187 protein-coding genes and 4 pseudogenes (2 of these 191 running past the window's edge) are annotated in these 230,686 nt (G+C 59.3%); 101 read left to right on the forward strand and 90 right to left on the reverse strand.

What is annotated here, in order from left to right; translation table 11 throughout:
• Window positions 1-45: the beginning of an energy-dependent translational throttle protein EttA gene (ettA, locus tag AC54XV_RS22450; protein ID WP_003399986.1), read on the reverse strand. Its footprint begins 1,620 nt before the window's first position; only the first 45 of its 1,665 coding nucleotides appear in the window; the start codon lies at window positions 43-45; its stop codon lies off the left edge, out of view.
• Between the two features lie 382 nt (window positions 46-427).
• On the opposite strand from ettA, the gene AC54XV_RS22455 reads away from it, so the two are divergent.
• The 4 genes from AC54XV_RS22455 to AC54XV_RS22470 all read left to right on the forward strand — a co-directional run bounded on the left by AC54XV_RS22455 (window position 428) and on the right by AC54XV_RS22470 (window position 7,928).
• Window positions 428-4,264 (forward strand): sensor domain-containing protein, encoded by a 3,837-nt coding sequence (locus AC54XV_RS22455; RefSeq protein WP_496717227.1) that lies wholly within the window; start codon window positions 428-430, stop codon window positions 4,262-4,264.
• A gap of 139 nt (window positions 4,265-4,403) precedes the next feature.
• Window positions 4,404-5,396: a helix-turn-helix transcriptional regulator gene (locus AC54XV_RS22460; RefSeq protein WP_011268927.1), complete on the forward strand. Its 993-nt coding sequence runs from the start codon at window positions 4,404-4,406 to the stop codon at window positions 5,394-5,396.
• 97 nt (window positions 5,397-5,493) lie between these two features.
• A complete protein-coding gene (locus tag AC54XV_RS22465) occupies window positions 5,494-6,429 on the forward strand; it encodes a SphA family protein (protein ID WP_060406342.1) in 936 nt (311 codons plus the stop codon).
• A 47-nt stretch (window positions 6,430-6,476) separates the two neighbouring features.
• Window positions 6,477-7,928, forward strand: coding sequence for an amidase (locus AC54XV_RS22470; RefSeq protein WP_060406343.1), 1,452 nt, complete (start codon window positions 6,477-6,479; stop codon window positions 7,926-7,928).
• A gap of 69 nt (window positions 7,929-7,997) precedes the next feature.
• Here AC54XV_RS22470 and AC54XV_RS22475 read toward each other — a convergent pair whose 3' ends face one another.
• A complete protein-coding gene (locus tag AC54XV_RS22475) occupies window positions 7,998-10,736 on the reverse strand; it encodes a HopW family type III effector protein (RefSeq protein WP_496717228.1) in 2,739 nt (912 codons plus the stop codon).
• Between the two features lie 343 nt (window positions 10,737-11,079).
• Here AC54XV_RS22475 and glyA point away from each other — a divergent pair, with 343 nt between their 5' ends.
• Window positions 11,080-12,333 (forward strand): serine hydroxymethyltransferase, encoded by a 1,254-nt coding sequence (gene glyA / locus AC54XV_RS22480; RefSeq protein WP_003419083.1) that lies wholly within the window; start codon window positions 11,080-11,082, stop codon window positions 12,331-12,333.
• A 105-nt stretch (window positions 12,334-12,438) separates the two neighbouring features.
• On the opposite strand, the gene yjiA is transcribed toward glyA, so the two are convergent.
• From yjiA to AC54XV_RS22495, 3 genes are all read right to left on the reverse strand, one after another.
• Window positions 12,439-13,416 carry a GTPase gene (yjiA, locus tag AC54XV_RS22485; protein WP_011268931.1) on the reverse strand — a complete coding sequence of 326 codons (978 nt, stop codon included), beginning with the start codon at window positions 13,414-13,416 and terminating at the stop codon, window positions 12,439-12,441.
• A gap of 95 nt (window positions 13,417-13,511) precedes the next feature.
• Window positions 13,512-13,709, reverse strand: a complete 198-nt coding sequence (locus AC54XV_RS22490) for a YbdD/YjiX family protein (protein ID WP_003399964.1) — start codon at window positions 13,707-13,709, stop codon at window positions 13,512-13,514.
• Between the two features lie 27 nt (window positions 13,710-13,736).
• Window positions 13,737-15,812 carry a carbon starvation CstA family protein gene (locus tag AC54XV_RS22495; RefSeq protein WP_496717229.1) on the reverse strand — a complete coding sequence of 692 codons (2,076 nt, stop codon included), beginning with the start codon at window positions 15,810-15,812 and terminating at the stop codon, window positions 13,737-13,739.
• Window positions 15,813-16,096: 284 nt separating this feature from the next.
• Here AC54XV_RS22495 and AC54XV_RS22500 point away from each other — a divergent pair, with 284 nt between their 5' ends.
• Entirely contained in the window at window positions 16,097-16,465 is a 369-nt protein-coding gene (locus AC54XV_RS22500; RefSeq protein ID WP_024661089.1) for a PilZ domain-containing protein, read from the forward strand.
• A gap of 5 nt (window positions 16,466-16,470) precedes the next feature.
• Here the strand turns inward: AC54XV_RS22500 and radA are convergent, their stop codons facing one another.
• Window positions 16,471-17,838, reverse strand: coding sequence for a DNA repair protein RadA (radA, locus tag AC54XV_RS22505; protein ID WP_002555235.1), 1,368 nt, complete (start codon window positions 17,836-17,838; stop codon window positions 16,471-16,473).
• Window positions 17,839-18,034: 196 nt separating this feature from the next.
• On the opposite strand from radA, the gene mscL reads away from it, so the two are divergent.
• On the forward strand, window positions 18,035-18,481 hold the full coding sequence (gene mscL / locus AC54XV_RS22510) for a large-conductance mechanosensitive channel protein MscL (protein WP_003399960.1): 447 nt from the start codon (window positions 18,035-18,037) through the stop codon (window positions 18,479-18,481).
• A 190-nt stretch (window positions 18,482-18,671) separates the two neighbouring features.
• Here mscL and AC54XV_RS22515 read toward each other — a convergent pair whose 3' ends face one another.
• Complete coding sequence (locus AC54XV_RS22515) at window positions 18,672-19,448, reverse strand: ferredoxin--NADP reductase (RefSeq protein ID WP_011268934.1); 777 nt, start codon at window positions 19,446-19,448, stop codon at window positions 18,672-18,674.
• Window positions 19,449-19,784: 336 nt separating this feature from the next.
• Here AC54XV_RS22515 and AC54XV_RS22520 point away from each other — a divergent pair, with 336 nt between their 5' ends.
• Complete coding sequence (locus tag AC54XV_RS22520; RefSeq protein ID WP_003340758.1) at window positions 19,785-20,018, forward strand: helix-turn-helix domain-containing protein; 234 nt, start codon at window positions 19,785-19,787, stop codon at window positions 20,016-20,018.
• A 129-nt stretch (window positions 20,019-20,147) separates the two neighbouring features.
• Window positions 20,148-21,272, forward strand: a complete 1,125-nt coding sequence (locus AC54XV_RS22525; protein ID WP_024642069.1) for a methyltransferase — start codon at window positions 20,148-20,150, stop codon at window positions 21,270-21,272.
• An 87-nt stretch (window positions 21,273-21,359) separates the two neighbouring features.
• Here the strand turns inward: AC54XV_RS22525 and AC54XV_RS22530 are convergent, their stop codons facing one another.
• The 6 genes from AC54XV_RS22530 to AC54XV_RS22555 all read right to left on the reverse strand — a co-directional run bounded on the left by AC54XV_RS22530 (window position 21,360) and on the right by AC54XV_RS22555 (window position 28,106).
• The gene (locus tag AC54XV_RS22530; protein WP_002555239.1) at window positions 21,360-21,527 is read right to left on the reverse strand and encodes a DUF2474 domain-containing protein; all 168 of its coding nucleotides are present in this window, start codon (window positions 21,525-21,527) and stop codon (window positions 21,360-21,362) included.
• 21 nt (window positions 21,528-21,548) lie between these two features.
• A complete protein-coding gene (cydB, locus tag AC54XV_RS22535; protein ID WP_003396217.1) occupies window positions 21,549-22,556 on the reverse strand; it encodes a cytochrome d ubiquinol oxidase subunit II in 1,008 nt (335 codons plus the stop codon).
• Between the two features lie 3 nt (window positions 22,557-22,559).
• Entirely contained in the window at window positions 22,560-23,999 is a 1,440-nt protein-coding gene (locus AC54XV_RS22540) for a cytochrome ubiquinol oxidase subunit I (RefSeq protein WP_003399952.1), read from the reverse strand.
• A 392-nt stretch (window positions 24,000-24,391) separates the two neighbouring features.
• Window positions 24,392-26,593 (reverse strand): xanthine dehydrogenase family protein molybdopterin-binding subunit, encoded by a 2,202-nt coding sequence (locus tag AC54XV_RS22545; protein ID WP_103360430.1) that lies wholly within the window; start codon window positions 26,591-26,593, stop codon window positions 24,392-24,394.
• Window positions 26,590-27,579 (reverse strand): FAD binding domain-containing protein, encoded by a 990-nt coding sequence (locus tag AC54XV_RS22550; protein WP_003399948.1) that lies wholly within the window; start codon window positions 27,577-27,579, stop codon window positions 26,590-26,592. The genes AC54XV_RS22545 and AC54XV_RS22550 overlap by 4 nt, the downstream gene beginning before the upstream one ends.
• Window positions 27,576-28,106 carry a (2Fe-2S)-binding protein gene (locus tag AC54XV_RS22555; RefSeq protein WP_032619652.1) on the reverse strand — a complete coding sequence of 177 codons (531 nt, stop codon included), beginning with the start codon at window positions 28,104-28,106 and terminating at the stop codon, window positions 27,576-27,578. Before AC54XV_RS22555 ends, AC54XV_RS22550 begins: the two co-directional genes overlap by 4 nt.
• Window positions 28,107-28,371: 265 nt before the next feature.
• On the opposite strand from AC54XV_RS22555, the gene AC54XV_RS22560 reads away from it, so the two are divergent.
• The 5 genes from AC54XV_RS22560 (at window position 28,372) to AC54XV_RS22580 (ending at window position 34,467) form a co-directional block, all read left to right on the forward strand.
• On the forward strand, window positions 28,372-29,667 hold the full coding sequence (locus tag AC54XV_RS22560) for an NCS2 family permease (protein ID WP_003396212.1): 1,296 nt from the start codon (window positions 28,372-28,374) through the stop codon (window positions 29,665-29,667).
• Entirely contained in the window at window positions 29,664-30,749 is a 1,086-nt protein-coding gene (trmA, locus tag AC54XV_RS22565) for a tRNA (uridine(54)-C5)-methyltransferase TrmA (RefSeq protein ID WP_024659843.1), read from the forward strand. Before AC54XV_RS22560 ends, trmA begins: the two co-directional genes overlap by 4 nt.
• Before the next feature lie 374 nt (window positions 30,750-31,123).
• Entirely contained in the window at window positions 31,124-32,410 is a 1,287-nt protein-coding gene (locus AC54XV_RS22570) for an MFS transporter (RefSeq protein WP_024640227.1), read from the forward strand.
• A 172-nt stretch (window positions 32,411-32,582) separates the two neighbouring features.
• On the forward strand, window positions 32,583-33,473 hold the full coding sequence (gene ypfJ, locus AC54XV_RS22575) for a KPN_02809 family neutral zinc metallopeptidase (RefSeq protein ID WP_003399938.1): 891 nt from the start codon (window positions 32,583-32,585) through the stop codon (window positions 33,471-33,473).
• 4 nt (window positions 33,474-33,477) lie between these two features.
• A complete protein-coding gene (locus AC54XV_RS22580) occupies window positions 33,478-34,467 on the forward strand; it encodes a hypothetical protein (RefSeq protein WP_003399936.1) in 990 nt (329 codons plus the stop codon).
• A 240-nt stretch (window positions 34,468-34,707) separates the two neighbouring features.
• Here AC54XV_RS22580 and AC54XV_RS22585 read toward each other — a convergent pair whose 3' ends face one another.
• The 3 genes from AC54XV_RS22585 to AC54XV_RS22595 form a co-directional block, all read right to left on the reverse strand.
• Entirely contained in the window at window positions 34,708-35,298 is a 591-nt protein-coding gene (locus AC54XV_RS22585) for an HAD family hydrolase (protein WP_054092210.1), read from the reverse strand.
• On the reverse strand, window positions 35,295-36,164 hold the full coding sequence (gene tesB / locus AC54XV_RS22590) for an acyl-CoA thioesterase II (RefSeq protein ID WP_024640224.1): 870 nt from the start codon (window positions 36,162-36,164) through the stop codon (window positions 35,295-35,297). Before tesB ends, AC54XV_RS22585 begins: the two co-directional genes overlap by 4 nt.
• Window positions 36,165-36,304: 140 nt before the next feature.
• Entirely contained in the window at window positions 36,305-36,874 is a 570-nt protein-coding gene (locus AC54XV_RS22595; protein WP_003399930.1) for a GNAT family N-acetyltransferase, read from the reverse strand.
• Window positions 36,875-36,994: 120 nt separating this feature from the next.
• Between AC54XV_RS22595 and AC54XV_RS22600 the strand changes: the two genes are divergently transcribed.
• Together AC54XV_RS22600 and AC54XV_RS22605 are read left to right on the forward strand one after the other, a co-directional pair.
• A complete protein-coding gene (locus AC54XV_RS22600; RefSeq protein ID WP_003399927.1) occupies window positions 36,995-37,912 on the forward strand; it encodes a histone deacetylase family protein in 918 nt (305 codons plus the stop codon).
• Between the two features lie 106 nt (window positions 37,913-38,018).
• On the forward strand, window positions 38,019-39,257 hold the full coding sequence (locus tag AC54XV_RS22605; protein ID WP_181133980.1) for a TIGR03862 family flavoprotein: 1,239 nt from the start codon (window positions 38,019-38,021) through the stop codon (window positions 39,255-39,257).
• A 248-nt stretch (window positions 39,258-39,505) separates the two neighbouring features.
• Here the strand turns inward: AC54XV_RS22605 and rhlE1 are convergent, their stop codons facing one another.
• Both rhlE1 and yedA read right to left on the reverse strand, forming a co-directional pair.
• A complete protein-coding gene (rhlE1, locus tag AC54XV_RS22610) occupies window positions 39,506-40,834 on the reverse strand; it encodes an RNA helicase RhlE1 (protein WP_003399924.1) in 1,329 nt (442 codons plus the stop codon).
• A gap of 62 nt (window positions 40,835-40,896) precedes the next feature.
• On the reverse strand, window positions 40,897-41,811 hold the full coding sequence (gene yedA, locus AC54XV_RS22615; protein WP_011268946.1) for a drug/metabolite exporter YedA: 915 nt from the start codon (window positions 41,809-41,811) through the stop codon (window positions 40,897-40,899).
• Window positions 41,812-41,978: 167 nt separating this feature from the next.
• Here yedA and AC54XV_RS22620 point away from each other — a divergent pair, with 167 nt between their 5' ends.
• On the forward strand, window positions 41,979-42,446 hold the full coding sequence (locus AC54XV_RS22620) for an Lrp/AsnC family transcriptional regulator (RefSeq protein ID WP_024640221.1): 468 nt from the start codon (window positions 41,979-41,981) through the stop codon (window positions 42,444-42,446).
• 4 nt (window positions 42,447-42,450) lie between these two features.
• Here AC54XV_RS22620 and AC54XV_RS22625 read toward each other — a convergent pair whose 3' ends face one another.
• The 3 genes from AC54XV_RS22625 to AC54XV_RS22635 form a co-directional block, all read right to left on the reverse strand.
• A complete protein-coding gene (locus tag AC54XV_RS22625; protein ID WP_003399918.1) occupies window positions 42,451-43,062 on the reverse strand; it encodes a 3'-5' exonuclease in 612 nt (203 codons plus the stop codon).
• Between the two features lie 21 nt (window positions 43,063-43,083).
• Complete coding sequence (locus AC54XV_RS22630) at window positions 43,084-43,560, reverse strand: NYN domain-containing protein (RefSeq protein WP_010426725.1); 477 nt, start codon at window positions 43,558-43,560, stop codon at window positions 43,084-43,086.
• Between the two features lie 280 nt (window positions 43,561-43,840).
• Window positions 43,841-44,545 (reverse strand): DUF2076 domain-containing protein, encoded by a 705-nt coding sequence (locus tag AC54XV_RS22635; protein ID WP_003399914.1) that lies wholly within the window; start codon window positions 44,543-44,545, stop codon window positions 43,841-43,843.
• A 197-nt stretch (window positions 44,546-44,742) separates the two neighbouring features.
• Between AC54XV_RS22635 and AC54XV_RS22640 the strand changes: the two genes are divergently transcribed.
• The 3 genes from AC54XV_RS22640 (at window position 44,743) to AC54XV_RS22650 (ending at window position 47,014) form a co-directional block, all read left to right on the forward strand.
• Complete coding sequence (locus tag AC54XV_RS22640) at window positions 44,743-45,405, forward strand: YciC family protein (RefSeq protein ID WP_496717230.1); 663 nt, start codon at window positions 44,743-44,745, stop codon at window positions 45,403-45,405.
• A gap of 33 nt (window positions 45,406-45,438) precedes the next feature.
• Window positions 45,439-46,581, forward strand: a complete 1,143-nt coding sequence (locus AC54XV_RS22645; RefSeq protein WP_060409423.1) for an endonuclease/exonuclease/phosphatase family protein — start codon at window positions 45,439-45,441, stop codon at window positions 46,579-46,581.
• Between the two features lie 175 nt (window positions 46,582-46,756).
• On the forward strand, window positions 46,757-47,014 hold the full coding sequence (locus AC54XV_RS22650) for a hypothetical protein (RefSeq protein ID WP_024639707.1): 258 nt from the start codon (window positions 46,757-46,759) through the stop codon (window positions 47,012-47,014).
• Between the two features lie 104 nt (window positions 47,015-47,118).
• Here AC54XV_RS22650 and AC54XV_RS22655 read toward each other — a convergent pair whose 3' ends face one another.
• The 14 genes and pseudogenes from AC54XV_RS22655 to AC54XV_RS22720 form a co-directional block, all read right to left on the reverse strand.
• Window positions 47,119-47,316 (reverse strand): hypothetical protein, encoded by a 198-nt coding sequence (locus AC54XV_RS22655; protein ID WP_003313844.1) that lies wholly within the window; start codon window positions 47,314-47,316, stop codon window positions 47,119-47,121.
• Between the two features lie 561 nt (window positions 47,317-47,877).
• Window positions 47,878-48,756, reverse strand: coding sequence for a class I SAM-dependent methyltransferase (locus AC54XV_RS22660; RefSeq protein WP_236120970.1), 879 nt, complete (start codon window positions 48,754-48,756; stop codon window positions 47,878-47,880).
• 145 nt (window positions 48,757-48,901) lie between these two features.
• A pseudogene (locus tag AC54XV_RS22665) lies at window positions 48,902-49,123 on the reverse strand (TauD/TfdA dioxygenase family protein); the annotation flags it as partial.
• A gap of 273 nt (window positions 49,124-49,396) precedes the next feature.
• Entirely contained in the window at window positions 49,397-50,953 is a 1,557-nt protein-coding gene (locus tag AC54XV_RS22670) for a bifunctional aminoglycoside phosphotransferase/ATP-binding protein (protein ID WP_058398954.1), read from the reverse strand.
• Between the two features lie 100 nt (window positions 50,954-51,053).
• On the reverse strand, window positions 51,054-51,653 hold the full coding sequence (locus tag AC54XV_RS22675; protein ID WP_058398955.1) for a LysE family translocator: 600 nt from the start codon (window positions 51,651-51,653) through the stop codon (window positions 51,054-51,056).
• Between the two features lie 138 nt (window positions 51,654-51,791).
• Entirely contained in the window at window positions 51,792-52,709 is a 918-nt protein-coding gene (locus tag AC54XV_RS22680) for a beta-ketoacyl-[acyl-carrier-protein] synthase family protein (RefSeq protein WP_058398956.1), read from the reverse strand.
• 68 nt (window positions 52,710-52,777) lie between these two features.
• Window positions 52,778-55,945 (reverse strand): ACP S-malonyltransferase, encoded by a 3,168-nt coding sequence (fabD, locus tag AC54XV_RS22685; RefSeq protein WP_058398957.1) that lies wholly within the window; start codon window positions 55,943-55,945, stop codon window positions 52,778-52,780.
• Between the two features lie 4 nt (window positions 55,946-55,949).
• The gene (locus tag AC54XV_RS22690) at window positions 55,950-62,732 is read right to left on the reverse strand and encodes an SDR family NAD(P)-dependent oxidoreductase (RefSeq protein ID WP_080396043.1); all 6,783 of its coding nucleotides are present in this window, start codon (window positions 62,730-62,732) and stop codon (window positions 55,950-55,952) included.
• Between the two features lie 55 nt (window positions 62,733-62,787).
• Window positions 62,788-69,969 carry an SDR family NAD(P)-dependent oxidoreductase gene (locus AC54XV_RS22695; protein ID WP_496717231.1) on the reverse strand — a complete coding sequence of 2,394 codons (7,182 nt, stop codon included), beginning with the start codon at window positions 69,967-69,969 and terminating at the stop codon, window positions 62,788-62,790.
• Between the two features lie 10 nt (window positions 69,970-69,979).
• Window positions 69,980-79,675, reverse strand: coding sequence for an SDR family NAD(P)-dependent oxidoreductase (locus tag AC54XV_RS22700; RefSeq protein ID WP_080396044.1), 9,696 nt, complete (start codon window positions 79,673-79,675; stop codon window positions 69,980-69,982).
• Window positions 79,676-79,695: 20 nt separating this feature from the next.
• Window positions 79,696-81,711, reverse strand: coding sequence for an asparagine synthase (glutamine-hydrolyzing) (gene asnB, locus AC54XV_RS22705; protein WP_231992689.1), 2,016 nt, complete (start codon window positions 81,709-81,711; stop codon window positions 79,696-79,698).
• 197 nt (window positions 81,712-81,908) lie between these two features.
• Window positions 81,909-82,154: an acyl carrier protein gene (locus AC54XV_RS22710; RefSeq protein WP_003399878.1), complete on the reverse strand. Its 246-nt coding sequence runs from the start codon at window positions 82,152-82,154 to the stop codon at window positions 81,909-81,911.
• 74 nt (window positions 82,155-82,228) lie between these two features.
• Complete coding sequence (locus AC54XV_RS22715) at window positions 82,229-83,242, reverse strand: TauD/TfdA dioxygenase family protein (RefSeq protein WP_024640792.1); 1,014 nt, start codon at window positions 83,240-83,242, stop codon at window positions 82,229-82,231.
• 235 nt (window positions 83,243-83,477) lie between these two features.
• The gene (locus AC54XV_RS22720) at window positions 83,478-83,705 is read right to left on the reverse strand and encodes a hypothetical protein (protein ID WP_138947792.1); all 228 of its coding nucleotides are present in this window, start codon (window positions 83,703-83,705) and stop codon (window positions 83,478-83,480) included.
• Window positions 83,706-83,802: 97 nt separating this feature from the next.
• Here AC54XV_RS22720 and AC54XV_RS22725 point away from each other — a divergent pair, with 97 nt between their 5' ends.
• The 4 genes and pseudogenes from AC54XV_RS22725 to tnpA all read left to right on the forward strand — a co-directional run bounded on the left by AC54XV_RS22725 (window position 83,803) and on the right by tnpA (window position 86,215).
• Window positions 83,803-83,991 carry a restriction endonuclease gene (locus AC54XV_RS22725; protein WP_231992691.1) on the forward strand — a complete coding sequence of 63 codons (189 nt, stop codon included), beginning with the start codon at window positions 83,803-83,805 and terminating at the stop codon, window positions 83,989-83,991.
• A 298-nt stretch (window positions 83,992-84,289) separates the two neighbouring features.
• Window positions 84,290-84,586 (forward strand): annotated as a pseudogene (locus AC54XV_RS22730) (integrase core domain-containing protein); the annotation flags it as partial.
• A gap of 54 nt (window positions 84,587-84,640) precedes the next feature.
• Window positions 84,641-85,627: a LysR family transcriptional regulator gene (locus AC54XV_RS22735; protein WP_024640791.1), complete on the forward strand. Its 987-nt coding sequence runs from the start codon at window positions 84,641-84,643 to the stop codon at window positions 85,625-85,627.
• A gap of 312 nt (window positions 85,628-85,939) precedes the next feature.
• Window positions 85,940-86,215 carry an IS66-like element accessory protein TnpA gene (tnpA, locus tag AC54XV_RS22740; RefSeq protein WP_152999849.1) on the forward strand — a complete coding sequence of 92 codons (276 nt, stop codon included), beginning with the start codon at window positions 85,940-85,942 and terminating at the stop codon, window positions 86,213-86,215.
• On the opposite strand, the pseudogene AC54XV_RS22745 reads toward tnpA, so the two are convergent.
• From AC54XV_RS22745 to AC54XV_RS22770, 6 genes and pseudogenes are all read right to left on the reverse strand, one after another.
• Window positions 86,136-86,510, reverse strand: a pseudogene (locus tag AC54XV_RS22745) (SIR2 family NAD-dependent protein deacylase); the annotation flags it as partial. The gene tnpA and the pseudogene AC54XV_RS22745 overlap by 80 nt on opposite strands.
• 40 nt (window positions 86,511-86,550) lie before the next feature.
• On the reverse strand, window positions 86,551-89,085 hold the full coding sequence (gene hrpB, locus AC54XV_RS22750; protein ID WP_058398959.1) for an ATP-dependent helicase HrpB: 2,535 nt from the start codon (window positions 89,083-89,085) through the stop codon (window positions 86,551-86,553).
• A gap of 159 nt (window positions 89,086-89,244) precedes the next feature.
• Entirely contained in the window at window positions 89,245-90,147 is a 903-nt protein-coding gene (locus AC54XV_RS22755) for a pyridoxal-phosphate dependent enzyme (protein WP_058398960.1), read from the reverse strand.
• Entirely contained in the window at window positions 90,144-91,343 is a 1,200-nt protein-coding gene (locus AC54XV_RS22760; protein ID WP_058398961.1) for an MFS transporter, read from the reverse strand. The genes AC54XV_RS22755 and AC54XV_RS22760 overlap by 4 nt, the downstream gene beginning before the upstream one ends.
• Window positions 91,340-92,131 (reverse strand): alanyl-tRNA editing protein, encoded by a 792-nt coding sequence (locus AC54XV_RS22765; protein ID WP_003399853.1) that lies wholly within the window; start codon window positions 92,129-92,131, stop codon window positions 91,340-91,342. Before AC54XV_RS22765 ends, AC54XV_RS22760 begins: the two co-directional genes overlap by 4 nt.
• Window positions 92,128-92,841 carry a serine O-acetyltransferase gene (locus AC54XV_RS22770; RefSeq protein WP_058398962.1) on the reverse strand — a complete coding sequence of 238 codons (714 nt, stop codon included), beginning with the start codon at window positions 92,839-92,841 and terminating at the stop codon, window positions 92,128-92,130. The genes AC54XV_RS22765 and AC54XV_RS22770 overlap by 4 nt, the downstream gene beginning before the upstream one ends.
• A 169-nt stretch (window positions 92,842-93,010) precedes the next feature.
• Here AC54XV_RS22770 and AC54XV_RS22775 point away from each other — a divergent pair, with 169 nt between their 5' ends.
• Entirely contained in the window at window positions 93,011-94,351 is a 1,341-nt protein-coding gene (locus tag AC54XV_RS22775; RefSeq protein WP_003399849.1) for an aminotransferase-like domain-containing protein, read from the forward strand.
• A gap of 92 nt (window positions 94,352-94,443) precedes the next feature.
• Here the strand turns inward: AC54XV_RS22775 and AC54XV_RS22780 are convergent, their stop codons facing one another.
• The gene (locus tag AC54XV_RS22780; RefSeq protein WP_058398963.1) at window positions 94,444-95,454 is read right to left on the reverse strand and encodes a J domain-containing protein; all 1,011 of its coding nucleotides are present in this window, start codon (window positions 95,452-95,454) and stop codon (window positions 94,444-94,446) included.
• A gap of 122 nt (window positions 95,455-95,576) precedes the next feature.
• Window positions 95,577-95,960 (reverse strand): RidA family protein, encoded by a 384-nt coding sequence (locus tag AC54XV_RS22785; RefSeq protein WP_011268968.1) that lies wholly within the window; start codon window positions 95,958-95,960, stop codon window positions 95,577-95,579.
• A gap of 167 nt (window positions 95,961-96,127) precedes the next feature.
• On the opposite strand from AC54XV_RS22785, the gene AC54XV_RS22790 reads away from it, so the two are divergent.
• Window positions 96,128-96,823 (forward strand): tRNA (adenine(22)-N(1))-methyltransferase, encoded by a 696-nt coding sequence (locus AC54XV_RS22790; RefSeq protein WP_283107745.1) that lies wholly within the window; start codon window positions 96,128-96,130, stop codon window positions 96,821-96,823.
• A gap of 198 nt (window positions 96,824-97,021) precedes the next feature.
• Window positions 97,022-97,561, forward strand: coding sequence for a DsbA family protein (locus AC54XV_RS22795; RefSeq protein ID WP_032654215.1), 540 nt, complete (start codon window positions 97,022-97,024; stop codon window positions 97,559-97,561).
• Window positions 97,562-97,570: 9 nt separating this feature from the next.
• On the opposite strand, the gene AC54XV_RS22800 is transcribed toward AC54XV_RS22795, so the two are convergent.
• Together AC54XV_RS22800 and AC54XV_RS22805 are read right to left on the reverse strand one after the other, a co-directional pair.
• Window positions 97,571-98,542, reverse strand: a complete 972-nt coding sequence (locus AC54XV_RS22800) for an alpha/beta hydrolase (RefSeq protein WP_058398964.1) — start codon at window positions 98,540-98,542, stop codon at window positions 97,571-97,573.
• Window positions 98,543-98,617: 75 nt separating this feature from the next.
• Window positions 98,618-99,544, reverse strand: coding sequence for a Gfo/Idh/MocA family protein (locus AC54XV_RS22805; RefSeq protein ID WP_058398965.1), 927 nt, complete (start codon window positions 99,542-99,544; stop codon window positions 98,618-98,620).
• A gap of 275 nt (window positions 99,545-99,819) precedes the next feature.
• On the opposite strand from AC54XV_RS22805, the gene pmcY reads away from it, so the two are divergent.
• Together pmcY and AC54XV_RS22815 are read left to right on the forward strand one after the other, a co-directional pair.
• Window positions 99,820-100,239 (forward strand): periplasmic Zn2+ metallochaperone PmcY, encoded by a 420-nt coding sequence (gene pmcY / locus AC54XV_RS22810; protein WP_003340868.1) that lies wholly within the window; start codon window positions 99,820-99,822, stop codon window positions 100,237-100,239.
• 25 nt (window positions 100,240-100,264) lie between these two features.
• Window positions 100,265-101,158 carry a cation diffusion facilitator family transporter gene (locus tag AC54XV_RS22815; RefSeq protein WP_058398966.1) on the forward strand — a complete coding sequence of 298 codons (894 nt, stop codon included), beginning with the start codon at window positions 100,265-100,267 and terminating at the stop codon, window positions 101,156-101,158.
• 6 nt (window positions 101,159-101,164) lie between these two features.
• On the opposite strand, the gene AC54XV_RS22820 is transcribed toward AC54XV_RS22815, so the two are convergent.
• Complete coding sequence (locus AC54XV_RS22820; protein WP_024642077.1) at window positions 101,165-101,884, reverse strand: DUF6515 family protein; 720 nt, start codon at window positions 101,882-101,884, stop codon at window positions 101,165-101,167.
• On the opposite strand from AC54XV_RS22820, the gene AC54XV_RS22825 reads away from it, so the two are divergent.
• Both AC54XV_RS22825 and AC54XV_RS22830 read left to right on the forward strand, forming a co-directional pair.
• A complete protein-coding gene (locus tag AC54XV_RS22825; RefSeq protein WP_003399829.1) occupies window positions 101,828-102,376 on the forward strand; it encodes a hypothetical protein in 549 nt (182 codons plus the stop codon). The two genes, AC54XV_RS22820 and AC54XV_RS22825, sit on opposite strands and share 57 nt — an antisense overlap.
• A 348-nt stretch (window positions 102,377-102,724) precedes the next feature.
• Entirely contained in the window at window positions 102,725-103,204 is a 480-nt protein-coding gene (locus tag AC54XV_RS22830; RefSeq protein ID WP_002555305.1) for an Lrp/AsnC family transcriptional regulator, read from the forward strand.
• Window positions 103,205-103,217: 13 nt separating this feature from the next.
• Here the strand turns inward: AC54XV_RS22830 and AC54XV_RS22835 are convergent, their stop codons facing one another.
• The 4 genes from AC54XV_RS22835 to AC54XV_RS22850 all read right to left on the reverse strand — a co-directional run bounded on the left by AC54XV_RS22835 (window position 103,218) and on the right by AC54XV_RS22850 (window position 109,212).
• Window positions 103,218-103,850 (reverse strand): pseudouridine synthase, encoded by a 633-nt coding sequence (locus AC54XV_RS22835; RefSeq protein ID WP_003399826.1) that lies wholly within the window; start codon window positions 103,848-103,850, stop codon window positions 103,218-103,220.
• 79 nt (window positions 103,851-103,929) lie between these two features.
• The gene (gene amn / locus AC54XV_RS22840) at window positions 103,930-105,393 is read right to left on the reverse strand and encodes an AMP nucleosidase (protein ID WP_003399822.1); all 1,464 of its coding nucleotides are present in this window, start codon (window positions 105,391-105,393) and stop codon (window positions 103,930-103,932) included.
• Between the two features lie 52 nt (window positions 105,394-105,445).
• The gene (locus AC54XV_RS22845) at window positions 105,446-107,095 is read right to left on the reverse strand and encodes an acyl-CoA dehydrogenase family protein (protein WP_496717232.1); all 1,650 of its coding nucleotides are present in this window, start codon (window positions 107,093-107,095) and stop codon (window positions 105,446-105,448) included.
• Between the two features lie 122 nt (window positions 107,096-107,217).
• Complete coding sequence (locus AC54XV_RS22850) at window positions 107,218-109,212, reverse strand: sensor histidine kinase (protein ID WP_024651239.1); 1,995 nt, start codon at window positions 109,210-109,212, stop codon at window positions 107,218-107,220.
• 366 nt (window positions 109,213-109,578) lie between these two features.
• On the opposite strand from AC54XV_RS22850, the gene AC54XV_RS22855 reads away from it, so the two are divergent.
• The 4 genes from AC54XV_RS22855 (at window position 109,579) to AC54XV_RS22870 (ending at window position 113,428) form a co-directional block, all read left to right on the forward strand.
• On the forward strand, window positions 109,579-110,376 hold the full coding sequence (locus tag AC54XV_RS22855; protein ID WP_003399814.1) for a hydroxymethylpyrimidine/phosphomethylpyrimidine kinase: 798 nt from the start codon (window positions 109,579-109,581) through the stop codon (window positions 110,374-110,376).
• Between the two features lie 23 nt (window positions 110,377-110,399).
• Window positions 110,400-111,017 (forward strand): thiamine phosphate synthase, encoded by a 618-nt coding sequence (gene thiE, locus AC54XV_RS22860; protein ID WP_003368782.1) that lies wholly within the window; start codon window positions 110,400-110,402, stop codon window positions 111,015-111,017.
• 282 nt (window positions 111,018-111,299) lie between these two features.
• Complete coding sequence (hemL, locus tag AC54XV_RS22865) at window positions 111,300-112,583, forward strand: glutamate-1-semialdehyde 2,1-aminomutase (protein ID WP_496717233.1); 1,284 nt, start codon at window positions 111,300-111,302, stop codon at window positions 112,581-112,583.
• Window positions 112,584-112,879: 296 nt separating this feature from the next.
• On the forward strand, window positions 112,880-113,428 hold the full coding sequence (locus AC54XV_RS22870) for a tetratricopeptide repeat protein (RefSeq protein WP_003399809.1): 549 nt from the start codon (window positions 112,880-112,882) through the stop codon (window positions 113,426-113,428).
• A gap of 42 nt (window positions 113,429-113,470) precedes the next feature.
• On the opposite strand, the gene AC54XV_RS22875 is transcribed toward AC54XV_RS22870, so the two are convergent.
• Window positions 113,471-113,797, reverse strand: a complete 327-nt coding sequence (locus AC54XV_RS22875; protein WP_003313868.1) for a DUF1820 family protein — start codon at window positions 113,795-113,797, stop codon at window positions 113,471-113,473.
• A gap of 139 nt (window positions 113,798-113,936) precedes the next feature.
• Here AC54XV_RS22875 and miaB point away from each other — a divergent pair, with 139 nt between their 5' ends.
• The 5 genes from miaB (at window position 113,937) to lnt (ending at window position 119,354) form a co-directional block, all read left to right on the forward strand.
• The gene (gene miaB / locus AC54XV_RS22880; protein WP_003368786.1) at window positions 113,937-115,265 is read left to right on the forward strand and encodes a tRNA (N6-isopentenyl adenosine(37)-C2)-methylthiotransferase MiaB; all 1,329 of its coding nucleotides are present in this window, start codon (window positions 113,937-113,939) and stop codon (window positions 115,263-115,265) included.
• 176 nt (window positions 115,266-115,441) lie between these two features.
• Window positions 115,442-116,464, forward strand: coding sequence for a PhoH family protein (locus tag AC54XV_RS22885; protein ID WP_003399802.1), 1,023 nt, complete (start codon window positions 115,442-115,444; stop codon window positions 116,462-116,464).
• Window positions 116,457-116,957 (forward strand): rRNA maturation RNase YbeY, encoded by a 501-nt coding sequence (gene ybeY / locus AC54XV_RS22890; protein WP_003399800.1) that lies wholly within the window; start codon window positions 116,457-116,459, stop codon window positions 116,955-116,957. Before AC54XV_RS22885 ends, ybeY begins: the two co-directional genes overlap by 8 nt.
• Before the next feature lie 5 nt (window positions 116,958-116,962).
• Complete coding sequence (locus AC54XV_RS22895) at window positions 116,963-117,805, forward strand: CorC family transporter (protein WP_003368790.1); 843 nt, start codon at window positions 116,963-116,965, stop codon at window positions 117,803-117,805.
• 28 nt (window positions 117,806-117,833) lie between these two features.
• Window positions 117,834-119,354 (forward strand): apolipoprotein N-acyltransferase, encoded by a 1,521-nt coding sequence (gene lnt / locus AC54XV_RS22900; RefSeq protein WP_003421059.1) that lies wholly within the window; start codon window positions 117,834-117,836, stop codon window positions 119,352-119,354.
• Between the two features lie 69 nt (window positions 119,355-119,423).
• Here lnt and AC54XV_RS22905 read toward each other — a convergent pair whose 3' ends face one another.
• Window positions 119,424-120,191, reverse strand: coding sequence for a YdcF family protein (locus tag AC54XV_RS22905; RefSeq protein ID WP_024660995.1), 768 nt, complete (start codon window positions 120,189-120,191; stop codon window positions 119,424-119,426).
• A gap of 120 nt (window positions 120,192-120,311) precedes the next feature.
• Window positions 120,312-120,653 (reverse strand): hypothetical protein, encoded by a 342-nt coding sequence (locus tag AC54XV_RS22910; protein ID WP_024651243.1) that lies wholly within the window; start codon window positions 120,651-120,653, stop codon window positions 120,312-120,314.
• 314 nt (window positions 120,654-120,967) lie between these two features.
• Between AC54XV_RS22910 and leuS the strand changes: the two genes are divergently transcribed.
• The 5 genes from leuS (at window position 120,968) to AC54XV_RS22935 (ending at window position 127,214) form a co-directional block, all read left to right on the forward strand.
• Window positions 120,968-123,574 (forward strand): leucine--tRNA ligase, encoded by a 2,607-nt coding sequence (gene leuS / locus AC54XV_RS22915; protein WP_496717234.1) that lies wholly within the window; start codon window positions 120,968-120,970, stop codon window positions 123,572-123,574.
• Between the two features lie 89 nt (window positions 123,575-123,663).
• The gene (locus tag AC54XV_RS22920; protein WP_024660997.1) at window positions 123,664-124,269 is read left to right on the forward strand and encodes an LPS-assembly lipoprotein LptE; all 606 of its coding nucleotides are present in this window, start codon (window positions 123,664-123,666) and stop codon (window positions 124,267-124,269) included.
• A gap of 40 nt (window positions 124,270-124,309) precedes the next feature.
• Entirely contained in the window at window positions 124,310-125,347 is a 1,038-nt protein-coding gene (gene holA, locus AC54XV_RS22925) for a DNA polymerase III subunit delta (protein ID WP_011268982.1), read from the forward strand.
• A gap of 290 nt (window positions 125,348-125,637) precedes the next feature.
• On the forward strand, window positions 125,638-125,793 hold the full coding sequence (arfA, locus tag AC54XV_RS22930; protein ID WP_002555325.1) for an alternative ribosome rescue factor ArfA: 156 nt from the start codon (window positions 125,638-125,640) through the stop codon (window positions 125,791-125,793).
• 83 nt (window positions 125,794-125,876) lie between these two features.
• Window positions 125,877-127,214, forward strand: a complete 1,338-nt coding sequence (locus tag AC54XV_RS22935; protein ID WP_024639414.1) for a lytic murein transglycosylase — start codon at window positions 125,877-125,879, stop codon at window positions 127,212-127,214.
• 290 nt (window positions 127,215-127,504) lie between these two features.
• On the opposite strand, the gene lipA is transcribed toward AC54XV_RS22935, so the two are convergent.
• The 12 genes from lipA to AC54XV_RS22995 form a co-directional block, all read right to left on the reverse strand.
• Window positions 127,505-128,512 carry a lipoyl synthase gene (lipA, locus tag AC54XV_RS22940; protein WP_002555327.1) on the reverse strand — a complete coding sequence of 336 codons (1,008 nt, stop codon included), beginning with the start codon at window positions 128,510-128,512 and terminating at the stop codon, window positions 127,505-127,507.
• The gene (gene lipB, locus AC54XV_RS22945) at window positions 128,505-129,161 is read right to left on the reverse strand and encodes a lipoyl(octanoyl) transferase LipB (protein ID WP_024639415.1); all 657 of its coding nucleotides are present in this window, start codon (window positions 129,159-129,161) and stop codon (window positions 128,505-128,507) included. The genes lipA and lipB overlap by 8 nt, the downstream gene beginning before the upstream one ends.
• Entirely contained in the window at window positions 129,161-129,436 is a 276-nt protein-coding gene (locus AC54XV_RS22950; protein WP_003340907.1) for a DUF493 domain-containing protein, read from the reverse strand. Before AC54XV_RS22950 ends, lipB begins: the two co-directional genes overlap by 1 nt.
• A 90-nt stretch (window positions 129,437-129,526) precedes the next feature.
• Window positions 129,527-130,687 (reverse strand): D-alanyl-D-alanine carboxypeptidase family protein, encoded by a 1,161-nt coding sequence (locus AC54XV_RS22955; protein ID WP_024639416.1) that lies wholly within the window; start codon window positions 130,685-130,687, stop codon window positions 129,527-129,529.
• Window positions 130,688-130,928: 241 nt separating this feature from the next.
• Window positions 130,929-131,957, reverse strand: coding sequence for a septal ring lytic transglycosylase RlpA family protein (locus tag AC54XV_RS22960; RefSeq protein WP_011268986.1), 1,029 nt, complete (start codon window positions 131,955-131,957; stop codon window positions 130,929-130,931).
• The gene (mltB, locus tag AC54XV_RS22965; protein ID WP_104684574.1) at window positions 131,957-132,964 is read right to left on the reverse strand and encodes a lytic murein transglycosylase B; all 1,008 of its coding nucleotides are present in this window, start codon (window positions 132,962-132,964) and stop codon (window positions 131,957-131,959) included. The genes AC54XV_RS22960 and mltB overlap by 1 nt, the downstream gene beginning before the upstream one ends.
• 17 nt (window positions 132,965-132,981) lie before the next feature.
• The gene (gene rodA / locus AC54XV_RS22970) at window positions 132,982-134,085 is read right to left on the reverse strand and encodes a rod shape-determining protein RodA (RefSeq protein ID WP_003399772.1); all 1,104 of its coding nucleotides are present in this window, start codon (window positions 134,083-134,085) and stop codon (window positions 132,982-132,984) included.
• Between the two features lie 31 nt (window positions 134,086-134,116).
• Window positions 134,117-136,012, reverse strand: coding sequence for a penicillin-binding protein 2 (gene mrdA / locus AC54XV_RS22975; RefSeq protein ID WP_003399770.1), 1,896 nt, complete (start codon window positions 136,010-136,012; stop codon window positions 134,117-134,119).
• A gap of 28 nt (window positions 136,013-136,040) precedes the next feature.
• The gene (gene rlmH / locus AC54XV_RS22980; protein ID WP_002555336.1) at window positions 136,041-136,508 is read right to left on the reverse strand and encodes a 23S rRNA (pseudouridine(1915)-N(3))-methyltransferase RlmH; all 468 of its coding nucleotides are present in this window, start codon (window positions 136,506-136,508) and stop codon (window positions 136,041-136,043) included.
• 9 nt (window positions 136,509-136,517) lie between these two features.
• Window positions 136,518-136,904 carry a ribosome silencing factor gene (gene rsfS, locus AC54XV_RS22985; RefSeq protein WP_002555337.1) on the reverse strand — a complete coding sequence of 129 codons (387 nt, stop codon included), beginning with the start codon at window positions 136,902-136,904 and terminating at the stop codon, window positions 136,518-136,520.
• 60 nt (window positions 136,905-136,964) lie between these two features.
• Entirely contained in the window at window positions 136,965-137,624 is a 660-nt protein-coding gene (gene nadD / locus AC54XV_RS22990; protein WP_161420682.1) for a nicotinate-nucleotide adenylyltransferase, read from the reverse strand.
• Window positions 137,625-137,646: 22 nt separating this feature from the next.
• On the reverse strand, window positions 137,647-138,912 hold the full coding sequence (locus AC54XV_RS22995; protein WP_024651248.1) for a glutamate-5-semialdehyde dehydrogenase: 1,266 nt from the start codon (window positions 138,910-138,912) through the stop codon (window positions 137,647-137,649).
• Window positions 138,913-139,197: 285 nt separating this feature from the next.
• Here AC54XV_RS22995 and AC54XV_RS23000 point away from each other — a divergent pair, with 285 nt between their 5' ends.
• The 3 genes from AC54XV_RS23000 to AC54XV_RS23010 all read left to right on the forward strand — a co-directional run bounded on the left by AC54XV_RS23000 (window position 139,198) and on the right by AC54XV_RS23010 (window position 143,360).
• Window positions 139,198-139,869, forward strand: coding sequence for a DNA-3-methyladenine glycosylase (locus tag AC54XV_RS23000; protein ID WP_011268989.1), 672 nt, complete (start codon window positions 139,198-139,200; stop codon window positions 139,867-139,869).
• Window positions 139,870-139,872: 3 nt separating this feature from the next.
• On the forward strand, window positions 139,873-141,189 hold the full coding sequence (locus AC54XV_RS23005; RefSeq protein WP_024639421.1) for a bifunctional DedA family/phosphatase PAP2 family protein: 1,317 nt from the start codon (window positions 139,873-139,875) through the stop codon (window positions 141,187-141,189).
• 137 nt (window positions 141,190-141,326) lie between these two features.
• Complete coding sequence (locus AC54XV_RS23010) at window positions 141,327-143,360, forward strand: TadG family pilus assembly protein (RefSeq protein WP_129450172.1); 2,034 nt, start codon at window positions 141,327-141,329, stop codon at window positions 143,358-143,360.
• On the opposite strand, the gene AC54XV_RS23015 is transcribed toward AC54XV_RS23010, so the two are convergent.
• Window positions 143,357-146,137, reverse strand: coding sequence for a PAS domain-containing sensor histidine kinase (locus tag AC54XV_RS23015; RefSeq protein ID WP_024651251.1), 2,781 nt, complete (start codon window positions 146,135-146,137; stop codon window positions 143,357-143,359). The genes AC54XV_RS23010 and AC54XV_RS23015 overlap by 4 nt on opposite strands.
• Entirely contained in the window at window positions 146,127-146,582 is a 456-nt protein-coding gene (locus AC54XV_RS23020) for a TadE/TadG family type IV pilus assembly protein (protein WP_003399758.1), read from the reverse strand. The genes AC54XV_RS23015 and AC54XV_RS23020 overlap by 11 nt, the downstream gene beginning before the upstream one ends.
• A gap of 74 nt (window positions 146,583-146,656) precedes the next feature.
• Between AC54XV_RS23020 and AC54XV_RS23025 the strand changes: the two genes are divergently transcribed.
• Together AC54XV_RS23025 and AC54XV_RS23030 are read left to right on the forward strand one after the other, a co-directional pair.
• A complete protein-coding gene (locus tag AC54XV_RS23025) occupies window positions 146,657-147,127 on the forward strand; it encodes an A24 family peptidase (RefSeq protein WP_011268994.1) in 471 nt (156 codons plus the stop codon).
• 166 nt (window positions 147,128-147,293) lie between these two features.
• Entirely contained in the window at window positions 147,294-148,103 is an 810-nt protein-coding gene (locus AC54XV_RS23030; RefSeq protein WP_201025283.1) for a response regulator transcription factor, read from the forward strand.
• A gap of 7 nt (window positions 148,104-148,110) precedes the next feature.
• Here AC54XV_RS23030 and AC54XV_RS23035 read toward each other — a convergent pair whose 3' ends face one another.
• The gene (locus AC54XV_RS23035; protein WP_024641018.1) at window positions 148,111-149,766 is read right to left on the reverse strand and encodes a response regulator; all 1,656 of its coding nucleotides are present in this window, start codon (window positions 149,764-149,766) and stop codon (window positions 148,111-148,113) included.
• A gap of 264 nt (window positions 149,767-150,030) precedes the next feature.
• Here AC54XV_RS23035 and AC54XV_RS23040 point away from each other — a divergent pair, with 264 nt between their 5' ends.
• The 6 genes from AC54XV_RS23040 to AC54XV_RS23065 all read left to right on the forward strand — a co-directional run bounded on the left by AC54XV_RS23040 (window position 150,031) and on the right by AC54XV_RS23065 (window position 156,565).
• The gene (locus tag AC54XV_RS23040; protein WP_011268997.1) at window positions 150,031-151,110 is read left to right on the forward strand and encodes a DUF2333 family protein; all 1,080 of its coding nucleotides are present in this window, start codon (window positions 150,031-150,033) and stop codon (window positions 151,108-151,110) included.
• Complete coding sequence (locus AC54XV_RS23045; protein WP_003399749.1) at window positions 151,110-151,655, forward strand: NUDIX hydrolase; 546 nt, start codon at window positions 151,110-151,112, stop codon at window positions 151,653-151,655. The genes AC54XV_RS23040 and AC54XV_RS23045 overlap by 1 nt, the downstream gene beginning before the upstream one ends.
• Before the next feature lie 188 nt (window positions 151,656-151,843).
• The gene (locus tag AC54XV_RS23050; protein ID WP_003313912.1) at window positions 151,844-152,215 is read left to right on the forward strand and encodes a translation initiation factor Sui1; all 372 of its coding nucleotides are present in this window, start codon (window positions 151,844-151,846) and stop codon (window positions 152,213-152,215) included.
• 88 nt (window positions 152,216-152,303) lie between these two features.
• Window positions 152,304-154,217 (forward strand): arginine decarboxylase, encoded by a 1,914-nt coding sequence (speA, locus tag AC54XV_RS23055; RefSeq protein WP_003399746.1) that lies wholly within the window; start codon window positions 152,304-152,306, stop codon window positions 154,215-154,217.
• A 255-nt stretch (window positions 154,218-154,472) separates the two neighbouring features.
• Window positions 154,473-155,582 carry a contractile injection system protein, VgrG/Pvc8 family gene (locus tag AC54XV_RS23060; protein ID WP_096103829.1) on the forward strand — a complete coding sequence of 370 codons (1,110 nt, stop codon included), beginning with the start codon at window positions 154,473-154,475 and terminating at the stop codon, window positions 155,580-155,582.
• An 80-nt stretch (window positions 155,583-155,662) separates the two neighbouring features.
• Window positions 155,663-156,565: an alpha/beta hydrolase gene (locus tag AC54XV_RS23065; RefSeq protein WP_032654243.1), complete on the forward strand. Its 903-nt coding sequence runs from the start codon at window positions 155,663-155,665 to the stop codon at window positions 156,563-156,565.
• On the opposite strand, the gene AC54XV_RS23070 is transcribed toward AC54XV_RS23065, so the two are convergent.
• The gene (locus AC54XV_RS23070) at window positions 156,559-157,899 is read right to left on the reverse strand and encodes an MATE family efflux transporter (protein ID WP_032654246.1); all 1,341 of its coding nucleotides are present in this window, start codon (window positions 157,897-157,899) and stop codon (window positions 156,559-156,561) included. The two genes, AC54XV_RS23065 and AC54XV_RS23070, sit on opposite strands and share 7 nt — an antisense overlap.
• Before the next feature lie 296 nt (window positions 157,900-158,195).
• On the opposite strand from AC54XV_RS23070, the gene AC54XV_RS23075 reads away from it, so the two are divergent.
• Window positions 158,196-163,142, forward strand: coding sequence for an alpha-2-macroglobulin family protein (locus AC54XV_RS23075; RefSeq protein WP_480467929.1), 4,947 nt, complete (start codon window positions 158,196-158,198; stop codon window positions 163,140-163,142).
• Between the two features lie 330 nt (window positions 163,143-163,472).
• Here the strand turns inward: AC54XV_RS23075 and AC54XV_RS23080 are convergent, their stop codons facing one another.
• Entirely contained in the window at window positions 163,473-163,766 is a 294-nt protein-coding gene (locus tag AC54XV_RS23080; RefSeq protein ID WP_003307908.1) for a hypothetical protein, read from the reverse strand.
• Between the two features lie 95 nt (window positions 163,767-163,861).
• Between AC54XV_RS23080 and pbpC the strand changes: the two genes are divergently transcribed.
• Complete coding sequence (pbpC, locus tag AC54XV_RS23085; protein ID WP_024642346.1) at window positions 163,862-166,210, forward strand: peptidoglycan glycosyltransferase PbpC; 2,349 nt, start codon at window positions 163,862-163,864, stop codon at window positions 166,208-166,210.
• A gap of 124 nt (window positions 166,211-166,334) precedes the next feature.
• On the opposite strand, the gene AC54XV_RS23090 is transcribed toward pbpC, so the two are convergent.
• Both AC54XV_RS23090 and AC54XV_RS23095 read right to left on the reverse strand, forming a co-directional pair.
• Window positions 166,335-166,742 carry a response regulator gene (locus AC54XV_RS23090; protein WP_010427292.1) on the reverse strand — a complete coding sequence of 136 codons (408 nt, stop codon included), beginning with the start codon at window positions 166,740-166,742 and terminating at the stop codon, window positions 166,335-166,337.
• A 42-nt stretch (window positions 166,743-166,784) separates the two neighbouring features.
• A complete protein-coding gene (locus AC54XV_RS23095) occupies window positions 166,785-166,991 on the reverse strand; it encodes a Flp family type IVb pilin (protein WP_003399733.1) in 207 nt (68 codons plus the stop codon).
• 331 nt (window positions 166,992-167,322) lie between these two features.
• Between AC54XV_RS23095 and cpaB the strand changes: the two genes are divergently transcribed.
• The 20 genes from cpaB to AC54XV_RS23195 all read left to right on the forward strand — a co-directional run bounded on the left by cpaB (window position 167,323) and on the right by AC54XV_RS23195 (window position 189,936).
• Window positions 167,323-168,282, forward strand: coding sequence for a Flp pilus assembly protein CpaB (gene cpaB / locus AC54XV_RS23100; protein WP_024642373.1), 960 nt, complete (start codon window positions 167,323-167,325; stop codon window positions 168,280-168,282).
• Between the two features lie 20 nt (window positions 168,283-168,302).
• Window positions 168,303-169,553, forward strand: coding sequence for a type II and III secretion system protein family protein (locus AC54XV_RS23105; protein ID WP_032654254.1), 1,251 nt, complete (start codon window positions 168,303-168,305; stop codon window positions 169,551-169,553).
• Window positions 169,550-170,740, forward strand: a complete 1,191-nt coding sequence (locus AC54XV_RS23110) for a CpaE/TadZ family protein (protein WP_032654256.1) — start codon at window positions 169,550-169,552, stop codon at window positions 170,738-170,740. The genes AC54XV_RS23105 and AC54XV_RS23110 overlap by 4 nt, the downstream gene beginning before the upstream one ends.
• Window positions 170,740-171,996, forward strand: a complete 1,257-nt coding sequence (locus tag AC54XV_RS23115; RefSeq protein WP_003399726.1) for a TadA family conjugal transfer-associated ATPase — start codon at window positions 170,740-170,742, stop codon at window positions 171,994-171,996. The genes AC54XV_RS23110 and AC54XV_RS23115 overlap by 1 nt, the downstream gene beginning before the upstream one ends.
• A gap of 18 nt (window positions 171,997-172,014) precedes the next feature.
• A complete protein-coding gene (locus AC54XV_RS23120; protein WP_032654259.1) occupies window positions 172,015-172,899 on the forward strand; it encodes a type II secretion system F family protein in 885 nt (294 codons plus the stop codon).
• 1 nt (window position 172,900) lies between these two features.
• Window positions 172,901-173,785 carry a type II secretion system F family protein gene (locus tag AC54XV_RS23125; RefSeq protein WP_024639762.1) on the forward strand — a complete coding sequence of 295 codons (885 nt, stop codon included), beginning with the start codon at window positions 172,901-172,903 and terminating at the stop codon, window positions 173,783-173,785.
• Between the two features lie 35 nt (window positions 173,786-173,820).
• A complete protein-coding gene (locus tag AC54XV_RS23130) occupies window positions 173,821-174,558 on the forward strand; it encodes a tetratricopeptide repeat protein (protein WP_024652318.1) in 738 nt (245 codons plus the stop codon).
• A complete protein-coding gene (locus tag AC54XV_RS23135; protein WP_003399719.1) occupies window positions 174,555-174,827 on the forward strand; it encodes a DUF3613 domain-containing protein in 273 nt (90 codons plus the stop codon). The genes AC54XV_RS23130 and AC54XV_RS23135 overlap by 4 nt, the downstream gene beginning before the upstream one ends.
• A 106-nt stretch (window positions 174,828-174,933) precedes the next feature.
• Window positions 174,934-176,724 (forward strand): protein-disulfide reductase DsbD, encoded by a 1,791-nt coding sequence (locus AC54XV_RS23140; RefSeq protein ID WP_024639760.1) that lies wholly within the window; start codon window positions 174,934-174,936, stop codon window positions 176,722-176,724.
• A 129-nt stretch (window positions 176,725-176,853) separates the two neighbouring features.
• Window positions 176,854-177,306, forward strand: coding sequence for a type II 3-dehydroquinate dehydratase (aroQ, locus tag AC54XV_RS23145; protein ID WP_002555369.1), 453 nt, complete (start codon window positions 176,854-176,856; stop codon window positions 177,304-177,306).
• A gap of 76 nt (window positions 177,307-177,382) precedes the next feature.
• Window positions 177,383-177,844, forward strand: coding sequence for an acetyl-CoA carboxylase biotin carboxyl carrier protein (gene accB, locus AC54XV_RS23150; protein ID WP_011269006.1), 462 nt, complete (start codon window positions 177,383-177,385; stop codon window positions 177,842-177,844).
• Window positions 177,845-177,861: 17 nt separating this feature from the next.
• Window positions 177,862-179,205 (forward strand): acetyl-CoA carboxylase biotin carboxylase subunit, encoded by a 1,344-nt coding sequence (accC, locus tag AC54XV_RS23155; RefSeq protein WP_003399697.1) that lies wholly within the window; start codon window positions 177,862-177,864, stop codon window positions 179,203-179,205.
• Window positions 179,206-179,342: 137 nt separating this feature from the next.
• Window positions 179,343-180,221 carry a 50S ribosomal protein L11 methyltransferase gene (gene prmA, locus AC54XV_RS23160; protein ID WP_003399696.1) on the forward strand — a complete coding sequence of 293 codons (879 nt, stop codon included), beginning with the start codon at window positions 179,343-179,345 and terminating at the stop codon, window positions 180,219-180,221.
• Between the two features lie 24 nt (window positions 180,222-180,245).
• Entirely contained in the window at window positions 180,246-181,568 is a 1,323-nt protein-coding gene (locus AC54XV_RS23165) for a DUF3426 domain-containing protein (protein ID WP_011269007.1), read from the forward strand.
• Window positions 181,569-181,884: 316 nt separating this feature from the next.
• Window positions 181,885-182,898 carry a tRNA dihydrouridine synthase DusB gene (dusB, locus tag AC54XV_RS23170; protein ID WP_024639759.1) on the forward strand — a complete coding sequence of 338 codons (1,014 nt, stop codon included), beginning with the start codon at window positions 181,885-181,887 and terminating at the stop codon, window positions 182,896-182,898.
• Window positions 182,895-183,215 (forward strand): DNA-binding transcriptional regulator Fis, encoded by a 321-nt coding sequence (gene fis, locus AC54XV_RS23175; RefSeq protein ID WP_002555375.1) that lies wholly within the window; start codon window positions 182,895-182,897, stop codon window positions 183,213-183,215. The genes dusB and fis overlap by 4 nt, the downstream gene beginning before the upstream one ends.
• 80 nt (window positions 183,216-183,295) lie before the next feature.
• The gene (gene purH / locus AC54XV_RS23180) at window positions 183,296-184,900 is read left to right on the forward strand and encodes a bifunctional phosphoribosylaminoimidazolecarboxamide formyltransferase/IMP cyclohydrolase (RefSeq protein ID WP_004412006.1); all 1,605 of its coding nucleotides are present in this window, start codon (window positions 183,296-183,298) and stop codon (window positions 184,898-184,900) included.
• Between the two features lie 193 nt (window positions 184,901-185,093).
• Entirely contained in the window at window positions 185,094-186,389 is a 1,296-nt protein-coding gene (gene purD / locus AC54XV_RS23185; RefSeq protein WP_003399692.1) for a phosphoribosylamine--glycine ligase, read from the forward strand.
• A gap of 91 nt (window positions 186,390-186,480) precedes the next feature.
• Window positions 186,481-189,270, forward strand: a complete 2,790-nt coding sequence (retS, locus tag AC54XV_RS23190) for a hybrid sensor histidine kinase/response regulator RetS (protein WP_003399691.1) — start codon at window positions 186,481-186,483, stop codon at window positions 189,268-189,270.
• Window positions 189,271-189,339: 69 nt separating this feature from the next.
• On the forward strand, window positions 189,340-189,936 hold the full coding sequence (locus tag AC54XV_RS23195) for a MarC family protein (RefSeq protein ID WP_003313945.1): 597 nt from the start codon (window positions 189,340-189,342) through the stop codon (window positions 189,934-189,936).
• A 6-nt stretch (window positions 189,937-189,942) separates the two neighbouring features.
• Here the strand turns inward: AC54XV_RS23195 and AC54XV_RS23200 are convergent, their stop codons facing one another.
• The 8 genes from AC54XV_RS23200 to cobG all read right to left on the reverse strand — a co-directional run bounded on the left by AC54XV_RS23200 (window position 189,943) and on the right by cobG (window position 197,559).
• Window positions 189,943-190,578, reverse strand: a complete 636-nt coding sequence (locus AC54XV_RS23200) for a hypothetical protein (RefSeq protein WP_024652315.1) — start codon at window positions 190,576-190,578, stop codon at window positions 189,943-189,945.
• A gap of 35 nt (window positions 190,579-190,613) precedes the next feature.
• Window positions 190,614-191,249 (reverse strand): hypothetical protein, encoded by a 636-nt coding sequence (locus AC54XV_RS23205; protein ID WP_011269011.1) that lies wholly within the window; start codon window positions 191,247-191,249, stop codon window positions 190,614-190,616.
• Entirely contained in the window at window positions 191,242-191,940 is a 699-nt protein-coding gene (locus AC54XV_RS23210; protein ID WP_011269012.1) for a hypothetical protein, read from the reverse strand. Before AC54XV_RS23210 ends, AC54XV_RS23205 begins: the two co-directional genes overlap by 8 nt.
• Window positions 191,941-191,998: 58 nt before the next feature.
• Window positions 191,999-192,814 carry a hypothetical protein gene (locus AC54XV_RS23215; RefSeq protein ID WP_011269013.1) on the reverse strand — a complete coding sequence of 272 codons (816 nt, stop codon included), beginning with the start codon at window positions 192,812-192,814 and terminating at the stop codon, window positions 191,999-192,001.
• Window positions 192,815-193,162: 348 nt separating this feature from the next.
• Window positions 193,163-194,866, reverse strand: coding sequence for a precorrin-3B C(17)-methyltransferase (gene cobJ / locus AC54XV_RS23220; protein WP_103754482.1), 1,704 nt, complete (start codon window positions 194,864-194,866; stop codon window positions 193,163-193,165).
• Window positions 194,866-195,597 carry a precorrin-2 C(20)-methyltransferase gene (locus tag AC54XV_RS23225; protein WP_003399679.1) on the reverse strand — a complete coding sequence of 244 codons (732 nt, stop codon included), beginning with the start codon at window positions 195,595-195,597 and terminating at the stop codon, window positions 194,866-194,868. Before AC54XV_RS23225 ends, cobJ begins: the two co-directional genes overlap by 1 nt.
• Window positions 195,597-196,223, reverse strand: coding sequence for a precorrin-8X methylmutase (locus AC54XV_RS23230; protein ID WP_003368856.1), 627 nt, complete (start codon window positions 196,221-196,223; stop codon window positions 195,597-195,599). Before AC54XV_RS23230 ends, AC54XV_RS23225 begins: the two co-directional genes overlap by 1 nt.
• Window positions 196,216-197,559 carry a precorrin-3B synthase gene (cobG, locus tag AC54XV_RS23235; protein WP_116830141.1) on the reverse strand — a complete coding sequence of 448 codons (1,344 nt, stop codon included), beginning with the start codon at window positions 197,557-197,559 and terminating at the stop codon, window positions 196,216-196,218. Before cobG ends, AC54XV_RS23230 begins: the two co-directional genes overlap by 8 nt.
• A gap of 135 nt (window positions 197,560-197,694) precedes the next feature.
• On the opposite strand from cobG, the gene AC54XV_RS23240 reads away from it, so the two are divergent.
• Genes AC54XV_RS23240 through AC54XV_RS23250 form a run of 3 tightly spaced genes read left to right on the forward strand, consistent with a single transcriptional unit; the run spans window position 197,695 to window position 200,746 of the window.
• Window positions 197,695-198,897, forward strand: coding sequence for a bifunctional cobalt-precorrin-7 (C(5))-methyltransferase/cobalt-precorrin-6B (C(15))-methyltransferase (locus AC54XV_RS23240; protein ID WP_003399675.1), 1,203 nt, complete (start codon window positions 197,695-197,697; stop codon window positions 198,895-198,897).
• Window positions 198,897-200,009, forward strand: a complete 1,113-nt coding sequence (locus tag AC54XV_RS23245; protein ID WP_057456752.1) for a cobalt-precorrin-5B (C(1))-methyltransferase — start codon at window positions 198,897-198,899, stop codon at window positions 200,007-200,009. The genes AC54XV_RS23240 and AC54XV_RS23245 overlap by 1 nt, the downstream gene beginning before the upstream one ends.
• On the forward strand, window positions 200,006-200,746 hold the full coding sequence (locus tag AC54XV_RS23250) for a cobalt-precorrin-6A reductase (RefSeq protein ID WP_011269019.1): 741 nt from the start codon (window positions 200,006-200,008) through the stop codon (window positions 200,744-200,746). The genes AC54XV_RS23245 and AC54XV_RS23250 overlap by 4 nt, the downstream gene beginning before the upstream one ends.
• A 1,505-nt stretch (window positions 200,747-202,251) precedes the next feature.
• Here AC54XV_RS23250 and AC54XV_RS23255 read toward each other — a convergent pair.
• A complete protein-coding gene (locus AC54XV_RS23255; protein ID WP_003400255.1) occupies window positions 202,252-202,710 on the reverse strand; it encodes an REP-associated tyrosine transposase in 459 nt (152 codons plus the stop codon).
• Between the two features lie 142 nt (window positions 202,711-202,852).
• Between AC54XV_RS23255 and AC54XV_RS23260 the strand changes: the two genes are divergently transcribed.
• From AC54XV_RS23260 to ureC, 15 genes are all read left to right on the forward strand, one after another.
• On the forward strand, window positions 202,853-203,314 hold the full coding sequence (locus AC54XV_RS23260; protein WP_058399220.1) for a copper chaperone PCu(A)C: 462 nt from the start codon (window positions 202,853-202,855) through the stop codon (window positions 203,312-203,314).
• Window positions 203,315-203,384: 70 nt separating this feature from the next.
• Window positions 203,385-203,759 carry a DUF2946 domain-containing protein gene (locus AC54XV_RS23265; protein ID WP_218961543.1) on the forward strand — a complete coding sequence of 125 codons (375 nt, stop codon included), beginning with the start codon at window positions 203,385-203,387 and terminating at the stop codon, window positions 203,757-203,759.
• An 84-nt stretch (window positions 203,760-203,843) separates the two neighbouring features.
• On the forward strand, window positions 203,844-205,217 hold the full coding sequence (locus tag AC54XV_RS23270) for a PepSY-associated TM helix domain-containing protein (protein WP_054092622.1): 1,374 nt from the start codon (window positions 203,844-203,846) through the stop codon (window positions 205,215-205,217).
• A gap of 249 nt (window positions 205,218-205,466) precedes the next feature.
• Window positions 205,467-208,913, forward strand: a complete 3,447-nt coding sequence (locus AC54XV_RS23275; RefSeq protein WP_496717235.1) for a dermonecrotic toxin domain-containing protein — start codon at window positions 205,467-205,469, stop codon at window positions 208,911-208,913.
• 235 nt (window positions 208,914-209,148) lie between these two features.
• A complete protein-coding gene (urtA, locus tag AC54XV_RS23280; protein WP_011269025.1) occupies window positions 209,149-210,414 on the forward strand; it encodes an urea ABC transporter substrate-binding protein in 1,266 nt (421 codons plus the stop codon).
• 212 nt (window positions 210,415-210,626) lie between these two features.
• Window positions 210,627-212,216, forward strand: coding sequence for an urea ABC transporter permease subunit UrtB (gene urtB / locus AC54XV_RS23285; protein ID WP_060400119.1), 1,590 nt, complete (start codon window positions 210,627-210,629; stop codon window positions 212,214-212,216).
• The gene (urtC, locus tag AC54XV_RS23290; protein ID WP_011269027.1) at window positions 212,216-213,295 is read left to right on the forward strand and encodes an urea ABC transporter permease subunit UrtC; all 1,080 of its coding nucleotides are present in this window, start codon (window positions 212,216-212,218) and stop codon (window positions 213,293-213,295) included. The genes urtB and urtC overlap by 1 nt, the downstream gene beginning before the upstream one ends.
• A complete protein-coding gene (gene urtD, locus AC54XV_RS23295) occupies window positions 213,292-214,152 on the forward strand; it encodes an urea ABC transporter ATP-binding protein UrtD (RefSeq protein ID WP_024651864.1) in 861 nt (286 codons plus the stop codon). Before urtC ends, urtD begins: the two co-directional genes overlap by 4 nt.
• Window positions 214,153-214,261: 109 nt before the next feature.
• A complete protein-coding gene (gene urtE / locus AC54XV_RS23300) occupies window positions 214,262-214,960 on the forward strand; it encodes an urea ABC transporter ATP-binding subunit UrtE (RefSeq protein WP_011269029.1) in 699 nt (232 codons plus the stop codon).
• 48 nt (window positions 214,961-215,008) lie between these two features.
• The gene (locus AC54XV_RS23305; RefSeq protein ID WP_003400270.1) at window positions 215,009-215,854 is read left to right on the forward strand and encodes an urease accessory protein UreD; all 846 of its coding nucleotides are present in this window, start codon (window positions 215,009-215,011) and stop codon (window positions 215,852-215,854) included.
• A gap of 302 nt (window positions 215,855-216,156) precedes the next feature.
• Window positions 216,157-216,459: an urease subunit gamma gene (gene ureA / locus AC54XV_RS23310; RefSeq protein WP_003317023.1), complete on the forward strand. Its 303-nt coding sequence runs from the start codon at window positions 216,157-216,159 to the stop codon at window positions 216,457-216,459.
• 10 nt (window positions 216,460-216,469) lie between these two features.
• On the forward strand, window positions 216,470-217,027 hold the full coding sequence (locus AC54XV_RS23315; protein WP_496717236.1) for a GNAT family N-acetyltransferase: 558 nt from the start codon (window positions 216,470-216,472) through the stop codon (window positions 217,025-217,027).
• 10 nt (window positions 217,028-217,037) lie between these two features.
• Window positions 217,038-217,571, forward strand: a complete 534-nt coding sequence (locus AC54XV_RS23320; protein WP_496717237.1) for a GNAT family N-acetyltransferase — start codon at window positions 217,038-217,040, stop codon at window positions 217,569-217,571.
• Entirely contained in the window at window positions 217,568-217,873 is a 306-nt protein-coding gene (locus AC54XV_RS23325; RefSeq protein ID WP_003391866.1) for an urease subunit beta, read from the forward strand. Before AC54XV_RS23320 ends, AC54XV_RS23325 begins: the two co-directional genes overlap by 4 nt.
• A gap of 154 nt (window positions 217,874-218,027) precedes the next feature.
• A complete protein-coding gene (gene ureC / locus AC54XV_RS23330; protein ID WP_011269033.1) occupies window positions 218,028-219,728 on the forward strand; it encodes an urease subunit alpha in 1,701 nt (566 codons plus the stop codon).
• Between the two features lie 51 nt (window positions 219,729-219,779).
• Here ureC and AC54XV_RS23335 read toward each other — a convergent pair whose 3' ends face one another.
• The 3 genes and pseudogenes from AC54XV_RS23335 to AC54XV_RS23345 all read right to left on the reverse strand — a co-directional run bounded on the left by AC54XV_RS23335 (window position 219,780) and on the right by AC54XV_RS23345 (window position 220,773).
• Window positions 219,780-219,953, reverse strand: a complete 174-nt coding sequence (locus AC54XV_RS23335) for a thioredoxin family protein (RefSeq protein WP_308455320.1) — start codon at window positions 219,951-219,953, stop codon at window positions 219,780-219,782.
• A 198-nt stretch (window positions 219,954-220,151) separates the two neighbouring features.
• Window positions 220,152-220,388: pseudogene (locus AC54XV_RS23340) on the reverse strand (thioredoxin); the annotation flags it as partial.
• Window positions 220,389-220,401: 13 nt separating this feature from the next.
• Window positions 220,402-220,773, reverse strand: a complete 372-nt coding sequence (locus tag AC54XV_RS23345) for a thioredoxin family protein (RefSeq protein ID WP_024651866.1) — start codon at window positions 220,771-220,773, stop codon at window positions 220,402-220,404.
• Between the two features lie 160 nt (window positions 220,774-220,933).
• Between AC54XV_RS23345 and AC54XV_RS23350 the strand changes: the two genes are divergently transcribed.
• Complete coding sequence (locus AC54XV_RS23350) at window positions 220,934-222,064, forward strand: sensor histidine kinase (RefSeq protein WP_024641206.1); 1,131 nt, start codon at window positions 220,934-220,936, stop codon at window positions 222,062-222,064.
• 75 nt (window positions 222,065-222,139) lie between these two features.
• Here AC54XV_RS23350 and cbpA read toward each other — a convergent pair whose 3' ends face one another.
• On the reverse strand, window positions 222,140-223,084 hold the full coding sequence (cbpA, locus tag AC54XV_RS23355) for a curved DNA-binding protein (RefSeq protein ID WP_024641205.1): 945 nt from the start codon (window positions 223,082-223,084) through the stop codon (window positions 222,140-222,142).
• A gap of 327 nt (window positions 223,085-223,411) precedes the next feature.
• On the opposite strand from cbpA, the gene AC54XV_RS23360 reads away from it, so the two are divergent.
• Window positions 223,412-224,677 (forward strand): Hsp70 family protein, encoded by a 1,266-nt coding sequence (locus AC54XV_RS23360; protein WP_003400303.1) that lies wholly within the window; start codon window positions 223,412-223,414, stop codon window positions 224,675-224,677.
• A gap of 277 nt (window positions 224,678-224,954) precedes the next feature.
• Here the strand turns inward: AC54XV_RS23360 and AC54XV_RS23365 are convergent, their stop codons facing one another.
• A complete protein-coding gene (locus AC54XV_RS23365) occupies window positions 224,955-225,965 on the reverse strand; it encodes an AI-2E family transporter (RefSeq protein WP_003419507.1) in 1,011 nt (336 codons plus the stop codon).
• A gap of 188 nt (window positions 225,966-226,153) precedes the next feature.
• A complete protein-coding gene (locus AC54XV_RS23370; RefSeq protein WP_003368898.1) occupies window positions 226,154-226,444 on the reverse strand; it encodes a PsiF family protein in 291 nt (96 codons plus the stop codon).
• A 152-nt stretch (window positions 226,445-226,596) separates the two neighbouring features.
• Here AC54XV_RS23370 and AC54XV_RS23375 point away from each other — a divergent pair, with 152 nt between their 5' ends.
• Entirely contained in the window at window positions 226,597-227,478 is an 882-nt protein-coding gene (locus tag AC54XV_RS23375; protein ID WP_496717238.1) for a DMT family transporter, read from the forward strand.
• On the opposite strand, the gene AC54XV_RS23380 is transcribed toward AC54XV_RS23375, so the two are convergent.
• Window positions 227,475-227,708 carry a hypothetical protein gene (locus AC54XV_RS23380; protein ID WP_003317034.1) on the reverse strand — a complete coding sequence of 78 codons (234 nt, stop codon included), beginning with the start codon at window positions 227,706-227,708 and terminating at the stop codon, window positions 227,475-227,477. The two genes, AC54XV_RS23375 and AC54XV_RS23380, sit on opposite strands and share 4 nt — an antisense overlap.
• Before the next feature lie 308 nt (window positions 227,709-228,016).
• On the opposite strand from AC54XV_RS23380, the gene osmE reads away from it, so the two are divergent.
• Window positions 228,017-228,355, forward strand: coding sequence for an osmotically-inducible lipoprotein OsmE (gene osmE, locus AC54XV_RS23385; RefSeq protein WP_003431761.1), 339 nt, complete (start codon window positions 228,017-228,019; stop codon window positions 228,353-228,355).
• Between the two features lie 209 nt (window positions 228,356-228,564).
• On the opposite strand, the gene AC54XV_RS23390 is transcribed toward osmE, so the two are convergent.
• Window positions 228,565-228,651 carry a small membrane protein YohP gene (locus AC54XV_RS23390; protein ID WP_441344152.1) on the reverse strand — a complete coding sequence of 29 codons (87 nt, stop codon included), beginning with the start codon at window positions 228,649-228,651 and terminating at the stop codon, window positions 228,565-228,567.
• 210 nt (window positions 228,652-228,861) lie between these two features.
• Here AC54XV_RS23390 and AC54XV_RS23395 point away from each other — a divergent pair, with 210 nt between their 5' ends.
• Window positions 228,862-229,401, forward strand: a complete 540-nt coding sequence (locus AC54XV_RS23395; RefSeq protein ID WP_003400308.1) for a ferritin-like domain-containing protein — start codon at window positions 228,862-228,864, stop codon at window positions 229,399-229,401.
• Window positions 229,402-229,578: 177 nt separating this feature from the next.
• On the opposite strand, the gene AC54XV_RS23400 is transcribed toward AC54XV_RS23395, so the two are convergent.
• A protein-coding gene (locus AC54XV_RS23400) for an AsmA family protein (RefSeq protein WP_111522226.1) crosses the window boundary here: on the reverse strand, window positions 229,579-230,686 show its 3' portion. The gene runs 959 nt beyond the window's last position; 1,108 of the gene's 2,067 nt are visible here — the last part of the coding sequence; its start codon lies beyond the right edge, outside the window; it ends in the stop codon at window positions 229,579-229,581.

The raw sequence follows: 230,686 nt of genomic DNA on the forward strand, positions 1-230,686 counted from the left end.
CACAACTTTGCTCAGCCGATGCATGGTGTAGACGTATTGAGCCATGAAATGAAAACCTAGCGTCTGTAATGAGGACCGATTTGGGTAACGAGCTTAAAGCTCCGGCCGGAAAAAAGCTTTTATTTGTCCTTGAGACTTGCCGCGGGACCGTTCCGAGCCTTGAATAAACTCAGTTGGAAACCTGTCGGGCAGTGCTGGCAAATATAAAGCCTGATCGATATTGCAAAAAGTGGAGTCACTCATGCAGGAGTCGGTGGAGACCACGCGTTGCGCAAAGCTACCCGAATGCTGCGTGCAGGGCAAACGATACGGCCCAACGGGACTGGCACTTTGCCACAACTAAAGGCATGCTAGCCGCCCTCTTTGGGCGACCCGCCTATTTTACATAAAGCACCACTGCTTCAGTCCAGCAGTCAGGAACAGCGATTTGCCCACTTCAACGCCTCTGTCGTCATCCAGTGTCGCTACAGACAGTGCGACCAGGCCTCTGCGTGGGTCAGTGAAAGGCGTGTTGGCGGGTCTGGTTCTGGTGGTGCTTGCCCTGTTGCTCTGGCAACTGATCGAGCAGTTTCACCAGACTCAGGAGCGTCAGCGTCAGCGCAGTCTGGAGTACAGCGTGCAGCTGTCCGACCGGATGAGTCTGAACATGGCGCTCAAGGCGCAGATCGCCATGAACCTGCTGGACGAGGCACTCTCCTCCGGGGAGCAGTTGGAGCAGCCGACGACGCTGGTGAACCTGCGCACTGCCCTGCCCGCCCTGCGCAGCGTCGCTCGCCTGAACCCGGCGGGTGAGATTGTCAGTGACAGCGCCGAGGCCTCGCGCGACGCTGAGTTTCTCGGACGGGCCATGAAACAGGCGCGAGGTCGCCCCTACTTCTATACCAACTCCGAAGACGGCAACCAGATTTATATACTGATTCGCCTGGGCAACGGCGTGAGCGGCGATTACTGGGCAGTGCGCGTGGCGCCCGAGGCCTTGAAGGAGCTTGCCAGCCAGCCGGCTCAGGACTTTCAGCACCTGTGGCGTCTTGAACAGCGCAAGACGCAGCGGGTCATTCTCCATGAACCGGTGGCCGCCAACGACGCGGACAGTGGCCTGTACGACACCATTCTGCTTCAGCCGCTGAGCAACAGTGACTGGCAACTGCGGGGGCTGTTCGATACCTACAAGACCCGCAGCGAACTGCTTGCGCCGCTGATCGGCAAGTGCCTGATCGGCGTGCTGCTGTCGATCCTGCCGTTGCTCGCGCTGATGAGCCTGCGCAGACGCCAGCGCCAGATGCTGCAAAGCCGACGCCGCTACCGGGATATCTTCGAGGGCGCGGGCGTCGCAATCTGTGTCATGGACATGTCCGGCCTGCAAGAGCAACTGGAAGCACTCGAGGTCAGGAACGGCGAGGACTTCGAGCGTCTGCTCAAAAGCCAGCCCGCCTCCCTGAAACGCCTGTTGCAGCAATTGCGCATCAGCGAACTCAACGAAGTCGCTCTGAGCCTGCTGGACATCGAGCACCGCGAACAGGCATGGCAACCGTTGATCGAGGGTGAATCGCGCTCGCGTCCGGGGGTCGGCATTCCGATCATTCAGGCGGTTCTCGCCGGACAGCCGCGACTGGAACTGGAAATCTGCCTGACCCGTGCAGGCGGTCAGGATCAGCACCTGTGGCTGGTCATGCGCCTGCCCGAGACACGCGGCGACTTCGATGCCGTCATTCTCAGCATTGGTGATATCACCAGCCGTAAACAGGTCGAGCTGTCGTTGCTGGACCGCGAGAGCTTCTGGTCCGACGTGGTCCAGACCGTTCCCGACCATCTGTACGTTCAGGACGTGCTCAGCCAGCGGGTGATCTACAGCAACCACCACTTCGGCTACACGCTGGGTTACAGCAAGTCAGAACTGCACGCCATGGGCGAGTTCTTCTGGGAAGTCCTGCTGCACCCCGACGACGCGCGACACTATCAGGACATGCGCCTGCGCCAGCGTCACCATGGGCACAATGAATTACTGCAAAGCGTGTTGCGCTTTCGGGACCGCGAGAGCAACTGGCGGAGCTTCGACATTCGCGAACAGGCACTGGCCTGGGACGCAGAAGACCGGGTCACCCGCATCATCGGCATTGCCAAGGACATTACCGAGCAGGTCGCGTCCAGCCAGTCGCTGCGTGACAGCGAACAGCGTTACCGCATGCTCGCCGAAAGCATCAGTGACGTGATTTTCTCCACCGACGGCCGGCTGGCAGTCAACTACGTCAGCCCTTCGGTAGAACGTGCGCTGGGCTACAGCGCCGAGTGGATCATACAGAACGGCTGGTCCGCCGCGATTGCCAACCCCCAGCAAATAGTCGGTTTTGATGCGCTCATGAGCCGCATCGACAAGGTCCTCGACAAACCTCAGGAACTCGCCAGGCTGCGCGAAGAAGTCACCACCCGAATGTTCCTGTTCGACTGCCTGCGTGCCGACGGTCGCAAGATCCCGGTGGAACTGCGCGTGGTGCTGGTGTGGGGCGAACACGGCAATTTCGAGGGCATCTTCGGCGTGGGCCGGGACATCAGTCAGCAGCGTCGGGCCGAGAAAGACCTGCGCATGGCTGCCACTGTATTCGAGCATTCGACATCCGCCATCCTGATTACCGACCCCGCCGGCTATATCGTGCAGGCCAACGAGGCCTTTACCCGCGTCAGTGGCTATGAAGTAGCTCAGGTGCTCGATCAGTTGCCGGGCATGCTCACCGTGGAATCCGAACAGGAAACCCGCCTGCGCCACATTCTCAGGCAGTTGAACGGACAAGGCACGTGGGAAGGTGAAATCCGGCTCAAGCGCCGTAACGGCGAACACTACCCGGCCTGGGTCGGCATTACCGCAGTCCTCGACGACGAAGGCGATCTGGCCAGCTACGTGTGCTTCTTCAGCGATATCAGCGAACGCAAGGCCAGCGAGGACCGTATCCACCGTCTGGCCTACTACGACGCGCTGACTCACCTGCCCAACCGCACCCTGTTCCAGGATCGCCTGCATTCGGCGCTGCAGCACGCCGAGCGCCAACAGGCCTGGGTCGTGCTGATGTTCCTCGACCTCGACCGCTTCAAACCGATCAACGACTCCCTGGGGCATGCCGCGGGCGACCGGATGCTGCAGGAAATGGCCACGCGGCTGCTCGCCTGTGTGTCGGTGGATGACACCGTGGCCCGCATGGGCGGTGATGAGTTCACCCTGCTGCTGGAACCGGATGAAAGCCGTGAAGCGGCGCTGAATCGCGCCATTCACGTCGCCGAACGCATTCTGACCAGCCTGATCACGCCGTTCGTGCTGGAAGGCCGCGAGTTCTTTGTGACCGCCAGTATCGGCATCGCACTCAGCCCGCAGGACGGCAAGGAACTGAGTCAGTTGATGAAGAACGCCGACACGGCGATGTATCACGCCAAAGAGCGCGGCAAGAACAACTTCCAGTTCTATCAGGCCGACATGAACGCGACCGCGCTGGAGCGTCTGGAGCTGGAAAGCGACTTGCGCCACGCCCTGGAGCAGAAGGAGTTCACCCTCTTCTACCAACCGCAGTTCAGCGGCGACGGCAAACGCCTGACGGGCGCGGAAGCCCTGTTGCGCTGGCGCCATCCGCGCCGCGGGCTGGTGCCGCCCAACGACTTCATCCCGGTGCTCGAAGAGCTCGGGCTGGTCGTGGAAGTCGGCGACTGGGTCCTGGCCGAAGCCTGCCGTCAACTCAAGCACTGGCATCAGGCCAGGGTTCGCGTGCCCAAGGTGTCGGTCAACATCTCGGCACGGCAGTTCTCGGACGGTCAGCTCGGTAAACGCATCGCCCACATACTCGAACAGGCCGGCCTGTCACCCGCCTGTCTGGAACTGGAGCTGACCGAAAGCATCCTGATGCGCGAAGTCAACGAGGCCATGCAGATACTCGATGGCCTCAAGAACCTCGGCCTGAGTATCGCCGTCGATGACTTCGGCACCGGCTACTCGTCGCTGAACTACCTCAAACAGTTCCCGATCGACGTGCTGAAGATCGACCGCACCTTCGTCGATGGCCTGCCGTCCGGAGAGCAGGACGCCCAGATCGCCCGCGCCATCATCGCCATGGCCCACAGCCTGAACCTCTCGGTGATCGCCGAAGGCGTAGAGACCCACGAGCAACTTGAGTTTCTCCGCGAACACGACTGCGACGAAGTCCAGGGCTACCTGTTCGGCCGCCCGATGCCACCTGCCCAGTTCGAAGCGCAATTCAGCAACGACGCGTTGTTCATGCTGGATTGAGGGCCAGTTCTCGCAACGTCGCCATCGTCCATTTGAACGATAGCCGAACCCTTGAATATGAGTAGACTTGAGCCACTGCCTCGCACAGCGTCGACGACAGCGAGCGCTCTACCCATAACAAAGAACACAAGGGGGTAGCATGATCAGCGATACAACGTCCCTGGACAGTGTTTCCTGGCAGGTCGTGGAAGCCTTGAACAAGGTGATTCTCGCGCTTCAGACCGAGGTCAGCAGTGCGTCTATCTCTACGTTTCATCAACAGGCACTTGAGCGGGTGCGCGCGCTGGTGCAGTTCGACAAGGCCTGGTGGGGCAGATCCACCTGGCGTGACAACTGGCCCGTCGAGCACAGTTCCTTTTTGCTCGGCCTGCCCTCCGGTTACGCCGCCGAGTGGGAGCAACTCAAGACCTCGGATGCCAGCGTCGGCAGAATGCATCAGACCCAGGGCGTCTGTCAGGTCATTCACTGCACGGCAGCGGATGCCCCTCCCGCGCTTGCCGACCTCGGACGCCAGTACGACCTTTGCTTCGCGCTGGGCATAGTCCTGACCGACCCGCACACCCAGCAGGGCGTGCATTTGACGCTGTTTCGCTCGGCCGACCACACGCCCTTTTCGCCCTTGGACAAACGCCTGATCGAGTGGCTGATGCCGCATCTGATCGCCGCTGAACAGGCCAGTTATCTGCGCACGCTCACGACCCTGCGGGAAACGCAGGGGGCCTACGATGAGACCGCCATGGCGGTGAGTGATCGTTACGGCGTGCTGCTTTCCATGGAGCCTGCGTTCGCGTCGATGCTGGCCTCGGAATGGCCCGACAGGCCGTCCAATCGTCTGCCCCGACAGTGCAACCCTCAAGCGGGCTATTCGAGCCATAACCTGCACATCACGTCGCAGCCGGTGGGCGACCTCGTTCTATTGACGGCGCGCCGACGCAGCAGCCTGGAACTGTTGAGCACGCGCGAACTTCAGGTCGCCCGAGGCTTTGCGGTCGGACAGACGTACAAGGAAGTTGCGCGCAATATCGGTATGTCGCCCTGCACCGTCCGGCACCACTTGAGAAAGATCTACAACAAGCTCGGTGTCACCCGTAAAGCGCAGATCGCCCAGTTACTGCATTTGACTGACGGCTGACGCCAACGCGCTCTATCCCCATTTCCGGTTTTTCCAATAACTGCCACCCCGCAAGGGAGGGCTGTGCTCGCCCATAAAAATAACAAGGCACTTACCGATGTCTTTAAAAAACCACTTTCTCAGCGCTTCAGGGCTCGCCATGGCGATCCTGTGGTTATCGTCCACAGCGTGCGCCACCGAGAATGCGGCGCCCACGACAGCCGCTGGCGTTTTTGACTTTGGCGCAGGTTTCATGCCGCCCACCACCCCCAATGGCACCGTCGGCATGCGCATCAGCAACTACCACGCGGATGTCATCAAGGACAGCCACGGCAATGACAGCCCCAACGACTTCCAGATCAACGTCCTGGCGATCGGCCTCGCCTACTTGCGAATGACCGATCAGGCGTTTTTGGGGGCCCGCTATGGTTTCGCGGTGGTGCCGATCTTTTTCAAGATGGATGCAGACCTGGGCGTGAACGTCGGGGGGCAACGGGTAGTCAGCGACAGCGCAGCGCTGTTTCGCCAGGCGGACCTGCAAGTGGTGCCGATCATCCTGGACTGGAAGCTCGGGCCGGGGCTGGGCATCAATACCCAACTGATGATTCAGGCGCCCACCGGGGACTATGACAAAAACCGCCTGGTCAGCCCTGGCACCCATCACTGGACGGTCTCTCCGCTGTTGAATGCGACCTACGTGTCACCCGGCGGCTTCGAGGTTTCCTCGAGTTTCCAGATCGATATAAACGCGCGTAACCCCGACACCGATTACCGCAGTGGCGTTGAGTACCGGCATGAGTTTGCAGTGGGCCAGCATGTCGGCGACTGGACCGTCGGCATCGGCGGCTACTACTACCGGCAGCTGTCGGACGACGACGCGCCGGGGCTGACCCGCGGCAATCGCGCGCGGGTACTCGCCGCAGGCCCTGCAGTGAGTTACTTCAAACCCGGCTCAGGTCTGCCCCCCATCTGGTTGCACGCCTACAAGGAGTTCGACGCCCGCAACCGTGCCGAGGGCTACACCGTGGCGCTGCGTACCGGCATCAGCTTTTAAGTGGCGTGCGCACCGCGACGACACGCTTTCAATCCTGGAGACGATCGATGAACGACCTGCACGAATTATTCAATACGCTGGACGGCCGTGGCCTGGCAACACTGGTACGCAATGGCGAGGTGAGCCCCGGCGAGCTGCTGGAAACCGCTATCACGCGGGTCGAGCAGGTCGAGCCCGGCCTGAACGCCGTCAGCGAAAGGCTTTACGAGCAGGCGCGCAGCCAGGCGAGCGGAAGCAGCGTCAGACAGGGCGTCATGGCAGGCGTACCGACCCTGGTGAAAGACATGTTCACCCCGATGACCGGAGCACGGATGACCAGTGGCTCGCATGCGCTGGGCGAGTTTCGCTCAGACATCGACTGCGAAATCGTCAGCCGGCTGCGCCAGGCCGGCTGCCAACTGATCGGAACGACCACCGCCCCTGAATTCGGCGTGTCCTACAGCACCGAATCGCAACGCTTCGGCGCGACCTGCAATCCGTGGAATCTGCAGCACAGCGCGGGTGGTTCCAGCGGGGGTGCCGCCGCTCTGGTTGCGGCGCGCGCCATCCCCTTCGCTCATGGCAACGACGGCGGCGGCTCGCTTCGCGTGCCGGCTTCCTGCTGCGGCGTATTCGGCTTCAAGCCCTCGCGCGGCCTGCTGCCGTCCGGCCCGATGGTCGGCGAGGGCTGGGCAGGCCTGAGCACCGCTCATGCGATTACCCTGTCGGTAGGCGACAGCGCCGCCCTGCTTGATGCCACTGCCGGGAGTGACCTGGGTGCTCCCTATGCGGCGCCCATGCCAGCGACGCCCTTTGCACACGCCGCAGGACGCGATCCCAGGCGCCTGAAAATCGCCCTGATCTCGGCAATATCACCCTGGCCGGCCGAACCGGAAGCCCTGGCCGCACTGCAACACACTGTGGCCTTGCTGGAGGCGCTCGGGCATTACGTGGTCCCGACGACGTTGCCGGTTCAGTTACCTGAATTCCTCGATGCGACGTTCGACATCATCGGCTCACACACCCAGGGCTACCTCGATCTGCTGGGCAAAATGCGCGGTTTCCCGGTGGCCATGGACGAAGTGGAGCCGCGCACCCGCGTGATTCTGCGCGAACGCGGGCAACTGCCTGCAACACGCTACATTTCCGCGGTCGAATCGATGCATGCACTGGGCCGGGCGATGGCCGGTTTCTTCGAAGAGTACGACATTGTTCTCACCCCGACGCTCAACCGCGCGCCGCCCCGCCTGGGGGAGCTGGCCTTCGACGACGACAGCCGCTCCCTGCAGGACTTCATCGCGCTTTCGCACCGCTACTCGCCCTACACGGCGATCTTCAACGCGACAGGCCAGCCGGCCATGTCCGTGCCCCTCTACTGGACAGCCGATTCGCTGCCGCTGGGCTCTCACTTCGCCGCGCGGTTTGGCGACGAACTGACCTTGCTGAGCCTCGCCGGGCAACTGGAACGCGCCCAGCCGTGGGCCGCACGCAGGCCGCCGCTAAACGCTTGTGCGGGTTGATGCGAAGGGATTATTGGCGGTGGCGAGACCACCGCCTGCGTTGCTGACGGCGGTCTGCCGGCTACAGGCTTATGGCTCGCCAGCCGCTTGCTGTGCCGGCGTCGGGTGCGACCCGGTCAGGTACCGGAAGCGGTCGTAGAGACCCGCCACTACCTGCCCGCCTGCGATCCTGCCCGGAATTGCCGTTTGCAGGGTACCGACCGCGCTCCCCAGACGCGAGGTGCCGACGTAATTCCCGGCCCAGGACGCTGCCGCCCTGCCAGCCTGGTGCGCCGCCTTGCCTTTGTCAGTCAGGTAGCTCAACCCTTTGCCGGCTGCTGCGCCAGCCACTTCTCCAACCATCCCCGGAAGCGTGAGGTTGGCTGCGGTCAGGACCGCAGCACCGGAGGCGTAGCCTTTGATCCCCTTGTCGAGAAAATTCCAGACTTTGTTGACGCCCAGAAACCCTGTCATCACCAGATTCAGGCCGACGATTTCCTTGAAGACCTGAACCGCCTTTTGCATGTCGACTTCAGGGTTCATGGCCAGCTTGAGCATCTCCGATACGCACCAGACGCCGTCCGCCGCGTAATCGGCTTTGCCGACCATGCTTTTCATCAACATCACCAGCGCCGCACCGATACTCGCCGTCAGGGCCACCAGGCCCAGTTTGGTGTAGAAGTCAGGGTCCGCCTTGCGCTCCCCCTCGGCCAGTTGCAGCCCTGCGCGCAGGGCATCGGCGCTTTCGAACCTGGCCTGGAACTCGCTGCTCTTGGTGCCCAGGTACGTCAGGCTCGAGTTCATGATGTCGGTGATGCTTTTGTCTTGCTTGTACAATTCGGTCGCCACTTTCATCTGCTGGGCAAAATGCTCGCTGACGTCGAAATGCCTGGCCACGGCAAGATGGTCTTCCTCCGGGATGCTGGCGTTCCCGGTGTCTTGCCTGGAAAGCTTGCTCTTGGCGAGTTTGAAGGCGGCGACGATCGATTCGCGGTTGAATACGCCCAGCGTGGCTGCGCCCGATGCCACGGCCGTTGCGATACCGAAGCCGACCTGCTCCAGCAGGTGTTCGTTCCTGGCAAAGGTGGGCTGCGCCACGATGGCGTTGGCCAGCACGGTGACGAAGTAGCGGTTCAGGCCGTGATCGACATTGGTCCGCGCGTTGGTCAGCTCGTTCATCATCAGGCCAGCCATGAACACTGCGTTCTTGGTGAAGTGGGCAACCAGCGATGAGCTGTAGGAGTTGTCCTTGCTGACGAACGCCACGGCCAGTGGCAAGGGTGCCAGCGCGAGCAGCATCGCCGGACTTGCAAGGATGCGACTCTTGAACGAGGCACCGTTCTTGAGCGTGCCCAGTTCGGCATTCATGCTTTGGTTAAGGCTGAGCAACTCATCTTTCACATCAGAGGGTAGCCCCGAGCGGCTCAACACTGCAGGCAACTGTTCGTTGTGAGCGCGCCAGGCGTCGAGTTGACCCTGGCCGTTGGCCTGAACGATTGCGCCCAACATGTCACGCTCGGCTTCGCTCAGCGCCGACGATGGTTTTTCCAGCAGCGTCTTCACAACGTCGGACGTCGTGGTAGCAGCACTGGGCAAATGACCAAGACGGGCCAGTTGCTCCTCGCTCAATACCAGCGAACCGTTGGCCAGCGCCAACCGCAGTTTTTCATCGAACCCCATGCCGCACCGGGCCTCGATGTCTCCTTCAGGGGCGAAGGGCAACGGGGTATTGCTGACGATATCGCGTTGTTCCTGCGTGAGATGCAGCACATGCTTGTTCAGGAAGGCATGCATCTGATCGGGCGACAGGTGTGGCGCCGGGGTGCGCATCAAGGCCAGCAACCCCTTGTCGTCCATTGGCGCGAGCGCCCCATAGGCATCAAACTTGCGCACCAGATTGCCGCCGGCCTTGAGCAATGCCTGGCTTCTCGTCAGCCGGGGCTCGGCAGCCTCATGGCCAGGTGCAGGTGCTTCGCCTGGCTCGATGGAGATTGCTTCCAGCCTCGGCAAAATGCCGTGTTCGCGCAATAGCTGCAGCAGCGCCTCCACCACTTCCGCCAGCTCGCGCAATTCATTGCAGGCAGGCGCGTCCTGGCAATTTTCGGTCAATGCCTGCAATGCGCCGGGCAACGTCTCCAGGTCATTGAGCGTGTCGGCATGTGAGCGCAGCAGACTGACGACCGCTTCGGGGTGACGCTGGAGGCTGTCATTCAACTCCGCAGTACGCTGCTTGGCCGTGTGAACGAAATGGCTGAAGAGCGTGTAAGACGAAACAACGGGGGGCTCTGCGCCCAGCGTCTCGGGATCCAGATGAGTCAACGCCAGCAGATCCGGAATCGCCCGGGCCAGAGCGGGCGGGCGGGCAGTCAAACGAGCGACGGATTGGTGCAGCCGCGCCGTCCTGAGCCCCTCGCAGGCCAGCGACAGTGAGTCGTGAGATGCATGAGAAGCAGGCATATCGGCCAGCCGGCCAATACAGCGGTCAAGCAGGTCTTTCAGCGCCGGCGCCTGATCCTCGTCGGCAAGTTGGTGCCAACCCTGCTCGGTCGTGGCGACCTCGGCCAGGCTTTGGCAGAGCTGGGCAACTGTGGGCCAGGACGGCTGCTGTTTGTCCAGCTCACGCTGAAGAGCAGACAACAGACGTACAGAGTCCTGCGCTGGCGCGGTCGAGGTGCGACCAAATGCCACAGCCAGCTCGCCGGAGGCAAAAAACGCCACGGTAAGAGCCTGCTGCGGAGTTTGCTCACTAGCGCCGGCTGCATCGCCGGACGCGGGAGCAACCTCCGGCAATGAGGAATGAGAGGAGCGCGTTATCTGGGAGGGCATCATGGGCGTTTTCCCTATTGTCGGTGGGTACGGGCAACAGACCGACTGAGTGTCGTCCGGCCCGGAACGGTTCCGGTAATTAAGGGGAAGTCGGTGCGTGATCGCTGAAATTGCGAGTGGATGTGCCCGGTTCACGCCGCCGATGACTAAATTGATCTTGACCATCTCATGCGGCCGGGCCCCACACAGAACAAGCCTTGCGCCTGCAGCACGACCATGATTTTCAGGCCTGGTCGAAACCCGCGTGAACGCGGTCACTGGTCAAGATGACTGCCTTTCATATGCCAGATAAAACCCGATGGGGTAGAATAGCCGCCTTTTCCGCCATGCCCCCTTGAGGACTGCCATGTTCAGCCGTGATTTGACTATCGCCAAGTACGACGCCGATCTGTTTGCCGCCATGGAGCAAGAAGCTCTGCGTCAGGAAGAACACATCGAGCTGATTGCCTCGGAAAACTACACCAGTCCGGCCGTCATGGAAGCTCAGGGCTCGGCCCTGACCAACAAGTACGCCGAAGGCTATCCAGGCAAGCGCTACTACGGTGGTTGCGAGTACGTCGACATTATCGAGCAACTGGCCATCGATCGTGCCAAGGAACTGTTCGGCGCTGATTACGCCAACGTCCAGCCACACGCCGGTTCGCAAGCCAACTCGGCGGTCTACCTGGCCCTGCTGCAAGGCGGCGACACCATTCTGGGCATGAGCCTGGCTCACGGTGGTCACCTGACCCACGGCGCCAGCGTTTCGTCCTCGGGCAAGCTGTACAACGCCGTTCAGTACGGCATCGATGCCAACGGCATGATCGACTACGACGAAGTCGAGCGCCTGGCCGTCGAGCACAAGCCAAAAATGATCGTCGCCGGTTTCTCTGCCTACTCGCAGATCCTCGACTTCCCGCGCTTCCGCGCCATCGCTGACAAGGTCGGTGCCTACCTGTTCGTCGACATGGCGCACGTCGCCGGTCTGGTCGCCGCAGGCGTCTACCCGAACCCGGTGCCATTCGCCGACGTCGTGACCACCACCACGCACAAGACCCTGCGCGGTCCACGTGGCGGCCTGATCCTGGCGCGCGCCAACGCCGAGATCGAGAAGAAGCTGAACTCGGCGGTATTCCCTGGCTCCCAGGGCGGCCCGCTGGAGCACGTCATCGCGGCCAAGGCCGTGTGCTTCAAGGAAGCGCTGCAGCCTGAGTTCAAGACCTACCAGCAGCAAGTGGTGAAGAACGCCAAGGCCATGGCCGGCGTGTTCATCGAGCGTGGCTTCGACGTCGTGTCCGGCGGTACCGAGAACCACCTGTTCCTGCTGTCGCTGATCAAACAGGACATCTCCGGTAAAGACGCCGACGCCGCTCTGGGTCGCGCCTTCATCACCGTCAACAAGAACTCCGTACCGAACGACCCACGCTCCCCGTTCGTCACCTCCGGCCTGCGCTTCGGCACCCCGGCAGTGACCACTCGCGGCTTCAAGGAAGCTGAGTGCAAGGAACTGGCCGGCTGGATCTGCGACATCCTGGCTGACCTGAACAACGAAGCCGTGATCGACGCGGTTCGCGAGAAGGTCAAGGCCATCTGCGCCAAGCTGCCGGTTTACGGCGCTTGATAAGCCTGGTTTAAACGCAGTACCAAAAGCCCCGACTTGTGAGAGCCGGGGCTTTTTGTTGGGCAACTCATTGTGTGGGCAGAAGCCTGGCCGCTGAACGACCTCTCAACCGCATACCTTCTCGAACCCCGCCCGTATCTTCTCCTCCGGCAATTCATCGGCAATGAACACAATCACGCTCTCGCGCTTTTCGCCTTCGGCCCACTCGGTGTCCCAGTCAAAGCCGTACAGCTTGAGCACGCCCTGAAACACCATCTTGCGCGGTTCGTCTTCGATGTTGAGCACGCCCTTGTAGCGCAGCAGTTGTTTGCCGTGGTCTTCGAGCAGTTCATTCATGAACTCGCTGAGGCGGTCCAGATTCAGTGGTTTGTCGCTGCGCAGGACCAGGCTGCTGATGCGGTCAGCGGAATTGCCGGCCGGGGCCAGCGGGCGCAGGATCATGCCGCCGCCCAGGTCAGCGTTGAGGTTGAAGCCGCGTACGTCGAGCAGTTCGGCGAGGTCGATTTTGCCGTGCTCGACGATACGGATCGGCGCGCGGCGGTTGATGCGGGTCAGGCGCGCACTCAGGGCTTCGAAGGCTGCGTCGTCGACCAGATCACGCTTGCTGACCAGCAACCGGTCGGCAAAGCCGATCTGCGCCTGGGCGATGGTTTGCGCCAGGTGGGTATCGGCGTGCGCGGCGTCGACCAGGGTGATGATGCCGTCGAGGATGTAACGCTCGCGCAATTCTTCATCAATGAAGAAGGTCTGCGCGACCGGCGCCGGGTCAGCCAGGCCGGTGCATTCGATCACCAGTCGGTCGAACGCGATTTCGCCGCTGTCCATACGCTCCAGCAACAGGTAGAGCGCCTTGGTCAGGTCGGTGTGGATGGTGCAGCACACGCAACCGTTGGACAGGGTCATGATCTGTACAGGGTCGGTGCCGAGCAACTGGCTGTCGATGCCAGCATCGCTGAATTCGTTTTCGATCACGGCGATTTTCAGGCCGTGTTCGGCCTTGAGCAGGTGGCGCAGCAAGGTGGTCTTGCCGGCGCCCAGAAAACCGGTCAGCACGGTCACGGGGATGGGTTGCAACTCAGTCATAAGGCTCCTGGCGTGAGGCATTCAGCTGAAATGAAAACGCGCCACAGGTGATGGCCTGCGGCGCGTCGGATCAAACCATAACGCAGATCAGCGGATCAACAGCACTTCGGACCGGCCTTGCCGCCGTACCGTGCCTCTTGCCGTTCCCGGAAGAACTGCTCGTAGGTCATCATCGGCTTGTCCGGATGAGTGTTCTGCATGTGTTCGACGTAGGTGTCGTAGTCCGGCATGCCCACCATCAGGCGCGCGGCCTGACCGAGGTATTTGCCGAGGCGACTCAGGTCATTGAACATGGGCAATTCCTCTGTGGGTAACCATCGTCACACCTGCGACGCTGGCGGCATGGCCTGGAATGGCGCTTCCTTGTCGGTGCGCTCCTTGGTGCTCCAGGCCGCACGGCCGACTTTAATGGCGTAGAACAGGATGCTGAACACCACGAACAGGAACAGCACGGTCAGCCCGGCGTTGGTGTAAGCGTTGAAGATCACGTGCTGCATCTGGTCCATGGTCTTGGCCGGGGCCAGAATCTGACCGGCATCGGCCGCCGCGCTGTATTTCTTGGCCAGGGCCAGGAAACCTACCGCAGGGTTGGCGTCGAACAGCTTGATCAAGCCAGCGGTCACGGTGCAGATCAGCAGCCAGACGGCAGGCAGCATGGTCACCCAGACGTAGCGCTGACGCTTCATCTTGATCAGCACCACGCTGGCCAGCATCAGGGCGATACCGGCGAGCATCTGGTTGGAGATACCGAACAGCGGCCATAAGGTATTGATGCCGCCCAGCGGGTCGATGACGCCCTGATAGAGCAGATAGCCCCACAGCGCCACGCAACCGCCGGTGCCGATGGCGTTGGCCGTCCACGACTCGGTGCGTTTCAAGGCCGGAACGAAGCTGCCCAGCAGGTCCTGCAGCATGAAGCGTCCGGCACGTGTCCCGGCGTCGACGGCGGTCAGGATGAACAGCGCCTCGAACAGAATCGCAAAGTGGTACCAGAACGCCATGGTGTTTTCACCCGGCAGCACCTGATGGAGGATCTGTGCGATACCGACGGCCAGCGTCGGAGCACCACCAGCCCGCGCCAGCACGGTGTTTTCACCAATGTCTTTCGCCACAGCCGTCAGTTGCTCCGGCGTGATGGCAAAGCCCCAGCTGGACACCGTCTGCGAGACGGTCACCACGTCACTGCCGACCACGGCAGCCGGGCTGTTCATGGCGAAGTACACGCCCGGCTCGATCACCGAAGCGGCAACCATCGCCATGATGGCCACGAAGGACTCCATCAACATGCCGCCGTAACCGATGTAACGGGCGTTCTTCTCGTTATCCAGCAGCTTGGGCGTGGTGCCCGAGGAGATCAGTGCGTGGAAACCCGACACTGCACCGCAGGCAATGGTGATGAACAGGAACGGGAACAATGCGCCCTTCCAGACCGGGCCTGTGCCGTTGGTGAACTGGGTCAGGGCCGGCATTTTCAGCTCGGGCGCCAGGATCAGGATGCCGATCGCGAGTGCCAGAATGGTGCCGATTTTCAGGAAGGTCGACAGGTAGTCACGGGGCGCAAGCAGCAGCCAGACCGGCAGCATGGCCGCTACAAAGCCGTAACCGACCAGCATCCAGGTGATCTGCACACCGGTGAACGTGAACATCGGCCCCCAGGTCGGATCCGCCGCTACCATCCCGCCGACCCAGATCGAACCGAGCAACAGAATGACACCGACGATGGAGATTTCACCAATGCGCCCCGGACGGATGTAGCGCATATAAATGCCCATGAACATCGCGATCGGGATCGTCGCCATGACCGTGAACATGCCCCACGGGCTCTCGGCCAGGGCCTTGACCACGATCAGCGCCAGCACCGCCAGGATGATGATCATGATCAGGAAGCAGCCGAACAGCGCGATGGTGCCGGGAATACGGCCCATTTCCTCGCGAACCATGTCACCCAGCGAGCGTCCGTCACGGCGCGTGGAGAGGAACAGGATCATGAAGTCCTGCACCGCACCGGCCAGCACCACGCCTGCGATCAGCCAGAGCGTGCCGGGCAGATAGCCCATTTGCGCTGCCAGTACCGGGCCGACCAGCGGGCCTGCGCCAGCGATGGCGGCAAAGTGGTGTCCGAAGAGAATGTGTTTGTTGGTCGGCACATAGTCCAGACCGTCGTTGTTGACCACCGCCGGTGTCGCGCGCAGCGGATCGAGCTGCATGACGTGAGTGGCGATGAAAAGACTGTAGTAACGATAGGCAACCAGGTAGATAGCTACCGCAGCGACCACTATCCACAAGGCGTTGATCGCCTCTCCGCGGCGCAAGGCCACGACCCCAAGGGCACATGCCCCGACAATTGCAACGATGAGCCAGGGAACATGGCGCATCAGACTATTATTATTTTTCATTTTTTTATTCCAGCAGAGTTGACTAGAAGGCAAGCCATGCGAGTTTAGCGCCGGATCAGCGAAAGACCACCCCCAACCAAGGTCTAGGTCGAATTTTGATCAATTGCGGCAGATACCCGGCATAGAGGGCTGGAATGGCCTCGACAGATGGCGGTCCGATCACAAAACCGTGATACAGAACTGTTCTGTAATTGCTTTCCGGTCTATCGTGCATGGACAACAGAATCGATTAGATAACGACCTGCCGCTGACCTCTCGTGGCGGGTAACAAGAGAGTTCATTCGATGACCGACTCACCTGCAGATCGCCGTCGTTTCAAGCGCATTGCCTTCGACGCCAAAACCGAATTGAAACAGGGCGATCAGACCTGGAAGGTTCAACTGCTCGACCTGTCCATGAAAGGCCTGCTGATCGAGCGACCCGAGTCATGGACCGCCCATACGGCGCAGCCCTTTGAAGTCGATATTCGCCTGAGCAATGACGTGTACGTGCACATGGATGTCCAAATCACCCACGACCATAACCGGCAACTCGGTTTCGTCTGCCGGCACATCGGGCTGGAGTCGATCAGCCATCTGCGGCGCCTGATCGAGCTGAACCTTGCCGATCAGGACGAACTGGACCGCGAGCTGGCAGCACTGATCGAACTCTAGACCGCTTACTCGAACAGCGCATCCAGGGCCTGCTCCAGGCGCGTAACGGCAATGATCTGCAAGCCGGGCGGCGCTTCCTTCGGCGCATTGCCCTTGGGCACGATGGCGCGCTTGAAGCCGTGCTTGGCGGCCTCCTTGAGGCGCTCCTGGCCGCTGGGCACCGGCCTGACTTCGCCCGACAGCCCCACCTCACCGAACACCAGCAAGTCATGCGGCAACGGACGATTGCGCAGGCTGGACATCACCGCTGCCATCAAGGCCAGGTCGGAGGCGGTTTCCAGCACCTTCACACCACCCACCACGTTGAGAAACACGTCCTGATCGTGAGTGGGAATGCCGCCATGTCGGTGCAGGACCGCCAGCAACATGGCCAGACGATTCTGATCCAGACCCAGCGTTACGCGGCGCGGATTGGACATGTGACTGTCGTCCACCAGCGCCTGCACCTCGACCAGCATCGGCCGCGTGCCCTCCCAGGTGGCCATGACCACACTGCCCGGTACTTCTTCCTGCGCACGGGTGAGAAAGATCGCCGACGGGTTGGAGACTTCTTTCAGGCCCTTGTCGGTCATGCCGAACACGCCCAGCTCGTTGACCGCGCCAAAGCGGTTCTTCACCGCGCGCAGCAAACGCAGGCGGCCGTCCGATTCGCCCTCGAAATACAACACGGTGTCGACCATGTGCTCAAGCACACGCGGGCCGGCCAGTGCACCTTCCTTGGTGACGTGGCCGACCAGGAAGATCGCCGTACCGCTCTGCTTGGCGTAGCGCACCAGCAAGGCGGCGCTTTCGCGAACCTGCGACACGCCGCCAGGGGCCGACTGCAGCTGTTCGGTGAAAATCGTCTGGATCGAATCGATCACCATCACCTTGGGCTTCTCGACCTTGGCGGTGGCAATGATGGTCTCGATGCAGGTTTCGGTCATGACCCGCAGCTTGTCCTGCGGCAGCCCCAGGCGCCGGGCGCGCATGGCGACCTGCTGCTGGGATTCCTCACCGGTGACATACAGCGCGGGCATGCGCTGGGCGATGTTGCACAGCGTCTGCAAGAGGATCGTGGACTTGCCGATGCCGGGGTCGCCGCCAATCAGCACCACCGAACCGTCAACCAGACCGCCGCCGAGTACCCTGTCCAGCTCGGTGGAGTTGGTGGAGAAGCGCGGGATTTCTTCGACGCTGACCTCCGCCAGGGTCCTGATCTGCGCCTGGGAACCGGTCCAGCCGGTACGCCCGGTAGGCGGCGCGGCGGCACCGCTTTCAATCATGGTCTCGACCAGTGTGTTCCAGGCACCGCATTCGCTGCACTGGCCCGCCCACTTGGGAAATGTCGCGCCGCACTCGGTGCAGCCGTACAAGCGTTTGGCCTTGGCCATGACAACCCCAGTCGTTAAAAAACGCCCATGATAACGCAGGTTGCAACCCCTGCCAGTCGCTCGGCGACAACTGCTTTTGAAAACCGGATAAAACTTACGCGAACGACTTCGGTCGATTGAACGTGGCACGGGCGGCAGCAGTACGTCTGGGCTACACTCATCCGGATCAAATTTATCTGCTACAAGGAATTACCCCATGAGCGTGCTTAAGGAATTCAAGGCATTCGCGGTCAAAGGCAACGTAGTTGATATGGCTGTCGGTATTATCATCGGCGCGGCATTCGGCAAGATCGTTTCTTCGTTCGTCGGCGATGTCATCATGCCGCCGCTGGGCCTGTTGATTGGCGGTGTCGACTTCAGCGACCTGGCCGTCACCCTGCGCCCCGCGCAAGGGACTGCCCCGGCAGTGCTGCTGGCGTACGGCAAGTTCATCCAGACCGTCATCGACTTCATCATCGTCGCGTTCGCGATCTTCATGGGCGTCAAGGCCATCAACCGCCTGAAACGCGAAGAAGCCAAAGCCCCTACCCTGCCGCCAACGCCCTCCAAGCAGGAAATCCTGCTGGGCGAGATTCGCGACCTGCTCAAAGAGCAGAGCAAACCGGCAGCGCCCATTACCGTGGATCCTGCGCGTACGCTTTGATTGAGCAAGGCCCGCGAGCTATCGTCCCCATGCTCCGCGTGGGGATGCATTTGCGGACGGTCTGCGTCCAGCATTGAGTGCGGTGACGCAGAGCGTCACGAACTGCATTCCCACGCGGAGCGTGAGGAACGATGGTTATGTGACTATCGTGCCAATGCTCGGCACGATAGCCATCGTTAGCCGCCAACCCTCACCAATACGTCTCCACCGCCACCTGCCCCGGCTTGCGTGACAGGCTCAAGCGCATCTCGCGCTGCTTGAGAATCGCCCGTGTGTCATCGATCATCTGCGGATTGCCGCACAACATCACCCGCGAATGCTCCGGCGTGAGAGCAATGCCGGCCGCGCGCTCAAGCTCCCCGTTTTCGATCAACTGCGTGATACGTCCATTCAATGCGCCCGGATGCTGTTCACGGGTCACCGTGGGCAGAAACAGAAACTTGTCCGCGTATTCAGCCAGGTACTCACGCTGCATCAGTTCGGCAATCAATTGCTGATAGGCCAGCTCGCGCGACTCACGAACGCTGTACACCAGAATCACCCGCTCGAACTTCTCCCAGACCTCGAAATCCTGAAGGATCGAGAGAAACGGTGCGACCCCCGTCCCAGTGGATAACAGCCAGAGATCGCGCCCATCAATGAAACGATCCAGAGTCAGGTAACCGAACGCCTGCTTTTCCACCAACAGGCTGTCGCCTTCACGCAAACGGCTCAACTCGCTGGTGAATTCGCCATCCGGCACCACAATGGAAAAAAACTCCAGAAACTCGTCGTGCGGTGAAGAAACCATCGAATAGGCACGCCATACCACTGAACCGTCGGCCTTGGTCACCCCGAGACGCGCGAACTGTCCGGCACGAAAGCGAAAGCCGGGATCACGCGTGGTGCGCAGGGTAAACAGGTTCGCGGTCAGCGGCGTGACACGCTGCAGTGTCTGTCGGGTGAATTTGTCGTCACTGACGGTCATGGTGCGCTTTGAACTCCTGAATATGGAAAGCAGAGCCCAGTGTCCCGCAAAGCAGGCTCGATAAACACCGGCTGTTTGTGATGGATTATCCGGCAACGGGCTCTGCCGCTTAGAGTATTTGGTTCTTGGATCAGCTCCTGACGGGTAGCACATCCACAGGCCAAATTGCCTCGACCCTTCTCGCGCGGGGTTTTCAGCCAGCAGCCCCAGAACACGCAGCCATGTGCCATCAGCCCATCCGTCCGGCTGATCCGCAGCCCGACGGATTGCGGTCTATTTGTTCCTAGACTGGATAAACACCCAGCAAGGTCTGTACACGTACTGCAAGGAGGCTACATGAACACAATGGACATAAATTTCTCACAGCCCTCGCCAGCAAAAAACCTGACTCAGAGAGAAATCGAAGTCCTCAAGTGGTCCGCCGAAGGCAAAACAGCTGGCGACATCGCAATGATCCTCTGCCTGAAGGAACGCACCATTCACTTCCACATTGCCAGTGCCATTCAAAAAATGGGCGTTTGCAACAAGACGGCTGCCGCCGTACAAGCCGCGCTCAGCGGGATGTTCTGACAAACGGGCAATCACCGCGTAATCAGACAGGTATCGAAACGAAAAAATACGTAAAATCGTTTGTCTCAGCGAGCCCACCTGTCATCGGGCTCACTGACATACCTTCGATTGCACAGAGTTCTCCCGCCAATGCCCCTGCTCATCAGTCCCTTCGCTGAACTTGATCTCATTCGCCAACCCGAGCAACAGGATGAGCCCCTGCAGGCATTCGATGCCGCCGACGAGTACCTGCTCAATCATGTTGCACAGGCAGGGCTCAGCCTGCCCAGCCGGGTTCTGGTGCTCAATGACAGTTTCGGCGCGCTGGCGGCGAGTCTCGCGCCGCATGCCACGGTGATCAGCAGTACCGACTCGTTTCTGGCGGCGCAGGCGCTGGAAAAGAATCTGGCGCGCAACGGCATGAGCTACGACGCAGTACCGCACATCCCGGCCAGCGAAGCGTTGCAGGGGCCCTTCGACTGGGTGCTGATCCGGGTGCCCAAGACCCTGGCGCTGCTGGAAGAGCAACTGATACGCCTGCAAGGCCAGCTGGCCCCCGGCGCTCGGGTCATTGCTGCGGCAATGGTCAAGCATTTGCCGCGTTCGGCGGGCGACTTGCTGGAGGAATATGTAGGGCCGGTGCAGGCCTCGCTGGCAGTGAAAAAAGCCAGGCTGCTGTTCGCCACGCCACAGCCCATGGAAGTGCGCACCTCGCCCTATCCGACGCGCTACCGGCTGGAGGAGCCGGCCATCGAACTGCTCAACCATGCCAATGTGTTTTGCCGCGACGGGCTGGACATCGGCACTCGCGCCTTCCTGCCGCATCTGCCGAAAAACCTTGGCACGGCAAGGGTCGCAGACCTGGGTTGCGGCAACGGCGTACTGGCCATTGCCAGCGCGCTGGACAACCCGCAGGCGCACTACACGCTGGTCGACGAGTCGTTCATGGCCGTGCAATCGGCAGCCGAGAACTGGCGGGCGACGCTGGGTGATCGCGACGTCCGGGTTCGGGCTGGCGACGGTCTGGAGATGCAGGAGCCTGACTCGCTGGATGTGGTGCTGTGCAACCCGCCCTTCCACCAGCAGCAAGTGGTCGGCGACTTTCTTGCCTGGCGGATGTTTCTGCAGGCGCGTGCCGCGCTGGTGACCGGCGGGGCGCTGTACATCGTCGGCAATCGCCACCTGGGTTATCACACCAAGCTGTCGCGCCTGTTCCGCGGCGTCGAACAAGTCGCCGCTACGCCGAAATTCGTGATTCTGAAAGCCCGCAAGTAACTCACTGCACAAAAAAAGACCCCCTTGCCACGCGAGTGGCAAGAGGGTCGCAAAACGTGTCCGGAAGACACGAACGGGAATTCAGTATCAGTGTGTCGTCAGGCCCGCTGCGCTCATGAACATGCGCATCAGGCTGGCGACGATGAACAGCGCAAATACGCTGCCCGCCCAGATTCCGACCAGCCAGGCCAGTCGTTGCCAGAGCGGCTTGCTCAGCGCCGGATCAGGATCGTGCATGGAATTTTTACCAGACATCGTCATTCTCCTCGGTTCGGACTAGTGATAACCGTCTGCTGCCGTCACCTTGCCGCGGAACACGTAGTAGCTCCAGAAGGTGTAGCCCAGAATGAACGGAATGATGAACAGCGTGCCCACCAGCATGAAGCCCTGGCTCTGCGGCGGCGCGGCGGCTGTCCAGATCGATACCGAAGGCGGAATGATGTTCGGCCACAAACTGATGCCCAGACCGCTGTAACCCAGGAAGATCAGCAACAGGGTCAGTAGAAACGGCGTGTAGTGGGCATTGCGGGCCACCGCCTTGAACAGACCGTACATGGTCACCAGCACCAGAATCGGTACCGGCATGAACCAGAACAGATTGGGCATGCTGAACCAGCGATGCGCGATATCAGCGTGGGCCAGCGGCGTCCACAGGCTGACCACGCCCATGACCGCGAGCACCGCAAGGGCCAGCGGACGTGCCAGATCATGCATCGCCTTCTGCAGCGAGCCTTCGGTTTTCATGATCAGCCAGGTGCAGCCCAGCAGCGCGTAAGCGACGATCAAGGCCAGCCCGCAGAACATCGGGAATGGCGAGAGCCAGTCCAGCGAGCCACCGGCAAACTGGCGATCGACCACCGGGATGCCTTCAATGTAGGTACCCAGCGCCACACCCTGGAAGAAGGTCGCAGCCAGCGAGCCGCCAATGAATGCCTTGTCCCACCAGTGACGCTTCAGCTCGGTCGCCTTGAAGCGGAACTCGAACGCCACGCCACGGAAGATCAGGCCCATGAGCATGAACATCAGCGGCAGGTACAGCGCAGACAGGACCACCGAGTAGGCCAGCGGGAATGCACCGAACAGTGCCGCACCGCCCAGCACCAGCCAGGTTTCGTTGCCGTCCCAGACCGGCGCGACGGTGTTCATCATCACGTCGCGGTCGGAGCTGTCCTTCATGAACGGGAAGAGAATCCCGATACCCAGATCGAAGCCGTCCATCACCACGTACATCATGATGCCGAAGACGATGATGATGGCCCAGATCAGCGGAAGATCGATACCCATGGCTTAAATCCCCTTGCCGTGACGGTCAAGATTGTCGCCATCTTCTTCGCCTTCAACAGCAGCGGAGAGCGGACGGGCCGGTGTGCGTTGCTGGCCGGGACCACCGTGAGGCACATGTTCGACGTAGGCTTTCGGCCCTTTGCGAACCAGACGCATCATGTAGCCAAGACCGGTGCCGAAGAGCACGAAGTAGACGACCACGAACAGCACCAGGGTGATGCTCATCTGCGCCACGCTGTGCCCGGACGAAGCATCGGCGGTGCGCATCAGGCCGTACACGACCCACGGCTGACGGCCGATTTCGGTGGTGAACCAGCCGGCGAGAATAGCGATCAGGCCGGATGGCCCCATCCACAACGCCAGATACAGGAACGGACGCGAGTTGTACAGCGTGCCGCGCTTGCGCAGCCACAAGCTCCAAAGGCCGGTGAAGATCATCAGCATGCCAAGGGCGACCATGACCCGGAACGACCAGAACACGATCGTCGAATTAGGGCGATCCTCAGGCTTGAATTCCTTGAGCGCAGGCACCTGCTTGTCCAGGCTGTGAGTCAGGATCAGGCTGCCCAGGTACGGAATTTCCACCGCGTACTTGGTACGTTCTTCCTTCATGTCGGGAATGCCGAACAGGATCAGCGGGGTCGGTTCGTCACCGACGTTCTCCCAGTGACCTTCGATGGCCGCAATCTTCGCAGGCTGATGCTTGAGCGTGTTCAGACCGTGGAAGTCACCGACGACAGCCTGGACAGGCGCCACCAGCAGGGCCATCCACATGGCCATCGAGAGCATCTTGCGCACTGCAGGTGTGTCGCGGCCCCGCAACAGATGCCAGGCGGCCGACGAACCGACGAAGAACGCCGTCGCCACGAACGCGGCGATCGCCATGTGCGTCAGGCGATAAGGGAACGACGGGTTGAACACCACAGCGAACCAGTCAGTGGGAATGACCCGACCGTCAATGATCTCGAACCCTTGCGGGGTCTGCATCCAGCTGTTGGACGACAGAATCCAGAAGGTGGAGATCAGCGTGCCGATGGCGACCATTACCGTGGAGAAGAAGTGCAGGTTGCGGCCGACACGATTCCAGCCGAACAGCATGACGCCGAGGAACCCCGCTTCGAGGAAGAACGCGGTCAGCACCTCGTAGGTCAGCAGCGGGCCGGTCACAGCACCTGCGAAGTCGGAGAAGCGGCTCCAGTTGGTGCCGAACTGGTAGGCCATTACAAGCCCGGAAACCACGCCCATGCCGAAGTTGACTGCAAAAATCTTCGACCAGAAGTGGTACAGGTCACGGTAGACGTCATCGCGGGTCTTCAGCCACAGACCTTCGAGCACAGCCAGATAACTTGCCAGACCGATGGTGATGGCAGGAAACAGGATGTGGAACGAAATCGTGAATGCGAACTGAATCCGGGCGAGATCTATAGCCTCTAAACCGAACATAAGATGTTCCTCTCTCAGATGAAACCTGCTGCCGGCCGCAAGCCAACAGCGATTGCCCCCACGGTAATGAGTGCTTATGTTTCTTTATTCTGGCGTTTCCAGTGGCGAAAACGCCGGTCGATGCACTGATCATTGCCTGAACGCACTGATGCAGATCAATCGACCATCAAAGAGTAGTCCTGTTCGGCCATTAAAGTCGTGTGGTCTATTGTCGCGTGGCGGGTTGTCTCACCTGCGGAGAACTGCGGCGTCTATCGTTCCTCACGCTCCGCGTGGGAATGCCGTTCGTGACGCTCCGCGTCACACCACCTGCGCAAGAGGACGCAGAGCGTCACGAACTGCATGCCAATGCAGAGCATTGGCACGATAGGCAACTGGATGTGCGCTCGCTGTTACAACAGCTTATCCAGCGTGATCGGAAACTCGCGGATACGCTTGCCGGTGGCGTGATAGATCGCGTTGGCAATCGCTGCCGGCACACCGACGATGCCGATTTCGCCGACGCCCTTGGAACCCAGCGCGTTGACGATGTCATCGTGTTCTTCGACAAACAGCACGTCAATGTCGCCGATGTCAGCGTTCACCGGGATATGGTACTCGGCCAGGCTGTGGTTCATCGGGCGGCCCAGGTCGTGGTCAAGCATCGCCTCTTCCTGAAGCGCCATGCCCATGCCCCAGACAACGCCGCCCAGAATCTGGCTGCGCGCCATTTTCGGGTTCACGACCCTGCCCGCTGCCACGGCACTGACCACACGATTGACCTTGATAGTGCCAAGATCCTCGTCGACCAGCACTTCGACGAACACCGCCGAGTGCGTAGCTGCCGCATAGGCTTCGCGCTTGTTGTCCGGCTCGGCGTCGACTTGCACCTCGATGACACCGTGGGCCTGAGACGCGGCCAGTTCAGCCATCGATAGCGCCTGATCGCCGACGTACAGCTTGCCCGCTTCGAAGCGAACCTCATCCGGCGTCACAGAAGCGAATTGCGGATGCAGCCCTTTGGCAACTTCCAGTACTTGGCGCTGCAAAGCCTGACAGGCCTGTTGCACCGCAGTACCGACTGAAGACACCGTGAACGAGCCGCCCTGCAACGGCGCAGTCGGCAACGAAGAGTCGCCCAGCAGGAAGCTGACGTTATCCACCTCGATACCCGACGATTCTGCAGCGATCTGCGTCATGACGGTATAGGTGCCGGTGCCAATGTCGGTGGTAGCGCTGCTGACCACCAGCGTGCCGTCCGCTTGCAGACGCGCCTTGGCGCTGGCCTTCATCTGCATGGCCTCCCAGACACCACCGGCCATGCCCCAACCGACCAGCTGACGGCCTTGACGCATGCTGCGTGGCTCAGGGTTGCGGCTGGACCAGCCAAAGCGTTCGGCACCCTGTGCGTAGCATTCGCGCAATTCCTTGCTCGAATACGGCTTGTCTTCGTTACCGTTGCGCTCGGCGTAGTTGGTCAGGCGCAGGCGCACCGGATCGATGGCCAACGCGTAAGCCAGCTCATCCATGGCGCATTCCAGGCCGATCATGCCCAAGGCAGCACCCGGCGCACGCATGTCGAGCGGCGTGAACACGTCCAGCGGCACCAGTTTGTAGGTCAACTGCACGTTGTCGCAGTGGTAGAGCATGCCGCTCCATTCCACGACGTGTTCGCTGAAGTCCTCGAAACGCGAAGTCTGCCCGATGGCTTCATGACCGACCGCCAGCAAACGACCGTTGGCAGCCGCGCCCAGACGCAGGCGCTGAATGGTGCGCGGACGATAACCGAAGGTGAACATCTGCTGGCGGGTCAGCGTCAGGCGCACGGAGCGCTTGAGGTGCAGTGCAGCCATTACTGCCAGCGGCAGTTGATATTGCGGGCGCAGGCCAGAACCGAAGGCACCACCGACGAAAGCGGCCAGCACGCGGATCTTGTCCTTTTCCAGGCCGAACACCTTGTGCAGATAGTCCTGACAGTTTTGCGTGCCCTGGGTCTTGTCGTGAATCTGCAAGCTGCCATCGGCCTGATACAGGACGGTCGACGCATGCGGTTCCATCGGGTTGTGGTACTCGCTGGGCGTGCTGTACGTCACGTCCACGCTCAGCGCGGAGCTGGCCAGTTCGCCTTCGAAGTTGCCACGCGGCGGCGGCAATTCGGCAGGCGCGTCATAGGCGGTGTCGAGCATGGCCTGCAGATCGGTCTGGTGCTCCTGCTGCTCGTATTCGATACGCACCAGCGAGCCCGCGTGACGCGCCAGTTCCAACGTATCGGCAACGACCAGCGCGAGCGGTTGGCCGCTGTACATGACGTTGTCGTTGTAAAAAGGACGAAACGGCGAACCGTCGGCCGAATCGGCGTCCTCATAGTTTTCGTCATAGCTGGCCAGCCAAGGACGATTGGTGTGGTCGATGACCGCGACCACACCCGGAACCTTCATTGCCTCGCTCTTATCGATGCTGGCGACGCGACCGTTGGCGATGGTGCTGGAGACCACGCTGCCATACAGCAACCCTTCTTCAGGGTATTCACCGGCGTAACGCGCGCCCCCGGTCACTTTCAATCGGCCGTCGACGCGGTCCACAGGCTTGCCCATTGGCGAAAATGGCTGGTTCATTGGGCGCTCCCTCCTGTTGCGGCATCGCTCAAGGCACGAATGATCGCGCGGCGGGCCAGTCTGACTTTGAAACCGTTGTGCTCCAGAGGCTGCGCATCTTCAAGCATGGCGTCTGCAGCAGCGGCGAAGTTCTCGCGAGTGACCGGCTTGCCGACCAGCAGCGCTTCGACCGCCTTGTCGCGCCATGGCTTGTGCGCGACACCGCCCAATGCCAGACGCACGTCGCGAATCACATCGCCGTCCATATCGATGGCGGCAGCCACCGATATCAGGGCAAACGCATAGGACGCACGGTCGCGGATCTTCAGATAAGCGTTGTGGCTGACAAAGCCGTTTGCAGGCAGTTCGACGGCGACGATCAACTCATCGTCGGCCAGTTGATTGTCCCGTTGCGGAGCATCACCCGGCAGGCGATGGAAATCAGCAAACTCGATAGTGCGGCGGCCGGCACGTCCTTGAACATGCACCACGGCTTCCAGCGCAGCGAGTGCCACGCACATGTCGGACGGGTGAGTCGCGACGCAGTCTTCGCTGGCACCCAGGATCGCGTGAATGCGATTCACGCCCGTACGCGCCGGGCAGCCACTGCCTGGCTCACGCTTGTTGCACGGCACGCCGGTGTCATAGAAGTAATAGCAGCGGGTGCGTTGCAGCAGGTTGCCGCCGGTGCTGGCCATGTTGCGCAACTGCGGCGAAGCACCGGCCAGCACGGCTTTGCTCAGCAGCGGGTAACGCGCTTCGATCAGCGGGTGATAGGCCAGGTCGGCGTTGCTGACCAACGCACCGATCATCAGACCGCCCGAGGCAGTTTCACTGACATCCCTTAAAGGCAGGCCGGTGATGTCGATCAGGTGCTCTGGCGTGGCGACGTTTTCTTTCATCAGGTCAAGCAGATTGGTGCCGCCTGCAATGAAACGCGTGGCCGGTCCGCTCAGGTTGACCGCAGCAGTGATGTCGGTCGGCTTGCTGTAAGTAAACGGATTCATGCGTTCACCTCCGGCTTCGGCGCTGCGTTGTGGAACTGCGGCAGCGCCTCTTCGACGGCGGCGAGAATATTGCTGTAGGCACCGCAACGGCACAGGTTACCGCTCATCAGTTCCTGAATCTCGGCACGCGTGCTGGCGCGCCCCTCATTGGCAAGCCCGACAGCCGAGCAGATTTGCCCGGGCGTGCAGTAGCCGCACTGGAACGCATCGTTCTTGATGAACGCCTGCTGCATGGGATGCAACTGGTCGCCATCAGCCAGGCCTTCAATGGTGGTCAGCTCGGCGCCATCACACATGATCGCCAGCGTCAGGCAGGCATTGATGCGCGTGCCGTCGCGCAGTACGGTACACGCACCACACTGGCCGTGGTCGCAGCCTTTTTTGGTGCCGACCAGATCGAGCTGATCGCGCAGCAGGTCAAGCAAGGTGGTCCAGGGCAGCACATCCAGTTGGCGGAGCTGTCCGTTCAGGGTCAGGGAAATCGCGTGGGTGGCGAATTCCTGGGGGTTCGGGGTCGTTGCACTCATGGAAACCTCACGGTAGGCGGTCACTTAGCGCACTTTTTATGCGTCTTAAGGGGTGGGACTTCGCGAGGTTTGCAACGTTCAGGCTTTCTTGATGGGCGTACTTGTCATTGAAAGGCCGTCATCCACAGGCAGCCATCCCGCCAAGCTGCTGGTATGATGCGCGGCTTTTTCCGACCCGCAAAAATCAAACGGGCTGCCCTGCAGTCTGTGCATTGCTGTTGGAGTCGATCATTCACGACGCGCGCCGCGTCACGGAGAGCCAGACATGCTGGAAAGGCTGTTTCAACTCAAGGCACACAACACCAACGTGCGAACCGAGATTCTTGCGGGCGTCACGACTTTCCTGGCGATGGCTTACATCCTGTTCGTCAACCCGAGCATCCTCGGCGAAACCGGCATGGACAAGGGCGCGGTATTCGTCGCCACCTGCCTGGCAGCGGCCATCGGCTCGACGGTGATGGGCCTGATCGCCAACTACCCGATCGCCCTGGCACCGGGCATGGGCCTGAACGCCTTCTTTACCTACACCGTGGTCCTGCACATGGGCCACAGCTGGCAGGTAGCGCTGGGCGCGGTGTTCATTTCAGCGGTGATGTTCTTCATCCTGTCGATCTTCCGGATCCGTGAATGGATCATCAACAGCATTCCCCTGCCCCTGCGTTCGGCGATTGCGGCCGGTATCGGCCTGTTTCTGGCGCTGATCGCCCTGCATAACGCCGGTATTGTGGTCAGCAACCCGGCGACCATGGTCGGCATGGGCGATCTCAAGCAGCCAGCCCCGGTACTGGCGACGCTGGGCTTCTTTCTCATCGTGGCCCTGGATTACCTCAAGGTGCGCGGCGCCGTGCTGATCGGCATCCTCGCGGTGACCCTGGTGTCTATCGCCCTGGGCTTCTCGCCGTTTGGCGGTGTGGTGTCGATGCCGCCTTCGCTGGCACCGACCTTCATGCAACTGGACATCATGGGCGCGCTGGACGTCGGTCTGGTCAGCATCATCTTCGCTTTCCTGTTCGTCGACATCTTCGACAACTCCGGCACGCTGATCGGCGTGGCCAAACGCGCCGGGCTGATGGGCAAGGACGGGCACATGCCGAAGATGGGCCGTGCGCTGATCGCCGACAGTACTGCCGCGATGGCCGGTTCCCTGCTGGGCACCTCGACCACCACCAGCTACATCGAGTCGGCTGCAGGCGTGAGTGCCGGTGGCCGCACAGGTCTGACTGCAGTGGTAGTCGCCGTGCTGTTCCTGCTGGCGCTGTTCTTCGCCCCGCTGGCCGGCAGCGTGCCCGCCTTCGCGACCGCACCCGCGCTGCTGTTCGTCGCTGTGTTGATGGCGTCCGGCATGGCGGAAATCGACTGGGATGACATCACGGTCGCAGCGCCAGTAGTCATCACGGCCCTGGCCATGCCATTCACCTATTCCATCGCCAATGGCATTGCCTTTGGCTTCATTTCCTGGACAGCGATCAAGCTGCTGTCGGGACGCTGGCGCGAGCTGAATTCGGCGCTGGTGATCCTGTCGATCCTGTTCGTGATCAAGCTGGGCTGGTTCAACGCATGAGTGTTCCCTTCGACCCTGCGAGCTACGACCGTCAGCTCGAAGAAAAAACCGTCCGCCTGCGCGAGTTGCTGGCGCCGTTCGATGCTCCCGAGCCACAGGTGTTCGACTCGCCACGCGAACACTATAGGCTGCGCGCCGAGTTCCGCCTGTGGCGCGAAGACCAGAAGCGCTATTACGCGATGTTCGCGCCGGGCGACAACAGGACGCCGATCCTGCTCGAGGGCCTGCCGATCGCCAGCGAGCGCATCAACGCGCTGATGCCGGTGCTGCGCGAGCGCTGGGAAGCCAGCCCGACGTTGAACCACAAGCTGTTTCAGGTGGACTTCCTGACCACGCTGGCAGGCGACGCGATGATCACCCTGTGTTATCACCGCCCGCTGGACGCCGAATGGCAGGCCGCCGCCGCGCAACTGGCCGCCGAACTGGACGTCAGCCTGATTGGCCGTTCCAAGGGGCAGAAGCTGGTCATCGGTCATGATTACGTGACCGAGAAGCTCGACGTGGCTGGCCGCACCTACAGTTACCGGCAACCGGAAGGCGCTTTCACCCAGCCCAACGGCACGGTGAACGGCAAGATGCTCAACTGGGCCTTCGATGCGCTGGGCGAGCGGCAGGACGACCTGCTGGAGCTGTATTGCGGCAATGGCAACTTCACCCTGCCGCTGGCTACACGCGTGCGCAAGGTGCTGGCCACCGAAATCAGCAAGACCTCGGTCAATGCGGCGCTGAGCAACCTGGATGACAACGGCGTGGACAACGTCACGCTGGTGCGTCTGTCGGCCGAAGAACTGACCGAAGCCCTGAACGAAGTGCGCCCGTTCCGCCGTCTGCACGGCGTGGACTTGAAGAGCTACGATTTTGGCAGCGTGTTCGTCGACCCGCCGCGCGCCGGCATGGACCCGGACACCTGCGAACTGACCCGGCGCTTCGAGCGCATTCTGTACATATCCTGCAACCCGGAAACCCTGGCCGCCAACATCGCCCAACTGCACGACACCCACCGGGTCGAGCGCTGCGCACTGTTCGATCAGTTTCCGTACACCCACCACATGGAATCGGGCGTGCTGCTGGTTAGGCGCTGAGGCTCCTCTGACTGACTATCGTGCCGACGCTCCGCGTTGGCATGCCGTTCTGGACGCTGCGCGTCCTATCCTGAACATGCGGCGCGACGCAGATCTGTGACGCAGAGCGTCACCCACGGCATTCCCACGCTGGAGCGTGAGGAACGATAATCCCGACTATCGTGCGGCGCTCTGCGTCGCATGCCGTTCCGGACGCTCCGCGTCCTCTTGCGACGCGGAGCGTCGTGAAATGCATTCCCATACTGGAGCGTGAGGAACGAGAGTTCTTTCATGCCCGTCACGGCGAAACTGTCAGAATATTTATTAGCTTCCTATCGATACGCTGGGGTATAAACCAAAAACCTGAATCAGCTGCTTCGATGGGATCCTTTTTCTTGAGCTCCGAGTCTTCCGCGCCTTCTGTACCGGTCAAGTTGTCCAGCCAGCCCGGTTTCGTCAGTTTTATCCTCTCGCGCCTGATGGCGGTGTTCGCCATGCAGATTCAGGCGGTGGTCGTTGCCTGGCAGGTTTATGACATGACCCGCGAGCCGATGGCGCTGGCCTATGTGGGCCTTGCTCAGTTCATTCCCATGTTGCTGCTGTTGATGCCTGCCGGGGATCTGATCGACCGCTACAACCGCAAGGTCATCCTGATGCTCAGTTGGGGTGTGCAGGCGATCTGTGGGGTCATTCTGCTGGTGTTCTCGGCACTGAAGCTGCAAGACCTGCGGCTGATCTACGGCGCGCTGATGCTGTATGGCTGCGCCCGCGCTTTTACCGGTCCGGCGCTGCAAAGCCTGCTGCCACAGATTGTCCCGCGCGACCAACTGGCCTCGGCCATCGCCACCAACAGCGTGATCATGCGCTGTTCGACCGTCGGTGGGCCGCTGATCGGTGGCTATCTGTACTGGCTGGGCGGCGCAGAGCTGACCTATTCGGTCTGCGTCGCAGCATTTATCGCCGGCATCCTGTTTCTGGCCCCCGTGGCAACGCCCTTTGCCGGCAAGCCGGTGGAACTGGGTTCCAGCGCCTGGGGCCGGTTCACCGCGGGCATTGCCTTCATTCGCTCGCGGCCGATCATCCTCGGCACCATTTCGCTGGACCTGTTCGCCGTGCTGCTCGGCGGCGTGGTGGCGCTGCTGCCGATCTACGCCCATGAAGTGCTGCACCTCGGGCCGCAGGGGCTGGGCATGCTGCGTGCGTCGATGAGCCTGGGTGAACTGGGCGTCGGCATTTACCTGAGCATGCGCCCGCTGCAGCGCAACGTCGGCATGACCATGTTTCTCGCCGTCGGCCTGTTCGGCGTCGCGAATCTGGTGTTTGCCCTGTCGACCCTGTTCTGGCTGTCATGCCTGGCCCTGCTGATCGCGGGCGCGGCGGACATGGTCAGCGTGTTCATTCGTTCAGCGCTGGTGCAGTTCTCGACGCCGGACAACATGCGCGGCCGGGTCAATGCCGTGAACATGCTGTTTATTGGCTCCTCCAACGAACTGGGCGAGTTCCGTGCAGGCACCAGTGCCTCGCTGGTCGGCGCAATCCCTGCCGCGATCCTGGGTGGCGTCTGCACGCTGGGCGTGGTCGGCGCCTGGATGACGGGCTTCAAGTCATTGCGCCAGGTCGACCGTTTTGCCGACGCCTCGCCGCCGGACGTGCTCAACGCGCAGCCCGTCAAACAGGCCTGACGGCGGCAGGTTTCAGCAAAACACAGCCACGGCACAGCTTGCGCGAACCAATCAGCCTCGCCGCACCTCTATACCCTCGCATTCTGCACACGACGCTGGCCGGAACACGCCGGACTGGCGCATTCGCGTATCAGCAGCGAAACTAATTGCACGAAAAGAAGAGGGATCCGACATGCTCTGGAAAAAAGGCCGACGCAGCGACAACGTAGTCGATGCGCGCGATGGCGGCAGCAGTGGTGGCGGCGGTGGCATGCGCATCGGCGGCAAGGGGCTGGGTCTGGGCGGCATCGTGATCATCGTCGCCATCGGCCTGCTGACCGGCCAGGACCCGATGCAGATTCTCGGACAACTGACCGGACAAGTGACCGAGCAAAGCGCCCCACCCAGCGCGCAAACGCGTGAGGCCCCGCCGGCCAACGACCAGCAGGCCGAATTCGTGCGCAGCATCCTTGGCGATACCGAGGACACCTGGCGTGCCGTGTTCGCCCAGAACGGTCGCGAATACAAGGACCCCACGCTGGTGTTGTTCAGCGGCCAGGTGAACTCGGCCTGCGGTCGCGCTACGTCGGCAACCGGTCCGTTCTATTGCCCGGCTGACCAGCAGGTCTATCTGGACATGGAGTTCTTCCGTGAAATGGCCCAGCGCTTTTCCGCCGCTGGCGACTTCGCCCAGGCTTACGTGATCGCCCATGAAGTCGGGCACCATGTGCAGACCCTGCTGGGCATTTCCGCCAAGGTCGACAAGGCTCGCCAGGCCGGGCAAAAAATGGAAGGAGCCAACGGTTTACTGGTCCGCCAGGAGCTGCAAGCGGACTGCTTTGCCGGTGTTTGGGCGTACAACGCACAAAATCGTTTGAACTGGCTCGAGCCGGGTGATATTGAAGAAGCATTGAATGCGGCCAACGCTATCGGCGATGATCGCTTGCAGCAGCAAAGCAGTGGTCGAGTCGCTCCGGACTCCTTCACTCACGGCACGTCTGCACAGCGTGTACGCTGGTTCAAGGCAGGCTTTGCCCAAGGTCAAATCAATCAATGCGATACATTCGCCGCCAAGAGTCTCTGAGCACATGATTAAACCGCTTCTGGTCCTGTTGTTGAGCACTGCCTTCGTGAGCCTCGGGGCGCATGCCGAGGATCAAGCGGTCAATTCCATCAGCCCGGATCGCCTCGCCATCAATGGCGCCGAGGCGACCCTCGGGCTGAGCCAGGAGTGGGTACACCCCAAGCCGAAGATCGAGCGCGTGGTGATCGTCCTGCACGGTCGCCTGCGCAATGCGCAAACCTACCTGCGCAGCATCGAACGTGCGGCCAACCAGTCCAGAGAGCGCGGCAAGACCCTGCTGATCGCCCCGCAATTCCTGGATGAAAAGGATATCGTCGCGCACCACTTGCCGGACTCGATCCTGCGCTGGCGCCAGAACAGCTGGATGGAAGGCGCAACCTCCACCGATCCCAAGCCGGTCAGCTCGTTTCTGGTGCTGGACCACATCCTCAAGCGCCTGAGCGACAGCAAGCTGTTCCCCAACCTGAAGGAAATCGTCATTGCCGGGCACTCCGGTGGTGCCCAGGTGGTGCAGCGCTACGCGATGATCGGCGGCAAGGAAGACGCCCTGCTGCAGCGTGAAGGGGTGAAGCTGCGCTACGTGATCGCCAATCCGTCGTCCTACGCCTATTTCGACGCGGAACGGCCTGAGCCGGTAACCGCGCAAAGCTGCCCGAACTTCAACGACTGGAAATACGGCCTCAACAAGATGCCGTTCTACTCGGGCAAGGAAAAGCCGGCTGACATCGAGAAGAATTACGTGAAGCGCGACATCACTTACCTGATGGGCGAGCTGGACACCGACCGTAATCACCCGGCGCTAGACAAGACCTGTGCCGCCGAAGCGCAAGGCGCCTACCGCCTGATTCGCGGGCAGAACTACTTCAACTATCTGCAGAAGCGTCACCCCGAGGGGCTGAACCAGCGCCTGGTGATCGTGCCGAAAGTCGGCCACAACGGCGACGGGATCTTCACCTCACCGGAAGGCCAGGCGGTGCTGTTCAAGCCGTTTTGAGTGATCTGGATATAACTATTGTCCCCACGCTCCGCGTTCAACGCTACATACAAGTCCGCTTTTGATTCTGGCCGGAGGCCGTGGGAGCGAACTTGTTCGCGAAAGGGTCAACATAATCGTCGAAAATGCATCGACTGAAATACCGTCTTCGCGAGCAATGCGGATCGCCGCCACGGTCGCTCCCACAAAGACTTGTGGATAACGGTGAGCGCTCCGCATTGCCACGATAGGCAACTCAGATCACCCCAGCATCCCGCGCAGCGCTATGCAATTCTCTGCATGCCAGTCAGTCAGCTCCGGCCAGGGATTGTCCTTCAGGTTGACCAGAACAGTTTTGGCGCCTGCCGCACGGCCGCAGTTCAGGTCATGCATGTAGTCGCCGATCATGACCATCTTCTCCGGCTCGACACTCCAGCGCGTGGCCAGCTGCAGTAAACCCGCCGGATCCGGTTTGGGAGTCGCCTCGTCGCGGCCCAGTACATCCTCGACGGCAAAGCAGTCAGCCAGGCCGATGGCCTTCAAGGTGATATACGCCAGCTCCTGAGCGTTACGGGTGAGTATGCCCAGTCGATAACCGCGCGCCGACAATTCGCGAACCAGCTCGACCGCGCCTTCGGCAGGCTGCGAAGCCAGTGCCAGCTCGCGCTCATGCTCCAGCAGCCAGGCGTGCTTGGCCGCCGATTCCTCAGCGGGCAACGCAGCAAGATGCCCGAGAATGTCATCGTCCTGGGGGATGCCCAATTCACGTTTGATGGCCGGGAAGTCGTGGATAGGGACGGTCAAGGTACCGTCCATGTCGAACACCCAGTGCCGTATACCTTCGAGTGTCATGCCCAATCCTTACGATGGCGGATCAGCCCTTCCTGACTGACCGATGCGACCAGTTGCCCGGTGCGGTTGAAGATACTGCCGCGCGAGAAGCCGCGCGAGTTGCCTGCCCAGGGGCTGTCCATCGCGTAGAGCAGCCAGTCATCGGCACGCAGGTCGTTGTGGAACCACAGCGAATGGTCAAGGCTGGCGACCTGCATGTCGCGCTGCCAGACGGTCTTGCCGTGCGGCAGCAGGGATGTGGTCAGCAAGTTGAAGTCGGAGGCATAGGCGAGCATGTAACGATGCAGCGCCTGCACGTCCGGGAGGCTGCCATCGGCGCGGAACCACACGTATTTGACGGGATCGCCGGGCTTGGGATCGTACGGATCTTCAGCGGTCACCGGGCGGAACTGGATCGGCTTGGGGCGCAGAAACTTGTCGTGCATCGCTTCAGGAATCAGGTGCGCGCGGCGGGTCAGCAACTCCAGCTCGGACGGCAGGTCTTCCGGGCCGACAATCTGCGGCATCGTCGCCTGGTGCTCGAAGCCCTCTTCGTCGTACTGAAACGAAGCGCTGCAGGTGAAGATCGGCTTGCCCTTCTGAATGGCAGTGACACGGCGCGTGCTGAAGCTGCCACCGTCACGCACACGGTCCACCTGATAGACCACCGGCAAACCGGCATCGCCGGGACGCAGAAAGTAGCCGTGCAGCGAGTGAACATGACGGTCCTCTTCAACTGTCTGACTGGCGGCAGACAGCGACTGACCCAGCACCTGACCACCAAACAACTGGCGAAAGCCCAGATCCTGGCTATGACCGCGGAACAGGTTTTCTTCAATGGCTTCCAGCGTCAGCAACTCAACCAGATCATCCAGCACTTGGCTCATTCTCATTCCTCTCGTACATCGACTTTGCACTTGTACGGCAACAGCAGTCGCTGCATTTTCCCACAGGCCTCGGGCCCGTCCCCGCTGGAATGGAATGATACAGATTTAAGATGGTTGGCTTAATTCAATCTGCACCCGGATCAAGGCTTCAGCGTCTTGAGCCACTGCTCATGGCTGATCCGGTACAGCACGTGCGGTTTGAGCGGGTGGCCGTCCGCAAGATTGGGGTGATCGAAGTTGCCGGACTCATCCTGCTGCATGCCGATTGCCTGCATCACCTTTTGCGACGGCTGATTGTTGACCGCCGTGAACGACACGATCTCCTTCAGCTCCAGGCGCTCGAAACCACAGCCCAGCGCGGTCCAGGCCGCCTCGCTGGCAAAGCCCAGGCCCCAGTGTTTGTGCGCCAGCCGCCAGCCGATTTCCACGGCCGGGGTGAACGGTGCCTTGAAACCCACGACATGCAGCCCGGTGAAACCTATGAACTCGCCGGTGTCCTTGCGCTCCAGCGCCCAGAACCCGAAGCCCAGTTCGGCAAAATGACCACGCAGCCGCCCGATCATGGCAGCACTTTCGAGACGGCTCAGGGGGTCTGGAAAATAGCGCATGACACGAGGGTCCGCGCACATGTCGGCGAACGCCGGCAAGTCATCGTCACGCCACTGCCGCATCAGCAGTCGGGCGCTATCAAGCTTGAGTATCGGTTCCATCGATTCCCCCGTGTCACGAGACATGAATGGGCGTCAGTGCAGCCATCCGCTGCGCCACACAACTGGGCGTACGGATGCTTTACTGGCACTATCGGGCTTCGGCCCTCTAACGGACGCAAAATGTCCCTACCGCTTATCTACCATGAAGACTACAGCCCGGACTTCCCGGCGGATCATCGCTTCCCGATGGACAAGTTTCGTTTGTTGCGCGATTACTTGATCGACAGCGGCCTGACCAGTGACGTTCAATTAATGCGTCCCGAGTTGTGCCCGGCGGACATTCTGGCGCTGGCTCATGATCCGTCCTACATCAGCCGCTACCTTAGCGGTGATCTGTCGCGCGAAGACCAGCGGCGTCTCGGACTGCCGTGGAGCGAGGCTCTGGCACGCCGAACCATCCGTGCGGTAGGCGGCTCACTGCTGACCGCCGAACAGGCCCTCAAGCATGGCCTGGCCTGCCACCTGGCGGGCGGCACCCACCATGCGCACTATGACTACCCGGCGGGTTTCTGCATTTTCAATGACCTGGCGGTGATCAGTCAGTACCTGCTGCAAAGCGGCCGCGTGGACAAGGTGCTGATCTTTGACTGCGATGTGCATCAGGGTGACGGCACGGCGCGCATTCTGGCCGATACCGAGGACGCCATTACCGTCTCGCTGCACTGCGAAAAGAACTTCCCGGCACGCAAGGCGCAGAGCGACTGGGACATCCCGCTGCCGATGGGCATGGGCGACGCCGACTACCTGAACGTCGTCGATGACCTGCTCAACTACCTGCTGCCGCTCTATAAGCCGGACCTGGTGCTGTATGACGCAGGCGTCGATGTCCACAAGGACGATGCGCTGGGCTATCTGCAACTCACCGACCAGGGGCTGGCCAATCGCGACGAAGCGGTGCTGCGTCATTGCCTGAGCCGCGACATTCCGGTCATGGGCGTGATCGGCGGTGGCTACAGCAAGGACCGCTTGGCACTGGCAAGGCGCCACGGAATCCTCCATCACAGTGCGCAACGGGTCTGGAACGACATGGGCCTGTGAGCCTGCGCGGTACTTTGCTTCAGTCTCCGCCAATGACGTGCGCCACACCTTGAAAGAACGCTCGGGTAGAATGCCCCACCCCTCTGCTATCGATACTTCGCTGACCATGACCGACCTTGCCCTCTCCGCTGCCCGAACCGTCGCCATCATCGGAGGCGGCCCTGCGGGGTTGATGGCAGCAGAAGTGTTGAGCCAGGCCGGACTGAAGGTCGATCTGTACGACGCCATGCCGTCGGTTGGGCGCAAGTTCCTGCTCGCCGGGGTGGGCGGTATGAACATCACCCACTCCGAGCCCTACCCGGCCTTTCTGGCGCGCTATGCCGAACGCTCGCCGATGATCGCACCGCTGTTGCGCGGTTTTGACGCTGATGCCCTGTGCCAGTGGATTCATGCGCTGGGCATCGAGACTTTCGTCGGCAGCTCGGGGCGTGTGTTTCCCACAGACATGAAAGCCGCGCCCCTGCTCCGTGCCTGGCTCAAGCGGCTGCGTGATGCGGGCGTCACGATTCACACGCGGCATCGCTGGTCGGGCTGGAACGCCGATGGCAGCCTGCGCATCGCGAACGCTGACGGTGAACGGGCGATCGAACCTGCAGCCACATTGCTGGCGCTGGGCGGCGCCAGTTGGGCGCGGCTGGGTTCGGACGGGGCCTGGCTGCCGTGGCTGCAGGCAAGGCAGGTCGAGGTTGCACCTTTGCAGGCCGCCAACTGTGGTTTCGAGGTGAGCGCCTGGAGCGACCTGCTGCGCGACAAGTTTGCCGGTGCTCCGTTGAAGAATATCGCGATGGGCCTGCATGGCCATGCCCTGCGCTTGGGCGAATGTGTGCTGACCGCGACGGGCGTGGAAGGCAGCCTGGTGTATGCACTGTCGGCGCAGATTCGTGAACAGATCAACCTCCACGGCTCAGCGATTGTGGATATTGACCTGCTGCCCGGCAAGACGCTGGCAGACATTCAAAAAGCCCTGAGCAAACCCCGTGGCTCGCGCTCGATGTCCAAGCACCTGCACAGCCAGTTGGGCCTGGACGGCGTCAAGGCAGCACTGTTACGCGAGCTTGCGCCTCGTGAAGCGTTTGCCGATCCACTGGTGTTGAGCGAGGCCATCAAGGCGCTGCCACTGCCCCTGATCAAACCGCGCCCCATCGATGAGGCCATCAGCACCGCAGGGGGCGTCACCTTCGAGGCCATGGACGAGCGTCTGATGCTCAGGCAATTGCCCGGCGTATTCTGCGCCGGTGAAATGCTCGACTGGGAAGCGCCGACCGGCGGCTACCTGCTGACCGCCTGCTTCGCCAGCGGCCGCGCTGCGGGGTTGGGGATGGTCGAATGGCTGCAATCGCGCTGATCATGATCGTCGCCACGCTCCGCGCTTATCGTTATGTAAAAGTCCGCTTTTGATTCGGCCCGCAGGGCGTAGGAGCGAACCGGGCGACGCTTCGCTTGTTCGCGAAGAGGGTGTTTCAATCGATGCATTTTCGGCGATTATGCAGGCCCCTTCGCGAACAAGTTCGCTCCTACGGCCTCCGGCCAGAATCAAAAACGAACTTGCGTATAGCAATGAGCGCTCCGTCCGCTTTGAATGCGCACTGCGCCTCAAGGCTTCTTCTTGCGTGGGCCGGTGTTGAAGACCGGTACTTTACGCACCGGTTTGACCACCGGCGCAGGCTCGGAGTCGCCGCTGTCGACCCATTTGCCCAAGTTGCGCTTGCTGCCCGACACCTTGGGTTTTTTCGGTTTCTTGGGCTTTTTCAGGATCTGGCCGCTGGCATCCGTGCTCGGTACGCGATGCTCCGGCTCGAAGTCCTGCTCTTCCTTGCGCTCCAGGGTCTGGCGGGTCAGCACTTCGATGGCTGACAGCAACTCGACCTCATCGGCACACACCAGCGAAATTGCCTCCCCCGTCAGCCCCGCACGGCCGGTGCGGCCAATACGGTGGATGTAATCCTCGGCCACGATCGGCAGGTCCAGGTTGACCACGGTCGGCAGGTCATCGATGTCCAGACCGCGCGCTGCCACGTCGGTGGCCACCAGAATCTTCACTTCGTTGCTCTTGAAGCGGTCCAGCGCACGCTGGCGAGTGGCCTGCGGCTTGTCGCCATGAATGCCGTCGGCGTTCATGCCCAGCGCCTGCAAGCGATCCACCAGTTGATCGACGCCAACCCGGGTCTTGGCGAATACCAGCACCTGCCCCCAGCGATGCTTCTTCATCAGATGGATGAACAGATCCGCCTTGCGTTTCTTGTCCACGGTCACGACCCATTGCTTGACCGAAGACGCCGCGACGTTGCGCGGGCTAACTTCGATGGTCAGCGGGTCATTGAGCATCTGCGCGGCCAGCAGACGAATCTCGTCAGAGAACGTCGCGGAGAACAGCAGGGTCTGGCGCTGCTTGGGCAACACCGCATAGATACCGCGCAGTTCCTCGGCAAAACCCAGGTCGAGCATACGGTCAGCTTCATCGAGGATCAGCGTCTGCAACTGGGAGAACTTGACCGCGTTCTGGCGATGCAGATCGAGCAAGCGACCGGGGGTCGCGACCAGCACGTCGACGCCCCTGCGCAGCTTCATCATTTGCGGGTTGATGCTCACGCCGCCGTAAGCCGCGTAGGTGGTCAGCGGCAGATGCTCGGCGTACTGACGAATGCTTTCGTGAACCTGATCGGCCAGCTCGCGGGTCGGCGCCAGCACCAGCGCGCGAATCGAGTTGGGCGCGACTTTCGGGCCTTCCATAGTCAGCCGTTGCAGCAGCGGCAAGGCAAAACCTGCGGTCTTGCCGGTGCCGGTCTGCGCAGCTGCCATCAGATCGCGGCCCGCCAGTACCGGAGGAATTGCCTGGGTCTGTACAGGCGTCGGAGTCTGGTAACCGAGCGCTTCGAGGGCGCGCAGCAAGGGTTCGATCAGGCCGAGAGAGGCGAATGTCATGGAAATACCGTAGGAAAGATTCAACGCAAGGCGCGCAGTTTAACCTGTCCGGCGCGCCTCGGTTAGCTTGTGCGTGTCGATGCGACCTCTGGCGGCGGCGACCTGCGCCATTGCGGCAGGCCAATCAGCACCACGGCACTGATGATCACCACCATGGCCATGCACTCTTCGACACCGATCGTTTCGCCAGCGAACACCACGCCGAGCATCACTGCCACGGCCGGATTGACGTAGGCGTAGCTGGTCGCCGCTGCCGGGCGCACGTTCTTGAGCAGGTACATATAGGCGCTGAACGCGACGATAGAGCCGAACACCACCAGATACAGCAGCGCGCCCCAGCCCGCCGCCGTCGGCATATGCGCCAGACGCTCGCCACTCAAGGCACTGCCGATCAGCAGCGTCGCCCCCGCCGTGATCATTTCCGCCGCACTGGCCATCGGACCCTTCGGCAACGGCAGGTGCTTGCTCAGCACCGAACCGAACGCCCAGGCTGCGGCGGCAAAAATCACCACGGCAGCGCCATAAGGGCTGGCCTGCAAATTGGAGCCGAGGTTCAGCAGGCCGATGCCGATCAGGCCCAGCACGATGCCTGCCCATTCAAGATTCGTGGTGCGATTGCCCCAGAACAGGCCAAACAGCAGGGTAAACAGCGGCATGGTCGCCACCGCCAACGCGGCAACGCCTGATGCGACGCCTGCGTGTTCGGCCAGGGTGACACCGCCATTACCGCAGGCCAGCAGCAGGAAGCCGATCACGAACGCGGCTTTCCACTCGCGCCAGGTCGGCGCAGGCACGCCGCGAAACCGCAGAAAGCCATACATCAGGCAGCCGGCAATCAGAAAGCGCACACCCGCCATCATCAACGGTGGCCACGATTCCACGCCGATGCGGATCACCAGATAGGTAGAGCCCCAGATCAGGTACAAGGCCAGAAAGGCACCGATGAGCAAGGGTGAAACACGAACGGATTGAGGCATGGCTAGGCTCTGGGATCATTGTTATGGTTGACCTATTGTATGAAGGCCGAAGTCGGATATTAAGCAGACAAACCTGTTTAAAACGCGCTGAAACTTACGATTCAATGCTTGTCAGGCCTGCTTTCCTTTTATTTTAAAAACGCCCATCGCTGGGTACGAGGCACGCCATGACCCTGGATAAATACGATCGGATTCTGCTCGATGAGCTGCTGAAAAATGGCCGGGCGTCTTTTGCGCAACTGGCGAAACTGGTCAACCTGTCCGCGCCCGCGGTGGCCGAGCGGGTCGCCAAGCTGGAAGCCAGTGGCGTGATTACCGGTTACGAGGCCAAGGTCGATCTGTCGAAAGTCGGCCTGCCGATTCAATGCATCATCGAACTGCGCATGGGCAGCCATGGCAATCAGCAGGCCTACAAGGAACTGTGGAAAGTCCCCGAGCTGATCCAGTGTTACCGGGTGACGGGCGACCCGTGCGTAATCATGCGCGCAGCGGTCGATTCGATGCCGCATCTGGAAGACCTGATCAACCGGATCGCCAAGTTTGGCTTCAGCAAGACATCAATCGTGCTGTCGACAGCCGTGGAGCGCAGCCTGCCGAGCGATTACTTGATCAGCAACGGCAAACAGGAGCACTGACAGGTCAGACGCCGCGCTGGCGCTTCAGGGTTTCGCTGATCTTCGCGGCCGGGACTTTCTGCAGGGAACACAGCATCTGGTGGGAGATGGCAGAGATGCCGTGGGTCTGGCGCAATTCGTTGGTCAGGTGCGCGGTCAGGTTGGCCGCCATTTCCGCATCGGCCATCGCCCGGTGAGCCTTGCCGGTGTCGGGCAGACGCGCATAGCGGGTCAACGTGCCGAGCTTGTGGTTCGGTGCGCCGGGCATCAGGCGTCGGGCCAGCAGCAGTGAACAGGCGAAGCTCTGTTCGCGCGTGCGCTGGATACGCGACAGCTCGTAGTCCCAGAACTTCTGGTCGAACGAGGCGTTGTGCGCCACCAGCGGTGTCGAACCGACGAAATCCGCCACATCGCCCATCACCCGCTCGGCGCTGGGGGCGGTACGAATCATGTTGTTGCTGATGCCGGTCAACCCTTCGATGAACGCAGGAATACGCACGCCGGCATTCATCAGGCTCTGAAAGCGCTCGACGATACGCCCCTGCTCCATGATCACCACCGCAATCTCGGTCGCCCGGCAGCTATGGCCCGGGGAGATGCCGGTGGTTTCAAAGTCGATGACTGCAATACGTTCCAACACTGGCCTGACCCTGTTAATTCATTTCAGCAAAAACGCGCCTTCGATCGGCACGTAACGACTGGCGGCGCGGATCAACGAGTTCGCGGTCAGCCCCGGCACGCCGTAGGCGACCGCCTCGACCCCATGTTTGCTGATCACGCGTTCGAGCAACATGTCGAAGTCGCCATCACCCGACGCCAGCACGATTTCGTCCACTTGCGGCGCGAAATCCATGATATCGATGGTGATGCCGACATCCCAGTCGCCTTTGGCCGAACCGTCGCTGCGCTGGATATACGGCTTGAGCCTGACCGTGAACCCCAGATTGCGCAGTATCTGCTGGAACTGCTGTTGCTTGCTGTCGCCACGATCGATGGCGTACGCAAACGCGTGAACGATCTCGCCGCGCTTGCTGATATCCGCCCACAAGGCGGCGTAATTGAAATGACAGCCATGCGCCTGGCGCACGGTGTAATACAGGTTCTGCACGTCGGCGAACACCGCGATCTTCTTCACCGCAATTCCTCATGGCGGGCAACATGCCCACGGGTTACAGCGATCCGGAACGTGAATCGGTGCCCAGTATGCCAGTTTGAGGAAGGAATTGAGGGATGGATCGGTACCGGCCGCTGCGAAGCCCGCGCGTCATGGCATAGATCATCGTTCCCACGCTCCAGCGTGGGAATGCCGTTCTGGACGCTCCGCGTCCGTTCCGGAGCACGCGGCGCAGCGCAGATTCGTGGCGCAGAGCGTCAAAAACATTCCCGCTGGAATATGAAGAACGACCGTCACATCCTCAAACGAACGAATCATCATCCGAGAACATGTCGCCACCATCGTCGAAATTGTCGTCAGCCGTGTACTGCTGATCCGGCTGTCCCCAACCGCCCTGATCATTGGACAAGCCGGTGTCCTGCGCCTGTGGCGCGTCATGAATGACTTCGACGATCTCCTGCGGCTGGCTGTGGTGGCTGAACATGCTGCTGATACCTTCTGCCAGCAGCACACCGCCCGCTACACCGGCCGCGGTCTTCAGCGCCCCGCCAAGAAAGCCACTACCGGCAGCCGGAGCAGGCGCGGCATAACCGCCCTGCGGCGCTGCGGGCGCAGGTGCCGGATTGAAACCGCCACCATCACGCCAGCCGCCACTGGATGGCTGGCTCGGTTGCGGCTGCGATGCGCGCGGGGCGCTGCTGCCAAAGATACTCGACAAAAACCCGCCACTCGCTGGCGCGGACGAGGCTTGCCCCTTGGCCTGCTGAAGCTCGGCCTGCAACTGCTGAATCTGCTCGTCGCGCTGTTTTACCTGCTGATTGAGCTGATTGACGGCCGCTTCCTGCACCAGAATCGCCTGCGTCATGTAGTACGGCGCAGCGGGCTGGCGGGTCAGATGCTCCTTGATACGCGCCTCGGCCGCAGCATCTCGCGGGGCGGAAGCCGTTTCAGCGTCTTTCAGTTTCGAGAAAAGACCGTCAATCAGGGTTTGCTCTTCGCTGTTCATGACCACCTCACTGAGTTGCCACTGGAATTCTTCCCTGCCGCAATGGCAGGACCATGTGCAGAAAATGGGGCCTCATCGACGCGCTTCAATGACATGAAGAAAAAGATAACAAGGCGTGCGCCGAAAACCACTGCGCTTGGTTAGACCGGGGCCATGGGCTAAAGTGTGCGCCTGCTTTTAGCCTGCGATCTATCTCCATGAACCCGTTGAACGTCATCCAGGATTCGCTTTATTTCTTCCGGCGCAATCTGGGCAGCATCGCGCTGCTGTGCCTGCCTGTCGTGATCCTTGAAGTGCTGGCCAAACAAGCGCTGGGCAGCGCCATGTCCGCCGACACTTCACCTGCCTACGCGTTGGTGATCGGGCTGTTTTTCTACCCTATTTATACGGCCGCGCTGATCCTGTTTCTCGACGCACGCAGCCGTGGCGAGGACGTACACACCCGTGATGTACTGGCCATGGCGGTGCGCCTGTGGCCGACCTTCGCCGTGCTCTCGGCCATGAGTACCCTGCTGATCATGTTCGGCCTTTCACTGTTCGTCGTGCCCGGCATCTGGGTGATGATCAAACTGGCGTTCAGCGAATACCTGCTGGTTCTGCGCAAACTCACGCCGTTCATGGCCATGCGCGAAAGCATGCAGATGACCACCGGACACTTCACGCGCATTCTGGTGTGCGTACTGAGCTTCTACATTCCCCTGTGGCTGCTCGAGGGCGCCAGCCTGTACCTGTTTCCGGAACCGCAAAGTGCAGCGGTTTCCGTGATCACCGACAGCATCGGCAGCTTCCTGCAACTGTTCACCACCATCGTGACGTTCCGCCTGTTCATGCTGATCAGCGAGCCCGCGCACCGCGCCTGAAGCAAAGGCTGACGTCAGGCGCGTCGATTCGGTATGCTCAACGCCGAATCCCTCACTGAGCGCCAGGCGCTCCAAGTCGAGCCGATGCCCCGTTTACTGCTACGTCTGACCCTGTACGGCTTGCTGCTGGTCGCCGTATTGCTGTTACTGGTTTTCCAACTGACCTGGCGCCCTCCGGCCCGTGAACTACTCACGGTCAGCTGCAACCCTGCAGTCGAGGCACCAAAACTGGTACCGGGGCAAGCGCTGAAAGTCATGACCTGGAACATCCAGTACCTGGCGGGTAAGCGCTACGTGTTCTGGTACGACATGGCCGACGGCAGCGGCCCGGACGAACGCCCGACCCATGAAGACCTTGCCTACAACCTGGACGAAGTGGCACGGGTCATCCGTGACGAACAGCCCGACATCGTGCTGCTGCAAGGGGTCGACGATGGCGCCAAGAACTCTGACTATGAAGACCAGTTGGCGCTGATCAAGGAACGTGTCGCGGACCTCTACCCGTGCAGCACGCAGGCCTTCTACTGGAAGGCAGAGTTCGTGCCCAACCCGCATATCTGGGGCAGCGTCGGCAGAAAACTGGTGACCCTCAGCCGCTTCCATATCGACAGTGCCGAACGCCTGCAACTGCCGGTGCCCGACGCCAACATCATCAGCCGTCAGTTTCAGCCAAAGGATGCCTTGCTGGTCAGCTACCTGCCCTTGCGTGACGGCGGCAAACTGGCCGTCATCAACACCAGCCTGACCACCGCCAGACGCGCCGGCGACACCGCACAAAAACAGGTCGCGGCCACTGAAACGCAGCTGGACAAGCTGGAAAGCGGCGGCACGCCCTGGCTGATCGGCGGCGACTTCAACCTGCTGCCGCTGGGCCAATACCAGCGCCTCCCCGAGCAACAGCGCCTTGGCTATGCCGCCGACAGCGAACTGCACCAGCTATGGGACAAATACCCGATGATCCCCAACAACGCCGAATCCAGCGGCATCGACCGCAGCAAATGGCTGACGCACTTCCCCAACGACAGCCGCATCAACGGGCCGGACCGGACGGTGGATTACCTGTTCTACAGCCCGAGCCTGAAGCGGGTCAGCGCGCGGGTGCGGCGGGATGATACGTTGCTGATCTCTGATCACTTGCCGGTGATCGGGCGGTTTTTGCTGCCGGTTTTGCCTTGAGGTGGAAAGCGGCATTCAGGTTTCAATACTCTGGCTGGTCACCAGACTTCCGAATGACGTGCTTCAACAGCCGATTATGATCAAATACTTGGAACCGTTTCTGGAAGCGCTCGCCTAATGATTAGCCCGTGGATACTTCCATGGGCGACGTGCCAATACCGGCATACACCAAAGGGTGATCCACATGGCTAAAGACGACAAGAAAAGTAAAGGCGAAGCCTCGAAAGCCAGCAAAGACCTGAAAGACAAGAAGGCATCACCGGCCAAGAAATCTGAAGCGGCCTCGACGCTTTCCAAGTCTTCCGAAAAGAAAGACAAGAAGAAAGACGCCGAGCCAAAGAAAGCGGCCAAAAAAGCTGATAGCAAGCCAGAAAAGGCCAAGAAATCAGACAAGGTTGAAAAGGCTGAAAAGCCGGCTAAAAAGAAAAAGTGACATCTGCTGCCTGCCAGGGCGTTGCGCCCTGGCGTTCTCTGGGTCACTGTCTCGCTTGCAAGCTAAGTGACCAGAATAAAGAGGTTCTCCCTTTAGATATCAACTCAACGTTGCACGCCCTGAATTTTCTCAAGACGCATTTCATAACCTTGACCTGGCTGCGTGACCGTCTCTGTTTCAACGGTCTGCACAACACGGCCCGATGCATCCTTGGTCACTGCGATGCTTTTGCTGTAAGCGGTTTGAACGCAGCCCGAGATAGAGATGACTGCCAGCAACAACAAAGCGAAGTTAGTTTTCATTATGGATTCCTGTCCATTGGTTGAGTGGCGGGCAGCTTAACCGGATAGATAGCCTCTTGCCGTCATTTTTGCGCTTTTGCTTTATAAAGTCCGCTGGAAAAGCCGAGCCCCTAATTAGCCTGACGCCGTTCAACGTGATCGGTTGGCAGAGCTTGACGGCTTAGCCTCTCGGTCTACTGGATTACGAGCCATTGCTCCCGGACCTCACGTCCCCCTCAGCTTCACCCGCGCCCTCGCCTCCGCCACCAACGGATCATCCGGCCAGTAATGCTTTCTATCACCTAGCACCTGCGACATTGACAGCGTTGTAGCTTCTAAATTAGTGGACTTCTGGCGTTTTCGTCAGCAACACCGTTGACTGTCAATCTCGCTATGGAGGATTGACATTTTGAGAGGATATTTTTTGAGAGGATTGACACCCTCGGCAAGATCTGCCCATAACAAAGCGTAACGGCCCTAACAAGGCGGGCCGTTTGCTTGGGACCGTCACGTAGCGTTAGAGGGTTGAAGCAACAACTGTATACACGAAACCGCACCTATTAGATCCGTGCAAACCCATACTCAAGTCTTCGCACATATCAATCGAAATGTTCCGAGCATTCGCAAACCATCCTTTCTTCTAGCCAGATAGAGCTCATTCAGTTCAACAGAGCCATAGTCTCTCACGGACTGAAATCCTATACTCTGGAGCTCATTTTCAATGACAGCGGGGTCAAGCCATGTTCTCCATGGCTCACCCAGTTGCCCGATCAAGCTCACAAGATAATCGCCTATGGCATTTTCAATGGGATCGAGCAACGTAGGGGTGACGCCGTAATCGAAAATTATGCCGCTTCCTTTTGGCAGCGACGCGACAAACGTTAGTGTGTCAAGTATCGCTTCATGGGATATGTATATCGTCACGCCTAACCAAGAAAAAAATGCAGGTTGATCTGCGCGAAAACCGGCTTTCTGCAGCTCTTCGGCTAAGGTGTTACTTTCAAAATCAACCGCCACGAACGTCAATGAGTCAGGTACTTTTATGGACGCTTCTTTAAGGAGACTTCTCTTCCATTCTTGGGTAGATGGATGGTCCACTTCAAATACATGAAGGCCCTCTTCAAGATAAGTATTCCTGAGAGCGAATGTATCAAGGCCGGCACCTAAAACGACATATTGTTTCACTCCGGAGTGTACACATTTTTTGAGTTCATCTTCAGCTAATCGACTACGAATAACCACGACAGCACGTATGCCTCGCGCATGGAGATCGTTGGATTGGAATGGATACTGTCGCAGGTCGGTTGCCGCCTGCTCGCCAAGAATCGGCAAGGCCCACGGGTCGTTGAATATGATTGGTTCGTCCAGCAGCTGATGAGCGGCCCGGAGTTCGGCAACCTGAAAAGCAGTTCGACTTGGAATACCCGTATTAATAACGTTTTTCTGTGAAGTGAGCATCATAGCTTTCCTATATCGCACTATGGGCCAACTAATATTTTCTGCATGATTATCCTTCACGTTTTACACCATCAATAGTTGTTGGTCTGCTATAGCTGGTTTTTTCGATCGACACTTGCAATTTGGCTTGCAACGTCCAGATTCCGCTTTAAGGACCTTTCGTGACCTGACTCCGCTGTCCTTGCACGCCCACCGGTACTTCGCCCTTGAAGGTCACCCGGCGTACGATGCGCTCTTGGGTTCCTTAATCATCTAGCGCGTAATGCTGGGTGGCGCGGTTATCCCAGATCGCTACGTCACCGCTATGCCAGCGCCAGCCCATAGTATTTTCCAGCCGTGGGACGTGACTCTGCAGCAGGCTGAACAGGTGGGGGGGGGTAATGTTGTTCGATTAAGGCTATAGCTGGCATATTCAGGCAGCAAATGACTTAAATTCACTCTCGATGCATTTGATTCAGCCTACGCAAAAAGATAGATGGTGCCGTTCTATGCTGTCGGCACTGCGGATGACCGAGGAAGGCTCGATGGAGTTACGATGCCACTGTCGGCAACGTCAGCATGAAAAAGGCGCAAAAAGGGTCAAGAAAAATGCCAGTATTTCTTGCCCCTTATCTGATGAGGGCTTGATGTCAATAAATTTTACTTACGAACGGGACAGTCGCTGACGAATTTGCGCAACCAACGCGTCAAGCGTCCCGCTTTCATTGGTCTCCACGCGTTTGCTGAGCAGCAACTCTTCGGCGCTGAGCGGGTCACGATTGGCCTGCTGCCCTTCGATGACGGTCAGGGTGGCGTCGGACAGATCGTTCTTGGCTGTCTGACGTTGTGCCAGCCAAGCGGCGATCACGGCCTGTGGCGCATTGCAGTCGAGGATCAGGAACGGTGCGCCGGTGGCCTCAGCGATTTTCGCCGCAGCGTCGCGTTGTTCACGCTTGAGGAAGGTCGCATCCAGTACCACCGGGAAACCAGCGCGCAGTACGGTGTCGGCGATCTCGTTCAAGCGCGCGTAGGTGGCGGCGCTGGCATCTGCGGCGTAGATCCCTGCCTGCGGCTTGTTCTCGACATGCTGCTCGCCGAACAGGCGCTTGCGCTCTACATCTGAACGTAGGCGAATTGCCCCCAGTGCTTCTACCAGGCGCATGGCCACGTGGCTTTTGCCGACGGCTGACACGCCGTGAGTGATGGCCAGGAAACGCGAGGGGGTGGTGCTGTAGCTTTCTGCCAGGTTTGCGTAGTTGCGGTATTGGCGCAGGGTGGTTGCGCGCTGCACCGCGTCTGCCTCGGAAGGCATGCTGAACAGTGCAACCTTGGCGCGTACCAGGGCGCGGTAGGCTTTATAGAAGTTCAGCAGTTCCAGGCCTTGGTAGTCGCCGGTAAGTTCCAGGTACTGGCTGATAAAGCGCCGCGCCAGGCTTTTGAGGCCACGGTCTTCCAGGTCCATCGCCAGGAAACCGGTGTCGGCATACACGTCGGTGAAGCGGAATGGCTCGTTGAACTCGATGCAGTCAAAGATCACCACATGGCCATCAATCATAGTGGCGTTGCCCAGGTGAATATCACCGTGGCATTCGCGGATGAAACCATTGAGCTTGCGTTGTTCAAACAGTGGCTTGAGGCGCTCGAAGCTGCTTTCGGCCCAGGCCTGCAAAGCTTCCAGTTGTGCCAGGTCAGCCTTGTCGCTGAGGAAAGGGCAGATCTGCTCGAAGTTCTGCAGCACCGGCACCATGACGTCGTGTGGCGTGCCGGCGGTGTGTGTGGCCGGCACCTTCGGGGCATTCAGGTGAAAGTGCGCGATCTGCTTGGCCAGTTCATCGATGTGCGCGCTGGTCAGTTCGCCGTTGGCTTGCAAGGTGCTGAGCAGCTGGCTTTGTGGGAACTGGCGCATTTTCAGCACGTAGTCGACTACCGGGCCGTCGCCGCCCAATTGCGGTGCTTCTGCGCTGCCGGTGATTGGCAACACTTCAAGATACAAATTATCGGTCAGGCGCTGGTTGAGGCGCAGCTCTTCATTGCAAAAGTGGCTGCGGGCTTCCAGGGTGGTGAAATCGAGGAAGCCGAAATTCACCGGCTTCTTCATTTTATAAGCGTAGTTACCCGTAAGCAGGACCCAGGAAATATGGGTCTCGATGACGTGGAACTGATCCACCGGATGGGGGAACAGGGCCGGGTTTTGCAGGGCAGCAATCAGGGACTGGCTCACGTGTGATCCTTCGGAGTTTGGGGAAATTCATGGAGGGTATGATTGCTGCTACAGACGGTTGTGCAAACTGCTGTCCAGCTCATATTGGTCATCAATAGTATTAGCTCAGCAGGCTGGAAACACCTGAATATAATATAGCGCAAGAAAACATCATCAATACCGATGCTGATGCTTTAAGTATTACCCGCCTTGTGCCCCCTCCTTCCTGCGAATGGAGATTGACAAAAGTTCCGACGCTCAGCCAAAAAAGGGATGCCAGCAACATAACCCCAGAAAAGACCAGCATTTCCTGAGCAATTAAAAGCGGATCGTCGATAAGCGTAACGGAAAAGATGATCGAAGACACAATAAATGCTTTCGGATTAAACAGCGTAGTAATAAATATATTAATTCCCAAAATAGTTTCGGTCGCTTTTAAAAAGTTACCTGAAAGCTTCCACGTCTTGCAAGACATGTAAGATATATAGCCCGCACAGAACACCTTCATGAAAAACAGACAACCTGTATTGCCCGAGACATATTCGATCAGAATGGAATAGAAGGTGATCGCAATCACGTAGCCGGAAAGCTCGAACAGCGGTAAACCAGCAGACTTCAAAAACCCCTTGGACACGCCGGCCGCCAGCAATAACGTATTAGTCGGTCCCGGAACAAATAACAGTACAGCAGACTCAATCGCTACCTTCAGTAGTTCATGCATATCACACCCTTGCACAATAGCAACATTTCACTTGACAAAAATTCATTGAATACCTGGTCACTCACCGCGCGCCCCGCAACTCGACCCCGTCCGCGCGCGTACGTCCCCAAGGCATAAACACGCGGTCATAAAGCTTTTTCAGGCATGGTACTTAACGATGCATGCCCCCCAAAAAAACATGCCAAAACTCAGGCAAAAGGCCAAATCACCATCATCCATCGGGGTCCCAGTCAGATTCAACAAACAATCAATCGTAAAAACATGCGCTTTCGGAGACCGCGTTGGCAGCCTGAGTTTTGAGGCGTCGCCGCCGACCTCCATAATGTACATTTTGGACAAGTGCATAATAAAGTTATTGGTTATGAAGTGGTTTATAGCACTTTTATCAAAATCAACTTTCAAAAAAATATCCCTAGACAGCGTATGAATTGCGGTCAAGGCGAGCCGCAACGCATCAATATTTTTCTGTTCAGCATAAGCCTTAGTGACTCGGTGGTCGGTGGCCTCCGACCGCGCGATAACCTCGTAGCAGTTTCCGGTTTTTTCGCAGGTCACCAGACAAACTGCCACCCCGTCACTTAAAATCGCCGTTCCAGGATAATGCCGCTCCTCGTCAGTCATCAGCTTTTCTGCGAATACCAACAAAACCTTACTGTCTGGACGCTCCTGCAGGATCTGCCCACAAAAACGCAAGGCATGAACGAAATTACCGCACTCCCCCGCAGACAAGGCATACAGCGTCGCCTTATGAATACCGATATTCGCTGCCAACTTCGAGAGGTAGACACTCAGGCCAACGACCTTGTCAATGAATTTGGTTGAGCTGATATAGACAATATCGGTCACATCCTCTCGACCGACATGGCTCTCATCCAGGACCTTCGCGGCTACCTTTTCGCACACAGCATAAACGTCACGACTTTCATTTACATAATATTCAAAGCCGCCCGCCCGAAAGGCCTTAAGCTCATCAGGACTCATGCAAGATGACAAGCTATCAATTGACTTCGACTCGCCGAAATCAAACACGACGTTAGAAATAAACAGATTGGACATACCGGCATTCCCTGGCAATTAAATATATACAAAAAAGAGACAGTCCAAATACTCAAAGCCCTGGCAGCCTATACGCCATTCAAAAGAGCCGAGCTTAACTCAGCCAACGATGGCTGTTTATTGACGAACTGAACCTTGAGCCATTCGGAAATGGCCAGATAGTTGGACGGTAGCAACCTGCATAGCGTTGGCCTTTGATCATCCGACAGCCAACCATGGGCGTTACCCGCACGCTGGCGAATCGCTGGATCATTAGTGATGTACGTCTTGGCTCGCCCACCAAAATGGATCGTCTTAGGATCTGGGAGATCCACTATAAAGGCGTCGCTTGCGGAAAAAAGGGTCTGCCTGATCAGTCCAGGCAAAAAAGACTCGCCTATCAGCACGTTCAACTCACTGCTGACAAAAAAATCTATTTGACTGAGCGTCCCTTGAGTGAAGTCGTTCGGGGCCGACAGCGCGCCTTCGATGCCAATCTTTATATCCAGTTCAGGGTGTTCAACCCTCAACCGGTTAATGCCCATCAATGCCTCCAGGTCATGCTCTTCATTATTGAGAATAATGGCATCACAGGCAGCGATGTTTTTCGCAAACTCAAACTGAGCAGCATCAATTCGCCCTTGCAGGTGCAAACGCTCAAGAACACCTTGCGGTAGCTTCTGGTAAAAGCCCTGAACACAGCGAGGATCATCCACGCTGATAAACAACTTGTTCTTTTGTGGGGTACTACTAAAACGCCCTAGGTAGGCCGAAATAACCCGGTAGTAGACCAGTTCAGTCGTCATACCGTAGACGCCGGTCAGGGCGACAGCGTTCAACTGATGCGCCAGAACTTTTGAAAACAGAACCTTATCGTTTTCACTGTGGGTAATAGCCACCCCCACACACCCGGAGTCATTGGATCTTTTGGCGCCCAATCTCGACAGAATGCTGTCCAGGCTACCGGAATCAATCGCCTCAGCGGTCCAAGGAACTGCCTGAAAAGCTAGATGTCCGCACGCCTGTGCACGCTCTATAAAAGAATAATCCAGATTATCTTCCGAGAGCGTCAGGACATGAGGGTAATCCAGGCCAAAATAACTAGAAAACTCATCCCCCCGGCCCCAGCGACTTTTGAAAGCCTTACCCAACCCGTCTTTCGCAGGCTGCCGGGCAACCTTGCTTTCCACGCTTTCTGTGCTGCCTGGCACTTGGCGAATGACTTTCTCACCCAAGACTAATGGCGAGCATTTATTGCGGATCTTTGTTGTCAGTTTGGTGAGCACATCACCAGGACCGATCTCTACGTACTCATCGACCTCCAACCCCATCAAGTAACGAACGCTGTCCAACCACTGCACTGGGCTGTACAGTTGCTTCACCAGTTGGCTCTTCAGCGTTTCATTCTGATGGGGCAAACCGGTGACGTTACTGATCACCGTTTTATTCATCGGTCGAAACGTGAAAGGCTCGAGAAACCGCTCAAAATCTTGTGCTATCGGCTGCATGTAGCGCGAATGAAAAGGTGCCCCCACCGGAATAGGAATGTAGGTGCCCGCCAGCGAGTTGATAATGCCTTCAAACGCCTCCAGCGCCTGATGCGGCCCTGCAATCACCAACTGATCCGGAGAGTTGATGTTTGCAACATCAATGCTGGTAATGCCGTTATCGTTGAGCAGTTGCTGCAGATCCTGAGCTTTATAATTCAGGATCACGGCCATGGAACCGGCATTCGCGGAAGACATCAATTCCCCGCGGTGCTTGACGATGCGCAGTCCCGTTTCAAAGTCAAAGACATCCGCGGCGAACAGCGCCGCATATTCTCCCAGGCTGTGCCCGGCCAGGAACTTGATCACCACCTCGTTATCTTCCCGATAGGCGAGGTACTGCAATGCACACACGGTATACAGCGCAGGTTGCGTGTACTGTGTTTTGTTCAACTGCTTCTGTGGGTCTTCCAGGCACAGCTGCTCAATGGAATATCCCAGAATATCACTGGCGATTTCAGTCTGCCGACGGAAACGTTGGAACAATTCACGCCCCATGCCCACTCGCTGTGAGGCCTGTCCTGGAAAAACAAGGGCAGTGTTCTTTGCTGGATTATTGCCGACCACGCTTGTTCGAGTCTTTTCCATAGAATGATTTACCAAGGTAGTGTCTTGAGGCCCGGGTTGAGCGATAGCGCTTTCGCTATACGCCTTTGCAAGGCGCTTTAGGGTCAGCACGCCGGCCTGGTATTGAGTCGTGTCGTTACTCATCAAGGACATCAGCGTCAGGCTCACAGGGACCTGCTTTGCCCTGAACGCACCCAGATGCTGTTTGACAAATCCATGCAACGATCCGGAAGGACTAAGATCAACATACACAGGCGTCGCGCCTGTGGCGCTTGCCTCTATCAAGTCGATGGTGTCTGCAAAGTTGATGGGTGACTCAACGATCCCCCAAAAGTGCTCGGCGTCAATCACACGACACCGCGCAACCGTTGCACAGGAGTAAAAAGGCAGCGTGAATGCCCCGGTTGTGTACTTTTTTATCGACGCTAAAGAAGCCGCTTTTAACGGGCGTATGGCAGGCGAATGAAAGGCGTAGTCCACAGCGATCCGCTGATATAAAAAAGCTCGTTGCTGGCAGCTCTTTTCCAACGCATCAATCACCCACGTATCTCCCGAAAAGGTGACGTGTCGTGAGTGATGCACACCCGCAACAGCAACTTCAGGAAACTCGGCGAGCAGTGCGTCCCTTTCATCCGGGGTAATCAATGCCGACAGCATGCCGCCTTTCGGCAACTTGCCTTGTCCTGCAAACTGCTCTATCAATAAGGCTTGATCACAGATTGCAGCCAATAAATCCGTATCCGAAATGGCACCGGCAACACAAGCGGCAATGAACTCCCCCAAACTCGTGCCGATCACCGAGTCAGCGGTGATCCCTTCAGCAGCGAGGGTTGAGACCAGTGCCAGTTGCACCATCACGATGCTCGGATGAGTGAACGTGATAGAGGAGAAGTCATCGCTGCGAGACTTGTCTTTACGATAAATCTCCGCGATTACCGATTTACCCAGTATGCGTTGGCCTATCAGATCCAGCCGCAGCATGGCTTCACGAAACGTTGAATGCGTCAGGAATAGATGGCTCGCCATCTGATAGTAATGACACCCCTGCCCGCCGAACATAAATATCCTGTGCAAGGGATAGACTATCCCCTGGTTCAGCGGCGAGGCGGTGTCTCTGGCGAGCGCATCGGTCCTGACATTCATTGCATCAGCCCTCCACGTCGGTTTCTAACACTTCTTCAATCTGGTCGCCGTGCTCAGCCACCAGGTACTGTGCCAACGACTGAATGGTGTCGTGCTCGAAAAACACCACCACAGAGATCGCCAGCCCCAGACGGCTGTTGATCAACTCACACAACCCAACAATGCTGATCGACTCGTAGCCGTTTTCAGTAAACGTTGCTACAGGACTAAACGAAGCTGACTCCTTGTCCAGCAACTCCGAGGAGATTGAAACCAACCAGGAAACCGTTGCCTGCAACTCGTCGCTGGCGCCATCAAACGAATAGGCTGGCTGTTTTTGCGCGACCGCTGCCAGTGGCGCAGGCGATGCAACGGGAGGTTCCACGGTTACCTGCGGTTGAATGACTGGCGTGTTGTCAGCGAGAGTTGCGGCCTTCCAGATGAACGCGAATTGCTCATCCGAATGGTTTTTGTCCAGGGCGTGAATAAATGCAGTGGCAATGTCATTGGCCGCGTTGCCCTCCACTTCCAGCGCTACGGTCTTGCCTTCGCGGTAACCAGTACCCTGCAACGCCGCGCGATAACGACCAAAGGTTTTTGCCAGGGTGTTGAGCTGTTTACTGTCGTGTTCCTCGACGGTCATGACGATGGAGAACGATTGCAGCTGGGAGTCAAATGAGTAGGTCGCCTCATCTAGGTTAATCAGTGCCGCGAGATGACGAATAAGCGCCTTGTCTTTCAACGGTTCCTTATGCTGCTGAACCTTGTCATCGGCCGGAACAATGTAATGCACACCCTGGATATCGCCCAGTTGGTCTTTTATCAGCAACAGTGCATTGAACACGGACTTTCTATCGTCAAGTTCAGCCGCGTAGTAGCCGACTTTGGTATTGTCCAGGCTGTTCTGAAGTAACCCGATTTGCTCATCGATGTCTGGCGCTGAAAGCGCGTCACCCAGGATTGCGATATGGCATCCGCTGGTTTCATCATCAATCGCACGAATCACACTTTGGCCCACCTCATTCAAGCCGTTTGCCAGGACATAGACACAGTTGTCATTGAGTAACGAGCCTGATTCCGGCTGGCTGACTTTCTGCACGCTGCCGGCATAGATACTGTCGTGGGCACACAGGTATTCAGCGATGTGAGTCTGTGTGTCTGCTGCACGGTTGATCAGCGTCGAAATGTTGGCAAACGAGCACAAGGCTTCACAGTAAATAATCGTCAGTTTGACATTGGCAGCACCCAGCACGTGCTGTTCCAACGCCCCGGTCAATGCTGCATAGAGTTGATACTGGCGATCGAACGGCATGATGATTTGCAGGTGCAAAGGCTGAGTGCTGTCCGCCAGCCAGGCTTTGACCTTCTTCGCCAGTTGACGTGAGACGGACTTGGCCAGATCAGCGAAGGACTGGGCAAAGCCGTTCGGCAGGACTTGCTGCCATTCTGAAGAGCCGGCATCGAGGCCGCAGGTCTCCAGATCTCGCTGGAAGTAATCCAGGGTGTCCAGGCCAACGACACAGATTTTCGTATCGGCCTGCGCCGGTTTCGGATGTGGGCTCACGTCCACCTTGTTCCAGCGATGAATAAACAACGACTTCGGTTCGGCGGTGACTTTTTCGACCGCCACCGGTGCCGTAATGACCGGCTCGCCAACCACCGGCTCAACGGTTTTCTGAACAATCTTCCCTGCGACTTTTTCAACGACCGGTTCAACCATAGCGGCTACGGTTTTCACCCGCTGCTGCACAGGAGCTGCCTCGACTTTTTGAGACACGCCGGCCGTGTGGTTGCCCATCGGCAACCAATGACGGTTTTGTGAGAACGGGTAGGTCGGCAGGCTGATACGTTGCCCTCTTTTCCCCAGCAGGCCGCCCCAGTTAATCACCACCCCTTTGGCCCAGAGCGCGACGATGTTCTGGTATTTACCTTGCTTCAGCCATTCAGAAAGAATCAGCTCAAGGGAGTTATCCTCGTACAACAGCTTCGCTGTGGCGTCCATCTCGCTGGCATAGCAGACATGCAGCGGGGATTTGCCTTTTTTATCATTCAGGAATGCATCGAGGTTGTCTTCAAGGTGCTCGATGGAGTCCGCCAGGAAGCTCAGGCGGTACGGCATTTGAGTGCGGCCGGTTTGCAGCGTATAGGCAATGTTGCCCAACCAGTATCGTGGCTGGTTGTTCAGGGAGGTGTTTTGCTGAGCGTTGTAGTGGATGTAGCCCAGCAACTGCGCAGCTCTCTGGTGTAGCGCCTCCTTTGATTTTGCGGACAACACGATCAGTTCCGGGTAATCCATCGTGTAATTGACCTGATTCGACACTTCCTCGTGCTCTTCGATGATGAAGTGCGCATTCGCACCGCCCGCGCCAAAGGACGACAGGCCGGCAATCCGCTTTTTGACCTCTTTATTCGGCAGACGCCAATGGGACAGCAACTGGGGGATCGAGAAGGAGGTTTTTTCGATCTGCAGGTTTTTATTAATTTTCTTCGAGTGGAGCGAAGGGACGATTTGCTGGTATTTCAGTTGCAGCAGAATCTTGGTCAAACCGGCCATGCCTGCGGCACTTTCGCAATGACCGATATTCGATTTCACCGAGCCTACCGAGCAGAACTTACCTTGTTGTGCCGAGTCTTGATCGATGGAAAACGCCTGCCTCAGCCCATGAATTTCGATGGCGTCGCCCAGATGGGTGCCCGTACCGTGCGCTTCAATGTACGAAATGTCCGCAGAACGAATGCCGGCCTGTTGGACCACTTTTGAGATCAGCTTACTGTGAGCTTTCGGGCTTGGAACGGTATACCCATTGGTCTTGCCTGCGTGAACGATCAGCGACCCGGTAATCACCCCATAGATGTGGTCGCCATCGCGCAGCGCATCCTCGTAGCGTTTCAACAAGACCGCACCAACACCTTCTCCCGGTACATAGCCGTCTGCACTCTCGGAAAAGCTCGCACATTTACCGGTCTGCGAAAGGTCGCCGCCCTGTTTCAGCACACCATATTTGTTGGGATGCAAGGTCAGATTGACCCCGCCGGCAATCGCGTAATCAATCTCCCCAAGCTTCAACGCAGAGCACGCCAGGTGCACGGCGGACAGCGATGACGAACACATGCTGTCTATGGCGACGCTAGGGCCTTCCAGGTTCAGGATGTAGGAAACACGGTTGGCAATGGAGGCAAAGCTGTTGGAGATGGCCTGCCCTTCGTACAGACCTTTAGCCGTTTCGCTGTGCAGCTGATACTCCTGGTACATCGCGCCGACATAGATACCGGTGGTCATGTCACTTTCGGCCAGGGACTCTTTGGTGTAGCCCGCATCTTCCAGCACCGAGAAGGCACATTCGAGGAATTTGCGTTCCTGAGGATCTGTCAGCAGCGCATCGGTTTCACTGAAGTCGAAGAACTCCGCGTCGAACTGGTCAAAGCCGTCAATAAAGCCGCCCTTGAAATTTTCCGGATTTTCGACCCGATTAAAGCCGGTTTGCTCCCACCTTGCCTTGGGCACTGAGGTCACCAGGTCACGACCTTGCGACAGGTTTTCCCAGAACTCGTCCAGGGTCCGCGAGCCAGGGTAAGTACCATTCAGACCGATGATCGCGATATCGCCGGAACGACGGGGTTCAGGGTAGGTTTCCTGGAAATCAGACACCTGAGGCAGTGACGCCGACGGGGCGTCAACCTCTTGAAGGGAGAATGCGCCCAGGTCGATCACGTCAAACTGAGTAACCGCAGGTGCGCTGGCAGGGGCCTGGGTGTGAGAAGCAACGGCAACCGGGGCAGCACTAGGTGGTTGTGCATCGCTGAAATCAATACCCAGCAACGCCGCCAAGGCCTGTTTATCTTGCTCGATAAAGTAATCGATGATGCCTTCGACGCTATCAATATCAAACAGCAGGGAACTGCTGACCTGCTCGAAATGCTCACGCAGTTTATTGGTGAGGGTGACGACCAGGATAGAATCGAATCCCAGTTTTTCGAGGGAGAGGTCCAGCGCGATTTCATCGACAGGAAGCTGAACGACGTCGGCGATCAGATCAGTGAAAAACGCCTGGCTCTTGGCTTTCAACATTGCAACGTTGACAGCCGAAGGGGTATTTGACGGGGTATGCATGGAGGACTCGTTCCCTGATGAATGACTGGATCCGGACTCAACGACCTTGGGGGCAAGGGACGCGGCGTGCTTTTGCGCACGCATCAACATCACGAACTGCCCCATGTCGTGGGCCAGCTCGGCGGGGAACTGCGTAGAGCCGTAACCCACTTGCAGGGCGGTGTTGTGCCACGTGGCAGGCTCCAGAACCGGAGAGCCCGGCACCCTGATGTGATCGTCGTTGTACAACCACCAACCGTCGAGGAAACCAAACGTGAGGTGGTTGAACAAGGTATTGCGGCTGAGCTCGTTGACGATCAATGAGCCCTGATCTTTCAAAACTTCCCAGACCCGGCGAATCGAGGCGGCAATGTCACTGGTGGCGTGTAACACGTTGGTGGCAACTGCAATATCGTAGTAATCACGCTGCAGTGGTTGGTCATCGACCGACTTTTCTACGTTGAAAATCTCGTAGCGCAAGAATGGATTGCCTGGCCCGTATTCCCGCTGGGCATGAAACAGAAACGACTTCGAAAGGTCGGTGTAGCAGTACTCTGCGATGTTGGCGTGAAACGGCGCCAGGTGCTTGAGTAACACGGCGGTTGTACCGCCGGTGCCAGCGCCCACTTCCAGAATGCGAATTTTCCGCTGAGGGTCAGCGGCCAGCAGCGTGTTGATTTCGTCAACCACCGTCCTCGAAAGCACCAGGTTGAAGTAGTCAGCAACGCGGTTGTTTTTATAGATACCCTCGACCATGCGCATCGAAGAGTCAGGGAACATGACGTCGGTGGCCTTTATTTTCCCGGTCAGTATCTCCTTGGTATGGATCAGCAAGGCTTCAACCAGTTTGACTTGAGCGGATTTATTATCATCCAGCAGCCATTCAACTTTTGCGGTGTTCCAGGAGAGCCAGGCTGCGCTGGCATCGCTCTCAGGAAACTCTGCCGTTTTGCTGAATTGACCGGCGTCGTGACGAAGGTAGCCCTGGCGCACAAGGCTCATCAGGGTCTCCGTCAACCAGCGCGAAAAAACTGCGCGAATATCGGTCTTGCGAAGCACGTCTTCAACGGAAAACTCAGTACCGGAAAACACGCCCAAGGTTTCAAGGTCGGCAGCGACGATCCGGCAAAGGTAGCTGTCCATGTCCTCCAGGTAAAAAACGCCTTCCTCCCTTAGGGCCATATAGTGTTCATTCCGATACACATATTCCATCATACAGCCCTCCACTACATCGTTATTTAACTGAGTTGTTGATTGCACAAAACCAAATTCTGTAGTGTTCTGATGAAGTGTCACCTTATCTATCAATGTTATTTTTTCTGGATCGTAGGCAGCGATAAAACTGGCCTGTAAATGATCCCCTGCAATCAACGCCTCAAAGGCCAACATGCCGATGGTCGGGTTGATTGACGCCATCCCGCTTTTTTCCAGCACCTTTTGATACGACGCATCACTGACAATGCCGACGGTTCCCCAATACCCCCAGTTCATGGTTCTGACATGGGTAGTTGCGCACTTGGCCTGCAAGTAATGGGCAAAACTGTCTTTAAAGGTGCACCCCGCAGCGTAATTACTCTGCCCGGCCTGGCGAGCAAAGCTCTGGATCGAGGAATAGAAGGCGATGAAGTCGAGGTCTAGATCGGCAAAGTAATTTTCGATGTTTCGGCAAATATCCACTTTCGCAGCAAGGGCCGAACTAAAGGTTGTTTCAGACATATTGGCAACCGTCTTGTCCTCCAGGACGATTGCCGAATGAATAATGCCGTCCAGCCGGCCATATTGACGGAGGATGGTGTGTCGTAATTGCTCCATTTGGTGTGGCTGGGTGGCATCAACCGATACGTACAGGGGAGCACGACCGAGTCTCTCCATGGCACGCAATGAATGACGGATTTCATCATTAATGGCTTTTCGACCTGCCCAAATGACTTGGCTATCGTGCCGTTGCAAAAGACTTTCGGTCCAGGCCTGGCCCAGGCCACCGGCACCACCGATGATCAGATATACCCCGTTGTCACGGTAGATCGGCTTGACCGGCTCACTGCCGTTTTCAACCGGCAACACCTCCAGGTGCTCGGCATACCATTGATCGTCGCGGCAGCAATACGTCTGTCCTTTGACTTTTCTTTTTTCAATGCCTTGCGACGAGCGCACCAGCGAGGGGTTTGAGGTCGCACGCGCCACAAAGGCGTCATCGACATCAAGCAAGCTTATCGTCCAATGGCTGTATTCTTTCGCAGCGGCACCGACAAACCCGTGCAACCCGGCGTTGACCGCTGTGTTAGTGCCTTCGTTGTTGACATTGAAGTTGTTCTTGGTGACGACCGTGATCGACAACCTGACTTCATCAGCCTTTAATTCCAGCAACGCCTTGAAGAACCTGAAGAAGATTTTTTCTTCGATACCATACTGTAAACCTTGATCCTCTGCGTGCACAGAGACATCAAGGCTACCGCCGATCCAGAGGATACTTTTAATCGTTCCCGGGATGTAGTCCGCCAGTGTCGCGGTCATACGTTCCAGCGTATCCAGCGCAGTAAAGCTGCAGTGAGCCTGACCGCCAACCAACGACAATAATCTCTGCCTGTTTGGCGACACACCCGCCGCAGAAGTGACTGGAATAATAACCAGAACGCTTTCATCGGTCACCAACGACGGGCTGCCCGCTATTGGCCGCCAACGATTAACGGCATAAATGTTATGCACGGCATTGCTCATATCAAACCTTCTACCCAGAGGTAACAGTCAATAGCACCCAAACACCAGGACCTGTTTAAGCTTCAGACAATCGCGGCACACCGGACAGTATCCGTTGGCGATAACCATCCAGCACCGCACAGACATTGGATTGCGCGTCGTAGATAACAATGGTCCAGATTTCTTTCTTGCCATCATTCAGCACATGCCCAACCGACCAGGCGTTGAGTGGAATTTCCCGATACTGTTGAAAGCGGTCTATTGCAAAAGGAACCCGGGTTTGCACCCCGCCCTGATCCCTGGTTTGTTTGGCTTTATCCCGCGCTACAGCGAGAATCGAGATGGCCTGAAGTGCAGAGTCTGCAAGGCAGGGATGAACCGAAAAAGGCGACTGTTTATTCGCCAGGATCGACGGCAGTTGCAATTGAGCGATGACCGTCGAGGGCGAAAAGTAGAGGGCCTTGATACCTTGCAAACGGGTCTTGTGGGTAATGCCATGGCGACGCAACAAGTCATAGCATTGCGCTGCCGGTACTTTTCGATACTGGGCCAGCCCTGCCGCGCTCAGGTCAATCTCATCGAACCGGATCCCCTGTGCTTTCAGGTGACTGAACGACTGATCTTCTGCCAGCATCTGTTGACCTGACGACAACTCACAGATGGCTTGGGCATACAGCTGCTTTTTATCTCGGCTCAGCACCTTCAGGTCAGCGTTGTCGCCTCGCTCTGTCACTTCCACAATAATCGGTAAGCGTGGCGTGGCGTCGGTAAAGACCATCGGCTGAACCCAGGCAATATCGTTCAGCGCTATTTGGTAGGCATTCTTGAACTTGTCGCCATACACCGCGCAAACACTGCGTTTCATCAGCTCGATATACATCACGCCGGGCAGGACTTTCTGCCCCATAACCAAATGATCCGCGATGAAGAAATCATCCACCGTCAGGGTGAATTCACAGTACTTGCTGGCGGCTTTTGACCTTGCCGCCGTGGCTCGTGGGGCTGATGCGGGAGGACTCGGACGTGCAACGGAGGCCTGTTTCGCCGGCGCTTTATCCTTCGAAGACGCCCAGAACGACATGGAATTGAACGGACTTGCCGGCAGGCTACAAATGCTGCCCTGGAACGAAGCGTCGTTGACCTGGCCGTTTTCAATATAGACGTGCGCTTGTTTCAGCAAAGCCTGGGCATTGCCCTGCCCCAGGTCGCTCGGCGTAAAGATTTGCATGCTCGGCTTGGCTGCTGACAGCAGGGAGCCCAGTGCATTGGCCAGTTCAGAAACCGAGCGGCTAAGAATCGCCACGCGCTTGCCGAAGTGCCTGCGCCCGCAGGCCAAGGTGTAAGCGATGTTGGTCAGCGACACCGTCGCGTCAGACTCGAGGTGCTCACGCAGTTTCTGCAGGAGTTTGACCAACTGTGGGTCAGAGTTCGCCGACAGCAGAATCAACTGCGGCCCAAACTTCTCCGCCGTGTGCCGTACCGGCTGGGGTAAATCACCGAGCACCACGTGTGCATTGGTGCCACTGGCACCGAAGGCACTGATCGTTGCCAGCCTCCGGCCATTTCTGGCTTGCCACGGTTGTGAAGATTTCGCGACATAAAACGGGCTACCGGCCAAATCAATTCGCGAGTTGCCTTTGGTGTGGTGAATCAGCGGCGGAATGGTGCTGTGTTCCAGTGCCAGCACCGACTTGATCACACTCGAGATACCGGCGGCAAATTGGGTGTGGCCAATGTTGGCTTTGACCGAGCCCAAGGCGCAGTAATTCTTGTGCGCGGAGTCCGTGGTGAAGGCTGCACAGAGTGCGTTGAACTCAATCGGGTCGCCCAGGTTGGTGCCGGTGCCGTGGGCCTCCACCATGGAGATGTCGTTAGCGGTAATACCGAAATCCTTGTACACCCGTTTCAGCAACTTCTCTTGCGAGACGGCGCTTGGGGCCGTGATGCCGTTGGTTCTGCCGTCCTGGTTGATGCCGTCACCGTAGATGACCGCGCGAATGTTGTCGCCATCGGCCAAGGCATCGTCCAAACGTTTAAGAATAATCGCCCCGACCGCTTCGCCGGGGACAAAACCATCGGCGTTTTCATCAAATGGCGAGCACGTCCCGGTGGGCGACAACATCCCGGCTTGTGTCGCCTGCACGTACAAGCGCGGCGTCGTCTGTACAAATACACCGCCCGCAATCGCCGTATTGGTGATCCCCAGTCGCAGGTCTTTACAAGCCTGATGGATCGCCACCAACGAACTTGAACACGCAGTGTCGATGGTCAGCGCCGGCCCTTTGAAATCCAGGTAATAGGCAATCCGCGACGCAATCATCGAGCCCATGTTGCCCCACAGCGCTTGCGCCGGTGCCTCACTGGCCTCGAACACTTCGTTGTAGTCGCCAGTCCAGCCGCCGACGTAAATGCCGAACTGATCTTTCACTTCAGGGGTCAGGCGACTGCCTGCATAGCCACTGTCCTCCAGAGCATGCCACGCCTCTTCGAGGAAAAGGCGTTGTTGTGGGTCCATATACGTGGCTTCAACCCCGGAAATGTTGAAGAAGATCGCATCGAACTTATCAATTTCATTGAGGAATCCACCGCGCTGGCAAACACCGTCGCGATACTTTTCCTGATTGAGATAGTCCGCCAGATCCCAACGACTCACCGATTCGGTGCTGTCTTTGCCGTCGCGGATATTGTTCCAGAACGCCTCGGTATCATCGGCACCGCCAAAACGGCCACTCATGCCGATAATTGCAATCGGCTTTTGGTTGCGTTCCTGGCCAGTTGCAGGCGACTCGCTGAGTAGCTGAGACGCTGGCCGAGCGAATTGAGTCGACGAGTCGACGATCGTCACAGGCGTAATCAGCCCATGGGCATAGCGGGATAGATCCTCGACATTCGGATAATCGTAGATACACGTGGTTTTCAAACCGAGACGATACTGTTCATTAAGCGAATGGATTAAATCAACGCCCAAAATGGAGTCCAGACCGTAATCGACAAACGACACCTCATTGTTGATCGACGCCTCATCCATCTTGAGTACATTGGCCAGTCTTTCTCGAATGAATCCGGCAACGGCCGGCACTTCAAGGCGAACGGGCACGTGACTGATGATTTCGGCGCTCACCTTCCCTGCTTCTGATGGCTGATCCAGGTGTCTGACGGCCCTTGCGTTCGAACCGACTTTGTCCAGGAAGCTATGGGTGTTGGCCGCAAAGGCATACTCGGGTATCCGGCATTTTTTCGGTTGCAGCCCATCGCTGTACAAACCTTCCCACTGCTCAAAGCTGCCATTGACCCACAGTTGCGCCAAGGCGTCCGACTCGTGGTGGGCAAAAGCAATCTGAACGCGGTCGTGGGCCAGCGCTCTTTGCTTGGAAAGCTCTTCAAACCGGTGAGTTTTCACCCCGGCATACAGGCCGCTACCATTAACCTGAGGGTCTTCCTCGCCAAGGAAGCGCTGGAGACGCTCGATAAAACCGGCTAGATCCCTGGCACAAATCGCGACGCGATGTTGATGGGCATTTCGACACGTCTGCAGCGTGAACGCGACGTCACGCAACGCGGGTACGGTCGACGATGAAACGCCGCCCTGAATAACCGCCACCAGTCGCCCAATCGATACGCTGCCTTGCCAATTGAGCATCGACAGATTCAGCCCGTAGCGGGTGTTGACGGCCTCGAATAGTCGATAGAAATCAAATGGTTTGAGCCCGGCATCGACCAAGGGGGTTGAATCGTCAACCTGATTCAACGAGAGATTGTTATCCAGCCCCCGAAGCGTGGCGCGAATAAACGTCGCAATATCCATTGCAGTGGAGGCTTCAGGCGCTTGCGCCTGAAGGAAATCCAGGAACCGACGGCAGTTTCTTTTCAGGCCTTGTTCGGTATTCGAAGAGAAAGGGAAAACCAACGCCTGGACATGTTCTTGCCCGACAGGTGCGCCAACGACCTGTTCCTGCGGCGCTGTGTACTCCTCCAGAATAACGTGGGCATTCACCCCCGCCGCACCGAACGACGAAACACCGGCGATACGATTGCGGTTGTTGCGCGATGGCCACTCGATCAGCTCCCGCTGCAAATAGAACGGCGACTGGTCGAACTCCAAGTTAGGATTGATCGTCTGTGCGTGCAGGCTGGGTACCAGGACCCGGTGCTGCATCTGCAGCACCACTTTGATCACACCGGCCAGACCGGCGGCGGCTTCCAGGTGGCCGATATTGCTTTTTACCGAGCCAATCGCGCAGGAAGACTCACGCAGGTCATTACCTGAGAAACAGGCTTTGAGTGCGTTCAACTCGATGGGGTCACCGAGTTCCGTCCCGGTGCCGTGAGCCTCGATGTAGCTGAGTTCGCCCGCTGTGATATTGGCGCTGTTCAGGGCTTTCTCGATCACCGCCGTTTGCGCCTTGGGGTTCGGCACGGTGTAGCCTTTGGCGGCGCCACCATGATTGACCGCCGAGCCTTTGATTGTTGCGTAAATCCGGTCGCCGTCTGCCTGGGCCTGCCGAAGCGGCTTCAGAATAAGCGTCGCGACACCTTCACCCGGTACAAAGCCGTCCGCCTGGTCGCCAAAACTGTGGCACTGACCTTTTTGCGACAGCATGCTGGACGCACAGAGTTGTACATAGCTTGCGGGGTGCAGATACAGGTTCACGCCACCGACAATCGCCATCTGGCAACGCCCGGCCTTGAGACTATGGACCGCCTCATGAATCGCCACCAGCGACGATGAACACATGGTGTCGATGGGCATGCTGGGCCCATTGAGGTCGAAGAGATAAGAAATACGGCTGGCGACAGAACTGAACGAGGTCGTCGGAATCGTGCGTTCGTCTTGATTCCAGAGTGCCGGGCCGTAGAGATTGAAGCCAGTCTTGGTAATGCCGACGTAGACACCAACGTCGCCGTCATACTGCTGCTTGATTTTATCTTTGGTGTAACCAGAGTCCTCCAGGGCACGCCAGCAAGACTGCATAAACAGCCGCTCCTGCGGATCCATGGCGAGGATTTCTCGTGGTGAGAGCTTGAAAAACTGCTCATCGAAATCATAAGCCTGTTCAAGAAACCCGCCTTGCTTGCAGTAGGATTTACCGTCTCTGATGGCCTCGATTTTGTCCGTGGCATAGAAGTCTTCCAGGGACCAGCGCGACTCAGGAATCTCGGTCACCGCGTTCACGCCGTTGCGCAACAGCTCCCAGAACGCTTCGATATTCGCCGCTCCCGGAAACTGCGCGTTAATACCAATAATGGCGACCGCATCACCGGCCTGCGCATCCACTGCGCGGGGCACTGCCGGACGCGGCTGAGCGTCCTGACGGGCAGAGGCTTGCGGAGCCTGTTGGCTCGCTGCCGGGGCAACCGCGCCGAGCCACGCCTGCACCGCGTCGGGTTGCAACTGGCTCAGTGTGGTGGCCAGGTCATGAATGGATTCCACTTCGTACAGCAGCGTTTTCGACAGTCGAGAGAAATGCTCACTCAACGCCTGATTGATCCGCATGATGGAAAACGAGTCGAGGCCGTAGCTTTGCAACGGCTCGAAGGTGTCGAGTTTGCTTGTCTCCAGCTTCAGGACGCTGGAGATCAACTGTTTGAGGTGAGCGACCAATGGATCATAGGCAGTCTCAACCGATGTCACTGCGCCCTTCCCGCTGGCTGCTTGAGCCGTTTGCTGACTGAGCGCCGGGGTTTGCAGGTTCCGCTGTGGTTTAGCGTTAACGTACTGGCTATCAATTTTCACCGGATCGCCATAGGTCACCAGAACATGGTGGGTATCGGCGGCCAGTAACAACGTATTCACGTGATTGAGGGCCACATCGACCGGCAACGGCAACAGACCGTACTCGACGTGGAGTTCTTTCAGCGCCTGCTGGTCAACACCCATACCGGCGTTTTCCCAGAGCGGCCAGTTCACCGACAACAGGCGATCAAAGCCGTTACGCCCGACCTTGTTTCGAGCGTCGCTGAAACCATCAATGAATCCATTGCCGGCCGCATAGTCGATCTGGCCGACAAAACCTAACTGGCCTGCACAAGAGGAGCAAAATAGAATGAAGTCAAAGCCCGTTTCAGTCTGTTGACTGACGTCGTTTGCAGCCTGAATCAGATGGAGGCTGCCACTGACTTTGGCTTCCAGGGTATTTTCAAACTGCTCGACGGTTTTGTTGACCAGAAAACTGTCATTCAACGTGCCGGCGCAGTGGAAAATCCCTTCGAGGTGATGGGAGGCGACGACCTTGATCAACAGCGACTTGAGGTCCGAGTAGCTCGCCGCGTTCGCCGTGAGATAGGAAACCCGGGACTTTCCGTAGGTGTTTACCAATTGCAGGTACGGCGTATTACTTTGCAGATCGGCTTCACTGCGGCGCCCGGTCAATACGACGCGGGCCTGCTGCCCCTGGCGCAAAATGTAATCTGCCAAGTGCAAACCAATACCGCCTACGCCACCTATAATCAGATAACTCGCATCGGTTTTTATAAAGCTTTGCAACGACGCACCATCAGAACGGTCACTGAGCGTTTCAAACACCTGAACATAACGGACATTCTTGAGGTAGCGCACATACGCCGCGTGACTGTGCTGTTCCTCGGCCAGGCTATTTTGGCTTAACTGACCCAAGGAGGCTTCATCAAGCGCCACCAGTTGAGTGGTAATGCTCGGGTGCTCCTTATTCAGGGTTTTCAGCATGGCTGAAATAGCCGCTTCCACTCCGACATACACAGATTCGTGCGCTACTTTGTCTTCAGCGTAACTATCGGGCCTCAGAAAAAACACCTGGAGCAGCGTATCCGCCGAGCTTTTCCGGCCTTTACCATGCTGCAAAATGGCCGTGACCTGCGCCTTCAAACTGAGGAAAACGTCGAGGATCATCGCACTGGCCAAACCGCTCATCTGGTCGGCAAGCGTGCCTTTGGCGGCCGCCTCTTCGGGAGCCGACACTACCGTCATCCGGGCCAGCAGGCGTTGATCCAGGCGGGCTTTCAAGGTATCCACCAACCGCTCATGACCGTGCTCCGTTACGACCACCACGCAATGCTGTTCGTGAGCCTGAGCCACATCGAGCGCGCGCCCAAGCGGCGCATCGCGCCACACCGGCACATAACGCGTACTGCCCGGCGGCCCGGACTGCTCTTCACGCATACTGCCCCCGGTGGCGTCGGTTTTGGCCAGCGCCTGAACCGCTTGCTCTTTAGTAATACGACCCGCTTTGAGTTGATCAATAATGTAACGCTGAAAGTTAGCAATCTCATTGGAGTTATTCATGACGACACCCTTAATCCTTTCTCAATAGCTGCAGGACCGTCTCGGTATCCAGATCGTCCAAAAGCACTCTATCCAATAAATCTTCATAAAATGAGTGCGCTACAAATTGCTCATTTGAAAAATTATCGACGTCATACCAGGTGGTCACTTGGTCTTTAGGCAGCCAATACCGCTGCTGTTCGAAAGGATAACCAGGCAACACAACCCGATTAGGCCGTGCGCCTCCGTAGAGCAAATTCCAGTTAAACTTAACGCCTTTAACAAACCGCTCCGCCACCATATTGGCATTGTCCAAAGTGAGCAGTTTTGGCAGTGCCTCGTTGGACATTTTCTCGGTTTTCGAGCCCTTGATATGCCCGGTAAAGATGGACACGTGGTTTAACTCATTGGCCCCGGTCGAGAAGTCTGCATCGGACAGTGCGGCCTCACTTTCAATAAACCGCGTGAGTTTGCTCAGGCCATCCGCGCTATCCATGGCCACAATCGACAAACGGTAAGACAGCTCGGCACGCCCAACCTGGAGGGTGTAAGCCACCTCCTCAATCTGCTCGGGATGACTGGACAGGTGCTGGCGTAAATTGATCGCTTGCGAGACCAGCCCACGGCGAGTTTTCGCCGACAGCACCAGAACCACCTCGTGCCCGGAAAACGCCCGGTGCGCACGAGCAGTCGTCCGATTGCTTTCATAACGGCGCAGAACGACGCTGGCAATCGAGCCGCCAAATCCGAAACTGCTGACCGCCGCGAAAATCCCCTGATCACTGGCCTTCAAGCTGGACTGGCGTTCGTTGATCACGAAGCGGCTGTCATGCAGCTCGATATAGGGGTTCAACGGTGAGCAGTGAAGATTGGCGGGCACCGTCCGCTCGCTGAGTACTTTCACCGCTTTGATCAGGCCGGCCACGCCTGCGGCTGACTCCAGATGCCCGATATTGCTTTTCAGCGCGCCGAGATAAATCGGCAAACCATGCGTTTCCGTCACCGCCTGTTTCAGCGCATTGACCTCTACAGGATCGCCAAGCTCGGTGCCAGTACCATGAGCCTCAACATATTGCAGTTGGCTCAAGTCGATCTTTTTAAGGGTTGTACGCAACAGCTCAGCCTGGCTCTTGGCATTCGGCGCCGTCAGCGACTTGGCCCGGCCGCCATGCTGATGCGCGCTGCTTTCAATCACGGCCAGGATGTTGTCGCCGTCTTTCTGTGCCAGCGAAAGCGGCTTCAGGATGACCACGCCCACACCCTCCCCTCGAACATAACCATTGGCATTGCGCGAGAAGGTGTTGCAACGCCCATCCAGGCTCAACATGCCTGCATGGTCAGGCTCGGCGAAGCCCTGGATGTCGAGTAACAGATTGACCCCACCGGCGATGGCAAAGGACGCCGAGCCGGAACGCAGGCTTTCACAGGCATTATGGATAGCGACCAGTGAACTGGAACACGCGGTGTCAATCGACTCACTCGGGCCGTGGATGTCCAGGAAGAACGACACACGGTTCGCCAGCATGGCGTGAGAGTTGCCCGTGGCGATGTAACCGTCCAGCTCCTGGTCTTTTTGCAGCAATGCCCGGTAGTCATTGTTGCTGACCCCGATAAATACCCCGGTGTCCGAAGGCAACTGGCTGGGGTCATAAGCGGCGTTTTCAACGGCGTGCCAGACCACCTCCAGGACTTGGCGTTGCTGTGGGTCCATGAACTCCGCTTCAACCCGCGAAATATTGAAAAACGCCGCATCAAACCCGTCTACCTTATCCAGGTAGCCACCCTGTTTGACGCAAGCCACACCGGCGAACGCCGCTTGGGTGTCCTGGTTGTAACGCTGGTAGGGGAAGTCTTGAATGCTGTCTTGGTTATTGAGCAGGTTCGACCACAACGCTTCAACCGACGCGGCCCCCGGGAATCGTCCGGCCATACCAATGACCGCGATGGATTCATGAGGGTCCGGCAGACGGTGATTCCGCTCGGCCTCTGGTTTCTCGACGCGAGAAACCGGCGTTGCAGCCTGGTTCACTGCAGAGGCGCTGTTCTGTGGCGCCTCTTCACTGGTGCCGCTGACGCCTTGATCCTTGAGGTAAAAACACAAGGCCTCAATATTTTCGCAGTCAAAGAAAACGGCCGGGGTGATTCTGGCGCCCAGCGTCTCGTTAACTTCTTTGCTCAACTGGGTTAAGCCGATGGAGTCAAAGCCGAACTCGTAGAAGCTGGTTCTTGCGTCCACTTCGGATTCATCAAACTTCAAAAGCTTAGCGACGATGGCAGACACGGCTTTGCCGAGACCGTCGGACTCCGTGCCAGCGGCGGCGACTGGTCGTGGAGACTCGGCAGTCTCGTGGCGGAAAACGGGTTGGCTGCGGAAGCTGGCCGTCTCAATGGTCTTGGCGGCACGCGGTTCAATGGCTTGGCTATTGGCGATATACACATCGTCCAAGAGGGACAACAAAGTGCCATTTTTATCAGCCAACGCAATCGTTCCGCGCAACGCTTGCCCCGACGATTCGAGGGAGAACAGCAGGCTGCTGACCTTCGACACAGACGCTAAATCCAGCTGGACATTGCAGGCGCAAAGCGCGTAGTTGCTCCAATGGTCCAGTCCTTGGCGCAAGGCGATGTAGAGGACGGCTTGTTGCAACGCCGAACCGAGTTCGGATAAAAACGTCGTGTTGCGGGCAAAGTGATTGTGTCGATAATCAGTATCTTTCAAGTGCACGCGATAGCGCTGTTCACCGATCAACTGCAGCTCGCTGATAGCATTGACGTAATCGCCAAAAACGATTTTGTGCTCTTCCAGCGCTTTGCTGACCTGTGCACCGGAAAGGCTTTCCCGAACGGTCGCATTCGCAAACGCGGGAAAAGGCTGCTGGAGAACCCTGCGTCCATCGCCAGCTTGCACGGCAAATTCGACCCGTGCACACAGTTGATGCGGCGTCGACGCATCCGATGTGGAAGAGATGTAAACGTCAGAAAATTGCCCCGTTTGATCATTCAATGCCACCGCATAACACAGCTGCGAAGGCACAACAGGGATAGGCGCCAGCAACTCCCAACGCACAGAGGTGTAGCCGCTTTGCGGATCAGCCTGCTTCATCACTGCAATCGCCGCATCGAGCAGGCTGAACGTGATTAACTGCGGCTGTTTCTTGACCCGGTAAAGGTAGTCGAGGATTTCAATCTCGATCAAATCAGCGGAGTAACGGATGCCGCTCAGGTCGGAGGTGTTGTCACGGACCAGCGGGTGATATTTGTTGCGGTTGCCCAGAGGATCAATAACGCTTGGGGCGTCTTCCAGAACCTCAAACCAGCAGCGTTTCTTCTCGAACTGATAAGCCGGAATGCGTACTTTAATCATCGCACCCAAGGCCGCTTGGTCATTCAAGCCATGCAAGGCAAACCAGTCCACGGTCGAGCCATTGGTCCAGTACTCGGCCAATGTCTCAAGCTCAGCGCTCTCGATAGCCTGACTCAGTTCCCTCCTGGAGAACTCCTTGGTCGCACCCGACGCACTGTCCACGAAGCGCACGGAACGGTTGCTGGAAAGACCACTCAGCCAGCTATCAATCGACCCAATGACCTCATTGACGCTGTCTGCGCAGAATGCCAGGCGGCATTTCATCTGGTTCTTGGCCACTTGCAGGGTGTAGGCCAGCGAGACGGGCGATACATCACGGTGGTCTTTCAGGTAGCTTGAAAAACCCTGCAGGTTCCTGACCAGCGAATCACGATTGGTCGCCGAAAATACAAACAGCTGTTGCAGGGTCTGGCGCGGGCTGCGGCTCGTCGTCCGAGGGTCGACATACTCCTCCAAAATCATGTGCGAGTTCATCCCTCCAGCACCGATGGAGGTGATCGATGCTCGACGCGGTAAGACCAGGTTGCTTTCGGAACGAGGAGCTGGCCACGACTGCAGTTCTTTATGCACATAAAACGGTGAGTCTTCGAAACGAATATTGCTGTTGAGCGTATCCGCACCCAGCGACGGCACGATCTGCTGGTGCTTGAACTGCAGTAAGATCTTCGAGATGCCGGCGATACCAGCGGCCGCGAGAAGGTGGGCAAGGTTCGACTTGATCGAGCCAATCGGACAGAACTGCTTCTTATCGGTGTATTTTCGGAAGGCCTGGGTAGCGCCTTTTATTTCGACCGGGTCGCCCAGTTCAGTACCCGAACCATGGCCTTCGAAGTAACCAATGGTTTGCGGGTCAATTTGCGCATCTTCAATCGCTTTTTCTATCGCCAGAGCCTGCATATGCGGCTGCGGAACGGTGAAACCATTGCGTACGCCAGCATTTGACAGGGCCGTTCCCTTGATAATGCCCCAGATGTTGTCGCCATCACGCTTGGCATCTGCCAGGGTTTTCAGGACCACGGCACCCACGCCTTCGCCCAAAATAGTGCCATCGGCGCCAATCCCATAGCTTCTGATGACATCTGAGGTTTTGGTGGTGAAATGTTCCTGGGAACTGGAGATCAGGTTGTAAGGGTGCAGGAGCAAGTTCATGCCCCCCGCCACGACTATTTTCGACTCACCAGACCGCAGCATTTGCACAGCCACATGAATGCAGGTCGATGTCGCCGAGCACATGGTGTCGACAAACAAGGACGGGCCGGTGAACCCATAAAAATACGACAGCATGTTCGGGATCGTGCCGGTGTAGCTGCCGCTGGCAGAACCGCCCCGCGTGAGGTTGTTTTGGAAACCATACAAGTTGTAGTGGTTGCTCATGGTGCCCGCGACAACACCCACGTCGCCTTTATACAGCTGTTGCAACGACTCTTTTGAATAGCCCGAATCTTCCAAGGCCTCGACGCCCACTTCGAGGAACAGCCGGACTTCCGGTGACATCTTCTCGGCTTCGAGTTGAGAAATCTGAAAGTAACGCGGATCAAACTTGTCTATGTCGTCGAGGAAGCCACCGGTCTTGATCGTCGACTTACCCCACACATCGCGTTCTTTGTAGTAAATAGCGTCGTGCTTCCAGCGATCCGCCGGGATCTTCTCGAACGCATGCTGGCCACTTTTCAACAACTCCCAGAGTTCATCCATGTTTCTCGATTTAGGATAACGTCCGGACAGACCGATGATCGCAATGTCATGCTGATCACGGTCATCGGCGGCGACCTGACTGGCGACAGGTACTGCTTCAATTTGCTTGTTGATCGACGGTGCCGGTGCGGCAGCCGCCTCTTCAGCGACCTGTTTGTCTTTAGAGGGCGTGTCTGTATGAGCTGCGACCTCGACGACAGGCGCTCTGCCCTCCAGGTACAGGCTCTTTAGTTTTTCGCTGTATTCATCCATCAGATAATCGGCCACTTCATTGATCGTGAAGTATTCGAAGAACAGCGTTTTTGATAACTGACCGAATTGCCCCTCGAGTTGACGGATCATTTCTACCGCCATAATCGAGTCAAAGCCGTACTCTTCGATTTTCTGATCGCCTCGGATCGTCTTGGCGTCGCGTTCAATGACGATAGCCAACTTGCCCTTCAGATAGTCCTGGGCATATTGAAACAGGGCCTCATTATCGACGTCATCACCGCTCTTCGAGGGATCAGGACTCTCCTGACTGCCCCCCTCAGGCACAAGGCTGCGCTGGTTAAGGCCTGCGATGTAAGCGTGGATTTTCTCCTGGTTGCCGTACGTGACGAGGATCGGAAAATCATCGGTGGTGGTCAGCGCATAACGCAACGCGTGCATCGCTTCATGGGTGGGAAGCGGCTCCATGCCGGTTGTTTCATGCACCGATGCTAAGGTGCCGGCGTCCATTTTCATGCCACCTTCTTGCCAAAGCGGCCAATTAATGGCGATCGTCTGCCCGGTCCCCTCCCCCTCGCGCACCCGTTGATTGCGATCAATCGCGAAGGCATCCAAAAAGGCGTTGGCTGCGGCATAGTCACTTTGGCCAGCATTGCCAAACGTGCTCGCCACCGAAGAGAACAGCACGAACTTGCCTAATGGCAGACGCTTGATCGCCTGATCAATAGCCAGCGTCCCATCGAGCTTTGGCGACAGCACTGGCAGCGAATCCTTGACCTCTTTACGCAAGATGAAGTTATCGGCAATGTGGCCAGCGGCATGGAATATGACATCAACGCTGTGATGAGTATTCTTCAGTGCAGCGACAAAATTCTCGACCTCAACGACATCGGTAATATCGAGTGGCTGATAATCGACCTTGCCACCCCGTGCTTGTATTTCACTTTTCAAGGCAGAGAAAACAGCCTGCTGCTCGGCGGCGGTTTTGCGCCCGGTCAGGTAGAGCGTGCACCCCGGAAAATCCGCTGCGAGCTGCCTGGAAATCAGTTGACCAATACCACCCAGCCCGCCGGTTATCCAGAACACCGGCTGTTCATTAAGCACCGGAATTTTTCCCTGAACAGGCCTTACGGGTTGCGCTGTAATCCGTTCTATCCGACGCAGGCCTTGCGCATCATGACGTACGCTAAATACTCCGTCGGCGATGAGAAACTCACGGGCGATGATCGATCCGGAATCGACCAGCGGTGAGTTTTCTATCGATACAAAGCGGCCCTGGATCCGTGGGTTTTCATTGTGCGCGACCCGCAGCAGCGCAGTCAGGCTGGAGCGGATCACATCCGGCAGTGTCGAGGAGGCGCAGACCAAAAGGTGTTGAATAGTTTTAGGCTTGGTTTCCAGGAGTTTCTTAATGTATGAAAACACGTGGGAGTACGCTTCCATCGTCGGTGCGCTGCTCACTGCCTCAGGGGAAGACAGCGCCATCGACTGGAACGTGCAGGACGTTTGCGCAGACACCTGATTACGATAATTGGCGATCCAGCGATCATCCTGAATCGTACTGCCCACATAAAGGGCAAGCACGTGATTAGCACGATCTGCGGGCGCTGTTGAGCTTATTGGCGGCTGTTGATGGTCTGTACTGTCAACAACCCACTGTTTCGAAAAATAAAGATTCTGGCTACTCGGTTCATTCGAGCCACTGTTATTCTTGCTGGTCATTTGCTCACCCACGGGACTGCGCAATAAGCACATCGTAAAGTTTTTCGCCGACGCTACCTGTTCGCCTTGTTCGGTAAAAATATTCAGGTCAAAGGTCAACGAGGCTTTAGTGCCGGCAAATCGATTTTTCTCACTGATACGAGCCCAGACGGTCGTGGGGCAAATCTGATAGACCGATAAACTGTCGAGTGAAAAAGGAACATAGGGATAACGTGAGGCGTTATTGGACAACGCCGTCGCAATACCGGCCTGCAATACCGAGTCGAGAATTGCCGGGTGGGCAGAGAATGATTGTTGACTCCCAGCGATTGAAACCTTTACCCAGACTTCATCCACGCCGACATGGATTTGCTCGACACCCTGCAGCCTCGGGCCATGGTAAATACCTGTGCTCTGAAGGTATTGATAGCATTGATCGCGGTGAATTTTCTTGAATGGCGACATGTCCGGCAGGTCAATACGATCGGCTACCGTTGAACCCGGCTGATACTCGCCTTGCACATGAACACGAACTTTATCTTTAGCCTGCCCTTCGATATTTTTGGGATGGGTATAAAAACGAAAGCCTTTGCCTGGCTGCCCAGAGGCAGCGTTTGCATCAGCCTGCTTACTGTCGAAGTCGAGGTAAATCGACTTTCTGATATCGACGTCGTCGTCGGACAGTTCGATGGCAAATGGCGATAACCAAAATACGTTTGAGAAGTCGACATTGATCATTTTATCGGCACGGGGAATCGTCGATAAAATCATTTCCAGATAGTGCACACCCGGCAATATAGATTGGTTATTAACCGTGTGATCTTCCAGGAAGAAGGCTTTACTCGACAGCGTAAATTCGACTGTACCCGGCTGTTTTGGCTTGGCCACATCAGCGTTCTTTTTGGGGAACCAGTAAGCCGTGCGCTCAAATGAATAAAGCGGCAAGCGGACTTTCGCGGGGATCAGGCCAGCGTCGAGATAAAGGTCATTCCAATCGACGGCAACCCCAAAAACCCAGTACTGGGCCAGGCTGAGCATATCGTGATTGGACATCCAGTTTTCAGTCAGTGACGCTCGATTTTCTTCGGCGTAACTCCTAAGTTTCTTGCCTTCTCCGGCATCGTAAGAGTTACCTACAAATGTGTGCTCGGCAGCAGCGCGTGTATCTATAAAGCTCCGAATCGCCAGTTTCAGTTCGTCGATAGACTCAACCACAAAGCACACGCGTTCTGTGAGCGCGTCGCGCTGGCACTGTAATGCATGGGCAATGCCGGGCAGGTTAGGAGGGTTGTCCTCCAGAAACGCCAGCAGGCGCTGGGCATACGCCACCAACGACTCACTTGACTTGGCCGACACAGGGATCGCAAACACGGGATGGTTATCAGCGACTGCACGGGCTGACAACTGCGCGGTTTCAGGAATGAACTCCTGGATCACCGCATGGGCATTGCTGCCACCAAATCCAAATGAACTGATACCGGCGATGCGCCCTGTCGAGCCATCCGCAGGACTCGCCCAAGGCTGATGCTTGTCGACAATATAAAAAGGCGTATCTGTCAGTTCTATCTTGGGGTTGATGCTTTTAAAGTTCAGGTTTCCGGGCAGTTCTTTATTTTTTAACGCGGCTAAAATCTTGATAATCCCGGCAACACCCGCTGCACCTTCCAGGTGTCCAATATTTGTTTTAACCGAGCCAATACCGCAGTAGTTTTTCCTGGACTGCGGGTCATCGACAGCGTGGCTCGCCTGAGCGAAGGCTTTCTTAAGCCCGTGGATCTCGATAGGGTCACCCAACGGCGTGCCGGTGCCATGGGTTTCGATATAGCTAACATCGCGAACATCAATATGACTGCGTCGATAAAGCTCTGCGATCAGGTCCGCTTGCGCCTGAGGGTTGGTCACGGTCAGTGAGCCGGTTTTACCCCCATGGTTGTTGGCAATACCTCGCACCACGGCGTAGATGTTGTCCCCGTCCTCAATGGCCTTGTCCAACGCTTTGAGCAGCAAAAGCCCGCCGCCCTCACCGCGTACATAACCATTGGCGCGGTCATCGAAGGTATAGCTCTTGCCATCTTTAGAGAGCATTCCATTTTTGGTAAAGGCGATAAAATGCTGCGGACTCCAGATTAAATTCACCCCCCCGGCCAAGGCCAGCTCACACTCGCCGGACTTGATGGCATTGACCGCTAACGCCAACGACACCAGCGAGCTTGAACAGGCGGTATCAATGCTGATACTGGGGCCTTTGAGGTCAAAGTAATAAGAGATCCGGTTGGATAAAATCGAGTACGCCGTTCCCGTCGGAAAGTAAGGATCAATCGGCGTGTGATTCAGCGCCAACAGCTCAGCGTAATCCCAGTGACACACCCCCATAAAAACGCCGGTGTTCGTCCCCTTCACGCTGGATGGGCATATCCCTGCGTCTTCAAAGGCATGCCAGGCCATTTCCATGGCAATACGTTGCTGGGGGTCCATGAACTTGCTTTCACGGGGCGAAATCCCGAAGAAATTGGCATCGAAGCACTCGATATCGTCGACGAACCCGCCCCAAATACTCGATGTTTTATCGCCGCCGGTTTTAGGATCACCGTAAAGCTCAGCCTTCGACCAACGCTTTTCATTCACCTCACTAATCAGGGACTTTCCAGCTTTAAGCTTGCCCCAGAAGGCATCAATAGAGTCTGCTTCAGGCAGGCGAAGGCCAACCCCGACAATAGCGACCTGGGTGCTATCTAGGTCAGTTTTTGTGCTTGACATAAACGTTGTCCCTTAGGTTTCTAGTGCCTTGCGTCTACGGCTTGCACCAACAACTTATCCACCCGGCAAGGATTGATATAAGCCGCGCCCTGACGTTTGACAAACCATTTATCCAGCTCGATCAAGGACATCAGATAGACAAACGCCTGGTTGTCTCTGACTGTTATGTCTTCACCGCCGGCAAGGGTTCGTTCGACCACTTTTTTGATCAGTGCTTTTGCAAACACCGGATTAATCAGCTCGATGGCGTCCAGCGCATTTGACTCGCAAAGATGATTGAGATAATCGAGGGCGTGTTCGACAAACGGCCCGCTGTCCGGCGCACGATACGGTGTTTTGGCTTTATGAATGATACGACCCGGCAGAATTCCATCGTAGGCCATGCGCAGCATGTACTTTTCAGTAAAGCCATCGTCAAAACGCAAATTGATGGAGGAGGCGAGTTTCTGCACATTGATGTCGAGGAATGGACAGCGGTTTTCAATACCATGAGCAAGGCCCATACGCTCGCCCTGGCTACTGAGGAGATACCCGGAAAGCAAGGTATTGAACTCCAGCCACTGGGCTTTTTGCGTTGGGCTTAACGCGCTGTACACCGGGTCTTTCGCCACCCATGCCTGAATGCCAGCAAATGGATCATTCTTAGTTTTCAGCAACCGACTGGCAAAGCGCCCATTTTGAAAACGTATTTCGTGGGAGAACAACCCAGGGATTTTTTCTTTCGCATAAGCGTTATAGAAACCCATCAAGTTCGAGTCATTGTCTTCACTGAAGCTTTTCATGTAAGGATACAACTTGGCCAGCAAGCGTTTCTTCTCATCGTGATCAGTGGTGTCCCACTGGGAGCGCAACAGAGTCTCTTTAAAGATGTTGTAGCCCAGAAATACTTCATCCGCTCCCTCTCCGCTCAGAATCGCTTTGATACCGGTCGAGCGAACATGCTTGGACAACATGTACATCGGCACGGGCGCGGTACGAAACAACGGCATTTCAGCATGGAAAACCGTCGCCGAGAAATTATCAACAATGTCTTTATGGTTAATAATCAACCGTTCATGCTTGGTCGAGAACAACGCAGAGACGAGTTGTTGATCACTCGACTCATCCAGGTTCTTATCTTCAAACTCCACAGAAAACGTGCGCAGCGGCTTTTGCTTGATGATCCTTGCCGCAATACTGGTCAAAACGGAGGAGTCAACACCACCACTGAGGTACAGCCCCATAGGCACGTCACTGCGCAGTCTGAGCTTGACCGCCTGCTCGAGGGTGTTGCGGATTTCTTCCTTGGCTTCATTTTCAGTGCCATCAAAATCCACAGCGCGAAAATCCAGGGCGTAGTAGGGCCGGATCTCACACTGAGCCCCTCGCAAGGTCATGATGGACCCAGGTGGCAGCTGACGAATGCCCTGAAACGGGGTTTGCGATGGCAGGGGTGTCCAATGGGCGAGGATTGAGGACAAGGACATTTCGTCAAACTTGAACTCAAACCCTGGAAAGCCAAAAAAGCACTTCATCTCTGAAGCAAAAAGATAACCACCGTCGGTTTGCGTATAAAACAGCGGGCGCTTACCAAAGCGATCGCGCGCTATAAATACTTCATCTTTAACCGTGTCATAAATGGCGAAGGCGAAAGCGCCATTAAATTTTTCCAAGGCCTCATCACCCCACTCCATCCAGCTGCGCAACACCACCTCGGTGTCGGACTCAGTGGAAAAATTGTGTCCCAAGACCTGCAATCGACGCCTTAGCTCGATGTAGTTATACAGTTCACCGTTGTATGAAATCCAATACTGACCTGTGCCATCGCTGAGGGGTTGAATACCTGCCGCAAGGTCAATAATACTTAAACGCATGGTGCCGAGACCCATGGAATTATTGACATAATACCCTGCCTGGTCGGGGCCTCGATGTTCAATCATTGAAAGCATATTTTTTATGACGGTGGTTTCATCGAGATTTTTATTTTTAACACCAAAGAAGCCAGTTATCCCACACATAAAAATAAACCCACCAAAGTTTAAGTTGGCACCCCACACAGAACTGTAGCGCCCTACCGCCTTAGCGAAGGTCGAAAGTCCCAATCACGGCTTGGAGTTTTTTTGCCAAGGCCAACGCGCACGCGCCACAAACACCGAATAATATTACGGAGAAAAGCATCGACAAACTTTAGCTGTCCTGCCTGACTGACAACAGTATCTGATGGACTGGTGGGCCTCTCAACCGCACCTCGGAACTACCGGGTGGCCGTTGCCCGCTTCTCGACAAACTCTACCATATTCTGGATAGAAACCAGCACATTGCCCATCATATCTTCCTGGGTGAACACAATACCAAACTCCTTCTTCAAGAAAGAAATAAGTTGAATATAACCTACCGAATCGATCAAGCCGAGTTTGATGAGATCATCTTGTTCTGTTATATCCTCGTCGAACTCAAATAAGAAATTTTGAGTCAGATAGGATTTGATTTTTTCTTTCATGTATTCACTCTTTCATAGCCATTGCACATTCCACCGCAACGGAGGGACTTTTAAACGCACCCTCAACGAATAGATCAAGCCGACCCGGCCGACTCCAATTCTGCGCGTTCAAAAGGATATGGATGCCAGTCTTCATTATCATGACTGGTCACTGCCAGGCTTTTATCCCGTTCGTAGTAACTGGTAAACTCCGGAATAATAGCTTGAGTCCGACGCATGATCCTGTTGTGGTTCGAGACCAGCGCACCACGCTTGTGCATGGTGCCATTGCAATTCCAGATCAGAAAATCGTCCTGCTTCCAAAAGTGCTCATAAACGTATTGATCTTTAATTTGATGATCAAACAGAAACTTTAAGAGCCTGTAGCTCTCTGACTTACTCAGCCCTTCAACACGCTCCATAGTGTTGTAGTTCAGATAAAGATATTTTTGCCGGGTGATCGGATTGGTTTTAACTAATGGTTGGTTGACCGGTTCAGTACGCTGAGGATCGACAAAGTAGTGAAGCACTCGAAGATTATCAATACGCTTTTTCAGGCTGTCTTCCAAGTCATTATAGGCGGCAACGGTGTCGCAAAATAACGTTGCTCCGCCTTGTGCGGCAGCCAGCTCTGCATATAAGCAATTAATCGTTTCAACGTTTATGGCTTCCGAGTCACCAGTGTGCCAACACGAAGTTCCCTTACCCTTGGTATGATTGTCTTTCTCATCCCATATCGCATGCTCATCCTGAGTTTTGTCGCAAAAATCCGGGCCATTCACAAAATACAAAATCTCCCCATGATTAATTAGCGGCAGCCCATTAGGAATCACCTCGTCATCACCAAAAGTAGTTGTCTCTATCTGCGGCGCCCAAGAGTGTAACTTTAGGTTCGGATTGCCCAGCAGTCGCGTGACTGCGACTTGCTCTCTTCGTGTAAGATTTTGATTCCTGAATAACACAAACCCGCGATATGCCAAGCATTTTTTTATCGCTGCGATTGTGTCAAACGACAGATTTTTGTGTAGTTTTAAATTCTCGATTTCGACGCCAAAACTCTGAGCCGGGTATGATATTTCAAAAGGAACACTTGATAATTTTAAACCCATGACACCCCCCCAGAATTTTAATCTACACTGACTGAGTTAACGCTTATAAATACCTTGAAGCTCGGGTCTGTAAGAATCACCTCACCGCCCTCCTATTCAGATTTCTTTCAGCATGGAGTCAAGAACATCGCCTTGGCCGAACCCAGGGTTTTCGACTGGCTTAACGCTTCAGCAAAAACTATCACTGAATGAAAACACCAAAAAATTATATAAATTCATCCTTGATGTATTTTATTCATTCCGCTTGATCTATTCCTTGATGGCTTCTTGCTCGCCGTTTGCGGGCCACACATAGATAGCCAATCAATATCACTTCATTCAGCTCTTTAATCAGTCCTCTATCCCAGCCATCAATCGTATTCCCCATAGGAAAATCGGCGCCCTTATTGGCACTGTCGGTGGTGCCACCCAAGGGGTCACCTGGGCAATAGCCTTCTAAGGTGACGTCCTGCTCAGAAACCACGATCACCCCACCATCACCCAGTTATCTTGCCGCTGATAGCCTGGAGACGGAGCTTGGACCTCACCCATGCGCCCAGTGTTGGTCGCAGCGGAGAACGGTGCATCGCCCTGAAATAGACAAATTCATCTGCACACTGACCCGCCAGCGAGCACGCAAGGGTGTGTTCATTACCACTTCGGATTTTTACATGGGCGCGAGAGACGGCACTCGGCCTGGATATCAAGGCTGTATTAATCGATGGTGTCGAGCTCGCCCGGCTTATGGCCCGGGCACAACCTGGGCGTGAGCGTTAAGCAGAGAGACGAAATAAAGCAACTCAAAAGCGATTATTTTACTCAGGAGTGACGCGCGGGCTAAAAAGCTAACCACAAGCCGGCTTTTTATTTGTCCGAAGTAATCGTAACGCGTTCGAGAATCCTGCCGGTAGCCTAGCTATTCCGGGGTTTCAGGCATTTCCCTGTCCGATGGTGTTCAATACCATTCGACCTCATCCGACGATGAAGTGGAGGGACAGGTGGGGGGACAAAAGGGTCGACAAGGGAAACCCGCGGCTAAGATAGACCGAGTACCAGAGCGTGAAGTTGCTCGGCATCCAACCGGTAACCACCCCAGTTCGCAGCCCGCAGAACAACGGCATGGCCAAGAGCTTCATGAAGACGATCAAGGGTGGCTGCGTGGCGTAAGCGTCCAAGCCAGATCGAGAAATTGGCTCTGTATAACCTGGCAATGCCTTCGAATACTACAATGAACAGCATCCGCACAGCGCCTTGAACTATCGCTCACCGAGAAAGCTCAGGCGCTTGGAGCCGTATCAATTTGGCAGGGATTGGTGTACGGCTTTACGGGGACAAGTCCACGGCAAGATTGACATACCAAAATAACCGGATAAACACTATAGCCCATGTAGTCGCCCAAACAATGGAGTGCTGGCTAATATGTTTTCAAAAATCCCCTTAACGTCTCTACGATCGTTCGAGTCAGCGGCTCGACTAAGCAGCTTCAAAGCGGCTGCCATTGAACTTTTTGTTACTCCTTCAGCGATTTCACATCAAGTAAAATCACTAGAACACTGGCTCGGCTTATTGCTTTTTGAGCGAGTAGCCAAGGGAGTCACCCTAACGACTGAAGGGCTTGATTTATACAAGAATATCCATCAGCATTTTTCAAGCATAAACCAAAGTCTTAGTCAACTACGCTCACAGACCGACGAGAACGCAATCACCGTCACAACCACCCATGCATTTGCCTCATTGTGGCTCATTCCCAGATTAGGAGATTTCTACCGCCGCCATCCAACGATGCAAGTCAACATCATCACCAGCAAAACACAGGCAGACCTGCACAGAGATGCCAGTATCGACGTGGCTATTAGCAGCGTTTTCAAAGAGGTCCCTGATACCTATCAGCTACATCTAATGGACGAAAGCTTTCTGGCCTATATGCCCTGCAGGACGCCCTTATCTGGAGACACAAGGTCCCCACTCATCAACGTTCGTTGGGAGGCTGATGGCCATAACCCATTCGACTGGACGACTTGGTGCCAAGCGGCGGGACACGACGATTGGCTGGCCAACGCCACGTTCAGGGAGTACGACGATGAACATCATGCTTTGCAAGCTGCAACTTCTGGCTATGGGATGGTGCTCGCCAGCGACGTCTTAGCCGTCGACAGTGTTACCCGAGGCTTTTTAACGCCATACAAGCCCGAGGTTAAACTAACGGGGACCCATTATATCTCGGCCTGTGTACCTGGCAGAGAACGAAATCCGCCCGTCAGGTACTTCCTTGACTGGCTCAGTAAAGAAGCCTCTAAACATCTTGTACTGCAACGCCTCCTCACAGAGTCCATAGACTTTAGCGCACACAAAAATCCATTGAGGAACGACCGAAATCAAAGCATGCTCAAGCTCCAGATATACTAACAATGAGACTGGGAGTTCGATGCTCTGCCCCCCCATCGATGGCAATGGAGACCACGTAGATAGGCATAAATCGCCATTTGCCATCAGGCAGTGACAAGTCACTGAGCTACAGTTGCGACACCGCAAACCATTCAACATCACCTGTACACTAAAACCGCGCAGCCGTACACACACGTTTCTCCAATCGTCGCACACATCAATATCCATCCGTATGCGTCCGACCAAGTCATCTACCCAGCCCCACAAAGCCAGGGCATGGTGTGCACTTAAATTTAAGTGGACACCCGTTCTAGCTTTTTAAGCGGGTATTTCATGCAGCCAACACGCCGTTCCTATTCCAAGCCCTTCAAAGCCCAGGTCATTCAGGAATGTGCCCACCCCGGCGCTTCGATTGCCAGCGTCGCACTCAGCCATAGTCTCAACGCAAACCTCGTCCACAAATGGATTCGGCTGCAAGCGCAGAAAAGCCCGGCGCTCCCACCTGCATTTATTCCGTTAGCCATGCCGCCGGCCGGTGCAAGCTCCCATGGAGATGCAGTACATCCACAGATCCCGCTCGTTCATGCAAGTCATCAATGTTTTGAGTGATAACGGAGACGTTATACCCTGATTTGGCCAGTCGGCTCACCGCGAGGTGTGCATCATTGGGAGCTGCTTTAGAGACCTGTTGGCGCCGCCACAGGTACCATCCCCATACCAACGGAGGATTTTCACGAAAGGCCTTGGCTGTTTCCATATTGCGCGGATCGTATGAAGCCCAAGTACCGGTCAATGGATCGTTGTACGTGGGGATGCCACTTTCAGCTGAGATTCCCGCACCCGTGAAAATGACGATCTCGGGGGCTTGGGACAGGGCCTTCGCGGCGCTTCCAAATTCAGGCACAGAACATCCAGTCCATAAGGTTTAACCAGTATTTTGCCCTCTAAGTCCCCCTCGGCTTCACCCGCGCCGTAGCCTCCGCCACCAATGGATCATCCGGCCAATAATGCTTCGGATAGCGCCCCTTCAAATCCTTCTTCACCTCAATGTAGGTCGACCGCCAGAAGTTAGCCAGATCCTGCGTCACCTGTACCGGGCGGCGTGCCGGGGACAGCAAGTGCAGTTTCAGCACCTGCCGCCCATTGGCAATGCGCGGGGTATCGGACAGTCCAAACAATTCCTGTAACCGCACCGACAGAATCGGCGGATGTTCGCTGTAGTCGATACGAATATTCGAGCCAGAGGGCACTTGCAGAGTCTGGGGTGCCTGCGCCTCCAACTGTTGCGGCAATGGCCATGGCAGGAGGTTGCGCAGGATTGATGACAGGTCGAGCTGGCTGAAATGGCTGAGTCGGGTGACTTTGCCCAGGTAGGGCATCAGCCAGTTTTCGAGTGTTGCCAACAGTTGCGCGTCACTCAGATCAGGCCACTCGCTTGCTGAGCTTTTCTCGATATCCAGGCCGCGCAACAGTGCGACACGCGCCTGCCACTGACGCAGTTCCGCCGTCCAGGGCAGCAGTTCCAGGCCTTTGCGACGCACCAACGCCAGCAGCGCGTGACTGCGGGTTGCGTCGTCGAGGCCGGTCAGTGGTTCGCGACTGATGATCAACTCACCGACTTTGCGCTGTCGCTCGGCGCGGAATACGCCTTCGCGTTCGTCCCAGTCGATCTGGTCCACGCTGATGACTTGCTCGGCCAACACCGAATCGAACAGTGCCGGATCGAACTCGGCGGCGAGGTAAATGCGTTCTTCGCGCTGGCCCTGACGACTGCCCAAATCCGCGATGACCAGCCATGGCTGTTTCATCAGCGCATCCGCCTCGGCGAACAGTGCCGCGCGGCCGTTGGCCAGTCGGTATTCGGCGCCGCCCGCTCGGCGTTGCTGTGCGACGCGATCCGGGTAGGCCAGCGCCAGCAAGGCGCCCAGCCAGCGGGAGTGGTCCGGATCGCTGACCGGGCTGTTCGCTGCGCCGCGCAGATACCCGCGATATTGGCGCGACAGTTGCCTCGCGCGCTGTACCCCGCCTTGTGCGCCGCGCGCCGCGCGTTCGGTGCCGGCCAGCAGAGTCAGGCGGCTGTGCAAGTCCGCCCCAGCTCCGCGCAAGATATCGCGCTCGCCCAGCAAGGCCGCCACGTCGCACGCCAGTTCGCCCAGCCCTAGCGCATGGCCGCGCAACAGCAGATGGGCGATGCGCGGATGAGCAGGCAGCTCAGCCATCGCCTGACCGTGTGGCGTCAGGGCTGGCGGCTGACCCGGCTGATTGTTCAACGCCTCCAGACGCACCAGCAAATCCTGCGCCTGTGTATAAGCCGCGGCTGGCGGCACATCGAGCCAGACCAGTTGCGCAGGCGTGACGCCCCAGCGGGCCAATTGCAGCGCGAGCCCGGCCAAGTCCGCCTGAAGAATTTCTGCCGCCCCATAGGCGGACAGTTGATCGTGTTGCGCTTCGGACCACAGCCGGTAACACACGCCCGGCTCCAGCCGCCCTGCCCGGCCAGCGCGCTGGGTGGCGCTGGCACGAGAGATGCGCTGTGTTTCCAGACGCGTCATGCCGCTGCCCGGATCGAAACGCGGCACCCGCGCCAACCCGGCATCGATCACCACGCGCACGCCGTCGATGGTCAGGCTGGTTTCCGCAATATTGGTCGCCAGCACCACCTTGCGCGTGCCCTTGGGAGCGGGTTCGATAGCCGCGCGTTGCGCATTCAGATCAAGCTCGCCATGCAAAGGACACAGCAGAATGTCGGTGCGCTCACCCAGTGCTTCCGCCAGTTGCTGGTTGACCCGACGAATCTCGGCCTGCCCCGGCAGAAACACCAGCAGGCTGCCGGACTCACTGCCCAGCGCATCCAGCACCGTCTGCACGACACGCGGCTCGACAAACTCACCGGGCTGAAAAGGCCGCCCCCATTGCATGCTCACCGGAAACATCCGCCCATCGCTGCGTACCACCGGCGCATCGTCCAGCAACGCCGCCAAGCGCTCGCCTTCCAGCGTGGCCGACATGAGCAGAATCTTCAGCGGCTGATCATCCCGAAACAGCTCCCGGCCATTGAGGCTAAGAGCCAAGGCCAGATCGGCATCCAGGCTGCGTTCGTGAAACTCATCGAAAATCAGCAGCCCCACACCTTCCAGCGCCGGATCGTCCTGCAAACGACGCGTGAGAATCCCCTCGGTGACCACTTCAATACGCGTCTTCGGGCCGACCCGGCTCTCCAGACGAATCCGATAGCCCACCGTCTCGCCGACCTTTTCGCCCAGCTCACTGGCCAACCGCTCGGCAGCCGCTCTCGCGGCCAAGCGCCGAGGTTCCAGCATCAGAATGGTCTGCCCGGCCAGCCAGGTTTCCTCAAGCAGCGCGAGCGGCACGCGCGTAGTCTTGCCCGCGCCGGGAGGGGCTTCGAGCACGGCTTCATGGCGTGTGGACAAGGCCTGGCGCAGGGCCGGCAGGACGGCATCGATGGGTAACGAGGTCATGGGGGCTCCCGGAGAGATGCGGGGAGTATACCGGGGTGGGGTTGGGGAATCAGGGAGAGTATTGGCATAACGCTTTAGAAAGCCCTCTCTCTACTCACGCTTCTTAAAAATTTGACACCCCATAACTCTAGACGATTTTCTAGCCTTACATAAACGTCACTAAGCTGCACTTAATGCCACTGACCTTTGTAAATCCTGATACCAGAGCCCGTTGTCATAAGCGATTGTCACCAACGTGGTCTCTGCGTATTCCGGAAGGCAGGCAAGACGCTGAGCGACTGCCAGACATGCCGCTGCGGTATTGCCGACAAAAGTACCGCTCTGAATATAGAATCCGCGTTGCGCTGCCAGCATCTCGCCATGTTCGACTTGATAGCATCTGTTTACCAAGGACCAGTCCAGAAAGGGTGGGCAGAGGCCAACCGCCATCCCTTCAAAACGATGGTCTGAAAAAACACCATTCTTGGAGTCGCAACCCGAGGGGTCGACCAAGACAGTAGATACATCGAAACCATTGTCCTTCAAGCCCAAGGTAATACCGGTAAAGCTCGCCCCCGTCCCTGCGCAGCCTATAAACAAAAGCTCTTTGTCGGCCTCAGCTTCTTCTAATTGGCAGGCAAGCTCAAATGCAGTCTGGTAGCGATATGCCTCGATCCCGATTTGGTTATTAAACTGATCGGTATAGTAGTAACACTTGTCCATTTCGACCTGATGCTCCAAATGATGGGCAACGACATCCCTCGGCGATGCGCCTGCGATCAACATATCCTTACCAATCAATTTGGCACCAAAGCATTCCAACAAATCTCTTTTGGTCTGACTAAAACCGAGGCCAACTGCCAGTTCAACCGGAATACCATACGCGTGGCAGGCAGATAACAGACCAAAACCAAAATTGCCACCCGTCTTTTCAATTACAGTAGTTATACCAGGAATAATTTTCCCATTGCGTAGCGCATTTTTTACAATTAAATTAGCTGCGCGATATTTGTGACTACCTCCTGGGTTATTCATTTCCAGCTTGGTTAAAACTCGATCATGAGTTCTGATAAGCACACTCATTTAATGCCTCCCTCCATGGCGTGGCCCGTTTTTTTTTGATCCAACAGCGCAACAATTACAGCTAACAAAAAGATGCATAGCCCAATACAAATAGCGTTGGTACCAAACCAGCCTACCGTGCTAAGCAACAGCGAAGCAGTAAACGCACCGATCGTTGCGAAAACAGCGATAGCAAGGTCGTTTTTTCCCTGCATGCGCAAGGCTTGCGAGCTGCTCTGAAGGGCTTGAGCCAACAGAGCTCCGCCTCCCACATAGGTTAGATTCCAGCCTGAGCCAAGGATGATCAGAGCGAAGACCATGGCGCCGTAAGAGCTTGATCCCATGTTTATGGCTGAGCAGCCGGCCAGCATGAGGACGCCCAAGCAGAGGGTGGTTTTGATCCCTAGTTTCTGGATAATTGCCCCCGTAAAAAAAGACGGAGCAAACATCGCTATCACATGCCACTGGATCGCCAAGCGCACATCCGAAAAATCCTCGTGCATGTGCTTCATGTGCATTGAAGCCTGAATCATCAGCACGTTCATGATTGCGTAGCCTATTGCGGCAACAGACATAGCGATCAACATCGTCGACGTCATCACTTGCGGCGGCTTGGTCTCTGGGCTTCCTCTGGAAACTAATGGCATCACCGGATCGTCAGGCAGGCAAACGGTGACCAGAAAAGATAGTACAGCCAGACCGATGAACGAGGCGTAGCACAATGAAAATAGAGAGTAGCCGCCCAAGTCCCTGAGCACCTCAGTCAGTGTCGGTCCCACCACGGCGGCGATAACCCCACCGGCTACAACCAGAGAGATGGCTTTGGGCTTTAACTTTTGATCAAGGTTGTCGGTTGCAGCAAATCGGTTGAAGTTGGCAAAAGCGATATAAACCCCGAGTGCCGAATGGCTAAACATCAGCATCGGAAAATGCTGGTGCTCGACTGCCCAGAAGCCACTCAAGCCGGATGCCACCAGAGGTATGGCGCCAAACATGAAGGCTTTTTTCCGACCGATCCGGCTCATCAGCCTGGAAGCGGGATATGTGGCCAGCATCAGGAACAGGAACTGTAAACCATACGGCACCGTTGAAAAACGGGCTTCAGGTGCCAGTGCGGAGCCGACAATAGCGGCCATGGTCACGGACATTACAGCGGTGGTCAGGTTAATGGATTGCGCGATGAAATACAGATAGGTGCGTCGCGGAAGCGTACTCATCGTAGGGCGCGCTCATGATAGGGGGACAAATCAATTTCAGCGTTGGGAAAGTCACAGATCAGTCGTTCTTTACCTTTACCCAACCTTTTTCGACGTACGTTCAGGCGGCCTATGGCACTAGGATTAACGAGATGAGTGCCACCGCAGGGAATCTCGATGCCTTGGTAACTCCACATGCGCGCATCCTCAACATCAAAGACCGTATAGCTCTTGATCACGTCGTCGTGGGCGATCAACTCATTTGCGAGTCGTTCTATTTCACTGATGTCATCGCTGCTAAAGGACTCTTCAACAAGAAAATCAAAGCGTGCCGAGTTTTCTTTAATGTGACAGCCGATGGTCCACTGCTTTAGTTCCTCGCTCAGGCTGGTGGCAGCGGCATACAGAAAATGGCTAGCGCTGTGAGATAGACTCAATCGTTCGCGACGCAAAATATCAATTCTAATCAGAGCAGCCATGCCTTCACTTATTGAGTCAAGGAGGTGAAGATCCTCAGGATGTATCATATGGAGGATAACTCCGCCTAACTTTCCGCCCTTGAAGCCTTCCAGGTGAATGGGGGTGCCGTAGAGCTTTTTTACCCAGACAAATCGCACGGTACCAATGGGTAATTCTATAGTACCGAAGTCAGCTTCCTGCCCACCTCCCTCGGGGTAGGCAACCGTACAATCAAGCTCAATAGCGTCTGGGTACAACCGCGTCACTTTGGTATTTGTAGACCCCAAGTACCGATCCTTGTAATACAGTTTTTCCGTGTTACGCAACACATCGTGAGTCGTGGCGATCATTGCTCAATTACCACCTGCAGTGATGTTTTCACTTGCACTCGAGCACCCGAGGGAACGTCTTGGGTGATGATACAGCGCGGTCCAATGAATGCATCGTCACCTATGTTCACCGGATCCAATACGCTTGAAAAAGCGCCTATCTGCACGCGACTGCCTACTTTAGGATGACGCGGTATCGAAGGATTACTGCTGATACCTCTGGCTCCCAGTGTTACACCTCCGAGAATATAACAGTCGTCGCCAATTATGGCGGTCTCGCCAATTACAGTACCGAACCCATGATCGATGATAAGTCGAGCACCTATGCTGCAGCGGAAATGGATTTCTGCGCCAGAGAGCATTTTTCCTCGCCTGGAAATGATGGCTGCCAGAGACTGTTCGTGGGAGTTACAGCTTCTTTTTGCATTTTGGTATACACAGTGGGCCAGGCGGTAATGCATTACCGCTGCGAAGGACGTGTAAGTCCTTGCAATGACCAAAGGATCGCCGCAAGAGGCCGGGTCCTTGCGCGCGAACATCAATAGATCCTCGTGCGACTGCTCGGTAACGTACTCAATGAGAAGGGTTTCTTTTAATTCATTGAACTCCTCTACAGAACAGCATTCCAGCAATGCTGCGATGACAAGGTTCTTGACCAGTTGAAACGACTCCTGACCACCTGCGACGGCGAGTCGGGAAGAAGGTACTGATCGTATGTCCATATTTGGCATTATCTCGATATCCAGTCTCTGATTTCAGGGGCTTCTGCGCAGCTGACGCCCTGCTGGCTCAAATGCCAGCAAGCGCATAATCGCACTCACCCACCCCACAAGCGCGCACAGTCGACAAGCTTTACAGTTAACTGTTAGGGTGTTTTTCCTATCAGTTTGCCGGGTGCTTATGAGCGTTGATGCCCTTTATGACTCGCTGAAACAGCGCCTTGAATCAGGCGAGTGGCTGGCTGGACAACGTATGCCGTCGATAAGGAAGCTGGCCTTGACTGCCGAAGCGAGCTACCACGATGCCGTCTCGGCCTATGCTCGCCTGGTGAGTGAAGGTGTGCTGTCGGCTTCTCCCGGACGCGGTTACTTTGTGAGCAGTCATGTCACCCATGTGGATAACGTGCGGGAAATAGAGTGCATGAGCGCCGACCCACTGTTCAGGCTGCTACAGGCAGGGCCGCACTACACCAAGCTGGGATGTGGCTGGCTGCCACCGGCATGGCGAGATACCGAATTGCTGGCCAAGGCCATTCGACGCACGGCGCGGCTGGAGCAAAGTTCGCTGGCCGAATACGGCGACATTTCCGGCTATCTCCCGATGCGTAAACAGCTTTGCGTTCACCTGAAGCGTCTCACCCGTATCGACATCAGACCCAGTCAGATCCTCACCACCCTGGGAGCAACGCAGGGCCTGGATCTGGTTGCCCGCCTATTGATCAAGCCCGGTGACCATGTATTCGTGGACGAGCCGGGCAATGGCAACCTGATCAGGTTGATTCAGTTGGCGGGCGGACATGTTGTGGGTATAAAGCGGACTCAGGACGGGACGGACATTGCCGAGATGGAGAGTTATCTGGCGAAGCACACGGTCAAAGCATTCTTCTGCAATAGCACCTTCCACAATCCGACCGGCAGCAACATCAGCCCGCACAATGCTTTCAAGGTTCTGCGTCTTGCTGTAGAGCACGAGTTCTTTGTGGTCGAAGATGATGTCTATGGTGACTTCAGCCCCACTGTCCGCCAGACGTTTGCCGAACTGGATAATCTGGATCGTGTGATCTACGTCGGCAGTTTTTCCAAATGCCTTTCTGCTTCGCTGCGCGTGGGTTATATCGCCTGCTCGCAAGAGCTCATCGAGCCGCTGACACGCTTGAAACTCCTGACATGCGTTGCCGTTCCAGCGTTCTGCGAGCGGTTCGTCAACACCATTCTTGCGGACGGTACTTATGCCCGGCACATGCAGGATGTTCAACAGAGGCTTATCAGCCAGCAGGTCCAGACTCAACGCGCCCTGCGAGCAAGAGGCTGGCAATTCGATATAGCACCGCAGGGCGGCATGTTCATCTGGGCCTATCACTCGGACATCCCTAACCTGGAGCCCTTCATAAAGAAACTTGAACAACACAAGATCCTGCTGATGCCGGGCTCGGCGTTCTCGGTGTCGCGCGACTACCAGCGTTTTGCGCGAATAAACTGCACGCATTTTTCCGAGGCAATAGAAGAACGCTTTTCAGTGTGATCAACGAAGAGCAGCGTTTAGTTATCGGGGCTACTTGCGCGTGGAGCCCACTGCTCAATAACACTGCCGCCAGCATGCCTCACGCCGAAAAGTCAGGTCTTGAACTCGTTACCGTTCTCATCAATAACGCCATTGTCGTATTTCTTGCGCAATTCTGGATCGGACAAAATCCTGAACGCATTTGAAATTACTTTGAAACGCTCATTCGCCTCCGCCGCGTTGCCCATGTTTTTATCAGGGTGGTACTTCAACGCGGCCTTCTTGTAAGCCTTTTTGACTGCGGAGAGGTCCGCCGTCATGTCCGAGAGGCCCAAGTGCTCGTACAACTGTTTGACGGGTGGTTTGGCGGGGGCGGAATCGTCCACCTTCGCGGACGCGCCAGCGGGGGTTGTTTTGGGGGGCCGCTCTGTTGACGGCCGCTGAGCGCCCGCATCGGGCTGGGCTTTCGGCGGTGGCGGCGCGCTATTGGCCTGGGGGCGAGCGCTTGGAGGCGTTTGTGGGCGTGCTTGCTGTTGAGTACTTTCAGGTCTCCAGGATGGGCCCGGTGTGGGTCGTCGCACGCGATCGGTGTTCTGCTGACGAATCTCGTTGATCACCTGGTCAGCGATGTCATTCATCAGTTTGTTCAGCTTCAAGTTGCTGGAGAAGAATGCGTAGTTCGCCTCACTGTTGTGCTTGCCATGCTCGGGTTCGGGCCTGGCCATCGCGTCGGCCAGCGTCTTGCCCAGAGAGAACAGCAGGTTGCCCTTGCTATCATTGATGCCCAAAAAGCTCATCACGTTGCGCATCGACTGGTCGCGCTCCCAGACAACGCTGGCCACGTCGAAGGCAGCTCGCGCCAGATTGAATCGGCCTCCCCCTTCGTGCGTCTCGACATGGGTCACCGGTTCCTTGCCGAGCAATGCGTCGAGGATCACCTCGAGGCCTTTCTGCTGGCGCTCGTTGAGCCGGCCTTTCTGCTCCAGCAATGAGCTGTTGACCTGCAACGCCACTTTGCCAGCGATATGGCTGACGACGTTCATCGCGCGGTCTATCGTTGGCTTTGTCGAATCGCTGAGCGCCACTCGCGCCAACGAAGATGCAAGGGTGGTGAGGTTGATCATCTGCTTCTCCGGAAACTCATACCGCCTTGGTGGCAAGCAACGAGATCCGGTTCCACGGGATGTGCAACTCTGCACAGGTGCAGAGCACTGACGCGAGCATCAGCCAGGTTGGCGAATAATGGTCAGCCCGCCCTGGCCGCCATCGCCGTCACTTCCACCCGCATCCCTTCAACCGCCAACGCCGCCACGCCCACCGCTGCGCGCACGGGCCAAGGTTTTTTGAAGAAGCGTTTGTACACTTCGTTGAAGGCTGCGCGATCGGCCATGTCGGTGAGGTAGATGGTCAGGTGCATGACCCGGTCCATCGAGCTGCCGGCGCGTTCGAGGGCGTCTTTCAGGGCTCGCAGGGTGCACTCGCTCTGCTCGGTGATGCCGCCCAGTTCCAGGCTGCCGTCGGGGTGGGTGGGGATTTGGGTGCTGACCAGCACGCCGTTGAAGTCGGCGACGTCCGAGGAGATGGACTCCGGGTCGGGATCGGGGGTGAAGGTGATGTCTGCGTTTGCCATGGGTTCTCTGCTTTGCAAAGGATGGAAAACGCCAAGCCTACGCGAGCGAAAGATGGGGGTCGAGCCGTGGGCTTTGGCGTGGAAAGTTGAAATGCGCCGCGTTGCTCTACAGAATCGCGCCCGGACCCGGCCATGCTGTCGGGCGTTTGGGGTGGAAGGGGTTGCCGTTGAACGAACAGAGATTGTCCATGCGCCTTGAGCGTGTGGCGACGCATGTGCCAGCCGGTGCACGACTGGCCGATATCGGCTCGGATCACGGCTATCTGCCGGTGGCGCTGCTGAACCGTGGCGTCATTGCGGCAGCGGTGGCTGGCGAGGTGGCGTTGACGCCGTTCTGCGCAGCCGAGCGTACCGTGCGCGAGAACGATCTGCAGGATCAGGTCAGCGTGCGCCTGGCCGACGGTCTGGCGGCGATCGAAGCGGAAGACGCGATCACAGCGATCAGTCTCTGCGGCATGGGCGGTGAGACGATTCGCGACATCCTTGAAGCGGGCAAGGCGCGCCTGAGCGGTCAGGAACGCTTGATCCTGCAACCCAACGGCGGCGAGCAGCCGTTGCGCCTCTGGCTGATGGAGCATGACTACCGCATCGTCAGCGAAGAGGTGCTGCGGGAAAATCGTTTCGACTACGAAATCATCGTCGCCGAACGCACAGGCCCCGTTAAGTACACGGCTGAGGAGCTGTATTTCGGCCCGCTGCAGATGCAGGCGCGCAGCCCGGCGTTTCTGCTCAAGTGGCAACGTCTGCTGGGCAAGAAACACAAGACGCTGCACAACTTCGAACGCGCGCAGCAAGCGGTGAACGAAGAGAAGCTGCAGGACGTTGCGCAACAGGTCCGCTGGATTACCGCGTTGCTGGCGTGAAAATCGAACTCATGCCCGAACCGGCTCTCCAACCCGCATGATCCGCAGTTCAGGCGTCAACGCTGCAATGTGTGACGCGGATCGTCACCAACGGCATTCCCACGCGGAGCGTGAGGAACGAGAGGTGTTCGGGAAAACACTTCCAGTGCCTACGCACAGCGCGCCTTGTGTACAACCATCGACGGGAGTAAAACGACCATGCATTCAGACGCACTTTCCTGGGGCCGCGGGCCTCGTCTGTTCGAAGTCTTCCTTGAGCCGACCTGCCCCTTCTCGGTGAAGGCCTTCTTCAAACTCGATGAGCTGCTGGCTCAGGCCGGAGAAGACAGGGTCACGGTCAAAATCCGCCTGCAATCGCAGCCCTGGCACATGTTTTCGGGTGTCATCGTGCGCTGCATTCTGGCGGCTGCGACCCTTGAAGGCGGTAAGCAAAGCGCCAAGGCGGTCATGACGGCGGTTGCGTCGCACCGTGAAGAATTCGAGTTCGAACACCATGCCAGCGGCCCGAACATGGACGCGACGCCCAACGACATCATCGCGCGTATCGAGCGTTACAGCGGCCTGGCGCTGGCGGAGGCATTCGCCAATCCCGAGCTTGAACAGGCCGTGAAATGGCATGCCAAATACGCTCGCCAGAACGGCATACACGTCTCGCCGACCTTCATGATCGACGGTCTTGTGCAGCCGGGCTTGAGCAGTGGCGACCCGGTATCGAAGTGGGTCGCGGAAATAGGTTGAGCGGCGGGCTCAACCCAGCGCATCGATCCGCTCATTGATCCACTCGCGGCTGCGCGCCAGCGCCTTGCGCGCCAACGTGGTCGGGAAGTGGATGAAGCCGTGCGGCGACTCGGGCATGAGGTGCATTTCGACCTCTGCCGAGTTGGCCCAGCGCTCGGCCATTTGCAGTGTGTCATCCAGCAGCGGGTCAATCTCTCCGACGAACATCAGTGCGGGCGGAAGGCCGGTCAAATCGCCATACAGTGGTGACAATGGCGGTTCACGGCGTTTATCGTCGCTTCGATCAGGGGTGAGCGCGCGCATGGCGCCGACCATGCCCGGACCGTCCAGCACCAGTGTCTCGGGCCCTGCGGTACGCACGCTCATGGTACCCGTCAGGTCGTAGACGCCGTAGTACAGCACCGTACCCACTATCCGCTCGAGCAGATCAGGTCGGTTTTTCAATTTCAGGAGGGTGGCTGCCGCAAGATGCCCGCCAGCGGATTCGCCGACCACGATAACCGGCAGGCCGGCAAACTCTTCGCAGTCTTTGCCCAACAGCCAGCAGGCGGCAGAAAAACAGTCCTCCATCAGGCCCTCAATGGGGGTTGTCACAGCGAGTCGATAATCAACCGAAACAATGGCCACGTCGCAGGCATTGACCATGGCGACGTTGAGATCATCGTTCATCTGCGCGTTGCCGATCACCCATCCGCCGCCGTGGATGTCGAACACCACGCCCCGGGGTTTACCTTTGGGGCGGATGATGCGCACGGGCACCGGTACGTTATCCGAACTGACCGTTCTTTTCTCGATGCGCAGGTCATGCCCTCCCGGTTTCAGGGCGCTGCCGATCTGAGCTGCGCGCAACAGCGCCTGAATCAGCCGGGGCGTGACGCGATTGCGAATCTGGAAACGCGGCATCCGCGCGAGGGTTTTATTGAACCGTCGTACTTCTACCAACTCCTGCTCACTGCAAGGCCAAGGCTGTTTTGTGTCCAATTTCTGCTCTCTTGTCAGGCTGACGTATGCAGGGGCGCGCAACGCGGTTTGCCCCCACCTGTACCTGAGAGGCTCTTAGTCGTAGAACGGTTCAACGGATGCCCGACTGCCCACGAAAAAACTGTCCGCGACCAGCCGCAACGGTTGCAGGTCCAGGTCACTGGCTGTATCGCCGATCAGCTGCTGGAAGTGGCGATACACCGCGGCGTACTCGCCCTCCTCCGAAACAGCCTGGCGCACGCCATCGATACTCAACAGTGCACCGCCGTTGTCCAGGCGCAACGTGCCTTCGGCGCAGCGAATCTCGATGCTCCAGAGTTCGTCGTGACCATGATCGAAATCGAACTCGGCGCGAATATCGAGATGGCGCGTGTCGGACATCTTGATGGACGCGGCGATAGGCGACTGGCAATTGCTCGGCACGCGCAGTTCGGCAGACTCGACGAACAATGGCAGTGGCAGCAGGTGGGTCACGATCGACAGGGCATTGATGCCGGGATCGAACACGCCCAGGCCACCGGGCTGCCAGATCCACGCCTGACCGGGGTGCCATTTGCGCACGTCTTCTTTCCAGTCGATCTGCACGCTCTGCAGGGTGCGGCTGCACAACCACTCACGCGCCGCTTCGATACCCTGCGCGTAACGCGAATGCCAGGCGAACAGACCGCTGACGCCCTGCTCTTGCACCTGGGCCACCAACGCCATCGCCTCACCCAGGGTCGCGCACGGCGGCTTCTCGACCAGCACGTGTTTGCCGGCCGCCAACGCCTCTTGCACCAGGGCAAAGCGACCTTGCGGGGGCGTACAGAACGCAATCGCGTCAACCTGCAGCCCGCTCGCAAGCAGTTCGCCCAGGGATTTGAAATTCTCTACCCCGGCGCACGGCTGGCCTTGCGTGGCCACGGCCACCAGCTCAAACGCAGGGTTGGCGTGGATCGCAGGGACGTGTTGATCCTGCGCAATCTTGCCGTAGCCCACCAGACCGAGACGAATCGGTTGCATACATGACTCCTGGGTTTTTGTAATTATCGTGCGACACAGTAAACCAGATGTTAATCGTGGTCGGTAAGAGGCATTGGCGATGGAGCTGTTTTCCTGGCCGATCTCACATTCGATAATCTTCAACGCCCGCTCAGGGCCCTGCGATTCTGCAGTTCAGAATGCTCCGCGTCCCATTGGGTTTAACTTCACGAGCGCAGAACCACGCCATCACTCAATAGTCTTAGCCTTGCAGTCATTGCCTTGTATAGTTGCCGTCTTCATCTCAGGAGCTTTCCATGCGCATTCCTTCTCGCTTGATCGGTGGCGTTCTGGTCGCCACGTTGCTGACTCAGATTTCCGCCTGCGGCAGTATTTTCTATCCTGATCGTCGTGGTCAGATCGATGGCAAGGTTGACCCGGCCATTGCGGCGCTGGATGCCTTTGCGCTGCTGTTCTATATCGTTCCGGGCGTGATTGCGTTTGCGGTGGACTTCGCCACTGGCGCGATCTATTACGGGCCCGGCGAGCACGCGCAGATCGATCCGCAGAAGCTGCAAAAAGCGCTCAAGGCTGACGGCAGCGTCGACAACACCAAGCTGCAGGCCATCATTGAAACCGAGCTGGGCCGTTCCCTGCCGTTGAACGATCCACGCCTGATCCAGCACAAAGGCAGTGTGGAACAACTGGCAGCACTGGGCCTGGTCCCTGCCGCCTGATATCGATCCCGTTCAAGGAAGCGTCATGAGCACCACTGCCGAACATTCCCGACTGCTGCGTCTGGCGACACGGGCCTCGCTGGCGGTTGCCACGACGCTGATCCTGGCCAAGGGCGTTGCCTGGTGGCTGAGCGGCTCGGTGAGCCTGCTGGCCGGCCTCACCGACTCGCTGCTGGATGGCGCAGCCTCGTTCCTCAACCTGCTGGCGGTGCACTACGCACTCAGGCCTGCCGATGACGATCATCGCTATGGTCACGGCAAGGCGGAAGCGCTGTCGGGCATGGCGCAGGCGTTGTTCATCACCGTCAGTGGTGTGCTGATTGCCGTTCAGGCGGTCGAGCGCATTCAGAACCCGGAACCGCTGGGCGCGCCGCTAATGGGCATGGTCGTGATGGTGATTTCCATCGCGCTGACGATCGCACTGCTCACCCTGCAATACCGGGTGATCAAGGCGACCGGCTCGGCAGCGATCCGCGCTGATTCGCTGCACTACCGTTCAGACCTGCTGCTTAACGCCAGCATCCTGGTGGCGCTGACGCTGGCGTATTTCGGCTGGCAGCGGCTGGACGCGTATTTTGGTCTGGGCATCGCGGTGTATATTTTGTGGAGCGCCTTTCAGATCGCCCGCGAAACCATATCGGTGCTCATGGATGCGGAGTTGCCCGCCGATGTCAGCACTCAAATGCTGGCATTGGCATGCGAAGTGCCGGGCGTGCTTGGTGCGCATGATCTGCGTACACGAATCTCCGGCAATCACTGGTTTGTGCAGTTGCACCTGGAGCTGCCGGGCAGCCTGACGCTGTCGGTCGCCCACGCCATTTGTGATCAGGTGGCTGACGCCATTCACAAGCAATTCCCGAAGGCCGAGGTGCTGGTACACGCCGACCCTCAGGAAGTCGTCAAACAGGCCAGTGCCTGACCGATATCAGTTGACGGTGTAGCCCCGCCCCGCCAGGCACGCGCCCATTGAGCGACGATACAGATCGACCACGTCAGGCGGTGGCTGGCTGGTGACATTGGCCGGGTCGAAACCGCTTTGCTCCGCAGCCCAGCGGTAGCACTGGTATTTATCCAGCTCGACCTGCTGCGGGCTCTGCCCGTTGGCAGGGTAGGCCACCGGATCGTAGCCATTGCTCTGTTGTTCGGCCGGCGGAGCCTGATACACGGCTTCGTTCTGCGGCGGATTGACCACCACGTAGTCCTGGCTGTCCGGCTGGTAGGCGTAATAGGTCCCGGCAGCCAGAAACAGCAGGCTGCTGCCGATCCATACTTCCTGAGAGTAGGACGGTAGTCTGCTGACACGCACGCCGTAGGGCGGTGTCACCACGACATAACGCGGGCCTTGCGGGCGATACCAGTAGCCACCCGAGTAGTAATAGTCCTGACCACGATAGGGAATACGCGAGTAGCCACCCGGTACGCGATCTATCGCATAGCCAGGCCGATATTGCGGACCTGGCCCCCAGCCATTGCCGTGCCCGTCGGGACGCCCTTCCCAACGGTCATTCGGGCGACCGTTGCCGGCCTGCCAGTTGCGGTTGTTGCCGCGTGGAATGTCCTGGTAATAGCCCTGCCGCGGCGGCTGGGTTTGCCACGCCTCTTTCGGGCCGCTCTGGATCGGCAGGTTGTCCTGAGCCTGGCGCAACTGCTGACGCTGCTGGTTTTGCTGCTGCTGAATCTGGCGCTGCTGATCGCGCTGTTGCTGCTCGATCTGCTGTTGCTGCTGGCGTTCGATGTTGCGCTGCTGAAGCTGCTGTTGCTGGATCTGCTGCTGTTGCTGACGCTCGACCTGACGCTGCTGATTCTGCTGCTCCTGAATCTGGCGTTGCTGATTGTTCTGCTGCTGGTTGATCTGCTGTTGCTGCTGACGCTCGACCTGGCGCAGCTGGTTTTGCTGCTGTTGGATCTGCCGCTGCTGGTTGTTCTGCTCTTGAGCACGCTGCTGTTGCTGCTGACGCTGCTGCGCGTTTTCACCAGGGCTGCCGTAAAGCGGATTGCGCGGTGGTTCATCACGTTCGTCGGCCAGCGCCTGAGCACCGATGCTCAGACACAACAGACTTACACCCGCAAACTGCCAGATGCCAGATTTCATGCTTTCCTCACTAGAGCGCGGGTTGACGTCATTAAGACTGTTTAAGCGTAGCGCCGTTCTGCGCACTTTATCAGCAGACAAAGAAAAGGGGACCATATGGCCCCCTTGAGATACTTCGTCCTGGCGCAGCGCTTTTGACGCTGGCTCACCTCATGCCGTCTTCTGGACAGTATGTAGCCCGGGGGCCTGACACACCCTGTCGGGTGGGAGGCCGCGACTGGCCTGATTCGGCGGGTCGCGCTGGACGCTGTGTCCGGGCAGTGATTCTGTTTAAAAGAATAGGCCTGAGGCTAAGGCAGAAGATTGCTAATATTGCGGATTAAAACATTACTTGCGCAATTTTTGACTTCAGATGAATAATCCAGCGCAATTGAATTGATAACGGGGTGCATCGTGAGCAAGCTCGACAGATACGACCTGAGCATTTTGGCTGAATTGCAACGGGACGCACGCATATCCAACCAGGAATTGGCCGAACGCATTGGTCTGTCACCGTCACCCTGCTCGCGCCGGGTCAAGCAACTGGAAGACGACGGTTATATCGTGCGCCAGGTTGCCCTGCTGGATCGCAAGAAACTGGGTCTGAACCTGACCGCCTACGTGCTGATCGGCATGGACCGGCACACGCCCGAGCGCTTCGAGAATTTCGAGCAGCAGATCCGCAACCTGCCTCAGGTTCTGGAATGCAGCCTGGTGACCGGCATGGACGCGGACTATCAACTGAAAGTGGTGGTGCCGGACATGGATCACTATCAGAAACTGCTGTTGGGCCATCTGACCCGCATCGAAGGCGTGACCAGCGTCAAATCGAGCTTTGTTCTCAATCAGGTGCTGGCCAGCACCGAAATGCCGCTGACTCACCTGCGCAACTGAGCCAACACCGGCTTCACAGTTTTGCGGCGACTTCCCTGTACTGGCCCTGATCCAGGCCCTCCAGCGTCCAGTCGCCAATCCTGACCCGCACCAGCCGCAGGGTCGGCAAGCCGACGGCAGCGGTCATGCGCCGCACCTGCCGATTACGCCCTTCCTTGATCACCAGCTCCAGCCAGCTTGTCGGCACGCTCTTGCGAAAGCGCACGGGCGGGTTGCGCGGCCAGAGTTGCGGTTCATCAAGCTGCCGCGCTTCGGCGGGCAAGGTCGGCCCGTCGTTGAGCTGGACACCGTCGCGCAGCTGCTGCAACTGCTCATCGCTCGGCTCGCCTTCGACCTGCACCCAGTAGGTCTTGGCCAGCTTGTGTTTCGGATCGGCAATGCGCGCCTGCAACTGGCCGTCGTTGGTCAGTAACAGCAATCCTTCGCTGTCGCGGTCCAGACGCCCGGCCGGATAGATGCCAGGGATCTTGATGAAGTCCTTGAGCGTCGCCCGCCCTTCCTCATCGCTGAACTGGGTCAGCACGTCGAAAGGCTTGTTGAACAGGATCAGCCTGGGCTCGGCCGGTGGTGCTTTGGCGACACGCCGGGCAGCACCTGCCGGTTTGGAGGCAGGACGGCGGGAAACGGGGCGTTGGGTGCGGGACATGAGAATTCGGCAATCGGCAAACAGAAAGGGCCACTTTAGTGGCCCTTCGTGCAAATACCAATCTATTAACGGCAAGCCATCAACGGAATGGCGGCTCGTCGAAGCTGCGCAATTTGCGTGAGTGCAGCGAGTTCAGCTCGGTGCGCAGCAGGTCCAGCGCAGCGATGCCGATCTTCAAGTGCTGGCTCACCGCACGTTCGTAGAACGCATTCGCCGAACCCGGCAGCTTGATTTCGCTGTGCAACGGCTTGTCGGATACGCACAGCAAGGTGCCGTAAGGCACACGCAGGCGATAACCCTGAGCGGCGATGGTGCCGCTTTCCATGTCGACCGCCACTGCGCGCGACAGGTTGATCAGCGGACGTTCCTGCGCCCAGCGCAGTTCCCAGTTACGGTCGTCATAGGTCAACACCGTGCCGGTGCGCAGGCGCTTCTTGAGCTCTTCGCCGCGTTCGCCGGTAATCTGCGCAGCCGACTCCTGCAGGGCCAGCTGCACTTCGGCCAGGGCCGGAATCGGGATATGCGGCGGCAGCACACGGTCGAGAATCCCGTCGCGACGCATGTAGGCGTGGGCCAGCACGTAATCGCCGATGGTCTGCGACTGACGCAGGCCACCGCAGTGACCGATCATCAGCCAGCAATGCGGACGCAGTACAGCGAGGTGATCGGTGATGTTCTTGGCATTGGACGGGCCGACACCGATGTTGACCAGCGTCACGCCATGACCGTCTTCGGCGATCAGGTGGTAGGCCGGCATCTGATAGCGGTGCCAGACCACGCTGGCGACGATGGCCTGGGCTTCGTCCTGGCCCATGCTCTTGTCGACTACCACGTTACCCGGCAGGACCATGCGCACGAAACGCGGGTCTTCGCGAAGCTTTTCCAGGCCGTGCAGAATGAACTGGTCGACATAGCGGTGATAGTTGGTCAGCAGAATCCACGGCTGTACGTGGCGCCAGTCGCTGCCGGTGTAATGCACCAGACGGCGCAGCGAGAAATCCACCCGCGCAGCGTCGAACAGCGCCAGTGGCAGCGGGTCGACATTGGCCCAGTCATACAGGCCGTCGGCAATGCCATCGGTGGCGGCCGACAGGTCGGTACTCGGGAACACCCGCGCCAGCGCCGCAGCGGTGACACCCGTGCCGGCCAGTTCATCGCCCTGCTCGACCACGTAAGGATAAGGAATGCTCTGCTCGCTCATGCCGACTTCGACCGTCACGGTGAAATCGTTCATCAGCGGAACGAGCTGTTCGAGCAGGTACTTTTTGAAGGCTTTGGGCTGCGTGACGGTAACGCTGTAGGTGCCCGGCAGCTGCACCTTGGCGTAGGCACGGGTGGTCACCGGTACTTCGCCCTGGCATTTGTAGATCAGGCGCAGTTCCGGGTAGCTGAATTGCGCGCGCTCTTCGGCGGTGGGTTCGACGCGGTCTTTCAGGTAGCGCTTGAGCGCCTGACTCAACGCACTGGTAGCGCGTTCATGCAGCTCGGCGAGCCGTTCTACAGCCTGCTCGGCGGTGTCGACAACAACAAAGGCTTGGGTCACGATTCATGTCCTGTCTGATCTTGCAGACGTGCATCGTAACGGGTTCGCGTGCTCATGCCACCTGCGGCGAGGACCTTTGCAGCAATGTTTCTACGTCAACGCCCGTGGGCAATGCGCCATACACCCGCCCGCCGGAGGCTATCCGACCGGCAATGAAGCCGTCACTGACCGCCGCGTTACCCGCTTCCAGCAGCAGCTTGCCCTGCAAGGCGATGGCGATGTCTTCGGTCAACTGGCGGGCGCGATACTGAATGTCGCCGGTGTCCTGAAACGCGGCCTTGAGCGAGCCGATGTGCGCCGCCAGATGCGGGTCGCCATGCCCGTCGCCCAGCTCGTCGAACAGCGCATCGAGTGCGCCGGGCTCCTTGGACAGGGTTCGCAGCACGTCCAGGCATTGCACGTTGCCGGAGCCTTCCCATGTCGAGTTGACCGGCGCTTCGCGGTACAAGCGGGGCACAATGCTGTCCTCGACATAACCGGCGCCACCCAGGCACTCGGCGGCTTCGTTGATCATGGCCGGGGCGCGCTTGCAGATCCAGTATTTGCCCACTGCGGTGACCAGGCGCACAAAACGCTTTTCGTGATCATCATCCAGGTGGTCAAGCGCGCGCCCCACACGCAGGGTCAGGGCCAGCGCGGCCTCGCTTTCCAGTGCCAGGTCAGCCAGCACGTTCTGCATCAACGGCTGCTCGGCGAGCAACCGGCCACTGACCGCACGGTGCGCGCAATGATGAGTCGCCTGAGTCAGCGCCTGACGCATCAGGGCACTGGAGCCGATCATGCAGTCGAAACGGGTCATGGCGACCATTTCGATGATGGTCGGCACGCCGCGCCCTTCTTCGCCGATCATCCATGCCAGCGCGCCGCGAAACTCGACCTCGCTGGAGGCGTTGGACCAGTTGCCGAGCTTGTTTTTCAGGCGCTGAATGTAGAACTCGTTACGCGTGTCATCAGGCCGGTGGCGTGGCAGCAGAAAACAGCTGAGGCCCTTGTCGGTCTGCGCCAGGGTCAGGAAGGCATCGCACATGGGTGCAGAGCAGAACCATTTATGCCCGACCAGTTCGTAGGCCTGGCCGGGGCCGCCGGCCCCCACCGAAAACGCACGCGTGGTATTGGCCCGCACGTCGGTGCCGCCCTGCTTCTCGGTCATGGCCATGCCGATGGTCGCGCCGTTCTTGTGCGCAATGCCCACATTGCGCGGATCGTACTCAGTCGACAGCACCTTGGGCAGCCAGATTTCAGCCAGATCCGGCTGCAGCCTGAGCGCAGGCACGCTGGCAAAGGTCATGGTCAGCGGACAGCCGCTGCCGGGCTCAGCCTGGGTGTGCAGATAGCTCATGGCCGCACGCGCCACGTGAGCACCGGGCTGCGGCTCGGTCCACGGCAACGACGGGATGCCATGCGCGATGGCCGTGCTCATCAACTGGTGATACGCCGGGTGGAATTCGACCAGGTCGATGCGATGCCCGGAGCGGTCATGGCTGGCAAACTCGGGCTTGTGCTGGTTGGCCAGGAAGCCCGCCGCCATCAGCGGACCTCCTGCCAGCGCACCATAGGCGTCGATACGCGGCTGCGCCCAGCCCGCACCGAATCGGCTGCTCCACTCCTGAAGCGGCACGTCGATACGGTAAAGGTTTGCCCCGTCCAGCGGCGGCGGTTGATTGGTGACTTCGTGGGTTTCGGCGAATTGATTCGGGTTCATGAGTCATCTCCTGCCTGCATACACACGCAATATGCACACAGTGAATCACGCACCCGGCCCTCGCAAAAGTACCGCAGCCGCCTAACGGTCGGCGCTTTAAGCTGATGGCGCTATAAGGCCGCTTATATGCCCCATTGAGCCTTGAGTTCAGGCGCCCTGCGCACTGCGCCCGGTACGACCATCAGCATCGGGACACTCAGCGTAAAACAGCTGCCTTTGCCGGGTTCGGAACGATGACTCAGTTCGCCGCCCTGCAACTCGATCAGTTTCCGGCAGATCGCCAGACCGATGCCCAGCCCACCGTACTCACGGGTCATGGAGCCGTCGACCTGAAAGAAATGCTGATACAGCCCGGCTTCGTCAAGGCAGCTCAAACCGATACCGCTGTCCATCACTTCGACCCGCAGGTACAGGCGCTCCAGGTCTTGCGGATGGCCACTGAAACGCACCTGCACTGCGCCTTTTCGGGTGAATTTGATCGCGTTGTCCACCAGGCACTCGATGCACTGGTAGAGCTTGCCCGCGTCGCCACGAAGGCTCGGCGGCAGTTTATCGTCCAGATCAAGTGTCAATATCAGGCCCTTGGACTGAGCCGCACCGCTGAAGCGTTCACGCAGCCTGTCGGCCAGATCCTTGGGCGAAAACGCCTCGCAGTCGGCATACAGCACCCCGGCCTGCAACTCGGTGAGGGTCAGGATGCCGTTGATCATGCTCATCATGTCGCGTGCCGAACTGGCGGCGGTTTGCTGATACATCTCGACTTCGTCGTCCATGTCGAGCGTCTGCATGACTTCCAGCGACCCGATCACGCCGTTCATCGGCGTGCGCAGCTCATGGGTGAGCGTGGCCAGGAACTCATCCTTCAGCCGGTTGCTGTTGGCCAGTTGCTGGTTGAGACGCTCCAGATCCTGACCGGCAGCCAGCAAGGTTTGCGCCTGCTGCCTGCGGGCGTGGTTGATACGGTCGGCCAGCGCCATCGACAGGAACGCCATTTCCAGCACCGTGCCGATGTGCGAGGCGTACATGGTCAGGAAGGTATTGGGCAGATAGCCAAGCAGCATCAAGCCGAAGATCAGTCCGCTGACCATGAACACCGACCAGGCGAGCACAAAATAGCGCCCGACCCGCTCGCCTTTTATGACCGCAATGATACCCGCCAGATAGATCGTCAGGGCGCCTGCCATGACCAGTTGAGCGGCGCCGCGCAAGGCTGGCCCGTAGCTGAGGAACAAGGCCATACCCATGACCAGAACGGCAGCGCCGATGACCGCCAGCAACAGCCGGTCCAGCCAGCGGCTCAGTTGTGCCGTGCCCAGGAAGCTGCGCGAAAACTGGCACGCAAATAACGTCGCCAGCGATATCAGGAAGGGGGTCGACGCATTCGCCCACCACGGGCTGTCAGGCCACAGGTATTCGATCGCAACGCCGTTGATCGACATCTGGTAAAGCCCGAACGAGGCGACATACAGCAGGTAATACAGGTAATCCACCTCACGAACGCTGAGGTAGATGAACAGGTTGTAGACCAGCATGCCCAGCAGCACGCCGTAGATCAGACCGAAGACGTAAATCTTGGTGGGCTGCGCATCCATATAGGCGTGGGTAGACCAGAGGTAGAGCGGTGCCTGAACAGCGCCTTCGCTGCGAATACGCATGTACAGGGTTCGCGTCTGGCCAGGCGGCAGGTCCAGCTGGAAGAGGTAGTTGTTCTGGGCGAACTGACGGCTGGAGAACGGCAGCATATCGCCGGTATGCCAGGCGCGAGTGGGCTGCCCGTCGGCATCCGGGCCGTAGAAGTCAATGTGGTCCATTGGCGGATAGGCCAGTTCCAGCAGCCAGTCGTTATGGATGCTGGCATCTGTGGGGCGATAGGTCAGCTCGACCTTCAGCCAGAAGGCAGAACGCGAATAGCCGGCGTTGAAGGTTCCTGGAGGCACGGGCTTAAAGGCACTGGCATGAGCGGCAGCGCTGACGCTTTCGATGGTCGCCTCGCCGGTGGGGTCCTCGAATACCTGAATGGCACGGCCCAGCGGCAGAAAACGAGTGTTTTCATCAAACTCGACTGCATGACTCTGCAACGGCAGCCAAAGAGCCAGAATGATCAACAGATAGCGCATTGAAGCCCCAAGGTAGGTCGTCGCGTTCAATCCATCCATTGATTACGACGTCCCGCAAATTTCTATCCTTGAAACAGGCTAATGATTCAAACACACCATTGAACGTGCACATATACCGGCAGACATCAGTAAAAGCCCGAGCTGTCACTTGTCAGCCTTGCCACTCAAGCATAGCCGCTAATAGCTGAAAGACAGTATCGCGATCAAAATCAAGGCAATAGCTCTATATCGGTGACTGCAGAGCAAACATGAGTACTTTTTAAGGTTTTGTCGAGCCTGCCGTCGTCGCCGACTGACCTCGATCCGCAAGAAAAAACCGGCCCCCCCGAGCGGCCCGCGAAAGGTTTAGTGATAAGCTCGCGCACCATGAATATCTATAGCTCCCGCCCCGTAGTCCTTTGCCTGTCCGGCCACGACCCTAGTGGCGGTGCCGGTATGCAGGCCGATATAGAAGCCCTGCTCGCCCAAGGCTGCCATGCCGCTCCGGTCGTTACCGCGCTTACGGTGCAAGACACCGTCAATGTCAGTGATTTCCGCGTGCTGGATCGCGAATGGGTGATGGCGCAAGCCAATGCAGTCCTCAACGATTCGAGCGTAGCAGCTGTCAAGCTGGGCATGCTCGGCTCACTGGAAATGGTCGATACGGTCGTCGATCTGCTTCTGGCTCACCCGCACTTGCCCATGGTCTGTGATCCGGTGTTACGCGCTGGCGGCGGCGGCAGACTGGGCAAGGACGAGGTCGGCTACGCCATGCGCGAACGCCTGTTGCCACTGTCGACCATCGCCACGCCGAACCTTCCGGAAGCCCGCATTCTTGCCGAGCTGCCCGAAGGTACTGCGGATGAGTGCGCTGACAAACTACTGCCGTTTTGTGAATATCTGTTGATCACTGGCGGTCATGGTGATGAACAGCAAATCCATAACCGCCTGTACCTGCGCGGCGGCCAGACCCACACCTTCGTCTGCGAACGTCTGCCCGGTAGCTATCACGGTTCCGGCTGCACCCTGGCCAGCGCACTGGCCGGGCGGATCGCCCAGGGGCAGGAGCTGGTCAGCGCGGTGAAGTCGGCACTCGACTACACCTGGCGAACGCTGAGGGATGCCGAACAGTTGGGCCGGGGGCAATTCGTGCCACGTCGGCTGCCGCTGGATTTTTGCTCGTAACACATCGCCATGAGGGTCGATTCATGAAACTGCGTGGCCTGTATGCCATCACCGACAGCCAGTTGCTGTCCGGAAAATTTCTGTCGTACGTCGAAGCGGCGCTGGACGGCGGCGTGACGCTGCTGCAATACCGCGACAAGAACAGTGACGAGTCCCGCCGCCTGCGCGAAGCGACCGAACTGCTCAAGCTCTGCGAACGCTACAAGACCCGGCTGATCATCAACGATGACGCTGAACTGGCTGCGCGGCTGGGGGTGGGCGTGCATTTGGGACAGTCCGACGGCTCGCTGCCCGATGCCCGCGCCCTGCTCGGGCACAAGGCGATTGTCGGGGCTACTTGTCATGGCCGCGTGGAATTGGCCGAGCAAGCCAAGGCTGACGGCGCGACGTACGTGGCATTTGGCAGGTTCTTCAACTCCCTGACCAAACCCGGCGCCCCGGCCGTGCCGCTGGACCTGATCGCTCAGGTGCGTGCCAGGGTCCACCTGCCGATTGCGGTGATTGGCGGCATTACCCTGGAGAACGCACCGCAACTGGTCGAACACGGGGCCGACCTGCTCGCCGTGGTGCACGGCCTGTTCGGCGCTGAAAATACTCAGGAAGTGACGCGCCGGGCGAAAGCTTTCACGGCGTTGTTGTAGAGCGGAATAGTTTTGGGCGCGAGCCGGGCGACGCTTCGCTTGCTCGCGAAGGCGATGGTTTAGACCCGCTATTTTCGGGGCCTGCATTGCCCCCTTCGCGAGCAAGCTCGCTCCCACAAGTACGTGGATCCTCATTCGCAGCCGCGCTTCATTTGATATAGTGCGCGTTCCTGCGCCTTCTCTGGCTCATGCCACCCAATAAAGCAGCCCACCCTGAAGCTGCCCGCCTCGGCTGACCCCAGCGTAGACACGAATTCCCCGCTTCAAAGCAGAGACCCGATCATGTCCCGTTCCGAAACACTGTTCGCCAACGCCCAAAAACACATCCCCGGTGGCGTCAATTCGCCGGTTCGCGCCTTCAAGAGCGTGGGTGGCACGCCGCTGTTCTTCAAGCACGCTGCGGGCGCCTACGTGACTGACGAAGACGACAAGCGTTATGTGGATTACGTCGGCTCCTGGGGGCCGATGATTCTTGGCCATAGCCATCCCGACGTGCTCGACGCCGTGCGCAGCCAGCTGGAACACGGCTTGTCCTACGGCGCACCGACGGCCATGGAAACCGAAATGGCCGACCTGGTCTGCGAACTGGTGCCGTCCATGGAAATGGTGCGCATGGTCAGCTCGGGCACTGAAGCAACCATGAGCGCGATCCGCCTCGCGCGCGGCTTCACCGGCCGCGACAGCATCCTCAAGTTCGAAGGCTGCTACCACGGTCACTCCGACAGCCTGCTGGTCAAGGCCGGCTCCGGCGCACTGACCCTGGGCGTGCCCAGCTCGCCTGGCGTACCTGCAGCATTCGCGAAACACACCCTGACCGTGCCCTTCAACAACCTCGACGCCGTGCGTGACCTGCTGGCCGAAGTGGGTCAGGAAGTGGCGTGCATCATCGTTGAACCCGTGGCCGGCAACATGAACTGTGTGCCGCCGGCGCCTGGCTACCTGCAAGGGCTGCGCGAGCTGTGCGACGAGCACGGCGTGGTGCTGATTTTCGATGAAGTGATGACCGGTTTTCGCGTAGCCCTCGGCGGCGCACAGGCTTACTACGGCGTGACGCCCGACCTGAGCACCTTCGGCAAGATCATCGGTGGCGGCATGCCGGTCGGCTGCTTTGGCGGCAAACGCGAAATCATGTCGCACATCGCACCGCTCGGCCCGGTCTATCAGGCCGGCACTCTGTCGGGCAACCCGCTGGCGATGGCGGCCGGCCTCACCACGCTGCGCCTGATCAGCCGTCCCGGCTTTCACGATGAACTGAGCGACTACACCCGCCGCCTGCTCGAAGGTCTGCAACAGCGCGCCAATGCAGCCGGTATTCCGTTCGTGACGACCCAGGCCGGCGGCATGTTCGGCCTGTATTTCAGCGAAGCCGACGAAATCGTCACGTTTGAAGACGTGATGACCAGTGACTCCGAGCGCTTCAAGCGTTTCTTCCACCTGATGCTGGACGGCGGCGTGTACCTCGCGCCAAGCGCCTTCGAAGCGGGTTTCACCTCAATCGCCCATGGTGATGCCGAGTTGAAACTGACCCTGGATGCCGCAGAAAAGGCATTCGCTGCGCTGAAATAAGCTCCTCAGGCACCACTCGCGCAGGGTGTCAGTGAACCGGCGCGAGTGATGACTGCAAATGAAACTGAACGTTAAGTATGCATTTTGCTTCTACAATGCACTGCGAACGCTGCATATACACGCTGACAACAACCCTGTTTCAGGTAATCCGCCCGTAAAGAAGGGTGTTTTCAGGCCGTGCAGCAGAAAATCCGTAAAGACTTTGTAAGGTTGGCTCTGCTTATTTCATAATGCGCAGCCAGCACGTTTAGCTGGTCGGGCATGCCCGCACCTTTTTCAGAGGTAAGTCGACTCCCATGAACCGCACCGGCCGCACCCTTGTATTGGGCTGCCTGTTGCTTGTCTATCCCCTGCTGGCAACTGCCGGCGGCAACTCGTTGTTAGTACCGGCGATGGGTCGTTGCACCCTCAATACCCAGCCAGAGAACCTGCCTGCAGCGCTTGAAGCCTGCCAGCAGGCCGCCAAGGGTGGGGACGCGCAGGCACAGTACGAGTTGGGTGAGTTCTATTACGAGGGCAAAAATGCACCTCGCGATTTGCCGCAGGCGCTGAATTATTTCGAGCAGGCTTCACTGCAGGGCCATGCCCAGGCGCAGTACCAGCTGGGCTTGATGTTCAGCCGTGGCGAAGGTGTGCAGGCCAACAACATTCAGGCGTACATCGTGCTGAAGATGGCCGCGGTCAACGGTTCGGAAGAGGCGCTGGACGCTGCCGACGAAGTGTCGGCAAAGATGCCGCGTGACGAGCTCGAAGTGGCCACTCAGGTACTGGGGCAGATTTTCCGCAAATACCTGCTTGAACTGCAGACCGCCGAAGGGCGCAGTCCTTTCTCTCCGTTGCCCTGATCAGGAATCTTTCAGGGCAGTCGCGATGCACACCTGCAACGCTTACTTTTCCGGCATCGGCATGGGGAACGGCATCACATTGCTGGTACCGCGCGCCTCGCTGATCTTCGGCGTGCCCATGCGTTCGACTTCATCGATGCGCACAATCGAGTGCATCGGTACGAAACTGCGCACCACGCCTTCGAACTGGGCCTTGAGCTTCTCTTCGCTGGGGTCCACCACAACGGTCGTGCGCTCGCCGAAGACGAATTCTTCAACTTCCAGAAAGCCCCACAGATCACTTTGGTAGATCTGCTTGGCGTACATCTCGAACACCTGTCCCTGGTTGAGGAAAATCACCTTGTAGATTGGAGCTTCGCGTTTGGTCATAACGGGCGGGTAACGATCAGAGATGAAAAAGGGGCGCGGACTATAGCATGTCCGCCCGCCTCGTCGGACAGCCAACGCTAGGAACCCGAGCCCTTCATCCTTATAATGCGCGGTTCACTGACACGGTTGATCATCACGCATGGCCAAAAAGCTTTATATCGAAACCCACGGTTGCCAGATGAACGAGTACGACAGCTCGCGCATGGTCGACCTGCTGGGCGAACATCAGGCCCTGGAAGTCACCGCTCGCGCGGAAGACGCCGACGTGATCCTGCTCAATACCTGCTCGATTCGTGAGCGCGCCCAGGACCGGGTGTATTCCCAGCTCGGCCGCTGGCGTGAGCTGAAGCTGGCCAATCCGGAAATGGTCATCGCCGTCGGTGGCTGCGTGGCCAGCCAGGAAGGCGCAGCCATTCGCGATCGCGCACCCTATGTGGACGTGGTGTTCGGCCCGCAGACCCTGCACCGCCTGCCGGAAATGATCGACGCCGCACGCGTGACCCGCTTGCCGCAGGTCGACGTCTCGTTCCCGGAAATCGAAAAGTTCGACCATTTGCCCGAGCCACGCGTCGATGGCCCGAGTGCTTATGTGTCGGTGATGGAAGGCTGCAGCAAATACTGCACCTTCTGCGTGGTGCCCTACACCCGTGGCGAGGAAGTCAGTCGTCCGTTCGACGACGTGCTGAGTGAAGTCATCCACCTGGCCGAAAACGGCGTGCGTGAAGTCACTCTGCTGGGGCAGAACGTCAACGGTTATCGCGGCACCACCCACGACGGCCGCGTTGCAGACCTGGCGGACCTGATCCGCGTGGTCGCCGCCGTCGATGGCATCGACCGCATTCGCTACACCACCTCGCACCCGCTGGAATTTTCCGACAGCCTGATCCAGGCCCACGCGGAAGTGCCGGAGCTGGTCAAACACCTGCATTTGCCTGTGCAATCGGGTTCCGATCGCATCCTGGCGGCGATGAAGCGCAACCACACCACGCTGGAATACAAGTCCCGCTTGCGCAAGCTCAGGGCCGCAGTGCCGGGCATCAGTATCAGTTCCGACTTCATCGTAGGCTTCCCCGGCGAGACCGAAAAGGATTTCGACAACACCATGAAGTTGATCGAGGACGTGGGTTTCGACTTCTCGTTCTCGTTCGTCTACAGCCCGCGTCCGGGCACTCCCGCCGCGGACCTCAAGGACGACACGCCGGAAGCCCTGAAAAAAGAGCGACTGGCCGCGCTGCAACATCGTCTGAACCAGCAGGGTTTCGAGATCAGCCGACAGATGGTCGGCAGCATCCAGCGCATTCTGGTAACCGACTACTCGAAGAAAGACCCGGGCGAACTGCAGGGCCGCACCGAGAACAACCGGATTGTCAATTTTCGCTGCGACAACCCCAAATTGATCGGGCAGTTTGCCGATGTACACATCGATGATGCACAGCCTCACTCATTGCGCGGCTCGCTGCTACAGTAAAACCTGAGTGTCGGCGCAGAAACGAATCGCCGAATGAATTCGTTTCTGCGCGGTCCCTACCATTGAGCACGGTGAATCCCTGGCGCGGCCTTTAACAAGGCAAAGCTTTCGCACAACCAGCGCTAGGGTTATTCTTCAATACATCTCAATTGCCGCCGGACGGCCATTAAACGACCTTGAACGCACCCATAGAACCTCATCGCTTCACCCTCGAGCCTTTCGAGGCCCATCGTTTCGCCAACTTGTGCGGGCAACTCGACGAGCACTTGCGCCTGATCGAGCAACGCCTGGACATCGAGATCCGCAATCGCGGCAATCAATTCGAGCTCATTGGCGACCCCAAACAAAGTCATTCCGCCGAGAACCTTCTGCGCCGTCTGTACCGGGAAACCAAAGGTACCGAACTGACGCCGGACATGGTCCACCTGTTTCTCCAGGAATCGGGGGTGGACGGCCTCGACAACCACCCTGCCGCCGAAGTCGGCGTCTCGCTGCGCACCAAAAAGGGCATGATTCGCCCGCGCGGCCTGAACCAGCAGCGTTATGTCAAGGAAGTCCTCAGCAACGACATCAACTTCGGCATCGGCCCGGCGGGTACCGGCAAGACCTACCTGGCGGTGGCCTGCGCGGTGGATGCACTGGAGCGCGAGCAGATTCGACGCATCCTGCTGGTGCGCCCGGCGGTCGAGGCTGGCGAGAAGCTGGGCTTCCTGCCCGGCGATCTGGCGCAGAAGATCGACCCGTACCTGCGCCCGCTGTATGACGCGCTGTACGAGATGCTCGGTTTCGAATACGTCGCCAAGCTGATCGAGAAACAGGTCATTGAAGTGGCACCGCTGGCTTACATGCGCGGACGCACCCTTAATAACAGCTTCATCATTCTCGACGAAAGTCAGAACACCACCGTCGAGCAGATGAAGATGTTCCTGACCCGTATCGGCTTCGGCTCCACGGCCGTGATCACCGGCGACATCACCCAGGTCGACCTGCCCAAAGGCACTCGCTCCGGGCTGACGCATGTCATCGATGTGCTCAAGGACGTGCCGGGCATCAGCTTCACGCACTTCAAACCCAAGGATGTGGTTCGCCACCCGCTGGTGCAGCGCATCGTCGAAGCCTACGAGCGTTTCGACGACCGCCTCAGCGATGGTCCGTCGGGCAACAACAGTTACCCACGGGACAAACACCGCGATGCTTGAGCTGGACCTGCAGGTTGCAAGCGAGACCAGCGCCCCTGACGAAGCCCGATTGCGCCTCTGGTGTGAAATGGGCTTGCGTCAGCGCAGTGCCGACTCCGAGCTGACCATCCGCCTGGTTGACGAAACCGAAGGCCGTGAGCTCAATAACACCTGGCGACACAAAAATTACGCAACAAACGTGCTTTCATTCCCGGCGGACGTTCCGGACGACATGCTGGACATCCCGTTGCTGGGCGATCTGGTCATCTGCGTTCCGGTCGTCAACCGTGAAGCCGTTGAACAGGGCAAGTCCGTCGACGCGCACTGGGCGCACATGGTCATTCATGGCTGCCTGCATCTGTTGGGTTACGACCACATCGATGATGAAGAAGCCGAAGAAATGGAAGCACTGGAACGAACGTTGCTTGAGGAGCTGGGCTATCCCGATCCTTACGCCGACGACGAAAGTGCCGACCCTCCCCATTCAGACACACCAAGCAAGGACCACGAGTAAGGGCTATGAGCGAAGACCGATCGAGCAACGGGCAAAAGTCATGGTTGGGTAAACTGACCCAGGCCTTTGTCCATGAGCCGAAAAACCGCCAGGAGCTGCTTGAGCTGCTGCGCGAAGCCCACCAGAACAAACTGCTGGACAGCGAAGCGCTGGCCATCGTCGAAGGCGCCATTCAAGTGGCTGACCTGCAAGTGCGCGACATCATGGTGCCGCGCTCGCAGATGATCAGCATCAAGGCGACCCAGACACCCCGTGAATTCCTGCCGGCGGTCATCGATGCTGCGCACTCGCGCTATCCGGTGATCGGCGAGAGCCACGATGACGTGCTCGGTGTGCTGCTGGCCAAGGATCTGCTGCCGCTGATCCTCAAGGCCGACGGCGACAGCGATGACGTCAAGAAGCTGCTGCGTCCGGCCACCTTCGTGCCCGAATCCAAGCGTCTCAACGTGCTGCTGCGCGAATTTCGCGCCAATCACAACCACATGGCCATCGTCATTGACGAATACGGCGGCGTGGCAGGTCTGGTGACCATCGAAGACGTGCTGGAACAGATCGTCGGCGACATCGAAGACGAGCATGACGTCGAGGAAGACAGCTACATCAAACCGCTTCCCAGCGGCGACTTCCTGGTCAAGGCCCTTACCCCGGTCGAGAATTTCAACGAATTCTTCGACAGCACGTTCTCGGACGACGAGTTCGACACCGTGGGCGGTCTGGTGATGAATGCCTTCGGCCATCTGCCCAAGCGCAACGAAATCACTGAAATCGGTGCCTATCGTTTCCGCATCCTGAGCGCTGACAGCCGTCGCATTCATTTGCTGCGCGTGACGCCCATTTCACGTCCGTAAACACTTGATGCTGCTTTAAGGAATCTACATGCGCTGGATAACCCGCCCCGGCTGGCCCGGTAACCTGCTGGCCCTGGCGGCTGGCGGGCTCACGACTCTGGCCCTGGCGCCTTTCGACCTCTGGCCTCTGGTGCTGGTGGCAGTGGCGATGTTCTATCTGGGCCTGCGCGACCTGAACCCGCGCCAGGCACTGGCCCGTGGCTGGTGCTACGGCTTCGGTCTGTACGGCGCCGGCACCAGCTGGATCTACGTCAGCATTCACACCTACGGCGGCGCGTCTGTACTGCTGGCCGGGCTGCTGATGCTGCTGTTCATCGCCGCCATTGCCCTGTTCTTTGCACTGCCCGCCTGGGTCTGGGCGCGCTGGCTGCGTCGCAATGAGGCACCGCTGGCTGATGCGCTGGCCTTCGCAGCCCTGTGGCTGTGGCAGGAAGCGTTTCGCGGCTGGTTTCTCACCGGTTTCCCGTGGCTCTATTCCGGCTACAGTCAGCTCGACGGCCCACTGGCCGGGCTCGCCCCCGTCGGCGGCGTATGGCTGATTTCGTTCTCGCTGGCGATGACTGCTGCACTGTTGTGCAACCTGCACCGCCTGCGTGCACGCAAATCGTTTCTGGCCATGGGCGTGGTGCTGTTGCTGGCCCCGTGGGTGACAGGCCTGGCCCTCAAGGGGCACGCCTGGACATCGCCGTCCGGCGCGCCACTGAAAGTCGCGGCGATGCAGGGCAACGTCGAACAAAGCATGAAGTGGGACCCGCAAAAGCTCAACGATCAGCTGGCCCTGTACCGCGACATGACTTTCCGTTCGCAGCAGGCAGACCTGATCGTCTGGCCGGAAACCGCCGTGCCGGTGCTCAAGGAAAGCGCAGAAGGCTATCTGTCGATGATGGGCAAGTTCGCTTCGGACCGCGGCGCGGCACTGATCACCGGCGTACCGGTGCGCGAACCGACCGGGCGCGGTGAGTACCGCTATTACAACGGCATCACGGTCACGGGTCAGGGTGACGGCACCTACTACAAGCAGAAACTTGTGCCGTTCGGTGAGTACGTGCCGCTGCAGGACCTGCTGCGCGGGCTGATTTCCTTCTTCGATCTGCCAATGTCGGACTTCGCGCGCGGCCCGAACGATCAGGCGTTATTGCAGGCCAAGGGTTATCACATCGCGCCGTTCATCTGCTACGAAGTGGTCTATCCCGAGTTTGCCGCTGGCCTGTCGGCGCAAAGCGACCTGCTGCTGACGGTCAGCAACGACACCTGGTTCGGCACCTCGATAGGCCCTCTGCAACACTTGCAAATGGCCCAGATGCGCGCCCTTGAAGCGGGTCGCTGGATGATCCGGGCAACCAACAACGGCGTGACCGCGCTGATCGACCCGTTCGGCAAGATCACCGAGCAGATTCCGCAGTTCGAACGCGGCGTGCTGTACGGCGAAGTGGTGCCGATGCATGAACTCACGCCTTATCTGCACTGGCGCTCGTGGCCGCTGGCAATTGTCTGCCTGCTGCTGTTTGGCTGGGCGTTGATGGCGGCACGGATTTCCAAGACCGTGTGAGTGTACGAAGCCGGTTTCATCTGCCTGCAGGTGGAATCGGCTTCAGATGGTCACTGCTTCAGATGATCGTTACCCCTTCCGATAGATCCACGGATACACCAGCAAGCCTGCGGCTTCATTGAGCAGCATCCCGCTCTGCGTGAACACGCGACTTTCAGGCAGCCAGCCACCAAAAGGCCGAGCGTTGTCGACCCCCAGAAAGCCGACCGGCGCACCCACCACCGTGAAACCCGCCTGCTCGAAGCACCAGCGTGCCCGCGGCATGTGCCAGGCCTGAGTCACCAGCACCACGCGCTTGATACCTTGCGGCTGCAGAATCGCGGCGCTCATGGTTGCGTTTTCCCATGTGGTGCGGCTCAGCCCCTCCTGCCAGCGCACCGTCACGGCAAAATCGTCCTGCAGCGACTGCGCCATGATCGCCGCCTCGCTGGGCGGCTGGTCAAAATGCAGGCCGCCAGAGGTCAGTATTGGCAGTCCGGATTCTTTCGCCAATCGCGCTGCCAGACGCAGGCGCTCCAGCCCAAGACCAGTGGGCGTGTCTGTGCCCCAGGTCGGAGAGTTGCGCTCACGCCCATTGCCCAGCACCACAATGGCATCCACCTGCTGCGCCAGCATCGCCCATCGCTGTTGCGGCAAGGGCGGGATCTGCTCCAGTCTACGAGCGGCGAACTCTACGGCGACCGGCAGACTCATCAGCCACAATCCGCCAAGGCCGACCGCAAAGAACGCCGTCGCCAGACGTGGCCGGGAGCGACGCAACCACCAGCCGAGGATCAGCAGGACAAACAGAATGCCGGGCGGCAAAAGGAGGGTTTTGAACAGGTAACGCAAGGGCATCGGGACATCTCCATGAGTGCCCGCAGCCTAGAATGTTTGCAGGCACGCGACAATGCCTGGAGCAGGAAGCCGATGATAGCCAGGCCCTTGGCCTGCGCGCGCAGGCAGGCGTGCAATTGCCTAAGTGTTACGGCCCAGCCGTACTGACGCCTTGGCTCGTCGCCGATCCTTCAGCCACACGATTGTGGCTGACGCTCGGGGCAACCGGCCATGCTCCGCAGCAACCACACCGTTGCCCGTAAACGTGTCCACGACAGCTGCGCCTGCGTCCCCGCTACCTTTTTCGAGATAGGCCTCGATCAACTGGAACTCGGCGCGGCTCAACCCCTTGAGCTCAAGCTCGGCAGGCGACTCGTTTCGGAGCCGGACCGAGGTACTCGCCGTCTCGAGTGCAAGTCCGAGACGGTCAATCAGACGCCCGTACAGCCTGGATAGACTTACAACATGCTGCAACTCTGTCATCCGCTCACCTCATCGAAGATAAATCATCACCCTCGCGTTTGAGCTTAGCGCTGCTGCAAGAACCGGCATGGAACTACGACCAACGGCCAGATAAGGTTGTCGGCCGGGCGTTGAGCCCACACGGGGACGCAATCAGGGTTTCCCTCGATAGACGGCCCTCATGTATGCTACTGCGCTTCCTGTAATTCCACTTCCGCGCTCTTGAGCCCGAACGCACCGCACAGACAGTTGCAATTGTCCGCCACGCGGTGCCGACCTGACTCGGCGAAGCAATGAAGAGGTCAAGGGTCACTAATCCTTAGTAAAAAGTAGCCATGCACGAACTCTATCAGCCCCGTGAAATCGAAGCCGCCGCCCAAACGTTCTGGGATGAGCAAAAGTCTTTTGAAGTCAGTGAACAGCCAGGCAAGGACACCTTCTATTGCCTGTCGATGTTTCCTTACCCGAGCGGCAAGCTGCACATGGGTCATGTGCGCAACTACACCATTGGTGACGTGATCTCCCGCTACCAGCGCATGCTCGGCAAGAATGTTCTGCAGCCACTGGGCTGGGACGCTTTCGGCATGCCGGCTGAAAACGCCGCCATCGACAACAACGTCGCGCCGGCCAAGTGGACCTACGAAAACATCGACTACATGAAGACCCAGCTCAAGAGCCTGGGTCTGGCGGTTGACTGGTCGCGCGAAGTCACCACCTGCAAGCCTGATTACTACCGCTGGGAACAATGGCTGTTCACTCGCCTGTTCGAAAAAGGCGTGATCTACCGCAAGAACGGCACCGTGAACTGGGACCCGATCGACCAGACCGTACTGGCCAACGAGCAGGTCATCGACGGCCGCGGCTGGCGTTCCGGCGCGCTGATCGAAAAGCGCGAAATCCCGATGTACTACTTCAAGATCACCGCGTACGCCGATGAGCTGCTGGAAAGCCTCGACGAACTGCCGGGCTGGCCTGAACAGGTCAAGACCATGCAGCGCAACTGGATCGGCCGTTCGCGCGGCATGGAAGTGCAGTTTCCGTACGACCAGGCGTCGATCGGCGAAGCCGGTGCCCTGAAAGTCTTCACCACCCGCCCTGACACCCTGATGGGGGCGACCTACGTCGCCGTGGCGGCTGAACACCCGCTGGCAACCCTGGCCGCTCAAGGCAACCCTGCACTGCAAGCGTTCATCGATGAATGCAAGGGCGGCAGCGTTGCCGAAGCCGACGTTGTCACACAGGAAAAGAAAGGCCAGGCGACCTCGTTGTTCGTCGAGCATCCACTGACTGGCGAGAAACTGCCGGTGTGGGTCGCCAACTACGTGCTGATGCACTACGGCGATGGCGCGGTCATGGCCGTACCGGCACACGACGAGCGTGATTTCGAGTTCGCCACCCAATACGGTCTGCCGATCAAGCCCGTGGTCCGCACCAGCGCCGGCGACCAAACGCCGGCCCCATGGCAACCGGCCTACGGTGAGCATGGCGAGCTGATCAATTCCGGCGAGTTCACCGGCCTGACCTTCCAGGACGCGTTTGACGCCATTGAAGCCGCGCTGGTCAAGAAATCCCTGGGCCAGTCCCGCACTCAGTTCCGCCTGCGCGACTGGGGCATCAGCCGCCAGCGCTACTGGGGCTGCCCGATCCCTATTGTGCATTGCGACACCTGCGGCGACGTGCCGGTCCCGGAAGACCAGTTGCCGGTTGTCCTGCCGGAAGATGTCGTGCCCGACGGCGCTGGCTCGCCACTGGCGCGCATGCCCGGGTTCTACGAATGCAGCTGCCCGAAATGCGGCGCACCGGCCAAGCGTGAAACCGACACCATGGACACCTTCGTCGAGTCCTCGTGGTACTACGCGCGCTATGCGTCGCCGCATTACGAGGGTGGTCTGGTCGAGCCGAACGCTGCCAACCACTGGCTGCCGGTGGATCAGTACATCGGCGGTATCGAACACGCGATTCTGCACCTGCTCTACGCCCGCTTCTTCCACAAGCTGATGCGCGACGAAGGCCTGGTAACCTCGAACGAACCGTTCAAGAACCTGCTCACCCAGGGTATGGTCAACGCCGAAACCTACTTCCGCATGGAAACCAGCGGCAAGAAAACCTGGATCAACCCGGCCGACGTGACCCTCGAAAGAGACGCCAAGGCCAAGGTGATCAGCGCCACACTGACCAGCGACGGCTTGCCGGTGGAAATCGGCGGCACTGAAAAGATGTCGAAGTCGAAGAAAAACGGCATCGACCCACAGACCATGATCGACCAGTACGGTGCCGACACCTGCCGTCTGTTCATGATGTTCGCCTCCCCGCCCGACATGAGCCTGGAATGGTCCGACTCGGGCGTCGAAGGTTCGCATCGTTTCCTGCGCCGCGTATGGCGTCTGGCTCAGGCGCATGTAGCTCAAGGGCCATCGACCGGCCTGGACGTTGCGGCGTTGACCGATGAGCAGAAAGCCATCCGCCGCGCGATTCATCAGGCGATCAGACAGGCGAGCCAGGATATTGGCCAGAACCAGAAATTCAACACCGCTGTCGCGCAAGTGATGACGCTGATGAACGTGCTGGAAAAGGCCCCGCAGGACACACCGCAGGATCGCGCCCTGATGCAGGAAGGCGTGGAAACCGTCGCCCTGCTGCTGGCTCCGATCACACCGCACATCAGCCACGAACTGTGGAAGCAACTGGGCCACAATGAGCCAGTGATCGACGCGGGCTGGCCTGCATTCGATGCAAGCGCGCTGGTACAGGACAGTCTGCAACTGGTGATTCAGGTCAACGGCAAACTGCGTGGTCACATCGAGATGCCCGCCAGCGCCAGCCGCGAAGAGGTCGAAGCGGCCGCACGCGTCAACGAGAACGTATTGCGCTTCACTGATGGCCTGACCATTCGCAAGGTGATCGTCGTGCCTGGCAAGCTGGTCAACATCGTCGCAAGCTGATTGGATCGGGCGCCCGGCAAATGCAGGGCGCCGAACATATTTCCAGGGCACGCACTGGCGGCCCAAACGGATTCAAGGGGAGCATCAAGATGATCAAACGCAATTTGCTGGTGATGGGCCTGGCTGTTCTGTTGAGTGCCTGTGGCTTCCAGCTGCGTGGCACCGGTACCACCGAGCTTGCGATCAAGGAGCTGGATGTCAGCGCCCGCAACGCCTATGGCGAAACCGTGACGCAACTCACTCGCCTGCTGACCAGCTCCGGCGTCAAGGTCTATACCGGCGCGCCTTACAAGCTGATGCTGACCAACGAGGCCGAGACTCAGCGCACCGTCAGCTACTCGGGCTCGGGTCGCTCGGCTGAATACCAGCTGACCACCACCCTGACCTATGAAGTGCATGGCGACAGGGATCGCTTCCTGCTTGGCGATAAAGTCACCGCAGACCGTTCCTACGTGCACGACGGCAACAATCTGACCGGTTCCGACCAGGAAGCCACCCAGGTTCGTCAGGAAATGCGCAACGACCTGATCCAGAAAATGATGGCTCGCTTGCAGCAACTGACCCCTTCGCGTCTGGACGAACTGCAGGCCAAGGCCGATGCGGTTGCCAAGGCCGAAGCCGACGCACTGGAGGCTGCCCAGCGAATCCGCGACGAGACGCCTCAGCAGTCGCCTGTCGAAGTTCCAGCCAGATAAGTGTTCGGGGCCATTCTCCGGCCCCGATATTCTCTGACTCATGAAACTCGCCCCCGCCCAACTCGGCAAGCACTTGCAAGGCACACTTGCGCCCGTCTACGTGATCAGCGGTGACGATCCGCTGCTCTGCCAGGAAGCAGCTGACGCCATTCGCGCAGCCGCACGCCAGCAAGGCTTCGATGAGCGGCAGGTATTCAGCGCCGACGCCAGCTTCGACTGGGGCACACTGCTCCAGGCGGGTGCCAGCATGTCGCTGTTTGCCGAACGCCGTCTCCTGGAGTTACGTCTGCCCTCCGGCAAGCCCGGCGACAAGGGTGCTGCGGCACTCATGGAATACTGCGCCAGACCTGCCGAAGACACCCTGCTGCTGATCAGCCTGCCCAAGCTCGATGGCAGTGCGCAGAAAACCAAATGGGGCAAGGCCCTGGTCGAGGGTGCGCAAACCCAGTTCGTGCAAATCTGGCCGGTAGACATCGGCCAGCTGCCGCAATGGATTCGCCAGCGCCTGTCGCAGGCAGGTCTGGCAGCGACTCAGGACGCTGTCGAACTGATCGCGGCCCGAGTCGAAGGCAACCTGTTGGCCGCCGCGCAGGAAATCGAAAAGCTCAAATTGATGGCCGAAGAAGGCCAGATCACCGTCGAGACCGTGCAGGCGGCCGTAGCCGACAGTGCGCGCTTCGACGTATTTGGCCTGACCGATGCAGTGCTCAATGGCGAAGCTGCCCACGCGTTGCGCATGCTCGAAGGACTGCGTGGCGAAGGGGTCGAAACGCCAGTGATTCTCTGGGCATTGACCCGCGAACTGCGCGCCCTGGCCAACATGTCGCAACAGTTCAGCCAGGGCGTACCGCTGGACAAGGTGTTCAGCTCGGCACGCCCGCCGATCTGGGACAAGCGCAAGCCACTGATGAGCAAAGCCCTGCAACGTCACTCGGCCAAACGCTGGAGCCAGCTGCTCATGGATGCGCAACGCGTCGATGCGCAGATCAAAGGCCAGGCAGCAGGCTCGCCCTGGAGCAGCCTGAGCCGACTGGCGTTGCTGATGGCAGGGCAACGATTGGCATTGCCTGCGGAGTAGGCAGGTGTTGTCGACTCTCGTTCCCACGCTCTGCGTGGTAATGCCCTTCAGGACGCTCTGCGTCCTCTTGTGACGCGGAGCGTCACGAACTGCATGCAGACGCAGAGCATCGGCACGATAATCAAAGCGACGGGCCTGCACCGGCCCCTTCGCGAGCAAGCTCGCTCCTACAGGTCTTCATTCACTCGGCCAATTACGTACTCAGCGCCATAGCACACGACTATTGGACACACGCGCGGCTCTGCCCGATGATTCGCAACGTTTTACAACACCCATCAGGAGCACCTGCCATGAGCAAGCCAAAGCGGCCGAACAAGGCCAAATCCATCATCGCCCAGCCCTTGTTCCGCAGTCGTCAGGAACAACCGGCCAAAGGCAAAGGCAGCTACCGCCGCGAAGCCTTCCAGTCTAAAAGCTGGGAGGCTTCCTGCTTTATGGCAGCCTGATATCGAGCAACATTTCCGGGGCGCTTTCAACCGCTTAGCCGTGTTATGGTCTGCACCTAACGGTAATACCCTTGGACTCAAGCATGCCTTCTCGTTTTACCCATCGCCCGCAGCTGCGCCAACTCATCGCTGCCTCCAGTCTTGTTGCCCTGGTAGCCTGCGCAGAAAAACCCACTGCAGCCGATGCCACGCCTCTTCAATCCAGCAAGGTGCAGACAAACGCTCCTGCCGTAGCGCCTACGCCAGCACTGGTCGTTGATGACAACCTCACGATTCAGCCCGCCGTCAGCTTCAGCGAATGGCAGGCCGGCTTTCGTGCCCAGGCGTTGAAGGCAGGCATTCGCGCGGACGTATTCGATCTGGCATTTGCCGGTGTCACCCCCGACATGAGCGTAGTCAAGGCCGACCGCAGTCAGCCTGAATTCAGCCGCCCGGTCTGGGAATACCTTGACGGTGCCATCTCTGCCGCACGCGTACGCAAGGGTCAGGCGCTGCTGTCGCAGTATGCCGACGACCTGCAGAAGATCGAGCAGCAGTACGGCGTCGATCGTCAGACGCTGGTCGCGGTGTGGGGTATGGAAAGTAATTTCGGGTCGTTACAGGGTACGCAATCCGTCATTCGCTCACTCGCCACACTGGCCTATGAAGGTCGCCGTCCCGGCTTTGCACAGAGCCAGTTGCTCGCCGCGCTGGAAATCATCCAGCATGGCGACATAACCCCGGACAAAATGCTGGGTTCGTGGGCCGGTGCGATGGGCCAGACGCAGTTCATCCCTACCACCTACAACACCCACGCCGTGGATTTTGACGGCGATGGCCGCCGTGATATCTGGAACACCCCGGCCGATGCCCTGGCCTCCACCGCACACTACCTGCAAAGTTCCGGCTGGCAGCGTGGTCAGCCCTGGGGCTTTGAAGTGGTGCTCGGCTCGGGGTTCGATTACTCGCTGGCCGACTCGACGACCCGCAAGAGTCTTGCTGAATGGCAGCAACTGGGTCTGAAACAGCCCGACGGCTCAGCCATTCCGGTCGCCGCCAGCCAGCAGCAAGCCGCCTTGCTGTTGCCAGCCGGTTATCGCGGGCCGGCCTTTCTGGTGCTGGACAACTTCCGCGCGATTCTCAAGTACAACAACTCGACCTCCTACGCGTTGGCGATCAGCCTGCTCTCCGATCGCTTCAAGGGCGCGGGCTATGTCGTGGGCAGCTGGCCGCGCGGAGACCTGCCGCTGAGCCGCTCAGAGCGTATTGAGCTGCAAACCCTGCTCTCGGCACGCCAGTACGACGCAGGCGCGCCAGACGGCATTATCGGCGCCAATACACGCAAGGCCATCCGCAGTGCGCAGCAATCGCTCGGCTGGCCAGCCGATGGTTACCCTACGCATGAGTTGCTGGAGAACCTGCGCAAGCCTGTCGGGCAGTAATCGGGAGGACGCAGAGCGTCCAGAACGGCATGCCAACGCGGAGCATTGGCACGATAGCGTTCTTACGGACGCCTATCGTTCCTCACGCTCCAGCGTGGGAATGCATTTCCGGACGCTCCGCGTCCAATCTCGACTTACGATGCGGCGAAGAGTGTGACGCAAAGCGTCCAGAACGGCATGCCAACGCGGAGCGTTGGCACGATAGTCCGCAGATAATCGGCACGATCATCAGCCACAAAAAGAAGGGCCAGGTATCGCTACCTGGCCCTTCCTGTTTTTGCGGCGTGCTGTCAGAGCATCGCCTTGGCGATCTTGGCTTGCTCGTCGGCGTGGTACGAAGAGCGTACCAGCGGCCCTGAAGCGACGTTCTTGAAGCCCATCTTGTAGCCTTCTTCGGCGAACCAGGCAAAGGTGTCCGGGTGGACAAAGCGCTGCACGGGCAAGTGATTGCGTGAAGGCTGCAGGTATTGACCCAGGGTCAGCATGTCGATGTCGTGTTCGCGCATGCGCTGCATGACTTCGATGACTTCTTCGTCGGTCTCGCCCAGCCCCAGCATCAAACCGGATTTGGTCGGTACGTGCGGGACCATCTGCTTGAAGCGCTGCAGCAGGGTCAGCGACCACTGGTAGTCCGACCCCGGACGCGCAGCCTTGTACAGACGCGGTACGGTTTCCAGGTTGTGGTTGAACACATCCGGCGGCTCGGCGGCGGTGATTTCCAGCGCCACGTCCATCCGGCCACGGTAATCCGGTACCAGCGTTTCGAGCTGCACGCCCGGCGACAGCAGGCGGATTTCGCGAATGCAGTCGGCGAAGTGCTGAGCACCGCCATCACGCAGGTCGTCGCGGTCCACCGAGGTGATCACCACGTACTTCAGGCGCAGGTCGGCAATCGCGATGGCGAGGCTCTTCGGTTCGTTGACGTCGAGCGGCTTCGGACGACCATGGCCCACGTCACAGAACGGGCAGCGACGGGTGCAGATGTCGCCCATGATCATGAACGTTGCAGTGCCACCGGAGAAGCATTCGCCCAGGTTGGGGCAGGACGCCTCTTCACAGACGCTGTGCAGCTTGTGCTTGCGCAGCAATTGCTTGATACGGTCGACTTCCGGAGAAACCGGGATGCGCACGCGAATCCAGTCAGGCTTCTTCGGCAGGTCTACCGTCGGGATGATCTTGACCGGGATGCGCGCAACCTTTTCCGCTCCGCGAAGCTTGACGCCCGCTTCGACTTTCGGACGGGCCACTCGCTCGGAAACATCCAGCGTCGGGATCAGGGTTTGCACGGTGTCAGTCATAATGGTTTATTCCGCCCGTAAGGGTCGCCTGCTCAGCGTAGTCGAGGTGTTTGACGAGCTGCGCACGCAGTCGGGCACTTACCTCGGAAAATTCTATCTGCCCTGCCTGATCGCTCAGTTGGGTCATGGCCAGCCCGGCGTATCCGCACGGGTTGATGCGGCGGAACGGCTCAAGGTCCATGTCGACGTTCAACGCCAGACCATGAAACGAGCAGCCGTTGCGAATGCGCAGACCGAGCGACGCTATCTTCGCGCCGTCGACGTATACGCCAGGGGCATCAGCCTTGGCTGCTGCCTTGACGCCGTAGTCGGCGAGCAAGGCGATGAGGGTGTTCTCGATCCGGGTGACCAGATCGCGAACGCCGAAACCAAGGCGCCTGACGTCCAGCATCAGATAAGCCACCAGTTGGCCCGGACCATGATAAGTCACTTGGCCGCCACGATCGACCTGTACGACAGGAATATTACCCGGCAGCAGCAAATGCTCGGCCTTGCCGGACTGTCCCTGAGTGAAAACCGGCGGATGCTGAACCAGCCAGACCTCATCGGCAGCCTCGCGGCCACGCTCGTCGGTAAAGCGCTTCATGGCGTGCCAGGCGGTTTCGTAATCGATCAGGCCCAGATCACGAAAACCCAGCGTACCCGCCATCAGAGCACCATGTGCACGAAACCCGTAGCGCGCAAGGCACTATTGATATCGCGCAACTGGTCTTCGCCGGTAGCGACAATGTGCAGTTGCACAGTGGTGTATTTGCCGTTGCTGCTCTGACGCTCGGCGAGCGTCTTGAGGTCGACCGTGGCATGCTTTTCAAGCACTTCCATCACGGCCGCCGTAAAGCCCACACTGGTGTCACCGATCACCTTGATCGGGTAGTCATTGCAGGGAAATTCTATTTTGTGCGACTTGATGTCGGTATCAGTCATGGCAGTAAAGGTCTCACAAGCCGTGACGACGGACACGCGGCCCGCTCAGATCATGAGCAGGCCGCGAGAAGGTCGGCATTGGTTACTGGATCAGTTGAACAAGCCGTAGAAGAACAGGCGGATGCTATCCCACACGCGGCGGAAAATACCACCTTCCTCAACCCCATCGAGCGCAATCAGATTGGCGGTGTGAACCACCTGATCGTCTTTCTTGACCTCGACCTTGCCGATCACGTCGCCCTTGGCAATTGGCGCAACCAGTTGCGGGTTCATGGTCATGCTGGCAGACAGCTTCTTCATGTCGCCTTTTGGCATGGTCATGCTCAGATCTTCAGCCAGACCGGCCTTGACCTGACGCTCGGTGCCTTTCCAGACCGTGGCCTGGGCCAGCTCGGTGCCCTTCTGATAGAAGTTCTGGGTTTCGAAGAAACGGAAGCCATAGGTCAGCAGCTTCTGGGTTTCAGCCGCACGGGCCTGTTCGCTGTTGGTGCCGAACACTACGGCGATCAGACGCATGCCGTCACGTACTGCCGAGGACACCATGCAGTAGCCGGCTTCATCGGTGTGACCGGTTTTCAGACCGTCAACGGTCTTGTCGCGCCACAGCAGCAGGTTACGGTTAGGCTGTTTGATGCCGTTCCAGAAGAACTCCTTCTGCGAGTAGATCGCATAGTGGGCCGGGTCCTCGTGAATGATCGCGCGCGCCAGGATCGCCATGTCGTGAGCCGACGAGTAGTGCTCAGGGTTCGGCAGACCGGTCGGGTTCATGAAGTGGCTGTTGGTCATGCCCAGGTCGCCGGCAGTCTTGTTCATCATGTCGGCGAAAGCGTCTTCGCTGCCGGCGATGTGCTCGGAAATCGCGACACTGGCGTCGTTACCCGACTGGATGATGATGCCGTGCAACAGGTCGCTGACCGTGACCTGGCTGCCGACCTTGATGAACATCCGCGAACCGCCTGTGCGCCAGGCGTTTTCACTGATCGTCACCGGATCGTTTTCGCCGATCTGGCCGCGACGGATTTCCAGGGTCGCGATGTAGGCGGTCATCAGCTTGGTCAGGCTGGCAGGAGCCAGACGCTGATCACCATTGTTCTCGACCAGGACGTTGCCACTGGTGGCATCCATCAGCACGTAGGACTTGGCCGCCAGTTGCGGTGCAGCAGGCGTCATCTGCTCTGCCGCCCACACAGTCGGGGTGATAATCAGTGGAACAAGCAGGCACAAACGTTTTGCAAAGGTGGTGATGTTCATCCGTCTCTCGAGAATCCTAATGGGCAAACATGCCCTTGCGGGCAAAACTGAACAGACCGGCGAAGCGAAAACGCTTCGGTACGGCTCGTGGCGCCAGGCTGTAACCCTGGCTGACAAAGTCGCCTGTTCGACACACGACCTTGTGGGCAGTTACCTGCAACGCTTGCCCTGAAAGCAAATCTGCGCCGCGTGCGACTGCATATCGTCCCCCATTATTGCCGGGGAACGATTGTCGAAGAACTTACTGATCCGATGTCACTACGCTCGGCTGACCCAGATTGGCCGACCTGACGCTGTTTTGCAGCTGCTGGGCTTCACCCTGCGTGTCGATCGGTCCCATCCGCACTCGATAGAGTGTTTGCTGATTGCGCGCTATCGAGCTGACGAACACCGGCGCTCGAACCATCCCGCTCAATTTCGACCTCAGGAGTTCCGCAGCGTCCGGGTTGGCGAAGGCTCCCACCTGGAGAAACAGCCCAGCGGCTTGTCCTGAAGCGTTTTTTTTTGCGTCAACCTGCATCGGCACGACGGGTGCAGCGTGCTGCTGAGGCGGCGGTGTGTACTGCTCGACGGTGCCGGTCGAAGTGGACAGCGCAGGCGGCGTCGCCTGGGCAACGACCTGCGGCTGATTGAGCAACAGCGGCGCCGGACGACCCCGTTGCGCCCACCATTCCTGCGGGTCGATACCCTCGACCTTGACCCGAGCCGTGCCGCTTTCGGCATAGCCGAGCTTTTTGGCGGCCGCGTAGGACAGGTCGATGATGCGGTCGGAATAGAACGGCCCGCGATCGTTGACGCGCAGGATCACCGTGCGATTGTTGTCCAGATTGGTCACTTTGACGTAGCTGGGCAGCGGCAGGGTCTTGTGCGCGGCGCTCATGCCGTACAGGTCATACACTTCGCCGTTGGCAGTGTTCTGGCCATGAAACTTGGTGCCATACCAGGAGGCGGTGCCCGAAGCGACGTAACGCTTGGCATCGCTCATCGGGAAGTAGGTCTTGCCCAGCACGGTGTACGGGTTGGCCTTGTAGGCCCCGGTGTGCAGGGTCGGCGTTGCGTCAGGGATACGCGAGACATCCACATCCCACCACGGCGCGCCGTCCTTGTGGGCTCTGTTGATGTCCAGGCCCGGCATCGAGCGCACGACTGCACCGCCTTTTGGCGGCTGCGACGACGTTGTGCGTGACGGCGACGAGCAACTGGCAACCAGCACTGCCAGGCCGGTCAGCGCCAGAAGCTTGAATGATTGAAGAATCGGCGATGCCCGCATTACTTGACGCCTCGAGCTTGAACCAACGATTCAGACAGCTGATATACGGCCATGGCGTACATCACACTGCGGTTATAACGGGTGATTGCATAAAAATTGTTCAAACCCAGCCAGTATTCAGGACCATTGTCGCCTTCCAGACGAAATGCCGTCACCGGCATATCGTCGCGCAGCGCATCATGACTCGCCCAGCCCAGCTGTCGCAACTCCCCGACCGACATTACCGGATCAAGCGCAGGACTCAAGCCCTCGTCAACCCGTTCGCCGCGGGCCGTGGCGCGACTGACCACCGGCTGACCGGCCACCCAGCCATGGCGTTTGAAATAGCTGGCGACACTGCCGATGGCATCGTCCGGGTCGGTCCAGATATTGATGTGACCGTCACCGTCGAAATCCACCGCGTAGGCGCGGAAGCTGCTCGGCATGAACTGCGGCAGCCCCATCGCCCCGGCGTAAGACCCCTTGAGGGTCAGGGGATCGACCTGTTGCTCGCGCGCCAGCAGCAGAAACTCGCGCAGTTCCTTGCGGAAGAACTGGGCACGTGGCGGGTAATCGAAGCCAAGCGTCGACAGGGCATCGATCACCCGGTAATTACCGGTATTGCGGCCGAAGAAGGTTTCTACACCAATGATCGACACGATAATCTGCGCCGGCACGCCATATTCCTGCTCGGCACGCGCCAAGGCGGCCTCATGCTGACGCCAGAAGTCGACACCGCGAGCGATGCGCGTATCGGTGATGAACATCGGCCGATACTCTTTCCACTGCTTGACCCGTTCGGCCGGGCGGGAAATGGCATCGAGAATGGCCTGCTTGCGCTCGACCTCGCGGAACAGGCTCATCAACTGCTCACCGGCAAAGCCATGATCGCGGGTCAGCTCACCAACGAATTCCGCTACCTGGGGCGACCCTTCATAGTCGCCCGCCAGCGCCTCTTGCACCGAGCCAAGGATGCCCACCAGACCGACCACCGGAGCATATCGAGCCCAGTTACGCATTGCTTGCATTGAATAGTTCACCTTAATCAAACTTGAGCGATCCATTTACGATGTGTATGGATCGACATCAAAACCCCAAACGCTGACAGTAGGGTCACGAGCGAAGTTCCGCCGTAGCTAATGAAGGGCAACGGCACCCCCACCACTGGCAGCAGGCCACTGACCATACCGATGTTGACGAAAACGTAAACAAAAAACGTCATGGTCAACGCGCCGGCCAGCAGTTTGCCGAATAATGTCTGCGCCTGCGCAGTGATCACAAGCCCGCGGCCGATCAGCAGCATATAGATGATCAGCAGCGCACAGATGCCTACCAGGCCGAACTCTTCACCCAATACTGCAATGATGAAGTCGGTATGGCTTTCCGGCAGAAAGTCGAGGTGCGACTGGGTACCGAGCAACCAGCCTTTGCCGAACACGCCGCCCGAACCGATCGCAGCCTTTGACTGAATGATGTTCCAGCCGGTCCCCAGCGGATCGCTTTCGGGGTCCAGAAAGGTCAGTACGCGCTGCTTCTGGTAGTCGTGCATGAAGAAGAACCACATGGCCACCGCGGCCGGTATGGCCGCCGCCAGTACACTGATAATCCAGCGCCAGCGCAAACCGGCCATGAACAGCACGAAGGCACCCGACGCCAGAATCAGCAGTGACGTTCCCAGGTCGGGCTGGCGCACGATCAGAATGAACGGCACACCAATCAGGGCGAGACTGACCGCCACATGCTTCAAATGCGGCGGCAGCGTGCGCTTGGACAGGTACCAGGCGATGGTCGCCGGCATGATGATCTTGAGAAACTCCGAAGGCTGGAAGCGGATCACCCCGGGAATGTTGATCCAGCGCGTTGCGCCCATGGCGTTGTGACCCATGACATCCACCACCACCAGCAGCAGCACGCCGATGACATACAGCACCGGCACCCAGCGCGCCATGAAGCGCGGCTCCAGCTGGGCGATCACCACCATTGCCACCAGACCGATGCCGAACGAACTGGCCTGTTTGATCAGCAGGTCCCAGTTCTTGCCGCTGGCCGAATACAGCACGAACAGGCTGCCCGCCGCCAGCGTCAGCAGCAGGATCAGCAATGGGCCATCGATATGAATGCGCTGCAGAAACGTGGCGCGGCGACGCATCACGTCTTCACTGGACAGGATGCGGTCGAAATTACTCTTCACGGGCCGCAGCCTCCAGATTCAGGGAACCGGCGTACTCGGGTTTGAGATGGCCGTTTTCGTCGAGCAGCCAGGCGTCCAGGACCTGACGCACGACGGGGGCAGCAACGCCGGAACCGGACTCGCCGTTCTCGACCATCACTGCAACAACGATTTTCGGGTTATCAGCCGGGGCGAAGCCGACGAACAAGGCGTGGTCGCGGTGGCGTTCCTGCACCTTGGTGCGGTCGTATTTCTCGCCCTGCTTGATGGCCACCACCTGGGCAGTACCGCTCTTGCCGGCAATCCGGTACTGCGCACCAATGGCGGCCTTGCGCGCCGTACCGCGCGCGCCGTGCATCACTTCCTGCATGCCATGGTTGACGCGTCCCCAGTTGGCCGGGTCGCGCAGCACGATGTCCGGCATCGGATTTTCATCAACAGGCGCCTTGCCTTCGATGGTTCTGGCCAGATGCGGCCGATTCCATACACCCTTGTTGGCCACCAGCGCGGTCGCCTGGGCCAGTTGCAAAGGCGTCGCCTGCATGTAGCCCTGACCAATCCCGAGAATCAGGGTTTCGCCAGGGAACCAGGCCTGACGGCGCGTGGCGCGCTTCCACTCGCGGGACGGCATCAGGCCGGGAGATTCTTCGAACATGTCCAGCGAGACCTTCTGCCCGATACCGAACTTGTTCATGTAGGTAGCCAGTCGATCAATGCCCACCTTGTGTGCCAGATCGTAGAAGTACGTGTCATTTGAACGCATGATCGCCGTATCCAGATCGACCCAGCCATCGCCGGTGCGGTTCCAGTTGCGGTACTTGTGATCATAATTGGGCAGTTGGTAATAGCCCGGATCGAATACCCGCGAGCCAGGCGTCACCGCACCGGTATCCAGCCCGGCAATCGCCACTGCAGGCTTGATGGTCGAGCCCGGCGGGTACAGCCCTCGCAGGATGCGGTTGAACAGCGGCCGGTCGATGGAATCGCGCAGCTCGGCATAGGCCTTGAAGCTGATGCCGGTGACAAACAGATTCGGATCGAAGCTCGGCGCACTGACCATCGCCAGCACTTCCCCGGTGGCCGGGTCCAGCGCGACGACCGCACCACGACGCCCGCCCAGTGCCGCTTCGGCGGCTTCCTGAAGCTTGATGTCCAGGCTCAGGACGATGTCCTTGCCGGGGATCGGGTCGGTGCGCTTGAGCACACGCAATACGCGACCACGGGCGTTGGTCTCGACCTCTTCGTAGCCGACCTGACCATGCAGCTCGGGCTCGTAAAAGCGCTCGATGCCGGTCTTGCCGATATGGTGCGTGCCGCTGTAATTGATCGGGTCGAGGCTCTTGAGCTCTTTCTCGTTGATGCGCCCCATGTAGCCGACCGAGTGGGCAAAGTGCGGCCCTTGCGGGTAATGCCTGACCAGTTGCGCAACCACTTCGACGCCCGGCAGGCGGAACTGGTTGACGGCGATCAGGGCGATCTGTTCCTCGCTCAGCTCGAACAGGATGGGCACCGGCTCGAATGGCCGACGCCCCTGCTTCATGCGCTTTTCGAAGATGATGCGGTCGTCGGGGGTGAGCTGCAGGATCTCGACAATGGTGTCGAGCACGCTGGACCACTCGCCGGCGCGCTCACGGGTCATGCTGAGACTGAAACTGGGCCGGTTATCGGCGACCACAACGCCGTTACGGTCGTAGATCAACCCGCGGCTGGGCGGAATCGGCTGAACGTGAACGCGGTTATTTTCCGAAAGCGTGGAGTGATACTCGTACTGGATGACCTGCAGGTAATACAACCGGGCAATCAGCACGCACACCAGCAACACCACCGCCACAGCACCGAACACGACCCTGCCGCGCACCAGGCGTGCGTCCTTTTCGTGGTCTTTGAGGCGGATCGGTTGAGACATTTAGGCCGTATTCACAGTAAAGACGATGCTACTTGTGATAAGGGTGCCCGGACAGGACCGTCCAGGCGCGATACATCTGCTCGCCGATCAGGATGCGCACCAGCGGGTGCGGCAGGGTCAGCGGCGACAGAGACCAGCGTTGTTCACTGCGGGCACAGACTTCAGGCGCCAGCCCCTCGGGGCCGCCGACCATCAGGTTGACCGTGCGCGCATCGAGACGCCAGCGATCGAGCTCGACCGCCAACTGTTCGGTGCTCCACGGTTTGCCATGCACTTCCAGCGTGACAATCCGCTCGCCCGGCTGCACTTTCGCCAGCATCGCCTCGCCTTCCTGACGGATAAAGCGCGCGACGTCGGCGTTTTTGCCTCGGGTATTGAGCGGGATTTCCACCAGTTCAAGCGCAAGCTCGGAGGGCATCCGCTTGGCATATTCGTGCCAACCTTCTTCCACCCACTTGGGCATGCGCGAACCCACAGCGATCAGACGCAGACGCACATCAAGACCTTATTCGTTGCCCGGTGTGTGGTGCGCAGCGCTGGCAGCACGGCTTTGTTCAGCCCCCTGCCACAAGCGCTCGAGGTCATAGAACTGGCGTGCCGCAGCGGTCATCACATGGACGATCACATCACCCAGGTCCAGCAGGACCCAGTCGCTGTCGCCCTTGCCTTCTTCGCTCAGGGACTTCAGGCCGGCAGCCTTGACCTTGTCACGGACGTTATCGACCAGTGCGTTCAACTGACGGTTGGACGTACCGGTGCAGATCAGCATGTAGTCAGCGATGCTGGTCTTGTCGCGCACGTCGATGGTCAGGATGTCGGCACCCTTGACCTCTTCGAGGGCTGCAATCGCAACATTGATGACTTCTTCACTGCTCATTTTTTGCTTGGTCATATAAAACTCATTCAGCTCGTATGTGTGGGACCGTCCAGACGCTTGTCGATCAAAGCAGTTTCAGGACGACCCATCAGTGTTCGGCGCGCGGTAAAGTCCGCGCGCATCGATATAGGCCAGTACCGCGTCTGGCACCAGAAAACGTACCGACTTACCGCTGGCCAGCAGTTGACGGATCTGGGTGGCAGATACCGATAAAGGCGTCTGCCAGACGAATGTAATCTGTCCACCCGGCCCTTTCAGGGCCTTGGGATCGCTGACTGCGCGGGCCGCCAGCAGATTGCGCATGGCATCCGGCGACTCGCTGTCCGCGTCCGGGCGTTGCAGCACCACGATATGGCAGTGCTCCAGCAGTTCTTCCCATCTGTGCCAGGTCGGCAGCCCGCAAAAGGCATCCCAACCCAGCAACAGGAACAACTGGTCGCGAGGCGCCAGTTCGGCGCGCATCGATTCCAGTGTGTCGAGGGTGTACGACGGTTTGTCACGTTTCAGTTCACGGTCATCCACCGTCAGGGGCGACACACCCGCGACGGCGCTCTGAACCATCGCCAGACGATCCTCGGCGGTGACGCTCGGCATGTCACGATGCGGAGGCCTGGCGCTGGGCGTCAGGCGCAACTCATCGAGTTCCAGCAGTTCGGCCACTTCGAGCGCACCGCGCAAATGACCGATATGAACCGGGTCGAACGTGCCCCCAAGCATGCCGATACGTCTGGGCAGCGCGGTCATGGGGCTATTCAAGTCAGGCTTGTCCGCGCAATTGGCCGTCACCGATCACGATGTACTTCTCGCAGGTCAGCCCTTCAAGACCGACAGGACCGCGGGCGTGCAGCTTATCAGTAGAAATGCCGATCTCGGCACCCAGGCCGTATTCGAACCCGTCAGCGAAGCAGGTCGGCGCGTTGACCATGACTGAACTGGAATCGACCTCGGCCATGAACCGGCGCACCTGACTCTGGTGGTCCGAAACGATGGCATCGCTGTGATGCGAGCCGTAATGGTTGATGTGCTCGATGGCTTCATCCAGCCCGGACACGACGCGAATAGACAGAATCGCGTCCAGGTACTCGGTATGCCAGTCGTCCTCGGTGGCCGGGATCACGTCGATCAGCTCACGGGTACGCTCGCAACCGCGCAACTCGACGCCCTTCTCGCGAAACTGTGCGGCCATCGACGGCAAAAAGTCGGCGGCAATGGTCTGATCGACCAGCAGGGTTTCCATCGCGCCGCAGATCCCGTAACGGTAGGTCTTGGCGTTGAAGGCGATCTTCTGCGCCTTGGCCAGATCGGCGTGGGCACTGACATACACATGGCAGATGCCGTCCAGATGCTTGATGACCGGCACCCGCGCATCGCGGCTGACGCGCTCGATCAGGCCCTTGCCGCCACGCGGAACGATGACGTCCACGTACTCGGGCATGCTGATCAGCGCGCCAACCGCTGCACGGTCGGTGGTTTCAACCACTTGCACGACAGCAGCGGGCAGCCCGGCCTCGGCCAGACCGCGTTCAATGCAGGCCGCGATGGCGCGATTGGAATGAATGGCTTCGGAACCACCGCGCAGGATGGTTGCGTTTCCGGACTTCAGACACAGACTGGCCGCATCGATGGTCACGTTCGGACGTGACTCGTAGATGATTCCGACAACCCCCAGCGGCACGCGCATCTTGCCGACCTGAATACCCGACGGCCGATAGCTCATGTCGCGGATCGCACCGACCGGGTCTGCCAGCGCTGCAACCTGACGCAACCCGACGATCATGCCGTCGATCCGTGCGGGGGTCAGGGCCAGACGCTCGAGCATGGCCGGCTCAAGCCCGTTCGCCTGACCATTGGCCAGGTCCAGCGCATTGGCGGCAGACAGCTCGGCGCGGGCTTCGTCCAGAGCGGCGGCAGTGGCCTGCAGGGCGCGGTTCTTCTGCGCAGTGCTGGCACGACCGATCACTCGCGAAGCTTCGCGGGCGGCGCGACCCAGGCGGGTCATGTAGTCAAGAACGGACTCAGTCATTGGTCTCAGAGGTCTTGGCAAAGAGGAAAGCGGCTGATTATAGCTGTCGTGCCGCCCGAACGACAGCGCAGACAGGCGGATGGTCGATATCAGTGCGCAGATTTTTCGTCACCGTGGCAGGCGTTGCCAGCGGCCATGCACAGGCAGGCATCACGCATGGGCTTAACGGCCTGTCATGATTCGGTCATGTTCAGAAACAACAAAGCGCCTAATCCGGACACATTCAGCTGCAATTAAACTTGCGCTTGTTATTATCGGGCTCTTTCTCAATGTACCCGTCCGATTATGCCCACAGCCCTTCCCGACCACTTCTTTCATCGCGATGCCCAGGTGCTGGCGCGCGACCTGCTGGGCAAAGTCATTCGCCACAAGGCAGGCGACCTGTGGCTGGCCGCGCGGATTATCGAAACCGAAGCGTACTACTGCGCCGAAAAGGGCAGCCATGCCTCGCTGGGCTACACCGAGAAACGCAAGGCGCTGTTTCTCGACGGCGGCCACATCTATATGTACTACGCGCGTGGCGGCGATTCGTTGAATTTCAGCGCCGAAGGGCCGGGCAATGCCGTGCTGATCAAATCGGCGTTTGCCTGGACCGACGCAACCAGCGACGAAAACGCGCTGGCGCAGATGCAACTGAACAACCCCGACGCCAGCGGCGCGATGCGCCCGGCGCAACGGCTTTGCGCTGGCCAGACGCTGCTGTGCAAGGCGCTCGGCCTGAAAGTCCCGGTGTGGGACGCCAAGCGCTTCGACCCGCAGAAATTGCTGGTCGAGGACGTCGGCCAGACACCCGAACGTATCATCCAGACCACCCGACTGGGCATTCCTGCCGGGCGCGATGAGCACCTGATGTACCGCTTCGTGGATGCCGGGTACGCCCGTTTCTGCACACGGAACCCTCTCAGACGCGGTCAGGTCGAAGGCCGCGACTACTTATTTCTCGATCAAGGAAACTGACCGATGGGCGATCTGCTCAATGGAATGACTGGCTGGCTGACCGCAAACCCTTCCTGGGTGGCTGTCGCGATCTTTTTGGTGGCCTTCATTGAATGCGTCGCGATCGTCGGGATCGTCGTGCCGGGCACGGTCATCATGTTTGCCATCGCCGCCCTGGCGGGCAGCGGGATACTGCCGTTGAGTGAAGTGCTGTTGCTGGGTTTTCTCGGCGGGCTGCTGGGTGACGCGGTGTCGTACTTCGTAGGCCGGCGCTTTCATCAGAATATCCGTCAATTGCCCGGCTTGCGCACGCACCCGGAGTGGATGGAAGGTGCGGAAAAATACTTCCACCGTTACGGCATTGCCAGTTTGCTGGTAGGACGCTTCATCGGTCCGTTGCGCCCGATGCTGCCGATGATCGCCGGGATGTGCGACATGCCGCTGCCGCGCTTCGTGGCGGTCAGTGTGCTGGCGGCGGCAGGCTGGTCGATTGCCTACCTGATGCCGGGCTGGGCGGCAGGTGCAGCGATTCGCCTGCCACTGCCGGAAGGCTTCTGGCCCGAGGCGGCCGTGGTCGGCGGCGGCCTGGCCGTCCTGTTCGGGCTGAGCATCCAGAGCAGTATTCGCCAGAAACGCTACGCAACCCGACTGATTTCCGCGCTCAGCCTGACGCTGGTCGCGGCGCTGTTCTTCGGCTTCCCCTTGTTGGCCGACTTCGACAACGGCCTGATGACGCTCATCCAGGAACACCGCAGCGAAGCCACGCAGCACATTGTGGTCTTCGTCACCAGCATCGGCGATTTCAGGGCGCAGTTGCTGGCCGCCAGTCTGCTGATCATCGTGCTGGCGGTTGCCAGGCAATGGCGCCACGCAGCCTTTGCCCTGACCGCCACACTGGGCACCGCGATCGCCAACGGCATCCTGAAAACGTTTTTCGCCCGCGCTCGCCCGGAGGTGCTGTTAGAACCGCTGACCACGTACAGCATGCCCAGCGGGCATAGCTCGGCGGCCTTTGCGCTGTTCATGACCCTGGCAGTGCTGGCCGGACGTGGCCAGCCCGTGCGGCTGCGCGTGACCTGGATGTTCGTCGCCGGTATTCCGGCCCTGGCAATCGCGCTGTCGAGGGTATATCTGGGTGTCCATTGGCCCACCGATATTCTCGCCGGCATGCTTCTGGCGTTCTGTGTCTGCGCCGCCAGCCTGGCGCTCATTCAACGCAAGGACCCTTTGCCGGCCATGTCGGTGCGCGTCTGGTGGCTCGTCGTGCCAGCCATGACCGCGTTGCTGGGTATTTTTGCCGTTCGCGCCCTGTCGCACGGTGTGCTGCGTTACCAGTATTGATCGGCAGAACTGATCGCACCCGCGCGCAACGGGTGCGACACTTCTCAAATCTGGCACCTTGCCAGTGCTCTTTCGAGGCGTTGACTACACTCTCCAGCGACAAATGAGTGTGCGATGGCGTGATCGAAGGAGTGTTGATGTCTGCACTGGATGGTTATACGGCGCTGCCCTCCCGGCAGCGCGGCGCGATCGGCCTGATGGCGGCGCTGACCATGGGTCTGGCGCTGCTGTGCACGCTGACCGTTATCGACAGCGGCAGGCTGTACCTGGAAAAGCGCTCGTTGCAGCGGGTTGCGGACATTGCCGCCCTGGAAGCGGCAGGCCGCAGAGGAACGTGCAGCGGCACGGCGGCCTCGGCGCCCGATTTCGCCAGTCAGAGTGCTACGCGCAACGGTTTCACCCCGAATACCGATGGCCGCACCCTGGTGACTCGCTGCGGAACACTTGCGGTGGACGTCGCGGGACCTCGCGTATTTGTCGCCGACTCGACGCAAGCGCTGGCTATTCAGGTGGTTGCGGCGCATCCGGTGCCGCGCAGCATTGCAGCCGGCATTGGCGCCCTGTTCGAAAAAACGCCCTCCCCACCGAATGTGACGATCAGCGCCACCGCCGTGGCCGCCAGCGCCTCGCCGCTGGCGGCACTGACCATCCGCAGTGCGGCAGTCACTGTGGACAGCACCGGCGCCGCCCTCCTCAACCCGGTGGTCGGCAGCCTGCTGGGCGGTACGCTGAACCTGAGTGTTGCCAACTGGCAAGGCATCGCAGACACCAACCTGAGCCTGCTGAGCTACCTGAACAGGCTGAAAACCGACCTCAGCCTTACGGCGATTGGCTACAACGATGTACTCAACACCTCGGTCTCGGTCAGTCAGTTGCTGCAGAGCGCAATCAACGTCATCAGCCCCAACGCGACGCTGGGCGGTGCCGCCGCCATTCAGGGCCTGCAAGCCTTGAAGCTGGCGGCTGGAACGACCACCGTGCTGCTGGGTGATCTACTCTCAGTGCAGAGCGGCACGGACCTCGCCGCGCTGAACACCAATCTGCGCCTGATGGATCTGGTCCAGGGCATCGCGCAACTGGCCAACGAAAAAACCGGCGTTCTGACCGCCACCCAGATCAATGTCGCCGGGCTGGCGCAGGTCACCACACGCATTCAGGTGATCGAGCCGCCTCAGCTGTCGGCGATCGGCGACCCGAGCAAAATCGACCCGCTCAACCCGCGAGACGGTGCCAACCGGATTTACGTACGCACGGCACAGATGCGCGCGCTGGTGTCGATCAACCTGCCGGTGCTCGGCACAATCACTTCGCTGGCCAATACCGCAGGTTCGGTGATCGGCAGCCTCACGCCGATCCTCAACAGCGCATTGGGCCTGAACCTCGCCGGGCTGGGGACCTCGGCCTCCTGCGCGCTGGGACTGAGCAGTTGCATGGTGACCGACTTCAAGTTTCTGACCGACAGCTCATCAAGCGCAGGCCCGAGAATCGACATGAGCCTGTCAATGGCCAGCGCCGACAGCTACGTCACCGGTTTTACCTGTACCAGCAACGCCAGCAAAACCCTCAACGTCAAGACCGACGCAGCACTGCTCAGCGCCAGGATCGGCTCGATCGACAGCTCGTCGGCCTTCCCCGCCAGCACTGATCCGGCGGCCATCACCGCCCTGCCGGTGCCGGTCATCGATATCGGCACCATGACCTGTCAGAAAATCGCCGGGCTGCTGGGTAACTGCACCGCCCGCAAGCCTTTCGGGGGTGGCGGTATCGGCCTTACCTTCGACAACGTCAGCCAGTCGGCACTGGGCAGCTCGACGGTGACCAGCACGACGTTCAGCTCGCCCAACCTGCCGGAGATCAACAGTGCCCCGTTTTACCTGACACGCGTTGCACACACCAAACCGAGCACCTTGCTCAACGGCACGGCTTCAAGCGTGAAAGTGAATGTGTATAAACCGGCGACCAGCAATGTGCTGGGCAACGTCATCACCGGTGCGGCCACCACACTGAACAGCCTGACCCTGGCGCTGGATGCGATTGTCGACGACACCCTGACACGCTTGCTGACGTCGGTCGTCGACCCGTTGTTCGAATCACTGGGTGTGAGCATGGGGGCTACCGATGTCGGCACCAACCTGAGCTGCAACCTGGGTCAGGCGACGCTGGTGATTTAGCTGCCGGGCTGATCGGCGTTGAATATCGGCAGCTCGATCTGGAAGCGAGCGCCCTCGCCGATGTTGGCGACGCTGAGCTGGCCGCCCATCTGGTCGACGATGCCGTAACTGACGGACAAGCCCAGCCCGGTGCCGACACCTACCGGTTTAGTGGTGAAAAACGGCTCGAAAATGCGCTCCAGCAACCGCGGATCAATGCCTCCACCGTTGTCCTGGACCGCCAGGCGGATGATATTTTCATCGCGCTCGGCCTCGACACTGATCCATGGCTCGAAATCCCGGTCCTTTTCCCGGCGCGACAACAAGGCATCCCGGGCGTTGACCATCAGGTTGATCAGCACCTGCTCAAGCTGATCGACATGACCACGAACCCGCACCGCGTCGATCATCCCGCCGACCCGCAGCTGCACGCCCTTGCCTTTCATGCCTTCAGCCAGCATCGAGATCGTGCCTTCGACCGCCTGGGCCGGATCGAACAGCTGCTCTTCTACTTCAGAGCGGCGACCGAATACCCGCATATGATCGACCACCCGGGCGGCGCGCTGCACCTGGGTGTCGATGCGATTGAGCTTTTCAGTGAGGTATTCGATGTCCACATCACCCCGACCCAGACGCTTGAGGACGTTGACCACGGCCATGCGCATGACGTTGAGCGGCTGATTGATCTCGTGGGCCAGACCGGTGGACATCTCGCCAAGCGTTGCCATCTTCGCGCTCTGATTCAACTGCATGCGCGAGCGGCGTACATCGGTGTTGTCACGGCCCACCGCCTGCACTTCGACCAGTTTGCCGTGTTCATCGAATACCCCCCGGTCGGCCCATATCCACCAGGCATACTCGCGTCCCGGCAGCTCGATACAGATTTCTTCGGTACTCACCGGCGCTTCCGGAGTCAGCTGGCCGATACGCTTGATGAATGCCTCGCGCTGCTCGTCCGACAGCCAGTCTCCCAGGTTGATCCCGGTCAGTTGCTCGGGTGTGCACTCCATATACTTGGCCAGCGGCCGGTTGCCGAAACTCAACACCAGGTCCGGCGTGTAGCGGCAGATCATGGCCGGCGAATCCTCGACCAGAATGCGGTAACGCTCCTCGCTACGCCGTATATGCTCGGCGGCCAGGGTGGCCTCGGTCACATCCAGCCACAGACCCACCGCCTCCACCGGCATGCCGAGGTCGTCACGCAGCAGTCGCGCCTCGTCCAGCAGCCAGTGGTATTGGCCGTTCCTGTTGCGCAACCTGAAACGGCGGCTGACGAATCCTTCGCGCAGCAGTTGGCGATTACGCTCGAACCAGATGTCGTGGTCGTCGGGATGGATGTACCCCGCCAGTTGCCCGTCGACGCAATCGGCCAGCGTCCAGCCCAGCAAAGGCGTGAGGCTGTCACTGAAAAAGGTGGGTTCCAGATTGCCGTGATCATAACGCTGCACGTAAATCACGGCGGGCGAACTGGCAATCAGGTTATCCAGCCGGGCATGGGCGGCGGCGGCCTCGGTTTCCTGATTCTTGATATCGCTGACGTCCAGCATGAAGCCCAATACCCGCTGCACCTGCCCCCTGTGCAACGCTTGCCCCTGAATACGAAACCAGAGGGTTTCCTGAGCGGGGTCGTTTTGTGCCAGACGTACACAGAGCAACAGCGGCGTGCCCTTGTCGCGCAACTGGGCGAGGCGACTGGACAGCTCCTGTCGATCGGCGGGATGAATCAGTGCCAGCCAGTCCTGACGCGACAGGCTCTCGACCCGGTCGCCCAGACGCAGACTGCGAGCCAGCTGCGGTGCCAGCAGAACCTCGTCACGATCCGGCAGCAATTCCCACCACCCGGTGCCCAGCAGGTCCTGAAGCACCGCCAGGCGTTCGACATGGTGACGGTTATGTTGCTCGGACATTCGAAAAAGCACCGGCCCGGCCAGCGCCGAGCACAGGTTGAGCCACTCGCGCTCGCCCAGGTCCGGCGCCTGCTGCTGCGCGTTATAAAAACCGAACATCAGCCAGGCCTTGGCAACGTTATCGCGGCTGTGGGGGATGAGAAAACCGTCAGCGTTGCCGAAAACACTTTGCAGCGCTCCCGCATCGACACTGCCGCCAAACCTCAGCTGCTGCGTGGCATCGACGTTGAATCGATCCAGCGCAGTGCCCAGCCGCTGCCCGACCTGCCACAACTCGGGCGCCGTATGAGCGCTGTACTGACAATAAACACGCCAGCCGACACCGCCAACCTCCGGCAACACCAGCGCCACACAGGGAATGCGCCACAGCTGCGCGAGTTCCTCCAGTTGCTCGCTCACCACGGCAGTCAGGCGGTCGACATTGCACCCTCGCACACGCTCGGCCATCTGCCCGGCAAACCGCAGGCACTGCTGGCGGCTGCGCGCGGCACTGGCTTCCTCCATCAGGTCGCTGATATCCAGCAATTGCAAGAGCCAGCCCTTGCCATGCGCCTGCACCCAGCCTCGGGCGTGCAAGGTATGTGCATCGTCGCCCTTGAAGTCCAGGTCGAGCATGTGCCCCAGCCAGTCACGCGGCACACCTTCGATAACCAGTGCACTGTTGGGCAGCAGCAGACTCATCAATCGCTGGGCAGCCGGCAGTGGCGCAGCGATGTCCAGACGAGAGAGCAAGTGCGGGCTGATACTTTGTATACGGCCTTCGTCATCCAGCAGCAGATAAAGGTCCGCACCGATCGGACCGGGCTCGCTCGATATCGGCAAGGGCTGCGGCACCTGCGTTGCTTCACCACGGCCCAGCCAACGGCTCAAACGATTCTTTTCAAGGGACAAGTTGCAGACTCGCTTGTGCAGTCAGGTTGCTGGGCAAGCGCGGAACCTCGCCAATGCCTGGAAGAGTCAACAAGGGCAGTACCTGAGCCAGTCGGGTCTTGGGGTACTGGATGGTCACGGTCAAAATGCCTGCGCTATAGGTCACGCTGGTATGGTTGATATTGAATCCCAGCGCAGGGGGTATCCACGACAACTGGTTCATGACCACACTTTGGGCCTGACTCTTCAACAGATCGTTATAGCCAGTAACTGTCGGACTGAGCGCCACACTTCTGCGCACCGCTTCACTGGCGGCGGCATTGAATGACTGAACCATGAGCAACGGCAGGCTATAACTCACCATGCCGTAGAACACCGCAAAGAAAATAACGAACACCGCAGAGAATTCAATAGCAGCGGCCCCCTGTTGACGACGGGGCAAGGTGTGGTGCAGAACAGTTTTCATATCGACGTCTACCCTGACATGTAATGCATCAACACAGCATAGATCTTTCCCGATAACAGGATGTCTTCGGCGTGATGAAATTATTTTTCCTGCTGATCTGGTTTGCAATTTGCGCCGAACAGGATGCGCGTTGCAAGCAGATTTCCAACGGACTGACACTCGGCGCAGCAGCGCTGGCGATTATCTACCTGGCGTTGACCGGTATGACCTGGCTCGGCTCGCCTGCGCTGGAGGCCCTGCTGGCCGTGACCCTGGCATTGGCGCTGACATTGCCCGGTTACGCACTCGGCAAGTTGGGCGCCGCAGACGTCAAACTGATGACGGCGTTGGCGCTGGCCTCGAACAGTGCCTATCTGCTGTGTACGTTTATTGGCGCGGGTGTTGCCATGGCGACCTGGCTTATCGTCGGAAAGAGTGCCTGGCCGCTTGCACAGCAATGGGTTGCGCAACGCTATCGGTATATGAACCCTGCGGCGCCAGATAAACATCCTTTTTCACCTTTTTTATTCGCCGGTTTACTCCTGAGCACGGCACTGCTCCACTAGTCGAATAACAGCGCGGGAAATTTTAATGCTATGTACATAGTCAGAAAGTACGACTACGGTTAAGTCATGGCCATGACGTACTGTCACCAATACCCACACTGATCGAATAACGCCGAGTCATGTTTTGCTGAATGGATCGGGGCGCCGTCGGCGGCCCCCTAACAGCATGGAGTTGCCTGTGGATAACTACCCGCTCACGAAAGTTCTAGTGGTCGATGACCAGCCCCTTATCGTTGAAGAACTCTGCGAGTTTCTGGAGAGCAGCGGCTATGAGTGTGTGCGTTGCCATTCAAGCCTTGAGGCCATCGAGCATTTCAGCGCCGACAGCACCATCGGCATCGTACTCTGCGATCTGGAAATGCCCGGCATGAACGGCATCGAGATGGTCGAAGCGATGAAGATGGCTGGCGGCAAGACGCACCTGTTCGAGGCCATCATGCTGACCGGCCAGGCCGAGAAAAAAGACGTCATCAAGGCGCTTCGGGCCGGCATCGCCGATTATTATCAGAAGCCGGTCGATCTGGAAGAATTGCTCGAGGCTGTGCAGTTGCAAGTCCAGGCGCTGCACGAGCGGCAGAAAACCCGCCAGCAACTGGGCCTGCTCAACGAAAAGCTCCAGTTTCTGGCCGCCTCCATCGACGACCTTTATCAGAACCTGGACAGCGTCCAGAACAGGCCTCAAACCGAGCCCAAAATGCGTAACCGCCAAGAACGTGATGGGCAGCAACGTGACGGGCAAATGCCGGTGGCACTGGCCAAGTTGTCACCCCGCCAGCTGGACGTGGCGCGCCTGGTCAGCACCGGACTGACCAATTACCAGATCGCCTGCGAACTGGGCATTACTGAAAACACTGTAAAACTCTATGTGTCGCAAGTGCTGCGCCTGACTCACATGCATAACCGCACACAATTGGCATTGGCATTTTCACCGGGCAAATCGGCAGAGCGGCAAAGGCAGAGCGAAAGCCAGGGCTGAACGGGAGTCAGGCTTCGATCTCGTTCAATACGACGTGATAAGGCACATCGACCAGCACCGAATGCACTCTATTGCGGCCCGCGTGCTTGGCGCAGTACAACGCCGTATCCGCCTGGGAGGCAAGGCTCAGGCTGTCGTCATGGGCACCGAGAGAAACCACCCCGGCACTGAAGGTGCAGAACAGATCGGCGGGCTGCGCCGGGTAATGGATCTCTGCAAAGCGATGGCGGATGTCATCCAGCACCCTGTGGGCGCTCTGGATGTCGGTGTCCGGCATGACAATGGCAAATTCCTCACCGCCGTAACGCCCGATGAAGTCGGTTTTGCGCAGGCGTTGCTTGAGAAACAGCGCAAGGCTCTTGATGACGCGGTCCCCCATCGGGTGGCCGTGGCTGTCGTTGACCTTCTTGAAGTGGTCGATATCGAGCATGGCAAAGCACAGCGGCTTGTCTTCACGTCGCGAACGAAAGCTGCAATCTTCCAGCAGTTGCAAAATATGCGTGTGATTGTAAAGCCCGGTCAGGCTGTCGCGGACCATGCGCGCCTTGAGGCTTCGCGCCCTGGCAGCACGGTTGCGCACCGTGGTGATCAGATGACGGGGTTTGATCGGTTTGGTCAGAAAATCGTCGCCGCCTTCGCTCATGGCATCGAGTTGCTTGTCCTGATCGTCTTCGGCCGACAGATAAATGATCGGCACGCTGACATAACGGTCGTTATGGCGAATGACCTTGGCCAGCTCCGTACCGGTACACCCCGGCATGTACATGTCGAGAATGATCAGGTCGGGCTGAAACTCGGCCAGTTCGGACATCGCCTGAATCGGGTCGAGCAACACCCGCGTGACGATTCCGGCGGCGTTGAGAACACGCTCGGTGTGCAGCGCCTGCGCGCGGGAATCGTCGATGATCAGCACTTTATAAGGCTCGTATTGAGCCACGCAGGTCAGCACTTCGATTTTTTCCAGCAGACTCGACGCTTCCAGCGCGCCGGTCAGAAACTCTTCGCCACCGGCCCTGACGGCGGCCAGGCGGGTGGGTGTATCGGTTTCATTGAGGCTGAAAAACAACAGCGGGAGCTTCTGTTCCAGCCCTTCCTGAGCCTGAGAGGCCAGTTCAAGACCCTTGCCCGGCCCGCTGAAATCGACATCCATGACAATCGCTGCCGGGTGCCGCTGTGCCATCGCCCGCTGAAACTCGGCGACATTGTGCAGCGACAGCGCCGCCAGCCCGAAAAACTCCAGCTGCTTGGCCAGGCGCTCGGCCCGCTCGTGATCCTGAAGCACTATATAGACGGGCTTGCGCAACGGTGGCAGCGCCGTCTGCTCGAAACGATCGCCGTGCCGCAGTCCGGTTCGGGAAAGGCGCTGCATCAGACGATTGAGATCCGTGATGACACGGCTGTTGAGACGACCGCGATTGGCTTCCACCGCATCGAGGGCCTGGCTGATCTCCTGCGCCAGAGCGCTGTGTTCTGCCTGCTCGAAACGCTCGGCGAAGCGCGAAAGACGCTGCGTGGACTCCTTGAGCTCGGCCATATCGCCGACCGACCATTCGGCCTTTTGCAGACGCTGCCACGTCTCCAGAATCTGGCGCGCCTGGTGAATGACCCGTTGGGCAAAGTGATGCTTCAGGCGATCTCGGCTAGGGTCTTCGTGGTCGGTCATGGTCAGACTACTGTGGTTTTGCTGAGCGATACGGCTGATGGCGCTATGCTAGCACCTCCGTTACAACAGAACAGCGTCGTAAGTCACTTATTTGACAACAATTTGATGGCGCATAGCCAGTATGCAAAATCAATCGATGCATAGACTGCGCCTATGATCGTTACAGTTCAAATATCAAGATAATGTCTGTCAGCCGCACCTTGAGGTAAGGTTGCGGTCGAACGCCTCGTGAAGCATTCAACTCAAGATCGAAAGGACCCTACCATGCTGGATTGGAAGAACCGCGCAGGCAGCGCGGGTGCGCGCAGCGCTGACACTTCATCGACCAAACGCCGCGGTTACCTGGGTAACCTGTTCTATAGCCGTGCGCTGGGCGCCCTGATCTTGATCTACCTGCTCGTCGCACTGGCAGTCGGCTGGTACTGGAGCAAGGAACCTGCGCTGTTCCCGGTACAACAGAATGCGCAAGCCGCCGCCGAGCGCGAAGGCAAACAGATGGTCATCGGCTACACGACGGTTGAAACGCTCAAGACCGTGGCGGGCACGTTGCTTAACAAGCCCGGTGGATACCTGTCCAACGACCGCATGCCACCTGGCCTGTGGCTGGACAACATCCCGAGCTGGGAATACGGCGTGCTGGTGCAGGTGCGTGATCTGAGTCGTGCGCTGCGCAAGGATTTCGCCCGCTCCCAGTCGCAATCGGCTGAAGATGGCGATCTGGCCCGCGCCGAGCCGTTGTTCAACTTCAACAATCGCAGCTGGCTGCTGCCTTCCAGCGAGTCGCAGTACGCCGAGGGGATCAACTCCCTGAGCCGCTACCAGGCACGCCTGTCCGATCCCAACCAGAAAGGCGCGCTGTTTTATGCCCGCGCCGACAACCTGAACAACTGGCTGGGCGATGTCGGCACCCGCCTGGGTTCGCTGTCGCAACGCCTGTCGGCCAGCGTTGGCCGGGTCAAACTCAACAGCACGCTGAAAACCGAAGCCGCTGTGTCGGTCAAACCCGGTGAAGTACCGCAGGTCGACGAGGAAATCGTCGAAACGCCATGGCTGGAAATCGACAACGTGTTCTACGAAGCACGCGGTCAGGCCTGGGCGCTGTCGCACCTGCTGCGCGCCATCGAGGTTGATTTTGCCGATGTACTGGCGAAGAAGAACGCGACGGTCAGCGTGCGCCAGATCATTCGTGAGCTGGAAGCCTCGCAAGAGCCGATGTGGAGCCCGATGATTCTCAACGGCAGCCCGTTCGGCGTGTTCGCCAACCACTCGCTGGTCATGGCCAACTACATCTCGCGTGCCAACGCTGCGGTCATCGACCTGCGCCAGCTGCTGAATCAGGGCTGATGTCCATACCTGCCAACGAGGCCGCGCACCGCGCCGCCTCGGATGCCGAGCAGATCGCCTGGGTCGACGAACAGGATCGACTGCTCGGTTCGCTGGTCCGCGCTGACCTGCGTGAACGCGGACTGATCGGACGCGGCACTTATATCCTGCTGTTCAACAGTCTCGGTGAGCTGTGCGTGCATCGGCGCACCTTGAGCAAGGCGATCTATCCCGGCTACTGGGACGTAGCCGCAGGCGGGATGGTCCAAGCCGATGAAAGCTACGCAGCCTCTGCCGCGCGCGAGCTGGAAGAAGAGCTGGGGGTCAGTGGCGTACCGCTGCAGGCCCACGAACAGTTTTTCTTCGATCAGCCGGGCAACCGGCTCTGGTGTGCAGTGTTTTCAGCCGTATGGGACGGACCTTTGAAACTGCAACCTGAAGAGGTCCTGGAGGCGCGCTTCATGCCCATCGCCGAAGTTCTGCAACAGGCTGAGCATAATCCCTGGTGCCCCGACTCCCTGGCGGCACTGAAACGCTACCTTAAGCAGATAGAGAACGAGCAGTAAGCGAGTGTTCAGCAATTGGCACATCCAGCCCCTTAGCAACCGGCCGGTTTGCCGTTACACTGCGCGACCTTTTCAAACTGGACCGGCCCTGCCGTTTCAGTAGCGCTGCCCCTGCCAGAGTGGGGCTTCGCGGTCGATAACTCGTACGAGTCCGACCCATCTTCAGTCCTCAACAAGAGGATGTTTGCGTGGCTAAAAAAGCCGCTTCTCTCGCCGCCCTGGGTGGCCTGGTATTTTCAACCGACGCTGGGCGCCACTGCCCCGATTGTCGTCAACCCGTTGCCGAGTGCACCTGCAAACAGACGGCCATCCCCGAAGGTGACGGCATTGCCCGTGTACGTCGTGAAAGCAAGGGCCGGGGCGGCAAGACCGTCACCACCATTAGCGGCGTCCCGCTGGCCGAAGAACCGCTCAAAGAGTTGGCCAAGGCTCTCAAGCAACGCTGCGGCACAGGCGGATCGCTCAAGGAAGGCGTGATCGAGATTCAGGGCGATCACGTCGAACTGCTGTTGGCAGAGCTGATCAAAAAAGGCTTCAAGGCTAAAAAGTCCGGCGGCTGAACCCGCGAATCAAATCGTCATTTCCACCCATTACAATGCGCGCAGTCAGCTTCAGGCTGGCGCAACGACTTATTTATAGGGGACTTCGATGTCCGTAAGACGCACACGTAAAGACGATGGCAGCCAATGGACCGTTGCGGACAGCCGCAGCGTTTACGGCATTCGCCATTGGGGCGCGGGTTATTTTGCTATCAACGAAGCGGGACGCGTTGAAGTCCGTCCCAACGGGCCGGACAGCTCGCCCATCGATCTTTACGAACAGGTCGACAATTTGCGCAAGAGCGGCCTGTCGCTGCCCTTGCTGGTGCGCTTCCCCGACATTCTGCAGGACCGTGTGCGTCAGCTGACCGGCGCGTTCGACAGCAACATCGCGCGCCTGGAATACCAGAGCAAGTACACCGCGCTGTACCCGATCAAGGTCAACCAGCAGGAAGCGGTGGTGGAAAACATCATCGCCACGCAGAACGTCTCCATCGGCCTGGAAGCGGGCTCCAAGCCTGAGCTGATGGCGGTGCTGGCACTGGCGCCCAAAGGCGGCACCATCGTCTGCAACGGTTACAAGGACCGTGAGTTCATCCGTCTGGCGCTGATGGGCCAGAAGCTGGGCCACAACGTGTTCATCGTCATCGAGAAAGAGTCCGAAGTCGAACTGGTGATCGAAGAAGCCGCCGAACTGAAGGTCGCTCCCCAGGTTGGCCTGCGCGTACGCCTCTCCTCCCTGGCGTCGAGCAAATGGGCGGATACCGGTGGCGAGAAATCCAAGTTCGGTCTGTCGGCTGCGCAGTTGCTGTCGGTGGTCGAGCGTTTCCGCAAGGCCGGCCTGGATCAGGGCATTCGCCTGCTGCACTTCCACATGGGCTCGCAGATCGCCAACCTGGCCGACTATCAGCACGGTTTCAAGGAGGCGATCCGTTACTACGGCGAACTGCGCAAGCTCGGCCTGCCGGTGGATTACATCGATGTCGGGGGTGGTCTGGGGGTCGATTACGACGGTACGCACTCGCGCAACGCCAGCTCGATCAACTACGACATGGACGACTATGCAGGCGTCGTGGTCGGCATGCTCAAGGAATTCTGCGACGCGCAAAGCCTGCCGCACCCGCATATCTTCTCGGAAAGCGGCCGCTCGCTGACCGCCCACCACGCCATGCTGGTGGTGCAGGTGACCGACGTCGAAAAACACAACGACGAAGTCCCGGAAATCGCCGACAAGGCCAGCCTGCCGGAAACCGTGCAATGGCTGGTCGACCTGCTGGGCCCGACTGACATCGAGATGGTCACCGAAACCTACTGGCGCGCCACGCACTACATGAGCGACATCGCGGCCCAGTACGCCGATGGCAAGATCAGCCTGTCGGAAAAAGCGCTGGGCGAGCAATGCTACTTCGCCGTCTGCCGTCGCCTGTACAACTCGCTGAAAGCCCGTCAACGCTCGCATCGTCAGGTGCTGGACGAGCTCAACGACAAGCTGGCCGACAAGTACATCTGCAACTTCTCGGTGTTCCAGAGCCTGCCGGACACCTGGGCCATTGGCCAGGTGCTGCCGATTCTGCCCCTGCACCGCCTGAATGAAGAGCCGGTGCGCCGCGCCGTGCTGCAGGACCTGACCTGCGATTCGGACGGCAAGATCAAGCAGTACGTCGACGAGCAGAGCATCGAGACCAGCATGCCGGTGCATTCGCTGAACGAAGGCGAAGACTATCTGCTGGGGATCTTCCTGGTGGGTGCCTACCAGGAAATTCTCGGCGACATGCACAACCTGTTCGGTGATACCGATTCGGTGAACATCTACCAGAACCCGGACGGCAGCGTTTACCACGCAGGCATCGAAACCCACGACACCATCGAAGACATGCTGCGCTACGTGCACCTGTCGCCGGAAGAACTGATGACCCATTACCGGGACAAGGTCGCCAGCGCCAAGATCACCCCACGCGAGCGCACCTACTTCCTCGATGCCTTGCGCCTGGGGCTGACCCGCTCGTCGTACCTGTCGTCCTGATCGTTGCGCGGAGCCAGATCTAACTGCTTATCGTGCCAATGCTGCGCATTGGCATGCAGTTCGTGACGCGGAGCGTGAGGAACGAGAGGTGCCCGTAACCACCGCCCCCCATGCTCCGCACTCATACAGCCCCCACTCGATGTAATCCCCCGCCAACACTTGCTGTAGGCAACGTCCTGTTCTACCTGCAGACCTCTACCCTGCCCGGCTTCTGCGCGAGAATCCGCGGTCGCATTCCCGGTAGAGAAGCCCTCCATGCCCGACCCCGCCAGCGCGCCATTCCTTCATCTGGAGATTGCCCGCCTGCAGCGCCGTTTCAGCGTCGTATCGTTCAGCGCAACCGAAGCGATCAGCCAGCCGTATGCCATCGAGCTGGAAATCCTCGGCGACGGCTTCGATCTGGACCTGACCAGCCTGATGTACAAACCTGCCTGGCTGAGCTGCGGTAGCGAGCCCGGATTTCATGGGCAAGGCTTTCACGGTCAGATTCACGGCGCGACCCGCAAGCATTACCACCCCGGCCCGGCCTGCTACACGCTGCTGATGGGACCTCGACTGGCCTGCCTCGGGCTACGCCACCACTCACGTATCTTTCAGCACATGACCGCCACGCGGATCATCGCCCAGGTGCTGGAAGAACATGGTTTGCAGCACTGCTTCCGCTTTGCCCCGCAGACGCAATGCAGCGAGCGCGAAAGCTGCGTGCAGTACCAGGAATCCGACCTGCAACTGGTCCAGCGGCTGTGTGCAGAAGAAGGCATTCACTACCATTTCGTCCACTCCCGTCGCCGCCACGAGTTGGTCTTTGGTGCCATCCACCGGGAAGCCGGATTCAAAACACCTGTCCCGGCACCGCGCCCCGCCATTGCGCCACTGCAGCGTGGCTGGATCAGCGGGCGCGACGGCGAACCGGCCAGGACCGATGCGTCAGGCCGGGTGCATGTTCGCCTCGAATGGGAGTGGCAACGCCCCGAGGGCCCCGACGCCGGCTGTTGGCTGCATCTGGCTGCGGGGCTGGACATCGAATGTCGGGGTGGCATGGCAGTGATTGTGAGCTTTTGCGCAGACGATACCCGCCCGCCGCAGATTACCGGCTGTTTGTCAGCGCTGGCAGACAAAGATGGTCGCAGGAATGATCAAGCACGTGCCGATAACGTTGAGATGCACCTCGACTGGCAGGTGATCACCGGGCCAGACCGACGACTGCAACTGGCGGACGGGACCCGCCTGGAACTGGCTGAAGGCAGCACACTGACAGTCGATGCCGGAGCGAGCACGGTACAGATCGACGACAGTGGCCTCACGTTGAGCAGCCCGCGCGTCAGCTTTGCCAGCCCATCGAGTGATCCGCGCAGCAGTGAATGACGTAGCAGCAACTGTGCGGCACTGGGACGAAGCGTGACGGTCTCAGGCATATCCGACTTACCTTCCAGAGCCCCTCCGCTATGATCCGAGTGATTTTCCTGACACTGATGACCGGTGCCGTACTGGCAGCGCTGTCCGGTTGCTCGCCTTTGAAGCTGCTCAATACGTTGAACCCAAGCGGCCCTGTCGATCATGTCTACAACCTGGCGTACGGGCCGGATCCACGTAATACGCTGGATGTCTACACGCCCAAGGCGAAACCGGCCAAGGCACCGGTCGTAGTGTTTTTCTACGGCGGCAGCTGGAACAGCGGTTCGAAGGCTGATTACGCGTTCGTCGGCGAAGCGCTGGCCGCACGAGGCATGGTGGTGATTATCGCCGACTACAGACTGTATCCACAGGTACGTTACCCAAGCTTTCTGGAAGACTCGGCCAAGGCCCTGGCCTGGGCACACAAACATGCAAACACCTACGGGGGAGACCCGAGCCGCCTGTACGTGATGGGCCACAGCGCCGGGGCCTACAACGCCGCAATGCTCGCGCTCGACCCGCGCTGGCTGGCGCGCGAAGGCTTGTCGCCCTCCATCCTCAGCGGCTGGATCGGGCTGGCCGGGCCTTATGACTTCCTGCCCATCGAGAACCCGGACGTGAAGCCAGTGTTCTTCTTCCCCAATTCCCCGCTGGATTCGCAACCCATCAACCACGTCACGTCCGGCGCGCCACCGGCACTGCTGATGGCCTCGCACACCGACTCGCTGGTCAACCCCAAGCGCAACACCGGCGGCCTGGCCAGGGCGTTGCGTGAAGCCGGCGTGCCGGTGCGCGACCTGTATTTCTCACGCACCAATCACGGCACGCTGGTCGGCGCATTCGCCAGATTACTGAGCGGTCTGGCCCCAGTGGTCGACGAGGTGGACATGTTCGTCAGGCACACGCCGCAAACGGCATCCGAAAAGAACGCAACCGGGCCAAAGGCTCAGTGAACGAACCAGCCGTCCCTGCGTGTCAGCCGCCAGGCAATGGTCCCCAGGCTCAGGCCGCGCAACAGGGTAAAAGCCAGGAACGTCAGCCATAGGGCGTGGTTGCCGTGGCTGGAAGCCAGATAAGCCAATGGCGCGATGCCCGCTGCGCTGAACAGCATCGCGTTACGCATTTCCCGCGCACGGGTGGCACCGATGAACAGGCCGTCCAGCAGGTAGCTCCACACGGCCAACAATGGCATCAGCGCCAGATACGGCAGATACATCATCGCGGTGGCGCGCACTTCCGGTATATCGGTCTGCAGGCTGACGAAGCCCTGCCCAGCCACCAGAAAGAACAGCGCAAACACTACGCTGGAAATCAGTGACCAGCCCCCAGCGACCACCAGAGAGCGGCGCAACGTATCCCGGTCCCGCGCGCCGATGGCATGCCCGCACAGCGCTTCGACCGCATGCGCCAGCCCATCCAGGGCATGGGCAGTCAACAGCAGGCCATTGAGCAGCAAGGCATTGGCGGCAACCGTCGCATCCCCCAGGCGAGCGCCCTGCACGGTGATCAGGAACATCACCGATTGCAGCGCCAGCGTGCGCAGAAAGATGTCCCGGTTGACGGCCAGCAAGGGCCGCCAGTTGCTCCACAGCCGCAAGGCCGACCAGACAATCCGGCCCGGCCAGGCGCGCAAGGTGTTGCGTGCCAGCAGCAGACCGAGCACCACGCCGGTCCACTCCGCGAGTACCGAAGCACGCGCCGAGCCGACCACGCCCCAGTCCAGCCCCATGACGAACCACAGATTGAGCACGATGTTGACGGCATTGGTCACCAGCAGAATCGCCAGTGGCGCCCGAGCGTTCTGCGCACCCAGAAACCAGCCGACCAGCGCATAACTGGCCAGCGCCGCAGGCAGGCCGAACAGTCGGGTATGGAAGAAATCCAGGGTCATTTGCTGCAGATCGGCAGACGGCTGCATCATCGTCAGCGCCAGATGGCTGAACGGCAAGGCGATCACACCCAGCAACAACGCCAGCCCGACAGCCAGCAGCAGCCCCTGCAACAGAATCCGCCGCAACGCAGCGCTGTCACTGCGCCCTGCCGCCTGCGCGGCAAACCCGGTGGTGCCCATGCGCAGAAAGCCCATGGCCCAGGCGAGAAAGGTATACAGCGTCGCGCCCACCGCCACGGCGCCCAGCTGATGGGCGTGGGGCAAATGACCGATCACCGCACTGTCGACCAGCGCCACCAGCGGAACGGAAATATTCGACAGAATCATCGGCGTCGCCAGCGACCAGACACGACGATGGGTTGAGCGATGACGCCAGTCAGTGAGCAACGTAGACATGAGAACTCCCGGCAAGGCGGGCATTGTAGCCAGATCAAACGCGGGGTGTCCCAGCGTTTCGATACGTCCGGAAAGGGTACTCATGCCTCGAAAGCTGCGGCGTTATCGTTGCGCACGCTCCAGCCTGGGAATGCATTTCGTGACGCTCTGCGTCACCCACTGCATGCCAACGCGGAGCATAGGCACGATAGTCAGTCCGTTCGATAGATGACCTTACTGGTCAATCTGACAGTAATACTTGTCATCACGACTGTTATATAGTCGCACCCTCTCTACCGTTGCCGATGAGTGCCCCCATGCTAAACAAAGGATTGTTTCTGGCTTGCGCGCTTGCGCTGCTGAGCGCCTGTGATTCTTCTTCCACGGATAAACCCGCGCCCGCCGCGGCACCCACGACCCAGGCAACGGTCACCGACACGAAGCCCAAACCCGCAGTCGACCTCGCCGCGCTGAGCAAGCGCTACACAGGCCGTGAACTGACGGTCATCGATGTCTCGGAAATCCAGGTCGACGGCGCAAGCACGCTGTCGGTAAGCTTCTCGGTACCGCTCGACCCCGAGCAGAAATTCGACGAAAAACTTCACTTGGTGGACAGCAAGAGCGGCAAGGTCGACGGTGCCTGGGAACTGTCGGATAACCTCATGGAATTGCGCCTGCGCCACCTGGAGCCGCAGCGCAAACTGGTCCTGACCGTCGATGCCGGGTTGCTGGCCGTCAACAAGGCCAAACTCGCCGCCGAATACATCAGCCGCCTGGAAACCCGCGACCTGCAGCCCTCTGTCGGTTTCGCCAGCCGTGGCAGCCTGCTGCCGACCCGTCTGGCCGAGGGCATGCCGGTGATCGCGCTGAACGTCGACAAGGTGGATGTCGAGTTCTTCCGCATCAAACCCGATTCGATGCCGAACTTCCTCGCCCAGTGGGACGGCGCGTCGAGCCTGTCCAGCTACAGTTCCGAAGAACTGCTGCCCATGGCCGAACTGGTCTACAGCGGCCGCTTCGACCTTAAGCCCGCGCGCAACACCCGCGAAACCCTGTTGCTGCCGATTGCCGGTATCAAGCCCCTGCAACAGCCAGGCGTTTATCTGGCGGTGATGCGCGCCTCGGGCACCTACAGCTACTCGCAGCCAGCCACCCTGTTGACGCTCAGTGACATCGGCCTGTCGGTGCACCGTTATAGCAACCGTCTGGACGTCTTCACTCAAGCGCTCGAGGGTGGCAAGGCGCTGAGTGATATCAGCGTCGATGTGTATGACGACAACGGCAAGGTCGTCGCCCAGGGCAAGACCGACAGCGACGGCCACGCGCAACTGCCATTGCCGGCCAAGGCTGCCGTGGTACTGGCGCACAAGGACGAACAGACCAGCATGCTGCGCCTCAACAGCTCGGCGCTGGACCTGGCCGAATTCGATATCTCCGGCCCGCAGGCTCACCCCCTGCAATTCTTCATCTTCGGCCCGCGCGACCTGTATCGCCCCGGCGAAACCGTGCTGCTCAACGGCCTGCTGCGCAACAGCGACGGCAACACCGTCAAGCCGCAGCCCATCACCGTCGAAGTGCGCCGTCCCGATGATCAGGTCAGCCGCAAATTCGTCTGGGAAGCCGACAGCAACGGTTTCTACCAGTATCAATTGCCGCTTGCCGACGAAGCGCCCACCGGACGCTGGCAACTGGTGTTCGACCTGGGCGACGGCAAACCGCAGCTCTACGAGTTCAAGGTCGAGGACTTCCTGCCCGAGCGTCTGGCGCTGGAACTCAAGGGCAGCGACACGCCGGTGGCGCCTGCTGACAACCCGCAATTCGATATCACTGGCCGCTACCTGTACGGCGCCCCGGCTTCGGGCAATACGCTGACCGGTCAGGTCTATGTCCGCCCGCTGCGTGAGGCGGTGTCGAAGCTGCCGGGTTATCAGTTCGGCTCGATCACTGAAGAAGACCTCAAGCATGATCTGGAGCTTGAACCCGTCACCCTCGATGCCGAAGGTCATTCCACGCTCGCCGTGCAGAGCGAGTGGGCGCAGGCCAAATCGCCGCTGCAACTGATTCTGCAAGCCAGCATGCAAGAGTCCGGCGGGCGGCCGATCACCCGTCGTCTGGTGCAGCCCATCTGGCCGGCCGAACAGCTGCCCGGCGTACGTGCCCTGTTCGGCAGCAGCGCAGGCAATGACGACTACGACGACGAAGCCAAGGGCGAGGCGCAGACCAACGGCGACGGCCCGGCCGATTTTGAAATTGTCATGGCCGACGCGGCGGGCAACAAGCTGGCGGCTGACAACGTGAAAGTCCGGCTGATCCGCGAGCGCCGCGATTACTACTGGAACTACTCGGCCGACGACGGCTGGAGTTACCACTTCAACGAGAAATTCCTCAACCTCAACGAAGAAACCGTCAGCATCACCAAGGACGCCACCGCCAGGGTCAGCTTCCCGGTCGAATGGGGTCCTTACCGTGTCGAGGTGGAAGATCCGTCCACCGGAATGGTCAGCAGCCTGCGCTTTTGGGCCGGTTACCGCTGGCAGGACAACACTGACGGCGGCGCGGTCAGGCCGGATCAGGTCAAGCTGGCGCTGGACAAGCCGGCCTACAACGACGGCGACACCGCGAAAGTCACTGTCACTCCTCCGGCTGCGGGCAAGGGTTATCTGCTGATCGAGTCCAGTGAAGGCCCGCTGTGGTGGCAGGAAATCGACGTGCCTGCCGAAGGCAAATCGTATGACATCCCGCTGGACAAAAAATGGGCGCGCCACGACCTGTACGTCACCGCTCTGGTGATACGCCCCGGTGAACGCAAGGCCAATGTCACACCCAAGCGCGCCGTGGGTGTGCTGCACCTGCCGCTGGACCGGGCGCAGCGCAAGCTGGCGCTGACGCTCACCGCGCCGGAGAAAATGCGCCCCAGACAACCGCTGACCCTCAAGGTCGCCGCCAAAAATGCTGACGGCAGCGTACCCAAACAGGTCCATGTGCTGGTGTCGGCGGTGGACGTCGGCATCCTCAATATCACCAGCTACGCGACGCCCGATCCGTTTGCCAGCCTGTTTGGCCGCAAGCAGTACGGCGCAGACCAACTGGACATCTACGGTCAGTTGATCGAAGCCGGTCAGGGGCGCCTGGCAAGCATGGCGTTCGGTGGCGATGCACTGGCGAAGGGCGGCAAACGTCCGGACACCAGCGTCACCATCGTGGCGCTGCAAAGTGCGCCGGTGACGCTCAATGACGCCGGTGAAGGTGAAGTCAGCGTCGATATCCCGGACTTCAACGGCGAGCTGCGCGTCATGGCTCAAGCCTGGACCGACGACCGCTACGGCATGGCCGAGGCGAAAACCGTGGTTGCTGCGCCGATCATCGCCGAACTGTCGACGCCGCGCTTTCTTGCCGGCGGCGACCAGACCAGCGTGGCGCTGGACGTCTCCAACCTGTCGGGCAAGGCACAGAAGCTGGACGTGAACATCAGCGCTGAGGGCCAGTTGAGCCTTCCGGGCGGCGAGCAGAGCAAGCCCCTGCAGCTCAAGGACGGCCAGCGCGTCACCCTGAAGATTCCGGTGCTGGCGCAGGGCGGCCTGGGTCAGGGCAAGATCAAGGTACTGGTCGAAGGTCTGGAACTGCCGGGCGAAAACCTGCCGGCCTTCACCCGCGAATGGACCGTCGGTGTGCGCCCGGCCTACCCGGCGATGCTCAAGCATTACCGCGCCACCCTCAATGATCAGCCCTGGAGCCTGCCGGAGGGCGCGCTGGAAGCGTTCGAACCGGCCGGTCGTGAGGCGCTGCTGTCGTTGTCGAGCCGTCCGCCCTTGAACCTCGGCGAACAGATTCGCGCATTGAAAGCCTACCCCTACGGCTGCCTGGAACAGACCGCCAGTGGCCTGTACCCGTCGCTGTATGCCGATGCTGCAACCCTCAAGCGCCTGGGCCTGACCGGCGAAACGGATGCCGAACGCAAGCGCAAGGTCGAGATTGGCATCGAGCGGCTGCTGGGCATGCAACGTTACAACGGCAGTTTTGGCCTGTGGGGCTCGGACAGCGATGAGGAATACTGGCTGACGGCGTATGTCACCGATTTTCTGCTGCGCGCCCGCGATCAGGGCTTTGCCGTGCCGCCGGATGCGCTGAAGAAAGCCAGTGAACGCCTACTGCGTTATCTGCAGGATGCCGGCCAGATTCAGGTCAATTACAGCCAGAACGCCGAACATACGCGCTTCGCTGTGCAAGCCTATGCCGGGCAGGTGCTGTCACGCAGTCAGCAGGCACCGCTCGCGGCCTTGCGCAGCCTGTTCGACCGCCGCAGTGACGCACGCTCCGGCCTGCCGCTGGTGCAACTGGCAGTCGCGCTGGAAAAAATGGGCGACAAACCCCGCGCCGACCAGGCCCTGCTGGCGGGCCTGGCCGCCAGCCGCAAGAATGAATGGCTGGCTGACTACGGCAGTTCGCTGCGTGATCAGGCGCTGATACTGGCATTGCTGGAAGAAAACGACCTCGGCAAAGACAAGCGTGATGAGCGCCTGTTTGCCTTGGCCGATGAGGTGGCCGCCAATCGTTACCTGTCCACGCAGGAAAGCAATTCACTGTTCATGGCTGGCCGCAACCTGCTGGGCAAAGCGGAAAAGGACTGGACCGCCAGCATCGCCAGCGGCACTCAAACCCGCGAGCTGAGCAACCGGCAGCCGGGCCTCAAGCTGGACGGTTCGCTGCTGGCCTCGCCGCTTTCGGTACACAACCAGAGCAGCGAAGCGCTTTACCAGCAACTGACCGTCTCCGGTTATCCCACCCAGGCGCCTGCGGCGGGTGGCGAAAACCTGAGCATTCGCCGCGAGTACCTGAACCTGAGCGGCGCACCACTGAACATTGGCGCCTTGAAAACCGGGCAACTGGTGCTGGTGCACCTGGAGATCGGTGCCAAACAGCGCGTGCCGGATGCGTTGGCGGTGGACCTGCTGCCTGCGGGCCTGGAGCTGGAAAACCAGAACCTGGCGCAAAGCGCGGCCAGCCTGGAAGACGCCAGCGAGGAGGTGAAAACCATCCGTGAGTCGATGGAAAACGCCGGGATCAAGCATCAGGAATATCGCGGCGATCGTTACGTGGCAGCCCTGGACATCGACGGCAGCAGCACCGTGCACCTGCTCTACCTTGCGCGAGCCGTCACCCCGGGCACCTACCGCGTACCGCCGCCACAGGTCGAATCCATGTACCGCCCGAACTGGCAAGCCCTGGGCGAAGCGCCAGCGCAGATGGTGGTGAAGGGGAAATGATCGATTACTGACTGGAAGGCGTGACAGTTAGGGCAAGCTCGCTCGCAAATGGCCCGACACACCACAGCTCCAGTAGGAGCGACCGGGGCGGCGATCCGCATTGTTCGCGAAAGGGCCGGTACATCCGCTGAAGATGTATCGCCCGTACCAGAGCCTTCGCGAACAAGTTCGCTCCTACAAAAGTAAAAAGTGTCTCAGATGTGCGCCACAGAAACGATCGAGGCACCATACACAACTGCCCCGACACACCGCAGATCCAGTGGGAGCGAGCTTGCTCGCGAAGGCGTCGCCCCGTTCACCCGCCATGGCGGCGGGTTAGCCTTCAACGCATCAATGAATGATCCAGCTCAGCAACCAGAGGCCCAGCGCCAGCCAGATGATGCCAAGGATGATCGAAGCGCGCATGAAGGCGCGAACCGCCGAGTACAGCAGCATCAGGCCGATGACCAGTGCGATGATGCTGATCAGCGAGGTGTCCATGCCCAGCGTGCGAGACAAGCCATCGACAAAATTTCCCCCGGCATGGGTAAACCCGTTGAACAACCACGCCAGACCGTCGACAAAGAAGCGAATGATCGCGCCGATGGCCTGCCCGAGCCATTCAAAAAAGCCTTCTACCTGCATATGTACGTCCTGATTGGGGTCGTGAAGAAAATGGTCTGTCCGCTTTGGCTGTCGCAATGCGTGTCAGGTTCCGTGGATCATAAAGGCTCTTTGCGTTGAAACCTGAATTTCTTCTGCGCCTGCCGCGAACGTTCAAGTGGCTGGCGGGCGCGATCATGCTGCTGATCGCCCTCCTCTGGCTGGCTGACCGACTCTGGCCGCTGCCACTGCCCAGGGACGATCTGGCTCGCGTTGTGCTGGCCGAGGACGGTACACCACTGTGGCGCTTCGCCGATACCAATGGCGTATGGCGCTACCCGGTCAGCAACGAGCAGGTCTCGCCCTACTACCTCGAAGCCCTGCTAACCTACGAAGACCGCTGGTTCTACAGCCATCCCGGGGTGAACCCGCTGGCGCTGTTGCGCGCCACCTGGCAAAACCTCAGCGGTGCCCGTGTAGTCTCAGGCGGCAGCACACTGTCGATGCAAGTGGCGCGGTTGCTCGATCCGCATTCGCGTACGCTATCCGGCAAGTTTCGCCAGCTGTGGCGCACGCTGCAACTTGAGTGGCACCTGTCCAAGGATCAGATCCTCAATCTGTACCTCAATCGCGCCCCGTTCGGCGGCACACTGCAAGGCGTCGCAGCCGCCAGTTGGGCCTATCTGGGCAAGTCGCCGCAAAACCTGACCCGCGCCGAGGCGGCATTGCTGGCGGTGCTGCCACAGGCGCCTAGCCGTCTGCGTCCTGATCGTCACCCGCAGCGCGCGCAACAGGCCCGCGACAAGGTGTTGAGACGTCTGGCCGAGTTTCAGGTGTGGCCGCAAGCAAGCGTGAACGAAGCACTGGAAGAGCCTTTATGGCTGGCGCCGCGACAGGAACCGAGCCTGGCGCCGCTGCTGGCCCGACGCCTGAATCGACCCAACAGCCCGCCACTGATCCGCACCACGCTGGACGCCTCACTGCAACGACGCATGGAAGACCTGCTGATGGGCTGGCGCGCACGCCTCCCGGAACGAACGTCGGCAGCGATTCTGGTGGTCGAGGCTGAGAACATGGCCGTACGCGCGTACGTGGGCTCGGTGGACATCAACGACACCAAGCGTTTCGGCCATGTGGACATGGTCACCGCCCTGCGTTCACCGGGCTCGACGCTCAAGCCGTTCCTGTACGGCATGGCCATGGACGCCGGGCTGATCCATTCCGAATCGCTGATGCAGGATGTGCCGCGGCGCTATGGCGACTATCGACCGGGCAACTTTTCGAGCGGCTTCGGCGGACCGGTGGCAGTCAGTTCGGCGCTGTCGATGTCCCTCAACCTGCCTGCCGTGCAATTGCTGGAGGTCTACGGGCCGAAACGCTTCGCCGCCGAACTGCGCAATGGCGGCGTGCCCCTGAGCCTGCCGCCGCTGGCCGAGCCCAGTCTGGCACTGATTCTTGGTGGCGCGGGCAGTCGGTTAGAGGACTTGGTGACAGGCTACAGCGCCTTCGCGCGCGGCGGGCGCAGTGCCGATGTTCGATTGCAACCGCAGGACCGACTGCGCGAGCGGCGGATGATGTCACCGGGCGCTGCGTGGATCATTCGACGCATTCTCAGTGGCCAGTCGCGCCCGGACATCGACCCGCGCGCCGAGCTGGTACAGCGCCCGCAACTGGCCTGGAAAACCGGCACCAGCTATGGCTTCCGCGATGCCTGGGCGATTGGCGTCGGACCGCGCTTTCTGGTCGGTGTGTGGATCGGTCGGCCGGATGGCACACCGGTGCCGGGGCAGTTCGGGCTGGCTTCGGCAGCGCCGCTGATGCTTCAGGTGCACGATGTGCTGGTCAATCGCGACAGTCAGCGCGGGATCGCCGCACCGGTGCAACCCGTGCCGCTGAACGTCGGTGTAGCCGCCATCTGCTGGCCACTGGGTCAACCGATGAACAAAAGCGACCCCAATTGCCGGCGCCAACGTTTCGCCTGGACGCTGGACGGCACCACGCCACCCACCCTGCAAGCGGCCGACCAACCGCTCGGGCTGGGTTTGCAGGAGCGTGTCTGGGTCAATGCCAAGGGGCTGCGCGTCGCGGCCAATTGCCCGGACGCCCGAGCGCAGGACATCGCGCTGTGGCCTGCGCCTCTGGAGCCCTGGCTGCCCAGAGCAGAGCGACGCGATGCTCGCCTGCCACCCGCTGACCCGGATTGCCCACCGCAGAACCTGAACCTGGCGCCCCCGCTGAGCATTGTCGGTGTGCGCGAAGGCGACAACCTGCGCCTGCCTGCCACCAGCCGTCAGGCTTTACGCCTCACGCTCTCGGCACTCGGCGGCAGTGGCCATCGCTGGTGGTTTATCGATGGCAAACCTCTGGCAGACACCGACACCCGGCAAGACTTCACCCCCACCCTGAGCAAACCGGGGCGTTATCAGTTAAGCGTGCTGGACGAAAGCGGTCAGACGGCGCGGGTTGAATTCAGCGTGGTGGAGTGAGCGCAGACGGGTATGACGCAGAGCGTCACGAAAGGCATTCACACGCTGGAGCGTGGGGAACGATAGACCTTTGACTTCGTGCCCATACTCCGGCGTGAGCATGCTGTAGGGCGCGAGCCTGCCGTCACTGAACCTGAAAGATCTTCGGCTCGGGAAACAGGTTGTTGAGGGTTTCCAGCAAACGCACGTGATAGATCGGCTTGCGGAACAGGTCGAGCACATGCAGGCGCAGCAGGTCGCTGACGTCATCCATGTCGGCATGGCCGGAAGTGACGATAACGGGCAAATGCTGGCGTGAGGTGTGATCGCGCAGGTGACGGATCAGCTGGATGCCGCTTTCCTCCGGCATCCGCAGGTCAGTGATCACCAGCGCGATATCCGGATGGAGGGTCAACTGGTGCAAGGCCATCTTGACGGAAGACGCCGTGAAACAGCAGAACCCCTCACCTTCGAGCAGTTCTGCCAATTCCTCGTTTGCGTCCTCTTCGTCATCAACCAGAAGCAGTTGTTGGCGGATGGGGTGGACAGCCATGTGGTTATCTCAACAGGAATGAACTCAAAGCATATTAATCAACTAACTTACCGTAGTACCACCCAATCCAGTGACAATATCATTGAATTTTCCTTTGATAGCGTCCCCCAAGGGGGTCACGAACGCAAACAGTACCAGCGCCACCATGGCTACAATCACTGCGTACTCGATCGCCGATGCCGCCTCCTTGTCCTTGAAAAAAGACTGAATACGCGTGTAGATGCTGACGTACAACTGGGTAAGGAACATCTCATTTCTCCTTGCGCCTTCAGTGGCGCCAATAAACCTTCTTGCGCATATATCTCCTCGCAATATCAGCATTGCCCTCAATCAAAAAACCCACAATCTCAACAAAGCATTAACCGGAAAGTTATAGGTCTGCCCAGCCCTTTGCGCAAACTGCAGAAACGGCTATGCCATTCATCCGAAAGCATTTTTATACCAAAGCAGAATGGCGCTTTGATTGCCATGAGCTACCTTCACATAACGGACATTTGACCTTGTCCTCTATTACCTGCTGGTGAAATTGCCGCACCGCGTGTGTTGAAGTTGTCCTGCGATGACAAAGGGAAAAGTTGCCATGAGCAGTCGCATTACCCTGGTGCTTGCTGTCCTGTTTTTGTTGGGGGCGTTGATTGCCGCGTATCTGGGGATCGCCGTCAGCAAACCAGCCGAGGCACCTGCAGCTGTCATTCCGCCCAGCGAACCTGTCACCACCGAAACAGCGATCCAGACGCCTCCGACGCCTCCCGTCGAGGACGCTTTGCGTCACAACGTCGTGGTGTTGGCCCGGGATATCCCTGCCTACACCGCAATCACGGCCGATGACCTGACCATCGAGCGCCTCAAGGTCGCCCCACCCGGGAGCTTTGAAGCCATCGACAAGATCGTCGGGCGCAGCAGTTGGCGCACGCTGACCGCCGGAAGCTGGCTTGCGGAGAGCAACTTCGAAGCAGGCGGCACCCTGGCGCGGATGATTCGTCCTCACGAACGGGCCCTGGCGTTGCAGGTCGATGAAGTGACGGGCGCCTCCGGGCAACTCAGCCCCGGCGACTACGTGGATGTACTGCTTTACCTGCCTGAGGACGTGAGCAATCCGAATCGGTCGAGCCAGGTTGTGGTGCCTGCCCTGCGCATTCTCGGCGTTGGCGCGCTGCTCGGTCCGGACCGCAACGGCAAGCCGGTGCAGGACATCAACGCTGACGAACGCCTCAAACAGGAGCAGCAGCGGATCAACGCGCGAACCGTCACGGTCGCGGTGCCGCAAGCCCTGGTGGCGCGCCTGATGCTGGCGTCGCAAACCGGTGTGCTGCGTCTGGCCGTGCGCAGCGCCGACGAGGGCAACCTGCAGGATTACTGGGCCAACGAAGCCGGCGGCCCTGACGCTGCCGAGCGACTCGATTCAGCCAACCGCCAACTGGTCAGCTTCAGACAACTGAGCTTGGGCCCGGCCAGCGCGCCAACATCAGGCGCAACCCCGCGTACGTCTCGCGCTGTCGAGGTCATACGCGGTAACCAGATCACGCAACAAACTCCCTGATTGAGCAAGGATTGCATTTGATGAGCTGTTGTTCCGTGCCAGTTATAAAACCCCGTTTGCTGGCGTTAGTCATCGCAACATTGTGCGCGCCAGGCGCGTGGGCCGCTTCGGGCAGTTGTGCCGGCCTTGCCGCGATGCCGGCTGCCGTGGAAATTGACCAGGGCATTCAACAGGAGGTGCGCTCTGCGGTGCCCATCACCCGCATCGCCGTGGGTGATCCGAAAATCGCCGATGTACATGTCAACGGCAGCGACGGTTTTCTGTTGACCGGCGTCGCACAGGGGACGACCAGCCTGATGGTCTGGACCGCCTGCGCAAGCGCGCCACGCCAGAGCATGGTCTTCGTGCGTGGCCGGGCGACGACCGCCATGGTCGAGAGTGTCACCGCGCCGTCTGCCGATGCGCAGTTACCCAGCCAGGTGCAGACCGACATCCGTTTTATCGAAGTCAGCCGCACCAAACTCAAGGAGGCCAGCACCTCGATCTTCGGCAAAGGCTCGAGCAACTTTCTGTTCGGCGCGCCCGGCACGGTACCGGGCGTCAACGTCACACCTGGCGCTGTGGGCGGCATAACGCCGAGCATTCCGCTGAACAACAGCAATTTCAATATCGTCTGGGGCGGTGGCAGCAGCAAGGTGCTGGGCATGATCAACGCCATGGAAAACAGCGGCTACGCCTACACCCTGGCACGCCCCAGCCTGGTCGCCCTCAACGGGCAAAGCGCGAGCTTTCTGGCCGGCGGCGAATTCCCGGTGCCGGTGCCCAATGGTGAAGGCAACGGTATCTCCATCGAGTACAAGGAGTTTGGCGTGCGCCTGACCCTGACCCCGACTGTCGTGGGCCGGGATCGGATTCTGCTGAAGGTCGCGCCGGAAGTCAGCGAGCTGGATTTCTCGGCCGGCATCACCATCGCCGGGACCACCGTGCCAGCACTCAACATCCGCCGTACCGATACCAGCATTGCGCTTGCCGACGGCGAGAGCTTCGTGGTCAGCGGGCTGATCAGTTCCAGCAACAGCGGTTCGGTGGACAAGTTTCCCGGTCTTGGCGACATCCCGATTCTCGGTGCATTTTTTCGCAGCTCGCAAATCCAGCGCGACGAGCGCGAACTGCTGATGATCGTCACCCCGCATCTGGTCCAGCCACTGGCCGCCAACGCCCGGCTGCCGTCGCTGCCAGGTGAGGCACTGCGCACCTACGACCCGAGCTTCCCGCGTCTGTATTTTCTGGAAAACGGCGATTTCGACCGCCGCGACGGATTATCCAAATGAGCCAGAGCCTGAGCCAGACCTTTCTGGCAATCACCCGTAACAACACCGACCTGGAGTGGCTGCAAAGTGCTCTGGGTTCGCTGGGCCAGGTGGTCAGTGCCGGTACCGGCAGCCTCGACGACCTGCTCGCGCTGGTGGACGTGACGTTCGCCAGCGTGGTGTTCGTCGGGCTCGACCGTGAGCATTTGATGACCCAGAGCGCCCTGATCGAAAGTGCGCTGGAAGCAAAGCCGATGCTGGCCATCGTTGCGCTCGGCGATGGCATGGATAACCAGCTGGTGCTCAATGCCATGCGCGCCGGAGCCAGGGACTTCGTTGCCTATGGCTCTCGCTCCAGTGAGGTCGCCGGTCTGGTCAGACGCCTGAGCAAGCGCCTGCCCGCCGTGACGCCCAACCCGAACATGAGCGGCCTGTCGGTGCTGTATGGCGTACAAAGTGATGACGACGGGGCCTTGATCGCGACGCACCTGGCGATGGTCGTGCACAAGAGCGGGCAGCGCACGCTGCTGCTGGACCTCGGCCTGCCACGCGGCGACAGCCTGTTGATGCTCGGTCTTGAATCGACCTTCAGCTTCGGTGACGCCCTGCGCCACTTGCGCAGGCTCGATGCAACGCTGATCGACAGTGCTTTCACCACCAGCGAAAGCGGCCTGCGCATTCTGGCTTACAGCGAAGCCGACGATCATCTGGAACAGTCCAGTGCCGCCGAGCTTTATATGCTGCTCAGCGCGCTGCGCCAGCATTTTCAGCATGTGGTGGTGAACCTGGTAGGTCAGCCCGACAGCGAAGCCTTGCGCTCGCTGGTCAGCCATTGCGATCAGTTGCTCTGGTACACCGACCAGAGCGTGCTGGGCTGTCGACGCAACCTGACGGTACTCAACAACTGGCGCGAAAAAGGCATGAAAATGCAGCACGCCGGCCTGCTGGTCGATCGTTATCAGCGCTCGGTCGCGCCCAATTCCGAAACCGTGAGCAAAACCTTCGGCCTGCCGGTGCTGGCGGTACTGCCGCTTGCGCCGGAGCTGCGCCTGAACGCCAAGAATCAGGGCGTGACACTGTTCGAACTGGCGTCACGCGACGCGCTGTGCTCCGGGCTGCGGCGGCTTGGCGAGCATCTGGCACGGCATACCGAGGCTCGCGAGAAAGCCGTTCAGGGCTGGCTCGCTCGACTGTGGGGGAACCGGTAATGGCGGAGAAACTGTTTGGCGTCTCATCGCGTACGCAAGGCAAGCCTGACGACGGGCAAGGCCTGAAACTGGTGCTGCACCGTTACATCATCGACGGCATGGAAGAAAGCGGCAAAAGCCTGCTCGAAGGCTCACGACCGGCCCTGGCGCAGTTCGTCATCGACAAGGTGGCCGAATACGTCGCACGGCTGCGGCTGGCCATCTCGCGTTACGAAATGGAGCGCCTCGCTGAAGAACTGGTCGACGAACTGACCGGCTTCGGCCCGCTGGAAGTGCTGCTGCGCGACACCTCGGTGACGGAAATTCTGGTCAACGGGCCAGGCAAGGTCTTTGTCGAGCGCGATGGCGTGCTGCACCACACCGACCTGCGCTTTATCGATTCGCACCACGTCGAGCGCGTGATGCAACGCATCTTGGCACCCCTTGGGCGGCGTCTGGACGAGTCTTCACCGATGGTCGACGCACGCCTGCCCGATGGCAGCCGGGTCAACGCCATCATTCCGCCCATTGCGCTGGACGGCCCTTGCCTGTCGATCCGGAAATTCCGCAAGGACATGCTCAAGAGCGCCGACCTGGTGGCCATGCAGACCATCGATCAGTCGATTTTCGAGTTCTTCCAGGAGGCCGTCGGCAAACGCTGCAACATTCTGGTCAGCGGCGGTACCGGCACGGGCAAGACCACCATGCTCAACGTGCTGAGCCAGTTGATCGACAGCCATCAGCGTCTGGTGACCATCGAGGACGTCGCCGAGCTGCAGCTCAGCCACCCGCATGTGGTGCGCCTGGAAACCCGCCCGCCCAACGCCGAAGGGCATGGCGAGGTGCGCGCCAGCGACCTGATCCGCAACTCGCTGCGGATGCGCCCGGACCGCATCATCCTCGGCGAGATTCGCGGTGTCGAAGTGCTGGACGTATTGACCGCGATGAACACCGGCCACGACGGCTCGATGAGTACCGTGCACGCCAACAATGCACAGGATGCTCTGCTGCGTCTGGAAACGCTGGTGGGCCTGACCGGGCGGCTGATCCCGGAAAAGACCCTGCGCCAGATGGTCTGCGCGGCGCTGGATGTGATTATCCAGCTGACGCGCCTGCCTGACGGGCGCCGCTGTGTCAGTGAAGTGGTGGAAGTGGTCGGCATACGCGATGACATCTATGTCACCAATACCCTGTTTCGCGTTGATCGCCGCACCGGGGTCGGCTTCATGCGCGAAGCGGCCCATGCCGCTGGCGACAAGCTGCGGCCTGGCTACTGACATGCTCAAGGAGTCGGCATGAGTGCGTCTCTGGTACTGGGCCTGATCTCCTTGCTGCTGTTTATTGCGTCCATTCGCATGTTCTACCTGGCGCTCAATCAGGGAGCCAGTGAACGGGTCCGGCAGCGGCTGATGGCCGGACAAGTGCAGCCCGTGGCTGAAAAGACCGGTTGGAGCTACCTGGATCGGGCCTTTTTGCGCGCCGGGCTGGGACAGCCGACCAAACGCATGGGCCTGGCCTTGTCGCTGTATGCGCTGCTGATACTGATCGGCTACGCAACGGCCGGCGTCGTCGGTGCGCTCAGCGTGCTGCTGGCGGTACCTCTGACACTGCGTGCGTTCGTTTCATGGCGCTATGAGGTGCGCGTGCGCCGCATGATCCAGCAACTGCCGCAATTGCTCGACCATACCGTGCGCAGCCTCAAGTCCGGCAGAACCCTGGCCGACGCCGTGCTGCACGGCATCGACGCCACCGACCAGCCGCTCAAGGACGGCATGAGCCGGATCGAGCGTAACGTACAACTGGGGGTCAGCCTGCCGGATGCGGCAAGGGACTTTGCCGAACTGTATGAGCGCGATGAGTTTCACCTGTTCGCCATCGGCTTGCGGGTCAATCACCGCTACGGCGGCAATGCCAGCGAGCTGATGGAAAACCTGATCAAGCTGATTCGTGATCGGGAACAGGCCGGTCGCCAATTGCGCGCCATGACCGGCGAAACCCGAATGACTGCCGTGGTGCTGGCGCTGCTGCCGATCAGCATGGCTGGTTACTTTCTGGCGGTGAATCCCAGCTATCTGCTGCATATGTGGGATGACGAAAGCGGCAAGATCATGCTGAGCGCGGCCTTCGCCCTGCAGGTCACGGGGTGCGTGGTGTTGTGGCGCATGTTGAGGAGCATTTGAGATGGAACTATTATTCGCCGCCATGATGCTTGCCGCTGCCGCATTTTTGCTGTTGTCAGGCATAGCCCGTCAACGTAGCAATGAACGCCTGGTGGCCAGACGCTTGAGGGGCCAGGTGATCCGCGAGAGCCGCATCGGCAGCCTGTTGCGGTTGCTCGGTGACACCCGCATAGGTCAACGCAGCATCAGCCTGGATTCGGAAACCCAGATATTGCTCAACCGCATCGGCTGGCGGCGCGCCAGTAAACGCTCGTTGTTCGCAGCCTGCCAGGTCGGCGTTCCGGTCGGCCTGATGGTCGTGGCCATCCTCGGCCAGATGCTGTTTTTCAAAGGCGTCCAGCAACCGCTCATCGCGCCTATCTTTGCCCTGGGCGCCGGCTATCTGCTGCCCAAGCGGATTCTGGCGAGCGTGGCTCGGCGCCGTCAGAAACAAGTGGTGGTGGAAATCTCTACCTTTATCCCGTTGCTGCGCATCCTGTTCGAGTCCGGCATGGCGGTCGAGCAGGCGCTTCGGGTGCTCAGCAACGAAGGTAAAGACCTGTTGCCGGTACTGTCCGAGGAAATCCGCGTGGTGCTGATGCGCGTCGATTCCGGTCTGGAACTGGGTGAAGAACTGAGAAAAACCGCCGCTGTGCTGGACGTCGACGAGCTGAGCGACACCTGTGTGATCCTCAATCAACTGATTCATCAGGGCGGTGGCGCATTGAAGTCCCTGCTCACGCTCAAGCAACTGATCGACGACCGACGCCTGACCCGCCTGCAGGAATACATTTCCAAACTCTCGGCAAAAATGTCGGTGGTCATGATGGTGTTTCTGTTCCCCGCCCTGCTGATTGTGCTGGCCGGGCCCGGATTTATGGCAATAAGCCGCGCACTGGGCAGTTGACCCGGTATTACCTGTGCACGAAAGGACGCATTGCAATGAAACCAGTGATCGTACTACTCGGGCTGCTGTTGCTGGGCGGATGCGCCAGTGATGGTCGCCCCCTCTGGACGCAGACCACGGCTCAGGCGGGCCAGTGCCCCAAGCTGACCTCGGATCAGGAGTTCTCCCTGAATCTGGCTCAGAACATGGCCGACGAAGGCCGGCTGCATGCCAGCCTTGCCAACCTGGAAAGCCTGCCCGACAGCCTGGGCGAAGTCCGCTTGCGCAAGGCCCGGGTGTTGCGGCTATTAGGCAGCAACGAGGCAGAGCCTCTGTACCGCAGCCTGCTGGGCACCTGCCGGGCAGCCGAGGGTGAGCATGGCCTCGGGCAACTGGCTGCGGCGCGTGGTGACAACGCGCTGGCACAGCAACACCTGCTGATGGCCAGCAAGCTGCAACCGACCGATGAAAAGATCCGTAATGACCTGGGCGTCGTCTACCTCAATCAGCTGAAACTGGAACAGGCACGCTTTCAGTTCCTGACGGCCATGGAGCTCAAACAATCGGACTCGCTGGCAGCGGTGAACCTGGCCACGCTGCTGATCTATCAGAACAACTGGACGCAGGCCGCCGAACTGGCGTCGCGGGCCGGGCTGACGCCTGAACAGGTGACCGATGCCCAGGCGCGCGCCGAGCAATTGAGAAAGCCCCTTGCCGCTCCGCGAGCATCTGCACGGCCCATTGCGAGCCTGACAGGGGAAAATGATCGTCAGCCCCAGGAGGTACGACCATGAAGCGCATGATACTCACCGGGTGTGTACTGCTGTTGAGCGCAGGAGATGCCTGGGCGGACAACCATGAAACTTCGCCTTCTGAAACCCGGCAGACCGAGACCTGGCTGCAGCTTCAGGCCAGCGGCAAGGCGGCTTCGCCGACGCCGCAGGTCAATACCGCTGCAGAACGCGACCTCAGTCTGCAACGCTGGCTGGACACCTATAAGTACAAGATCCCGGATTTTTACGATCAGGAGGCTGGCGGCAGCTTTTCCTCGGGCAAGAAATAATTCCGAACCGATAGTGGGCCTGCTGACACCCACTCTTACAACCTGCGCTCGGCAGGCCGCCGGGCACTCCGTTATCATGCGCGGACTTTCGATCTTCGAGACTGCCATGCGCCGTTTGTTATGCCTGCTGCTATTGATCCTGGCCCTGCCCGCCTCCGGCGCCGGTCTGCTGGACAGCCGTCCCTCATCCACCCTGGGCGGTGGCTCGCTGGATAACAGCAAGGACTTCCTGCCTGTGCGTCAGGCCTTTCAGTTGAGCCTGATCGAGACGACGCCGGAGTCGATCAAACTGAGGCTGGTCGCTACCGACGGCTACTACCTGTATCGCCACCGCTTCCAGTTCCGCACCGAGCCTGCCGACATCGGCCTTGGCCAAGCGCAACTGCCCAAGGGCGAGCAGAAACACGACGAGTACTTTGGTGATGTCGAGGTCTATCATGGCATTCTCGATATCGACCTGCCACGCAAACCCGGTGAACAGCGCCCCTTCACCCTCGCCGTCACGTACCAGGGCTGCGCCGACAAGGGCTTGTGCTATCCACCTGAAACCGAGCGTTTGAGCATTGGTGATGTGGCCGCCAGCCCGGCCGAGCAAGCCTCTGCCACCCCACCCGCCGCCACAGCAGCCTGGAGCTGGAAAGAACTGGCGCTGTTTTTTCTCGCCGGCGTAGGCCTGACCTTTACCCCGTGTGTACTGCCGATGCTGCCGATTCTGTCCGGCGTGGTACTGCGCGGTCAGGTAGGCGGATTGCGCGGGCTGAGCCTGTCTCTCGCTTATGTACTGCCGATGGCGGCGTGCTTTGCCCTGCTGGGCGCGCTGATGGGCGTGTTCGGTGCAGGCCTTAACCTGCAGGCGCGCTTGCAATCGGCCTGGGTACTGGTGCCGTTCTCGGCATTCTTCGTGATCTTCGCCATTGCCATGTTCGGCGCTTTCGAACTGCGCCTGCCGCAGTCCATCAGCTCTCGCCTGGACCGTATCGCCGGCAAGACCCAGGGCGGTTCCTTGTGGGGGGCAGCGGTCTTGGGCGTGGTCTCCAGCCTGTTGGTGTCACCTTGCGTATCGGCGCCTCTGGCCGGTGCGCTGTTGTACATCAGCGCCAGCGGCGATGCGCTCGGCGGCGCTCTGAAACTGTTTGCGCTGGGGCTGGGCATGGGCGCGCCGCTGTTGCTGATCGCAACCGGTGGTGCCACATGGCTGCCGAAAAGCGGCCCTTGGCTGGTGACGGTCAAAAATGCCATCGGTGTGCTGCTGCTGGGACTGGCAATCGGCCTGCTGAGCCGCGTGCTGCCAGGACAGGTCACGTTGTTGCTGGTGGGTCTGCTGTCGGCCGGTGTCGCGCTGTTTCTCGGTGCGCTGGAATTCAACATCAAAACCACACGGCAAAAACTCGCCCAGTTGCTGGGGCTGGCGCTGCTGGTCTATGCGCTGGCGTGCTGGTACGGCGCGCTGTCCGGGCAGACCGACCCCATGCGCCCGCTGGGTCGCGAATACGTCACGGCAAATAACGGGGCAGCAGCTCCGGTCGCGTCACAGTGGCAGACGATCACCACCTCCGCCGAACTGGACCGTGTGATGCAGGAAGCCCAGCGCGAGGGCAAACCGCTGGTGCTGGACTGGTATGCCGACTGGTGCATCAGTTGCAAGGTCATCGAACACGAAGTCCTGCCTGACCCGGGTGTGGTCGCCCGCTTGTCGGGTTACAAACAGGTGCGTTTCGACATGACCGACAGCAACGCAGAGCAACGCGCTCTGCTCGACCGGTACAAGCTGTTTGGCCCGCCAGCGCTGCTTTTCTTCGATAAAAACGGCGAAGAACGGCAAACTGTGCGGGTTATCGGCGAAATCGACGCAGCAGGCCTGATTGAGCGTCTGAACAGCGCCAATGACCAAAACTGACACCTGAGTCACAAACTTTGCGCGAATATCGCTCATTGTGCTGGCTACTGTTGTTAACTGGACAGTCCATTGCCCTTCCGGCATAGTCGCCGGGCGTAAACCGCTCGCAGACAATAAAAGGAACACGCAATGGCGACCATCCTGGTCCTTCACGGACCCAACCTGAACCTGCTGGGCACTCGGGAACCCGGGGTCTACGGCACTATCACCCTGCCTCAGATCAATCAGGACCTGGAGCAGCGCGCTCGCGATGCCGGTCACCATCTGATGTATCTGCAAAGCAACGCCGAGTACGAACTGATCGACCGCATTCACGCTGCCCGCGGCGAGGGTGTGGATTTTATTTTGATCAATCCGGCCGCTTTTACGCACACCAGCGTTGCAATACGTGACGCGCTGATGGGAGTGAGCATCCCATTCATCGAAGTGCATTTATCAAACGTGCACAAACGCGAACCTTTCCGCCATCACTCCTACTTTTCAGATGTCGCTGTAGGAGTGATCTGTGGCCTGGGTGCCAGTGGATACCGACTGGCCCTGGAAGCCGCCCTGGAACAACTGGCCGCCAGTGCCAAGCCATGACGAGTCCAGCCTGAAGCTGACCATATGGCTTGAGCCGGCCGACACATTGCCCTTACAGAACCTTGGGAGTTGATTAATGGATATTCGCAAAGTCAAGAAACTGATCGAATTGCTGGAAGAGTCCGGCATCGACGAGCTGGAAATCCGTGAAGGCGAAGAATCCGTACGGATCAGCCGTCACAGCAAGACGCCGGCACAGCCTTACTACGCACCGGCTCCGGTTGCTGCGCCTGCAGCGGCTCCGGCTCCTGCAGCAGCACCGGTTGCGGCCGCTCCAGAAGCGCCATCGGCTCCGAAACTGAACGGCTTTGTGGTCCAGTCGCCAATGGTCGGTACGTTCTACCGTACCCCGGCGCCTACTTCGCCTGCATTCGTCGAAGTCGGCCAGACCGTCAAGCAAGGCGACACCATCTGCATCGTCGAAGCGATGAAAATGATGAACCACATCACGGCAGAAACCAGCGGTGTGATCGAATCCATCCTGGTAGAAAACGGTCAGCCGGTTGAGTTTGACCAGCCGCTGTTCACAATCGTTTGACCCGGGGAGAGCCTGCGATGTTGGAAAAAGTTCTGATCGCCAACCGCGGCGAAATTGCCTTGCGCATCTTGCGTGCCTGTAAAGAACTGGGCATCAAGACCGTCGCTGTACACTCCACCGCAGATCGCGAGCTGATGCACCTGGGCCTGGCAGACGAAACCGTCTGCATCGGTCCGGCACCGGCCAATCTGTCCTACCTGAACATTCCGGCGATCATTTCGGCTGCCGAAGTGACCGGCGCCACCGCGATCCATCCGGGTTACGGGTTTCTCGCCGAGAACGCCGACTTCGCCGAACAGGTCGAAAAATCCGGCTTTGCCTTCATCGGCCCAAAAGCAGACACCATTCGCTTGATGGGTGACAAGGTTTCCGCCAAGGACGCCATGAAGCTGGCCAACGTGCCGACCGTTCCCGGTTCCGACGGCCCGCTGCCGGAAGACGAAGCCACCGCTCTGCGCATTGGTCGTGAAGTCGGTTACCCGGTGATCATCAAGGCCGCCGGTGGCGGTGGTGGTCGCGGCATGCGTGTGGTTCATCGCGAAGAAGACCTGATCGAAGCCGCTTCCCAGACCCGCGCCGAAGCAGCCGCCTGGTTCAGCAACCCGATGGTCTACCTGGAAAAATACCTGACCAACCCACGTCACGTGGAAGTTCAGGTGATTTCCGACGGTCAGGGCCAGGCCATCCACCTGGGCGATCGTGACTGCTCGCTGCAGCGCCGCCATCAGAAGGTTCTGGAAGAAGCGCCGGCACCGTTCATCGATGAAAAGGCGCGCGAGGATGTTCTGGCTGCCTGCGTCAAGGCGTGTATCGATATCGGCTATCGCGGTGCGGGTACGTTCGAGTTCCTGTACGAGAACGGTCGTTTCTACTTCATCGAAATGAACACCCGTGTTCAGGTGGAGCACCCGGTTTCGGAAATGGTCACCGGCATCGACATCGTCAAGGAGATGCTCAGCATCGCCGCCGGCAACAAACTGTCGTATACCCAGGATGACGTGGTCATCAAGGGCCATGCGCTGGAATGCCGGATCAACGCCGAAGACCCGAAGACCTTCGTGCCAAGCCCGGGTCTGGTCAAGCACTTCCATGCACCGGGCGGCAACGGCGTACGGGTCGATTCGCACCTGTACAGCGGCTACAAGGTACCGTCCAACTATGACTCGCTGATCGGCAAAGTGATCACCTGGGGCGCGACCCGCGAAGAAGCCATGGCACGCATGCGCAATGCCCTGGACGAAATCGTGGTCGACGGGATCAAGACCAACATCCCGCTGCACCGCGACCTGACCCGCGATGAAGGCTTCTGCGAAGGCGGAGTCAACATCCACTACCTGGAGCACAAACTGGCCAATCAATAAGCCAGTCTGCTTCACGACGACAAAGCCGCAGTGATGCGGCTTTGTTGTTTGCAGCGCATAGCAGTAAACTTGCCCGCTTCCTGCGGCCGCACTGGCCTTACTAGCCACACTTATTTCCAAATCGAAGGTAATCCGCCATGCCTTGGCTGCAAGTCCGTCTCGCCATCAGCCCGGAACAAGCCGAAACCTACGAAGACGCTCTTCTTGAAGTCGGCGCCGTGTCCGTGACATTCATGGACGCCGAAGACCAGCCGATTTTCGAGCCCGAACTCAATACCACGCCGCTGTGGGCACACACCCACCTGCTGGCGCTGTTCGAAGCCGACACCAATGCCGAGATGGCCCTGGCGCACCTGAGCCTGCTGACCGGCGAAGAATTGCCCGAGCACAGCGCTGAAGTCATCGAAGATCAGGACTGGGAACGCAGCTGGATGGATAACTTCCAGCCGATGTGTTTTGGCAAGCGCCTGTGGATCGTGCCGAGCTGGCATGCCGCACCGCAACCGGACGCCGTGAACCTGCTGCTCGATCCGGGTCTGGCGTTCGGCACCGGGACCCACCCGACCACCGCGCTGTGCCTCGAGTGGCTGGATGGCCAGGACCTCGACGGCTGCAACGTGCTGGATTTCGGCTGCGGCTCGGGCATTCTGGCCATCGCCGCACTGCTGCTGGGTGCCGAACAGGCTGTCGGCACCGATATCGACGTACAGGCACTGGAAGCGTCTCGTGACAATGCCGGACGCAACGATATCGCGGCCGAACGCTTCCCGCTGTACCTGCCCGAGGATCTGCCACACCAGCAGGCCGACGTGCTGGTCGCCAACATTCTGGCTGGCCCGCTGGTCTCATTGGCGCCGCAACTGGCAACCCTGATCAGGACCGGCGGACGCCTGGCGCTGTCAGGCATCCTTGCCGAACAGGGTGAGGAAGTCGCGGCAGCCTACGCTGACAGTTTTGAGCTGGACCCGATCGCAAACCGAGATGGCTGGGTACGCATCACGGGTCGCCGCCGTTAACCGCCGCTTCAACCGGACAGCCGCATGACCGACAGTTTCGTCACCCAGTGCCCGCACTGCCAGACCAGTTTCAGAGTCAGTCACGCTCAACTGAGCGTGGCCCGTGGCGTGGTGCGTTGCGGAGCCTGCCTGCAGGTGTTCAACGCAGCACGGCAGTTGCTCGAGCAACGCGCCAGCGATGACGCCGAGAAAGAGGCCCTGCCCGCCTCGCCGGTGGTCGCAGCCCTGCCCGAACCGGAGTTTCTGCCGACGCCAGTTCCCGAGCCCGAGCTGAAGCCTCAGCCGGAGCCGGAAAAGTTGCCCGAAGAGGACGACCCCTGGCAGGTCAGCGAACTGGATCTGGACAATCTCAATCTGGACGAAGAACTGGCTCGCCTCGAACAACGCGAGACCCGCAGGCCTGACACCTTTGCCCGCCCCGTCAGCGATATCGGCAACGACGATGTGAGCCTGACTGCGAAGCGTGACAGTCGTCAGAGCGACGAAGCGGCATGGGTCGATACACTGCATAACGATGATGTCGAGCAACTGCCCGAGCTGCATGCCGAGGTTATCGCGGATACCGACCCTGCAGAAGCTGCGGAGCCGCCGGAGGACGACAAACGCACCGAGCCGTCGCTTTCACTGGACAACGATCTGGACGATGACGAGCCGCCGATGCCGGTCATCATTCAGCGCAAAGCCCCGCCTGCCGAGAAGGTCGAGCGCTGGTCAGCGGTGGATGACGATGATGAAGACCACGACCATGAGCCGGAGCCTGAAACCCGGGGCAAGCGCAGCCGCAACGAACCGGCAGTGCGCGACCAGACACTTCTTGATCTGACCGACGATCCTTTACAGCTGGACTGGCAACGGCCCAAACCACGCTGGGGCAGACGCCTGGCCTGGGGCCTGTTGATCGTACTGGCGCTGACGGGCCTGGCAGGACAGTACGTCTGGTACCACTTCGATCAGTTGGCACGCCAGGATCAATATCGCCCGTTGTTTCAGCAGATTTGCCCGCAGGTTGGCTGCAAGGTGCCGAGCAAGGTCGACATTTCCCAGCTCAAGAGCAGCAACCTGGTCGTGCGCAGCCACCCGGAGTTTCAGGGGGCGCTGGTGGTCGATGCGATCATCTACAACCGCGCCTCGTTTTCCCAGCCGTTTCCGCTGCTGGAGCTGCGCTTTTCCGATACCGGCGGTCAGTTGATTGCCAGTCGTCGGTTCAAGCCCAGCGAATACCTGAGCGGCGAAATGGCCGGCAAGGAAGAGATGCCACCCCAGACGCCGATCCATATTGCGCTGGATATCCTTGATCCTGGCGCCAAGGCCGTGAACTACAGCCTGAACTTCCGCTCGCCGGAATGACACACCCGACGCCCAGGCGTCGGTCAAGACTGCATCTTTACACGCTGTTTTCAGCAAATAACACTGCACGATCGCAGAAATTTCGCTACAAAACACCCTCTGACCAGCCTTGTCGAGCACGGGTACGAGCTGTTCAGATTTTATCCAATTCAGCCTTTATCCAGTCATCGAGAGCGGGTATCATGCCAACCCTTTTTCAAACTCTCGGTTCGTTCTGACGGTGGCGCATGCGGCTGGCGGGATGAGCCGTTGCAGACCGGGTGAAACGGTTTTTACACGGCCTGCGGATGATTTGGCCTCCACAACAGGTAAGGCTATGTCGGCAGTACGCATCGGCCCATATACAGTGCAAAACGGCTTGATCCTCGCCCCGATGGCGGGCGTCACCGACCAGCCTTTCCGTCAGCTGTGCCGAAGACTCGGTGCCGGCCTGGTGGTTTCGGAGATGGTCACCAGTGACATGAGCCTGTGGAACAGCCGCAAATCGCGTCTGCGCATGATCCACGAAGGTGATCCCGAGCCGCGCTCGGTACAGATCGCCGGTGGTGATCCGCAAATGCTGGCAGACGCAGCACGTGCCAATGTCGAACTGGGTGCCCAGATCATCGACATCAACATGGGTTGCCCGGCCAAGAAAGTCTGTAACAAGGCAGCAGGCTCGGCGCTGTTGAAAGATGAACAATTGGTCAACGACATCCTGCAGGCCGTCGTGGCTGCGGTCGATGTACCGGTCACGCTGAAGATCCGCACCGGATGGGATCGCGACAACCGAAATGGCCTGACAGTGGCGAAAATCGCCGAGCAGGCAGGTATTCAGGCACTGGCGGTACACGGGCGAACCCGTGCCGACCTGTACACCGGCGAGGCCGAGTACGACACCATTGCCCTGATCAAACAGGCCGTGTCGATACCGGTCTTTGCCAATGGCGACATCGATTCACCGGAAAAGGCCCGGCACGTGCTGAAGGCTACCGGTGCAGACGGATTACTGATTGGCAGGGCCGCACAGGGGCGTCCCTGGATTTTTCGCGAGATAGAACACTTCCTGCGTACCGGAGAAACACTCCCGGCGCCGCAGTCGAGTGAAGTGGAACGCATTCTGCTTGAGCATCTGGCAGCGCTCCACGTTTTCTATGGAGACGTGATGGGCGTGCGCATTGCACGCAAACACGTCAGTTGGTATCTCGCAACGCTGCCGGGCGCCAGAGAGTTTCGCGCCCACTTCAATCGTTTGGAAGATACGGAAGCACAGTGCGCCAACGTCCGGGAGTTCTTCAGCCAAGGCTGCAAGGGCCCGGATAACGAGAATGATAAAGAGGTGGCCGCATGACGATGATGACCGAGACTTTAGTGAGTGGAACAACACCCGTGAGCGACAACGTCAATTTGAAACAGCACCTCAACACGCCGAGCGAAGAGGGTCAGACCCTGCGCGGAAGTGTCGAGAAGGCGCTGCACAATTATTTCGCCCACCTCGAAGGCGCATCCGTCACTGACGTCTACAACCTGGTGTTGTCGGAAGTCGAGGCTCCGCTTCTGGAAAGCGTGATGAACTACGTCAAGGGCAACCAGACGAAGGCCTCCGAGCTGCTGGGGCTCAATCGCGGCACGCTGCGCAAGAAACTCAAACAGTACGATCTGCTTTAAAGCATTCAAAACAGAAAAGGCGACCTTGCACCGCGGTCGCTTTTTTTTGCTGACTTCTTTTGCTTTTGATGGAAATCGAGATGACCGACCAGACTACCCGCCTGCCGATCCGCCGCGCTCTGATCAGCGTATCCGACAAGACAGGAATCCTTGAGTTTGCCCGCGAGCTTGAAGCGCTGGGCGTCGAGATTCTTTCCACTGGCGGTACGTTCAAGCTGCTCAAGGACAACGGTGTCGCGGCAGTCGAAGTGGCCGACTATACCGGCTTCGCTGAAATGATGGACGGCCGGGTCAAGACCCTGCACCCCATGATCCATGGCGGGATTCTGGGTCGTCGCGGCATAGACGACGCCATCATGACCGAGCACGGCATCAAGCCGATCGATCTGGTTGCGGTCAATCTGTACCCGTTTGAAGCCACTGTCTCCAAGCCGGGCTGCGACCTGCCCACCGCCATCGAAAACATCGACATCGGCGGCCCGACCATGGTCCGCTCCGCGGCGAAGAACCACAAGGACGTCGCCATCGTGGTCAATGCCGGCGATTACGGCCAGGTCCTGGAAAGCCTCAAGGCCGGTGGCCTGACCTACGCCCAGCGCTTCGACCTGATGCTCAAGGCGTTCGAGCACACCGCCGCCTACGACGGCATGATCGCCAACTACCTGGGCGGCGTCGACCAGACCGCCGAAACCCTGAGTACCGAAGGCCGCAGCCAGTTCCCGCGCACCTTCAACACCCAGTTCGTCAAGGCTCAGGAAATGCGCTACGGCGAGAACCCGCACCAGAGTGCCGCGTTCTACGTCGAAGCCAAACCTGCCGAGGTCGGCATCGCCACCGCCACCCAGTTGCAAGGCAAGGAGCTGTCGTTCAACAACGTGGCCGATACCGATGCCGCACTGGAATGCGTCAAGAGCTTCGTCAAACCGGCCTGCGTGATCGTCAAGCACGCCAACCCCTGCGGTGTGGCGGTCTGCCCGGATGATGAAGGCGGCATTCGTCAGGCTTACGAACTGGCCTACGCCACCGATTCCGAGTCGGCATTTGGCGGCATCATCGCCTTCAACCGCGAGCTGGACGCTGCAACCGCCAAGGCCATCGTCGAGCGTCAGTTCGTCGAAGTGATCATCGCACCGAGCGTCAGCGCCGAAGCCCGCGCCATCGTCGCCAGCAAAGCCAACGTGCGCCTGCTGACCAGCGGCCAGTGGAGCGAGCGCCTGCCTGCGTGGGACTACAAGCGTGTCAATGGCGGCCTGCTGGTACAGAGCCGTGACATCGGCATGATCACCGAAGCCGACCTCAAGGTCGTCACCCGGCGTGCGCCGACCGAACAGGAAATGCATGACCTGATCTTCGCCTGGAAAGTCGCCAAGTACGTCAAGTCCAACGCCATCGTCTACGCCCGCAACCGCCAGACCGTCGGCGTCGGTGCAGGCCAGATGAGCCGCGTGAACTCGGCACGTATCGCTGCCATCAAGGCTGAACACGCCGGGCTGCAGGTTCAGGGCGCGGTCATGGCCTCCGATGCCTTCTTCCCGTTCCGTGACGGCATCGACAACGCGGCCAAGGTCGGCATCACCGCTGTCATACAGCCAGGCGGCTCGATGCGTGACAATGAAGTGATCGCTGCGGCCGACGAAGCCGGCATCGCGATGGTGTTTACCGGCATGCGCCATTTCAGGCACTAAAGGCAGCTTCAAGCTTCAAGCTTCAAGCTTCAAGCTTCAAGCTTCAAGCTTCAAGCTTCAAGCTTCAAGCTTCAAGCTAAAGCCTAGCGTACTAACCATTCAACGCCACAAGCTAAACACTGCGCTTTTACTTGCAGCTTGCAGCTTGCAGCTTTTAGCTAACAGCTTGTAGCTACTCCAAAGGAGTCTGTTTTTGAATATTTTGATCATTGGCAGCGGCGGTCGTGAACACGCCCTGGCATGGAAAGTCGCCCAGGACCCGCGCGTGCAGAAGGTGTTTGTCGCACCGGGCAATGCGGGCACGGCGATCGAGGCCAAATGCGAGAACGTGGCCATCGACGTTCTGGCACTGGAGCAACTGGCGGATTTCGCTGAAAAGAACGTTGCGCTGACCATCGTCGGCCCTGAAGTACCGCTGGTTGCAGGCGTCGTCGACCTGTTCCGCAGCCGTGGCCTGGACTGTTTCGGCCCGACTGCCGGCGCTGCGCAGCTCGAAGGTTCCAAGGCGTTTACCAAGGACTTCCTGGCGCGCCACAAGATTCCTACTGCCGACTATCAGAACTTCACCGAGATCGAGCCTGCCCTGGCCTATCTGCGTGAAAAGGGCGCGCCTATTGTCATCAAGGCCGACGGCCTGGCCGCAGGCAAGGGCGTGATCGTCGCCATGACCCTGGCAGAAGCCGAAGACGCCGTACGTGACATGCTGGCTGGCAACGCCTTTGGCGACGCCGGTTCGCGCGTTGTCATCGAAGAGTTTCTCGATGGCGAAGAAGCCAGTTTCATTGTCATGGTCGACGGCAAGAATGTATTGCCCATGGCCACCAGCCAGGACCACAAGCGCGTCGGCGACGGCGACAGCGGGCCGAACACCGGCGGCATGGGTGCCTACTCCCCTGCCCCGGTGGTCACCGCCGAGGTCCATCAACGTGTCATGGACCTGGTTATCTGGCCGACCGTCAGGGGCATGGCCGATGAAGGCAACGTTTACACCGGCTTCCTCTATGCTGGTCTGATGATCGATAAAGCGGGTAACCCGAAAGTCATCGAGTTCAATTGCCGCTTCGGCGACCCGGAAACCCAGCCGGTCATGCTGCGTCTGCAATCGAGCCTGGTACTGCTGGTCGAAGCTGCACTGGCGCAGGCGCTGGACAAGATCGAAGCACAGTGGGACCCGCGCCCGAGTCTGGGTATCGTGCTGGCCGCCGGGGGTTATCCTGGCGACTACGCCAAAGGCGCGGTCATCGAAGGTCTGGACGCAGCGGCACAGCTCGAAGGCAAGATCTTCCATGCAGGCACAGCCTTGCAGGATGAACGTGTCGTGACCAGCGGTGGTCGTGTACTGTGTGCCACAGCACTAGGTGACAGCGTGGGCAACGCGCAGGAAAATGCCTACGCGCTGGCCGCAAAAGTCGACTGGCAAGGGTGTTTCTACCGCAAGGACATTGGCTACCGAGCCATTGCCCGTGAGCGTGGCGAAGACCAGGAATAATCGATCGGACCAGCCTCTTCAAACAGAGGCTGGCCGGTTGCTCCGGTATTCGCGGTTTTTACCAGGCATTCACTCACGAAGGGATTTCATTGTGCGCTGGCTCAGGATTGCCATAGCCTCAACCGTCGGACTGCTGACTCTGCTGTTCATGCTTTCGGCACAGGCCGAGCATGGTGCAGGCTGGTCGACGCTGCTCGACGAAAAGGCCCACCTGACGCTGGATGAAATCCGCTCGGCGCGCTATCAGAATCAATTCAGCCCCATCGAGCTGGAACGTGTCACGGCTGCGGATCGCGACAGCGCATTATGGCTGCACTACCGCCTGCAACCGACCCAGCACGAGCAATTGCTGCGCATCTTCGCCCCGGACCTGTCCAGCGCCGACATGTATGTCATGGACGGCGATCGACAGATTGATCATGTACGCACGGGCAATGACGTACCGATTGAAGATCAGCGACTGCCGTCCAACGATTTCCTGCTGCCGGTTCCGCAAAGCTCGGCCCCGCTGGATATCTATCTGAGGCTGGTCTCCGCGCAGAAAATGCGCCCCAGCATTACCCTTGAACCGGCCATCGCAAGCGCCGCCAATGAGACTCAGCCATTGCTGTTCGGGCTGCTGTTTGGCGCACTGTCCATGCTGATCGTGCAGAACCTGACGCGTTACGGGCACACCCGGTCGCGCAGCAATCTGTGGCTGGCCGCCTGCGAATCGTTACTCGGGCTCAGTGCCCTGTTGCTCCTCAACCTGCTGCGCCCGATCGACCCGTGGAATATCGCGCAAACCCCGAGCGCGCACCTGGCACTGTTGCTGGCCGCTGTCGCAGGCCTGATCTACACCTACTGTTTCTTCGTCCACCGCAATGCCCGCAAGCTCGATCGCCTGTTGCTGGGCAACGCGGTGCTCATGGGGATCGGCGCCCTGCTGGTGCTGTTCGACGAAAAGCTGCCGATCAATTTCCTGACGTTCGGCCTGGTCTCGTTGACGACATTGAGCATTCTGGCGGTGTCGATGTGGCACTGGCAGAAGGGCTATCGCTCGGCACGCCTGTTTGTCCTGGGGATGATCACCTTCAATATCGGCTACATGGTGGTCCTGCCCGGCCTGCTGTGGCTGAGCCTGGTGCCGCCGCAATGGCTCATACTGGCGCTGCTCAGCGTGTTCTGCATCAGCGGTGTGCTGATGAGCCTGGCGCTCAGCGAACGCCATCGCAGCATCACCGAAGACCGTTTCAGCATCAGCCGCGATCAGGCGGCCAGCACCGCCGAAATCAACGCCAAAGCCGAGTTTCTGGCCAAGATCAGCCACGAGATTCGCACCCCGATGAATGGCGTGCTGGGCATGACCGAGCTGCTGCTCGGCACCCCGCTGTCGGTCAAGCAGCGCGATTACGTGCAGACCATCCACAGTGCCGGTAACGAACTGCTGACGCTGATCAACGAGATTCTCGACATCACCAAGCTCGAGTCAGGACAGATCGAACTGGACGACGTGCAGTTCGACATCGGCGCGCTGGTCGAGGACTGCCTGAATATCTTCCGCGCCAAGGCCGAGCAGCAACAGGTCGAACTGATCAGCCAGATCCAGCCGCAGGTGCCACGTGTCATCAATGGTGATCCGACTCGCCTGCGCCAGACACTGCTGAGCCTGCTGGAAAATGCCCTGAAGAAGACCGACGAAGGGGAAATTCTGCTGGCCGTATCCCTTGAGTCATCGAAAAGCGGCAATACGCGGCTGCGTATTTCGGTGCAGGACAGCGGCGAATCGCTTTCCGACGAAGAGCGTGAAGAGCTGCTGCACGCCGAACTGCACAGCCGTAACTTCCTGGCCAGCAGCCGGCTCGGCGGCCACCTCGGGCTGGTGATCGCTCGTCAGTTGATCGTACTGATGGATGGCGAGTTCGGCATTCAGAACACGGGGGCGCAAGGTAATACGCTGTGGCTGAACCTGCCGCTGGACGCAAAGCTGCTTGAACAGCCGACCATCGATCTGGACAGCCCGCTCAAAGATGCCAGGGTGCTGGTGGTCGACGACAACGACACGTGCCGCAAAGTGCTGGTCCAGCAATGCAGCGCCTGGGGCCTGAATGTCAGCGCCGTGGCGTCCGGCAAGGAGGCACTGGCCCTGCTCAGAACCAAGGCGCACCTGCGCGACTATTTCGATGTGGTCCTGCTCGATCAGAACATGCCAGGCATGACCGGCATGCAACTGGCCGCCAAGATCAAGGAAGATCCAAGCCTGAATCACGACATTCTGTTGATCATGCTGACCGGCATCAGCAATGCGCCCAGCAAGATCATCGCGCGCAACTCCGGCATCAAGCGCATTCTGGCCAAACCGGTGGCAGGCTACACGCTCAAGACCACGCTGGCCGATGAACTGACTCAGTTGAACAAGGGTGTCGTGTCGAACAAGCCTGGCCCGGTCGTGACTCCGCCGGTCAACGTCCCTGGCGACTTCCGGATTCTGGTGGCCGAAGACAACAGCATTTCGACCAAGGTCATCCGCGGCATGCTCGGCAAGCTCAACCTCAACCCCGATACCGCGAGTAATGGCGAAGAGGCGTTACGTGCCATGAAGGCGCAGCGTTATGACCTGGTGTTGATGGACTGCGAGATGCCGATACTCGACGGCTTCTCGGCCACCGAGCAATTGCGCGCCTGGGAAGTCGGCAATCAGCGTGTACGTACCCCGGTCGTTGCACTGACCGCGCATATTCTCACCGAGCACAAGGACCGCGCGCGCCAGGCCGGCATGGACGGCCACATGGCCAAGCCCATCGAATTGTCCCAGTTGCGCGAGCTGGTGGAGCACTGGGTGGCGCACCGTGACAAGGCCCGCGGGCTGACGTCGGACGGCGAGCACTATCGGCAAAACTGACAGCGACGGGAAAGGCCTGTGGCCTGATAGACTGGCGATGCCATCCACCTGCTGCTGTGAGTCGAAGCCATGCTTCACGTGTTGTTCAGCGTCTATCTGAAAATGCTGGTGCTTTACAGCCCGTTTTTCGTTCTTTCCTGCTTCATCAGCCTCACGCGTGGTCACTCGCGCAAGGAACAGCGACGCCTGGCCTGGAAGGTGGCACTGGCGACACTGGTTTCCAGCGTATTGCTCTATCTGTTCGGACGCGTGATTTTCGATGTATTCGGCATCACCGTGGATGCGTTCCGGATTGGTGCCGGCAGCGTGCTGTTCATATCGGCACTGGGCATGGCCCAGGGCAAGTCGGCGGTGCAGACCGACAATATCCAGCAGGATGTGACCATCGTTCCTTTGACCATCCCGCTTACCGTCGGCCCCGGCACGATCGGTGCGCTGCTGGTCATGGGCGTCAGTCAGCCCCACTGGGACGACAAACTCACCGCCATCCTGAGTATTGCGCTGGCCAGCCTGACCGTAGGCGTCGTGCTTTACCTCTCCAACCGTATCGAACGAATCCTCGGCGATCAGGGTTTGCAGATTGTCAGCCGCTTGATGGGGTTGTTCGTCTGTGCGCTGGCCGCGCAAATCATCTTCACCGGCATCCGGGGCTACCTGCTGCCCTGACCGGATTCAGATACTTGCAGCGCGCACCAGCCCCTGCGCCCTGCCGTCCAGATAATCCATCACCTCGTCACGGTGTGCTGCATACGCCTTACTGTCAAACGTGTAACTGCCACCTTTGAAGTGAAACAGCAGCCGTCGGCTACCTGCCGCATACTCGTCCACGCTGAGATGCAGACTGCACAACAACAGAAGGACTCGATCAGGTTCATACTTTTCGCAGGGCACGACCTGAAAACTGCCCAGACGTCCCTGATCGAAGCCGTTTTGAAAGTACGACTCTGCTGCCTGATTCACTCCCAACGCTGCGACAGCGCGCTGCACCAGGCCGCCAAGACGTTTGCGGTCCGCAGGATGGCTGACCTTGAACGTCGCGTCCAACAAATCGTCGGCACTGCTCACCACCAGTGAGTCACCCAGGACCACACCCTTTTGCTGTATACCGCGCGCCTTGAGGCGGCTGCGGTAGTAATGCATCCAGCTGCCCCATTGGGCCTTGAAATCAAACTGCCTGTCTGCGAACAACTGGGCGTCCAGAAGCACGTTCTGAATATCCGTGCGCTCCTCGCTCGCAAGCCCGGGCAGGAACGCCACCATACTGGGGATAGTGCCCAGATAGGCCGCATTGCCTGTGTCTGCACTCATTTGCGTTACTTCCTTCCATGGGCTTGTCCAGATTGCTAAAGACTGATGATTTCGGCTGCGGCACGATCAGCCAGGGTGTCCTGCACAACCTGGCGAAAAGGCTCGAAGCTCTGGCGACTGAAGCGGAATGCAGTACCAACGACATGCACCTGCATTTCTCCGCCAAGAACCTGCCAAAAATAAAGCGCGGGTCTCAACGCTATGGTCGTCATCTGCAGGCTGCACAACAGGATCGTTACCTCGTCTTCGCTGTGCATTGAACACGGTATGAGTTGAAAGCTTTCAGAACGTCCGGACGTAAACCAACTGCTGAAAAACGTCTTCGCATGATCACTGCTCAGTAGCCTGTCGAGCGAACTGCGATATAGCTGGCGAAGCTCGCCAGCATTATCGAACACTGGAAGCTGCAAGCTGCCAATGTCACTGAAACTGTGAATCTTCAAACGCGCATCGTTGATCCCGGCGCCATGCGAACCGCCCGTGGCGGCAATCGAGCGCTGGTAAACATCCAGCCATGCACGCCAGTTTCCCCTGAAAGAATGGCGATCATCTGCGACCAGTTTGGCATGGTGCAGACAATCGATTATGTCCTGGCGCAAATCAGGTTCGACATTGTCGGCGAAGGACAGCAGGCTGGCACCGGTCAACAGGGCTTCATTCGGATCAGACATCAGGACTGCCCCCAAGCGACATGATCAGACCAGCGCGCTTGCTCGACAGCGCGGTATCGATGCCATCGCGAAACTGTGAATAGACCTGTTCGAACAGTTGCATCGCATAGACGGTCACAGCGATGTTGCCGTAGATATTCTTTGGCTCGATGACCTCGAAAAGAAAAGCGGATGGCAACGGCTGACGCGTGGCGAACTGAAACTGCGCCAGCTTCAGGTTCTGCCGGGTGTCGACGAACGCCATTTGCAGAACCACGCTGACCTGCAATCTTCCTGCGTGATTCAAACCGCTCTGTACGCTCTGACTGCGCAGCAGATCAAGCGCTTCGCTGCCGACGGACTGATTGCCCACCCTGCGCATGAACGACTCTGCCTGCAGCAGAGTGTCGGCTGACACGAAGGGTGCAAGCGCGCGCGCCATGCAACTCCATACCGTTTCGGCAGACTCTGCCGGCAAAGGCTGGCTGACATGTTCGTTGGCACTCGGCAACCAGCCGAAACGCTGCGCTGCGGCGAGACGGGTTTCATTCCATTTTTCGGGTTCGGCAAACTTTGAGTGTTGCTTCGATGCGGCCAACTGCACGTACAGCATCGAGTCCAGCACATCGTTTTTCAGGGAGACCGGCTGCGGCTCGGGGAAAAACATCAAACAACCCGCATTGACGACTACGGCATCCAATTCCTGCTTCATGGGAAAATTCCTTTTATCCCGGAAGCGGAGGTAGCACGTACCTCCGCCAACACTCCGATCAGATGTCGAACTCTGCGATCGCACGACTGGCGTTATCATCCAGCCGTTGCTGGATCAGGTCGCGATGGCGCGCATACAGAGCCGTGTTGAGCAACAGGCTGTCCTCGCCTTTCCAGGTCTGGACACTGGTGTCCTGCCACTCCCAGAACAGCACGTTGGTGACGTCGCTGTCAGCCTGAAAACTGACTGCTGCCATAGCCAGACTCACAATGTTGTCCTCGGATTCGATACAGGAGGCGATACGGAAGCTGCCGCCACGGTGTGACTTGGTCTGGTTCTCGAACAGGCGCAGGGGTTCTTTTTTGGCTTTCAACGCGGCGATGGCATCTGCAGCCACCTTGAGCATCAGCAGCGATGCAGGTCCGGGCAACGCGGCAGCTGTAATGGCCGAACCGAGGATTTCCAGACCGACTTCGTCCATGGTGAAACGCTGCTGGGTAGCACGATAGCGCGCATAGCTCCACTGGGTGGAAAGCCAGCCCACCTTCGAGAGCACTTCGTTGAATTTGTCATACCACTGATCGCCCTGGGTTTCAGAGCTGAACGCCTTGTTGGCCACGAGGGTGGCGAACAGAAAGGAATTCATAACGTCCTGCTTGCTCTGCGCCGAGATACCGCTGGCAAATGCCAGCAGACTGCCTGCGACCACCGCGCCTTCATTGCCGGAGTTTGCGTCAGTGACGTCACGTGCCTCAAGTAACCCGGGGGTTGCTGCGGCCGCATAGGCGGCCAACAAAGGAGGGCATTCAGCCAGCTCGCAGGCGGCGATGTAATCGAGGTTGTCAGTGCTGTTCATGGTTTTTTCCTGTGTCATTTCATTAGTCCTTTAATTCATGAGTCCTGATGGACTGAATCGAGACTAACGAAATAACTCAGGCCGTTTTTTCGGCGCTTTCCGGTTGTCCTCTGATGGCTTCCAGGCACCTGGCGGTTGCGCTCGATACGCAGAACAAAATTCGACCCGCCGCCTGCCTCCCGGTATACCGCAGGTGAGCGAACATTCCCGGGAGGTTTCTGGAATCGGACTACGGCCGACGCAGGTTGGAGAGCGCCGATTCGCTCAGGCCTGTGAGCCGATACACAGGCCCACAGGCTTGAAGTGACATCGACACTTCAGCACTTTCCCGCGATAGAGAGCTGCAGGTATGACACGCGGGCGCGGTCACGCTGTAGGCTTGTTGCCGTACCAACGCGGCGTATAGACCCAGTTGCCGCCTTCGTGGCGAGGAAAGGTGCACGTCAGGGAAGAGCCGATCAACACCATGGTGCGCATGTCCACCTGTTCCGGGGTCAATTCGCCCAGCGTGATAACCCTCAATGTCTGCCCGGGACGGCCGATATCGCGCCCCAGCGTCACGGGGGTTTCAGGGATGCGATGCTGGCGGACAATCTCCAGCGCACGCCCCAGTTGCCAGGGCCGGGAGCGGGATATCGGGTTGTAGAACGCCAGCGCCAGATCGGCCTGGCAGGCAAGGTCCAGACGCTTTTCGATGATGTCCCAGGGCTTGAGGTTGTCGGACAGCGACAGCACACAGAAATCATGCCCCAACGGCGCACCGGCCTGGGCTGCGGTGGCCAGAGAGGCCGAGACACCGGGCAGAATTTCCAGCTCGACCGCATGCCAGTGAGGATTATCCGACGCATGCAACGCTTCAAGCACCGCTGAAGCCATGGCGAAAACCCCCGGATCACCGGACGACACCACGACCACCGAGCGGCCTTGAGCAGCCAGTTCGAAGGCATGTCGGGCACGCTGCATTTCTTCACGATTGTCAGTGCAGTGCAGTACCTGATCAGCGCGAAACGGCCCCGCCATGCGCACGTAGGTTTCATAGCCCAGCACATCATTGGCACGTGCCAGTTCGGCCTTGACCGCAGGCACCATCAGGTCTGCTGCGCCAGGACCCAGGCCAATGACTGCGAGTCGGCCACGCCCGCGGCCGATGCTCGGCACATCCAGCGGATGCGCTGCGACAGCGATCGCTGTGTGGGCATCGACGCAGAGCGGTGGCAACAGCTGAGGGACTGCATTGAGGGCCATCTCGCTGGCCGGCGCGGCACTGACAAATCGCACCGCAACGTCCAGCTCGGCGGCAGCCTTGTGCAGGTGCGGATTGGCCATCTGCTCCTCGGCAGCCAACAGGCACGCCAGAGACTGCCCGGCGATACGAGCCTCACGCAGGGCCGAGCGCACGTGCTCAGCCAGTTCGTCGGTGAGCTCAGTCACCGCCACCAGCACGTTACGTGGGTAGATCAGCAATTCATGGGGCGAAGGATCGCGCAGGGCACTGCCGACATGAATGGCCAGCGCCGCCTGTGGATCTTCGGGCAGTTGCGCCTGAGCCAGCCAGGGGGCTTCACCCTCGATGCGCACGGGTTCGCCGGACAGCAGGTCGGAAACGAAACGCTTGCCCAGCTCCAGATCGCCCAGTGCATAGCCGCTTGGCGGGTTGAGCAGGCAGGTGCCGAAACGCAGCTCGCCGCTGGTGGTGATCGCCGGCGCAACGCCAAGCCCGCTGGCGATGCTGCGCGCCAGGACATTCACCCCGCCCAGACCGCCAAGCAGCGGCACCACCGCGCTGCCGTCTTCGGCCACGGCGAGCACCGGCGGTTCGGCGCCCTTCTCCAGCAGCACGGCGGCCAGGGTGCGGATAACGATACCGGCTGCGCAAAGGGCGATGATCGGCGTGTTCTGTTGATACAACTGGCGCAGCGTCGCGCCGAAGTCGCTGTAAGTGCGGTCGGCCCCCTGCACGCGCTCGGCCAGGCCATGAATCAGCGCATCGGGAAACAGTTGTTGAATACGCCGCGCGGTAGCAAGGCTGCCATTGCCGAGAATGACGATGGCCGGAGTCATGGAGGTCATCAGCCTTGCCACCTGTCGCCCGGGACGATAATCAGCGAAAAATACGGCGAAGACATCGGGTCGACCTGATCCAGCGGGACGATTTTCTGGTTGCTCATCGTGGCGCGCTCGACATACAGCGCGCGCCCGGCCATCCCCAGTTCGGTCAGCACCTCGCGGACCTTGTGGAAGTTGCGCCCCAGTTTCATGATCACCGCCGCGTCGGCATCGGCCAGCTTGCGTTTCAGGTCATCGTGGGGCAGCACACCGGACAGCACCGACAGGCTCTGATTGCGATACACCAGCGGTGCGCCCAGCACCGAAGCACCGCCAAGCATCGAGCACACGCCCGGAATCACTTCAGCGTCGTAGTGCTCGGCCAGACGATCGTGCAGGTACATGTAGGAGCCATAGAAAAACGGATCGCCTTCGCAGATCACCGCCACGTCGCGTCCGGCGTCCAGGTGTGCGGCGATGTGCCGGCTGGATTCGTCGTAGAAGTCGCTGATGAGCTTTTCGTAGGACAGTGTCGCCGGCAATGCCTCGGTGGTGACCGGGTAGACCAGCGGCATCAGGGTCTGAACGTCCTGCAGATGCGCTTCGATGATGCCGAAGGCGTTGCCCTTTTTGCCCTTGGCCACGAAATACGCCACCACCGGCGACTCGCGCAGCAGGCGCAGGGCCTTGACGGTGATCAGCTCCGGATCGCCAGGACCGACGCCCAGGCCAATCAATCGACCGCGTGCCTGCATCATTCGATCTCCGTGGCCAGTGCGTTGACAGCGGCCACGGCCATGGCGCTGCCGCCACGACGGCCCTGCATGATCACGAACGGCACGCCGCGGCTATCGGCGGCGAGCATCGCCTTGGACTCGGCGGCGCCGACAAAGCCGACCGGAAAGCCGAGAATCAGTGCAGGTTTGGGCGCACCGGCATCGAGCATTTCCAACAGATAGAACAGCGCGGTCGGCGCGTTGCCGATGACCACTACGCTGCCTTCCAGGTGCGGACGCCACAGCTCAAGCGCCACCGCAGAACGCGTATTGCCCAACTCCAGAGCCATTTCCCGCACGCCTTCATCATGCAGGGTGCAGATGATCGGGTTATTGGCGGGCAGCCGGGTGCGGGTGATGCCTTCGGAGACCATGCGCGCATCACACAGGATCGGCGCTCCGGCGGCCAGAGCGTTGCGCCCGGCGGTACCGGCACCCGGCGAGAAGCGCAGGTCTTCGATGACTTCGACCATCCCGCAGGCATGGATCACGCGCACGGCGAGTTTTTCCAGGTCGGCAGGGATCGTGTCAAGACGCGCTTCGGCGCGAATGATCGAGAAAGAGTTGCGATATATCTCCTGACCATCGCGGATGTAATCAATCATGCATGTTGCTCCGTGAGCCGGCGTTCAACTGCGCGCCGACTGCTTCAATAGTAAGGTTGCGCGCGCGCAGCACGCCGAAACCGGCATGCGCTGCATCGCGAAAATAAAGATCGTAACGGCCCGGCGCGACAGCCAGCAAGGTCACTGGCGCTACGTGGGCGGCGGCGCAGGAACGCGTGCAGCCGCTCAAGTGAATAGCCTGGCCGGTATCAAGTGCCGCAGCCAGTTGCAGGGCGTCGGCCTTGGTGTCGGCCAGCCCCTTGGCGCATCCGGCAGAACCGGTACAGGCGAGCATCTGCGCCAGCGGTTGCTCGGCAGAACCTGCGAAGCCGGATGCCTGCAACTCGTCCAGCACCGCTGCCGCGCGCTCGACCGGCACGTTGGGCAGCAACAGGCTTTGCCAGGGCGTCAGGCGCAGCGTGCCGTCGCCCTGATCCGCAGCCAGTTGCGCCACGCTGCAAAGCATCGCCGCATCGAGACGCCCCAACGGTACTGCAGCGCCCACCGCCACCTGATTCGGCTGGGCCTGTGGATAAACACCGATATGCCGAGTGCCTTGAATGGCCGGACGCTGCCAATCGGTGATCGCCTTATCGGTCCGCACTGTGCAGGCGGACCGGGTCGACAGCTCACGCAGCAGATCGGCGGTCGATACCTCGGTCAGCAGGTGCCGCATCCGGGTGTGCTCGGGACGGGCCAGGTCGAGAAACAGCTCCAGCAGTGCGACAACCAGCATCTTCCCTTCGGCTAGAGGGACAGCGGCCAGCGGTCGGTCATGGGCCGGGCAGCCGGCCAGGCCGAACGCCAGCAGCACTTCGTCGTCGCGTTTCAGCGCCGACAGCCACACGTCGTGCGGGTGTTCGAGCATGACCAGCGCTTCACCAGCATCCAGCGACAAGGCGAACTTGGGGGACAGCTCATGAAAACGCGGGTGATGTTCCAGCGCGTCGAGAATCTGCGCCGCCAGCGGCCGGGCATCGAAGAGCATCTGCGGGTCCAGCCCGGCCGTCGGGCTGAGCATCAGGTTGCGCACATCGTCGCTGGCCGGGTTGGCGGGGCCGAGCCCTGCCGCCATCAAGGCGCCGATCAACCCGTCATGATCGGCACCAATGCCGCGAATCTGCAGGTTGGCGCGGTTGGTGGCTTCGATAATGCCCTGTGCATAAGTGCGCGCGGCCTCGGCAACGGCCATGGCCTGCACACTGCTGATCACCCCGCCCGCCAGCTTGATCCGGCAGATCCCGCCGTCCAGTGCCGGGACGATACGCAGCAACCCCGGACAGGCCGAGGGGCGTAGCGTTGCAGAGGATGTGCGAGCGGACTGCTGCTCGTTCAATGGGTCACCCGATGTGAACTGGCTGGAAACGGACGTTGATTAGAGCACTTGTACCCCGTCGGGCGCGGTATTATGCCTGCTTTGTCCGCAGGCATGAAAAGGCGCTCTGTCGGAAGTTCGGATTGAGGTAGGTACATGTCGCCGTGGCTGACAGTCGTGGGAATCGGAGAAGACGGTTACAAGGGGCTCGGCAAGAACGCCAGACACGCGCTGCTGCATGCTGATCAGGTGTTCGGCGGCCCGCGCCAACTGGCGTTGCTGCCGCCGTGCATTCGCGCCGAGCGACGTGCGTGGCCCAGCCCTTTCTCGTTGAACCCTGTGCTCGAGCAGCGCGGTGCCGAGATCTGCGTGCTGGCCAGTGGCGACCCGATGATGTTCGGCGTCGGCGCCAGTCTTGCACGCGTGGTCAGCATTGACGAAATGCGTATTCTGCCTGCGCCCTCCTCTTATTCTCTGGCCGCCGCCCGCCTCGGCTGGCCCCTGCAGGACGTCGTCACCCTGTCGGTGGTTGCCCGGCCGGTGGCCGCGCTGAACGCGCACTTCCACCATGGCATGCGTCTGCTGGTGTTGAGCAACGACGGCAGCAGCCCCGCCGTGATTGCCGGTTTGTTGCGCGAGCGCGGCTTTGGTCCAAGCCGCATGACCGTCCTGGAGCATCTGGGTGGCGAAGCCGAACGGCGCGTCGAAGGGCTGGCCAGCGAGTGGGGCAACCCCGAGATCGCCGCGCTGAACCTGGTTGCCATCGATTGTCGCGCCGATGCCAGCGCCATCCGTCTGAGCCCCGTTTCAGGTCTGCCGGACAGCGCCTTCGAACATGACGGCCAGCTCACCAAGCGCGACGTACGCGCCATCACCCTCGCCCGCCTTGCACCGCTGCCGGGCGAACTGTTGTGGGATGTCGGCGCGGGCTGCGGCTCCATCGGCATCGAATGGATGCGCGCGCACCCGACCTGTCGGGCGATGGCCATCGAAGCCGACGAAGGCCGCCAGCAACTGATCGAATTCAACCGCGACGCACTCGGCGTGCCCGGCCTGCAACTGGTGCGGGGCAGTGCGCCTCAGGCATTGAGCGGTCTGGAGCGCCCGGATGCGATTTTCATCGGCGGTGGCGTGACGCGTATCGGCGTGCTGGAAACCTGCTGGGAACAACTGCGTCCGGGTGGCCGACTGGTCGCCAATGCGGTCACCCTGCAAAGCGAAACGGCCTTGATGGCCTGGCGCGAACGGCATGGCGGCGAACTGACCCGTATCCACGTCGCCCACGCGCAGCCCCTTGGCGAATTCGACACGTGGCGTCAGGCGTTGCCGATCACCCTGCTGGACGTAGTCAAACCCTGATGCGCGAAGAAACCGCCGAACAGCCTGCGCCACTACGCAGTGGCCTGACCACTGGCAGCTGTGCGACCGCGACCAGCCTCGCGGCGGCGCGGTTGTTGCTCTGCGGGCAAGTCAGCGATGCGGTGGACATCGTCCTGCCCAAGGGTAAGCAGGTGCAGATGCGTCTGGAGTTCTGCCGGCTTGTGGATAACTTCGCGGAAGCCGCCACCCTCAAGGATGCCGGCGACGATCCGGATGTCACCCACGGCGCGCTGGTGTTTGCCCGCGTCAGGCTGCAAGCGGCAGCGGGCGTACGCTTCGTGGCGGGCGCAGGTGTCGGCACCGTGACCCGCCCCGGGCTAGTGCTGGCAGTGGGTGAGCCGGCCATCAACCCGGTACCCCGGCGCATGATGACCGAGCATTTGCTGCAGTTGGCCGAAGAACAAGGCTACAGCGGCGGATTCGAAGTCACGATCGGCGTCGAGGGCGGCGAGGCGCTGGCGCTCAAGACCATGAACCCGCGCCTGGGCATTCTCGGCGGACTGTCGATTCTCGGCACCAGCGGGATTGTCCGGCCGTTCTCCTGCGCGGCTTATATCGCCTCGATCCACCAAGGTATCGATGTTGCTACCACCAACGGCTATCGGCATATCGCCGCCTGCACCGGCAATGCCAGCGAAGACACCATGCGCCGCGTGTACAAAATCCCCGATATCGCCCTGATCGAGATGGGCGACTTCGTCGGTGCCGTGCTCAAGCACTTGCGCAAGGTGTCTGTGGATAAGTTGAGCGTGTGCGGCGGCTTCGGCAAGATCAGCAAGCTGGCCGCCGGCCATATGGACCTGCACAGCCGCCATTCCAGCATCGACCTGCCACAGCTGGCGCACTGGGCTGCGGATGTCGGCGCGGATGCAGGTCTGCAACAGCAGATCCTTGCAGCCAACACCAGTCAGCAAGCGCTGGCGATGAGTGCTGCGGCGGGTGTGCCACTGGGTGACGAAGTGTGTCGCCACGCGCTGAATTTCGCGCGCAGCATCGTGCCTGCGAGCGTTCAGGTGGAGGTTTTCGCAATTGATCGTCAAGGCGGGCTGGTGGGTCAGGCTGGCGTTGACTCACAGAGAGAAGCGACATGAAACGTATCCTGCTGCTGGGCGGCATTACCGAGGCGCTGGCCATTGCGCGAAGGCTCGGGCCTGAGCACATCTACAGCCTGGCGGGCGTGGGCCGGGTGCCGTCGGATCTGGCCTGCCAATTGAAGGTCGGCGGTTATGGCGGCGCCGAGGGCATGGCGCAGTACATGGGCGAACAGGGCGTCGACCTGCTGCTGGACGCAACCCATCCCTACGCCGCGCAGATCAGCCACAACGCAGCGCGTGCGGCCAGGCTGGCGGGCATTCCCTGCTGGGCCTTGCGCCGCACCGCGTGGCAGGCAGGTCCGGGGGATGACTGGCGTGAAGTGGCTGACTGGTCAGAACTGGCCTCTGCCTTGCTCCCCTTCAAGCGCCCGCTGTTCACGCTGGGTCGTGAGCCCTTGCAGCACCTGAACGAAATCCCCCCGCACCAGTTCTGGACACTCCGGGCACTGGACGACTACCCCGGCAACGAACGCTGCGAAGTGATCGGCGCACGCGGCCCCTTCATGCTGGAAGACGAACGCCAGTTGTTCGAACAGCGCCGCATCGACGTACTGATCAGCAAAAACAGCGGCAGCAGCTCCACCGAACCCAAACTGGATGTCGCCCGCGAACGCGGCCTGCCCGTCCTGATCCTCAAACGCCCGCAGTTGCCTGACGTCGACCGGCTGTTCTGGGGCGTGGATGAGGTGCTGGAGGCCTTGGGGCTGGAGTCAATGAGCCGTCAGTCCTCATGAAAATTCTGAAAACACCCCGCCCCTGTGGGAGTGAGCTTGCTCACGAAGAGGCCGGGGCAGTCGCTGAAAATCTATATATCCGTGACTACGCCTTCGCGAGCAAGCTCGCTCCCACAAGATCAGCGCTGCCGCATGAACATCTACATGACTTGAAACACCCCAGCCCTGCGGGAGTGATCCACAGGGCTTGAAAACACGCCGGACCTGTGGGAGTGAGCTTGCTCACGAAGAGGCCGGGGCAGTCGCTGAAAATCTATATATCCGTGACTACGCCTTCGCGAGCAAGCTCGCTCCCACAAGATCAGCGCTGCTGCAGAACATTTACGTGGCTCGAAAACACCACCGACCTGCGGGAGTGACCCACAGGGCTTGAAAACACGCCGGACCTGTGGGAGTGAGCTTGCTCATGAAAAGGCCGGTGCAGTCGCTGAAAATCTGTTGATCTGCTAATCCGCCTTCGCGAGCAAGCTCCCACAAGATCAACGCTGCTGCAGAACATTTACGTGGCTCGAAAACACCCCCGACCTGCGGGAGTGATCCACAGGGCTTGAAAACACGCCGGACCTGTGGGAGTGAGCTTGCTCACGAAGAGGCCGGGGCAGTCGCTGAAAATCTATATATCCGTGACTACGCCTTCGTGAGCAAGCTCGCTCCCACAAGGTCAGCGATGCCGCATGAACATCTACATGACTTGAAACACACCAGCCCTGTGGGAGTTATCCACATTCCTCGAAAAAACTCTGGACCTGTGGGAGTGAGCTTGCTCACGAAGAGGCCGGGGCAGTCGCTGAAAATCTATATATCCGTGACTACGCCTTCGCGAGCAAGCTCGCTCCCAAAAGATCAGCGCTGCTGCAGAACATCTACGTGGCTCGAAAACACCACCGACCTGCGGGAGTGATCCACAGGGCTTGAAACACCCCGGCCCTGTGGGAGTGAGCTTGCTCACGAAGAGGCCGGGGCAGTCGCTGAAAATCTATATATCCGTGACTACGCCTTCGCGAGCAAGCTCGCTCCCACAAGATCAGCGCTGCTGCAGAACATCTACGTGGCTCGAAAACACCACCGACCTGCGGGAGTGATCCACAGGGCTTGAAAACACGCCGGACCTGTGGGAGTGAGCTTGCTCACGAAGGGGCAGGTGCAGTCGCTGAAAATCTATATATCCGTTACTACGCCTTCGCGAGCAAGCTCCCACAAGATCAGCGCTGCTGCAGAACATTTACGTGGCTCGAAAACACCCCCGACCTGCGGAGTGATCCACAGGGCTTGAAAACACCCCGGACCTGTGGGAGTGAGCTTGCTCACGAAGAGGCCGGGGCAGTCGCTGAAAATCTGTTGATCTGCTAATCCGCCTTCGCGAGCAAGCTCGCTCCCACAAGGTCAGCGATGCCGCATGAACATCTACATGACTTGAAACACACCAGCCCTGTGGGAGTTATCCACATTCCTCGAAAAAACTCTGGACCTGTGGGAGTGAGCTTGCTCACGAAGAGGCCGGTTTTTCACAGCCAAATTGCGTCCCATAAGGGATAATCGCGTACGCTTTTGACCAGGTTGGCTCGAACAGGATTGGCAACGATATAACGGGCAAAATCCAAAAGGCTTTCTTCAGTGCGGATGCTGACGTCGTGGAATCCGCTTTGCCAAAAAGGTCCACTGCAGCCTCTGGCTCTGTTGATGGCGATCGCGCTTTTCGATTTAACGCGCTGTACAACGCTGGATAATGAGTGGCTATTCAACTGCAGTAGCCAGTGAATGTGGTCGGGCATTACAACCCAGGCTAATGAATCGGCCAGTTGCTGCGCCTGAACGTGTCGAAGCTCATCCACCAACAGACGCCCCATGCGCCAATCGGAAAAGACAGGAGTTCTCTGGAATGTTTTTGCGGTGACCAAATAAATCTGGCCGGTACCGGAGAATCGCCCCAAGCGTAAACGATGTGATTGTGATCTCTGATTCATCCTCATCACCTTATGGCTGCGTGCCGGGGAACGACTCTACGAAACGGGCTCACTCAGCGGCGCTCAAAGGTTTGCCCAAGTGTTTCGGACTTCCAGTTGAGCTACCTTTCACTCCTTCATCGAATCCCCCGGAGAATCCCCCATGCTCAAACAAGCACTGCTGCTGGCCGCACTGCTGCTGCCAGCCTGCCTCGTCCACGCCCATGAGTACAAGGCAGGGCCATTGCTGATCGGCCATCCGTGGTCAATGGAGCTGCCGCCCAATGCACCAACCGTGGCGGCCTATTTCACCCTCGAGAACAAGGGTGACAGCGCCGACCGCTTGATCGGCGTCGACACGCCCATCGCCGGACAGGCGCAGTTGCATGAGCATGTACACGCCGACGGGCTGATGAAGATGCAGCACGTGCAGGCGGTCGACATACCGCCTGGCGCGAAGGTGGTTTTCGCACCCATGGCCTGGCACGTGATGCTGCTGGACATCAAGGACCGTTCGAAGCTGGTGGTCGGCCAGCGCTTCCCGATGACCCTGCATTTCGAAAAGGCGGGGGATATCGAGGTGCAGGTCGTGGTACAAAAGCAGGCTTCGGAGCACCAGCACTGAGTAGCCTTCCCGAGTGAGCAGCGCATGCCGTCGCGACAGATCAGCCCCTCGTAATAACCGGGGAGCCTGGCTGAGTCTGTTTGCCATGTTGATGATCTTTATCGGTCCACTGGTTTCCCAGTCGATGCCGATGGATCATCACGCCGGCATGTCGATGTCCATGCCAGCCGGCATGGACATGCCGGCCGATGGTCACGCCCAGCATGGCAGCGAGCATGCGATGCCTGCCGACGCAGGCATGAGCGATCACGCGCTGTGGGCAAAATGTGGCTATTGCACACTGCTGTTCAGTTGCCCGGCATTGCCCCATGTCCTTCAACTGGTCGCCGCCCCGCCACCCGGACCCGCTGACTTTTTCGCCCTGCTGCCCTTGCCGGGGCATGCCCGCAACGCCATCTTCCCCAATGCTCGAAGCCGGGCACCACCAGCGCTCATCACCGCATAAGCCGAAAAAAAGATTTCACGAGGGCGCGCGGCTCACTGCTGCGCGCCGTTCGTGCTGTGTTGTCCCTATTGGGGAGCGTTTGACGTGTCCAAACCTGATGTCTCTTTTTACAACCTTGCCTGGCGATGGCATTTCTACGCGGGACTGTTCGTCGCGCCGTTCATGATCCTGTTGTCGCTGACCGGCATCATTTACCTGTTCAAGCCGCAACTGGATAACCTGATGTACAGCGATCTGCTGAACGTCGCGCCGGCCGAGCACCGCCTGACTGCCGACGTGTTGCAACAGCGCGTGCTGAGTACTTATCCACACGCCACGGTCGGCAAGTATTTCCCGCCGACCAGCACCGAGGGCAGTGCGCAGTTTGTCGTCAGCGAGCAGGGACGGGAGCTGAATGTCTTCATCGACCCCTATCGCGGCGACATTCTTGGCACCCAGGACGCCACAAAGAACCTGCAGGCGGTTGCCCGCGCACTGCACGGCGAGCTGATGATCGGCACGCTGGGCGACCGGCTTGTCGAGCTGGCGGCAGGCTGGGGCGTTGTGCTGGTGATTTCCGGCCTTTATCTATGGTGGCCACGCGGTCGCTCGGCGGCTGGGGTTTTCTGGCCGCGCCTGACGGCCAAAGGGCGCGTGCTGTGGCGTGATCTGCACGCGGTTACCGGCTTCTGGGGCGCTTTGCTGTTGCTGTTCATGCTGTTGAGCGGCATGACCTGGACCGGTCTGTGGGGCAAGCAATACGCGGCGGTGTGGAACACCTTCCCGGCCGCCATGTGGACCGACGTCCCCAAGTCCGACAGGCAGGCTGGCGAGCTGAACAATGCCAGCGTGCAGACCGTGCCGTGGGCAATGGAGAACACACCGATGCCGGTTTCGACCGGCGAACACGCCGAGCACATGGACCACATGCACATGTCCAGCGCACCGGCAGCGCCAACAGTGTCCTTGCAGAAGGTGGTCGACATCGCGCGGGCCAGAGACATCGTGCCGGGCTACAGCATCACCCAGCCCAAGACAGCTGACGGCGTGTTTACCGTGTCGGTGTTCGCCGACGACCCCCGTGATGATGCGACGCTGCACATCGACCAATACACCGGCAAGGTGCTGGCCGATGTGCGCTACGTCGATTACAGCACGGTGTCCAAGGCTACCGAGTTGGGCGTCATGCTGCATGAGGGCAAGTTTTTCGGCTGGATCAACCAGCTGCTTATCTTGCTGGTTTGCCTGATGGTGTTGCTCAGTTCGGTCAGCGGCCTGGTGATCTGGTGGAAACGTCGACCTCAGCGCGGGCTCGGTGTACCGCCCTTGCGCCACGACCTGCCACGCTGGAAAACAGCGACAGTGGTGATGATTGCCCTGGGCGCAGTGTTCCCTCTGGTGGGCATTTCGATGCTCATTGTCTGGGTGCTTGATCGAATAGTGCTTTCGCGCTTTGCCAAACAGGCGACAACAGCTTAGATTGCTCCCTGCGGGGCCTGAAACCACTGAGTGGCGTTGTGATGAATTCCTCCTCATACCCGGTTTCAGGCCTCGCCCTGCCTTGAATTGCTCTTGCTCCCCCTACACGTCCTACCCACCGAATAGCCGATGCCGCAGCCATCGACCATCGCTGGCTGATATCCCCGCAGCACCGACCGTGACTACATGACATGAACCGCCAGGCCATTGCCTCGAGCGGATCATCCATCATGCAGACGAATCGGCACCATGAACTTACCGCTCACGACATCACCCCCACCTCTACCCGCCTCGCTTGCCAGCGATAGCTATCCACCCGGTTTCAGCAAGACGACGCAAGAGCTCGCCCGTAGCCTGCTGCACCCGCTCAAACCCGACCTGGATGTCGAGACCACATGGCTGACCTACCGCGACAGCAAGGTCGCAGCGGACGACGGCGCCAACATACACAGCGTTCCGTTGATCTCCAGCTTGGTCGAGCATTTCACCGGCCTTTTGAACTGGACCGACAATGATGTGCAGGGTCTTTACCCGACCCCGTCGTCCACTTCGCAGACACCGGCCATCCAGCCGCTGGGTCGAGCGGCTATCGTGGATTTCTACACTCGGGTCAGCCAGCAGCTGGAGCAATTCTATAGCCAGAAACTTGCAGACTATTGGGCCATCGCAACGCCGGACGGTGAAACCCGGAGCAACCGGTATCTGGCCGAGCAGATCGAGTGTCTGAAATCCGAATGCGCGGTGCTGATCGCCTCGGGAAAAATGGCGACCGGGCACTACAGTCTGCTATCGGCAGCACTGGGGCCATGTGCCACACGCCCGGCCGGAAACATCGCGCAGATTCAACCCCACAGCATTTTCAGCCTCTCGACCCGTATCGGTGATGGCCCTGCAATTGCGATCTCCGGTGCGTTTGCCATCGCTCGACGTCTTCGTAAAGAACCGCTGTTAAAGCTTGACGAAGAGGAGCTTGAGGACGTCCTGCTGTTCACTCCTTATGACGGGCTGGAGGCATTTGCATCCCTGACACACATGAATGAGCGCCTTGCTCAACGCGCAACAGAGCCTGACTACAGGCGACGCCTGGGGATTGAGCCTGCGGCTGAACAGGCAAGCCAGGCCGCCTCCGGTTTCATCGCGCTGCAATGGCAGTACACCTTGCTGGAAGGCAATTTTCTGAGCCTGTTGCACACCCGCCAGATCGCCCGACAGCAATCAATGTTCGCTCAGGCCGTACAGCTTGCTCGTGCTCAACGGATGGACGAGGTTTGTTTCGAGCAATCGATAACGCATTTGCTGAAGCCAGAGTTTTACTTTGACAACCATTGGCGCCTGGACAGGCTCGATAACGACCTGGTTCAGAGCCAGATGCCTGACTGGTGGAAAACCATGCAGGCGTCGCAACGCGAGGAATGGCTTGCGCAGGCACAACAGTTTGGTGAGTCGGTTGTCAGCATCCGCCAAGTCAGCAAGGCTAACTTCGACCCGCCGGACAATGATAGCCGTACCTATCTCACGCGCTATATCGACAAGCAGCTGGATGAAGTATTGAAACAGGCATCTGTCGAAATAGCCGCGCAGCAGATTACCGTTTCAATTAATTACAGGCTTGGCACCGAAGTGCTGGAGATCCCCGGCGCACCTGTGCTGCCGACAACCGAAACTGAAAACATTTCGCTCTGGCAACTGGCGCATACCCATGCCCACCGTGCCAGGGCCGCAGATGCAGTGCTGATCAAGGCTGTCGATGAGGCAGGCGCCGTCATCCATAAACTGGACATGGCCACTATAAAGGGGCTGATCACAGCCATAGAGAACCCTCAGCACCTTAGCGACTACCTCGATCTCAATCTGAAGACATCGGCGTATGCGCGACAACTCAAGCAGTTGCAGAAAGCCATGCTGGAAGCCCGGATGAAGACGGCCCTGCTGGAGATCGAACAGCAGGCTTTTGCACCGGCCGGTCTTGAGTGGATCGAGGCAGTGCTTGATTCGCCGGCACCGCAAGGGCGTCGGACCATCAAAGGGGAAGCCATCGAGGTCCGGTTTTTCAGCGTCAATCAATTCATGATGACCAATGTCATGCTGATTGCTCCAGCCGACAAATTCGAGCGGGGGCCACTGGTGCTGTGCACGCTGGATGCTGCCGACGGCGTCGTCTTCCGCTGGTTCAACAGCATGTATCACCTGACCACCGGTTTTTTGGAAAAAGCGCCATTCCAGCAGTATCTGATTGAGCAAATACCGGTTTCCAGACGCCTGGAAACGTTGCGTGCCATGCAATACGAAAAGCAGGCCAAGCACTGGCGCATACCAGAGGTTTTTACCCAACTGTCGCTGATACCGATCCCGGCGAGGCTGCTGCACCCGGTGGTATTTGTCAGCCAAAGCAAAGACCTTTATGTGGAAATCCACGAGACCAGGATCAATCAGTTGATCAGCGAAGCCAAACGGCAAATGAGTCTGGCCAACGGCATGGGGCGATCAGGCCGAACCTTCGATCTGATCGCCAACATCGGAATTCTGTTTTTGCCTGACCCGATCATGATGCCTGTCGCACTGGGCGTGGGCCTGTACAAGACCTGGAGCGCCTTCTCGAAACTCGACGAAGGCGACCTCGAAGGTGCAGCCGAGGAATTTCTGAGCGCCGTAGGCTATCTTGCTACCGCTTTCATTGGCCGCCTGGCGCTGGCCCTGAAGCCGGCAATGCATGCCTCGAAGGTGGTAAGACGCCCGCACCTGATCCGCAGGGTCGGCCGCGACGGGCAGATCCAGATCGGCTACCTCCTGTCGCACTCCAGAGCCCCCCGCTTTGCAGACCCCAAATTGATCGTCGCTATGGACTCCCAACGGTTCATCGCCATCGATATAGAGGGCCAGACCTTTTTCGTAAGCCGACGTACCAATATGTTTGGTCACTCGCGCCTTTATCGGCGATCCCCGACTGACCCAACGCTACTGGTGCATGAGCAGGAATACGCTTTGCGCACCACCAGCGGGGCCTGGAAAACCGTGGGCAAACAGATACCACGCATCAGTCAGTCCGCCATCCGTAATGCCCGATCACAACTGGCCAGCCTGACCACTGCCTGGCCTGTGTCCCTGGAAGAGACAGGTAGCGCCGAACGCTTGAAGTTCGAGGCCGACTACCTCGCCCTGGGCGCAGCGTCCAACGCCGAAAACCTTTCCGAAATAGCGGCTTATGCGGAAGGTGGCTCGACGGACATCAACCCTCTGTTACGAAGCGGTGTGCGCAATGCCACAACACGCAACTTTCTAAGCCAGTTCTATCAGCTCAAAGCATGGGATGGCACTGCTTTTCGCTCGACGTACGTATCAAGCGAAGGGATGGCCTGTCTGGAGCACGAAGCAGGTGCGGTGTTTACCGACAGTGGCGTGCAGTCCGCCTCGATATCGCGAGCCAATGCCTTCCTGTGGAGCCGGGATGGATTTGTGAGCAGTAACGCCAATGCAGAAAATCACCCGGTCTTTTTCATCTTTGCCCCGGGCATACCGAAAAAAAACATGTTTACCGGCTTTCTCGGTGATCACGTCGCCGTCGCACCGGGCACGCGCATGCAACTGGGAGCGACAACGCGAATCAACGGTCAGCTGTTTGCGTGGTTCGACGCTCCCGAGCAACTCACTGATCAGACGTTTGACCTGTACACCGGAGCAAAGGAGCTATGGGTCTGAAACACCTGGGAAATTGACCGCTCGCTAGCCTGAACACCCCTTTCGCACCATCGCAGAGCTTCATACGCACCAACGGCAGAACGTTGTTCCACCTTGGTGCGACTCCTCGACTCAACGCGACAAAATCATTCCGTTTCGCGACGTTGCTGCGTTGGCCCAGACCTTGCTAAAGCCTGAAAGAGCAACGAAATGCACCGCCGCCAAACCTCAAACAATGTACTAAGGGAGCCAGTCAATGAAGCGTCGCAGCCTGATCAAAGCCTTTACCCTGTCCGCATCCATCGCCGCCATGGGGCTGACCTGGACCGTTCAGGCTGCCGAGACCATCAAGGTCGGCATTCTGCATTCGTTGTCCGGCACCATGGCCATCTCCGAGACGTCGCTCAAGGACATGGCCTTGATGACCATCGACGAGATCAACGCCAAAGGCGGCGTCAACGGCAAGATGCTGGAGCCGGTCGTTGTGGACCCGGCGTCCAACTGGCCGCTGTTCGCGGAAAAAGGCCGTCAGTTGCTGACCCAGGACAAGGTCGCCGTGGTGTTCGGCTGCTGGACATCGGTGTCGCGCAAATCGGTACTGCCGGTCTTCGAAGAACTCAACGGCCTGCTGTTCTACCCGGTGCAGTACGAAGGCGAAGAAATGTCGCCCAATGTTTTCTACACCGGCGCCGCGCCTAACCAACAGGCTATCCCGGCCGTCGACTATGTCATGAGTGAAGATGGCGGCGCTGCCAAGCGCTTCTTCCTGCTTGGCACCGACTATGTCTACCCGCGCACCACCAACAAGATTCTGCGCGCATTCCTGCATTCCAAAGGCGTGAAAGATACCGATATCGAAGAGGTTTACACGCCGTTCGGTCACTCCGATTATCAAACCATCGTGGCCAACATCAAGAAGTTCTCCGCGGGTGGCAAGACGGCCGTTATCTCCACCGTCAACGGCGACTCCAACGTGCCGTTCTACAAGGAACTGGCCAACCAGGGCCTGAACGCTACCGACGTACCGGTTGTGGCCTTCTCGGTAGGCGAAGAAGAACTGCGCGGCATCGACACCAAGCCATTGGTAGGCCATCTGGCCGCCTGGAACTACTTCCAGTCGGTGGAAAACCCGGTCAACAAGAAGTTCGTGGCTGACTGGAAAGCCTACGCCAAAAAGAAAAACCTGCCAGGCGCTGACAAGGCCGTGACCAACGACCCGATGGAAGCCACCTACGTCGGCATTCACATGTGGGCGCAGGCGGTCGAGAAAGCCAAATCCACCGACGTGGACAAGGTCCGTGAAGCCATGGCCGGCCAGACGTTCGCAGCGCCGTCGGGCTTTACCCTGACCATGGACAAGACCAACCATCACTTGCACAAGCCAGTGATGATCGGCGAAATCCAGGACGACGGTCAGTTCAACGTCGTCTGGCAGACCAAAGAGCCGATCCGCGCCCAGCCATGGAGCCCGTACATCCCTGGCAACGACAAGAAGCCGGACGCCCCGGCGAAGAGCAACTGACGGATCAACGCTGCTCTGATCGTTCCCACGCTCCAGCGTGGGAACGCAGTTCTGGACGCTCCGCGTCCGATCCTGAGCGCGCGGCTCGGTGCATGGTTGACGCAGAGCGTCACGAACGGCATTCCCACGCAGAGCGTGAGGAACGAGCAGCGTCAGGGCGAACAGCCACGAATGTCTAGTGGAACGCCATAACAGACCAAGGCCATATTGATATGCCTTCTTATTTTTACCGTTTGATCCTCGCCATCAGCCTGCTGCTGCCTTTGGCTGCCCAGGCCGGTGATGCCAGCGACTTTGTCGCAGCCAGTTCTTCGCAACAGGCAGAACTGCTGGAGGCCTGGGCCGCCAAGCCTGTGCCGGAACGCGTCGAGCTGCTTGAAGCCTTACGCGATGGCCGTGTGGGTGCCGACAGCAGCAAGCGCGCCTGGATCGAAAACAACGATCAATACGTGGCCGTCGATGCACAGGCACCAGCCGCCGCCGATGCGCCAACGCCTGACGAACCGCGTAAATTGCGCTTGAACAACCGGCTGCGCGGCCTGGTTGAAACGGCGTTGGCCAGCCACCAGTTGCTGGCAGCCGATACACGACTGCGCATGGCCGCCGCCCTGCAATTGCAAAAAAGCGCCCGCCCTGCACAACTGGAGTTGCTGACCGAACGCGTGGCCGGCGAAACAGATTCCAGCGTCAAAAGCGCACTGACCCTGGCGCTGGCCAACCTGCAAATGGTCGATTCCAGCCCGACAGTACGTCTGGCTGCCGTGCGGCTGCTTGGCGAAACCGGTGATCCGCTGGCGCGTACCCGTCTTGAATCATTGCTGGCGCCCGGCGTGGAAACCGACGCTTCGGTACGCGTGGCGGCTGAAACCAGCCTGGCGCAGGTCAAGCGCAAGCTGATGATCGGTGAGATCCTCGGCCAGGCGTTCAGCGGCATGTCGCTGGGCTCTATCCTGTTGCTGGCGGCGCTGGGTCTGGCGATCACCTTCGGCCTGCTGGGCGTGATCAATATGGCCCATGGCGAGATGCTGATGCTGGGGGCCTACTCAACCTACGTCGTGCAACTGATGCTGCAGCGCTACGCACCGGGGGCCATCGAGTACTACCCGCTGATCGCGTTGCCGGTGGCGTTCTTTGTCACCGCCGCGATCGGCATGGCCCTGGAGCGTACGGTCATTCGTCATCTGTATGGCCGCCCACTGGAAACCCTGCTGGCGACCTGGGGCATCAGCCTGATGCTGATTCAGGCCGTGCGTCTGGCCTTCGGCGCGCAGAACGTCGAAGTCGCCAACCCGCAATGGCTGTCTGGCGGCATCCAGGTGCTGCCTAATCTGGTGCTGCCTTACAACCGCATCGTGATCATCGCGTTCGCGCTGTTCGTGGTGGTGCTGACCTGGCTGCTGCTGAACAAGACCCGCCTGGGCCTGAACGTGCGCGCCGTCACCCAGAACCGCAACATGGCCGCCTGCTGCGGCGTACCGACCGGGCGCATCGACATGATGGCCTTCGGTCTGGGCTCAGGTATCGCTGGTCTGGGGGGTGTTGCCCTGAGCCAGATCGGCAACGTGGGCCCTGATCTTGGCCAAAGCTACATCATCGATTCGTTCCTGGTGGTCGTGCTCGGCGGTGTCGGGCAACTGGCCGGTAGCGTGATGGCGGCCTTCGGGCTGGGCATCGCCAACAAGATTCTCGAACCGCAAATCGGCGCCGTGTTGGGCAAGATCCTGATCCTGGCGCTGATCATTCTGTTTATCCAGAAACGTCCGCAAGGCCTCTTCGCATTGAAAGGACGGGTGATCGACTGATGAGCCAGCCATTGATAGTAACTGCCGCGCAAAAAGTCGGGCCCAGAGGCACGCTGACCGCAGGCTGCGTAATCCTTGCAGTGCTGCTGGCACTGCCGCTGCTGTCGCTGCTGCCTGCCGATAACAGCTTTCAGGTCTCGGCCTACACCCTGACCCTGGTGGGCAAGATCCTCTGCTACGCCATTGTCGCGCTGGCGCTGGACCTGGTCTGGGGCTACGCCGGGCTGCTGTCGCTGGGCCACGGCCTGTTCTTCGCCCTGGGCGGTTATGCCATGGGCATGTACCTGATGCGCCAGGCCGCTGGGGATGGGTTGCCGGCCTTCATGACCTTCCTGTCGTGGACCGAGCTGCCATGGTACTGGGCGGGCACCGACCATTTCCTCTGGGCGATGTGCCTGGTGGTATTGGCACCGGGACTGCTGGCGCTGATCTTCGGCTTCTTCGCCTTCCGCTCGCGGATCAAGGGCGTGTACTTCTCGATCATGACCCAGGCGCTGACCTTCGCCGGCATGCTGCTGTTCTTTCGCAACGAGACCGGCTTTGGCGGCAACAACGGCTTCACCAACTTCCGCAGCATTCTGGGCTTCAGCATCAGTGCACAAGGGACCAGAGCCGCGCTGTTTCTGGCCACGGTCGCACTGCTGGTGGCCAGTCTGTACATCGGCTGGCGCCTGGCGCAGAGCAAGTTCGGCCGCGTGCTGACCGCGCTGCGCGATGCGGAAAACCGCCTGATGTTCTGCGGTTACGATCCGCGCGGCTTCAAACTGTTCGTCTGGGTGCTGAGCGCCGTGCTGTGCGGTCTGGCTGGCGCCTTGTATGTGCCGCAGGTCGGCATTATCAACCCCAGCGAAATGTCACCGACCAACTCCATTGAAGCCGCTGTGTGGGTAGCCCTGGGTGGCCGTGGCACGCTGATCGGCCCGCTGCTGGGCGCAGGTCTGGTGAACGGCATGAAAAGCTGGTTCACCATGGCCTTCCCGGAATACTGGCTGTTCTTTCTCGGCGCGCTGTTCATCATCGTCACGCTGTATCTGCCCAAGGGCGTGATCGGCATGCTGAAGAAAAGGAGCGAGCAATGAAAACCACTCCGACCCCGTCTTTCATGCTGGAACCGATCCTGGCCCCGAACTCCGACGCCGGCACCAGCCGCGATGCGGTGGGGCTCGGCAAGAGCGCAGGCAAGGGCCTCAATACTCGCCACGGCACGATCCTGACGCTGGAAGACATCAGCGTCAGCTTCGACGGCTTCAAGGCCCTGAACGATCTGAATCTGTACATCGGCGTAGGCGAACTGCGCTGCATCATCGGCCCCAACGGCGCGGGCAAGACCACGCTGATGGACGTCATCACCGGCAAGACCCGTCCCAGCCACGGCAAGGCCTGGTTCGGTGAAACGCTGGACCTGACGAAGATGACCGAAGTGCAGATCGCCCAGGCCGGCATCGGCCGCAAGTTCCAGAAACCCACGGTGTTCGAGGCCTTGAGCGTGTTCGAAAACCTTGAACTGGCACAGAAGACCGACAAATCGGTGTGGGCCAGTTTGCGTGCGCGGTTGAGCGGCGAACAACAGGACCGGATCGCTGAGGTGCTGGAAACGATCCGCCTGATCAGCTCGATGCACCGCCCTGCGGGCTTGCTGTCCCACGGCCAGAAGCAGTTTCTGGAGATCGGCATGCTGCTGGTTCAGGACCCGCAATTACTGCTGCTCGACGAGCCCGTCGCGGGCATGACCGATGCCGAAACCGAATTCACCGCCGAGCTGTTCAAGAGCCTGGCCGGCAAGCATTCGCTGATGGTGGTTGAGCACGACATGGGTTTTGTCGGCTCGATTGCCGACCATGTCACCGTGCTGCACCAGGGCAGCGTGCTGGCTGAAGGCTCGCTGAACGACGTACAGGCCGACGAACGCGTGATCGAAGTTTACTTGGGGCGCTAGCGCGACCAGCTGCAAGCTTTTAGCTGCAAGCGGCAAGCTAGAAGCAAAAACAACGTGCTGCTCTTTACTTGCAGCTTGAAGCTTGAAGCTTATAACTCATGAGGCCCTCATGCTCACTGTTAGCCAGCTCCACCAATATTACGGCGGCAGCCACATTCTTCGCGGTCTGTCGTTTGATGTGAAGGTTGGTGAGGTCACCTGCCTGCTGGGCCGCAACGGCGTGGGCAAGACCACGCTCCTGCGTGTGCTGATGGGCCTGCTGCCATCCAAGGAAGGTTCGGTGCAATGGGAAGGCAAGACCATCACCCAGCTCAAGACACACCAACGGGTGCATGCCGGGATTGCTTACGTGCCGCAGGGCCGGGAAATATTCGGCCGGCTGACGGTCGAGGAAAATCTGCTGATGGGCCTGTCGCGTTTTCCGGGCGCCGAGGCCAAGGAAGTGCCGGCCTTCATTTACGAGTTGTTCCCGGTGCTGCTGCAAATGAAGCACCGCCGCGGCGGCGATCTGTCCGGTGGTCAGCAGCAGCAACTGGCGATAGGCCGGGCGCTGGCGAGCCGTCCACGCCTGCTGATTCTCGACGAGCCCACCGAGGGTATTCAGCCCTCGGTGATCAAGGAAATCGGCGCGGTCATCAAAAAGCTCGCCGAGCGTGGCGACATGGCGATTCTGCTGGTCGAGCAGTTCTACGACTTCGCCGCGGAACTGGCCGATCAGTACCTGGTGATGTCGCGGGGCGAGATCGTCCAGCAGGGCCGTGGCGAGAACATGGAGAGCGACGGCGTTCGTGGTCTGGTGACCATTTGATGCGTCAATCCGTTATCGTGCAACACTCGACAAGCCAATGAAGACACCATGAACCTGCCTGCCAACACCGCCCTCTTTACCCCCAGCTGGCACGCCGAGCTGGAATTGGGTTACGGCCGTTTTGATGACAGCACACGCCCGACGCTGCGGCGCCACAAAGGACCGCTGCGCGTGCAAAAGCATCTGTACGCCGAAGGCCCGGAGGTGTGCCAGCACATCATCGTACATCCACCGGGCGGTATCGCCGGGGGAGACCGGCTGGATATCTCGGCCACCGTGGGTGCCGATGCCTGGGCACAGTTGACCAGCCCCGGCGCGGCCAAATGGTATCGCGCCGCCAGCCCGGCCTTTCAGCAACTGGAACTGCACGTCCAGCCCGGCGCGACACTGGAATGGCTGCCGCAGGAAAGCATCGTCTTCAGCAACGCCCAGGCAGAACTGAGCACCCGCATAGAGCTGCACGGTGATGCGAAGCTATGCTACTGGGATGTGGTGGCGCTGGGCCGGCCGGCCAGTGGCGAGCGGTTCGAGCACGGGCAGTTTCAATCGCATCTGGATATCCGTCGCGACGGCACATTGCTCTGGCATGAGCGACAACGCATTATCGGTGGCGACGGGCTGCTGGACTCGCCCATCGGCCTGGACGGCAGAACGGTGTTCGCCACCCTGCTGATGACCGGCGAAGTCGACAGCGAGCTGCTCGAGGCCTGCCGTTCGCTGTCGATGCCCAACCCGGTACGCGGCGATCTGACGCAACTGCCCGGCCTGCTGGTCGCTCGCTGCCTGGCAGACGAAGCACTGCACGCACGGGCCTGGCTGATACAAATCTGGAAATACCTGCGCCCTGCCCTGCTGGGACGCGAGGCGGTAACGCCAAGAATCTGGAACACCTGATTGATGACTGGACGCTCTGCATTCCATGCTACACCCTCGGCGCTGATGCACTCAGCGTGATACATAAGTCCTGAAAAGCCCGAAAATCGGGGCTTTTAGCGCTTCTGCCCGCAGGGCGTGGGAGCGAACCTGTTCGCGAAGACAATGTTTTAGGCGCTGCATTTTCGGCGACTACACCGGCCCCTTCGCGAACAAGTTCGCTCCCACGGCCTTCGGCCAGAACCCAAAACAGACTTATACATAACGATGAGGGCTCAAGCCTGGGAACGATCAACCAACGAATTTGAACAAACGGAAGCCCCATGGACCTGACACCACGCGAAAAAGACAAGCTGCTGATCTTCACCGCCGGACTGGTCGCCGAACGGCGTCTGGCGCGCGGCGTGAAGCTCAACTACCCGGAAGCCATGGCCTATATTTCTGCGGCGCTGCTCGAAGGTGCGCGTGACGGGCAGACCGTCGCTGAGCTCATGCATTACGGCACGACCCTGCTGAGCCGCGATCAGGTCATGGAAGGTATCGCGGAAATGATCCCGGAGATCCAGGTGGAAGCCACCTTCCCGGACGGCACCAAACTCGTCACCGTGCATCAGCCGATTGCCTGAAGGAGTGATCATGCAGGACGTGATTCGCGATGCCCTGCCGGACGATCTGCCGGGCATTCTGGACATCTACAACGATGCAGTGCTCAACACCACGGCTATCTGGAACGAGCAGCCGGTTGATCTGGCCAACCGCCAGGCCTGGTACGCAGCTCGCCAGAGTCAGGGTTATCCGATTCTGGTGGCGGTCGACAACGCCGGCGAAGTGCTCGGCTATTCGTCGTTTGGCGACTGGCGGCCGTTCGAAGGCTTTCGCCATACGGTCGAGCATTCGGTCTACGTGCGCGCCGACCAGCGCGGCAAAGGCCTGGGCCCGCTCCTGATGGACGCCTTGATCGAGCGCGCCCGCGACTGTGACAAGCACATGATGGTCGCGGCCATCGAAAGCGGTAACGCTGCGTCCATCGCCCTGCATGATCGCCTGGGCTTCAAGATTACCGGGCAAATGCCGCAGGTCGGCACCAAGTTCGGCCGCTGGCTGGACCTGACGTTCATGCAGCTCGACCTGTCGCCCGGTGCGCCTGCGCCCGCTTCACAGGCACCCAAGCCCCTCTCACCCAAGCCCCTCTAGAGAGCACGCCATGAACCATGCACAACTGCGACGTGTTACCGCTGAAAGCTTCGCGCATTATCGCCATGGCCTGGCGCAACTGCTGTTCGACACGGTTCACGGCGGCGCATCGGTCGGGTTCATGGCGGATCTGGATATGCAGCAGGCGTATGCCTGGTGCGATAGCCTGAAGGCCGATATCGCCGCAGGCGATCTGCTGCTGTGGGTGGTGGCCGAGGACAGCCATGTGCTGGCCAGCGCGCAGTTGTCGCTGTGTCAGAAGCCCAACGGCCTGAACCGCGCCGAGGTACAGAAACTGATGGTGCTGCCTGCGGCTCGCGGGCGCGGCCTGGGCAGGCAACTGATGGAGGAGGTCGAACAGACTGCGGTGAAACACAAGCGTGGGCTGCTGCACCTGGACACCGAAGCAGGTTCGACGGCTGAAGCCTTCTACAGCGCGCTGGCCTACCACCGTGTCGGGGAGCTGCCGGATTATTGCGCCACACCGGACGGTCGCTATCGGCCGACCGCCATTTATTTCAAAACCTTGGGGCAACCGACATGATCCCTGGTCAATACCAGATCCAGCCCGGCGACATCGAACTCAACGCCGGACGCCGCACCCTCAGCCTGACCGTCGCCAACAGCGGCGACCGGCCGATTCAGGTGGGCTCGCATTTCCACTTTTTCGAAACCAACGACGCACTGACCTTCGACCGCGCCGCCAGCCGGGGAATGCGCCTGAACATTCCGGCCGGCACCGCCGTGCGCTTCGAACCGGGCCAGTCCCGCGAAGTCGAGCTGGTCGACCTGGCCGGCTTGCGCAAGGTTTACGGGTTTGCCGGGCGAGTGATGGGGGAGCTTTAGCTTCAAGCTTCAAGCTTCAAGCTTCAAGCTTCAAGAGAAAAGCATATGACGACTAAAGACTTGCAGCTTGCAGCTTGCATCTTTCAGCTTGTCGCTTTGAACACATTACAGTGTGCGGCCTGCAGCTTGCCGCTCTGAATCCGAGGTACGAGAGATGAAGATAAGCCGACAGGCCTACGCAGACATGTTCGGCCCCACCGTCGGCGACAAGGTTCGCCTGGCCGACACCGAGCTGTGGATCGAGGTCGAGAAGGACTTCACCACCTATGGCGAAGAAGTGAAGTTCGGCGGTGGCAAGGTCATTCGTGACGGCATGGGCCAGGGCCAGCTGCTGGCCGCCGAGGTGGTCGACACGCTGATCACCAATGCCTTGATCATCGATCACTGGGGCATCGTCAAGGCGGACGTCGGCATCAAGAACGGGCGTATCGCGGCCATTGGCAAGGCGGGCAACCCGGACATCCAGCCGGACGTGACCATTGCCGTCGGCGCTGCCACCGAGGTCATTGCCGGCGAAGGCATGATCCTCACCGCGGGTGGCGTCGACACGCACATCCACTTCATCTGCCCGCAACAGATCGAAGAGGCCCTGATGAGCGGCGTGACAACGATGATCGGCGGCGGCACCGGCCCGGCCACGGGCACCAACGCCACCACCGTCACACCCGGCCCGTGGCACATGGCGCGCATGCTCCAGGCCTCGGACTCGTTCCCGATGAACATCGGCTTCACCGGCAAGGGCAACGTCAGCCTGCCCGGCCCGCTGATCGAACAGGTCAAGGCGGGGGCCATCGGTCTGAAGCTGCACGAAGACTGGGGTACCACGCCTGCGGCCATCGACAATTGCCTGAGCGTGGCCGACGAATACGACGTGCAGGTCGCGATCCACACCGACACCCTCAACGAGTCGGGTTTTGTCGAGACCACCCTGGCCGCGTTCAAGAACCGCACGATTCACACTTATCACACCGAAGGTGCCGGTGGCGGTCATGCGCCAGACATCATCAAGGCCTGTGGTTCGCCGAACGTGCTGCCGAGCTCGACCAACCCGACGCGCCCGTTCACCCGCAACACCATCGACGAGCACCTGGACATGCTCATGGTCTGCCACCACCTGGACCCGAGCATCGCCGAAGACGTGGCTTTCGCGGAAAGCCGCATCCGCCGCGAGACCATCGCCGCCGAGGATATCCTTCACGACCTGGGCGCCTTTTCCATGCTCAGTTCCGACAGCCAGGCCATGGGCCGGGTTGGCGAAGTGATCATGCGCACCTGGCAAACCGCCGACAAGATGAAGAAACAGCGCGGCCCACTGCCGCAGGACGGCCCGGGCAACGACAACTTCCGCGCCAAGCGTTACATCGCCAAATACACCATCAATCCGGCGATCACCCACGGCATCAGCCATGAAGTGGGCTCCATCGAAGTCGGTAAATGGGCAGACCTGGTGCTGTGGCGGCCGGCGTTCTTTGGCGTCAAACCGACCCTGATCCTCAAGGGCGGGGCCATCGCTGCCAGCCTGATGGGCGACGCCAATGCTTCAATCCCGACCCCGCAACCGGTTCATTACCGCCCGATGTTCGCAAGCTTCGGCAGTTCACTGCACGCCACCAGCCTGACGTTCATCAGCCAGGCAGCGTTCGACGCCGGCGTACCGGAGTCACTGGGCCTGAAAAAGCAGATCGGTGTCGTCAAAGGCTGCCGTACCGTGCAGAAAAAAGACCTGATCCACAACGATTACCTGCCGGACATCGAAGTCGACCCGCAGACCTATCAGGTCAAGGCCGACGGCGTGCTGCTATGGTGCGAACCTGCCGATGTGCTGCCGATGGCGCAGCGGTATTTTCTGTTTTGAATCAGCAAGGGCCTTCGCTTTCAGAAGGCCCTTCAATATTTATTGCTCGGTTTATTCTTTGAGGCTAAGCAACTCGTTGAGTTTGGCTCTGAACCAGGACTTCAGATGAAAATCAGCGGTTTCCTCAATCTTTTTACCGCTCTTGAAAAAGATGACGGTTGGTGTAACGGTGACATTGTAGTTTTGGGCGGTCGCTGGGCTAGTGTCCACAGGCACACGAAGCATGACGACCCTCCCGGCAAACTCAGGCGCTAGCTCATCGAGAATTGCCCCAGTCCGTGTACTGTTGTTCGCTTCACCGTGGTCATTAACGCCGGGGTTGCTGAATTCCAACACCACCAACGGGCTGATTGCAGTCCATTGGGAACTGAAGTCCGCATCGTTCTTGACGACCCGGACCCGGGCTGCTTTGTTCTGGTAATTCAGAAGTGTTTCTTTAGATTCCAATATTTTCAGCGACTGCAGCGTATCGTTGATAGCGTCCAGTACCCCCAGATCCTGGGGGGTGCCGGTGCCCTGCAATGCTCGCTGCAATGGGAGAAAAACGCTCAGTTTTCCTGTCGCTACGTCGTCGAGCTTGCTGACTTTTCCATCGGCCAGTGTCTGCTGGGCACGCGTTACACGCTCTTCGACAAAAGCTGTGAGTTCTGTGTTCGACATGGTCATTCTCCCATTACGAAGCGGGTAGCAATTCATCCAGGATTTGCGTCATCCGTTCTTTGGTTTGCTGGCCGACAAGGTCTTCCCTTGCTCTTGCGCCAGCCTTGAAGAAAACCATCGTCGGACCATGATTTATCTGATATTGAGTCGAAGTCACCGGGTTGAGATGCGAATCCAGTTCGATCTCGACCCTGACCAAGCTGACCTTTCCGGCATATTTCTCTTCCAGCGCATTAAAAATGGTATCCATTCTGGCGCTGGCGTTATCCTCGCCTCGCTTGTTTACCTTCACTTTCGTCGAGAATTCCACCACCACGAGCTTTTGGTTGCTCGCCTCAATGACATCCTTCTGAAAGGTCGAATCAGTAACTGTCATGACACTCATGCTCAGGGCCTCCATTCGATTAACCTGCCGAATGAACATAGGCCCCATAGAAATCAGCGTCTACTGACAGAAATGACAGTAAACACTCTGTTTGTCGTGCTCTGTAAAGGCGATAATATGCGCCATCTTTCGTCACGCCTCTCCAGCAAGGTACTCGGCCATGCGCCTTTCCGAATTCATCGTTATTCATGTGGATCGCATCGTCGATGAATGGGAAGCCTTCGCCAGAACCCTGAAACCTGCGGCAGAAACGATGACCAAGGCCGAGTTGCGGGATCATGCCAGGTCGATTTTGCTCGCCGCCGCGCGGGACATGAAGACCGCGCAGAGCAAAAGCGAAGAAATTGCCAAGGCCAGAGGCGAAGAGCTGAACAAGACGCCAAGCCTGGACGAAGCAGCCAGCAGCCATGGCGAGTTGCGCCATGAGGTCGGTTTTGATCTGGTGCAGATGACGTCGGAGTTTCGCCATCTGCGCGCCAGCGTCATCCGCCTCTGGGTAGAAAGCCTGGCAGCGCCGCAACTGGCTGATTTTCAGGACGTGATTCGCTTCAACGAAGCCATCGACGAGGCGCTTGCCGAATCCACCGCGGCCTATGCGGAACGGGTTGGCCGCTCACGGGATATCTTTCTTGCCATTCTCGGTCACGATCTGCGCGCACCGCTGCAGGCCGTCAGCATGTCCACCGAGTTGCTGGCACGCAAAATAACGCTGGACGAAAAAACCCAGTCCTATGTTTCACGTATCCAGACCAGCACCCGCCATATGGGCTCGATGGTCAGCGATCTGCTGGAGTTCGTACGCAGTCGTCTGGGCGCCGGGCTGCCGGTGGAACGCAAATACATGGACCTGGCCAGCGCCTGCCGCGAGGCGATCGAAGAAGCCTGTGCAGGGCGACCGGACTCTGCTCCGGTGCTGAACGTAGAAGGCAACACCAAGGGCCACTGGGACGCCGGGCGGATCAGCCAGATGCTGCAAAACCTGATCGGCAATGCCCTGCAGCATGGTGCGGCCAGCCACGAGATAACGGTGACAGTCACGGGCGCCGAGAAAGCCGTGATATTGGTGGTACACAACGAAGGCAAACCGATTGCCGAAGACGCTATCGGGACGATTTTCGATCCGCTGGTGCGCAGCACCGAGGAAAACAGCGAAACACGCGGCACGTCGACCAGCCTGGGCCTGGGCCTGTTCATCGTCAAGGAAGTGGTCAACGCCCACGGCGGCAGCATCACTGTGACCTCGACCATTGGTGAGGGCACGACCTTCAATGTGGTGCTGCCGAAAAACTGACCGGGGCTGACTGCCCGCAGATACGGGTGCCGCATCAGCCCAGGCAGAAAAGACCGAGTCGCAAGACTGCTCCGCTCAACCCTTCCACTGCGCACGGGGATCGAACGAAGAACTGTCGGCCAGTTTCTGCCAGAGCGCCCGCGTAGCCTCGTCGGTGTGCTTGGGCACGACGATTTTCAACTGCGCATAAAGATCGCCGCGTTCGCCACTCTTGTTCATCAAGCCGTTACCCTTGATCCGCAGACGCTGACCGTTCTGACTGTCCGGGCGGATGGTCAGGTTGAGCCTGCTGGTCAGCGTCGGCACGGCGACCTTGGTGCCCAGCACGGCTTCCCAGGGAGCCAGCGGCACGGTGATGACCAGATCATGGCCTTCGACCTCGAACAGCGGGTGCGGGGCCAGGCGAATGATCAGGTACAAATCGCCATTGGCACCACCGCCTACGCCCGGCGCGCCCTGCCCCTTGAGGCGAATACGCTCGCCATCGACGACTCCCGCCGGAATCTTCACGTTCAGGGTCTTGGTGATATCACTCATGCGCTGCCCGTTGGGGCTGTGCTGCGGCACCTTGAAGCTGACCTGCTTGGATTCCCCCGACAGGGTTTCTTCGAGAAACACCGCCAGTTCCATCTCCACGTCCTGCCCGGTACGCCCCGGGTTGCGGGTACGCCCGCCCTGCTGTGGCCGGCCACCGAAAATGGAGCTGAAAAACTCCGAGAAGTCTGCCGTTTCCTCGAACCCGCCTGCCCCGGCACCTGCGCGGCTTTGCCAGCCCGGCGGAGTCTGGAACGGGCGGCCCTGACGACCGTATTTGCGCAGCTCATCATACTCGGCGCGCTTTTCAGGGCTGCTGAGTACCTCATAGGCTTCGGAAGCTTCCTTGAACTTGTCTTCGGCGCCTGCCTCCTTGCTGACGTCCGGGTGATACTTGCGCGCGAGTTTGCGATAGGCGGTCTTGATCGCCTTGTCGTCCGCAGTCGGCTCCACGGCAAGTATCTTGTAGTAGTCTTTGAAATCCATGTAACGATCACCCATCCGAATTATCCGGCAAAGCCAGATACGCTGGCGTCACGCGCCCAGCTCCCTCTGTCACGAGGCATCTGGATTACCTAACGTCGAAAAATATACAGATAGACCAGCCGCCTTTGCCGGCGGGTCGATAGCTCGACAACATAGTGTCCGACAACAGGGTCTACCGGGAATCCCTACAAGATTGGGGGTAACGGGTCTCAGTTCAAGCCTTGGCCGCAAATACAGCCAGGTAAATATAAGCGACGTGTCGCGCTACGCAATTTGCCCGCGCTGACATAAACTGCGCGGCCGTTTTTTGACTGGAACGTAAAAGACATGAATGACCAATCCCCGGCCCGTGCCTGCGGTATCGATTTCGGCACGTCCAACTCCACTGTCGGCTGGCAACGACCCGGCATGGAATCGTTGATCGCGCTGGAGGACGACAAGATTACCCTGCCTTCGGTGGTGTTCTTCAATATGGAAGAGCGCCGCCCGGTGTATGGCCGCCTGGCGCTGCACGAGTATCTGGAAGGCTATGAAGGCCGCCTGATGCGCTCGCTCAAAAGCCTGCTGGGCTCCAAGCTGATCAAGCATGACACCAGCGTGCTGGGCACAGCGATGCCGTTCAAGGATTTGCTGGCCCTGTTTATCGGCGAGCTGAAAAAGCGCGCGGAGCAAACGGCCGGCCGCGAATTCGAGCAGGTCGTGCTGGGCCGTCCGGTGCATTTTGTCGATGACGACGCACAGGCCGATCAGGAAGCCGAAGACACGCTGGCTGAAGTGGCGCGCAAGATCGGCTTCAAGGACGTGTCCTTCCAGTTCGAGCCCATCGCGGCGGCCTTCGACTACGAGTCCACCATCCAGGACGAAGAACTGGTGCTGATCGTCGACATTGGCGGCGGTACCTCGGACTTTTCGCTGGTGCGTCTGTCGCCCGAGCGACGCCAGCACGATGATCGCCAGCAGGACATCCTCGCCACCGGTGGCGTGCACATCGGCGGGACCGACTTCGACAAGCAGTTGAGCCTGCAAGGCGTGATGCCACTGTTCGGTTATGGCAGCCGCATGAAAAGCGGTGCGTACATGCCGACCAGCCACCATATGAACCTGGCGACCTGGCACACCATCAACGCCGTGTACTCGCAAAAGTCGCAACTGGCCCTGGGCAGCATGCGCTACGACATCGAAGACACCGGCGGCATCGATCGCCTGTTCAAACTGATCGAACAGCGCGCCGGGCACTGGCTGGCCATGGAAGTGGAAGAAACCAAGATCCAGCTGACCCACGCCGACAGCCGTCACCTGCTCATGGATCGAGTGGAAGCCGGACTGAGCGTGGACCTGAGCCGGGTGATGTTCGAAGCAGCCATCGACGCCCAGCTTGAGCGCGTGCGCAACAGCGTGACGAACTTGCTCAACGATGCGGGAGTGAGTGTCGAACAGGTCAGCACGGTGTTCTTCACCGGCGGTTCAAGCGGTATCCCGGCCCTGCGCAACAGCGTCTCGGACATGCTGCCCAACGCACGCCACGTCGAAGGCAACATCTTCGGCAGCATCGGCAGCGGCCTGGCCATCGAAGCGAAGAAACGTTACGGCTAGTCATGCGCCTATCGTGGGAATGCCCTTCGTGATGCTCCGCGTCAAAGATCGCTGATCTTGTGGGAGCGAGCTTGCTCGCGAAGACGGATTACCTGATCAATGGATGTCCAGCGGCTGCACGGGCCTCTTCGTGAGCAAGCTCACTCCCACGGGCGGGAGTGTTTCGAGCCATGTGGATGCTCTGCAGCACCGCAGACGTAGAGCGTCCAGAACTGCATGCCAACGCGGTGAACTGGCACGATAGGCGTTCTTTCGGACGCCTATCTACTCAAGCGCCCTAGACCAACCCTTCCTTCTGCAACTCGCTCTTCAGGTACGCATAGTAAATCGGCCCTGCGACCACACCCGGCAGGCCGAATGCGGCTTCGAACAGCAGCATCGCCAGCAGCAACTCCCACGACTTGGCATTGATCTGCCCGCCCACGATGCGCGCATTGAGGAAGTACTCGACCTTGTGGATCACGATCAGGTAGCCCAGCGCCGCCAGCGCGACCCAGATCGAGATAGACATGCCGACGATGAAGATCAGCGTGTTTGACATCAGGTTACCCACCACCGGCAACAGGCCGAGCAGGAAGGTCATGATGATCAGGGTCTTGGTCAGCGGCAGGTGAATCCCGCACAGCGGCAGCACGACGGCCAGAAATACCGACGTAAACGCGGTGTTGAGCAGGGAAATCTTGATCTGGGCGAAAACGATGTTGCGAAACGCCCGGCTGACCAGGTACAGCCGATCGAACAGTGCGGCTGCCAGCGGCTTGCGCGCATGCACATCGGAGATACGCTGCAAGGCAATGATCGCGCCCAGCACCATGCCGATCAGCATGGTGACGAACATGTGCGCCGCGCCCTTGCCGATCAATTGCAATTCGCCCACGTGCTTCTGCAGCCACTGCCCGAGCGAAACCTGAAACTCCGCGGCGCTGGCAGGCAGATAGGCATCGATAAACGGTGGCAACTGACCACGCGCGCGATCCACCAGGGTCATGAACTTGTCGAGCGAGGCTCCGGGGTTTTCGGCTTCATGCAGCACAAAGCTGATGGCCCCGGCGAAAATCAGCGTCAGCAGGCTAACCACCAGCGTGCCCAGCAGCGCCACAGCCAGCCAGCGCGCCCGTTCGCCGGAGATCAGACGTTGCAGCTTGGGGGTCAACATGTTGACCAGCTCGAACACCAACAGTCCGGCCAGCAGGCTGGGCAATAACTTGAATGGCAACACCAATAACAGACCGCCAAATACAAGAATCCAGCTGGCTATTAACACCTGACGCGCAGAAAACGTTGGCATAGACCCTCAACGGGCAACACAAGGAAGGTGGGCAGTCTGCCAGCCTTCGCAGTCCAGAACCAGTGATCCGAAAGCGCTAAAAAACAAGCCGCAACCATCTGCCCGATGATCGGCTCGAGAACGGCGCGAAAGTGCAGTGTTTACTGCACCCGCGCCGGTTACCTGCAGCAAGGAGGCCGACTGAAAAATTATTTCTTCTTGAGACAATCGCTCATGAAACTCTTGCGCGCGTCACCCTTGAGCGCCTGAGTGCTGGCAGTCGCGTTGCAGGTTTTCATCTTCTCCTGCTGGGTGGCCGCCGGCGGCGGTGCCGCTTTCAGGCAAGTGCTCATGAACGTCTTGCGCTCATCGCCCTTCAGCGACTTCGCGCTGGCGTCGGCATTGCAGGTGGTCATTTTGTTCTGCTGCGCGGTCGCAGCGAAACCCTGGGCAGACAACATCAAGCCTACGAGCAACACAGGAATACCGAGCTTGTTCATCGATCCACTCTCCAGATCCACTGCACCGGGCGGCACAGGCTGAGAGTCAGTGTAGTCAGCGTCTGCGCTCTGTGACGGGACACCGGACATCGCCGCTGGCATTCTCGACAAACAGGCGGATAATTACGCCTCGCTTTAACGATGATCCCCTCATGCAATACGCTTTCCCGCTGATTACCGTCCTTATCTGGGCGATCAACACAGCTGTCACCAAGGCGTCTGCCGGGGTGATCTTTCCGGCTGAAATAGGCTTTTATCGCTGGGCGCTGGCCGGCTTGCTGTTCACGCCGTTCATGCTCGGGCCGGTGTGGGCGAACCGCGCGGCGATCAAACCGGTACTGGGCAAGATCTTCATTCTGGCCGTGCTTGGCACAGCGCTGTATCAGAGCCTGGCGTACTTCGCGGCCAGCCTGACGACGGCCACCAACATGGGGATCATTCAGTCGATGGTGCCGATGATCGCGCTGGGGCTGTCGATAGCCTGCCTCGGCACTCGCCTGACCTCGGGCGCGCTGCTGGGGGCAGTGCTGTCATTCGCGGGGGTGCTGGTTGTGGTCTCGGCGGGCAATCCGGCCAGCCTGATCGAGCAGGGTGTCAATCGAGGCGACGCGATGGTGCTGGTGGCCGCCGCGTCGTATGCGGTCTATAGCACGCTGCTGAAGAAGTGGCAGTTGCGCCTGCCGCCCCTGCAGCTGCTTTACGTACAGATCCTGCTGGCGATTATGGTTTTGCTGCCGCCGTTCATGCTGTCGGCGAAAACCGGCCTGAATGCGAGCAACCTCCCGATGGTGCTGTATGCAGCGATTCCAACGTCGATGCTCGCGCCGTGGTTGTGGATGACCTCGATCATGCGCCTGGGTCCCAGCCGCACAACATTGTTCTTCAACCTGATGCCCATCGCCACGGCCTTAATTGCCGCGGCGACACTGGGCGAACAACTGGCGCTCTATCACCTGTTCGGCGGAGCGCTGACCCTGTGCGGCGTCATCCTCGCGGAACGCTGGACGACGCCGCTGCGGTCAGGTGCGGATTAGACAGTCGCGCTGCCTTCGCTGCCCTCCAGGCTGTGAATCGACACGTCGGTGATGCCGGCGGCAAGCGGCAGGCCGGCTTCACCCATTGGAAGCTCGTCCAGTTCTACGTGATGCTTGAGCGCCAGTTCGTGCACCACTTCAATGATAGGCACGTCCAGATTCTCGATAATGTCTACGTGGTGCTCGCCAAGCAGGGTGTACTCGATCTCATACAGTTCTTTATCGCTCATCGCATCTTCCTGGCCGTCACAGAGGAGCGGCTGATTAACGAACTACGGTCCGACAACCGATGACCGAGCCCAAGGCTGAGCAAAACGCTCAACCATGCCATCAGATTGACCTCGGCCTTTCGGGAACGTGCGAGGAATATTCAAAGCGCTTTTCATGCCCGATCGTCATGGTGTTCGGTCGTTCAGCAGCGGCATCAGGGTGGATGCAAGGTACTGCCTCATCGCCATCTTTTTTTCGAACTCTTGGACCCCTCCCGGCTCCAAGGCATACCGGGCCAAAACCGGCTCTGACATGTGGAGCAACAACGATGTACAAAAAACTCTTCGCGGCGACCTTTGTATTGGCGACGATGGCTGGCTGCAGCAACACAACCGTGCAGAACCCGGTGGACTACGTCACTTATCGCAACGAGCCGCTGGTCAAGCAGGTCGAGAACGGCATGACGCGCCAGCAGGTCCTGACCATCGGCGGTGAACCGTCGAGCACCATCGAGCGCAAGGTCAACCCGGGCACTTGCAACAACTACGTCATGAACAAGGACGGCCACAAACAGGTTTACCACGTCAGCTTCAACAGCGACGGGCGTGTGACCAACAAAGGTTTCATGACTTGCGAACAACGCGAGAAGAACGAAAAAGCGATGTAATCAAAACGCAGGCACAAACAAAAAGCCCGAGGCATGAATGCCTCGGGCTTTTTGTTGAATGCTTTTTTAGGATCTGTACGAAAAGTGGCTGCGCTCGGTGATGCTTCGTTAAAAACAGGCTCGGAATGCTCATTTACAACACGTAGACTCCGCTTCCTCGCCTGTTTTTGCCTCGCCTGACCTTCGCTCGCCGACTTTTCGTACAGAGCCTAGAAAACCAGCTTGAACAGGGCGATAACCACGACCAGGCCGATCAGAAAGATGATGCCAACGGTGCTTCCCAGGAACTTGAGCATTGTGTATCTCCACGATTTATTTGGGTCTCAAGGTTGGGACCGCGAGGCTCAGCACTCGTTTCTTATATTTTTACATTCAGTCACAACCTTGCGCACCTGCGAAAATCCGATAAAACTTTTTCCCTTCTCCAACACTCACAACCCTTGCTGATCCTGCCGGGCAATACACAGAGCGAGACAGCAAAACCTGATGAGTCCTGGAGATAAATGATGAATTCTGCACCGCAATCACAGCTTTCCGATGTAAATACTCTGCGCCAGCGCGCACGCCAGAACGTTGAGGATGGTGCTGTGACTCAAGGCTACAGCGCTGACCGCGAAACGGTCCTGCGCCTGCTCAATGAATCGCTGGCTACCGAGCTGGTCTGTGTGCTGCGCTACAAGCGCCACTACTACATGGCGTCGGGCCTCAAAGCGAGCGTCGCGGCAGCCGAGTTTCTGGAGCACGCAGAACAGGAAGCGCAGCACGCTGACAAACTGGCCGAGCGTATCGTGCAACTGGGCGGCGAGCCGGAGTTCAACCCGGACACCCTGTCGAAGAACTCCCACGCGCAGTACGTGGCTGGCAACACGCTGAAAGAAATGGTCTACGAAGATCTGGTTGCCGAGCGCATCGCCGTCGACAGCTACCGCGAAATCATTCAATACCTCGGCGACAACGATCCGACGACCCGCCGCATCTTCGAAGAAATCCTTGCTCAGGAAGAAGAGCACGCCGATGACATGGCAGACATTCTGAACGATCTGTAACGCGCGGCAGCAAATGAAAAGCCAGGACCTGTGTCCTGGCTTTTTTGTGGGAGATATTGTCTCAAGCCAGATGCGTGAACATCGTTGCGCACGCTCCAGCATGGAAATGCATTTCTGGACGCTCTGCGTCCCACTAAGTGCGCGCCAACGCGGAGCGCTGGCACGAAAGATGGAGGGTTACTTCACCGTCTTCGGCGCCTTGCCGGTGCGCATCTGCTCCAGCAGCGGGCCACACTGATTGGGCTCGCTGTCACCAGTGGCGACCAGCGCCAGCAAACCGGCAACAGGACCTACGGTTGCACCGAGCAGGACCATGCCGGCTCCGCGCAGCAATAACGGGCCAGACTGCACGCCTGCGTTGGGCTTGGCGAACGGGCCGTTGACGTACAGCGGCGAACGCAGCGAGAACACGCGAAAGCCCTTGGATTCCGGATTGATCTGCAGGTCCAGTTGCTCGGTCCTCAGGTTCGCGGTGCCATTGATGTAGATAATGGCGTTCTCGGTATCGAAGACAAACAGCCGGCTGGTCGCCAGCCCGTCCTTGATGCCGAAGTTCGAGGCCGCGCAATTGATCTTCACGTCCTTGTCGCCGAACAGCTTGCCGACCACGTAATTGCCCACGTTGAGCCCGGCAATTTCCATCAGGCCGCGACTGATCGCGCCGTCGTTCACCAGCATCTTCATTTCGCCGTTGGCAGTCCCCAGCAAGGCTGCGACCGAGTTGCCGCGCCCACTGATGTCGGCATCGCCGTTCAGCTCACCGAAGCTGGTTTTCATCGGTTCGAAGGTCGGGAACAGCTGCTTGAGCTTGAAATTGCGCGCCGACAGTTTTGCCCGGCCCTGCATAGGTTTGTTTTGCCCGTTCAGGCGAATATCCGCGTCCAGCTTGCCGCCTGCCACACCAAAACGCAGCGGCTCGAGGCTCAACTGACCATCGTCGAGAACCAGATGGGTGTAGAGGTCGGTGAACGGCAGGTCCGGGCTCTGCACGATGCGCTTGCCGGTGAACTCCACGTCGGCGTCCATCGCCCGCCAGCGATCAGTCTGAAACTCTTCTACCGGCAGAACCTTGCCCGAAGGCTGCTTGCTCTCGCCACCGCGCTTTTTCTGCGCAGCATTGGAGTCCGCACCGATCAACGGCGCGAGGTCACTGAACAGCAATTGGTTGGAGACCAGCACGCCACTCAGCTTGGGCCGGGGCTGACTGGCGACGAAGCCCAGGTCGCCGTGGATATCGCTGTTGCCGATCTTGCCGTTGAAGCCTTCGTAACGAAAGTTGGCACCG

This window comes from Pseudomonas fragariae (ex Marin et al. 2024), from assembly GCF_059621105.1.

Bases quoted from the DNA above. Each gene is read 5' to 3' on its own strand.
- mscL (WP_003399960.1), top strand. From the start codon at position 18,035: ATGAGCGTGCTTAAGGAATTCAAGGCATTCGCGGTCAAAGGCAACGTA.
- AC54XV_RS22595 (WP_003399930.1), bottom strand. From the start codon at position 36,874: ATGGAACCGATACTCAAGCTTGATAGCGCCCGACTGCTGATGCGGCAG.
- AC54XV_RS23210 (WP_011269012.1), bottom strand. From the start codon at position 191,940: ATGAAGCAGGAATTGGATGCCGTAGTCGTCAATGCGGGTTGTTTGATG.
- AC54XV_RS22850 (WP_024651239.1), bottom strand. From the start codon at position 109,212: ATGCGCTATCTGTTGATCATTCTGGCTCTTTGGCTGCCGTTGCAGAGT.
- purH (WP_004412006.1), top strand. From the start codon at position 183,296: ATGACCGACCAGACTACCCGCCTGCCGATCCGCCGCGCTCTGATCAGC.
- urtB (WP_060400119.1), top strand. From the start codon at position 210,627: ATGCCTTCTTATTTTTACCGTTTGATCCTCGCCATCAGCCTGCTGCTG.
- AC54XV_RS22640 (WP_496717230.1), top strand. From the start codon at position 44,743: ATGAACCCGTTGAACGTCATCCAGGATTCGCTTTATTTCTTCCGGCGC.
- rodA (WP_003399772.1), bottom strand. From the start codon at position 134,085: ATGCGTCGCCGCGCCACGTTTCTGCAGCGCATTCATATCGATGGCCCA.
- AC54XV_RS23045 (WP_003399749.1), top strand. From the start codon at position 151,110: ATGTCCATACCTGCCAACGAGGCCGCGCACCGCGCCGCCTCGGATGCC.
- AC54XV_RS22855 (WP_003399814.1), top strand. From the start codon at position 109,579: ATGAATATCTATAGCTCCCGCCCCGTAGTCCTTTGCCTGTCCGGCCAC.
- fabD (WP_058398957.1), bottom strand. From the start codon at position 55,945: ATGAATGTCAGGACCGATGCGCTCGCCAGAGACACCGCCTCGCCGCTG.
- AC54XV_RS23030 (WP_201025283.1), top strand. From the start codon at position 147,294: ATGGAGTTGCCTGTGGATAACTACCCGCTCACGAAAGTTCTAGTGGTC.
- AC54XV_RS23325 (WP_003391866.1), top strand. From the start codon at position 217,568: ATGATCCCTGGTCAATACCAGATCCAGCCCGGCGACATCGAACTCAAC.
- AC54XV_RS22585 (WP_054092210.1), bottom strand. From the start codon at position 35,298: ATGACACTCGAAGGTATACGGCACTGGGTGTTCGACATGGACGGTACC.
- AC54XV_RS22655 (WP_003313844.1), bottom strand. From the start codon at position 47,316: ATGAAAACTAACTTCGCTTTGTTGTTGCTGGCAGTCATCTCTATCTCG.
- AC54XV_RS22780 (WP_058398963.1), bottom strand. From the start codon at position 95,454: ATGATCAACCTCACCACCCTTGCATCTTCGTTGGCGCGAGTGGCGCTC.
- AC54XV_RS22710 (WP_003399878.1), bottom strand. From the start codon at position 82,154: ATGAAAGAAAAAATCAAATCCTATCTGACTCAAAATTTCTTATTTGAG.
- lipA (WP_002555327.1), bottom strand. From the start codon at position 128,512: ATGACTGACACCGTGCAAACCCTGATCCCGACGCTGGATGTTTCCGAG.
- AC54XV_RS23250 (WP_011269019.1), top strand. From the start codon at position 200,006: ATGAAACGTATCCTGCTGCTGGGCGGCATTACCGAGGCGCTGGCCATT.
- AC54XV_RS23000 (WP_011268989.1), top strand. From the start codon at position 139,198: ATGCCCACAGCCCTTCCCGACCACTTCTTTCATCGCGATGCCCAGGTG.
- urtC (WP_011269027.1), top strand. From the start codon at position 212,216: ATGAGCCAGCCATTGATAGTAACTGCCGCGCAAAAAGTCGGGCCCAGA.
- cydB (WP_003396217.1), bottom strand. From the start codon at position 22,556: ATGGGTATCGATCTTCCGCTGATCTGGGCCATCATCATCGTCTTCGGC.
- AC54XV_RS23260 (WP_058399220.1), top strand. From the start codon at position 202,853: ATGCTCAAACAAGCACTGCTGCTGGCCGCACTGCTGCTGCCAGCCTGC.
- tnpA (WP_152999849.1), top strand. From the start codon at position 85,940: ATGCAGCCAACACGCCGTTCCTATTCCAAGCCCTTCAAAGCCCAGGTC.
- ybeY (WP_003399800.1), top strand. From the start codon at position 116,457: ATGCTTGAGCTGGACCTGCAGGTTGCAAGCGAGACCAGCGCCCCTGAC.
- AC54XV_RS23345 (WP_024651866.1), bottom strand. From the start codon at position 220,773: ATGAGTGTCATGACAGTTACTGATTCGACCTTTCAGAAGGATGTCATT.
- ureA (WP_003317023.1), top strand. From the start codon at position 216,157: ATGGACCTGACACCACGCGAAAAAGACAAGCTGCTGATCTTCACCGCC.
- AC54XV_RS22605 (WP_181133980.1), top strand. From the start codon at position 38,019: ATGACCGACCTTGCCCTCTCCGCTGCCCGAACCGTCGCCATCATCGGA.
- AC54XV_RS23370 (WP_003368898.1), bottom strand. From the start codon at position 226,444: ATGAACAAGCTCGGTATTCCTGTGTTGCTCGTAGGCTTGATGTTGTCT.
- AC54XV_RS22600 (WP_003399927.1), top strand. From the start codon at position 36,995: ATGTCCCTACCGCTTATCTACCATGAAGACTACAGCCCGGACTTCCCG.
- AC54XV_RS23125 (WP_024639762.1), top strand. From the start codon at position 172,901: ATGGAACTATTATTCGCCGCCATGATGCTTGCCGCTGCCGCATTTTTG.
- rhlE1 (WP_003399924.1), bottom strand. From the start codon at position 40,834: ATGACATTCGCCTCTCTCGGCCTGATCGAACCCTTGCTGCGCGCCCTC.
- AC54XV_RS22580 (WP_003399936.1), top strand. From the start codon at position 33,478: ATGATTAAACCGCTTCTGGTCCTGTTGTTGAGCACTGCCTTCGTGAGC.
- AC54XV_RS22910 (WP_024651243.1), bottom strand. From the start codon at position 120,653: ATGACAGAGTTGCAGCATGTTGTAAGTCTATCCAGGCTGTACGGGCGT.
- AC54XV_RS23395 (WP_003400308.1), top strand. From the start codon at position 228,862: ATGAATTCTGCACCGCAATCACAGCTTTCCGATGTAAATACTCTGCGC.
- AC54XV_RS22495 (WP_496717229.1), bottom strand. From the start codon at position 15,812: ATGAAAAATAATAATAGTCTGATGCGCCATGTTCCCTGGCTCATCGTT.
- AC54XV_RS22785 (WP_011268968.1), bottom strand. From the start codon at position 95,960: ATGGCAAACGCAGACATCACCTTCACCCCCGATCCCGACCCGGAGTCC.
- AC54XV_RS22560 (WP_003396212.1), top strand. From the start codon at position 28,372: ATGCTGGAAAGGCTGTTTCAACTCAAGGCACACAACACCAACGTGCGA.
- ypfJ (WP_003399938.1), top strand. From the start codon at position 32,583: ATGCTCTGGAAAAAAGGCCGACGCAGCGACAACGTAGTCGATGCGCGC.
- AC54XV_RS23380 (WP_003317034.1), bottom strand. From the start codon at position 227,708: ATGAGCGATAAAGAACTGTATGAGATCGAGTACACCCTGCTTGGCGAG.
- AC54XV_RS22460 (WP_011268927.1), top strand. From the start codon at position 4,404: ATGATCAGCGATACAACGTCCCTGGACAGTGTTTCCTGGCAGGTCGTG.
- AC54XV_RS23245 (WP_057456752.1), top strand. From the start codon at position 198,897: ATGCGCGAAGAAACCGCCGAACAGCCTGCGCCACTACGCAGTGGCCTG.
- lnt (WP_003421059.1), top strand. From the start codon at position 117,834: ATGCGCTGGATAACCCGCCCCGGCTGGCCCGGTAACCTGCTGGCCCTG.
- osmE (WP_003431761.1), top strand. From the start codon at position 228,017: ATGTACAAAAAACTCTTCGCGGCGACCTTTGTATTGGCGACGATGGCT.
- AC54XV_RS23080 (WP_003307908.1), bottom strand. From the start codon at position 163,766: ATGCAGGTAGAAGGCTTTTTTGAATGGCTCGGGCAGGCCATCGGCGCG.
- trmA (WP_024659843.1), top strand. From the start codon at position 29,664: ATGAGTGTTCCCTTCGACCCTGCGAGCTACGACCGTCAGCTCGAAGAA.
- AC54XV_RS23020 (WP_003399758.1), bottom strand. From the start codon at position 146,582: ATGAAAACTGTTCTGCACCACACCTTGCCCCGTCGTCAACAGGGGGCC.
- AC54XV_RS22620 (WP_024640221.1), top strand. From the start codon at position 41,979: ATGACCCTGGATAAATACGATCGGATTCTGCTCGATGAGCTGCTGAAA.
- yedA (WP_011268946.1), bottom strand. From the start codon at position 41,811: ATGCCTCAATCCGTTCGTGTTTCACCCTTGCTCATCGGTGCCTTTCTG.
- speA (WP_003399746.1), top strand. From the start codon at position 152,304: ATGTCCGTAAGACGCACACGTAAAGACGATGGCAGCCAATGGACCGTT.
- AC54XV_RS23275 (WP_496717235.1), top strand. From the start codon at position 205,467: ATGAACTTACCGCTCACGACATCACCCCCACCTCTACCCGCCTCGCTT.
- AC54XV_RS23065 (WP_032654243.1), top strand. From the start codon at position 155,663: ATGATCCGAGTGATTTTCCTGACACTGATGACCGGTGCCGTACTGGCA.
- thiE (WP_003368782.1), top strand. From the start codon at position 110,400: ATGAAACTGCGTGGCCTGTATGCCATCACCGACAGCCAGTTGCTGTCC.
- holA (WP_011268982.1), top strand. From the start codon at position 124,310: ATGAAACTCGCCCCCGCCCAACTCGGCAAGCACTTGCAAGGCACACTT.
- mltB (WP_104684574.1), bottom strand. From the start codon at position 132,964: ATGCAAGCAATGCGTAACTGGGCTCGATATGCTCCGGTGGTCGGTCTG.
- AC54XV_RS22700 (WP_080396044.1), bottom strand. From the start codon at position 79,675: ATGTCAAGCACAAAAACTGACCTAGATAGCACCCAGGTCGCTATTGTC.
- AC54XV_RS22555 (WP_032619652.1), bottom strand. From the start codon at position 28,106: ATGAGTGCAACGACCCCGAACCCCCAGGAATTCGCCACCCACGCGATT.
- AC54XV_RS22525 (WP_024642069.1), top strand. From the start codon at position 20,148: ATGCCCCTGCTCATCAGTCCCTTCGCTGAACTTGATCTCATTCGCCAA.
- mrdA (WP_003399770.1), bottom strand. From the start codon at position 136,012: ATGTCTCAACCGATCCGCCTCAAAGACCACGAAAAGGACGCACGCCTG.
- AC54XV_RS23195 (WP_003313945.1), top strand. From the start codon at position 189,340: ATGCTTCACGTGTTGTTCAGCGTCTATCTGAAAATGCTGGTGCTTTAC.
- AC54XV_RS22550 (WP_003399948.1), bottom strand. From the start codon at position 27,579: ATGAATCCGTTTACTTACAGCAAGCCGACCGACATCACTGCTGCGGTC.
- prmA (WP_003399696.1), top strand. From the start codon at position 179,343: ATGCCTTGGCTGCAAGTCCGTCTCGCCATCAGCCCGGAACAAGCCGAA.
- AC54XV_RS23040 (WP_011268997.1), top strand. From the start codon at position 150,031: ATGCTGGATTGGAAGAACCGCGCAGGCAGCGCGGGTGCGCGCAGCGCT.
- AC54XV_RS23095 (WP_003399733.1), bottom strand. From the start codon at position 166,991: ATGTTCCTTACCCAGTTGTACGTCAGCATCTACACGCGTATTCAGTCT.
- AC54XV_RS23165 (WP_011269007.1), top strand. From the start codon at position 180,246: ATGACCGACAGTTTCGTCACCCAGTGCCCGCACTGCCAGACCAGTTTC.
- accC (WP_003399697.1), top strand. From the start codon at position 177,862: ATGTTGGAAAAAGTTCTGATCGCCAACCGCGGCGAAATTGCCTTGCGC.
- AC54XV_RS22500 (WP_024661089.1), top strand. From the start codon at position 16,097: ATGACCGACTCACCTGCAGATCGCCGTCGTTTCAAGCGCATTGCCTTC.
- AC54XV_RS22515 (WP_011268934.1), bottom strand. From the start codon at position 19,448: ATGACCGTCAGTGACGACAAATTCACCCGACAGACACTGCAGCGTGTC.
- AC54XV_RS22695 (WP_496717231.1), bottom strand. From the start codon at position 69,969: ATGAATAACTCCAATGAGATTGCTAACTTTCAGCGTTACATTATTGAT.
- urtE (WP_011269029.1), top strand. From the start codon at position 214,262: ATGCTCACTGTTAGCCAGCTCCACCAATATTACGGCGGCAGCCACATT.
- AC54XV_RS23060 (WP_096103829.1), top strand. From the start codon at position 154,473: ATGCCCGACCCCGCCAGCGCGCCATTCCTTCATCTGGAGATTGCCCGC.
- AC54XV_RS22950 (WP_003340907.1), bottom strand. From the start codon at position 129,436: ATGACTGATACCGACATCAAGTCGCACAAAATAGAATTTCCCTGCAAT.
- AC54XV_RS23035 (WP_024641018.1), bottom strand. From the start codon at position 149,766: ATGACCGACCACGAAGACCCTAGCCGAGATCGCCTGAAGCATCACTTT.
- AC54XV_RS22895 (WP_003368790.1), top strand. From the start codon at position 116,963: ATGAGCGAAGACCGATCGAGCAACGGGCAAAAGTCATGGTTGGGTAAA.
- hrpB (WP_058398959.1), bottom strand. From the start codon at position 89,085: ATGACCTCGTTACCCATCGATGCCGTCCTGCCGGCCCTGCGCCAGGCC.
- AC54XV_RS22645 (WP_060409423.1), top strand. From the start codon at position 45,439: ATGCTCAACGCCGAATCCCTCACTGAGCGCCAGGCGCTCCAAGTCGAG.
- AC54XV_RS23230 (WP_003368856.1), bottom strand. From the start codon at position 196,223: ATGATTGATTACATCCGCGATGGTCAGGAGATATATCGCAACTCTTTC.
- AC54XV_RS22465 (WP_060406342.1), top strand. From the start codon at position 5,494: ATGTCTTTAAAAAACCACTTTCTCAGCGCTTCAGGGCTCGCCATGGCG.
- AC54XV_RS22875 (WP_003313868.1), bottom strand. From the start codon at position 113,797: ATGACCAAACGCGAAGCTCCAATCTACAAGGTGATTTTCCTCAACCAG.
- AC54XV_RS22795 (WP_032654215.1), top strand. From the start codon at position 97,022: ATGCATTCAGACGCACTTTCCTGGGGCCGCGGGCCTCGTCTGTTCGAA.
- glyA (WP_003419083.1), top strand. From the start codon at position 11,080: ATGTTCAGCCGTGATTTGACTATCGCCAAGTACGACGCCGATCTGTTT.
- AC54XV_RS23365 (WP_003419507.1), bottom strand. From the start codon at position 225,965: ATGCCAACGTTTTCTGCGCGTCAGGTGTTAATAGCCAGCTGGATTCTT.
- AC54XV_RS23200 (WP_024652315.1), bottom strand. From the start codon at position 190,578: ATGAGTGCAGACACAGGCAATGCGGCCTATCTGGGCACTATCCCCAGT.
- AC54XV_RS23350 (WP_024641206.1), top strand. From the start codon at position 220,934: ATGCGCCTTTCCGAATTCATCGTTATTCATGTGGATCGCATCGTCGAT.
- AC54XV_RS23010 (WP_129450172.1), top strand. From the start codon at position 141,327: ATGTCTGCACTGGATGGTTATACGGCGCTGCCCTCCCGGCAGCGCGGC.
- AC54XV_RS23360 (WP_003400303.1), top strand. From the start codon at position 223,412: ATGAATGACCAATCCCCGGCCCGTGCCTGCGGTATCGATTTCGGCACG.
- ureC (WP_011269033.1), top strand. From the start codon at position 218,028: ATGAAGATAAGCCGACAGGCCTACGCAGACATGTTCGGCCCCACCGTC.
- tesB (WP_024640224.1), bottom strand. From the start codon at position 36,164: ATGAGCCAAGTGCTGGATGATCTGGTTGAGTTGCTGACGCTGGAAGCC.
- AC54XV_RS23255 (WP_003400255.1), bottom strand. From the start codon at position 202,710: ATGAATCAGAGATCACAATCACATCGTTTACGCTTGGGGCGATTCTCC.
- cbpA (WP_024641205.1), bottom strand. From the start codon at position 223,084: ATGGATTTCAAAGACTACTACAAGATACTTGCCGTGGAGCCGACTGCG.
- AC54XV_RS23105 (WP_032654254.1), top strand. From the start codon at position 168,303: ATGAGCTGTTGTTCCGTGCCAGTTATAAAACCCCGTTTGCTGGCGTTA.
- AC54XV_RS23120 (WP_032654259.1), top strand. From the start codon at position 172,015: ATGAGTGCGTCTCTGGTACTGGGCCTGATCTCCTTGCTGCTGTTTATT.
- AC54XV_RS22920 (WP_024660997.1), top strand. From the start codon at position 123,664: ATGATCAAACGCAATTTGCTGGTGATGGGCCTGGCTGTTCTGTTGAGT.
- miaB (WP_003368786.1), top strand. From the start codon at position 113,937: ATGGCCAAAAAGCTTTATATCGAAACCCACGGTTGCCAGATGAACGAG.
- AC54XV_RS22765 (WP_003399853.1), bottom strand. From the start codon at position 92,131: ATGATCGCCACGACTCACGATGTGTTGCGTAACACGGAAAAACTGTAT.
- fis (WP_002555375.1), top strand. From the start codon at position 182,895: ATGACGATGATGACCGAGACTTTAGTGAGTGGAACAACACCCGTGAGC.
- AC54XV_RS22735 (WP_024640791.1), top strand. From the start codon at position 84,641: ATGTTTTCAAAAATCCCCTTAACGTCTCTACGATCGTTCGAGTCAGCG.
- AC54XV_RS23005 (WP_024639421.1), top strand. From the start codon at position 139,873: ATGGGCGATCTGCTCAATGGAATGACTGGCTGGCTGACCGCAAACCCT.
- AC54XV_RS22775 (WP_003399849.1), top strand. From the start codon at position 93,011: ATGAGCGTTGATGCCCTTTATGACTCGCTGAAACAGCGCCTTGAATCA.
- AC54XV_RS23315 (WP_496717236.1), top strand. From the start codon at position 216,470: ATGCAGGACGTGATTCGCGATGCCCTGCCGGACGATCTGCCGGGCATT.
- AC54XV_RS22835 (WP_003399826.1), bottom strand. From the start codon at position 103,850: ATGTCCCGCACCCAACGCCCCGTTTCCCGCCGTCCTGCCTCCAAACCG.
- AC54XV_RS23320 (WP_496717237.1), top strand. From the start codon at position 217,038: ATGAACCATGCACAACTGCGACGTGTTACCGCTGAAAGCTTCGCGCAT.
- urtA (WP_011269025.1), top strand. From the start codon at position 209,149: ATGAAGCGTCGCAGCCTGATCAAAGCCTTTACCCTGTCCGCATCCATC.
- AC54XV_RS22770 (WP_058398962.1), bottom strand. From the start codon at position 92,841: ATGCCAAATATGGACATACGATCAGTACCTTCTTCCCGACTCGCCGTC.
- AC54XV_RS23110 (WP_032654256.1), top strand. From the start codon at position 169,550: ATGAGCCAGAGCCTGAGCCAGACCTTTCTGGCAATCACCCGTAACAAC.
- cobJ (WP_103754482.1), bottom strand. From the start codon at position 194,866: ATGACCTCCATGACTCCGGCCATCGTCATTCTCGGCAATGGCAGCCTT.
- AC54XV_RS23215 (WP_011269013.1), bottom strand. From the start codon at position 192,814: ATGACACAGGAAAAAACCATGAACAGCACTGACAACCTCGATTACATC.
- arfA (WP_002555325.1), top strand. From the start codon at position 125,638: ATGAGCAAGCCAAAGCGGCCGAACAAGGCCAAATCCATCATCGCCCAG.
- pmcY (WP_003340868.1), top strand. From the start codon at position 99,820: ATGCGCATTCCTTCTCGCTTGATCGGTGGCGTTCTGGTCGCCACGTTG.
- AC54XV_RS22470 (WP_060406343.1), top strand. From the start codon at position 6,477: ATGAACGACCTGCACGAATTATTCAATACGCTGGACGGCCGTGGCCTG.
- AC54XV_RS22690 (WP_080396043.1), bottom strand. From the start codon at position 62,732: ATGAGCAATGCCGTGCATAACATTTATGCCGTTAATCGTTGGCGGCCA.
- AC54XV_RS23075 (WP_480467929.1), top strand. From the start codon at position 158,196: ATGCTAAACAAAGGATTGTTTCTGGCTTGCGCGCTTGCGCTGCTGAGC.
- AC54XV_RS23135 (WP_003399719.1), top strand. From the start codon at position 174,555: ATGAAGCGCATGATACTCACCGGGTGTGTACTGCTGTTGAGCGCAGGA.
- AC54XV_RS22530 (WP_002555239.1), bottom strand. From the start codon at position 21,527: ATGTCTGGTAAAAATTCCATGCACGATCCTGATCCGGCGCTGAGCAAG.
- AC54XV_RS23225 (WP_003399679.1), bottom strand. From the start codon at position 195,597: ATGCAGGCACGCGGTCGATTGATTGGCCTGGGCGTCGGTCCTGGCGAT.
- AC54XV_RS22680 (WP_058398956.1), bottom strand. From the start codon at position 52,709: ATGTCCAATCTGTTTATTTCTAACGTCGTGTTTGATTTCGGCGAGTCG.
- AC54XV_RS22905 (WP_024660995.1), bottom strand. From the start codon at position 120,191: ATGCCCTTGCGTTACCTGTTCAAAACCCTCCTTTTGCCGCCCGGCATT.
- AC54XV_RS22490 (WP_003399964.1), bottom strand. From the start codon at position 13,709: ATGTTCAATGACCTGAGTCGCCTCGGCAAATACCTCGGTCAGGCCGCG.
- AC54XV_RS23305 (WP_003400270.1), top strand. From the start codon at position 215,009: ATGAACCTGCCTGCCAACACCGCCCTCTTTACCCCCAGCTGGCACGCC.
- accB (WP_011269006.1), top strand. From the start codon at position 177,383: ATGGATATTCGCAAAGTCAAGAAACTGATCGAATTGCTGGAAGAGTCC.
- AC54XV_RS22660 (WP_236120970.1), bottom strand. From the start codon at position 48,756: ATGATGCTCACTTCACAGAAAAACGTTATTAATACGGGTATTCCAAGT.
- cpaB (WP_024642373.1), top strand. From the start codon at position 167,323: ATGAGCAGTCGCATTACCCTGGTGCTTGCTGTCCTGTTTTTGTTGGGG.
- AC54XV_RS22545 (WP_103360430.1), bottom strand. From the start codon at position 26,593: ATGAACCAGCCATTTTCGCCAATGGGCAAGCCTGTGGACCGCGTCGAC.
- hemL (WP_496717233.1), top strand. From the start codon at position 111,300: ATGTCCCGTTCCGAAACACTGTTCGCCAACGCCCAAAAACACATCCCC.
- AC54XV_RS22520 (WP_003340758.1), top strand. From the start codon at position 19,785: ATGAACACAATGGACATAAATTTCTCACAGCCCTCGCCAGCAAAAAAC.
- AC54XV_RS23335 (WP_308455320.1), bottom strand. From the start codon at position 219,953: ATGCTTCGTGTGCCTGTGGACACTAGCCCAGCGACCGCCCAAAACTAC.
- radA (WP_002555235.1), bottom strand. From the start codon at position 17,838: ATGGCCAAGGCCAAACGCTTGTACGGCTGCACCGAGTGCGGCGCGACA.
- AC54XV_RS23115 (WP_003399726.1), top strand. From the start codon at position 170,740: ATGGCGGAGAAACTGTTTGGCGTCTCATCGCGTACGCAAGGCAAGCCT.
- AC54XV_RS22635 (WP_003399914.1), bottom strand. From the start codon at position 44,545: ATGAACAGCGAAGAGCAAACCCTGATTGACGGTCTTTTCTCGAAACTG.
- AC54XV_RS22960 (WP_011268986.1), bottom strand. From the start codon at position 131,957: ATGCGGGCATCGCCGATTCTTCAATCATTCAAGCTTCTGGCGCTGACC.
- AC54XV_RS22755 (WP_058398960.1), bottom strand. From the start codon at position 90,147: ATGAGTGTGCTTATCAGAACTCATGATCGAGTTTTAACCAAGCTGGAA.
- AC54XV_RS22675 (WP_058398955.1), bottom strand. From the start codon at position 51,653: ATGCATGAACTACTGAAGGTAGCGATTGAGTCTGCTGTACTGTTATTT.
- AC54XV_RS23025 (WP_011268994.1), top strand. From the start codon at position 146,657: ATGAAATTATTTTTCCTGCTGATCTGGTTTGCAATTTGCGCCGAACAG.
- AC54XV_RS22715 (WP_024640792.1), bottom strand. From the start codon at position 83,242: ATGGGTTTAAAATTATCAAGTGTTCCTTTTGAAATATCATACCCGGCT.
- leuS (WP_496717234.1), top strand. From the start codon at position 120,968: ATGCACGAACTCTATCAGCCCCGTGAAATCGAAGCCGCCGCCCAAACG.
- AC54XV_RS22805 (WP_058398965.1), bottom strand. From the start codon at position 99,544: ATGCAACCGATTCGTCTCGGTCTGGTGGGCTACGGCAAGATTGCGCAG.
- AC54XV_RS22475 (WP_496717228.1), bottom strand. From the start codon at position 10,736: ATGATGCCCTCCCAGATAACGCGCTCCTCTCATTCCTCATTGCCGGAG.
- AC54XV_RS22955 (WP_024639416.1), bottom strand. From the start codon at position 130,687: ATGAACATCACCACCTTTGCAAAACGTTTGTGCCTGCTTGTTCCACTG.
- AC54XV_RS22815 (WP_058398966.1), top strand. From the start codon at position 100,265: ATGAGCACCACTGCCGAACATTCCCGACTGCTGCGTCTGGCGACACGG.
- AC54XV_RS22845 (WP_496717232.1), bottom strand. From the start codon at position 107,095: ATGAACCCGAATCAATTCGCCGAAACCCACGAAGTCACCAATCAACCG.
- AC54XV_RS22995 (WP_024651248.1), bottom strand. From the start codon at position 138,912: ATGACTGAGTCCGTTCTTGACTACATGACCCGCCTGGGTCGCGCCGCC.
- AC54XV_RS23375 (WP_496717238.1), top strand. From the start codon at position 226,597: ATGCAATACGCTTTCCCGCTGATTACCGTCCTTATCTGGGCGATCAAC.
- AC54XV_RS22935 (WP_024639414.1), top strand. From the start codon at position 125,877: ATGCCTTCTCGTTTTACCCATCGCCCGCAGCTGCGCCAACTCATCGCT.
- AC54XV_RS23130 (WP_024652318.1), top strand. From the start codon at position 173,821: ATGAAACCAGTGATCGTACTACTCGGGCTGCTGTTGCTGGGCGGATGC.
- urtD (WP_024651864.1), top strand. From the start codon at position 213,292: ATGAAAACCACTCCGACCCCGTCTTTCATGCTGGAACCGATCCTGGCC.
- AC54XV_RS23390 (WP_441344152.1), bottom strand. From the start codon at position 228,651: ATGCTCAAGTTCCTGGGAAGCACCGTTGGCATCATCTTTCTGATCGGC.
- AC54XV_RS22540 (WP_003399952.1), bottom strand. From the start codon at position 23,999: ATGTTCGGTTTAGAGGCTATAGATCTCGCCCGGATTCAGTTCGCATTC.
- AC54XV_RS23205 (WP_011269011.1), bottom strand. From the start codon at position 191,249: ATGTCTGATCCGAATGAAGCCCTGTTGACCGGTGCCAGCCTGCTGTCC.
- AC54XV_RS23240 (WP_003399675.1), top strand. From the start codon at position 197,695: ATGTCGCCGTGGCTGACAGTCGTGGGAATCGGAGAAGACGGTTACAAG.
- AC54XV_RS22760 (WP_058398961.1), bottom strand. From the start codon at position 91,343: ATGAGTACGCTTCCGCGACGCACCTATCTGTATTTCATCGCGCAATCC.
- aroQ (WP_002555369.1), top strand. From the start codon at position 176,854: ATGGCGACCATCCTGGTCCTTCACGGACCCAACCTGAACCTGCTGGGC.
- AC54XV_RS23140 (WP_024639760.1), top strand. From the start codon at position 174,934: ATGCGCCGTTTGTTATGCCTGCTGCTATTGATCCTGGCCCTGCCCGCC.
- AC54XV_RS23090 (WP_010427292.1), bottom strand. From the start codon at position 166,742: ATGGCTGTCCACCCCATCCGCCAACAACTGCTTCTGGTTGATGACGAA.
- AC54XV_RS22870 (WP_003399809.1), top strand. From the start codon at position 112,880: ATGAACCGCACCGGCCGCACCCTTGTATTGGGCTGCCTGTTGCTTGTC.
- rsfS (WP_002555337.1), bottom strand. From the start codon at position 136,904: ATGACCAAGCAAAAAATGAGCAGTGAAGAAGTCATCAATGTTGCGATT.
- dusB (WP_024639759.1), top strand. From the start codon at position 181,885: ATGTCGGCAGTACGCATCGGCCCATATACAGTGCAAAACGGCTTGATC.
- yjiA (WP_011268931.1), bottom strand. From the start codon at position 13,416: ATGACTGAGTTGCAACCCATCCCCGTGACCGTGCTGACCGGTTTTCTG.
- AC54XV_RS23070 (WP_032654246.1), bottom strand. From the start codon at position 157,899: ATGTCTACGTTGCTCACTGACTGGCGTCATCGCTCAACCCATCGTCGT.
- lipB (WP_024639415.1), bottom strand. From the start codon at position 129,161: ATGGCGGGTACGCTGGGTTTTCGTGATCTGGGCCTGATCGATTACGAA.